Origin of the sequence: Plantibacter sp. LMC-P-059a (assembly GCF_030209505.1) — a bacterium.
GTDB lineage: Bacteria > Actinomycetota > Actinomycetes > Actinomycetales > Microbacteriaceae > Plantibacter.
This window is the reverse complement of record NZ_JARVRZ010000002.1, coordinates 619,355-813,194: the sequence shown is the minus strand read 5'-3', so window position 1 is coordinate 813,194 and position 193,840 is coordinate 619,355. Positions and strand designations below refer to the sequence as shown.

General features: G+C 70.1%; 194 protein-coding genes and 1 tRNA gene (1 of these 195 only partly in view). 102 read left to right on the top strand and 93 right to left on the bottom strand.

The window, feature by feature from the left end:
• Together QRN27_RS07365 and QRN27_RS07360 are read left to right on the top strand one after the other, a co-directional pair.
• On the top strand, nt 1–716 hold a 716-nt coding region (locus tag QRN27_RS07365), incomplete at its 5' end, for an HNH endonuclease signature motif containing protein (protein ID WP_285041391.1).
• A 307-nt stretch (nt 717–1,023) separates the two neighbouring features.
• Complete coding sequence (locus QRN27_RS07360) at nt 1,024–1,467, top strand: BLUF domain-containing protein (RefSeq protein ID WP_285041390.1); 444 nt, start codon at nt 1,024–1,026, stop codon at nt 1,465–1,467.
• Between the two features lie 7 nt (nt 1,468–1,474).
• Here QRN27_RS07360 and QRN27_RS07355 read toward each other — a convergent pair whose 3' ends face one another.
• Both QRN27_RS07355 and QRN27_RS07350 read right to left on the bottom strand, forming a co-directional pair.
• A complete protein-coding gene (locus tag QRN27_RS07355; RefSeq protein WP_285041389.1) occupies nt 1,475–2,197 on the bottom strand; it encodes an HAD family hydrolase in 723 nt (240 codons plus the stop codon).
• Nucleotides 2,198–2,288: 91 nt separating this feature from the next.
• The gene (locus tag QRN27_RS07350) at nt 2,289–2,813 is read right to left on the bottom strand and encodes a hypothetical protein (protein WP_285041388.1); all 525 of its coding nucleotides are present in this window, start codon (nt 2,811–2,813) and stop codon (nt 2,289–2,291) included.
• Between the two features lie 99 nt (nt 2,814–2,912).
• Between QRN27_RS07350 and QRN27_RS07345 the strand changes: the two genes are divergently transcribed.
• The 5 genes from QRN27_RS07345 (at nt 2,913) to QRN27_RS07325 (ending at nt 7,744) form a co-directional block, all read left to right on the top strand.
• Nucleotides 2,913–3,662, top strand: coding sequence for an ABC transporter ATP-binding protein (locus QRN27_RS07345; protein ID WP_285041387.1), 750 nt, complete (start codon nt 2,913–2,915; stop codon nt 3,660–3,662).
• Entirely contained in the window at nt 3,662–4,486 is an 825-nt protein-coding gene (locus QRN27_RS07340; protein WP_285041386.1) for a hypothetical protein, read from the top strand. The genes QRN27_RS07345 and QRN27_RS07340 overlap by 1 nt, the downstream gene beginning before the upstream one ends.
• A 14-nt stretch (nt 4,487–4,500) precedes the next feature.
• On the top strand, nt 4,501–5,745 hold the full coding sequence (locus QRN27_RS07335; RefSeq protein WP_285041384.1) for a serine hydrolase domain-containing protein: 1,245 nt from the start codon (nt 4,501–4,503) through the stop codon (nt 5,743–5,745).
• A gap of 68 nt (nt 5,746–5,813) precedes the next feature.
• Entirely contained in the window at nt 5,814–7,085 is a 1,272-nt protein-coding gene (locus QRN27_RS07330; protein WP_285041382.1) for a sensor histidine kinase, read from the top strand.
• Complete coding sequence (locus tag QRN27_RS07325) at nt 7,082–7,744, top strand: response regulator (protein ID WP_285041380.1); 663 nt, start codon at nt 7,082–7,084, stop codon at nt 7,742–7,744. Before QRN27_RS07330 ends, QRN27_RS07325 begins: the two co-directional genes overlap by 4 nt.
• 12 nt (nt 7,745–7,756) lie before the next feature.
• Here QRN27_RS07325 and QRN27_RS07320 read toward each other — a convergent pair whose 3' ends face one another.
• Entirely contained in the window at nt 7,757–8,632 is an 876-nt protein-coding gene (locus QRN27_RS07320; protein WP_285041379.1) for an aldo/keto reductase, read from the bottom strand.
• 86 nt (nt 8,633–8,718) lie between these two features.
• Between QRN27_RS07320 and QRN27_RS07315 the strand changes: the two genes are divergently transcribed.
• From QRN27_RS07315 to QRN27_RS07300, 4 genes are all read left to right on the top strand, one after another.
• Nucleotides 8,719–9,594 carry a helix-turn-helix transcriptional regulator gene (locus tag QRN27_RS07315; RefSeq protein WP_285041378.1) on the top strand — a complete coding sequence of 292 codons (876 nt, stop codon included), beginning with the start codon at nt 8,719–8,721 and terminating at the stop codon, nt 9,592–9,594.
• Nucleotides 9,595–9,665: 71 nt separating this feature from the next.
• Nucleotides 9,666–10,709 carry an ABC transporter substrate-binding protein gene (locus tag QRN27_RS07310; protein ID WP_285041377.1) on the top strand — a complete coding sequence of 348 codons (1,044 nt, stop codon included), beginning with the start codon at nt 9,666–9,668 and terminating at the stop codon, nt 10,707–10,709.
• An 11-nt stretch (nt 10,710–10,720) separates the two neighbouring features.
• Nucleotides 10,721–11,797 carry a FecCD family ABC transporter permease gene (locus QRN27_RS07305; RefSeq protein ID WP_502929482.1) on the top strand — a complete coding sequence of 359 codons (1,077 nt, stop codon included), beginning with the start codon at nt 10,721–10,723 and terminating at the stop codon, nt 11,795–11,797.
• Nucleotides 11,794–12,579 carry an ABC transporter ATP-binding protein gene (locus QRN27_RS07300; protein WP_285041376.1) on the top strand — a complete coding sequence of 262 codons (786 nt, stop codon included), beginning with the start codon at nt 11,794–11,796 and terminating at the stop codon, nt 12,577–12,579. Before QRN27_RS07305 ends, QRN27_RS07300 begins: the two co-directional genes overlap by 4 nt.
• On the opposite strand, the gene QRN27_RS07295 is transcribed toward QRN27_RS07300, so the two are convergent.
• Genes QRN27_RS07295 through QRN27_RS07285 form a run of 3 tightly spaced genes read right to left on the bottom strand, consistent with a single transcriptional unit; the run spans nt 12,545 to nt 17,920 of the window.
• A complete protein-coding gene (locus QRN27_RS07295) occupies nt 12,545–13,429 on the bottom strand; it encodes a PhzF family phenazine biosynthesis protein (protein ID WP_285041375.1) in 885 nt (294 codons plus the stop codon). The genes QRN27_RS07300 and QRN27_RS07295 overlap by 35 nt on opposite strands.
• A 37-nt stretch (nt 13,430–13,466) precedes the next feature.
• The gene (locus tag QRN27_RS07290) at nt 13,467–16,376 is read right to left on the bottom strand and encodes a hypothetical protein (RefSeq protein ID WP_285041374.1); all 2,910 of its coding nucleotides are present in this window, start codon (nt 16,374–16,376) and stop codon (nt 13,467–13,469) included.
• Nucleotides 16,377–16,426: 50 nt separating this feature from the next.
• Nucleotides 16,427–17,920 (bottom strand): purine-cytosine permease family protein, encoded by a 1,494-nt coding sequence (locus QRN27_RS07285; RefSeq protein ID WP_285041373.1) that lies wholly within the window; start codon nt 17,918–17,920, stop codon nt 16,427–16,429.
• A gap of 185 nt (nt 17,921–18,105) precedes the next feature.
• Between QRN27_RS07285 and QRN27_RS07280 the strand changes: the two genes are divergently transcribed.
• From QRN27_RS07280 to hisD, 3 genes are all read left to right on the top strand, one after another.
• The gene (locus tag QRN27_RS07280) at nt 18,106–18,990 is read left to right on the top strand and encodes a nitrilase-related carbon-nitrogen hydrolase (protein ID WP_285041372.1); all 885 of its coding nucleotides are present in this window, start codon (nt 18,106–18,108) and stop codon (nt 18,988–18,990) included.
• 9 nt (nt 18,991–18,999) lie between these two features.
• On the top strand, nt 19,000–19,932 hold the full coding sequence (locus QRN27_RS07275) for a LysR family transcriptional regulator (protein WP_285041371.1): 933 nt from the start codon (nt 19,000–19,002) through the stop codon (nt 19,930–19,932).
• Nucleotides 19,933–20,047: 115 nt separating this feature from the next.
• Entirely contained in the window at nt 20,048–21,364 is a 1,317-nt protein-coding gene (gene hisD, locus QRN27_RS07270) for a histidinol dehydrogenase (RefSeq protein WP_285041370.1), read from the top strand.
• A 24-nt stretch (nt 21,365–21,388) separates the two neighbouring features.
• On the opposite strand, the gene QRN27_RS07265 is transcribed toward hisD, so the two are convergent.
• The gene (locus tag QRN27_RS07265) at nt 21,389–22,048 is read right to left on the bottom strand and encodes a HEAT repeat domain-containing protein (RefSeq protein ID WP_285041368.1); all 660 of its coding nucleotides are present in this window, start codon (nt 22,046–22,048) and stop codon (nt 21,389–21,391) included.
• 107 nt (nt 22,049–22,155) lie between these two features.
• Between QRN27_RS07265 and QRN27_RS07260 the strand changes: the two genes are divergently transcribed.
• Nucleotides 22,156–22,488: an NIPSNAP family protein gene (locus QRN27_RS07260; protein ID WP_056009492.1), complete on the top strand. Its 333-nt coding sequence runs from the start codon at nt 22,156–22,158 to the stop codon at nt 22,486–22,488.
• A 19-nt stretch (nt 22,489–22,507) separates the two neighbouring features.
• On the opposite strand, the gene QRN27_RS07255 is transcribed toward QRN27_RS07260, so the two are convergent.
• Nucleotides 22,508–23,590, bottom strand: a complete 1,083-nt coding sequence (locus QRN27_RS07255) for a sensor histidine kinase (RefSeq protein ID WP_285041367.1) — start codon at nt 23,588–23,590, stop codon at nt 22,508–22,510.
• Nucleotides 23,587–24,243 carry a response regulator gene (locus tag QRN27_RS07250; protein WP_285041366.1) on the bottom strand — a complete coding sequence of 219 codons (657 nt, stop codon included), beginning with the start codon at nt 24,241–24,243 and terminating at the stop codon, nt 23,587–23,589. Before QRN27_RS07250 ends, QRN27_RS07255 begins: the two co-directional genes overlap by 4 nt.
• 224 nt (nt 24,244–24,467) lie before the next feature.
• Between QRN27_RS07250 and QRN27_RS07245 the strand changes: the two genes are divergently transcribed.
• From QRN27_RS07245 to QRN27_RS07235, 3 genes are read left to right on the top strand one after another with little or no spacing between them, the layout of a single operon-like run.
• The gene (locus QRN27_RS07245; RefSeq protein ID WP_285041365.1) at nt 24,468–24,617 is read left to right on the top strand and encodes a hypothetical protein; all 150 of its coding nucleotides are present in this window, start codon (nt 24,468–24,470) and stop codon (nt 24,615–24,617) included.
• A complete protein-coding gene (rffA, locus tag QRN27_RS07240; RefSeq protein WP_285041364.1) occupies nt 24,617–25,822 on the top strand; it encodes a dTDP-4-amino-4,6-dideoxygalactose transaminase in 1,206 nt (401 codons plus the stop codon). The genes QRN27_RS07245 and rffA overlap by 1 nt, the downstream gene beginning before the upstream one ends.
• Entirely contained in the window at nt 25,819–27,045 is a 1,227-nt protein-coding gene (locus QRN27_RS07235) for a rhamnosyltransferase WsaF family glycosyltransferase (RefSeq protein WP_285041363.1), read from the top strand. The genes rffA and QRN27_RS07235 overlap by 4 nt, the downstream gene beginning before the upstream one ends.
• Before the next feature lie 14 nt (nt 27,046–27,059).
• On the opposite strand, the gene QRN27_RS07230 is transcribed toward QRN27_RS07235, so the two are convergent.
• Entirely contained in the window at nt 27,060–27,599 is a 540-nt protein-coding gene (locus tag QRN27_RS07230; RefSeq protein ID WP_285041362.1) for a hypothetical protein, read from the bottom strand.
• Between the two features lie 237 nt (nt 27,600–27,836).
• Here QRN27_RS07230 and QRN27_RS07225 point away from each other — a divergent pair, with 237 nt between their 5' ends.
• From QRN27_RS07225 to QRN27_RS07215, 3 genes are all read left to right on the top strand, one after another.
• A complete protein-coding gene (locus tag QRN27_RS07225) occupies nt 27,837–30,158 on the top strand; it encodes a carbon starvation CstA family protein (protein ID WP_285041360.1) in 2,322 nt (773 codons plus the stop codon).
• Entirely contained in the window at nt 30,158–30,388 is a 231-nt protein-coding gene (locus QRN27_RS07220; protein ID WP_285041359.1) for a YbdD/YjiX family protein, read from the top strand. The genes QRN27_RS07225 and QRN27_RS07220 overlap by 1 nt, the downstream gene beginning before the upstream one ends.
• A 64-nt stretch (nt 30,389–30,452) precedes the next feature.
• Nucleotides 30,453–31,061, top strand: a complete 609-nt coding sequence (locus tag QRN27_RS07215) for a TetR/AcrR family transcriptional regulator (RefSeq protein WP_285041358.1) — start codon at nt 30,453–30,455, stop codon at nt 31,059–31,061.
• Nucleotides 31,062–31,080: 19 nt separating this feature from the next.
• Here the strand turns inward: QRN27_RS07215 and QRN27_RS07210 are convergent, their stop codons facing one another.
• A complete protein-coding gene (locus tag QRN27_RS07210) occupies nt 31,081–31,596 on the bottom strand; it encodes a hypothetical protein (protein WP_285041357.1) in 516 nt (171 codons plus the stop codon).
• A gap of 10 nt (nt 31,597–31,606) precedes the next feature.
• Nucleotides 31,607–31,903, bottom strand: coding sequence for a hypothetical protein (locus tag QRN27_RS07205; protein ID WP_285041356.1), 297 nt, complete (start codon nt 31,901–31,903; stop codon nt 31,607–31,609).
• 46 nt (nt 31,904–31,949) lie between these two features.
• On the opposite strand from QRN27_RS07205, the gene QRN27_RS07200 reads away from it, so the two are divergent.
• A complete protein-coding gene (locus tag QRN27_RS07200) occupies nt 31,950–32,561 on the top strand; it encodes a hypothetical protein (RefSeq protein ID WP_285041355.1) in 612 nt (203 codons plus the stop codon).
• A 43-nt stretch (nt 32,562–32,604) separates the two neighbouring features.
• Here the strand turns inward: QRN27_RS07200 and QRN27_RS07195 are convergent, their stop codons facing one another.
• From QRN27_RS07195 to QRN27_RS07185, 3 genes are read right to left on the bottom strand one after another with little or no spacing between them, the layout of a single operon-like run.
• Nucleotides 32,605–33,339 (bottom strand): hypothetical protein, encoded by a 735-nt coding sequence (locus tag QRN27_RS07195; RefSeq protein ID WP_285041354.1) that lies wholly within the window; start codon nt 33,337–33,339, stop codon nt 32,605–32,607.
• Entirely contained in the window at nt 33,336–34,634 is a 1,299-nt protein-coding gene (locus QRN27_RS07190) for a tetratricopeptide repeat protein (protein ID WP_056009466.1), read from the bottom strand. The genes QRN27_RS07195 and QRN27_RS07190 overlap by 4 nt, the downstream gene beginning before the upstream one ends.
• Nucleotides 34,631–35,860: an ATP-binding protein gene (locus tag QRN27_RS07185; RefSeq protein WP_285041353.1), complete on the bottom strand. Its 1,230-nt coding sequence runs from the start codon at nt 35,858–35,860 to the stop codon at nt 34,631–34,633. The genes QRN27_RS07190 and QRN27_RS07185 overlap by 4 nt, the downstream gene beginning before the upstream one ends.
• Before the next feature lie 176 nt (nt 35,861–36,036).
• Between QRN27_RS07185 and soxR the strand changes: the two genes are divergently transcribed.
• Entirely contained in the window at nt 36,037–36,504 is a 468-nt protein-coding gene (gene soxR, locus QRN27_RS07180; protein ID WP_285041410.1) for a redox-sensitive transcriptional activator SoxR, read from the top strand.
• 35 nt (nt 36,505–36,539) lie between these two features.
• Here soxR and QRN27_RS07175 read toward each other — a convergent pair whose 3' ends face one another.
• From QRN27_RS07175 to QRN27_RS07160, 4 genes are all read right to left on the bottom strand, one after another.
• Nucleotides 36,540–36,929, bottom strand: coding sequence for an MmcQ/YjbR family DNA-binding protein (locus tag QRN27_RS07175; RefSeq protein ID WP_285041352.1), 390 nt, complete (start codon nt 36,927–36,929; stop codon nt 36,540–36,542).
• A 22-nt stretch (nt 36,930–36,951) separates the two neighbouring features.
• Nucleotides 36,952–37,473 carry a hypothetical protein gene (locus tag QRN27_RS07170; RefSeq protein WP_285041351.1) on the bottom strand — a complete coding sequence of 174 codons (522 nt, stop codon included), beginning with the start codon at nt 37,471–37,473 and terminating at the stop codon, nt 36,952–36,954.
• Between the two features lie 79 nt (nt 37,474–37,552).
• Complete coding sequence (locus tag QRN27_RS07165) at nt 37,553–38,353, bottom strand: MBL fold metallo-hydrolase (RefSeq protein ID WP_285041350.1); 801 nt, start codon at nt 38,351–38,353, stop codon at nt 37,553–37,555.
• 40 nt (nt 38,354–38,393) lie between these two features.
• A complete protein-coding gene (locus QRN27_RS07160; protein WP_285041349.1) occupies nt 38,394–39,041 on the bottom strand; it encodes a TetR/AcrR family transcriptional regulator in 648 nt (215 codons plus the stop codon).
• A 206-nt stretch (nt 39,042–39,247) separates the two neighbouring features.
• Here QRN27_RS07160 and QRN27_RS07155 point away from each other — a divergent pair, with 206 nt between their 5' ends.
• Nucleotides 39,248–40,243 carry an NADP-dependent oxidoreductase gene (locus QRN27_RS07155; protein WP_285041348.1) on the top strand — a complete coding sequence of 332 codons (996 nt, stop codon included), beginning with the start codon at nt 39,248–39,250 and terminating at the stop codon, nt 40,241–40,243.
• Nucleotides 40,244–40,272: 29 nt separating this feature from the next.
• On the opposite strand, the gene QRN27_RS07150 is transcribed toward QRN27_RS07155, so the two are convergent.
• From QRN27_RS07150 to QRN27_RS07140, 3 genes are all read right to left on the bottom strand, one after another.
• Complete coding sequence (locus QRN27_RS07150; RefSeq protein ID WP_285041347.1) at nt 40,273–40,962, bottom strand: SOS response-associated peptidase; 690 nt, start codon at nt 40,960–40,962, stop codon at nt 40,273–40,275.
• Between the two features lie 60 nt (nt 40,963–41,022).
• Entirely contained in the window at nt 41,023–41,736 is a 714-nt protein-coding gene (locus tag QRN27_RS07145) for an SDR family oxidoreductase (RefSeq protein ID WP_285041346.1), read from the bottom strand.
• Nucleotides 41,737–41,850: 114 nt separating this feature from the next.
• Nucleotides 41,851–42,684, bottom strand: a complete 834-nt coding sequence (locus tag QRN27_RS07140; RefSeq protein WP_285041345.1) for an SDR family NAD(P)-dependent oxidoreductase — start codon at nt 42,682–42,684, stop codon at nt 41,851–41,853.
• Between the two features lie 78 nt (nt 42,685–42,762).
• Between QRN27_RS07140 and QRN27_RS07135 the strand changes: the two genes are divergently transcribed.
• Nucleotides 42,763–43,374 (top strand): acyl-CoA-like ligand-binding transcription factor, encoded by a 612-nt coding sequence (locus QRN27_RS07135; protein ID WP_285041344.1) that lies wholly within the window; start codon nt 42,763–42,765, stop codon nt 43,372–43,374.
• A gap of 2 nt (nt 43,375–43,376) precedes the next feature.
• Here the strand turns inward: QRN27_RS07135 and QRN27_RS07130 are convergent, their stop codons facing one another.
• Complete coding sequence (locus QRN27_RS07130; protein ID WP_285041343.1) at nt 43,377–44,033, bottom strand: TetR/AcrR family transcriptional regulator; 657 nt, start codon at nt 44,031–44,033, stop codon at nt 43,377–43,379.
• Between the two features lie 177 nt (nt 44,034–44,210).
• Between QRN27_RS07130 and QRN27_RS07125 the strand changes: the two genes are divergently transcribed.
• The 3 genes from QRN27_RS07125 (at nt 44,211) to QRN27_RS07115 (ending at nt 49,585) form a co-directional block, all read left to right on the top strand.
• Nucleotides 44,211–45,572 (top strand): MFS transporter, encoded by a 1,362-nt coding sequence (locus QRN27_RS07125; RefSeq protein WP_285041342.1) that lies wholly within the window; start codon nt 44,211–44,213, stop codon nt 45,570–45,572.
• A gap of 67 nt (nt 45,573–45,639) precedes the next feature.
• Complete coding sequence (locus QRN27_RS07120) at nt 45,640–48,309, top strand: family 78 glycoside hydrolase catalytic domain (RefSeq protein ID WP_285041341.1); 2,670 nt, start codon at nt 45,640–45,642, stop codon at nt 48,307–48,309.
• A 34-nt stretch (nt 48,310–48,343) separates the two neighbouring features.
• Nucleotides 48,344–49,585 (top strand): glycoside hydrolase family 1 protein, encoded by a 1,242-nt coding sequence (locus QRN27_RS07115; RefSeq protein WP_285041340.1) that lies wholly within the window; start codon nt 48,344–48,346, stop codon nt 49,583–49,585.
• Between the two features lie 70 nt (nt 49,586–49,655).
• Here the strand turns inward: QRN27_RS07115 and QRN27_RS07110 are convergent, their stop codons facing one another.
• Entirely contained in the window at nt 49,656–50,702 is a 1,047-nt protein-coding gene (locus QRN27_RS07110) for a LacI family DNA-binding transcriptional regulator (protein ID WP_285041339.1), read from the bottom strand.
• A 148-nt stretch (nt 50,703–50,850) separates the two neighbouring features.
• Between QRN27_RS07110 and QRN27_RS07105 the strand changes: the two genes are divergently transcribed.
• The 3 genes from QRN27_RS07105 (at nt 50,851) to QRN27_RS07095 (ending at nt 55,682) form a co-directional block, all read left to right on the top strand.
• Nucleotides 50,851–52,317 (top strand): glycoside hydrolase family 43 protein, encoded by a 1,467-nt coding sequence (locus QRN27_RS07105; RefSeq protein ID WP_285041338.1) that lies wholly within the window; start codon nt 50,851–50,853, stop codon nt 52,315–52,317.
• Nucleotides 52,318–52,399: 82 nt separating this feature from the next.
• Nucleotides 52,400–54,214: a beta-glucuronidase gene (gene uidA, locus QRN27_RS07100; RefSeq protein WP_285041337.1), complete on the top strand. Its 1,815-nt coding sequence runs from the start codon at nt 52,400–52,402 to the stop codon at nt 54,212–54,214.
• Between the two features lie 97 nt (nt 54,215–54,311).
• Entirely contained in the window at nt 54,312–55,682 is a 1,371-nt protein-coding gene (locus QRN27_RS07095) for an MFS transporter (protein ID WP_285041336.1), read from the top strand.
• Between the two features lie 19 nt (nt 55,683–55,701).
• Here QRN27_RS07095 and QRN27_RS07090 read toward each other — a convergent pair whose 3' ends face one another.
• Both QRN27_RS07090 and QRN27_RS07085 read right to left on the bottom strand, forming a co-directional pair.
• The gene (locus QRN27_RS07090) at nt 55,702–56,748 is read right to left on the bottom strand and encodes an SMP-30/gluconolactonase/LRE family protein (protein WP_285041335.1); all 1,047 of its coding nucleotides are present in this window, start codon (nt 56,746–56,748) and stop codon (nt 55,702–55,704) included.
• The gene (locus QRN27_RS07085) at nt 56,745–58,580 is read right to left on the bottom strand and encodes a flavin-containing monooxygenase (RefSeq protein ID WP_285041334.1); all 1,836 of its coding nucleotides are present in this window, start codon (nt 58,578–58,580) and stop codon (nt 56,745–56,747) included. The genes QRN27_RS07090 and QRN27_RS07085 overlap by 4 nt, the downstream gene beginning before the upstream one ends.
• A 69-nt stretch (nt 58,581–58,649) precedes the next feature.
• Between QRN27_RS07085 and QRN27_RS07080 the strand changes: the two genes are divergently transcribed.
• Nucleotides 58,650–59,108 (top strand): MarR family winged helix-turn-helix transcriptional regulator, encoded by a 459-nt coding sequence (locus QRN27_RS07080; protein ID WP_285041333.1) that lies wholly within the window; start codon nt 58,650–58,652, stop codon nt 59,106–59,108.
• An 18-nt stretch (nt 59,109–59,126) separates the two neighbouring features.
• Here the strand turns inward: QRN27_RS07080 and QRN27_RS07075 are convergent, their stop codons facing one another.
• Nucleotides 59,127–60,110 (bottom strand): TerC family protein, encoded by a 984-nt coding sequence (locus QRN27_RS07075; RefSeq protein ID WP_056009450.1) that lies wholly within the window; start codon nt 60,108–60,110, stop codon nt 59,127–59,129.
• A 237-nt stretch (nt 60,111–60,347) separates the two neighbouring features.
• Nucleotides 60,348–61,280 (bottom strand): NADP-dependent oxidoreductase, encoded by a 933-nt coding sequence (locus QRN27_RS07070; RefSeq protein ID WP_285041331.1) that lies wholly within the window; start codon nt 61,278–61,280, stop codon nt 60,348–60,350.
• A gap of 92 nt (nt 61,281–61,372) precedes the next feature.
• Here QRN27_RS07070 and QRN27_RS07065 point away from each other — a divergent pair, with 92 nt between their 5' ends.
• Nucleotides 61,373–61,867, top strand: coding sequence for a MarR family winged helix-turn-helix transcriptional regulator (locus tag QRN27_RS07065; protein ID WP_285041330.1), 495 nt, complete (start codon nt 61,373–61,375; stop codon nt 61,865–61,867).
• An 8-nt stretch (nt 61,868–61,875) separates the two neighbouring features.
• Here QRN27_RS07065 and QRN27_RS07060 read toward each other — a convergent pair whose 3' ends face one another.
• Nucleotides 61,876–63,954 (bottom strand): serine hydrolase domain-containing protein, encoded by a 2,079-nt coding sequence (locus QRN27_RS07060; RefSeq protein ID WP_285041328.1) that lies wholly within the window; start codon nt 63,952–63,954, stop codon nt 61,876–61,878.
• A 270-nt stretch (nt 63,955–64,224) separates the two neighbouring features.
• Here QRN27_RS07060 and QRN27_RS07055 point away from each other — a divergent pair, with 270 nt between their 5' ends.
• Nucleotides 64,225–64,599 (top strand): hypothetical protein, encoded by a 375-nt coding sequence (locus QRN27_RS07055; RefSeq protein ID WP_285041327.1) that lies wholly within the window; start codon nt 64,225–64,227, stop codon nt 64,597–64,599.
• 16 nt (nt 64,600–64,615) lie between these two features.
• Here QRN27_RS07055 and QRN27_RS07050 read toward each other — a convergent pair whose 3' ends face one another.
• Together QRN27_RS07050 and QRN27_RS07045 are read right to left on the bottom strand one after the other, a co-directional pair.
• Nucleotides 64,616–65,194, bottom strand: coding sequence for a TerD family protein (locus tag QRN27_RS07050; protein WP_056009439.1), 579 nt, complete (start codon nt 65,192–65,194; stop codon nt 64,616–64,618).
• A 120-nt stretch (nt 65,195–65,314) separates the two neighbouring features.
• A complete protein-coding gene (locus tag QRN27_RS07045) occupies nt 65,315–66,064 on the bottom strand; it encodes a GAF and ANTAR domain-containing protein (protein ID WP_285041326.1) in 750 nt (249 codons plus the stop codon).
• Between the two features lie 177 nt (nt 66,065–66,241).
• Between QRN27_RS07045 and QRN27_RS07040 the strand changes: the two genes are divergently transcribed.
• The gene (locus QRN27_RS07040; RefSeq protein ID WP_285041324.1) at nt 66,242–67,459 is read left to right on the top strand and encodes a fatty acid desaturase family protein; all 1,218 of its coding nucleotides are present in this window, start codon (nt 66,242–66,244) and stop codon (nt 67,457–67,459) included.
• A 48-nt stretch (nt 67,460–67,507) separates the two neighbouring features.
• The gene (locus QRN27_RS07035; protein WP_285041323.1) at nt 67,508–67,669 is read left to right on the top strand and encodes a hypothetical protein; all 162 of its coding nucleotides are present in this window, start codon (nt 67,508–67,510) and stop codon (nt 67,667–67,669) included.
• Nucleotides 67,670–67,730: 61 nt separating this feature from the next.
• Here the strand turns inward: QRN27_RS07035 and QRN27_RS07030 are convergent, their stop codons facing one another.
• The gene (locus tag QRN27_RS07030; RefSeq protein WP_285041322.1) at nt 67,731–68,276 is read right to left on the bottom strand and encodes a hypothetical protein; all 546 of its coding nucleotides are present in this window, start codon (nt 68,274–68,276) and stop codon (nt 67,731–67,733) included.
• A 117-nt stretch (nt 68,277–68,393) separates the two neighbouring features.
• On the opposite strand from QRN27_RS07030, the gene QRN27_RS07025 reads away from it, so the two are divergent.
• From QRN27_RS07025 to QRN27_RS07015, 3 genes are all read left to right on the top strand, one after another.
• Nucleotides 68,394–69,113, top strand: a complete 720-nt coding sequence (locus QRN27_RS07025) for a tyrosine-protein phosphatase (protein ID WP_285041321.1) — start codon at nt 68,394–68,396, stop codon at nt 69,111–69,113.
• A 100-nt stretch (nt 69,114–69,213) separates the two neighbouring features.
• A complete protein-coding gene (locus tag QRN27_RS07020) occupies nt 69,214–69,384 on the top strand; it encodes a hypothetical protein (protein ID WP_200936405.1) in 171 nt (56 codons plus the stop codon).
• A gap of 74 nt (nt 69,385–69,458) precedes the next feature.
• Nucleotides 69,459–70,292 (top strand): tetratricopeptide repeat protein, encoded by an 834-nt coding sequence (locus tag QRN27_RS07015; RefSeq protein WP_285041320.1) that lies wholly within the window; start codon nt 69,459–69,461, stop codon nt 70,290–70,292.
• 198 nt (nt 70,293–70,490) lie between these two features.
• On the opposite strand, the gene QRN27_RS07010 is transcribed toward QRN27_RS07015, so the two are convergent.
• Both QRN27_RS07010 and QRN27_RS07005 read right to left on the bottom strand, forming a co-directional pair.
• Nucleotides 70,491–73,463, bottom strand: coding sequence for a helix-turn-helix transcriptional regulator (locus tag QRN27_RS07010; protein WP_285041319.1), 2,973 nt, complete (start codon nt 73,461–73,463; stop codon nt 70,491–70,493).
• Nucleotides 73,460–73,624, bottom strand: coding sequence for a hypothetical protein (locus QRN27_RS07005; RefSeq protein ID WP_285041317.1), 165 nt, complete (start codon nt 73,622–73,624; stop codon nt 73,460–73,462). Before QRN27_RS07005 ends, QRN27_RS07010 begins: the two co-directional genes overlap by 4 nt.
• Before the next feature lie 195 nt (nt 73,625–73,819).
• Between QRN27_RS07005 and QRN27_RS07000 the strand changes: the two genes are divergently transcribed.
• On the top strand, nt 73,820–74,113 hold the full coding sequence (locus QRN27_RS07000) for a hypothetical protein (protein ID WP_285041316.1): 294 nt from the start codon (nt 73,820–73,822) through the stop codon (nt 74,111–74,113).
• 48 nt (nt 74,114–74,161) lie between these two features.
• Here the strand turns inward: QRN27_RS07000 and QRN27_RS06995 are convergent, their stop codons facing one another.
• Both QRN27_RS06995 and QRN27_RS06990 read right to left on the bottom strand, forming a co-directional pair.
• Nucleotides 74,162–75,019, bottom strand: coding sequence for an SDR family oxidoreductase (locus tag QRN27_RS06995; protein WP_285041315.1), 858 nt, complete (start codon nt 75,017–75,019; stop codon nt 74,162–74,164).
• Between the two features lie 37 nt (nt 75,020–75,056).
• Entirely contained in the window at nt 75,057–75,284 is a 228-nt protein-coding gene (locus tag QRN27_RS06990) for an RNA-binding S4 domain-containing protein (protein WP_056009426.1), read from the bottom strand.
• Nucleotides 75,285–75,384: 100 nt separating this feature from the next.
• On the opposite strand from QRN27_RS06990, the gene QRN27_RS06985 reads away from it, so the two are divergent.
• The 6 genes from QRN27_RS06985 to QRN27_RS06960 all read left to right on the top strand — a co-directional run bounded on the left by QRN27_RS06985 (nt 75,385) and on the right by QRN27_RS06960 (nt 80,023).
• Complete coding sequence (locus QRN27_RS06985) at nt 75,385–75,531, top strand: hypothetical protein (protein WP_157579891.1); 147 nt, start codon at nt 75,385–75,387, stop codon at nt 75,529–75,531.
• Nucleotides 75,532–75,648: 117 nt separating this feature from the next.
• Nucleotides 75,649–76,845 carry a M20/M25/M40 family metallo-hydrolase gene (locus tag QRN27_RS06980; RefSeq protein ID WP_285041314.1) on the top strand — a complete coding sequence of 399 codons (1,197 nt, stop codon included), beginning with the start codon at nt 75,649–75,651 and terminating at the stop codon, nt 76,843–76,845.
• Nucleotides 76,845–77,738: an oxidoreductase gene (locus tag QRN27_RS06975; RefSeq protein ID WP_285041313.1), complete on the top strand. Its 894-nt coding sequence runs from the start codon at nt 76,845–76,847 to the stop codon at nt 77,736–77,738. Before QRN27_RS06980 ends, QRN27_RS06975 begins: the two co-directional genes overlap by 1 nt.
• 44 nt (nt 77,739–77,782) lie before the next feature.
• Nucleotides 77,783–78,943, top strand: coding sequence for a hypothetical protein (locus QRN27_RS06970; protein WP_285041312.1), 1,161 nt, complete (start codon nt 77,783–77,785; stop codon nt 78,941–78,943).
• A gap of 57 nt (nt 78,944–79,000) precedes the next feature.
• Complete coding sequence (locus tag QRN27_RS06965; RefSeq protein ID WP_502929479.1) at nt 79,001–79,516, top strand: ASCH domain-containing protein; 516 nt, start codon at nt 79,001–79,003, stop codon at nt 79,514–79,516.
• 36 nt (nt 79,517–79,552) lie between these two features.
• Complete coding sequence (locus tag QRN27_RS06960; protein WP_285041311.1) at nt 79,553–80,023, top strand: NUDIX domain-containing protein; 471 nt, start codon at nt 79,553–79,555, stop codon at nt 80,021–80,023.
• A 12-nt stretch (nt 80,024–80,035) separates the two neighbouring features.
• Here QRN27_RS06960 and QRN27_RS06955 read toward each other — a convergent pair whose 3' ends face one another.
• The 3 genes from QRN27_RS06955 to QRN27_RS06945 all read right to left on the bottom strand — a co-directional run bounded on the left by QRN27_RS06955 (nt 80,036) and on the right by QRN27_RS06945 (nt 84,150).
• Complete coding sequence (locus QRN27_RS06955; RefSeq protein ID WP_285041310.1) at nt 80,036–81,700, bottom strand: RecQ family ATP-dependent DNA helicase; 1,665 nt, start codon at nt 81,698–81,700, stop codon at nt 80,036–80,038.
• Nucleotides 81,701–81,845: 145 nt separating this feature from the next.
• Nucleotides 81,846–83,114: an MFS transporter gene (locus QRN27_RS06950; protein WP_285041309.1), complete on the bottom strand. Its 1,269-nt coding sequence runs from the start codon at nt 83,112–83,114 to the stop codon at nt 81,846–81,848.
• Between the two features lie 139 nt (nt 83,115–83,253).
• Complete coding sequence (locus QRN27_RS06945) at nt 83,254–84,150, bottom strand: serine hydrolase domain-containing protein (RefSeq protein ID WP_285041308.1); 897 nt, start codon at nt 84,148–84,150, stop codon at nt 83,254–83,256.
• 132 nt (nt 84,151–84,282) lie between these two features.
• On the opposite strand from QRN27_RS06945, the gene QRN27_RS06940 reads away from it, so the two are divergent.
• The 4 genes from QRN27_RS06940 (at nt 84,283) to QRN27_RS06925 (ending at nt 89,129) form a co-directional block, all read left to right on the top strand.
• Complete coding sequence (locus tag QRN27_RS06940) at nt 84,283–84,819, top strand: MOSC domain-containing protein (RefSeq protein WP_285041306.1); 537 nt, start codon at nt 84,283–84,285, stop codon at nt 84,817–84,819.
• Nucleotides 84,820–85,108: 289 nt separating this feature from the next.
• Nucleotides 85,109–86,182, top strand: a complete 1,074-nt coding sequence (locus QRN27_RS06935; RefSeq protein WP_285041304.1) for an extracellular solute-binding protein — start codon at nt 85,109–85,111, stop codon at nt 86,180–86,182.
• Nucleotides 86,183–87,205: an ABC transporter ATP-binding protein gene (locus QRN27_RS06930; RefSeq protein ID WP_056009406.1), complete on the top strand. Its 1,023-nt coding sequence runs from the start codon at nt 86,183–86,185 to the stop codon at nt 87,203–87,205.
• Between the two features lie 100 nt (nt 87,206–87,305).
• Nucleotides 87,306–89,129 carry an ABC transporter permease gene (locus tag QRN27_RS06925; RefSeq protein WP_285041407.1) on the top strand — a complete coding sequence of 608 codons (1,824 nt, stop codon included), beginning with the start codon at nt 87,306–87,308 and terminating at the stop codon, nt 89,127–89,129.
• A 57-nt stretch (nt 89,130–89,186) separates the two neighbouring features.
• Here QRN27_RS06925 and QRN27_RS06920 read toward each other — a convergent pair whose 3' ends face one another.
• The 6 genes from QRN27_RS06920 to QRN27_RS06895 all read right to left on the bottom strand — a co-directional run bounded on the left by QRN27_RS06920 (nt 89,187) and on the right by QRN27_RS06895 (nt 92,525).
• Complete coding sequence (locus QRN27_RS06920) at nt 89,187–90,350, bottom strand: amidohydrolase (RefSeq protein ID WP_285041303.1); 1,164 nt, start codon at nt 90,348–90,350, stop codon at nt 89,187–89,189.
• Between the two features lie 132 nt (nt 90,351–90,482).
• Complete coding sequence (locus QRN27_RS06915; protein WP_285041302.1) at nt 90,483–90,800, bottom strand: transcriptional regulator; 318 nt, start codon at nt 90,798–90,800, stop codon at nt 90,483–90,485.
• Nucleotides 90,797–91,309 (bottom strand): hypothetical protein, encoded by a 513-nt coding sequence (locus tag QRN27_RS06910; protein WP_285041300.1) that lies wholly within the window; start codon nt 91,307–91,309, stop codon nt 90,797–90,799. Before QRN27_RS06910 ends, QRN27_RS06915 begins: the two co-directional genes overlap by 4 nt.
• A 68-nt stretch (nt 91,310–91,377) precedes the next feature.
• Nucleotides 91,378–91,953: a GNAT family N-acetyltransferase gene (locus tag QRN27_RS06905; protein ID WP_285041299.1), complete on the bottom strand. Its 576-nt coding sequence runs from the start codon at nt 91,951–91,953 to the stop codon at nt 91,378–91,380.
• 42 nt (nt 91,954–91,995) lie between these two features.
• Nucleotides 91,996–92,217, bottom strand: coding sequence for a hypothetical protein (locus QRN27_RS06900; RefSeq protein ID WP_285041298.1), 222 nt, complete (start codon nt 92,215–92,217; stop codon nt 91,996–91,998).
• A gap of 20 nt (nt 92,218–92,237) precedes the next feature.
• Nucleotides 92,238–92,525, bottom strand: coding sequence for a hypothetical protein (locus QRN27_RS06895; protein ID WP_285041297.1), 288 nt, complete (start codon nt 92,523–92,525; stop codon nt 92,238–92,240).
• Nucleotides 92,526–92,647: 122 nt separating this feature from the next.
• On the opposite strand from QRN27_RS06895, the gene QRN27_RS06890 reads away from it, so the two are divergent.
• Nucleotides 92,648–93,802, top strand: a complete 1,155-nt coding sequence (locus QRN27_RS06890; protein ID WP_285041295.1) for an epoxide hydrolase family protein — start codon at nt 92,648–92,650, stop codon at nt 93,800–93,802.
• Here the strand turns inward: QRN27_RS06890 and QRN27_RS06885 are convergent.
• On the bottom strand, nt 93,786–94,820 hold the full coding sequence (locus QRN27_RS06885; protein WP_285041294.1) for a helix-turn-helix transcriptional regulator: 1,035 nt from the start codon (nt 94,818–94,820) through the stop codon (nt 93,786–93,788). The genes QRN27_RS06890 and QRN27_RS06885 overlap by 17 nt on opposite strands.
• Before the next feature lie 46 nt (nt 94,821–94,866).
• Nucleotides 94,867–95,436: a TetR/AcrR family transcriptional regulator gene (locus QRN27_RS06880; RefSeq protein WP_285041293.1), complete on the bottom strand. Its 570-nt coding sequence runs from the start codon at nt 95,434–95,436 to the stop codon at nt 94,867–94,869.
• 106 nt (nt 95,437–95,542) lie between these two features.
• Here QRN27_RS06880 and QRN27_RS06875 point away from each other — a divergent pair, with 106 nt between their 5' ends.
• Complete coding sequence (locus QRN27_RS06875; protein WP_285041292.1) at nt 95,543–96,292, top strand: SDR family NAD(P)-dependent oxidoreductase; 750 nt, start codon at nt 95,543–95,545, stop codon at nt 96,290–96,292.
• Between the two features lie 123 nt (nt 96,293–96,415).
• Here the strand turns inward: QRN27_RS06875 and QRN27_RS06870 are convergent, their stop codons facing one another.
• Nucleotides 96,416–97,420 (bottom strand): glycosyl hydrolase family 18 protein, encoded by a 1,005-nt coding sequence (locus tag QRN27_RS06870; RefSeq protein ID WP_285041290.1) that lies wholly within the window; start codon nt 97,418–97,420, stop codon nt 96,416–96,418.
• Between the two features lie 43 nt (nt 97,421–97,463).
• Complete coding sequence (locus QRN27_RS06865) at nt 97,464–98,456, bottom strand: helix-turn-helix transcriptional regulator (protein WP_285041288.1); 993 nt, start codon at nt 98,454–98,456, stop codon at nt 97,464–97,466.
• A 90-nt stretch (nt 98,457–98,546) separates the two neighbouring features.
• On the opposite strand from QRN27_RS06865, the gene QRN27_RS06860 reads away from it, so the two are divergent.
• Nucleotides 98,547–98,912, top strand: a complete 366-nt coding sequence (locus QRN27_RS06860) for a VOC family protein (protein WP_285041287.1) — start codon at nt 98,547–98,549, stop codon at nt 98,910–98,912.
• Nucleotides 98,913–98,931: 19 nt separating this feature from the next.
• On the opposite strand, the gene QRN27_RS06855 is transcribed toward QRN27_RS06860, so the two are convergent.
• Nucleotides 98,932–99,294 carry a cupin domain-containing protein gene (locus QRN27_RS06855; RefSeq protein ID WP_285041286.1) on the bottom strand — a complete coding sequence of 121 codons (363 nt, stop codon included), beginning with the start codon at nt 99,292–99,294 and terminating at the stop codon, nt 98,932–98,934.
• 157 nt (nt 99,295–99,451) lie between these two features.
• Here QRN27_RS06855 and QRN27_RS06850 point away from each other — a divergent pair, with 157 nt between their 5' ends.
• The 3 genes from QRN27_RS06850 to QRN27_RS06840 all read left to right on the top strand — a co-directional run bounded on the left by QRN27_RS06850 (nt 99,452) and on the right by QRN27_RS06840 (nt 102,249).
• On the top strand, nt 99,452–100,924 hold the full coding sequence (locus tag QRN27_RS06850; protein ID WP_285041285.1) for an MFS transporter: 1,473 nt from the start codon (nt 99,452–99,454) through the stop codon (nt 100,922–100,924).
• Entirely contained in the window at nt 100,917–101,897 is a 981-nt protein-coding gene (locus tag QRN27_RS06845) for an alpha/beta hydrolase (protein ID WP_285041284.1), read from the top strand. The genes QRN27_RS06850 and QRN27_RS06845 overlap by 8 nt, the downstream gene beginning before the upstream one ends.
• Before the next feature lie 157 nt (nt 101,898–102,054).
• Nucleotides 102,055–102,249, top strand: coding sequence for a hypothetical protein (locus QRN27_RS06840; RefSeq protein WP_285041283.1), 195 nt, complete (start codon nt 102,055–102,057; stop codon nt 102,247–102,249).
• Nucleotides 102,250–102,370: 121 nt separating this feature from the next.
• On the opposite strand, the gene QRN27_RS06835 is transcribed toward QRN27_RS06840, so the two are convergent.
• The 4 genes from QRN27_RS06835 to QRN27_RS06820 all read right to left on the bottom strand — a co-directional run bounded on the left by QRN27_RS06835 (nt 102,371) and on the right by QRN27_RS06820 (nt 106,363).
• Nucleotides 102,371–102,931 (bottom strand): GAD-like domain-containing protein, encoded by a 561-nt coding sequence (locus QRN27_RS06835; protein ID WP_285041282.1) that lies wholly within the window; start codon nt 102,929–102,931, stop codon nt 102,371–102,373.
• A 168-nt stretch (nt 102,932–103,099) separates the two neighbouring features.
• Complete coding sequence (locus QRN27_RS06830) at nt 103,100–103,588, bottom strand: aromatic ring-opening dioxygenase LigA (RefSeq protein WP_194668816.1); 489 nt, start codon at nt 103,586–103,588, stop codon at nt 103,100–103,102.
• Between the two features lie 403 nt (nt 103,589–103,991).
• Nucleotides 103,992–104,627: a response regulator gene (locus QRN27_RS06825; RefSeq protein WP_285041280.1), complete on the bottom strand. Its 636-nt coding sequence runs from the start codon at nt 104,625–104,627 to the stop codon at nt 103,992–103,994.
• On the bottom strand, nt 104,624–106,363 hold the full coding sequence (locus QRN27_RS06820) for a sensor histidine kinase (protein WP_285041279.1): 1,740 nt from the start codon (nt 106,361–106,363) through the stop codon (nt 104,624–104,626). Before QRN27_RS06820 ends, QRN27_RS06825 begins: the two co-directional genes overlap by 4 nt.
• A gap of 111 nt (nt 106,364–106,474) precedes the next feature.
• On the opposite strand from QRN27_RS06820, the gene QRN27_RS06815 reads away from it, so the two are divergent.
• Genes QRN27_RS06815 through QRN27_RS06805 form a run of 3 tightly spaced genes read left to right on the top strand, consistent with a single transcriptional unit; the run spans nt 106,475 to nt 109,960 of the window.
• Entirely contained in the window at nt 106,475–107,338 is an 864-nt protein-coding gene (locus QRN27_RS06815) for a universal stress protein (protein WP_285041278.1), read from the top strand.
• 37 nt (nt 107,339–107,375) lie between these two features.
• Nucleotides 107,376–108,329, top strand: a complete 954-nt coding sequence (locus QRN27_RS06810) for an L-lactate dehydrogenase (RefSeq protein ID WP_285041276.1) — start codon at nt 107,376–107,378, stop codon at nt 108,327–108,329.
• A gap of 5 nt (nt 108,330–108,334) precedes the next feature.
• On the top strand, nt 108,335–109,960 hold the full coding sequence (locus QRN27_RS06805; RefSeq protein WP_285041275.1) for an L-lactate permease: 1,626 nt from the start codon (nt 108,335–108,337) through the stop codon (nt 109,958–109,960).
• Nucleotides 109,961–110,033: 73 nt separating this feature from the next.
• Here the strand turns inward: QRN27_RS06805 and QRN27_RS06800 are convergent, their stop codons facing one another.
• Nucleotides 110,034–110,417, bottom strand: coding sequence for a thiol-disulfide oxidoreductase DCC family protein (locus QRN27_RS06800; protein ID WP_285041274.1), 384 nt, complete (start codon nt 110,415–110,417; stop codon nt 110,034–110,036).
• Nucleotides 110,418–110,522: 105 nt separating this feature from the next.
• Here QRN27_RS06800 and QRN27_RS06795 point away from each other — a divergent pair, with 105 nt between their 5' ends.
• Both QRN27_RS06795 and QRN27_RS06790 read left to right on the top strand, forming a co-directional pair.
• A complete protein-coding gene (locus tag QRN27_RS06795) occupies nt 110,523–110,948 on the top strand; it encodes an SRPBCC family protein (RefSeq protein ID WP_285041273.1) in 426 nt (141 codons plus the stop codon).
• Nucleotides 110,949–111,070: 122 nt separating this feature from the next.
• Nucleotides 111,071–112,099, top strand: a complete 1,029-nt coding sequence (locus QRN27_RS06790; RefSeq protein WP_285041272.1) for a hypothetical protein — start codon at nt 111,071–111,073, stop codon at nt 112,097–112,099.
• Between the two features lie 75 nt (nt 112,100–112,174).
• Here QRN27_RS06790 and QRN27_RS06785 read toward each other — a convergent pair.
• Nucleotides 112,175–112,248: transfer RNA gene (locus QRN27_RS06785), tRNA-Gly, on the bottom strand.
• Between the two features lie 221 nt (nt 112,249–112,469).
• On the opposite strand from QRN27_RS06785, the gene QRN27_RS06780 reads away from it, so the two are divergent.
• The gene (locus tag QRN27_RS06780) at nt 112,470–113,573 is read left to right on the top strand and encodes an alpha/beta fold hydrolase (RefSeq protein WP_285041271.1); all 1,104 of its coding nucleotides are present in this window, start codon (nt 112,470–112,472) and stop codon (nt 113,571–113,573) included.
• 282 nt (nt 113,574–113,855) lie between these two features.
• On the opposite strand, the gene QRN27_RS06775 is transcribed toward QRN27_RS06780, so the two are convergent.
• The 3 genes from QRN27_RS06775 to QRN27_RS06765 all read right to left on the bottom strand — a co-directional run bounded on the left by QRN27_RS06775 (nt 113,856) and on the right by QRN27_RS06765 (nt 118,265).
• A complete protein-coding gene (locus QRN27_RS06775; RefSeq protein WP_285041270.1) occupies nt 113,856–115,226 on the bottom strand; it encodes an LLM class flavin-dependent oxidoreductase in 1,371 nt (456 codons plus the stop codon).
• 83 nt (nt 115,227–115,309) lie between these two features.
• A complete protein-coding gene (locus QRN27_RS06770) occupies nt 115,310–116,734 on the bottom strand; it encodes an APC family permease (protein WP_285041406.1) in 1,425 nt (474 codons plus the stop codon).
• A gap of 109 nt (nt 116,735–116,843) precedes the next feature.
• Complete coding sequence (locus QRN27_RS06765; protein WP_285041269.1) at nt 116,844–118,265, bottom strand: HNH endonuclease signature motif containing protein; 1,422 nt, start codon at nt 118,263–118,265, stop codon at nt 116,844–116,846.
• Nucleotides 118,266–118,299: 34 nt separating this feature from the next.
• Here QRN27_RS06765 and QRN27_RS06760 point away from each other — a divergent pair, with 34 nt between their 5' ends.
• Nucleotides 118,300–119,856, top strand: coding sequence for a threonine/serine exporter family protein (locus QRN27_RS06760; RefSeq protein WP_285041268.1), 1,557 nt, complete (start codon nt 118,300–118,302; stop codon nt 119,854–119,856).
• Between the two features lie 441 nt (nt 119,857–120,297).
• On the opposite strand, the gene QRN27_RS06755 is transcribed toward QRN27_RS06760, so the two are convergent.
• The 10 genes from QRN27_RS06755 to QRN27_RS06710 form a co-directional block, all read right to left on the bottom strand.
• Nucleotides 120,298–121,536: an MFS transporter gene (locus tag QRN27_RS06755; RefSeq protein ID WP_285041267.1), complete on the bottom strand. Its 1,239-nt coding sequence runs from the start codon at nt 121,534–121,536 to the stop codon at nt 120,298–120,300.
• Nucleotides 121,537–121,579: 43 nt separating this feature from the next.
• Entirely contained in the window at nt 121,580–121,720 is a 141-nt protein-coding gene (locus QRN27_RS06750; RefSeq protein ID WP_285041266.1) for a hypothetical protein, read from the bottom strand.
• A complete protein-coding gene (locus QRN27_RS06745) occupies nt 121,710–122,162 on the bottom strand; it encodes an SRPBCC family protein (protein ID WP_056009346.1) in 453 nt (150 codons plus the stop codon). The genes QRN27_RS06750 and QRN27_RS06745 overlap by 11 nt, the downstream gene beginning before the upstream one ends.
• Nucleotides 122,163–122,305: 143 nt before the next feature.
• Nucleotides 122,306–122,992 (bottom strand): response regulator, encoded by a 687-nt coding sequence (locus QRN27_RS06740; RefSeq protein WP_285041265.1) that lies wholly within the window; start codon nt 122,990–122,992, stop codon nt 122,306–122,308.
• Nucleotides 122,989–125,484 (bottom strand): sensor histidine kinase, encoded by a 2,496-nt coding sequence (locus tag QRN27_RS06735; RefSeq protein ID WP_285041264.1) that lies wholly within the window; start codon nt 125,482–125,484, stop codon nt 122,989–122,991. Before QRN27_RS06735 ends, QRN27_RS06740 begins: the two co-directional genes overlap by 4 nt.
• Before the next feature lie 78 nt (nt 125,485–125,562).
• A complete protein-coding gene (gene kdpC, locus QRN27_RS06730) occupies nt 125,563–126,171 on the bottom strand; it encodes a potassium-transporting ATPase subunit KdpC (protein WP_285041263.1) in 609 nt (202 codons plus the stop codon).
• Nucleotides 126,172–126,203: 32 nt separating this feature from the next.
• Nucleotides 126,204–128,369, bottom strand: a complete 2,166-nt coding sequence (gene kdpB, locus QRN27_RS06725) for a potassium-transporting ATPase subunit KdpB (RefSeq protein WP_285041262.1) — start codon at nt 128,367–128,369, stop codon at nt 126,204–126,206.
• Nucleotides 128,370–128,372: 3 nt separating this feature from the next.
• Complete coding sequence (gene kdpA / locus QRN27_RS06720; protein ID WP_285041261.1) at nt 128,373–130,046, bottom strand: potassium-transporting ATPase subunit KdpA; 1,674 nt, start codon at nt 130,044–130,046, stop codon at nt 128,373–128,375.
• The gene (locus tag QRN27_RS06715) at nt 130,046–130,135 is read right to left on the bottom strand and encodes a potassium-transporting ATPase subunit F (RefSeq protein ID WP_285041260.1); all 90 of its coding nucleotides are present in this window, start codon (nt 130,133–130,135) and stop codon (nt 130,046–130,048) included. The genes kdpA and QRN27_RS06715 overlap by 1 nt, the downstream gene beginning before the upstream one ends.
• 317 nt (nt 130,136–130,452) lie before the next feature.
• A complete protein-coding gene (locus QRN27_RS06710; protein WP_285036286.1) occupies nt 130,453–131,403 on the bottom strand; it encodes a manganese catalase family protein in 951 nt (316 codons plus the stop codon).
• 170 nt (nt 131,404–131,573) lie between these two features.
• On the opposite strand from QRN27_RS06710, the gene QRN27_RS06705 reads away from it, so the two are divergent.
• Together QRN27_RS06705 and QRN27_RS06700 are read left to right on the top strand one after the other, a co-directional pair.
• Nucleotides 131,574–132,740, top strand: coding sequence for a hypothetical protein (locus QRN27_RS06705; RefSeq protein ID WP_285041259.1), 1,167 nt, complete (start codon nt 131,574–131,576; stop codon nt 132,738–132,740).
• Between the two features lie 54 nt (nt 132,741–132,794).
• Nucleotides 132,795–133,661 carry a helix-turn-helix transcriptional regulator gene (locus tag QRN27_RS06700; RefSeq protein ID WP_285041258.1) on the top strand — a complete coding sequence of 289 codons (867 nt, stop codon included), beginning with the start codon at nt 132,795–132,797 and terminating at the stop codon, nt 133,659–133,661.
• A gap of 37 nt (nt 133,662–133,698) precedes the next feature.
• Here the strand turns inward: QRN27_RS06700 and QRN27_RS06695 are convergent, their stop codons facing one another.
• Entirely contained in the window at nt 133,699–134,910 is a 1,212-nt protein-coding gene (locus QRN27_RS06695) for an MFS transporter (RefSeq protein WP_285041256.1), read from the bottom strand.
• 158 nt (nt 134,911–135,068) lie between these two features.
• On the opposite strand from QRN27_RS06695, the gene QRN27_RS06690 reads away from it, so the two are divergent.
• Nucleotides 135,069–135,716 carry a TetR/AcrR family transcriptional regulator gene (locus QRN27_RS06690; RefSeq protein ID WP_056009323.1) on the top strand — a complete coding sequence of 216 codons (648 nt, stop codon included), beginning with the start codon at nt 135,069–135,071 and terminating at the stop codon, nt 135,714–135,716.
• Nucleotides 135,717–135,763: 47 nt separating this feature from the next.
• Complete coding sequence (locus QRN27_RS06685; RefSeq protein WP_285041254.1) at nt 135,764–138,640, top strand: MMPL family transporter; 2,877 nt, start codon at nt 135,764–135,766, stop codon at nt 138,638–138,640.
• A 338-nt stretch (nt 138,641–138,978) separates the two neighbouring features.
• Here QRN27_RS06685 and QRN27_RS06680 read toward each other — a convergent pair whose 3' ends face one another.
• A complete protein-coding gene (locus QRN27_RS06680) occupies nt 138,979–139,626 on the bottom strand; it encodes a pyridoxal 5'-phosphate synthase (RefSeq protein ID WP_285041253.1) in 648 nt (215 codons plus the stop codon).
• A gap of 144 nt (nt 139,627–139,770) precedes the next feature.
• On the opposite strand from QRN27_RS06680, the gene QRN27_RS06675 reads away from it, so the two are divergent.
• A complete protein-coding gene (locus QRN27_RS06675) occupies nt 139,771–140,616 on the top strand; it encodes an alpha/beta fold hydrolase (protein ID WP_285041252.1) in 846 nt (281 codons plus the stop codon).
• 209 nt (nt 140,617–140,825) lie between these two features.
• Here QRN27_RS06675 and QRN27_RS06670 read toward each other — a convergent pair whose 3' ends face one another.
• Entirely contained in the window at nt 140,826–142,325 is a 1,500-nt protein-coding gene (locus QRN27_RS06670; protein ID WP_285041251.1) for a PucR family transcriptional regulator, read from the bottom strand.
• 73 nt (nt 142,326–142,398) lie between these two features.
• On the opposite strand from QRN27_RS06670, the gene QRN27_RS06665 reads away from it, so the two are divergent.
• From QRN27_RS06665 to QRN27_RS06640, 6 genes are all read left to right on the top strand, one after another.
• The gene (locus QRN27_RS06665) at nt 142,399–143,538 is read left to right on the top strand and encodes an S-methyl thiohydantoin desulfurase family protein (RefSeq protein WP_056009312.1); all 1,140 of its coding nucleotides are present in this window, start codon (nt 142,399–142,401) and stop codon (nt 143,536–143,538) included.
• Nucleotides 143,535–145,139, top strand: a complete 1,605-nt coding sequence (locus QRN27_RS06660) for a hydantoinase/oxoprolinase N-terminal domain-containing protein (protein WP_194668844.1) — start codon at nt 143,535–143,537, stop codon at nt 145,137–145,139. The genes QRN27_RS06665 and QRN27_RS06660 overlap by 4 nt, the downstream gene beginning before the upstream one ends.
• A 131-nt stretch (nt 145,140–145,270) precedes the next feature.
• Nucleotides 145,271–146,857 carry an ABC transporter substrate-binding protein gene (locus tag QRN27_RS06655; protein WP_285041249.1) on the top strand — a complete coding sequence of 529 codons (1,587 nt, stop codon included), beginning with the start codon at nt 145,271–145,273 and terminating at the stop codon, nt 146,855–146,857.
• A gap of 2 nt (nt 146,858–146,859) precedes the next feature.
• On the top strand, nt 146,860–147,912 hold the full coding sequence (locus QRN27_RS06650; protein ID WP_285036295.1) for an ABC transporter permease: 1,053 nt from the start codon (nt 146,860–146,862) through the stop codon (nt 147,910–147,912).
• A 4-nt stretch (nt 147,913–147,916) separates the two neighbouring features.
• Nucleotides 147,917–149,719 carry a dipeptide/oligopeptide/nickel ABC transporter permease/ATP-binding protein gene (locus QRN27_RS06645; protein WP_285041247.1) on the top strand — a complete coding sequence of 601 codons (1,803 nt, stop codon included), beginning with the start codon at nt 147,917–147,919 and terminating at the stop codon, nt 149,717–149,719.
• Entirely contained in the window at nt 149,716–150,507 is a 792-nt protein-coding gene (locus tag QRN27_RS06640; protein WP_285041246.1) for an ABC transporter ATP-binding protein, read from the top strand. The genes QRN27_RS06645 and QRN27_RS06640 overlap by 4 nt, the downstream gene beginning before the upstream one ends.
• Before the next feature lie 121 nt (nt 150,508–150,628).
• On the opposite strand, the gene QRN27_RS06635 is transcribed toward QRN27_RS06640, so the two are convergent.
• From QRN27_RS06635 to QRN27_RS06615, 5 genes are all read right to left on the bottom strand, one after another.
• Nucleotides 150,629–151,990, bottom strand: a complete 1,362-nt coding sequence (locus QRN27_RS06635; protein WP_285041245.1) for an MFS transporter — start codon at nt 151,988–151,990, stop codon at nt 150,629–150,631.
• Between the two features lie 257 nt (nt 151,991–152,247).
• Nucleotides 152,248–153,246 (bottom strand): ABC transporter substrate-binding protein, encoded by a 999-nt coding sequence (locus tag QRN27_RS06630; protein ID WP_285041244.1) that lies wholly within the window; start codon nt 153,244–153,246, stop codon nt 152,248–152,250.
• 60 nt (nt 153,247–153,306) lie between these two features.
• A complete protein-coding gene (locus tag QRN27_RS06625) occupies nt 153,307–154,155 on the bottom strand; it encodes an ABC transporter ATP-binding protein (protein WP_285041243.1) in 849 nt (282 codons plus the stop codon).
• The gene (locus QRN27_RS06620; protein WP_285041241.1) at nt 154,152–155,180 is read right to left on the bottom strand and encodes a FecCD family ABC transporter permease; all 1,029 of its coding nucleotides are present in this window, start codon (nt 155,178–155,180) and stop codon (nt 154,152–154,154) included. Before QRN27_RS06620 ends, QRN27_RS06625 begins: the two co-directional genes overlap by 4 nt.
• Nucleotides 155,181–155,203: 23 nt before the next feature.
• A complete protein-coding gene (locus tag QRN27_RS06615; RefSeq protein WP_285041240.1) occupies nt 155,204–156,214 on the bottom strand; it encodes a FecCD family ABC transporter permease in 1,011 nt (336 codons plus the stop codon).
• A 228-nt stretch (nt 156,215–156,442) separates the two neighbouring features.
• On the opposite strand from QRN27_RS06615, the gene QRN27_RS06610 reads away from it, so the two are divergent.
• Both QRN27_RS06610 and QRN27_RS06605 read left to right on the top strand, forming a co-directional pair.
• Entirely contained in the window at nt 156,443–157,720 is a 1,278-nt protein-coding gene (locus tag QRN27_RS06610; protein WP_285041239.1) for a CaiB/BaiF CoA transferase family protein, read from the top strand.
• A complete protein-coding gene (locus QRN27_RS06605; protein WP_285041237.1) occupies nt 157,721–158,554 on the top strand; it encodes an HTD2 family dehydratase in 834 nt (277 codons plus the stop codon).
• 683 nt (nt 158,555–159,237) lie between these two features.
• On the opposite strand, the gene QRN27_RS06600 is transcribed toward QRN27_RS06605, so the two are convergent.
• The 3 genes from QRN27_RS06600 to QRN27_RS06590 form a co-directional block, all read right to left on the bottom strand.
• Entirely contained in the window at nt 159,238–160,182 is a 945-nt protein-coding gene (locus tag QRN27_RS06600; RefSeq protein WP_285041236.1) for a PDR/VanB family oxidoreductase, read from the bottom strand.
• A gap of 58 nt (nt 160,183–160,240) precedes the next feature.
• Nucleotides 160,241–160,867, bottom strand: coding sequence for an MSMEG_1061 family FMN-dependent PPOX-type flavoprotein (locus QRN27_RS06595; protein ID WP_285041235.1), 627 nt, complete (start codon nt 160,865–160,867; stop codon nt 160,241–160,243).
• Nucleotides 160,868–160,974: 107 nt separating this feature from the next.
• On the bottom strand, nt 160,975–161,532 hold the full coding sequence (locus QRN27_RS06590) for a TetR family transcriptional regulator (RefSeq protein ID WP_285041234.1): 558 nt from the start codon (nt 161,530–161,532) through the stop codon (nt 160,975–160,977).
• A 172-nt stretch (nt 161,533–161,704) separates the two neighbouring features.
• Between QRN27_RS06590 and QRN27_RS06585 the strand changes: the two genes are divergently transcribed.
• Nucleotides 161,705–162,709 carry an SDR family NAD(P)-dependent oxidoreductase gene (locus tag QRN27_RS06585; RefSeq protein WP_285041232.1) on the top strand — a complete coding sequence of 335 codons (1,005 nt, stop codon included), beginning with the start codon at nt 161,705–161,707 and terminating at the stop codon, nt 162,707–162,709.
• Between the two features lie 257 nt (nt 162,710–162,966).
• Here the strand turns inward: QRN27_RS06585 and QRN27_RS06580 are convergent, their stop codons facing one another.
• Nucleotides 162,967–164,163: an ROK family transcriptional regulator gene (locus QRN27_RS06580; protein WP_285041230.1), complete on the bottom strand. Its 1,197-nt coding sequence runs from the start codon at nt 164,161–164,163 to the stop codon at nt 162,967–162,969.
• 120 nt (nt 164,164–164,283) lie between these two features.
• On the opposite strand from QRN27_RS06580, the gene QRN27_RS06575 reads away from it, so the two are divergent.
• From QRN27_RS06575 to QRN27_RS06565, 3 genes are all read left to right on the top strand, one after another.
• On the top strand, nt 164,284–165,420 hold the full coding sequence (locus tag QRN27_RS06575; RefSeq protein ID WP_056009285.1) for a Gfo/Idh/MocA family protein: 1,137 nt from the start codon (nt 164,284–164,286) through the stop codon (nt 165,418–165,420).
• Nucleotides 165,417–166,163 (top strand): ThuA domain-containing protein, encoded by a 747-nt coding sequence (locus QRN27_RS06570; RefSeq protein ID WP_285041228.1) that lies wholly within the window; start codon nt 165,417–165,419, stop codon nt 166,161–166,163. The genes QRN27_RS06575 and QRN27_RS06570 overlap by 4 nt, the downstream gene beginning before the upstream one ends.
• Before the next feature lie 139 nt (nt 166,164–166,302).
• Nucleotides 166,303–166,569, top strand: a complete 267-nt coding sequence (locus QRN27_RS06565) for a DUF7218 family protein (protein ID WP_285041227.1) — start codon at nt 166,303–166,305, stop codon at nt 166,567–166,569.
• Nucleotides 166,570–166,625: 56 nt separating this feature from the next.
• On the opposite strand, the gene QRN27_RS06560 is transcribed toward QRN27_RS06565, so the two are convergent.
• Entirely contained in the window at nt 166,626–166,943 is a 318-nt protein-coding gene (locus tag QRN27_RS06560) for a DUF7882 family protein (RefSeq protein WP_285041225.1), read from the bottom strand.
• A gap of 268 nt (nt 166,944–167,211) precedes the next feature.
• Between QRN27_RS06560 and QRN27_RS06555 the strand changes: the two genes are divergently transcribed.
• Nucleotides 167,212–167,493 (top strand): DUF7882 family protein, encoded by a 282-nt coding sequence (locus tag QRN27_RS06555; RefSeq protein ID WP_056009279.1) that lies wholly within the window; start codon nt 167,212–167,214, stop codon nt 167,491–167,493.
• An 88-nt stretch (nt 167,494–167,581) separates the two neighbouring features.
• Nucleotides 167,582–167,749 carry a hypothetical protein gene (locus QRN27_RS06550; protein WP_157579867.1) on the top strand — a complete coding sequence of 56 codons (168 nt, stop codon included), beginning with the start codon at nt 167,582–167,584 and terminating at the stop codon, nt 167,747–167,749.
• Between the two features lie 88 nt (nt 167,750–167,837).
• Here the strand turns inward: QRN27_RS06550 and QRN27_RS06545 are convergent, their stop codons facing one another.
• Complete coding sequence (locus QRN27_RS06545; RefSeq protein ID WP_285041223.1) at nt 167,838–168,038, bottom strand: hypothetical protein; 201 nt, start codon at nt 168,036–168,038, stop codon at nt 167,838–167,840.
• 102 nt (nt 168,039–168,140) lie between these two features.
• Here QRN27_RS06545 and QRN27_RS06540 point away from each other — a divergent pair, with 102 nt between their 5' ends.
• Entirely contained in the window at nt 168,141–168,482 is a 342-nt protein-coding gene (locus QRN27_RS06540; protein ID WP_285041222.1) for a hypothetical protein, read from the top strand.
• A gap of 58 nt (nt 168,483–168,540) precedes the next feature.
• On the opposite strand, the gene QRN27_RS06535 is transcribed toward QRN27_RS06540, so the two are convergent.
• A complete protein-coding gene (locus QRN27_RS06535; protein ID WP_285041221.1) occupies nt 168,541–168,846 on the bottom strand; it encodes a DUF7882 family protein in 306 nt (101 codons plus the stop codon).
• 168 nt (nt 168,847–169,014) lie between these two features.
• Between QRN27_RS06535 and QRN27_RS06530 the strand changes: the two genes are divergently transcribed.
• Entirely contained in the window at nt 169,015–169,857 is an 843-nt protein-coding gene (locus QRN27_RS06530; protein ID WP_285041220.1) for an SDR family oxidoreductase, read from the top strand.
• 59 nt (nt 169,858–169,916) lie between these two features.
• On the opposite strand, the gene QRN27_RS06525 is transcribed toward QRN27_RS06530, so the two are convergent.
• Nucleotides 169,917–170,117 (bottom strand): DUF2795 domain-containing protein, encoded by a 201-nt coding sequence (locus QRN27_RS06525; RefSeq protein ID WP_162235747.1) that lies wholly within the window; start codon nt 170,115–170,117, stop codon nt 169,917–169,919.
• Between the two features lie 213 nt (nt 170,118–170,330).
• Here QRN27_RS06525 and QRN27_RS06520 point away from each other — a divergent pair, with 213 nt between their 5' ends.
• The 8 genes from QRN27_RS06520 (at nt 170,331) to QRN27_RS06485 (ending at nt 177,357) form a co-directional block, all read left to right on the top strand.
• On the top strand, nt 170,331–170,993 hold the full coding sequence (locus QRN27_RS06520; RefSeq protein ID WP_056779536.1) for a dihydrofolate reductase family protein: 663 nt from the start codon (nt 170,331–170,333) through the stop codon (nt 170,991–170,993).
• Between the two features lie 166 nt (nt 170,994–171,159).
• A complete protein-coding gene (locus tag QRN27_RS06515; protein WP_285041219.1) occupies nt 171,160–172,158 on the top strand; it encodes an SDR family oxidoreductase in 999 nt (332 codons plus the stop codon).
• Between the two features lie 17 nt (nt 172,159–172,175).
• On the top strand, nt 172,176–173,657 hold the full coding sequence (locus QRN27_RS06510; RefSeq protein WP_285041218.1) for a phytoene desaturase family protein: 1,482 nt from the start codon (nt 172,176–172,178) through the stop codon (nt 173,655–173,657).
• Between the two features lie 33 nt (nt 173,658–173,690).
• Nucleotides 173,691–174,275, top strand: a complete 585-nt coding sequence (locus QRN27_RS06505; RefSeq protein WP_285041217.1) for an SRPBCC family protein — start codon at nt 173,691–173,693, stop codon at nt 174,273–174,275.
• Nucleotides 174,276–174,337: 62 nt separating this feature from the next.
• The gene (locus QRN27_RS06500; RefSeq protein ID WP_285041216.1) at nt 174,338–175,681 is read left to right on the top strand and encodes an APC family permease; all 1,344 of its coding nucleotides are present in this window, start codon (nt 174,338–174,340) and stop codon (nt 175,679–175,681) included.
• Between the two features lie 100 nt (nt 175,682–175,781).
• A complete protein-coding gene (locus QRN27_RS06495) occupies nt 175,782–176,288 on the top strand; it encodes a DUF6328 family protein (RefSeq protein ID WP_285041215.1) in 507 nt (168 codons plus the stop codon).
• Nucleotides 176,289–176,335: 47 nt separating this feature from the next.
• Nucleotides 176,336–176,758 (top strand): HIT family protein, encoded by a 423-nt coding sequence (locus QRN27_RS06490; RefSeq protein ID WP_285041214.1) that lies wholly within the window; start codon nt 176,336–176,338, stop codon nt 176,756–176,758.
• A 59-nt stretch (nt 176,759–176,817) separates the two neighbouring features.
• On the top strand, nt 176,818–177,357 hold the full coding sequence (locus tag QRN27_RS06485) for a flavin reductase family protein (RefSeq protein ID WP_285041213.1): 540 nt from the start codon (nt 176,818–176,820) through the stop codon (nt 177,355–177,357).
• A 24-nt stretch (nt 177,358–177,381) separates the two neighbouring features.
• Here the strand turns inward: QRN27_RS06485 and QRN27_RS06480 are convergent, their stop codons facing one another.
• Nucleotides 177,382–178,344, bottom strand: a complete 963-nt coding sequence (locus QRN27_RS06480; RefSeq protein ID WP_285041211.1) for a proline dehydrogenase family protein — start codon at nt 178,342–178,344, stop codon at nt 177,382–177,384.
• Nucleotides 178,345–178,446: 102 nt separating this feature from the next.
• Between QRN27_RS06480 and QRN27_RS06475 the strand changes: the two genes are divergently transcribed.
• Nucleotides 178,447–179,019, top strand: coding sequence for a YdeI/OmpD-associated family protein (locus QRN27_RS06475; RefSeq protein WP_285041210.1), 573 nt, complete (start codon nt 178,447–178,449; stop codon nt 179,017–179,019).
• 16 nt (nt 179,020–179,035) lie between these two features.
• Nucleotides 179,036–179,641: a maleylpyruvate isomerase family mycothiol-dependent enzyme gene (locus QRN27_RS06470; RefSeq protein WP_285041209.1), complete on the top strand. Its 606-nt coding sequence runs from the start codon at nt 179,036–179,038 to the stop codon at nt 179,639–179,641.
• Between the two features lie 375 nt (nt 179,642–180,016).
• Here QRN27_RS06470 and QRN27_RS06465 read toward each other — a convergent pair whose 3' ends face one another.
• From QRN27_RS06465 to QRN27_RS06455, 3 genes are all read right to left on the bottom strand, one after another.
• On the bottom strand, nt 180,017–181,288 hold the full coding sequence (locus QRN27_RS06465; protein ID WP_285041208.1) for an HNH endonuclease signature motif containing protein: 1,272 nt from the start codon (nt 181,286–181,288) through the stop codon (nt 180,017–180,019).
• A 458-nt stretch (nt 181,289–181,746) separates the two neighbouring features.
• The gene (locus QRN27_RS06460; protein ID WP_056779514.1) at nt 181,747–182,178 is read right to left on the bottom strand and encodes a hypothetical protein; all 432 of its coding nucleotides are present in this window, start codon (nt 182,176–182,178) and stop codon (nt 181,747–181,749) included.
• A 156-nt stretch (nt 182,179–182,334) separates the two neighbouring features.
• Nucleotides 182,335–182,982: a TetR/AcrR family transcriptional regulator gene (locus QRN27_RS06455; RefSeq protein ID WP_285041206.1), complete on the bottom strand. Its 648-nt coding sequence runs from the start codon at nt 182,980–182,982 to the stop codon at nt 182,335–182,337.
• 132 nt (nt 182,983–183,114) lie between these two features.
• Between QRN27_RS06455 and QRN27_RS06450 the strand changes: the two genes are divergently transcribed.
• The 6 genes from QRN27_RS06450 to QRN27_RS06425 all read left to right on the top strand — a co-directional run bounded on the left by QRN27_RS06450 (nt 183,115) and on the right by QRN27_RS06425 (nt 190,963).
• Entirely contained in the window at nt 183,115–184,773 is a 1,659-nt protein-coding gene (locus QRN27_RS06450) for an ABC transporter substrate-binding protein (protein ID WP_285041205.1), read from the top strand.
• A gap of 109 nt (nt 184,774–184,882) precedes the next feature.
• Nucleotides 184,883–185,734 (top strand): ABC transporter ATP-binding protein, encoded by an 852-nt coding sequence (locus QRN27_RS06445; RefSeq protein ID WP_285041204.1) that lies wholly within the window; start codon nt 184,883–184,885, stop codon nt 185,732–185,734.
• Nucleotides 185,731–186,528 carry an ABC transporter ATP-binding protein gene (locus tag QRN27_RS06440; RefSeq protein ID WP_285041203.1) on the top strand — a complete coding sequence of 266 codons (798 nt, stop codon included), beginning with the start codon at nt 185,731–185,733 and terminating at the stop codon, nt 186,526–186,528. The genes QRN27_RS06445 and QRN27_RS06440 overlap by 4 nt, the downstream gene beginning before the upstream one ends.
• A gap of 73 nt (nt 186,529–186,601) precedes the next feature.
• Nucleotides 186,602–187,585, top strand: coding sequence for an ABC transporter permease (locus QRN27_RS06435; protein WP_285041202.1), 984 nt, complete (start codon nt 186,602–186,604; stop codon nt 187,583–187,585).
• 1 nt (nt 187,586) lies between these two features.
• On the top strand, nt 187,587–188,672 hold the full coding sequence (locus tag QRN27_RS06430; protein WP_502929476.1) for an ABC transporter permease: 1,086 nt from the start codon (nt 187,587–187,589) through the stop codon (nt 188,670–188,672).
• Nucleotides 188,669–190,963, top strand: coding sequence for an exo-beta-d-1,3/1,6-glucosidase (locus tag QRN27_RS06425; RefSeq protein WP_285041201.1), 2,295 nt, complete (start codon nt 188,669–188,671; stop codon nt 190,961–190,963). Before QRN27_RS06430 ends, QRN27_RS06425 begins: the two co-directional genes overlap by 4 nt.
• Nucleotides 190,964–191,076: 113 nt before the next feature.
• Here QRN27_RS06425 and QRN27_RS06420 read toward each other — a convergent pair whose 3' ends face one another.
• The 3 genes from QRN27_RS06420 to QRN27_RS06410 all read right to left on the bottom strand — a co-directional run bounded on the left by QRN27_RS06420 (nt 191,077) and on the right by QRN27_RS06410 (nt 192,143).
• Nucleotides 191,077–191,379, bottom strand: a complete 303-nt coding sequence (locus QRN27_RS06420) for a DUF7882 family protein (protein WP_056009237.1) — start codon at nt 191,377–191,379, stop codon at nt 191,077–191,079.
• 180 nt (nt 191,380–191,559) lie between these two features.
• Nucleotides 191,560–191,826 (bottom strand): hypothetical protein, encoded by a 267-nt coding sequence (locus QRN27_RS06415; RefSeq protein ID WP_285041200.1) that lies wholly within the window; start codon nt 191,824–191,826, stop codon nt 191,560–191,562.
• The gene (locus QRN27_RS06410) at nt 191,823–192,143 is read right to left on the bottom strand and encodes a DUF7882 family protein (protein WP_056009234.1); all 321 of its coding nucleotides are present in this window, start codon (nt 192,141–192,143) and stop codon (nt 191,823–191,825) included. The genes QRN27_RS06415 and QRN27_RS06410 overlap by 4 nt, the downstream gene beginning before the upstream one ends.
• 215 nt (nt 192,144–192,358) lie before the next feature.
• Between QRN27_RS06410 and QRN27_RS06405 the strand changes: the two genes are divergently transcribed.
• Nucleotides 192,359–192,910, top strand: a complete 552-nt coding sequence (locus QRN27_RS06405) for a Dps family protein (RefSeq protein ID WP_285041199.1) — start codon at nt 192,359–192,361, stop codon at nt 192,908–192,910.
• A 74-nt stretch (nt 192,911–192,984) separates the two neighbouring features.
• On the opposite strand, the gene QRN27_RS06400 is transcribed toward QRN27_RS06405, so the two are convergent.
• Complete coding sequence (locus QRN27_RS06400) at nt 192,985–193,113, bottom strand: hypothetical protein (protein ID WP_255353626.1); 129 nt, start codon at nt 193,111–193,113, stop codon at nt 192,985–192,987.
• Between the two features lie 117 nt (nt 193,114–193,230).
• Here QRN27_RS06400 and QRN27_RS06395 point away from each other — a divergent pair, with 117 nt between their 5' ends.
• Nucleotides 193,231–193,840 carry the 5' portion of an aromatic acid exporter family protein gene (locus QRN27_RS06395; RefSeq protein WP_285041198.1) on the top strand. 575 nt of this gene lie beyond the right edge of the window, so only the first 610 of its 1,185 coding nucleotides appear in the window; its start codon is at nt 193,231–193,233; the stop codon falls past the right edge of the window.

The following is a 193,840-nucleotide window of genomic DNA, read 5'->3' as shown; positions in this document are numbered from 1 at the left end:
AGTTCGAGCCCGCCGCGGACGGCATGGCGTGGGTGCACCTGTTCACCACGGCACCCATCGCGCAGGGCATCGTCGAACGGGTCGAAGCAGCGGCCGCGGAGTCGCGGGCCGCCGGCGACACCCGTACCTGCGCGCAGCTGCAGGCGGATGCCATCGCAGCCCTCGCGCTGACGGGTGTGACCCCGGAAGACGTGATGTCGAGCCCGGTGCTGCCGCACCCGATCGAGGTCCAGGAGCACATCAAGCCCACGGTCCAGATCACGGTCCCGGCGCTCAGCCTGGCCGGTGTCACCGACGCCCCGGCCACCCTCGACGGGTACGGGCCGATCGACCCGGAGACGGCCGCCCGGCTCGCGGTGAACGCGCCGAGCATGACCCGGATCCTGGTCCAGCCGGAAACGGGCGCCGTGCTCTCCGTCGGGCGGAAGCAGTACCGGGTTCCGGCCGATCTGCAACGCGCGGTGCGCCTCCGGGACGGCACGTGTCGGGCACCCGGCTGCGGGCGCCGAGCCAGGGCCTGTGACCTCGATCACTCGGTTGCCTGGGAGGACGGCGGGACAACGGACGTCGGGAATCTCGCGTGCCTCTGTCGCCATCACCATCGGATGAAGCACCTCCCCGGCTGGGACCTCGACCACGGGCCCGGTGGCGTGCTGGGCTGGACGACACCCGACGGGAAGCGTCACCGAACCGAGCCGGATCCCGCGCCGTTCTAACCCCCGCTGGTCCCTGAGCTTGTCGAAGGGTTGCTCGTGCGCACTTCGACAGGCTCAGTGACCGGGAAGTTGTGTCCAGAACGCTTCGGTCCCTGCGCTTGTCGAAGGGTTCCTCGTGCGCACTTCGACAGGCTCAGTGACCGGGAAGTTGTGTCCGGAACGCTCTGGCCCCCGAAGCCTGTCGAAGGGTTGCTCGTGGGCACTTCGACACTTCGACAGGCTCAGTGCGGCGCAGCTCAGTGACCGGAGGAGGTTCACCGGACGCGCTTCCGGACCGCCTCCGCACCCCGCCGGGTAGGCTCCAACGGTGGGCACCGACGAAGACCAGATGCTGTCACTCGTGTACGCGAGCACGGCGACACAGCCGTTCAACGACGAGGACCTCACCGCCCTGCTCGCCACCAGCCGCGAGAACAACGCCCGCGCACATCTCACCGGCATGCTCATCTACCGCGACGGTCGGTTCCTGCAGGTCCTCGAAGGACCGGAGGCCGCCGTCCGCGGGCTCATGGACACCCTCACCACCGACCCCCGCCACACCGGCATCCGCGTCATGTTCGAGGAGCCCATCCGCGAACGCCAGTTCGCCGACTGGACCATGGGCTTCGAACGCGCCGACACCGGCTCCGCCCCAGACGTCGACGGCTACCGCGACACCTTCGACGACCTCGACCGCGACGACCCGACTGCCACCATGCGGGCGTTGCAGGAACTCGCCCGCTGGTTCCGTCGTCGCGCCACGCGGAGCTGAGCTCCGCTCAGCGCGCGAGCTTGCCGATCGGGCTGTCCTCGAGGTTCGCGAGCAACTCGGCGACGTCACTGTAGACCGCGACTGCACCCGCGTCACGCAGTTCCTGCTCGCCGAACCCACCGCTGCGCACACCGATGCATTCGACACCGGCCCGAGCGGCCGCCTCGATGTCCCACACGGCGTCGCCAACCATGACGGCCCGTGAGGCAGGCACCCCTGCGCGGTCGAGCGCGACCTCGACGATGTCGGGTTCCGGCTTCGCCGTCTCGACATCACCGGACGACGTCGCGGCGAAGACCGCCTCGTCGACGTCGAGCAGCTCCCGCAGGATCTCCAGCTCGTTCTCCGGCGCCGAGGTCGCCAGGACGACCGCGATCCCGCGCTCAGCCAGCTCGCCGAGGAGCTCGCGCGCGCCGCTGATCACCCGCAGCCGGGACGTGTTCTGCAGGTAGTACTCGCTGTGCAGCTCCTTCGCCCGCTCGCCGTACTGCTCGACCTCCTCGGAACCGTCCAGCAGGGACTCGAGGAGCTCACCGCCGTCCTTCCCGATCGACCGGTGGATCCGCCACGCGTCGACAGGTCTGCCGGCATCGGCGAACGCACGATCCCACGCGTCGACGTGCAGGTAGTTCGAATCGACGAGCGTGCCGTCGATGTCGAAGAGCACCGCGATGCGGTCGTCGGTGTTGTCGGGGACGTTGGTGTCGGTGGTCTCAGTGGTGTCGGACATGCGTCCAGTCAACTCCTCCACATCCGTGCTGTGAAGCGGTGGCGATCAGACGGAGAACATGCGATCGTGCCGACCTGACCCAGGCCGCCCGCTACTGGAACCGGCTCGTCAGGATCACGGTCCGGGTCGCGTCGTCGAGGACCACGACCGTCGAGCGCCCGTCCACGGAGAACGCGTCGTCGATGGCCTGCGCGCGCACGAACGGCCCGCTCGGCAGCACGTCGTCGAGACCGGGATCGAGCTCGGGGAGCTGGGCGTCCTCATCGAGTTCCGTCGACCCCGCCTGCGCGCGCACCGCGGCGTAGCTCGCCTCGTCGAGGGTGACGACGGCGTCGATCCAGTACGTGCTGGGCCCGGGTACGCGGTCGTCGCCGAGGGTCCCCGACATCCAGGTCGCGTCCGTCGCCCCTTCGAGTTGCGGGAACCGCTCGGTGAGCGGGCCGAGGTCGTGCCGGATCTCACCGGTGCCCGAGCGGGTGGCTGCATCCGACGTCGATGCGGATGGCGCGGTCGTGCGGTCCGGCGACGGCGATGGCGCGCATCCGGACAGCAGACAGCTCAGCGCGACCGCGAAGACGGCCCCACGCAGGGCGAAGCGACGAGTGGGAGCATCCATGCCAGCAGCCTAGAGGCCGATGACGACTGTCCATTCGGCCAGGCGTGGACTGGACGTCGGGCGGGGGTGCCGGACGTCGCCAGCGCCGAGGCTGAAGGCATGAACACGACACACCCTCATCCGATCGAGGCGCGCGGGCTCCGGAAGACCTTCCATGGCCGCCCCCGCGTCGACGACGTCTCCTTCACCGTCGACCCTGGTCGGGTCGTCGGACTCCTCGGCCCGAACGGCGCCGGGAAGACCACCACCATCAGACTGCTGCTCGGCCTCGCCCGCGCCGATGCCGGGGAGAGCCTCATCCTCGGCCGGCCGTATCGCGAGCTGGACCAGCCGGCGCGCTCCGTTGGAGCCGTACTCGACGCGGGCGGACTCCACCCGGCCCGCACCGGGCGGCAGCACCTCCGCATCGCCGCAGCGCGCATCGGAGCCGACACCACCCGGATTGACGCGGTCCTCACCGAGGTGGGGATGAGTCGCGACGCCGACCGCCCCGCCGGCGGGTACTCGCTCGGCATGCGCCAGCGCATCGCCATCGCCGCGGCCCTCCTCGGCAACCCCTCGGTGCTCATCCTCGACGAGCCCTCCAACGGCCTCGACCCCGCCGGGATGCAATGGCTGCGACACCGCCTCCGCACCTTCGCCGACGCTGGCGGGACGGTACTGCTGTCGTCGCACCTCCTCTCCGACGTGCAGGACATCGCGGACGACGTGGTCATCATCGCCGACGGGCGTGTCCTGGCCCAGTCGTCGATGAGCGAGATCCTCGCTGCGACGGGAGGCGACCTCGAGGCCTACTACCTCCAGGTCACCGGCACCGCCCAGCTCGCCGAGCACGGGGAGGTGTGCTGATGTTCCGCGCCGAACTCCTCGGGCTCGTCACCACGACCGCCACGAAGGTCACCGCCCTGGTGGCCGTCGTCGGACTGATCGTCACCCAGCTCGCCTTCGTCACCCTCATGCCCGCCCTCGCCGACGGCGACGTCGGGCCGGGGCTCGACGCCCTCGGGAGCGACTTCCCCGTCCTGGACCTCGCGTCTCGCGCCGTCCAACTCGACGCGCTCAACCCCCTCGGCGCGTCGATGGGCAACGGCTCCATCGGTGTCGCGCTCCTCGCGATCACCCTGCTCGGCGTCCTCGCCGGCACGAGCGACGACCGCTACGGCGGCATCGTCGGTGCAGCCCTCGCCTCGCCGAAGCGGTTCCGTATCGTCGCCGCGAAGGCGGGAGCGGTCGCCCTGATCGGTGCCGCACTCGGTGTCGTCCTCGCCCTCGTCAGCCTCGTCACGCTCGTGATCACCCTGGCCACGACCGGGACGCCGTTCGTCCTGGGGTTCGCGGACCTCGCAGCACGGTTCGGGCTCGGCATCCTCGCGGTCGCCGCCCTAGCCGTCATCGGCCTCGCGATCGGACTGATCGTCCGCACGCAACTGGCCGGCGTCCTGACGATGATCGCGATCCTCATCCTCGAACCGGTCGTCGTCTCCATCATCCAGCTCGTCACGGGCGGGGTGCTGCCGGTCTGGACCCAGTTCCTGCCCGTCGCCCTGGCTCAGGGCGTCATCCACGGCGGCGCGGCCGGGCTCGGACCGTCCGTCGTCATCATCGCCCTCGTCACCCTCACCGCCGCCCTGACCGCGGCCGCATCCGCTGCGCTCTCGCGTCGCGACATCTGAAAGGACCCACCCACATGAACGACCAGAACCAGACCGAGAACCAGACGCAGACCCCGCCCAAGACGCAGCACCAGACCCAGCACCGTCACCGCACCCTCATCGCCGTCTCGGCCGCCGCTGCGCTCCTCGCCGGGACCGTCTCCCTCAGCGCCTGCACCAGTGCCACGGAGCAGACCGCCGGGCCCGGCTCCGAGTCCGGCCCGCTGCAGGACCGGATGCAGTCGCTCGTCGACGCCGGCTACCCTGCGGCGCTCGCCTCGGTGATCGGACCCGACGGCTCGTCGACCGACGTCGCGGCCGGCATCGGTGACCTCGCGACCGACGAGCCCGCCCAGGTCGACGGCGAGGTGCGGATCGCGAGCAACACGAAGATGTTCGTCTCGACCGTCGTCCTCCAGCTGGTCGAGGAGGGGAAGGTCGCGCTCGACGCCCCGATCGACACCTACCTCCCGGGGCTCATCACCGGCGACGGGATCGACGGTACCCGCATCACCGTCCGGCAGCTGCTCCAGCACACCGCCGGGCTCCCCGAGTACGCCGATCAGATCGCCGCCGACGCGTTCGCCGCGCAGGAGCGCTACACCTCGCCCCGAGACATGCTCGACATCGCCCTCGCGAAGCCGGCCGTGTTCGCGCCGGGGGAGCGGTGGGCGTACAGCAATACGAACTACCTCGTGCTGGGGCTCATGATCGAGCACGTCACCGACCGGGCGCTCGGCCAGCAGATCGACGAGCGCATCGTCAAGCCGCTCGACCTCGAGCACACCTACTTCCCGGCGCCGGGCGAGCGCGAGCTGCGCGGCGAACACCCCAAGGGGTACCACGCGAAGACCGCCGGCGAGCTCGTGGACTTCACCGCCCTCGACACCTCGTTCGCCTGGTCCGCGGGTGCGCTCGTCTCGACGCCGCGCGAGCTCAACGTCTTCATGAAGGCGCTGCTCGACGGGGAACTCCTGAACGAGGAGACCCTCGCCGAGATGCAGACCACGGTTCCAGCTGGCGACGAGCTGTGGCCAGGGGCGGGCTACGGTCTCGGCCTCCAGAGCTACCCGCTGAGCTGCGGCGGCGTGGCCTGGGGTCACGGCGGCGACATCCCCGGAACCCAGACGCGCAACGCGGTCGGTCCCGACGGCACCGCCGTCACCATCGCCGTCACGTCGCTGCCGTGGGCGGTCGTCTCGCCCGACGACACCGAGCGACTGATGGAGCAGTACCGGATCGTCGTCGACGCCCTCGACGCGAGCCTCTGCGAGCGATGACCGTCTCCCACAGGCAGCCGAGCGTCGACCCCCGCCGGGGTCGGCGCTCGGCGTGGTTGACTCGACCCATGACCTCGTCCGCACGGCCCGCACCTGTCGTGGCCCGGCTACGCTCGGCGCTCCCGCCGGTCCTGGTCCTCGCCGGTGCGGTGGGGTACCTCGGGGTCGTCCCGTGGGTCGATGAGCTGCACGCCGTGCCGGGACAGGTGTCGCCGTGGGTGCACGCGGGGCTGGTCGTGCTCCAGGCCGTCGCTCTGCTCTTCCGGCGTCGGCACCCCGTCGCGGTGTTCGGCGTGACGGTCCTCCTCGACCTCGTGGTCCTCGGATCCAGTGGAGGCGAACTCGGGATCGGCTCGTTCGGCGTCATCCTCGCCACCTATGCGCTCGCCCGTCACGAGGAACGTCGGACGGTGATGACCGCGCTGGTCACCGGCGCGGCGGCCACGACGGTCGTCGGCGGCATCGCCATGGTGTTCGGGTCGTCTGAGCAGCCACTCATCCTCGTGTTCGCAGCCGTCGCGCGCATCGTGCTGCAGTACGTGCTCCCGGCCGGCGTCGCCGAGTACACCCGGGGTCGCGAGCGGTTGCTGTCGGCGATCGAGGACCAGGCGCGCATGGCGGAGAACGAGCGCCGGATCAGCGCGCTCAACGACCTCCGCTCGGAACGCACCGCCCTCGCCCGAGAACTGCACGACATCGCCGGGCACCACCTGTCGGGGATCATCGTCAGTGCACAGGCGGCGACCGCGCTGATGGAGCGCGACCCGGAACGTGCCCGAGCGATGCTCCAGACGGTGCAGTCCGACGCCCGCACCACCCTCGTCGACCTCCGGCGGACGGTCGGCCTGCTGCGCAGCGACGACGCGGACGCCCAGGGCAGCGGCGACGGATCGACCCTCGGGCCGGCGACCATCCCGACGATCGCGGCGATCCCGGAACTCGTCGAGGCGGCGCGGTCACGGGGGCAACACGTCGCGTACACCGTGACCGGCGAGCCTCGCGTGCTGGGGCCGCTCGCGGAGACGGCCGCGTACCGGACCGTCCAGGAGTCGCTGGCGAACGCCGCCCGGCACGCGCCCGGAGCCACCGCGCACGTCGTGGTGCGGTTCGAGGCGGACGCGATCGAGCTCACCGTGACGAACGCCCCGTCGTCGCAGCGGCCTGCGGCTCCGTCCCGTGACGGGTACGGCCTGTGGGGCATGCGCGAGCGGGCCGAGCTCATCGGAGCGCGATTGACCTCGGCGCCGACGGACGGCGGCGGGTGGCGCAACCGCCTGACCATCCCCGACGAACACCGCCCCGACCAGGACCGCCCCGACCAACCCCGGAGTGATGCATGATCCGCCTCCTCATCGCCGACGACCAGGCCGTCGTGCGCGCCGGCCTCTCGGTGATCCTCGGTGCCGAGCCCGACATCGAGGTGGTGGGCGAAGCGATCGACGGCGCCGACGCGGTGCGGTTGGCGAAGGAGCTGCGTCCGGACCTGATCTGCATGGACATCCGGATGCCGGGCACGGACGGGATCGCGGCGACCCGCACGATCACGGCCGACCCGGACCTCGACGTCGACGTCCTCATCCTCACCACGTTCGACGTCGACGCGGACGTCTTCGCCGCGCTCGAGGCCGGGGCGGCGGGCTTCCTGCTGAAGGGCGCGGACGAGGCGACCTTGCTCGCCGCGATCCGGTCCGTCGCAGCGGGGGAGGGCACGCTCGACCAACGCCTCACCCGGCGCATCCTGCGCGAGTTCTCCGAGCGCCGCAGCACGACCGCGCCGACTGCGACGGCTCCGGCCGACTCACCGCTCACCGACCGCGAGTTCGACGTCCTCCACCTGTTGGCCGAGGGTCTGTCCAACGCGGAGATCGCGGACCGGCTCTTCGTCGAACCCACCACGGTGAAGTACCACCTGGCCGGTCTGCTGCAGAAGACCGGCGCGCGCGACCGCCTCCAGGCCGTGCTGTGGGGCATCCGCGCGGGGCTCGTCGACCCGCGGTGAGGGCGCCTGTGGTCAGGCGTCGGGGATGTCGCGGCCGAACGCTGCGAGGGTGACGGCCTCCGGCACGGGCCCGCCGCGGACACCGGTCTCGAGGGCGTCGATCTGCGCAAGCTCGTCGTCGGTGAGCTTGAAGTCGAACACGTCGATGTTCTCGGCGATGCGTTCAGGCCTGGTGGACTTCGGGATGACCTGGCGGCCTTCCTGAATGTGCCAGCGCAACATCACCTGAGCGGCCGACTTCCCGTACTGCTCACCGATCGCGAGGATGACGGGCTCGTCGAAGCTGCGGCGCTCCGAGTCGCGGTAGGAGGTGATGCCGCCGATCGGTGACCATGCCTGGGTGAGGATGCCATGCTCGGCGCCATACGCTTGGACCTCGCGCTGCTGGAAGTACGGGTGGACCTCGATCTGGTTCACCGACGGCACGACACCCGTCTCGTCGAGGAGGCGGGTCAGGTGCTCGACCATGAAGTTGCTGACGCCGATCGCGCGGACCTTGCCGTCCGCGAGCAGCTGTTCGAGGGCGCGGTAGGCGCCGATGGTCTGCTCGAATGCGGTCGGCAGCGCCTGGTGCAGGATGAGGAGGTCGATCTGGTCGACGCCGAGCTTGCCGGCGCTCTTGGTGAAGGAGTGCAGCGTCTGGTCGTAGCCGTAGTCGCTGATCCAGATCTTCGTCTCGATGAAGACCTCGGAACGGTCGAGGCCAGACGCCGCAATCGCATCACCGACGCCGCGTTCGTTCGCATAGGCCGCTGCGGTGTCGATGTGCCGGTAGCCAGCTTGCAAGGCTGAGACGACTGCGGCGGTGGTCTCATCCGGCGGGGTCTGGAAGACGCCGAGGCCGAGGGCGGGAATGTCGATGCCGTTGTTGAGGGTGAACGTGTCCATACCTCGACGCTACGAGCCCGCCTCAGCGGGGCGGGAGTTCCTGGCGGTACCTCCCAGGACCGACCGAGGCGACGTACCGTTGCAGGGTGGATACGAAAGCGCAGGTGCAGGAGTTCCTGACGACCAGGCGGGCGAAACTCACCCCACACGACGCGGGTCTTCCGGACCTGGGTGGCCAGCGTCGCGTCACCGGGCTGCGCCGTGAGGAGGTCGCGATGCTCTCCGGCGTCAGCGTCGACTACTACGTCCGCCTCGAACGTGGCAATCTCGCCGGCGTCTCGGAGAGCGTCCTCGAAGCGCTGTCGCGCGCCCTCCAACTCGACGAGGCCGAGCACGCCCACCTGCTCGATCTTGCTCACGTCGCGAACGCCTCCCCGGTCGCACGCCGAAGAACACCTGCGAACCGGGTCCGTCCGACGATCCAACGACTCCTTGACAGCATCGGAGCCCCTGCCGTCATCAGGAACGGGCGATCCGACATGCTCGCCACCAACACGCTCGGTCGGGCCCTGTATGCGCCGATGTTCATCGACCCAGCCGGGCCACCGAACTCCGCACGGTTCACCTTCCTCGACCCGCGCTCGAACGACTTCTACCCCGATTGGGACCGTCTCGCGTCCGACCTCGTGGCTGCACTCCGCGGCGAAGCCGGCCGACGACCCTACGACAAGCGACTCACCGATCTGATCGGCGAACTCTCCACCCGGAGTGAGGATTTCCGGGTCCGCTGGGCCGCGCACGATGTTTACGCCCACCGCACCGGCAAGAAACGCGTCCACCACCCCGTCGTCGGCGAGATCGAGCTCACCTTCGAAGCCATGGACCTCACCGCCGATGACGGACTCACCCTCGTCGCCTACGGCACCGAACCGGATTCCGCGTCGGAACAAGCGATGGCACTCCTCGCAAGCTGGGCAGCAACGCAGGAGCAAACTCGCGGAACTGCCCCTTCCCCTGCGTAGCGCTCGATTCGCGCCCGTCAGTCAGGTAAGGCTATCCTTCCTAGGTCCCCGCCCTGAATGAAGGAGTCGACGTGCACCAGCGCGCCGCCAGCAGTCTCGCCCTCGCAGCCGTCCTCGCCCTCGGACTCTCCGCCTGTGGCGCCTCCGAAGCCGTCGAACCGGAGTCGACAGCCGCCGCAGGGCAGGGCGCGACCGAGTACCCGCTCACACTCGACAACTGCGGCACCGAGGTCACGATCGACGCCGCACCACAGCGGGTCGTCTCACTCGACCAGAACTCGACCGAGATCCTGCTCTCCCTCGGGCTCGAAGACCGGATCGTCGGCACCGCCTCCTGGACGGACCCCGTCCTCGACTCCCTCGCCGCCGCCAACGCCGACGTCCCACGCCTGGCCGACAACGCCCCCACCTACGAGGTCGTCCTCGGCGCTGACCCGGACTTCGTCACCGCCTCCTTCGGCCGCCACTTCAACGAAGGCGGCGTCGCCCCACGCGACCGCTTCGCCGAGACCGGTGTCGCCAGCTACCTCTCGCCCACCGACTGCGACAACGGCACGAGCATCAACGGCGGCGGGACACGCACGGCACCACTCACCATCGACGCGCTGTACCAGGAGATCACCGAGCTGGGCGAGGTCTTCGACGTCTCCGACCGCGCAGCGACACTCGTCGCCGATCTGCAGGCCCGGGCCGCGAAGGCGACCGAGGGTGTCGACTTCGACGGCACGACCGTCGCGTTCTGGTTCGCCGACACCAAGACGCCCTACGTGGGCGGCGGACTCGGCTCGGCCGCGCTCCTCGCCTCGACCACGGGCCTCGAGAATGTCTTCACCGAGGCCACCGACGACTGGCCGGCGACCACCTGGGAGGACCTCGTCGACCGCGACCCGAAGGTGCTCGTCCTCGGCGACCTGCAACGCGACCGGTTCCCCGGCGACCGCCTCGACGACAAGATCGCATTCCTGGAATCCGACCCACTCACGAAGACCATGGACGCAGTCCGCAACCAGCGGTACATCGCCCTCCACGGCGCCGAGTTGAACCCGTCCATCCGCTTCGTCGACGGCCTCGAGAAGATCAAGGCGTGGTGGGTCGAGCACGAGGACGAGCTCTGAACCCCGACCCGGTGACGAAACCGGATACAGCGACGAGCGTCGACACGGCCCGACGGCCTGCACCCCGAGCCCGCCGCGCGGTGATCGCCGGGGTCCTCGTCCTCGCCGGCGTGCTGCTGCTGCTCATCTCGGTGGGGGCGGCGATCACCCTCGGCCCGGCAGACATCCTGCTCGTCAACGTGCGCGACATCGTCACCAACCACCTCGGCGTAACCGACATCCCGGTGAAGCTGTCGAAGGACGCGATCGTCTGGGAGGAGCGCCTGCCCCGGGCGTTCGTCGCCGCCGCATGCGGAGCCGGACTCGGGCTGTGCGGCGTCATCATGCAGTCGCTGCTCCGGAACCCCCTCGCCGACCCGTTCATCCTCGGCATCTCCTCCGGTGCGTCGACCGGTGCGGTCGCCATCGGGATCCTCGGACTCGGCGGGGCATCGATCGGACTCTCGGGCGGCGCGTTCATCGGCGCCCTCGTCGCGTTCGGACTCGTGCTCCTGCTGGCCCGGCTCTCCGGCGGCGGGACCGACCGGGTCGTGCTCGCCGGGGTGGCCAGCACCCAGCTGTTCTCGGCGCTGACGTCACTGGTCATCTTCGCGTTCGCCGACTCCGACGAGACGCGCGGCGTGATGTTCTGGCTGCTCGGCTCGCTCGAGGGCGTGCGCTGGGACGACGTGATCCTGTGCGCGATCGTCGTCGTCGCCGGCTCCCTCCTGTGCCTGCGCTACGCCCACGCGCTGGACGCTTTCGCATTCGGCGAGGACGTCGCGGCGTCCCTCGGCATCCACGTGGGACGGACGCGCGCGGTGCTCCTCGTCGCGACCGCCCTCATCACGGCGACCCTCGTCAGTGTCGCGGGGGCGATCGGGTTCGTCGGACTCGTCCTCCCGCACGCCGCCCGCCTGCTCGTCGGGCCGCGGCACGGTCGGCTCATCCCGGCGACCGCGATCATCGGCGCCATCTTCATGGTGTGGGTCGACGCTGGCTCGCGCGTCGCGTTCTCGCCGACGCCCCTGCCGGTCGGTGTCGGGACGGCACTCGTCGGGGTGCCCGTGTTCATCGCGCTGCTGGCGCGGAGGAGGAAGCGCGGATGACGCTGCACGCGGAGAACGTGACCTGGAACCGCGGCGGTGCGCTCGTCGTCGACGGCGTCACCCTGCACCCCGAACCGGGACAGACCGTCGGCCTCCTCGGGCCGAACGGCTCGGGCAAGTCATCCCTCCTGCGGGTGCTCCACGGTCTCGTGAAGCCGACCGCCGGGCTCGTGACGCTCGACGGCGTCGACCTCGCCTCGGTCGGTCGGCGGCGCATCGCGCGTTCGGTGGCCTCGGTGACCCAGCACGCCGAGACCGACGTCGACATCACGGTGCGCGACATCGCCCGGCTCGGACGGATCCCGCACCGCTCGGGACTCGGCGGCGACACCGTGTCCGACGACGCCGCCGTGGAGCGCGCGCTCGCGCACGTGGGCCTGCTCGACCAGGCTGGCCGCCTCTGGCACACCCTCTCCGGAGGTGAACGTCAGCGTGCACAGATCGCGCGCGCCCTCGCGCAGGAGCCGCGCGAGCTGCTCCTCGACGAGCCGACGAACCACCTCGACATCCGACACCAGCTGGAGCTCCTCGACCTCGTCTGCGCGCTCCCGCTGACCACTGTGATCGCCATCCACGACCTCAACCTCGCCGCGATGTACTGCGACAGCGTGGTCGTGCTCCGCGCCGGCCGGGTGGTCGCCGCCGGCGCACCGAGCGAGGTGCTCACCGCGGAACTCATCGCCGACGTCTACGGCGTTGCGGCCGAGGTGACGCTGGACGTGGAGCGCGGGTACCCGGTGGTGACGTTCACCCGATCGGGCTCGCCGTCCCGGACACGGTGATGCCGCCGGTGGCGGGGACGTCGACCGTCAGCAGACTGGGGGCGCCCACGTGGTGGCCCTGCCGGATGAGGATCCGCGCCGGAGGGGTGAGGAGTCCGAGCGCACGCAGGTAGCCGCCAAGCGAAGCAGCCGCAGAACCGGTGGCTGGATCCTCGGTGATGTCGCCGACGGGGAAGAGGTTGCGCGCCTCGACGTGCAGGTGCCCCGCGTCGTCGAAGCCGTGATCGTGGACGATGGTGGCTGTTCCGGCCCAGCCCTGCTCATCCATCAGCCGGCGCAGCGTGGCCGGGTCGAAGGTGAAGTCGTCGAAGACCTCCTGCTCGCGGACCGCGACGACCGGATGCCGGTTCCCGGCGAACGACTCACGGAGCGGCCACCGCTCGTCGAGGTCCGACCGCTCGAGCCCGAGGATCGACAGCAGTCGATCGGCGACCTCCGGGTCGAGATCACGCACGGTCGGCTCGACGCTCGTGAACGACGCGGTGATCGAGTGGGTCTCAGGGTCGTCATGCGTCTCGACGACGAGGGGTCCGACGTTCGTCTCCAGCGTGAACCGACCGACACCTCGGCGTTCGGCGAGCACGACGGCCGTCGCGATGGTGGCGTGGCCACAGAACGGCACCTCGGCGCCGGGGGAGAAGTAGCGCAGCCGCACGTGGCGGTCGTCGTCGTCGATTGCCGGGTCGACGACGAACGCCGTCTCGGGGTACGCGACCTCGGTCGCGATCTCCTGCATCTCGGCGTCCGACAGCTGCGAGGCGTCGAGGACGACCCCGGCAGGATTCCCGCCGCCCGGTTCGGCGGCGAATGCAGTGAGGCGGAGGAGTTCGGCGGGCCCGGTGGTCGACATCCGACGATGCTATCCCGCAGCCTGCGACGCTCGTCGGTCAGGCGCGCGACGGAGTCCGCATGGCGATGATGTACCAGCCGAGGATCGCGACGACGTCGGCGATGAGCGCACCGAGGAGGAGGTCGCCGAACGGGTCATCACCCGCGATACCGGTCAAGGTCCAGACCCCGAGCACACCTGCGGCGACGAAGGTCGAGGGGGTCAGCCAGCGCACGGCGTCGCGCAGGAGTCCCGGCTCCCGCACCCGACCACGGCCGCGCACGGTGCCGAGCGCGCCGATCACGCAGCCGAGGATCGAGACACCGGCGAAGAGGAGGGTGAGGAACCCCGGGGCCAGCGCCGCCGTCCTGGACCAGGCTGCAGCACCGGCGTCGGTCCCGGCGACGGCGCCGGCCGGGAGGTCGAGGGCTACACCGAGGTCGTCGTAGCGGGCGTCGAGCGGCCACCGTCCGTCGTCCGGCGCGAGGTCGAGTGTCACCGTCTCCTGCCCGGAACCGTCCTCGGCCGCCGATGGTCTCCAGGCCGCGGCCTCGTCCGGCGTCCAGCCGGCGCTGACGGCGTCGTCGAGGAACGCGTCGTCGGCGGTGAAGCTGAACCGGAACGGTTCCGGCGGGTCGTCCTCGTCGAACGAGGTACTGCTCGACCAGCCGTCGAGGAGGGCGACCCAGTGGATCCGGTCGACGTCGCGGCCATCGACGGTGGTGGCTGTCGCGGGCGTCGTGGCGGTCGTCTGGATCACGACGTCGTGCAGACCGGTGAGCACCTCACCGAAGGTCGTGCGGAGCAGCAGTCGACCGTCCTCCTGTTCCGTCGTGAAGGGAGCGTCCTCGCCGTCGATCGTCACGGTGTCCACAGCGAGACCCAGGTCTTGGCCGTCGACGGCGGCGGGCCACTCGCGCACCACCTGCCCGGGCACCGCGCCCTCATCGGAGAAGTCGACGCCGAGCCGTTCGGTCGTGCGCAGCCGGGCGCCGTCGCGATCGGTCCGCTCCAGGACCGCATCGAACTCGGCCGAGGCGACCCTCGTGAGGGTCGATCCGGCGATGTCACCGGTGTACGAACGGGGCGTCGCGCTCTCCGTCGAGGGAGCGGGGAGCACGTTGACCGCGACGATCGCGCCGGCCACGAGGAGCAGGGCGAGCACGCGGACGGCGATGCGTGGTGCGGTGAGGAAGCCGGTCCGCGATCCCTCGGCACGCGAGGCACGATCGGCCGTGGCGGCCGGCATGGTGATCTCCGGGGCGATGAGCGCGGCCACCCGTCGGCCGGTCGCGCGGGGCGGCGCGCCGAGCACGGCGTAGGGCAGGAGTCGGTCGCGGAGGCTGGCACGGTCGAGCAGCTGCGTCCGCTCCGCGAACACCCGGATGCCGAGCAGATGCTGCTTCACGAGCGCACCCTTGCGGGTCAACGGCCTGGCGGTCAGCGCGATCGTGAGGACGATGACGGCGAAGACGGTCGAGAGCGCGACGAAGGCGAGCGGCCACCACACCACCGCGAGGACGGTCTGGTGCGACAGCTGCCGGACGATGCCCCACTGGAGGAGCGTCAGGGCGATGGGAGCGGCGATGAACCAGTCGCGGACGAAGCCCTTCGGCACCCGGCGGAGGCCCTCCCGGACCTGCCCGGCGCGTTCCGGACCCGTGAGGTAGCGGCGCAGGGCGCGGGGGCGGTCGCCCAGACGGCCGGCCCGCTTGGCGGCACCAGCCGCGGCGATGAGGCGCGCCTGTCGCTTGGCCTGCTGCTTCGTTCCGCTGATCGCGGCGTCCTTGAGGCGTTCGGCGAGCTCCATCGTCGCGGGCGACCGGAGGAGGTGAGCGGCCAGACGCGGCGAGATGCCGGCAGGCGGTTCCGACTGGGCGACGTACCACGGGCGTCCGCGGGCGTCGCCCCACGCGACGGCCCGCGCGGCGAACGACAGGAGGAGCGTCGCGGCGAGGACGAGCATCGGGAGGACCGGACCGAAGGTCTGCAACCAGAAGATCCAGGACTGCGGGGGCATCGTGATCGATCCCGCCTCGAACGGCATGGTGAACCGCGCCTGCGAGTGCGGCGGGGCCGTGTCGTCGACCGTGAAGCCGTAGGTGACCTCGCCCGGTGCCGCGTCCGGCTCGGGGGTGAGCCACTGCCCGGCACCCACGAGGGTCCAGGCGAAGGAGCCGCGCGGTTGCCGGACGAGCCGGTCGTCGAGCTCCTGCGGGATGGTCACCCGCACGTCGAGTTTCGCGACGGCCTGCTGCAGGTCCGGTCCGAAGACGTCCCACCGGAGCAGGTCGACGGGCTGCCCGGTGGCGGTGTCCTGGGTGACGTAGGCGAGATCGGAGAGCCGGTACCGGATGACGAGGTCGTGATCTCCCGTGAGCCGCTCGCCGGGTTTCATGACGAGTCTCAGGAAGACCGCTGCCCGCTCCCGGGTCACGTCCTGCTCCACGCCGTCGAGCGTCACCGTGATGCCGGACGGGTCTAGGGCGTGCCCCTCGTACTCGGTGGCGAGCACCCGTTCGATGGTGGAGTCCTCGAGGTCCTTCGGGAAGAAGGCGTCGATGCGCTCCTCGACGTCGGTGACGAGCCGACCGTCCTCGTCGGTGGTGACCTGGTAGTCGGCGGAGAAGGAGCGGGCGATCCAACTGTCCGTGACGTCGGACGCCTCGGCGGTGAGGTCGTCGAGGGTCAGCGGTGGGTTGATGACCGGGCCGACGAGGAGCAGGATCCCGCCGATCGCGACGAGACCCCAGAGCTGCCACAGCACGCCCCGCAGTCGGGAGCCGCCGCGGGACTGCAGCCATCGCTCGACGCGCAGCAGCCAGGCGGACAGGACGGTCCACAGCGGCGTGTGCTTCGGGGCCGGGTCCGCGATGCGGGTGTCGGTGTCGTCAGGGGTGTCGATGCTGTCAGGGGTGTCGGTGCCGTCGGGTGCGTCGGGCTCGCCCGTTCCGTCCGATCCGATCACGTCGTCGAGTGTAATCGTGTGCCGCGGAGCGGGCGCGCACCCGCCTGCGGTCAGCGGCGCCGGGTGGTGAACGCGACGGCCTGGTGGCCGGTCTCGGTGACGTCGCGCTCGGCGGCCGCACGCTCGCTGCGGAGGTCGAGCGACCGGGAGAGGAGCACATACGAGACCGCGGACGCGGCGAGGCCGATGAACAGGGCGAGGTCGGCCCCGCCGAGCGCCTGCGCGATCGGACCGGTGAACCACACCGTCACGACGAACGGGATCATCGCGACGATCCCGATCGCGTAGGCGACGAGGCCCCGCCACCCCCAGGCGCCGTAGACACCGTTCGGGGTGAAGATGTCGCGGACCACGTAGTGGCCCTTCCGCACGAGGTAGTAGTCGACGAGGTTGATCGAGGTCCACGGCACGAGGACGTAGAGCAGGACGACGAGGAAGCTGCTGAAGTTCGCGAGGAACTCGCCGGTGCTCAGCAGGGACCCGATCACCGCGAGCGCGGCGATGGCGAGACAGGTGATGACCCGCAGGGCGCGCGTCGGCCGGACCGGTCGGATGGAGTCGATGATCGTGATCGTCTCGATCGACGCGGCGTAGATGTTGACCGTGATGACGCTGATCAGCCCGGGCAGTGCGGCGACGAGCAACCAGGTGCCCGAGCCGGGAAGGATCGCGTCGGCCGCATCGCGGACCCCTTCGAGCGGGTCGGCGCCCTGGAACGCGCTGGCGACGAAGGCACCGAGCCCCATCAGCCAGACGGCACCGACGAAGACGCCGCCGTAGGTGTAGGCGAGGGCGCGGCCGGGGTTGGTCTGCGGCGGGAGGTAGCGCGAGTAGTCGGAGACGTACGGGGCCCAGCCGAGTGCGTAGGCCGCTGCGCCGCCGAACTGCACGAGGAACGCGACCCAGTTGAATTCCGCGAAGGACAGCGCGTCGGCCGGGAGTGGCACGACGAAGGGGACGACGACGGTGAACAGCCCGAAGGTGACGAGGAAGAGCGCGGTGAGCCAGGACTGCGTGCGGTGGATCCAGGAGTAGCCGAAGATCGCGAGGAGGACGGCCACGCCACTGATGAGCACGTACCAGCCCGCACCGGCGTCGACGCCGGTCGTCATGGTGAGGACGTCCGCTCCGAGCATCTGGTTGAACATGTTGAAGCCGACGAGGCTGAACACGACGATCGCGCAGATGAGGACGACGCCGCGGTACCCGAACTGGGCGCGCGACTGGATCATCTGCGGGAGGCCGAGTTGGGGGCCCTGCGCCGAGTGGAAGGCCGTGAACACGGTCCCGACGGCCACGCCGAGGACGATCGCGAGGAGGGACGTCGCGAGGTTCGCTCCGAGCGCCGCACCGAGCATGCCGGTCGCCAGGGTCGTGACCTGCGCGTTCGACATGAACCAGAGCGAGAACAGGGAACGCGGGCGACCGTGGCGTTCGTCGAGCGGGACCCAGTCGATGGAGCGGGACTCGACGAGGGACGGCTGGGCGTCACCCGCTCCGGCGGCTGGGCCGGGCGTGGACGAGGATGCGGCGGGTGTCGCCATGGCTGGCCTCCGGGGCTCGGGCGGTCGAGGAGTGCGGCGGGCAGCGGGGTCTGCCTCGGGTCGGTGACTCGCTCGTGCCGACGACGGTATCCGCCGCCCACGGACGCGCACAATCGGCCATGCCCCGATCCCAGCCATCGGGGAACACGATGGTCCCGTCCGCCGCGGCTTCGTATGATCGCTGGATGACCAGCACCGACCCGACGGGCGCCATCGACCACACCGACCCCGACGCGCGGAGTGTCCGGGTCCGCGCCCAGGAGCTCGCCCCCGTCCTCGGTGACCTCGACGGCAACCTCCACACCATCGAGGCGGCCATCCGGGACGCCGTCGCGGACGGGGTGCAACTCCTCGTGCTGCCCGAACTCGCGACGAGCGGGTACTACCTGGACGGTCCGGAGGCGGCCCGAGCGGTCGCGCTCCCGAGCGACGCGCCCGTGTTCGCCGACTGGGCGTCGCTGCTCCCCGGAGACACCGTGGTGGTCGTCGGCTTCTGCGAACGGGACGGCGAGACGATCCACAACAGTGCCCTGGTCCTCGGCGCATCGGGCACCCTCGGGGTCTACCGGAAGGTGCACCTGTGGGACGAGGAGCAGACCGTCTTCGTGGCCGGCCGCGAGACCCAGCCGGTGGTCGAGACGCCCCTCGGCCGGCTCGGCGTCCTCGTCTGCTACGATCTCGAGTTCCCCGAGGTGCCACGCGGTCTGGCCCTCCGGGGAGCTGACCTCCTCGTCGTCCCGACGAACTGGCCTCTGGTCGATCGACCGGTCGGCGAACGCGCGCCCGAGGTCGTGCAGGCGATGGCCGCGGCGCGCGCGTCCGCGATCCCGATCGTCTGCTGCGACCGCTCCGGCACCGAGGCGGGCAAGCCGTGGACCGAGGGCACCACGATCATCCCGGCCGACGGTTGGCCCGTCGGTGCCAAGGACGCACGGGGACGGGTGGATGCGACCGTCCGGATCGACCGGGGCGCGACCCGGATCGGCCCGCGCAACGACGTGCTCGCGGACCGGCGGCCGGAGCTGTACGGGGCGGTCGCCGCCGAGGGCTCGTCCGACCGCCATCGCTAGGCTGACCGCATGACCCTCGCGCAACTCCGCGCCTTCCTCGCCGCTTACGAGAGCGGGTCGTTCACCGCCGCGGCCGCCGAACTCGACAGCAGCCAGGCCTCCGTGTCCGAACTCGTGAGCCGCCTCGAGCGCGAGATCGGCCTCCAGCTGTTCGCCCGCGGTGCGCGTCGGCTCGTCCCGACGGCGGCTGCCGAGGAGCTCCGCGAGCACGCCAGGCGCGCGGTCGCCGCCATCGACGGCGGACTCGACGCGCTGTCCGCGATCACCTCGCTCGACGGCGGCGTGTGCACCTTCGGTGTCCTCCGCAACGCCGCCTACTACGAGCTCTCCGACCTCGTGCAGCGCTTCCACCAGCGGTACCCCAATGTGCGCGTGCGACTCGTGGGGCTGAACTCCGCGCTCGTCGCGGACTCCGTCGCGAGCGGCGAGATCGAGGCCGGACTCGTGGTCCTCCCCGTGCCCGTCACGGGCCTCGCCATCCGGCCGCTCTTCCGCGACGAGGTCTTCTACGCCTCCACCACCCGGGATCCCGCCGCAGGCCCGGTCGGGATCGACGAGTTCGCGGACGCCAAGCTCGTGCTCTACGACGCCTACGCCGGGTGGCGGGACCCCACGCGGCTCCAACTGCTGGAGCGCGCTCGGCTGCAGGGCCGGTCGATCGAGCCCGCCGTCGAGGTCGAGCACGTGGAGACCGCCCTCAGCCTCGCGGCGACCGGCGCCGCGGACACCATCGTGTCCGGTACGGTCGCCCGCACCGGCGGGTTCCCGGAGCAGTTGACCCTCACGCCCTTCGCCGAACCGCTCTACGACACGATCGCCCTCGTGCAGCGCGAGGGCGCCTACCTGTCGCCGGCCACCGCACGGATCGCCGAACTCGCCGAGCACACCCTGCTCGCCGCGGCGGAGCCCGAGCAGGTGATCGCGACGACCCCGAGGCGCTGAGCGCTGGCCGCTGGCCCGCTGATCACCAGCCCGCATCGGCGTATCGGGTGACCCGATGGCTCGCGCAGGCACGTCCCCCGTTGTCGCCCGCGCACCGCGTTCGTACGCTCGCAGCATGCGTTTCAGTCCTCCCGTGCTCCAGTCCCTCGCCGGCTCCTTCCACCACCTCAAGACCCCACTCGTCGACGCTCCACCGGCGCAGCGCGACCCGGCCGTCATCGAGACCGTCTCCGCCATGCTGCTCGACATCGAACGTCGCGGCATGGACGCCGTCCTCGACGCCGCCAAGCGTCTCGACCGGTACGAGGGCGGCGACGTCGAGCTGACGCGCGAGCAGATCGCGACCAGCGGCGACCGCCTCCCCGCCGACCTCCGCGCCGCCATCGACCTCGGTGGCGAGCGCACCCGCGCCTTCGCCCAGGAGCAGCGCGCGCACCTGCAGGACTTCGAGACCGAGCTCGTCCCCGGACTCGTCACGGGCGTGAAGTACGTGCCCGTCTCCCGCGTCGGCGCCTACCTCCCGGCCGGCCGCTTCCCGCTCACCGCCAGCGCGTTCATGACGGTCGGCGTCGCCAAGCAGGCCGGTGTGCCGACGGTCATCGCCTGCACGCCGCCGCAGCCCGACGGCGGTGCGAACGACGCCGTCGTCTACGCCGCACACGTCTCCGGTGTCGACCGCGTCTTCGTCCTCGGCGGGGTGCAGGCGCTCGCCGCGATGGCCTACGGGCTGCTCGGCGAGCTGCCGATCGACATGCTCGTCGGCGCGGGCAACGCCTTCGTCGCCGAGGCGAAGCGGCAGCTGTTCGGCACGGTCGCGATCGATCTCCTCGCCGGTCCGTCTGAGGTCGCCGTCCTCGCGGACGAGACCGCGGATCCGATCCTCGTGGCCGCCGACCTCCTCGGGCAGGCCGAGCACGGGCCGAACTCGCCGGCCGCGCTCGTCACGACGTCGGAGGAGCTCGGCCGCGCGGTCGTGGCCGAGGTCGAACGGCAGCTGCCGACGCTCTCGACCGAGTCGATCTGCGGGCCGGCGTGGCGCGACTACGGCTCCGTGACGGTGGCCGACGACCGTGAGACCGCCGCTGCACTCATGGACGACCTCGCGCCCGAGCACCTCGAGGTCATCGCGGCCGACGACGCCTGGTACCACGACCGGTTGCTCAACTACGGCTCGATCTTCCTCGGCGCGTGGAGCACCGTCGCGTATTCGGACAAGGGCATGGCGGGGACGAACCACGTGCTCCCGACGGCGGGCGGTGCCAAGCACAGTGCCGGGCTGTCGGTGTCGCGCTTCCTGAAGCCGCTCACCTACCAGCGGATCGCGGAGGCGGCGACGCCCGAGCTGGCCGATGCCGTGCAGGTCATCTCCGACTCGGAGGGCATGGCCGCGCACAGTGCGACGGCGACCCTGCGCACCGCCCGGCTGCGCTGAGGGCGACGCGGCGCATCCGCGCCGTCAGCGTCCCTGGCGGAAGGCGTGCTGCGCTTCCTGGACCGCTTCGTCGAAGTCGAGCTCCGGGTCGCGCAGCATCCTGGCGGTCGCGCGGGCGTGCACCCGTGCCTCGCGCTCGGACTGCTCGGCGTCCGCCACCTGTTCGACGGCGTCCACCGCGAGCTCGCCGATGGAGAGGAACGCACGGGTCAGGCTGAGCCGCACGTCGCGGTCGCCGCGCCCGAACTGGCGTGCGAGCAACTCGGCGAGTGCCGGCGCCTCGCGTTCGGGCACGACGCCTGCGGCGGTGCGCCATGCGGCTCGGGCGACCTGATCCTCGTCGTCCTCCAGGAGTGCGAGGGTGATCGCTGACCAGGTGCGCGGGTCGCCCGTCTTCGACAGGGTGTGGAGCGCTTGGCTACGCGCCTGCGGGAACACCGACCCGAGTTCCTCGATGAGGCGCGGCACGGTCACCTCTGGGTCGTGGCGCACGAGGGCCCAGGTGAGCATGTCGCGCACGAAGAAGTCGGGTTCGACGGCGCACCGGTCGACGAGCACCTCGATGTAGGCGGGCTTCGGCGTGGTGCCGGCTGCGAGCGCGGCCTGGAGTCGGTCCGAGGAGGCCGGCACACGCAGGGCGTGGGCGAGCCCGTTCGCGGCCGCGTCGTCGTACTCGGAACTCATCTCGATCACCTTCCGTGGCGTGCTGGGGACCGTTCCAGCGTAGGTGTCGGGTGGTCCCGGAAGCCCCGTATGACGACGGTCGTCGGGGAACCGCCAGACTGGGACGCATGATCACCATCCACCTGCGCTACCGGATCGACCCCGAGCAGCTCGACACCTTCACCGAATACGGGCGGCGCTGGATCCGTCTCGTCAACCGGCTCGGTGGTGATCACCACGGCTACTTCCTCCCCGCGGAGGGTGACAACGACGAGGCGTTCGCGCTGTTCACCTTCCCGTCGCTCGCCGCGTACGAGCAGTACCGCATCGCCGCCGAGACGGACCCGGAGTGCATCGAGGCCTACGAGCTGGTGCGCGGTACCGGCTGCATCCTGCGGTTCGAGCGACGCTTCCAGCGGCCGCTGTTCGGCGACGAGCGCGACGAGGAGTCGCAGGCCTGACCCGCTAGTACCTGACCCGCTAGTACGGAGCGCGGAACGTCAGCGTGAAGGAGGTGGGCGCGTCCTCGGTGAGGAGCGTCCCGTTGAGGAGTTCCGCCCGCTCGGTGAGGCCGACGAGCCCGTGGCCCGCCGACGACCACGTGGTGCTCGCAGACCGCGCCGGACGGGCGTTCCGGATCACCACGGTGACCTCGTCGGGTGAGGCACTGGCCCGGAGCTCGACGGGCGCTCCCGGGGCATGCTTGCGGGCGTTCGTGAGGCCCTCCTGCACCGTCCGGTAGATCGCCCGCTGCAGCGGCGCCGGAAGCCCGTCCGGCAGCTCGATGCCGGAGGTGACGTCGATGCCGCTGTCGGCGATCAGCCGGCTGAGGTCCTCGACCGTCGGTTGCGGCGCCAACGGTGCATGCCCCGTCTCCGCGCGGAGCAGGGTGACCATGTCGCGGAGCTCGTCGAGGGTGCGCGAGGCGAGCGAACGGATCGTGACCGCCATCCGCTTCGTCCCCGGCTCCTCGGTCTGTACCTGGATCGCCCCAGCTTGGACGGCGATGAGGCTGACCTGGTGGGAGACCACGTCGTGCATCTCCCTCGCGATGCGCGTGCGCTCCTCGACGAGGACGTCGGAGGCGATGCGCGCGCGCTCGGTCCGGCGGACCTGCTCGAGATCGCGGATCCGGTCGAACAGCTCCCGTCTGGTGCGCACGAGCAGGCCCAAAGCGATCGGCGCCGCCGCGTACAGGCCGGCGTAGACGATGGACAGGATCGTGTAGTTGGCCGAGTTCCAACCCCACCACGGCACGGCCGCGAGGACGAAGACGACGATGCCCGTCGCGACGAGCCGCCAGCGTCGGCGCTCCCGGACCGCGACGGAGAACAGCGAGGCGAGGCCCGCGAGGGTCGCGAGGTTGAGGGTGAACGCCGGCACGGCGAAGAGGAGCGCGATCCACGGCCACCGTCGCCGGAAGATCAGTCCGACCGCCGCTGCGATCGCCAGCCCCGACTCCCAGGGCGACGCCCATTCGAGCGTCGCGAGGCTCTCGACCACGGCCGCCGCGATGACGGCGAGTTCGATGAGGACCGACCAGAGCCGGGATCGGCGGGTCATGCGTGATCCGTCTCGTCGACACGGACACCGGCGCGCTCCGCGATAATCGCCGCCTCGAGCCGGGTGGTGACGTCGAGCTTGGCGAGGATCGCGCTCACGTGGTCCTTCACCGTCGCCCGGCTGAGATGCAGCGCCTCGCCGATCTCCGTGTTCGACGCGCCCGTCCGCAGCGCCGCCAACACGTCCTGCTCGCGGCCGGTCAAGCCCGACAGTCGCCGGGCCGCCTCGCGGTCGGCGCTCCTGGCGAAACCGCCGACGAGCGTCCGGGACACCTGCGGCGAGAGCACGATGCCGCCTGCCGACAGCGAACGGAGCAGCATGGGGAGCTGCTCGGGGTCGGTGTCCTTCACGAGGAACCCTGCGGCGCCACTGCGGAGGGCGCGCGCGATGTAGTCGTCGGAGTCGAAGGTGGTCAGGATCGCGACGACGGGCGGGTCGTCCCAGGTCTGGAGTTCGTCGAGGATGTCGAGCCCGTTGCGGCCGGGCATGCGGACGTCGAGGAGGACGACGTCGGGACCACTCGCGCGGATGGCTTCGATCGCCTCCACCCCGTCCACGGAGGCGACGACCTCGATGTCCTCGACGGCGCCGAGGATGAGCTCGAACCCGGATCGCACCAACGCCTCGTCGTCGACGACGGCCACTCTGATCACGGGGTCTCCTCAGCTCGACTCTCACCCTACGAGCCCAGGGGATGGAGCGGTGACGGTCCGGCTTCGGAACCCGCCAGGTGGCGGGGGTGGAGTAGCCCGCAGCAGGATGTGGGTCGATCGTCGGGCGACCGATACTGGAACACCCGGGCGGGCTCCAACATGCCCGGTGGGTCGGTGCGAACCGCCCGATCGACATCCGGGGGGATCAGCATGAGGAACGACACGTGAGCGTAAGACGACGGGACGATGAGCGTCGCGCCACCGTCGAGGACTCACCGACGGTCGGCATCGGGATCATCGCCACCATCGTCATCGTCGCGGTCGTGATCGTCGCGGCGGTCTTCATCGTCGCGCTGCTGCTGGGTGGCCGATGATGGCCGAGGTCGGGATCTCGCCGCGGATCCCGCTGTCGAAGCCCTACCGTGCCCCCGGTGAACTCGCACAGCTCGAGCAGGTGCTCGCGTCCGACCACGTCCACGGCGACGGCAGGTTCACGGCGTCGGCCTCCGACCGACTCCGGCAGATCACGGGCGCCCAGCACGTCCTCCTCACCACGTCGGGCACCCACGCGCTCGAGATGATGACCCGGCTGATCGGCGTCGGACCCGGCGACGAGGTCATCCTCCCGAGCTTCACGTTCCCCTCCGCGGCGAACGCGGTCGTCCTCGCCGGGGCGACCCCGGTCTTCGTCGACAGCGACCCGGCGACGGGCAACCTGGACCCGCAGCACGTCGCCGACGCCATCGGTCCACGCACCCGGGCGATCTCGGTCATGCACTACGGCGGAGTCCCCGTCGACGTGCCCGCCTTCCTCGGCCTCGCCGCCGAGCACGGGCTGCACCTGCTCGAGGACAACGCGCACGGCCTCGGCGTCATCGGCGCAGGCGTCCGGCTCGGCACGGTCGGGACGATGGCCGCACAGAGCTTCCACGACACGAAGAACGTGCACTGCGGCGAGGGCGGTGCCTTGCTCATCAACGACGAGTCCGTGCTGCTCCGCGCCGAGATCATGCGCGAGAAGGGGACCGACCGCGCACAGTTCCTCCGAGGTCAGGTCGACAAGTACAGCTGGGCCGACCTCGGCTCCAGCTACCTGCCGAGCGAACTGAACGCCGCGGTGCTCGACACCCAGCTCCGCGACTTCGACGTCATCCAGGCGCACCGGCACCGGATCTGGGACCGGTACGCGGCAGAACTCGCCGAGTGGGCACACGACCGCGGTGCGACGCTCATGGACCCGCCCGGCGGCGTGCATGCCGCACACCTCTTCTTCCTCCTGCTCCCGGACGCCGAGGTGCAGCAGGAGTTCCTCCGCCACCTGCAGGCACACGGCATCGGTGCCGCCTTCCACTACGTACCGCTCCACTCGAGTGCGGCCGGTCGGCGATACGGTCGGGTGGTGTCGGAACCGCAGCACGCGGTCCGGTTCGCCGAACGCCTCGTCCGGCTGCCGCTGTGGCCGGCGATGACCGACACCGAGGTGGACCGGGTCGTCGCCGCGGTCCGTGCGTTCGGGGCGAGACCCGACCTCACGACGGCGACGACGGCATCGACGGGACAGGATTCCATATGGGCATGATCGAGCAGGGGCTCCGCGCCATGCGTGGCGAGGGGGTCCGGTCGACGCTCTGGCGTGCCGCGCACTTCGCCGACGGACGGTTCAACCCGATGCGACGGAAGCCGACCGACCTGTACCCGAGCGACGCGATCGCCGCCGACTGGACGGTGCCGCGGCACTTCAACGTCGCCGAGTTCCCGAGGCGCCCCTACGACGTGGCATGGCTGATCTCGCCGCCGAGCCGCACCTCCGGCGGGCACCAGAACGCATTCCGCTTCATGGAGTTCCTCGAACGAGCCGGCCACCGCCTCACGATCTACCTGTACCAGGCATCCACGCAGCCCGCCGTCGACATCGCCGGGATCCGCGCGATGATGGCGGCGAGCAGCGCCTACCCGGAGCTGCAGGCAGACATCGTCCGGTACGACCCGGTCACCGGCATCGCGCCAGGGGCCGACGTCATCGTGTCCTCCGACTGGCAGACGGCGTACCCCGCGTTCCGCTACCAGGGGCCGGCGAAGCGGTTCTCGTTCGTGCAGGACTTCGAGCCGTGGTTCTACCCGGCCAGCAGCGAGTACGTCCTCGCCGAGAACACCTACCGCTTCGGGTTCCACGGGTTCTCGGCCGGTCCGTGGTTGGCCCGGAAGGTCGCCGACGAGTACGGCATGAGCTGCGACCACTTCGACTACTCCGTCGACAAGCAGCACTACTCGCACGTGAACGACGCACCCCGCACCGAGATCCTCTTCTACGCCCGTCCGCCGACGCCTCGGCGCGGCTGGGAGATCGGCGAGCTCGCGTTGACCGAGTTCCACCGGCTGCGCCCGGACATCACGATCAACCTCGTCGGCTGGGACATGTCGGGCTACGAGACCGGCTTCCCGTTCGTGAACCGTTCGGCCATGGACATCTCCGAGCTGAACGCCGTCTACAACCGCTGCGCCGCAGGGCTCGTGCTGTCGCTCACCGACATGTCGCTGCTCCCGCTGGAGATCATGTCCTCCGGGGTGGTGCCCGTCGTCAACGACAGCCCGAACACGACCGGGGTGCTCGACAGTCAGCACATCGAGTACGTGCCCCTGTCGCCCGCCGCGATCGCCAGGCGGCTCGTCGACATCGTCGAGCGTCCCGACGCGATCGAGCACGCCAAGCGGATCTCGGCGTCGATCACAGCCGCCGACTGGTCCGACCCCGGCGCGCAGTTCGTCGAGCAGTTCGAGCGGGCGATGCGCTCGTCCATCTGACGCTCGGCGCGGCGTCAGCCCACCCGTGCCTGCCGACGGCGGGCGTCGAGGTCGGGGAGCATCTCGGCCACCGGCGGGATGACCCGCCGCTCGACCTCGACCTCGGCCTCCGGCGGGGTGGCGATCGACCGCAGCGCGTGTTCGACCGCCTCACGGATGCTCAGACCACTCGCGGTGATGGCGTGCAGCTGCGCCAACGCCTCGGGGTCGACGATGACGACGGAGACGGGCGTCTCCTGCTCGGGTGCGTCGACGACGGAGCCGGCCCGCGCCCGTCGGGTGGCGAGTCCGTGCGCGATCCATGCACGGTTGCGCTCCACGTCGACCTTCAACAGGCGGGAGTTCCGCCGCACCCGCTCGGCGATGAGCTTGCCCTCGTGGATGTCCGAGTACACCTGCCAGCGCGGATACAGCAGCCGGGTCGCGAGGTCCGACGGCCGGGTCGGGACCGGGAGGTCGTCGATGAAGTCCTGCAGCACGGCATCGGAGAGCGCCGAACGCAACCCACGTCGCTGCACACTGTCGTCGGACGGAGCGGGGAACGTCAGGGTCATGGGGATCCGGTGGTCATGGGGCGGGCGGTCGATCGGAACAGCAAAGACTGGAACAGTCTTGCGCCGAACCCTGGGCGCAAGACGTCCGACGGCTGGAAACCACCCCGGAACCAACCCTGCAAGTGCTTGATCGCGCGAGTCCCGTTCCAGCCCGGTGTGGCCGGAACCCACGAGCGCCCACCGCCGGGTCGCTGTTACCCTCGACGCACGAACACCACCGTTGAGGGAGGAATCGTCATGGGCAACGACGCCGGACGACAGGACCGAGCACGTGCAGGATCGAACCGGGGCGGAGCACTGCAGCCCGCTGCCGGTGGGGAGGCCGAGCCCGTCGTGGTGCAGGATCCGGAGCTCCCACCCACCGCGATCGACGAAGCCGAGCACGCCCCGCGATGGACCCCGGCCAAGGTGGTCCTCTGGGTCGCCATCGCCCTCCTCGGCGGGTTCGCGTGGACGATGCTGGCACTCGTCCGCGGCGAGACGGTCAACGCCATCTGGTTCGTGTTCGCTGCCGTCTGCACCTACCTCATCGCCTACCGCTTCTACTCGAAGCTCATCGAACGGAAACTCCTCCGCCCGGACGACCGGCGGGCGACCCCGGCCGAGTACCTCGCCAACGGCAAGGACTTCGTCCCCACCGACCGCCGCGTCCTCTACGGACACCACTTCGCCGCGATCGCGGGAGCCGGCCCCCTCGTCGGCCCCGTGCTCGCCGCGCAGATGGGTTACCTGCCCGGCACGATCTGGATCATCATCGGCGTGATCCTCGCCGGAGCCGTGCAGGACTACCTCGTCCTCTTCTTCTCGATGCGCCGCGGCGGCCGCTCCCTCGGCCAGATGGCGCGTGACGAGCTCGGCGTGATCGGTGGGACGGCCGCGATCATCGCGACGCTCGCGATCATGGTCATCATCGTCGCGATCCTCGCCCTCGTCGTCGTGAACGCCCTCGGCGAGAGCCCCTGGGGTGTGTTCAGCGTGTCGATGACGATCCCGATCGCCCTGTTCATGGGGGTGTACCTGCGGTTCATCCGGCCGGGCAAGATCACCGAGATCTCCATCATCGGCTTCGTCCTCCTCATGTTCGCGATCGTCGCGGGCGGCTGGGTCGCGGAGACCGAGTGGGGCGCCGCGGCGTTCACCCTCGACCGCACGGTCATCGCCGTCGGCATCATCGTCTACGGCTTCGTCGCCGCGATCCTGCCCGTGTGGCTGCTGCTCGCCCCGCGCGACTACCTCTCCACGTTCATGAAGATCGGCACGATCGTGATGCTCGCCGGGGCGATCGTCCTCGTGCGTCCGGAGATCACGGTGCCCGCGTTCAGCGAGTTCGCCGGTGGCGACGCCGGCCCGGTGGTCAGCGGCTCGCTCTTCCCGTTCCTCTTCGTCACGATCGCGTGCGGCGCCCTCTCCGGCTTCCACGCGCTCATCGCCTCCGGCACCACCCCGAAACTCGTCGAGAAGGAACGCCAGACCCGCTTCATCGGCTACGGCGGCATGCTCATGGAGTCGTTCGTCGCGATCATGGCCCTCGTCGCGGCCCTGTCCATCGACCGCGGCATCTACTTCGCGATGAACTCCTCCGCCGCGGCGACCGGTGGCACCGTCGAGGGCGCCGTCGCCTTCGTGAACTCGCTCGGGCTCGCCGGGGTGAACCTCACACCCGACGTGCTCACGCAGACCGCAGCGAACGTGGGGGAGGAGTCGATCGTGTCCCGCACCGGCGGTGCACCGACGCTCGCCCTCGGCCTCGCGCACATCATGCAGCAGCTCATCGGCGGCACCGCGCTCATGTCGTTCTGGTACCACTTCGCGATCATGTTCGAGGCCCTGTTCATCCTCACCGCCGTCGACGCCGGCACCCGCGTGGCCCGCTTCATGTTGCAGGACACCTTCGGCAACATCATCCCGAAGTTCCGCGACCCCGACTGGCGACTCGGCGCCTGGATCTGCACGGCCGTGATGGTCGCGGCATGGGGAGCGATCCTCATCATGGGCGTGACCGACCCGCTCGGCGGCATCAACACCCTGTTCCCGTTGTTCGGCATCGCGAACCAGCTGCTCGCGGCGATCGCGCTCGCGGTCTGCATGGCGATCGTCGCGAAACGCGGGAACTTCCGGTGGCTGTGGATCGTCGCCGTGCCATTGGCCTTCACCGCGGTCGTCACGATCACCGCGTCGATGTTCAAGATCTTCTCGCCCGTCCCCGCCGTCGGCTACTGGGCGCAGAACGCGGCGTTCCGCGAGGCGCTCGCGGCCGGTGAGGACAGCTTCGGGAACGCGCCGACGCGAGCGGCCATGGAGGCCGTCGTGCGGAACACGACCGTGCAGGGCGTGCTGTCGATCCTGTTCGTGACCCTCGCGATCATCGTGATCTTCTTCGCGATCCTCCACACCGTGCGGTCGTTCCGCTCGGGCGGTGGGCCGAGTTCGGAGGATCCGGCGCTCCCATCGCGTCGCTTCGCACCGGCGGGGATCGTCGCGACGAAGGCGGAGAAAGCCCTCGAGCGCGAGTGGTCGACGGTGGACGCCGACAAGCGGCCAGCCCGGTCGGGGCACTGATGTCCGGCACAGGGTCGGCGACCGGACCGGGAGCCGTGGGGCTCGCGGTCCGGCGGGGCTGGGCGTCGGTGCGGTGGTTCGTCACCTCGCTGATGGGCGACACCGCCTACGCGACCTATGTCGAGCATCATCGGCGCGTGCACCCGGACACCCCGATCCCCGACGAGCGCACCTTCTGGCGGGAGCGCTTCGCGGAGCAGGACCGAACGCCCGGTTCGCGGTGCTGCTGAACTCCAGCACCGCCTGGGAGAATGGGGCCGGACCTCCACCACGCCCCATGCCGAAGGAACCCCCATGAGCATCGACGACCGCACGATCGGCCGACGCGAACGCAACAAGCTCGACAAGCTCGCGCGCATCACGGCGGCGGCGGGCGAGCTGTTCGCCGAGCGCGGCGTCGACGATGTGACGACGCAGGAGATCGCCGACCGCGCGGACATCGGCACCGGGACGCTCTTCCTCTACGCGAAGACCAAGGGCGAACTGCTGCTGCTGGTGCAGAACTCGACCTACGCCGACGCGCTCGCCGAGGGACGAGAGGCCGCAGCAGCTGCCGGCACGATGACGGACGGGGTCCTCGCCGTGATCCGGCCCGTCGTCGAGTGCAACCGCAAGCAGATCGACAACGGCCGCACTTACCTCCGGGAGATCGTGTTCGGCGACCCCGAGGAACCGCACCACCGCGTGGCGCTCGACCTCACCCAGCAGACCGAGGCGCTCATCGCCGAGGTCCTCGTGGACCGCGGCGGGTTCGCCACCGAGGTCGCGAGTACGCTCGCCCACGTCGTCTCCGCGATCATGTTCGTGAGCATGGCGGCGACGGTGAACGCGGCGCGGACGGTCGACGAGATCGTGGAGGAGATCGCCGCGCAAGTGCGTGTGATCCTGCCGGATCCGGTGTGATCCAGCTTGATCCGGCGGCCTAGGAGCGCCCCCGCCGTTTCCAAGCCGTGAGCCGTTCGAACCGCTTGCCGTCGATCGGGACCGACCGGTCGATCATCGAGACGGACGCGTTGCGGGTCCCGCCCACCAGCTGGGCGGCCCGCTCGGCGGCGGCCGCGACCCGTTGTGCGACGAGGCCGACCGTCCCGCCGTCGCCACGGAACCCCCACACCGTCGTCGTGTGGAGGACGGAACCGTGCTCCGTCGCCCGGACGGCGACGGGCGCGGCGCAGCGTGCATAGGGCCGACGCACCCCGACGAGCGACAGGAGCGGGACGAGTTCCAGGGCGTAGGAGCTCAGGGTCGATGCGCGGTCGTCGCCGATGACGGCGTACCGGATGCTCCAGGCGTCAGCCGCGAACGACTCGGGCGACACGGTGAAGCCGTCCGCCTGCAGCGCCGACAGCATGGCCGCCAGGGTGTCGGCCGGCGGGAGCGGCGAGACGATCTCCTGGAACCGCACCATCGACCCGATGGCGAACGCGTGGCCACTCATGCCGTCGTTCTCACTGGTCGACGGCGTGGACGAAGAGCACGACCTGCTCCTCGGGGACGAGCGCTTCGATGGCCTTGCGTGCGCTCGGGTAGTCACGACCCTCGGCCTCGATCGTCCGTGTCGCGACGGGCCGGTAGACGGCGGTGCCGACGAGGTCGCCGTTCACGCGTCCGCCGCCATGCAGCGCGGCGAGTGTGTGCCCGGGCGGGGTGGCGGCGAGGACGGCGGCGCGCAGACCCGCGACATCGGGTGCGGCGGCTTCCGTGGTGATGGTCGCGCGGTCGCGGAGGGTGGCGATGAGCTTCACCCCTCAAGCCTACGGAACACCGCCGACGGCTCGGTAGCCTGGGCGGATGACCGAATCGATCAACGAACCGATCGCCGAAGCGCCGGGGCTCGAACTGCTCGCTGACGGTCTCCGGATCCTCGACACGATCTCGGCTCTCCCGCCTCGGCAGGCGGCGACGCACCCCTCGCTCTGGCCGCTGCTCGGTGTGCCGGCGATCGACCGGGGTGCGCTCGTGATCTTTCCCCTGGCCGTCGCCACGATCAGCGCGACGGACCGATCAGCGCTCGAGCGGCTGCGCGAGGTCTGCGCCGCCCTCCAACGCGACTGCATCCACGTCCACGGCGGCGACTTCATCCACGGGGAGACCACGCTCGACCCCGAGGAGGATCCGTATGGACGACGCCTCGCCGAGGTGGGCGCGCTCACGACCACACCCCGGGGCGTCGTGGTGTGGCGTGTCCGCGATCGCGGCGCGGCGCTCGTCCTCGTGGTCGACGAGGCCCGCGGCCAGGCGACGCTCGCCTTCCACCTGGTGCCGAAGGACTGGATCTGGAATGGGCCGTCCGAGCCCGCGACCAAGCGCGAGGCGTCCCGTCGCCGGACCGCGGTGAAGGAGCAGGCGGCGGTGGACGTCGTCTGGTCGTGGCCGGCGGCCGACCTGGCTCAGGTGCCCTGACCGGCGGCGGCTCCGCGCGGCTGGTCCGGTCGAGTCGAGCCGTTCAGTGCCGCATCTCGTTCGGTGCCGCATCTCGTTCGGCGTCGGCGGTGCGAGCGGCGAAGAGTGCGAGCGATACCACGATGCCGGCCACCACAGCGAGGATCGGCGGGAACCAGAACGACAGATCATCGACTTCGGCGGCGCGGATCGCCATGCACACGAGGGCGACCGCCGCGAAGAAGGCGGTTCCACCGGCGATCTGCACGGCGCGGGTGCGGACGGCGCCGTGGTCGCGACGCCCGATGCCCCACTGGAGGAGGACGTTGATGAACGCGAGGCTGTAGCAGGCCGCGACGACCGGGAGGCCCGTCTCAGCGGGGAAGATGAATTCGCCCAGGTCGCCCGAGTTGCCGGTGCCTCGTGTCTCCGCCCGGGAGAAGGTGAACGGCGACATCCACAGCCACCCTGCTCCCGTGACGAGCCACATGACGGCGGTCACCGTGCCGAGCACCCCGATGCGTCGAAAGCTCTCGACGATGCTCGGCTGGATCCGCTGCGTCGACTGCTCGCGGAGCTGCTCGTACATGTCGTCGAACGCCGCCTCCTCGGTCGTGAACCATCGCCGGGTGGTCTCGACGGGGCTCGACGTATGGTCGGTCGTGTAGACCGTCCACCCACCGTCCATCGGGGCGAAGACCACCGACCGCGGCGCGACCGTGTCGCCCTCGTCGAGGAACAGCGCGTTCCCCCGGTCGGCAGCCGCGACGCCGAGCGCCGTCAACTCCTCCCGCTTCACGACTCGTCCGTCGGCGGTCGGCCCGTCACGACCGCGGAGCGTCCTGGGCGGGCATCGGCTCCACCGAACGCGGCGACGCGGTCCCACAGCCAGTCCGTCAGGCTGGACGCGATCTCCTCGTCGTCGCTGCCTGCGCCGCGTCGGTACAAGCGGCCACCGGCACCCTCGAAGAGGTAGGCGTCCGCATCGTCGGTGAAGAGCAGGGTGAAGTATTCGTGCTCCGCGTCCCACTGCGGCCATGCCGCAGGATGCTGTTCGATCGCCGCGTCCAGGGCTGCGACCTCGGCGCCACTGAGCAGTCGGAAGGGCCGACCGTCACCCCACAGGCCGCCCGATCCCGGACGCTGTCCGTCGCGCCAGGCGAGGACCTTGTCATCTCCGCCGCTGGCACGCGCAGCATCACGGTCGAGGGGCGGGCGCAGCGACGCCGCCAGCTCCGCCGGCAGCAGCGGGTCCAGCGCGGCGAGCGCCTCGGCGAGCCCGGCTCCGAACACCTTGTCGCGCAGGATCCGCCACGCGATCTCGCCCATGCCGGCTCGTCGCAGGTCGTCCATGGTGCCGGCCCCGCGTTCGATGGGGTCGAGGAACCCGCGGGCGACGATCATCCCGCCCTGGGCGACCTCGTCCGTCGGGTCCTCGCGGAGCACGCGGGCCAGCAGCTCGGCCGCCTCCTGCGGACGGTAGTCGTAGAGGTAGGCGAAGGCCAGAGCGGTCGACAGGGTCGTCTCGCTCGGATCCGCTTCGATCGCCTGCTGCGCGGCCACGAGGAACCGTGCCGGCGGGGCACCGGTCGACAGGAAGTGGAGGGCTCGGAGCCCCAGCGCCCCGGCGTACGCCTCCGGCGCGGTCCGACCGGCCAGTTCGACGGCGCCGTCCATCGACGTCCAACCGCGCTCGGGGTCGTCGGCCATCGCGACGGCGGCCGCGAGGTCCATGTGGTCGAACCAGTCCGCGTCGGGATCCTCTCGGAGCACGAGTTCGCCGAGGCGCATGGCCTCCGTGAAGTCACCGGCGGACGCCTCGAGGTCGCGGAGTCGCCGGAGTGCCCCGAGGAACTGCCGGTCCCGGCGTCCGAGCAGCTCCCGCAGGAGCCGTCGGGCCTCCTCGACGTCGCCGCACGCCTCGCGGTGCATGGACAGCAGGATGATCATCCCGGTGAACTGCGGCGCCCGGGCCAGGACGCTCATCGCGAGTTCGGGGATCCGCGGGTGCTGTGGCTGGAACTCGAAGAGTTCCCAGGCGAGGTCGCGGTCGTGTTCGATGGCCTCGCGTTCGACGCCGACGGGCTCGCTCATCGGAGACCGTGCTGCACGCGGTAGGTCCGGAGCTGGGCGAAGGTGCCGTCGTCCACGCCGTATTCGAGCACGGGCGCGACCTGGTCGAACCAGGACGCCGTCGACGGGATGAGGCCGGCGGCGGCCTCGAGCAACCCCTCCGTGGTGACGGACACGATCGCGCCCGCCTCCATCGACGCCGTCAGTGACCGTTGCAGGGCGACCCGTGAGACCTGCGCGATGTCGGCACCGGAGAACCCCTCGGTCGCCGCAGCCACCGCGATGACGTCGACCCCCTCGGCAGGCTTGCCCTCGAGGTCGCCCTGGAGGATGGCGGCCCGAGCCACGGCGTCCGGCGGGAGCACGAGGACCGTCTTGTCGATCCGCCCCGGACGACGGAGCGCCGGGTCGATGTCCCAGGGACGGTTGGTCGCGGCCAGGAAATACACGCCGTCGTTCTCGTTCGCGACACCGTCGAGCTCTTCGAGCAGCTGGGTCACGATCGTGCGCATCGACTGCGACCCGCCGCCCGAGGTGCGTCGGCCACCCAGGGCGTCGAACTCGTCGAAGAAGATGACGCAGGGCGCGGCTGCGCGGGCGTCGTGGAAGACGCTCTGGATGGCCTTCTCGCTGTCGCCCAGCCATTTGCTCAGGAGGTCGGCGAGGGTGACGTGGATGAAGGAGGCGCCCAGGTCTCCGGCGATCGCCTTCGCGATGAAGGTCTTCCCGCACCCGGGCGGCCCGTACATGAGGAGTGACCCGCCCGGCTTCTGCCCGAACGCGGCGGCGAGTTCGGGGTTGCGCAGCGGAGCGAGGAACGTCGAGTCGAGGTGCTGCTTGACGTCGGCGAGACCCGCGACGTCGGCGAGGGTGATCGCGGGCCGCTCCGCGTCCCAAAGGCTCGGTTGCCCGATCCGGACGGGCGCCTGGTCGGGTGTCGACGCGTTCGGGACCGCCGTCGGCCGGTTCGGTGTCGACGAGCTCGCTGTCGGGTCGCCCCCGGGGGTCTCGGCGGGCGCACCGCCCGTCGTGCCACCGCGCAACCGTGCCGCCATCACCCGCGCTCGGAGCAGCCGCACGCGCGCGGGGTCCCCGCCGAACCGTTCGAAGGTCGACACCTCCTCGGCCGCGCGGTCCACGTCGTGCTGGAGCAGCAGCGTGACGAAGTCCTCGCGTAGTGCCGCGTTCTGTGGATCCTGCGCCACCTCGGCAGCGATCACCTCGAGGAAATCCCCGTCCTGTGTCATCTCGTCCCCCCCCACGGTCCGTGTCAGATGCCGACCATCCTGCCAGCGGGACGCCGATGAGCGACAGGCGTCGGCCCGGATCGGTCCGGATCGAGCATGGGGAGGGGTGCCCATCCGTCACCCTGGGCTGGTGTACCGTCGACAGCGGGCCGAACCTGAAGGCGGCTTGAGGTCGGATCGAGGAAGGCGGGTGGTGCGGCGTGCACCAGCCGGACGAGTTGCTCAGCGTCGGCGAGATGAGCCGCCGCACCGGCGTCGCCGTCTCCGCCCTCCACTACTACGAGCGCCTCGGTCTCATCGCGTCCGAACGGTCGACCGGGAACCAACGACGGTACCCACGACACATGCTGCGCCGCGTCGCCCTCATCTCGGTCGCGAAACGCCTCGGCATCCCGCTCGAGGACGTCGCCGAAGCGTTCGCCGACGTCCCCCTCACCAGCACCCCCAGCCATGAGGACTGGCAACGAGCCTCACGCCGGTGGCAGAAGGTCCTCGAACAGCGCCGACGCGGCATCGAACAGCTCGAACGCGAACTCACCGGCTGCATCGGGTGCGGCTGCCTCTCGATGAAGGCCTGCACTCTGCTCAACCCGGACGACGAACTCGGCGACACCGGCACGGGCGCTCGCCGGATCCCCGTCTGAGCGCGCTGCCGGGCGGCACGCGCACCGCCTGAGCCTCAGGTGTCGCCGCGCTGCCCGAAGGTGGCGGGATCCACCGGCCGCAGGCGCTTCGGCAGGCCCTCCACGACGAGGAGGTACGACTCCGTGACGAGGTCGTCGACGAACGCAGGTTCGAGCCCACCGTCCGGCTTGAGCGAGATCCAGTGCCGCTTGTTCATGTGGTAGCCGGGGACGATGTCGGGGAACGCCTCGCGCAGGCTGCGGCTGTCCTCGGGGCGCGCCTTCAGGGTCACGAGCGGTTCGCCCGTCGCTCCGGTCTGCAGCATGAACACCTTGCCCCGCACCTTGTACACGTCCCACTCCTCACCGAAGGGGTGGGTGAGCTCCGCCCCCGGAAGCTCGTCGGCCCGGCGGGCGGCGCGCTCCTGCAGCTCGACACCGTGCATTGTGATCCTCCCGGGTGGACGTCTAGTGCTGTTCGGACGCCGGTCGGAACCGCGCCAGGTTCGGCAGCGGGACCCACGAGCCGAGCCGTGGGTAGTCGAGGGCCACGCCGACGACGCCGCGTTCGCCGAAGGCGAGGACCCAGTCGATTGCCGCTGGCACCGGGACCGCGAGCAGGGAGACCGTGGCATCCGGAGGCACCAGGCCGTTCGCGTAGGCCGCCTCCTGGGCCCGCGTTCCGCTGCTGTACACGCAGAGGAGGTTCCCCGGCTGGGCTGCAAGCGCATAGGGACGCGGCTCGTCCTCAGTCCCGCGGTTGATGAAGACCCAGCGCTCGAGGGACGCGACCGCCTGCCAGAGGCGGATCTGCGGGTCGATCTCGTCCGGTGCTGCGCGGCAGGCGGCGTCGAGGGCGTCGAGCTGCGCCAGGACGTCGGGGCTCGGTTCGAGGGTGCGGCCCCGGTTCGGCTGATCCGCGGCGTCGGCATGCTCGTCGCTCGGGCTGGTGTCGGACGGGCTGCCGTCGCGGCGGAACGGGTTCTGCATGGTCACTTCCTCGTGGCTCGACGAACGGGTTCGGGACCCCGCCAACGCTAGCGCAGGCGTTCCACCGGCGACCAGCGGCTCAGAACGCGCTGCCGAACGCCAGTGCTTCCGCCGCCGCCTGGGCGGGCGAGCCGAAGAACGCCGGCCCATGCCCGGGCAGCACGATCGACGCCGGGAGCCCGGCGAACTTCGTCAGCGACTGTCGGGCACGCTGCAGGTCGCCGTGGAACATCTCCGGGAGCAGCTGCGGTCCGTCGTGCGGGCTCGTCGGGTGCGCGGTGATCAGGGCGTCACCGGCGACGAGGACCCCGTGCTCGACGAGGAGGAACCCCAGGTGGCCGCGCGTGTGCCCGGGGAGGGGGATCGGCCGGATCTCGACACCGAGGGCGCCTCGGAGTTCGGGGACCGCTTCGACCGCCACGACCGCGGTGGGCGCCACGACCTCGAGTCCGCCGGCCTCCACGGCATGGTTCAGCCAGCTCGCGACGCCCGGACGCTCCAGGTGGGGCTGGACGTCGGCGAGTCCGACCTGCTCGAGCAGGTCTCGTCGCACGTTCGGGATCTCGTCGTGGGCGGCGAGGACGTCGCAGTCGGCGAGTCCGGCGATGAACGCGGCGTTGCCGATATGGTCGCCGTGTCCGTGGGTGAGGAGGATCGCCTGGACGTCCTCGACCGCGTAGCCGAGGGCGCCGAGGGTCGCCGTGACGGCGGCGCCGTCGCCCGGGTAGCCGGTGTCGATGAGGATCGGTCCGAGCTCGCCCTCGACGATGATCCAGTTCACGGCAGGGCCCTGGACGAAGTGGACGCCGTCGGTGACGGTGGTGCTGCGCGTGGTCGGTGCCGGTGCGGCTTCGCGCTGCGCTGGTTCACGCTGGGACATGGGCGTCCTTCCGATTGCGGAGACGGGGTTCAGGGGAGGGTCAGTGCTCGGCCGGTCCGCTCACGAGCTCGTGCGCGGCGGCGGCGGTGGTCGTGGCCGCGGCTCCGGCCGGGTCGACGGTCGCGAGGATCGGGCGGATGAGCGTGATCAGTCGGTCTCGGAGCTCGGCCGCGTCGTCGTCGCCCACCGTCGTGGTGACGAGGCCGAAGCAGGCGTCGAGCAGGACGTCCGCGACGCCGTCGAGGTCGGGCAGGTCGAGGTCGTGCGCGGCGGCCTCCATGCGGAGGTTCGTGCGGGTGTAGGCGCGCCAGTCGAACACCGTGTAGACCGGGTCGTCCATGCGGGGGAGTTCGTGCAGCAGTCGGATGGCGCCCATGGCGATCGGGGACCGCTGGGCCTCCCGGGCCGAGGCGAGGATCATCGTCACCCACCGGAGCGCCCCGTAGGGCACGCCGATGGTCGCGTCCGCCGCCTGCCACCGTTCGTCCTGCTCCGCGATGACGGCGTGCGCGAGACTCCGCTTCGACGGGAAGAGGTGGTACCCGATGACCGACTTCGGTTTGCCCATGACGGCGGCGATGCCGGAGAACGAGGTCCCTGCGTAGCCGTTCCGCCCGAACTCGAGGCCGGCGGCGTCGATGATCTCGTCGCGGACCTGGTTCATCGCGTACTGGCGCAGACCGCTCACCGGCGCTCCTTCGAAGTGGGTGACCATCGGGTCTGGTGGGTGTCCGAGGCCTGATCAGACGATCGTCTGAAGAGGACGCCGTCCAGCTTAGACGATCGTCTGGGAAGAACCTGGGATGCTCTGGGGCTCATGGATAAAAATACTGAGTACACTCAGAAATAGACCGGCGGCACTCGATGCTGCCCCACGAGAACAGGAAGACCGTCATGAGAGCGTTCGTCGTCTCGAGCTACCAGACCGCACTGCACGAGGCCGACGTGCCTGAGCCGACCGTCGGCGACCACGACGTCCTCGTCCAGGTGCAGGCCGCCGGGTTGAACCAACTCGACGAGAAGATCCGCCTCGGCGAGTTCAAGCAGATCCTGCCGGCGCAGCTGCCGCTTGTCCTCGGCCACGACGTCGCCGGCACCGTCGTCCGCGTCGGCGGATCGGTCCGAGCGTTCAGGCCCGGTGACGAGGTCTACGCCCGCCCCCGCGATCACCGCATCGGCACCTTCGCCGAGCGCATCGCCATCGACGAGGCCGACGTCGCCCTGAAGCCCGCGTCGATCACGATGGAGGAGGCCGGATCCCTCCCGCTCGTCGCGTTGACGGCCTGGCAGGCACTCGTCGAGATCGGGAACGTGCAGCCCGGTCAGAAGGTCCTCATCCACGCGGGTGCCGGCGGAGTCGGGTCGATCGCGATCCAGCTCGCGAAGCAGCTCGGGGCCGAGGTCGCGACGACCGCCAGCGCCGCCAACGCGGGATTCGTCCGGTCGCTGGGGGCCGATGTCGTGGTCGACTACCGTTCGGAGGACTTCGCCGAACGGCTGTCCGGCTACGATTTCGTGCTCGACAGCCTCGGTGGCGAGAACCTGGACAAGTCGCTCCGGGTGCTGCGTCCGGGTGGCACGGTCGTCGGCATCTCCGGCCCTCCGACGCCGGAGTTCGCGAAGGCGGCCGGGCTGAACGCGGTGCTGCGGCTCGCGATCGCCGCCCTCAGCGCGAAAGTCCGCAAGCAGGCCAAGCGGCTCGACGTGCACTACCGGTTCCTGTTCATGCGGGCGAGTGGTGATCAGCTCCGCGAGATCACGGCGCTCGTCGAACGCGGCGTCCTCCGACCCGTTGTGGGGCGCATCTCCCCGTTCGACGACACCGTCCAGGCGCTCGAGGCGCTGGCCTCCGGTGGCATCCGAGGCAAGGCCGTCATCAGCAACCCCTGATCGGGACTCGGCCGTCGGGAGCGCGCAGCTCAGGCCGGGAGCGGCTCGATGAGGTGCGGCCCGGTGTTGCGGACGTTGTTCACGTCCCGCGTGACCTCGTAGTGGGTGAGGTCGTGGGCGACGGCGAAGGACTCGCGGTCGAGGAGCTGCAGCAGCTGGTCGGTGTCGAGGTGGTCGCCGAGCCAGTCGTCGTAGCCTTCCGGGGTGAGGCAGGCCGGCATGCGGTCGTGGACCTCACCCGGCGAGACGTGGGCGTCGCGGGTGATGATCGCCATCGACAGCCGCCACTTGTCGGGGTCGTCCTCGGCCTTGGTCGGGTCCGGCCAGGCGCTGATGATGCCGGCCATCGCGAGCTCCGCATCGGGGTCGTGGATGAAGTGCGGCTGCTTGCCCGTCTCGGTCACCACCCATTCGTAGTACCCGCTGGCGGGCACGATGCAGCGCGCCGAGGTGAACGCCTTCCGGAACATCGACGCCGTCGCGACCGTCTCCATGCGCGCGTTGATGGGCTGTGGCCGTTGCTTGGCGAAGTCCTTCGCCCAGCCCGGTACGAAGCCCCATCGGGCTGCGGTCGCGGTCCGTTCGTCGTGCCGGGTGCGGACGACGGTCACCGCCGTGGTGGGCGCGACGTTGTAGTCGGGCGCGGGCGCCTCGAACTCGGCCACGAGGTCCGCGAGGAGGGTGGACGTGGAATCGGTGACGACGAAGCGACCGCACATGCGCTCAGCATAGGAGTGCAGCTGCGGGCGGTCGAGCCCTTGCCGGGACTGGCGCGTCGTCTACTCGGCGGTCTTCGCGAGCTGCGGGTACACGGCCTCGAGCGGCGCGCTCAGCCCGGCGCGGGCCTGGCGGGAGGTGTCGTCCGCGAGGACCTCGTACTCGCCGGCGACCATCGCGTCGTAGACCTGCGCGACGAGGAGGGCCGGGTCGAGCTTCGGATCGGTGGTGTGCGCGGCCATCGCGGTGTCGACCCAGCCGACATGCACGCCGATGACGTGGACGCCCGCGGGGAGGAGTTCGAGCCGGAGCGAGTTTGTCGTCGACCACAGGGCCGCCTTCGTCGCACTGTAGATCCCGTTGACCGCGTACCAGCTGAGGGCGGAGTGCAGGTCGATGATGGTGGCGCCCTCGCGCCCCGAGAGCAGGGGCGCGTAGGCGCGGGCGAGGAACAGCGGGCCGAGGAAATTGGTCTCCACGTTGCTGCGGATCTCCTCGTCGCTCTGGGTGAGGATGCCGGGCGTCGTGACGGCGACACCGGCGTTGTTGATGAGCACGGTGACGTCGGAGGCCGCCTCGATGAGCGCTGCGATCGAGGCCGGGTCGGTCACGTCGAGGGTGAGGGGGACGACCCGCTCGTCGTCCCAGGCCCGCGGGTTGCGGGCGGTCGCGTAGACCTTCGCGGCGCCCCGGGCGAGGGCTTCGTGGACGAAGTGGGTGCCGATGCCGCCGTTCGCGCCGGTGACGAGGACGACTGCTCCAGTGAAAGAGGGCATGAGGGCTGCTTTCCGCGAGGGTTGTGGCGCGATCGTCGACCGTGCTCGGAACTGAGTTTACTCACTTTTATCAACACCCCACCCTGAAGCGGCGACGAGCCCCCAGGCTGCTCGCTACAGGGTCTCGCCGGCGTCCGCCAGGAGGGTGCTGCCGGTCATGATCATGGAGAGGTCGCTTGCGGCGAAGAGCACCACGCGCGCGATGTCGTCGGGGGTGCCGAAGCGTCCGATGAGGCTCTGATTCATGACGTCGAGTTTCGGGAGCTCGATGCCGGCGGCTGCAGCGGCCTCGGATGCCGCAGCGGCTGCGGCGAGGTTCCCCTCCGTGGGCACGAAGCTCGGTGCGACACCGAGGACCCGCACGCCGAGCGGGGCGAGGTCGACCGCGAGCGACTTCGTGAGTCCGAGTGCCGCGTGCTTCGAGCTCACGTAGGCGGACATGCCTGGGAAGGCGACCTGGACGCCGGCGGTCGAGATGATGTTCACGATGACGCCACCGGAGCCGTCCGACGTCATGCGTCGTGCCGCTTCGCGCGCTCCGAGGAAGACACCGCGGGCGTTGACGGCGAAGACCCGGTCCCAGGTCTCGTCGTCCATCTCGAGTACGGGGGCGTTGGGGAAGACGCCGGCGTTGTTGACCCAGACGTCGATCCCGCCGAGCTCGGCGACGGCGAGGTCTGCCGCGGCCGCGACGGAGGCGGCGTCGCTCACGTCGGCGCGGGTTCCGAGGGCCGTGACACCGAACCGTGCGTGGAGCTCGTCGGCCGCGGCGCGCGCGGCGTCCTCGCGCAGGTCGATGATCAGCAGGTCGGCGCCGGCCTCCGCGAGTCTGGCGGCGATGGCCTTGCCCAGTCCTTGCGCGCCTCCGGTGACGACGGCTCGTCGCCCGGCGAGGGAGAGGAGGTCTGCGAGCGGGGTCTCGGAGACATCGGGGAAGGGGTAGGGCATGACGACCTCCATGTCGTGACAACGTTATTGGCAGAGTATGCCATAAAGTGGCCCGCACGCGAGCGCTACCGTGGGTGCATGACCGCCAAACGGGGCCCAGGCCGCCCGCCCGTCTCCGAGCCGGACGAACTCAGGTCGCGCGCGCTCGAGGTGCTCTACCGCCGCGGGTACCAGGGCACGACGATGGGTGCGCTGGCGGACGAGCTCGGGGTGAGCGTCCGCACGCTGCACCGGTACTTCCCGACGAAGGCCGACATCGTGTGGGGAGGCATCGAGGGGGCGATCGATGCGCTGGCCCATGGCTTCGCGACGGCCGACGAGTCCCTGCCGATCACCGACGCCATCACTGCCGTCGTCCTCGACGTGTTCGACCAGGACGCCGACGCCCTCGCCGTCGGCCGCGCTCGGATGCGCCTCATCGCGACGACCCCGGAGCTGCGAGAGACGAGACCGGAGACGTACCGGCGGTGGCGCGAGCAGACCATCGAGTTCGTCGCGCGCCGCCTCGGGGCGTCGCCGTCCGACATCGTCCCGCGAGCCGTCGGGGCCGCGGTCCAGGCGGCGATCGACGAGGCGCTGGCCTGGTGGGCGGCCGGTGATCGCGACGCCTCTCCCGCGCAGGCAGTCGCGGAGGCGCTCCGCGGCTTCGACGTCATCCGCACGAGTGGTGTGGACGCACCGGCCCGCTGACCTCACGCCGTCGTGGCGGCGCCGTCCTCCGGTGAGGCGATCAGGCGCATGAAGGCCTCGAGCAGCGGCAGGGTCTCGCGCTCCGGGTCCAGGAGGGCTTGGATGCGCAGGCCGTCGATCATCGCCAGGGTCATCGTCACCTTGTCGTCGGCGGTGAGCTGCTCCCCGTCGGCGGCCGTCGAGAGTCGTTTGTCGGTGAAATGCTCGCGCATCCGAGCTCGGCGGGCCATGAAGAAATCGTGCGCGGGGTGTTGCGGGTTCGTGGCCGCGATCGTGATCGCGAGCCAGTTGCGTTGCTGCTCCGGGTGGGCGAAGTCCTCTTCGAGCACGGCGCTCAGGACCCGGTCCGCCGGCAGTCTCGACTGCATGATGCGCTGGGCGAGTTCGAGGTCGTCGGCGTCGCGCTGCGCGAGGGCGGCCAGGAGGAGATCGTCCTTGGTCGCGAAGTGGCGGAGGAGCGCGGCGTGCGTCACGCTCGCGCGGGAGGCGATGTCCCGCAGTGATGCGCGCTCGTAGCCGTGCTCGGCGAAGCTCGCCGACGCCGCACGGATGATCTCGGCGCGGCGCGCGGGTGTCGTCGCATAGGGTCCGCGAGGCCCCCGGCGCGCCGAGGGGCGCGGTGCCTCAGGCGTGGTGTCCGTCGCGGTGCTCGTCGTCATGCCGGGCCTTCCTCCCGCGGATCGGACCGATGCCGCGCGGGACTTGCCAATTGTATCCGCGGTGGTTACTGTTTCCAAACAGTAACCATGGTGGTTACAGTTTGCCGGAGTCGCACACCGCTGTCGCCCGGACGCAGACCAGCACCGCAGCCGGTCGACACACCCGATGAAGGAGTCATGGTGTCCCCGAACGAACCCGATCCCACCGCGCGCACGGCCGCCGGTATCGCCGCCGCCCAGCCCACCCCGGGGGCCCAGCCCGAACCCGACGGACTCGACGCAGCGCCCACCACCGTGCAGGAGCCGCAGACCCCGGTCAGTCGCTCGTACATCTTCTGGCTCATGCTCGCGAGCTTCGGCGCGTCCATGGCCATGATGGTGCCGTTGTCCTACGGCATCGCCGTCCGCATCTCCGAACTCGCCCCCGGGCACGAGGAGGTGCTCGGCTACATCACCGGGACCGCCCAGCTCGTCTACCTCGTCATCAGCCCCATGATCGGCATCTGGAGCGACCGCGTCCGCTCGCGCCTCGGCCGCAGGACGCCGTTCATCTTCCTCGGCGTCGGCATCGGCCTCATCGGTCTCATCGTCATGGGCCTCGCACCCGACCTGCTCATCGTCGGTGCCGGCTGGGTGCTCGGCATGTCCGGCTGGTCCATCTGCGGTGCTGCGATCCAGACCCTGCAGGCGGACAAGCTCCCCGAGTCGCAGCGCGGCAAGGTGTCCGCGCTGACCGGACTCATGACGCAGATCGCTCCGGTCCTCGGCATCGGCGTCGCGTACGCGGTGTCCTCCAGTACCTTCCTCGTGTTCCTCGTGCCCGGCGTCATCGGCGCCGTCCTGCTGGCGATCTTCCCACTCATCAAGCCGGAGGGCAGCTCCAAGCACCTCGCGAGGACGGACACCGTCACCGTCGGCTCCGTCGTCCGCAGCTATGGCTTCAACGTGCGCAAGTACCCGGACTTCGCCTGGAACTGGCTCGGTCGCTTCGTCTTCTTCATCGGCCTCTACTTCAACACCACGTTCGGCACGTTCTTCTACGCACAGCGGCTCGACCTGCCGGTCCGCGAGGTCGCCGGCGTCGTGGCGACCATCGGCATGCTCGGCGTGGTCGCCGCGGCCGGTGGTGCCCTGCTCGGCGGGTTCCTCTCCGACAAGCTCAAGCGTCGGCGCCTGTTCGTGCTCATCGCCTCGCTCCTCTTCGTCGCGGGTGCCCTGGCCGAGGCGTTCGCCTGGTCGCTGCCGCAGCTCATCATCGGAGCGGTGCTCATGCAGACCGCGATCGCCGTGTTCGCGACGGTCGACCAGGCGATCATCTTCGCCATCCTGCCGAACCGCGAGGAAGCCGGTCGGTACATGGCGGTCGTCGCCTTCGCGCAGAAGATCCCGAGCGCCGTCGCGCCGCTGCTCGCTTCGGTCGTGATCACCCTCGGTGCGACCGGCGCGGAGAAGAACTACACGATCCTCTACCTCACGGGTGCGGTCCTCGCACTCCTCGGCGGGATCATCGTCTCCACCAAGGTCAAGGCCGTCCGCTGACCCGGCGGCACCGACCGCAAGCACCACCGAAACCGCCGTCCAGCACCACCCAGCAGAGAGCCCCAGCATGCACGCGACACCCCACGATCTCACCGTCGACAGCGGCGGCGACCAGTTCGTCGTCACCGGGGCGAAGCCGCGGCTCTCCTGGAAGCCGGTAGTGGGTGCGATCGGTGCCTTCGAGATCGAGGCGGTGATCGACGGGATGCGGCAACCGGTCGTGCTCGCGGACGGGCACCGCCACGTCGCGTGGCCGTGGTCGGCGCTGTCCAGCCGGCAGCGCGTCGAGTGGCGCGTGCGCTCAACCGAGGAAGCCTCCGACTGGTCCGAGCCGGCCTCGTTCGAGGTCGGCCTGCTGAACGAGGACTGGGAAGCGTCCTGGATCTCCCCGGTCGAAGCAGAGGACCCCGGCTACGGGAACCGTCCCGCCCACCTCATGTCCGTCGCGTTCCCGGTGGATCGGGAGATCCGGTCCGCCCGGCTCTACGCGACCGCGCTCGGGGTCTACACCGCGACGGTCAACGGCGAGCGTGTCGGCCGCGCGGAGCTCTCCCCGGGCTCGACCTCGTACGACCGGACCCTCTACGCCCAGGCGTCCGACATCGCCGGTGCGCTGGCCCACGGCACGAACCGGCTCGACATCGAGCTGTCCGACGGTTGGTATCGCGGACAGGTCGGTGCGTTCCGCATCCCGTCCGGCTGGGGGACCGTCCTCGGTCTCCGGGCCGAGGTCCACGTCGATTTCGCGGACGGCACCACGCTGGTGGTCCGCTCCGACGACCGCTGGACCAGCAGGCCGTCCACGATCACCAGAACCGACCTCATGGACGGCCAGACGGTCGACCTCACGGGCGTGGCGGCGACGGGCGCCGGTGTCGTCGTCGACGCGGTGGTGGACCCGCCGGCGATCGACTGGTCGCCGGCGCCCGCCGTGAAGGTGGTCGCCTCGCGCGCCCCGAGCAGCGTCCGCGAGCTGCGCGAGGGCGTGTGGGTCGTCGACTTCGGCCAGAACGCCTCCGGATGGCTCCGGCTCGGAGATCTCGGACCCGCGGGCACCCGGACCGAGATCGACTACGGCGAGTATGTCGGAGCGGACGGCGACCTCTCGACGACCCACCTCGACTCCCACCGACCAGGCGAACCGGCGCGGGTCTTCCGGCAGCACGATGAGGTGGTCGCGGGGGAGACGCCGGCCGTCTTCGAACCGCGTCACACCGTCCACGGGTTCCAATACGTGCGGATCGTGCGACACGGCGCGCCACTCGACCCCGCGACGCTCTTGATGCAGATCGTCCACACCGACCTCGCGCAGGCCGGCACGTTCGCGTGCAGCGACCCCGACCTGGAAGCACTCCATCGACTCGCCGAGTGGAGTTTCCTCGGCAACGCCGTCGACGTCCCGACGGACTGTCCGACGCGGGAACGGCTCGCCTGGAGCGGCGATTACCAGGTGTTCGTCTCCACGGCCACACGGCTCCGCGACGTGAGCGGGTTCAGTCGGAAGTGGCTGCGTTCCGTCCGTGACGACCAGCTCGACGACGGTCGCATCACGAACTTCTCGCCGGACGGTCGACGCATCAAGCAGCGACTCGACGACCAGTTCGCGATGATGACCGGTTCCGCGGGCTGGGGCGACGCGATCGTCGCGGTGCCCTGGGAGCTGTACCGCAGCTACGGCGACACCGAGGTGCTCATGGAGAACTGGGCCGCGATGGTCCGATGGGTCGAGTGGGCGATCGGCCGCGCCCGGGAGACCCGCCACCATGCGCGGCAGCAGCGCTCGTCGGAGCCCGAGGCGTTCGAGGAGTTCCTCTGGGACGGTACGTTCCACTGGGGTGAGTGGACGGAGCCACGGGAGCTCGACGCCGACGGCAAGGCGATCGACCCGATCGTCGACGACCCGATGGCCTGGTTCACGGCCGACAAGGGTGAGGTCGGCACGGCCTACCTCTTCCGTTCCACGTCCACGCTCGCGCAGATCGCGGCGATCCTCGGCCAGGACGACGCAGCGGACCGCTACGCGCTGGTCGCCGAGCAGGTCCGCTCGGCCTGGCAGGCGGCGTACCTCCGGCCAGACGGCACGACCGAGACCGACACGCAGGCAGCGTACGTCCGGGCGCTGTCCTTCGGGCTGCTGCCGGAAGACCGTCGAGCCGCCGCGCTGGACCGCCTCGTGGAGCTCATCCGGCGAGCCGACACCCACCTGGGCACCGGGTTCCTCTCGACGGGGGACCTGCTCCCCGTGCTCGTCGACGGCGGCCGTGCGGACGTGGCGTACGAGCTCCTCATGCAGCGCTCGGAGCCGTCCTGGCTCACCATGGTCGATCGCGGCGCGACCACCATCTGGGAGGCCTGGGAGGGCATCGACGCGGACGGTGTCGCTCACGAGTCGCTCAACCACTACAGCAAGGGGACGTTCGCGCGGTTCCTCCACGAGTTCACGCTCGGACTCCGGCAGGCCGAGGACTCGATCGCCTGGGATTCCATCATCATCGCACCCGTCCCCGGCGCCGGGCTGTCCTGGGCCAAGGGCTCCCACGAATCGCCGAACGGGACGATCACCGTCCACTGGCGGCATGAAGGCGGCGAACTGCTCATCGACGCGGAGATCCCGGCCGCGACCACGGCACGGATCCACTTCCCCGACGGCACCGAGTTCCACGCCGGCCCCGGCCGCTTCAGCGCCCGCCGGCCGTTCCGCACCCCTGCGGCCGAGGCCTCGGTCGCCTCCATCTGACCATCGCAGCACGAACGAGAGAGCACCGACGACCATGACGACGACCTTCCCCGACGGATTCCTCTGGGGCGCGGCGACCGCCGGCCACCAGATCGAGGGCAACAACGTGAACAGCGACTGGTGGGCGCGCGAGCAGTCCATGCCGGGCATGGAATTGTCCGGCGACGCCTGCGACAGCTACCACCGCTACCGCGAGGACATCGCGCTGCTCGCCGACGCAGGCCTCACCTCCTACCGCTTCAGCCTCGAGTGGTCGCGGATCGAACCTGTGCAGGGGCACGTCTCGCGGGCGGAGCTCGCCCACTACCGTCGCATGATCGAGTGTTGCTTCGAGCACGGCGTCACCCCGGTGGTCACCCTGCAGCACTTCACCACCCCCCAGTGGTTCGCCGAGCGAGGCGGCTGGTTGGCGCCCGACGCCTCGGAGCGGTTCCAGGCCTACGTCGCCGAGGCGACCACGATCCTCGAGGGCGTCGAATGGGTCGTCACGATGAACGAACCGAACATGCAGGCGGCGATCATGACCGCCATGCGGCGCATGCAGCAGGCCGGCGGACAGTGGCAGAGCCCGACCGTCGAAGCCGAGGGGGAGCCGGAGCAGCAGACGCACAGCGACTTCCTGACGTATGCCGATCCGGAGATCGGACAGACCTTCACGGCCATCCACCATGCGGCGCGGGCGATCGTGCGCGAACGCACCGGCGCGAAGGTCGGCTGGACCATCGCCGCCGGCGCGCTCACCGCGGTCCCGGGCGGCGAGGAGAAGCTGCTCGAGATCCGGTACGGCAAAGAGGACGTCTACTGGGAGGGCAGCCGCGGCGACGACTTCGTCGGCGTGCAGGCCTACTCGAGTCAGCAGGTCGACGCCCGTGGACTCGTGCCGCATCCGCCGCACCCGGACAACACCCTCGTCGGCACCGCATACCGCCCGGACGCCCTCGCGATGGCCGTCCGCCACGCGTGGGAGGTCACCGGTGGCGTGCCGGTGCTGATCACCGAGAACGGCATCGCGACCGCCGACGACGAGCAGCGCATCCGGTACACCAGGGAGGCGCTCGAGGGGCTCAGCGGCACGATGGAGGACGGTGTCGACGTGCGCGGGTACCTGCACTGGTCACTGCTCGACAACTTCGAGTGGGGTCACTGGGAGCCGACGTTCGGGCTCATCGCCATCGACCGGGAGACCTTCGTCCGGACGCCGAAGCCGAGCCTCGCGTGGCTCGGTGGTGTCGCCCGGCTGAACGCGCTCGACACCGTCGGCGTCACAGGAGCCTGAGCCTGACAACCCGATGCGGGGCTGGCCAGCGCAGGCCCCGCATCGTCGTCCCCGCATAGCCGTCCCCGCGTCAGATCCGCTCGACCGGCCCGGTCGACTCACGCACGATCAGCGTGGTCGCGAGGCCGGGTCCCTCATCCACCCCGTGCTCCCCCCGCACCTCGGCGACGAGCCGGTGGACGGCGGCCTCGCCGATGGCGGCGAGGGGGCTGCGCACGGTCGTCAGCGAGGGGGTGGTCAGATCGGCACCGAAGATGTCGTCGAAGCCGACGACACTGAGTCGACCGGGCACCGTGACGCCCGCCGCCCTGGATGCGCGCAGCAGTCCGAGGGCCATGAGGTCGTTGTACGTGATGACCGCGGTCACGCCGGACGCGATGATCTTCGGCAGGGCGTGCTCACCGCCCTCGATGGTCGGTCGGCCGGCGGTGAACATCGCGATCGACAGGCCGCTTGCACGTGCCGAACCGAAGATGCTGTCCCACCGGGTGCGGTTCATCCAGGACGCGGCCGGTCCCGCCAGATAGCCGATCGAGCGGTGCCCGAGGTCGGCGAGGTGCCCGATCGCCTGCGCGACACCCGCGGTCACGTCGGGGGCGATGGACGGGAGGCCCGGAACCGCGCGGTTGGCCAGGACGACCGGCTTCGTCGCGGCCAACCGGCTGATCTCGTCGTCGTGCAGGCGGGAGGCGACGAGGAGCAGGCCGTCGACCGCCGACTGCAGGCGACCGGCGGTGGCGAGCTCGACCTCGCCGGACTCCTGCGACTCCGCGTACACGAGCGTCTGACCAGTGGCGGCGATCGCGCGTTCTGCTCCGCGAACGAGGTCGAAGTAGACGGGGTTGGTGATGTCGGAGATGAGGATCGCGAGGGTGTCGGTGCGGCCGGTCGGGAGTGCACGCGCCATCGGGTTGATGCGGTAGCCCAGCTCCAGGGCGACCGCGCGGACGCGCTGCTCGGTCACGCGGTTGATCCGTCCGGGCTTGTTGAGTGCCCTGGAGACGGTCGACGCGTTGACGCCGGCCGTGCGCGCGACGTCGTAGATGGTCGGAGCGGTGCGTCGACCAGCCGCCCGGGCCGGTGTCTCTCCGGTGAGCGTGCCCTGTGGATCGTCCATCTCGTCCTCTGTCCGTCGTGCATCGGATCGCCGGTGCTGCGCCTGCGATGGCAAGTTCTGGCAATCGGTTGACAGATTTTGTCTTGCTCAGTCAAAATAGCACCACGAGCCCCTCGCACTGCCGCGGAGGAGGAAGGAGTCCACCCGTATGACGAACACCCCGGTCATCCCCGGCTATCACCCGGATCCGTCCGTCTGCCGGGTCGGCGCGGACTTCTTCCTCGCCACCTCGAGCTTCGAGTATTCGCCCGGCGTCCCCATCTTCACGAGCACCGATCTCCGCTCGTGGGACCAGCTCGGCAACGTTCTCACCCGAGCGAGTCAGCTGACGGTGCGGACCGGCGTCGAAGGCGCCAGCGGTGGTGTCTACGCACCCACCCTCCGACACCACGACGGCCGGTTCTGGCTCGCGACCACCAACGTCGACGAGATCACGAAGGGGCACCTCATCGTGCACGCCGAGCGTCCTGAGGGGCCCTGGAGCGAGCCGGTCTACACCGAAGGCTTGATCGGGATCGACCCCGACCTCGCCTGGGGAGACGACGGGGTCTGCAGGCTCACGTGGGGCGACGTGATGCGCGGCTGCATCTCCCAGGTCGAGGTCGATCCGTCGACCGGTCGGGTCCTGTCCGAGCCCGTGGTGCTCTGGCGCGGTATCGGAATCGGCGACACGCATCCCGAAGGTCCGCACGTGTTCAAGCGCGGAGACTGGTGGTACCTGCTGGTTGCCGAAGGCGGCACCGGTCCCGGTCACATGGTGACCATCGCGCGATCAGCAGCCATCGACGGCCCGTTTGCGGGGAATCCCGCGAACCCGATCCTGTCGCACCGCAGCACGACCCACGCCGTCCAGTCCACCGGACACGCCGACCTGGTGGAGGCGGAGGACGGCAGCTGGGCGATGGTCCACCTCGGCGTCCGGCTGCGTGGATCGTTCCCGCGATGGCACACGAACGGCCGCGAGACCTTCCTCGTCGGCATCGACTGGGTGGACGACTGGCCCGTCGTCGTGGAGGACCGATTCCCGGAGCCGACCCCGGAGACCTCGTTCGTGGACACCTTCGACGCACCGACCCTGCACCCGCGGTGGATCGCCCCGGGCGTGGCCCCAGCGTCCTTCGCGCGGGTCGGGGACGGAGCGCTGCACCTGACGGCCGGGCGACCCGCGGCGAGCCGTGACGCCGAGCACCTGCTGGCGGTCCGCGCACGCGATGAACAGTGGGCTGTGGAGGTGGTCGCGCCCGAGGGCGACATCGTGCTCGGCGTCCGCATCGACGACGCGCATCAGGCCGTGGTGCAGCGGGTCGGCGACCGCGTGACGGTCCGGGTCGTCATCGGCCCGCTCGACCAGCTCGTCGCAGAACGGACCGGTGTCGACCGGCGTGAACCGCTGACCGTCCGTGCCGTCGCCAACCCGCAGCAGCGCCCAGGTGCGCGAACCGGCCCCGACCGCATCGTCCTCGGTCTCGGCACCGAGCCGGACGTGCTCGCCGACGTCGACGGTCGGTACTGCTCGACCGAGGTGGCCGGCGGGTTCACGGGTCGCGTGATCGGCATCGAGGCGCTCGGCGGCGACGCGACCGTCACCAGGTTCTCTTACAGCGCGCTCCACTGAACCCGACCCTGAACCGCTCAGCTTCGTCTCGCTCCGCATCATCGACCCGCACCATTTCGCATCGTCGCGAAGAAGGAACCCCATGTTGAAACCCCGCGCCACCCCCACCCGTGACCTCTCGAACCTCGACGGCCTGTGGTCGTTCGCGCTCGACTCCGCCGTCGGCGAGCAGCCCTGGCTCGAGCGGCTCCCCGGCTCGCTCGAGGTCGCGGTGCCCGCGAGCTACAACGACCAGTTCACCTCCGCCGAGATCCGCGACCACGTGGGCTGGGTGTACTACCAACGCCCCGTGTCCGTCCCGCGCGGGTGGGACGGCGAACGCATCATGCTCCGCTTCGACGCCGCGACGCACGCTGCGCGGGTCTACGTCGACGACGCTTTCGTCGGGGAGCACCAGGGTGGCTACACGCCGTTCGAGATCGACATCAGCGACCGGGTGCAGGCGGGTGGGAGCGTCCGCCTGACGGTCGGTGTCGACAACCAGCTCACGAACCTCACCATCCCGCCTGGCATCATCAGCGAGGCACCGGACGGCCGCAAGCAGCAGGCGGTGCTGCATGACTTCTACAACTACGCGGGGCTCGCACGCTCGGTCTGGCTGTACAGCTCGCCCCAGGTCCGTGTGGAAGACGTCACCATCGTGACGGAGGTCGATGGCACGGACGGGATCGTCCGCTACCGCATTGCGACCACGGCCCCGGCGGACGTACGCGTCCGGGTCCTCGACGCCGGCGGCACGGAGGTCGCCACCGGCGCGGGGGAGTTCGCCGCCCTCACCGTCCCGGGCGTCACCCGCTGGCAGCCTGGCGCGGCCTACCTGTACGACCTCGTGGTCGAACTCGTCGACGGTGATCGGGTGATCGACAGCTACACGCAGTCGTTCGGCGTCCGCACGGTCGAGGTCCGTGGCGCGCAGCTCCTCATCAACGGCTCGCCCTTCTACTTCACCGGGTTCGGCAAGCACGAGGACACCGCCATCCGCGGCAAGGGACACGACAACGCCTACCTGGTCCACGACTTCCAGCTCCTCGACTGGATCGGCGCGAACTCCTTCCGCACCTCGCACTACCCCTACGCCGAGGAGGTGCTCGAGTTCGCGGACCGGCAGGGCATCGTCGTGATCGACGAGACCGCGGCGGTCGGGCTCAACCTCGGGGTGCAAGGCGGCCTCACGGGCATCCCGCCCACCCCGACCTTCGCACCGGAGAACTTCGGCGGGGTGACGCGCGAGATCCACGCGCAGCATCTCCGAGAACTGATCGACCGGGACAAGAACCACCCGAGCGTGGTGATGTGGTGCATCGCGAACGAGCCGGCCTCGAACGAGGAGGGCGCGCGGGAGTACTTCGAACCCCTCGTCGAGCTCGCCCGCGAGCTCGACCCGACGAGGCCGCTCACCTATGCGGCGGTGATGTTCGCGAACGCGCAGAACGACAAGATCGCCGACCTCTTCGACGTCCTCAGCATCAACCGGTACTTCGGGTGGTACGTGTTCACGGGCGACCTCGCCACGGCCGAGCACTACCTCGAGCAGGACCTCCGCGGGTGGGCGCAGCGGTTCGGGAAACCGATCATGATGTCCGAGTACGGCGCGGACACGATGCCGGGCCAGCACTCCGTCTGGGACCTGCCGTGGAGCGAGGAGTACCAGACCGACTACCTCGCGATGAACCACCGCGTCTTCGACCGCATCCCGGAGTTCATCGGCGAGCACGTGTGGAACTTCGCCGACTTCCAGACGTCACCCGGCATCCACCGGGTCGACGGGAACCGCAAGGGTGTCTTCACCCGCGACCGCAAACCGAAGGGCGCCGCGTTCTCCTTGCGGCGTCGCTGGACCGGACTCGACGGGTCGAAGCCCGGACAGGCCACCGACAGAGCCACCGACGACCGCTGACCCGTCCATCCGCGCGCGGCCCCTCGGGGGTGAGGGCCGCCGCGGGTGATCCCGACCCCGCATCACATCCCGTACCACCCGACCGAAGAAGGAACCCATGGGCATCAACGACGAGCTCACTCCAGAGGAGTCCTCACGCATCACCATCGCCGCTGCCACGGCGCGTCCCATGACCTCCGGCACCGCCGCAGGTCCCTCCACGACCAACCTCCCGACGCCCGACGGGCCGTCGCGTCCCGTGAGTGCGCGGTTCATCGTGACGATGATGCTGGCGAACTTCGGGTCGTCGATGGCGTTCATCGTCCCGCTGTCCTACTCGCTGGCGCTCCGGATCCAGGAGCTCGTCCCCGGCCATGAGGAGGTCCTCGGGTACGCGACGGGTCTCGCGCAGGCGGTGTTCATCCTCACGGCGCCGCTCGTCGGGATCTGGAGTGATCGCACGCGCTCCCGTATCGGTCGGCGGCGGCCGTTCATGCTCGGCGGGATCGTCTTCGGACTCGTCGGCCTCCTCGTCATCTCGGTGGCGCCGAGCGTACCCGTCCTCATCATCGGCTGGATCATCGCCATGTTCGGCTGGGCGAACGTCGGCGCGGCGATCATGTTCCTCCAGGCGGACCTGGTGCCGGAACAGCAACGCGGCAAGATCTCCGGCCTCACCGGTTTGACCGCCCAGGTCGCACCGATCCTCGGCATCGGCGTGGTCTACGCCGTCGTGGACATCAGCACCGTGCTCGTCTTCCTCCTCCCCGGCGTCATCGGGGCCGTCACCGTGCTCGTGTTCGTGTTCCTCGGCAAGGACCCGGACTCGCGGGGGATGGCGCTCCCCAACGACAGGATCTCGTTCAAGAAGGTGTTCTCGAGCTACGCCTTCAACCCGCGGAAGTACCCGGACTTCGGGTGGAACTGGCTCGGCCGCTTCACCTTCTTCATCGGCCTGTACTTCAACACGAGTTTCGCGACGTTCTTCTACGCCCAGCGGCTCGGGCTGCCGGTCTCCGAGATCGCCGGCGCCGTGACGGTCATCGGCCTCCTCGGGGTCGTCGCCGCCGTCGTCGGAGCGCTCGGCGGTGGGTGGGTGTCCGACAAGCTGGGGCGCCGGAAGCTCTTCGTCCTCATCGGTGCACTGCTCTTCGCGGTCGGCGCGGTGATCGAGGCCACCGCGTTCTCCTTCCCGCAGCTCGTCATCGGCGCCGTCATCATGAACCTCGCCCTGGCGGCGTTCGGCGCCGTCGACCAGGCCATCGTCCTGGCGATCCTGCCGGACCGCTCCGAGGCCGGCCGCTACATGTCGGTCGTGTCCTTCGCGCAGAAGCTGCCGAGCGCGATCGCCCCGCTCCTCGCTCCGGTGATCATCGCGATCGGCGCGGTGGACGGGGTGAAGAACTACACGCTGCTGTATCTCGTCGGTGGAGTGTTCGCCCTGCTGGGCGGTTCGATCATCCTGACGAAGGTGAAGGGCATCCGGTAGCTGTGTCGAGTGGCTTCGATCAGCCGCCGTTCGACTGTCGGATGCCCTCGCCGAGCGCGGTGAACCGGTAGATGTACCCGCCGGCTTCGCCGCTGACCGTCACATAGGCGTCGGTCGTCCCCGGTTCGATGGCGAGGTTCGTCGCCGACCCGACCCCGTCCTCGTCGTGCGGCATCTCCACGGTGGCGAGGTGCTTCCCGGTGTCGCTGTAGACGAGGACCGCCGCCCGACCGTGGAGACCGAGGTAGAGGTTGCCGTCGGCGTCGACCGCCGCCGAGTCGACCTGCGTCGTCCCGCCATCGAGGTGGAGTGCGGGGAACGCGGCCGTCACCCGCGATCCGGTCTCGTCCAGCCGGACGAAGTCGACCTGGTTCCCCGTGTTGTGCGTCACCCACAGGCCGTCGAACCCGGGAGTGAAGGCGACGCCGTTCGGTGCGGCGAGCCCGTCGGCGAGGACGGTCGGCTCTGCGGTCGATCCGTCGAGCCGGACGAGTCGGCCGGACGCCTCCCAGTACGGCTGGTCGTAGCCGGCCGAATCGGTGACGTAGAGGTGACCGGCTTCGTCGAAGGACAGGTCGTCCGGATGGATCGGTACCCCGTCGACGTCGCCGGCGAAGAACTGCCGGAGATCGTCGCCGTCCGCAGTGATGCTGTCGATCCGGCCGCCGATGAAGTCCGTGAGGTACAGCCGGTCGTCCACGGGGCTGAACTGCGCGGAAGTGTACGCGCTCGTCGAATCCGTGTGGATGGGCGTGATGTCGAGGGACTCGGTGTCGATGCGGAGCACCTTCGGCTCGCCGGGAGGCGCGGTGACGTCCACGATGTAGAAAACGCCATCGGGTCCGAACGTCGGACCCTCGAGGAGCGTCATCCCCGTGAGGTCGTGGGGTGAGGTGACCTGGAGGAGCTCGGTGGCGGTGATGGTGGTCGCCCCCGACAGCCCGGCCGTCGACGAGGCGGCGGGTGCGGTGGTGTCGGTGGTGCAGCCCGCCAGCGTCGTCGCCAGGACGAGTCCGCCGAAGACGCGGACGTCGCGACGTCGCCACGGGGCGGTGTCGGCGCTCATCGGTTCGCGCCGGCGATCGTGATCTCGGCGGCTTCTGCGGTCACGAGCACGTCATGCAGTTCGGTCGCCCGCCACTCGGCCAGCAATCGTCGGAACTGCAGCGGGCTGCCCGAGTAGGAGGCGCCGGTCATCGACTGCGTCCCCTCCCCATTGTAGTACCCGGGCGTGCAGGCGGCTTGGTACGCGGTCACGTCGCGAGCGGTCCGCGCGACGGTCTGCACCCAGGCCTCCTCGGCCTCCGCCGTCGGTTCGACGCGGACGACGTCGACCGCGCGCGCCTGCTCGACGACTGCCGCGATGTGCTCGGCCTGGTCGCGCAGGATGTGGGCGAAGTTCACCGAGGTGGCGTTCTGGATCGGGCCGAGCTGGAACAGGTTCGGGAAGCCGTGGGTCATGAACCCGTGGAGCGTCCGCGGGCCGCGACCCCAGGCCTCGAGCAGGCTCCGGCCGTCGCGTCCGATGACGGGCAGGGTGCCGGAGACGACGCCGGACACCCCTGCCTCGAACCCGGTGGCGAAGATGACGCAGTCGACCTCGTACTCGGTGTCGCCGACCACCACCGAGTGCTCGGTCATGCGGGTGATCCCGCCGTGGTCCGCGGTGTCGACGAGGGTGACGTTCGGTCGGTTGAACGTCTGGAGGTAGTGGTCGCTGAACGCGGGACGTTTGCACATGTAGCGGTACCAGGGCTTCAGCATCGCAGCCGTCGCCGGGTCCTCGACGACCGCGTCCACCCGCGCTCGGATGCGGTTCATGGTGACGGCGTCCTGCAACTCTTCGAGCCGTTCCCGCTCGTCGTCGGGGATCGTGGTGTCGACGTTCCCCGACACCACCTTCCGCTGGAGTGCCGCCGTCGCGGTCCAACCGTCGTCCACGAGCGACTCCTCGACTGGTTCGCCGGAGAGGACGGCGATGAAGTTGTCCATCCGCTCCCGCTGCCAACCGGGACGGAGCGATGCCGCCCACGCCGGATCCGTCGGCCGGTTGTCGCGGACGTCGACGGTCGAGGGCGTCCGCTGGAACACGATGAGCTCCCGGGCGTCGCGACCGAGGTGAGGGATCACCTGGATGCCCGTCGCCCCGGTGCCGACCACCGCGACCCGCTTGTCGGACAGGCCCGTGAGCCCGCCGTCCGGCGTCCCGCCCGTGTAGTCGTAGTCCCACCGGCTCGTGTGGAAGGTGTGACCGCGGAACGTCTCGATGCCGGGGATGCCGGGGAGCTTCGGCTGCGTCAGCGTGCCGGAGGAGGTGATGACGAAGCGGGCCGTCATGCGGTCGCCGCGGTCCGTCTCGACGATCCAGTGCCCGCCGCCGTCGTCCCAGGTGAGTCCGGTGGCGCGCGTCTGGAACAGGGCGTCGGGCAGCAGTCCGTAGTGCTCGGCGATCGCGACGGCATGCTGCCTGATCTCCTCGCCCGGTGCATACCGCCACGTCGGCACGGTCCCGAGCTCCTCGAGGAGTGGCAGGTACACGGAGGCCTCGACGTCGCAGTGGATGCCGGGGTAGCGGTTCCAGTACCAGGTGCCGCCCACGCCGCCGGCCTCGTCCATGAGTCGGATCGACTCCACGCCGGCGTCGCGGAGGCGTGCCGCGGTGAGCAGACCGCCGAACCCGGCGCCGATGATCAGCACCTCGACATGGTCCGTCCGCGGCTCGCGCTCCTGCCAGGCCGTGTAGGGGTCCTTCGCGTAATATCCGAACGCACCGGCGGCACGGCGGTACTGGGCTTGGCCGTCGGGGCGGAGCCGGCGGTCGCGTTCGTGGGCGTAGGTCGCGCGGAGGGCGTCGAGGTCGATGTCGTCGGTCTCGGGGAGGGGCGCTGTCGTGGTCATGGAAAAAGCTTAGCTTTTGTCTAAGTAAATGCTCCTGGGGATCTGCTGAGTCACCGCTACCGTGGTCTCATGAGTGCAGGGGAGCGGAGTCGCGACGCGGTCGTCCGCAGCGTCGAGGCGTTGGCGCTCACCATCTCGATCCGGTCCATCCCCATGAGTCTCGAGCCACTGCTCAAGACCGACCTCACCATCGCGCAGCTCAAGGTGCTCTCGCTCGTCGTCACGAGTGAGGACGGCGCGACCGGTGGGGGGCTCGCGGAGACCTTCGGCGTCTCGATGGCGACGACGTCGAAGCACGTCGATCGCCTCGTCGAGCAGGGCCTCGTGACCCGCTCGTTCGATGTCGACGACCAGCGCGTCAGACGGATCCGCGCGACCGAACTCGGGCGCGCGGTGGTGCTGCGGATGATGGCGTCACGACCGGAACTCGGCTCGGAGGTCCTCCGCGATCTCGCCACCGAGGATCTCCGAGCGCTCGAGCAGGGCCTTCGTGCCGTCGACGAGCTGCTTCGCGCCCGGCGGGCCTGAACCCGTCGGGCGCATCGACTACTGCTCGAGGCCCGCGCGTGCGTCGCGGCGGGTCTTCGCGAGCGAGGCGACCGTCGCCACCGTGATCGTCAGGGCGATGAACAGCAGCGAGAACCAGATCGGGATGTCGGGGATCCAGTCGATGTGCTGCCCGCCGTTGATGAACGGAAGCTCGTTGACGTGGAGGGCGTGGAACACGAGCTTCACGCCGATGAACGCGAGGATGACCGCGAGCCCCTGCGCCAGGTAGACGAGGCGCTCGAGCAGGCCGCCGATGAGGAAGAACAGCTGGCGCAGACCCATGAGCGCGAAGGCGTTCGCCGTGAACACGATGTACGCCTGCTCGGTCAGGCCGTAGATCGCCGGGATGGAGTCGACCGCGAAGACGAGGTCGATGAAGCCGATCGCGACGATGGTGAGCAGCATCGGGGTGAAGAAGCGCTTGCCGTCGATCTTCACCGAGAGGCGGTCGCCGTGGTACGTGTCGGTGATGGGGAGGATGCGGCGGGCGAAGCGCACGAGCTTGCCGTTCGCCGGGTCGCTCTCGTGGTCGCTGAACGCCTGGCGGTACGCGAGGAACAGCAGGAGCGCGCCCATCAGGTAGAAGATCCAGGAGTAGTTCTCGATCAGGGCGGCACCGACGGCGATGAACGCGCCACGCATGATGAGGGCGATGATGATGCCGATCATCAGCACCTTCTGCTGGTACGCCTTCGGCACGGCGAAGCCCGCCATCACGATGAGGAAGACGAACAGGTTGTCGATCGACAGGGCCTTCTCCGTCAGGTAGCCGGCGAAGTACTCGCCGCCGTACGTCCAGCCGGAGACGAGTCCGATGCCGACGCCGAAGAGCAGCGCGAGGCTGACGTAGAAGATCGACCAGCGGGCGGACTCGGCGATCGTCGGCTCGTGCGGCTTCCGCACGTGCGCGAAGAACTCGTAGACGAAGAACAGGATCGTGACACCGATGGTGATGATCCAGATGAGCGGGGTGACGGCCATGACGGCTCCAAGGGGTCGAGGGACACGAGGTTCCGGCGACGGCGCCGGAACAAGGTCTTCTCCGCTCTCGATGAGAGCCGGCACCCCGGGATCCCGACGGTGGGTCCGTATTGACGAGCATGCCGCGAAGGAGTACTCCCCTTGCTCCGTCCATGGTACGGGCGGGAGGGAGTCCGACATCGGCTCGGGGGTCGGACTCCCCGGGGTTTCCCACCGGATTCCGGGTTCCTCCCAGGATCACGCCGGCAGGACGATCACCTTGCCCGCGATGCGCCCTTCGGCGGCCTCGGCGTGGAGGGACGGCAGCTCGCTCAGCGGGATCCGGCGCGTCACCTGGACGGTCAGTGCACCGTCGTCGACGAGTGACACGAGCGTCGAGAGCCGTTCGCGGTTCGGCAGGACGAACACCGTGGCCGCCCGCACCTGCCGGGCCTCGTCGCCGGGCGTCGGCATCCAGGCGGTGGTGCTCACGACCGTGCCGCCGTCACGTACCAGTCCGACGAGGGCGGAGAACCGCTCGGGGTCGATCGGGGCCAGGTTGAGGAGCACGTCGACCGGTTCGGACACCGCGTCGAGGAGGTCGGTCGTGGTGTGGTCCACGACCTCGTCCGCTCCGGCCGCCCGGACGGCCGCTTCGCTGCGCGGGCTCGCCGTCGCGATGACGTGCACGCCGGCCCGCTTCGCGAGCTGCACCGCATAGCCGCCGACCACGCCGCCGGCGCCGACGATGAGGACCCGCTGGCCGGACTCGAGCCCGCCGTCGTCGAACAGTGCCTGCCAGGCGGTCAGTGCGACGGAGGGGAGGGCTGCCGCATCGGCCAGTGGAATGGTCGTCGGGGCGGGGACGACCGACTCGGCCGGTGCAACGACGAACTCCGCGGCCCCGCCGTCGCCCTCCATTGGGAGGAACCCGATGACCGGATCGCCGATCGAGACGCCGTCTACGCCGTCACCGATGGCGTCGATCGTGCCGGACACGTCGTACCCGGGGATGTGGGGGAGTCGGATCGGGATCGGGAGGAACCCGGCGCGCATGCCGTTGTCGGCGGCGTTGAACGCCGAGGCCGCCACGCGCAGGCGCACCTGCCCGGCGGCCGGGGTCGGCTGCTCGACGTCGCCGTACTGGAGGACCTCTGGTCCGCCGATCTCGTGGAACTGGACTGCCTGCATGATGCTCTCCTTTGGTCAACTGCTTCGAGCTCGAAGCAAGTGAGATGACCGTAACACTGCTTCGAACTCGAAGCAACACCTAGGATGGAGACATGTCCGAATCCGCCGCACCCCTGACACCGACCCAGCTCGGCGCGTATTTCGCGTTCACCGAGGTCAGCAGCCTCCTCCGCCCGGCGGTCGAGCAGCAGCTCCGCGAAGCCGGTGGGCTGAGCTATGTCCAGTTCCAGCTCCTCGCCCGGCTCGGCGACACCCCGGACGGACACCAGCGCATGACCGACCTCGCGGACGGCGTGGTCTACAGCCGTAGCGGGCTCACCTATCAGGCGCAGTTGCTCGAGCAGCGAGGACTCATCACGCGGTCGCCGTCACCCGACGACGAACGCAGCACCGTCGTCGCCATCACGGCTGCCGGTCGCGAGGTGCTGTCTGCCGTCTTCCCCGGCCACATCCAGGCCGTGCGAGAGTTGCTCCTCGACCCGCTGTCCGACGATGACGTCAGTGACCTCGCCCGTATCCTCGGGCGGGTCAGCGAGCACCTCCGGGCGGCGCCGCCGCGGTCGGCCGCCCGCCGCCGGAAGGCCTGACCCCAGGCTCAGTAGCTGAGGTCCGGGAGGAGCAGGCCGCCGACGACGGCGACGAACCCCAGGCCGACGAACGCGAGCGCGGTCAGCCCGCTACCCGTGACGCGCGCGGCCGTGGCCACCCGACGGCGCGGGCGTCCGTCGCTCGTGCTCGGTTCCGGTTCCGTTCCGCGCGCCGCGCGAATCGCCCGCCAAACGCTCGGGATACACCCGAGCACCGCGAGGGCCGTCAGGACCTGGGCGACCCGGATGACGACCGACGACGGGGCCGGTCCGTCCGAGATGAGCGCCTGCGCGACGACCGACCAGAACGGCGCCGCGGCGACGAGCGCGAGGACCGATCCGCGCGTCCACCACCTGAGCGCGCGGTCACGTCGATCCGACGGTATCGGCCGCGGGGTACCCGCCCGCCGCAGCGCGCCGAGCGGCCAGGCGAGCAGCGTGATCACGAGGATGAGGAGCGATCCGGCCGCGATCGTCGGGACCAAGGCCCGCTCGGTGGGCATCGGTTGCATCGTGAACGCCGGGTCGAAACCGACGGCCGTCACCGTGTCACCGTCGGTCGAGGCGGCCACCCGGCGTTGACCGTCGACCTCCTGCCAGACCCACGGTTCGACCTCGACGAAGCGGAGCGGCGTTCCTGCGCTGTCGGTGATCGCCGAGATCGTGACGACACCGTCCTGCTCGGCGGCGACCTCCACACTCGACAGGACGTAGAAGAGTCGGACGAACGTCGACTCGCCACGTCGCGACAGCTGATAGGTGCCGGCCAGTGCTGCGGCGTGCGCCGCGGCCGTCTCCTCGACGCGTGGGGCGGACCGCTCCTCCGGGAAGTACCGGTCGGCGAAGCCGGTGGTGACCGCGTCACGGATCGCCGTGCTCGAGTCGCCGTTCACGCCCGTGCTGTTCAGGGAGATGAAGATCCCGGCGTCGTCGTTGGGGTAGATCTCGAGCTGGGCGTGGAACGCGGTGAGATCGCCGGCGTGACTGAGGATGCGGTGTCCGTTCCGGTCCCGTTCGAAGAATCCGAGGGTCATCCGCGGACCGTTCGCGAGGTTCCCGAGGTGTTCCTCGTCGAGGGCCGGGGCGTGCATCCGCTCGAGGCTCTCCGGTGTGAGGAGGGTGCGACCGTCCGCCGACGGGTGGCCGAGCTGGGCGTTCATGAAGTTCGCGAGATCGCCGGCGGTCGCGCTGATCGCGCCTGCCGGTGCCGGACTGACGACCTCGAACGGCACCTCGGGTGACCCGGCGAAGCGGTACCCCGCCGACATGTCGCGTCGGCGTTCCGGCGACAGGGGTTGCTCGTACGTCGCGCCCGTCATGCCGGACGCCTCCAGGACGTGCTCGGTGGCGTACTGCTCGAAAGGCGTGCCGGTGACGCGCTCGACGACATAGGCGGCGAGCCCGTTTGAGTAGTTGGAGTAGGACGGTGTCGTCCCCGGCTCGAAGATCTGCTCGGGTGGGTCGATCGCGACCGTCTCCCGGAGCGGCTTCGGCTCCGCTGGTGCCGAGGCGATGAGCCCGGCGAGTTGGTCTTCGAAGCCCGCGGTGTGCGTCAGGAGATGACGGAGGGTGATCGGGGTGTCGAACGCGACCGGCAGGGTGACGTCGAGATAGGACTGCACTGGTTCGTCGAGGTCGATGACACCGGCCTCGACCTGCTGCATCACGGCGGTCGCCGTCATGAGCTTCGACACGGACCCAATGCGGAACAGCGTCCGGTCGACGTCGACCGGGGTCGGTTCGGACGTGGCGGAACCGGCCGACGCGAGCCCGTAGCCGCGCTTCGCGACGATCTCGCCGCCGCTCACCACCGAGACGACGGCGCCGGTGATCCCTTCACGTTCGAGGGCGGCGGGCAGCAGTCCGTCGAGCCAAGCCGTCGTGTCCTCCGGCGACAGCGGCGCGGCCGCCGTTCCCGTCCCCGTAGGGGCGGCCGGCTCCATCCCGGCGGCCGTCCCGGCGGCAGCGAGCGGTCCGCAGACGATCGCGATCAGGGCCGCGAGGGCGAGGACGACGGAGGTCCGACCGCGGGATCGAGTGGCCGTTTGGGTAGGGTGGCCGGCGGGTCCGCGGCGACTGACGTTCACAGAAGTCAGTCGACCATCATTCGGACCCGACGCCAAAACGAAGGCACCCGCTGTCCGTTATCCGAAGCGGTTCCACGCCGGACTTCGAGGAGGGAGACGCGCCCTTCGCTCAGTCGAGCGAGACGCCGAAGCCACCGGCGATCCCGGCGAGGCCGGTCGTGTAGCCCTGGCCGAGCTGTCAGCAGCGACGCGTCGCGGGTCCCTTCGCAGTGCACGCCAGCCCCTGAATCTGGGATGCTCGAAGCTGTTCCTCCTCGGAAGGGTGCGGCCATGGCAGCTCCAGAGCACGACGTCGGGGCGCCCGCGCGCAATCCGCTGGTCGTCGCGGGCAGCCTGGCGCTCGTCGCGGCGGCTGCCGTGCTCGTGCTGCAGGTCGCTCTTCGGCCGCTCGTGACGGACCTCGCGCTGCAGATGTTCGGGACCCTCGATCTGGGCACCCCGGGAGCGGCGGGGATCGATCGGGTCATGACCGTCGCCCTCATGCTCTTCACCGCGTTGACGACCGGCAGGAACGTGCTCGCCGGCGCTCGTTCACGCGAGGGTGTTCGTTGGATGACGTCGGTATGGCTGCCGGTCGCCGGCTACACGTTCGCCGGAGCGCTTACCTGGGTGTTCTCGGTCACCCGAGGGTTCAGCCTGTCCTGAAAGCAGGACCCGCTCCTCAGTCGAGCGGGACGCCGAAGTCGCCGGCGATCCCGGCGAGGCCGGTCGTGTAGCCCTGCCCGACGGCACGGAACTTCCACTCGCCGTTGTGGCGGTAGATCTCGGCGAACAGCATCGCCGTCTCCTGCGAGGCGTCCTCGGTGAGGTCGTAACGGACGATCTCCTGCTGGTCCTGGTCGAGGACGCGGCAGAAGGCGTCGCGGACCTGACCGAAGTTCTGGCGACGGTTGTCGGCGTCGTGGATGGAGACCGCGATGACGATGCGCGAGACGTCGGCTTCGACGGTGCGGAGGTCGATCGTGATCTGCTCGTCGTCTCCGTCGCCCTCACCGGTGCGGTTGTCGCCCTGGTGCACGACCGAGCCGTCCGGCGTCGACATCTGGTTGTAGAAGATGAAGTCCGCTGGGCTCCGGATCTTGCCGTTCTCCGCGACGAGGATCGCCGAGGCGTCGAGGTCGAACGCCACACCGACGGTGGTGCGCGGATCCCAACCGAGACCGACCGTTGCGATCGTCAGACCAGGACTGGTCTTCGTGAGGGAGAGGTTGCTGCCTTTGGAGAGGCTGAGGCCTGCCATGGGTTGTTCCTTCGGGAGTGCTCGTGTGGTGTTCGAACCTCCATCCTGCCGTGTTCCGGCCGAGAGTGGAGGGGGTTGCCACGGATTTCCCGCCGACGCCGTCCCGGTGAAGGGTGGGGACTACTCGTCCCCGGCCACCGGCGTCCTGCCGACGACCTCCTCGAGCGGCACCTCCTCGCGGGCGACCGCGGCGGCGACATCGCCGAGCCGCCGCTGCCGGGTCCGGGCGTACTGCCGGATCATGCCGAACGCGGTGTCCATGTCCACGCCCGCCGCCCGCGCCAGGTACCCCTTCGCCTGCTCGATCGCAATGCGGCTGTCGAGGGCCCGCTGGAGTTGTGCGGTGGCGAGGGTCGCGTTCTCGATGGTCCGCTGCTGCAGGAGGCTGATCGTCGCGACATCGGCCAGCGCCTGGGCGGCCAGGGCGTCGGCACCGTTGAGTGCGCCCTCGGTCTCGCGGAACAGGTTCAGCGATCCGACGATGGTGTCGCGGAGGCGCAAGGGGATCGCGTGGACGCCGACGTACCCGCTCTCGTTCGCGGCCTCCGCGAACCTCGGCCAGTACAGGTGGAGCTCCTCGGCCGTCTTCACCGTGACCAGGTTGCCCGAGGTGACCGCGGCGATGCACGGCCCCTCACCGGCGTTCAACTGGAGGAGTCCGAAGAAGCCGCTGCGCTCGCTCGTGGAGGCGACGACCTTAAGGGCTCCGTCGCCATCGGCGAGGTGGATCGCCCCGGCTGCGGCGTCGAAGAGTTCGACGGCCCGGTCGACGAGGATCTGCAGGACCTCGACGACGTCGTAGTCGTCGACGAGGCTGTCGGTGAGCGTCACGAACGTCTCGATGAGTCGTGCTTCGCGCGTGTCATCCATGGCGGGGTTCGTCCTCATCTGTCGAGTAGCGGATCAACCGTAACCGAGCCGGAGCCCTCCGACAGCACCCTGGCGGTACCGGTTTCGCCCGGATTTGCATCGCTCGCCGGGGCCGTCCTACGCTGAACGGGCGCTGCCCCAGACCCCGGTCGCCGGACAATCCCCCCACCTCCGTCCATGCCCAGGGAGCATCATGCGCACGCACCGATCAGGCTCGTTCTCCACGCGCCGTCGGCGATCATCGACCTCGACGACACCGCCCGTCCACCCGGCGGAGCGGGTCCGGTGACGGTCGAACGCAGCAGCGGGTTCCGCAAGACCGGACCGAGCAGCACGCCGCGGGCCGGCGGTACGTCGAGTTACTCCGCGATCCTCGCCCAGGTGAAGTCGGCCGGTCTCCTTCGGCGGCGGTACGCGTTCTACTGGACCCTCTTCGCCGTGCTCGTCCTCGCGACCGCCGGGTGCTGGGTGGCGTTCGCGCTGCTCGGAGCGTCCTGGTGGCAACTGCTCGTTGCCGCGGCCCTCGGGGTGCTGTTCACGCAGTTCGCGTTCCTCTCACACGAGGCCGCCCACCGGCAGGTGTTCGAGTCGCGCGCCTGGAACGACCTCGCCGGGCGCTTCCTCGGGACCTTCCTCGTGGGCCTCAGCTACTCCTGGTGGATGAACAAGCACACCCGTCATCACGGCAACCCGAACACGGTCGGCAAGGATCCGGACATCGAGCCCGACACGATCCGTTTCCTTCCGGAGGACGTCAGCGCGGTGCACAACCGGGCGGCGAAGCTCTTCTACCGCCACCAGGGCTGGCTGTTCTTCCCGCTCCTCACGCTCGAGGGCCTCAACCTGCACTGGCTCGCGATCCGCTCGGTCGTGAGCGGGGTCGGGACGAGGGGCGGCGGCCGTGACCGCGCGATCGAGGGGGCGCTGCTCCTGGCCCGGTTCGGTCTCCTCCTCGGCGTCGTGTTCACCTTCCTGCCGTTCGGTATGGCGTGCGCGTTCCTCGGCGTGCAGTTCGCGGTGTTCGGCGTCATGATGGGCGCGTCCTTCGCGCCGAACCACAAGGGCATGCCGACGATCGCCCATGACGCGAACGTCGACTTCTTCTCCCGCCAGGTGCGGACCTCGCGGAACGTCACGGGTGGCCTGTGGGTGTCGTTCCTCATGGGTGGCCTGAACTACCAGGTGGAGCACCACCTGTTCCCGTCGATGCCGCGGCCCGCGCTGAAGGAGGCGCGGCGGCTGGTGCGTGACCACTGTGCGGCGCTCGACGTGCCGTACACGGAGACCACGCTGCTGCGTTCGTGCGGCATCGTCATCCGCTACCTCAACCGGGTCGGCCTCGGGGCCCGCGATCCGTTCGCGTGTCCGCTCGTCGCCGAGCTCCGCATACACTGAGCCACCATCCCCGAGCACCATCACCCCACGGAATCAGGAACCCACCCCATGCAGATCATCATCGTCCTCCTCGTCCCCTGGGCGATCCTCTCCATCGTCGGGTTCGCGCTGAAGGGCCTGCTCTGGCTGGGCATCATCGGTATCGTCCTCCTCGTCGGGACGATCATCTTCGGTGCCGTCCGCCGCGCTGCGAGCAAGCGCAAGCTGTAGCGGCTGAGGCGTACGCACCCGGCTTCGCGAGCATCCAGGAGCCGGGCGCGCCCGGCCGGGTTCAGCGTGGAGGCGTCACCATCGGTGCGTCCGTGTGGACGAGTGCTGCCCAGTCGCCGAACGACGGGCGGTCGCGCCAGTTGCCGGAGAGATCGACCTCGTCCATCGAGAGCCGGTCGAGGGTCGAAGCGACCTTGTCCTTGATCGAGAGCGTGCCCGTGCCATCGGTATTGAAGAGGCCGCGCACGATCCAGAGGCACTGAGCTCGGCGATACTGCGTGTCCTGGTCCGGGTAGAGGTAATCGACGACGCTCCACAGGAACATCCGCTCACCCTCGTCCTTCCAGTCGACGATGCGGAAGATCGACCCGGTCGGAAGGTAGAAGGTCACCCGGAATGCGAGGGGGCCGAGCGCGGAACTCGAGAGCGCCCATGGTGTCGGCGAGCTGCCGTGGGCCTCGACCTCGTCACGGACCGCCTGCGGGACGATGTCGAATCCGTGGGTCTGGTCGTCGTAGGCCGCCCGTGCCTCGCCCTCGGAGATCCACTCGCGGTCGAGGATGGGGCGTCCGGTCATGGAATTCCACTGACCGAGGTAGGCGTACATGCACTCAGGCTAACCGTCGGCCGGCTGACGCCGTGCGGACGTCTGTGATCATCCGGATGGAGCCTGTGCCCCGGGGTTGAAGCGCACGGCGCAGGCCGGTCGGGTACGCTCTGCCGGATGCGGAACCTGGACTGGGACGGCCTGCGCAACCTGAGAGACCTCGGCGGCCTGCCGACGCCGCTCTCGTCCACCGGCGCGACGGTCAGCGGGCGGATCGCGCGAGGACCACGACGGGAGCTGCTCACCGAAGCCGGGTGGGCGGCCGCGACGCGATGGGGGCTGCGCTCCGTGGTCGATCTGCGCAGTGCCGACGAGGTCGGCGCCCGAGACGCCGACCCGGACGCACAGCCCCCGGCGGATCTCGTCATCACGCTGGCGCCGACCGAGGACCAGGCGGATCCCGAGTTCCGTGAGGTCTGCCTGCCGATCCTCGATTCGCCCGAGTACTGGCAGCACAACGTGCGCATCCTGCCGGACCTCGTCCGTGTCGCCCTGGAGACGGTCGCCTCGAGCGAGCCCGGGATCCTCGTGCACTGCGCGGCCGGCCGAGACCGCACCGGAATGATCAGCGCCCTCCTCCTCGCCAACGCCGGCGTCCCCGACGACGCGACCGTCGACGACTACGCGGCGTCGGTCCGTGCGATGGCGGGGGCTGCGCCGCACGGAGGACCGACGCACGATCGCCAGGCCACCTGGACGGCGGATCAGGTCGACGCCTTCCTCGACGAGGTCACCCCGCATGTGCGCGCGTTCGTCGCCGAGGTCGACGTCGTCTTCGACCTCCTGGGTCTCGACAAGGAGGTTCGGACCCGCCTGCGACGGCTCCTCGTCGGGTGACCGGTTCCGGCCGACGCAGAGGCCGTCCTGCTAGGGTCCTGCCTGATCGTCACCCGATCCCGCCAGCCGCCATCACCCCCGGAACAGGAAACCCACACCCGTGCAGAAGTTCGCCGTCGTCATCGTCGTCCTCCTCGCCCTCTGGGCGGTCCTCTCCATCGTCGGGTTCGTGCTGAAGGGCCTGTTCTGGCTCGGCGTCATCGGCGTCATCCTCATCGTCGGCACCATCGCGTTCGGAGCCGTCCAGCGCTCGCTGAACAACCGGCGGTAGACAGGAGCGCCACAGCGCGAACGGCGGTGCTGCCATGATGTCCACTCGTGGCCGGTGGCGCGGAATGGGGTGGCATGATGCGATTCGAATCGTCGGAAGCGCTCATCGCCGCGCTCCTCGAGCTCAGGGCGAAGGGTCGACCGGAACGCGCGTGCGCGCTCGTCCGGGCCTCCCTGGCCGCACTCGGGCACCCGTTCGCGGAAGAGTACTGGGAGACGTTCTTCGACCCGGAGGAGTCCTTCGCCAACGCGATGTATGACTGCGGCACCGCCCTGTGGGAGCTCGACTGGTCCGATCGGGACGACATCCGCCCGCAGGCGGCACTCCTCGCGTTGGAAGCGTCTGCAGCCGCTGGGCTCGACCTCGCCGGATTCGCCCTGGCGCAGTCGCTCGACTGGCTCGGCGATCCTCGCGCCGAGGCGGTGCTCCGCGACTTCGTATCGCGCCACCCCGACTGGGAGGATCCCAGGCTCTTCGGAATCCTCGGCGGTCTCATCGCGGACCACTACGACGACGCGGAGCACATGGACGAGGCGCTCGCCTGTCTCGACCGTGTCGGGGACAGCGAGGACATCTGGGTGTGTTGGCGGGCGTTGGCGATCGCCAAGCTCGGCCACGTGGAGGATGCGGTCGCATTGCTCGGCGACCGGGTGGCGGCGAACGACCGGGACGCCTTGTCCGTGCTCGGAGACATTCACGACTGGGCGGGCGATGTGGACCGGGCGCAGGACGCCTATCTCCGGGCGATTGCCGTCGGAGATGCCCGCTCGGCACGCATGCTCGGCAACTTGCTCCACACGATCGGCGACGATGCTGCGGCGAGGCAGGCCTATGAGATCGCGGCAGCGCGCGGCGACGGGTACGCGACCGAGCTGCTGCGCGATCCCTCGTGGGAACTCCCCGGCTGACGGCGGAGTGGCCAGGGCCGAGCGGGGGCGCCTCCCTCCCGAACGCACCCGCTGTCCAAAGAACGCAACAGCCCGTCCCGCTTCCGGCTCCGTGATTACGCTGATGCCGACAGGACCCTTTCGCCCTGTCGGGGTTCCCGGCCGACGTTCCCTCGATTTCGGCCGGGAACCACCCCGCCGCGAGGACGGTCGTCGGGATCAGCCGGGTTGCTCGGCGCTCGCCGCGAGCAATCCGCTCGCTCCGGCGACCATCGCGGCTTCGGTCCGGGTCGACACACCGAGCTTCCGCAGGATGGCCGAGACGTGGACGCTGGCCGTCTTCGCACTGATGAACAGTCGCTCCCCGATCTGCGGGTTGCTGAGGCCCTCAGCGACGAGCTGCAGCACCTGGCGTTCGCGCGCGGTCAGCTCCGCGGACCCGCCCGAGGTGCGTGCCCGAGGTCGGCCGTCGAGGTTCAGCGATGCCCGCGCTGCCAATGCCCGAGCACCGTCGAGGACGAGCCCGGCGCCGAGTGTCGTCGCCTCCGCGACGGCGGTGACGAGGGCATCCTGCGCCCGGGGACGATCGCCGGCGGCCACCAGCGCCTCCGCCATCCGCAGCGCCGTGTAGGGCGCGAGCACCGCCGGTGCGAACGGGCGTTCGGCCATCGCACGAGCCGTCTCCCACGCTGATGCGTCGTCGCCGGTGCCATCAGGCCCGCCGAGTTCGGCATCGACAAGCGCACTCCAGAGCGGCGCGGTCGGCCAGAACCGCTCCTTCGTGATGAGCGCCCGCCAACGCGTCTCCTGCTCGCGGAGGCGTGCGTCGTCGAGGCCGGCGAATGGCCCGGATCCGAGGTCGAGCGTCCCCGCAGCCATGGCGACCCGCACCCGGGCCATGACCCGGGCCGCGTCCGCCAGCGCAGGAAGGTCGTACGCCGGCATCGGGCGGTGGTCGGGGGCGTCGAACACGCCGACACCGGCGGGCGACCACGCTCCGGCGAGGTCTCCGGTGGCGAGGCCGACCTGCATCACGACGCGCGCGACGCCGAACCGGGTCTGCACCTCCAGGCCCGACAGTGAGAGCATCCCCTTCCGCCACCGGCGGTAGAGCGTCGCTGCGGTCTCGGCATCGCCACGCCACAGCAAGAGGAGGATGAGCGACTGGCGGAGGTACACGGAGAACGCGAGCGGCGGCTGCAGCGCAAGCGCGCGGTGCACCCGTTCCTCCGCCTCGTCCCATCGCCCGAGCGCCACCAGGGGGTCGACGGCGTTCGACGACAGGATGAGCCCAGAGCTGCGCTCGACGCCGAGTGCCCTCGCCCGCGCGACACCTTCGAGCGCCGATGCGAGCGCCTCCTCGTACGAACCGAGCAGGTTCGCCATGTCGGAGGCGTTCACCCGGTATCGGAGGAGCGCGCTGCCGTCGCCGTCGGCCAGTGACTCCGCGGTCGCGAGCATCGGCCTCCCGGCGTCCAACTCACCACGGTGGATGCGGGCGATGCCGCCGATGTTCGCCGCGACCGAGGCGTTCCGCGCGGAGCCGGTGCGCGCGGCCTCCTGCGCGGCGGCGTCGGCGTACTCGATCGCCCGCTCCAGTCGACCGACGATCATGTGTCGTGCGGCGAGGCTCGTGAGCAGCACACCGCGCAGCTCGCCCGGGGTGTCGGCGGGGACGCGGGCCAAGGCCTGTTCGAGGAGCTCCACCGAGCCAGGGCGCCCGAGGTTCGCGAGATAGAACGCCTTGTCGCGCAGCAGCTTGGCCTGATCGAGGTCGTCGCGGTCCTCCGGCGTGGCGAGCACCTGATCGACCATCGCGATGGCCCGGTCCGTCCAGCCCGCGTTCCGCAGGGCGCTCGCCGTCCGTCGCATGAGTTCCGACCGCGAGCGGCCGACGAGGTCTTGCGCCTCGGGGATCTGGTCCCAGATCTCGAGCAGGCGTTCACCGAGCTGCGCCTCCGTGCTGTACGCGAAGGCAGCATGCGCCTGCTCCATGGCCCGCACGGTGGCCGGGAACGCGCGGGTGAAGTCCCTGGCCAGCATCCAGTGGTACGACACCTCGGCCGCAACCGGTTCGACCCCGGCCGCGGCTTCCAAGGCCTCGGCGAACCCGGCATGGAAGCGCGTCCGTTCGCCCGGGAGCAGGTCGTCGTGGATCGCCTCCCGGACGAGCGCGTGACGGAACGCGTAGGTGGTCGTGTCCGCGACGAGGACGTTCGCCGCGATGGCCTCTCGCACGCCGGCGTCGAGGGCGTCGTGGTCGCCGGTGAACACGCGCTCCAGGAGCGCATGCTCGACGCGGACACCGCCGGCGGAGACCACGCGCAGCAACTGTTGGCTGTTGGGCGTGAGCCGTTCGTAGCGGGCGAGGAGGAGCTCGCGGAGGGTGTCGGGCAGATCGTCGCCGTCATCGTCGCCGTCGCCGAGTCCCAACAGCTCCTCCACGAAGAAGGGGACGCCCTCGCTGCGGGCGTACACGCTGTCGATGGAGACCGTGTCGAGCGAGGTGCCGCGGATGGCGATGGCCTGACGGAGCACGTTGCCGCGGCTCAGACGCTCGAGGCCGTGCCGCTCCACCCGCCTCGTGCGGTCGAGTTCGGCCAGGAACCCGCGCAGGGGGTGTCCGCGCGACACGTCCTCGTTGCGGACGGTGAGCACGACCATCACGTGGGCATCGGTCAGGACGCGCACGAGGAACGCGAGCAGGCTGAGAGTCGCGCCGTCGGCCCAGTGGACGTCCTCGATCGCGATGACCACGGGCTGCTCTCGGGAGAGCGCCTCGAGCAGGACGGCGACGGTCTCGTGGAGCCGCCCGACGCCGCCGTCGCGCTGGTCCTCCGGCTCCACACCGGGCGACGGCAGCAGGGTCTCGAGCGAGGCCCGGCCGGGCCCGGCGGCGTCGAGCGCGGCCTCGCGACCCCGCTGCGCGACGAGGTCCTTCATGAGGCCGAGCACGGGCGCGTACGGCGCGGCGACGTCGCCCAGGTCGACGCACTGCCCCGTGATCACGAGCGCCGACGAGCGGACCGAGCGGGTGAACTCCGTCAGCAGTCGGGTCTTCCCGATGCCGGCTTCGCCGCTGAGGACCATGCTGCGCGATCCACCCGCCGCGACGGTGTCGAACACGGACCGCATCGCAGCGAGGTCTGACGCGCGCCCGATCATCGTCGGGCTCGTCGCGGGCAGGGTCACCACTCCATGGTCCCACCCTGGTCGTGGTGGGGAGTGCCCTCGTCGAGCAGGCGCTCGCGGTGTCGCCGCCGCCGTTCGAGGTCCTGCTCGAGCTGGTGCTCGAAGAACCGTCTCGTCTCGGCCGACATGGCCGAGCTGTAGGTCGCGGTCGTGATCATCATGGCTGTCCCTCCATGAGCCGGCTGCGGATGCCGTGCTCGGACTCCAACGTTCCGCTCTGAGGGGGCCCGACTACCTCGGGCACCTGCCCTATTCCGGCCGTGGGGCGCGGCGGGCCTCGCGATGAGGGGCACTGCCCACCTGCGGATGGCGTACGGTTGCCGTTCACGCACCATGACCTCATTGAGGACATCACGATGGAAAGCAGCACTCTCACCCTCGGCGGGCTCGTCTACGCCCTGGACCCGAGCACCGTCATCACGAAGCTGAAGGACACGATGGAGCGCACGGCGCTCTCGGGCGGCGGCTTCGTCGATCTGGACGTCGTCGGCCAGGACTCGGCGAGCGTCTTCGTCAGTCCGGGGACGTCGATCTACTTCACGACCAACGAACGCCGTGGACCGCGCCCGGTCCGACCGCGCGAGCCCGCCGGCGTCGCCCTCAGCGCGACCGAGGCGGACGACTGGGAGCTCGGCTTCTACGGCCTCTGATCTAGGCGGCCGGGCGGCCGACGCTCAGGGACGGACGCGGAGGCGGAATCAGCCCGCGTTCGACCGAAGGTAGGTCTCCAGGTCCATCGGTGGCACACCGGTGATGTCCTCGATCGCCGGGCTCACCTCGGCCATCACGCCGCTGCCGATGGCCGTGTAGGTGCTCACCCAGGCGTCGACCTCCCAGTCGGGCGCGCCGTAGGAGGCGCGCGACGCGTAAGCCTCCTCGATCGTCTCGTCGTGGAAGGTGACCTCGCGATCGCGGACGCGGCTGATCGTGGCGGCGACCTCCGTCATCGTGAGCGCTTCGGGCCCGGTGAGGTCGTAGGTGCGACCGGCGTGGGGCGCAGGGTCGACGAGGATGGCTGTGGCGGTCCGGGCGATGTCGGCGCGGGCGACGAAGGATGCGCGACCGTCCCCTGCCGGCCCACGGATGACGCCGTCCTCACCCACGAGGGCCTCCATGATGTCGAGGTAGAAGGCGTTGCGGAGGAACGTCCACCGCATGCCCGACGCTCGGATGTGCTCCTCGGTCGCATGGTGGTCGCGCGCCAGCGTGAACACGGCGTCCGGTGCCGCAGCGGCGAACGAGGTGTACACCAGGTGCTGCACGCCGGCGGCGGCCGCGGCATCGATGAACGAGCGGTGCTGGTCGACGCGGTCGGCGCTCTCGGCCCCCGACACCATGAAGAGGGTGTCGACGCCCTCGAGTGCCGCGCGGGCAGCAGCCTGGTCGGTGTAGCTGAACCGGTGCACGGTGCTGCGGGGATGCTGCGGCGCCTTCGCGGGGGTGCGGACCAGCAGGCGTTGCGGGATCCCGCGGGCGGCGAGGTCCTGCGCCACGAGGCCGCCGAGCACGCCGGTCGATCCGGTGACGGCGATGGGACGGGGTGTGCTCGGGTTCACGGGGTTCCTCTCGACGGGGCGGTGCAGGGCGGGGCGATCAGGGTCGGACGCGGACGCTGCGCCCTTCGAGCGACACGACGTCGTCGAGCTGCAACTGCCGACCGCGTCGGCGATCGACCTCGCCGTTGACCTGCACGGCGCCGTCGGCGATCGCGGCCTTCACGTCTCCACCGGAGTCGAGCAGACCCGCGAACTTCAGGAACTGCCCGAGTCGGATGCCCTCGCCGCCGATCGGGACGTCGGTGATCTCTGCCGGGTTCGTCATCCCCGAATGCTAACAAGGTCCTGGGGGCGGGGTCCCCGGACGGGATGTGACGGTACCCTCAGCGGTACAGGGTCACCGTGGCTCGCAAAGGAGCACCAACATGGGCGAGAAGTCAGCACGTAAAGAAGGCGGCAAGACCGCACCGGCGAAGACGCTGAAGGAGAAGCGGACCGCGAAGGCCGACAAGAAGGCCGGCAACGCGCGTTCGGAGAACACCGACGCGGTCACGCGGGTCAAGAACCGCTAGTCCGATCGACGACCCCTGCGGTCGGAGATGAGCTCAGGCGCCAGTCCCCTCAGGGAGACGGGCGCCTGTTCTGGTCTTCGGGCCGTTCCCGGCGAGCCGCCCCGCTATCGTCGTGGCATGTCCGACCTCAGCCCCGGCGACGACGCGCTCGAGCTCGCCCGCCTGCTCATCTCGATCGACTCCGTCAGTCCGAGCCTCGTGCCGGGGTCAGTCGGTGAGGGGCCGATCGCGGCCGTCATCGCGCAGCGGCTCGAACATGCCGGCTTCACGGTCGACCTCGTGCCGGCACCGGAGGACCCACGGCGTGTGAGTGTCGTCGCCGTCCACGAGGGCTCGGAGCCGGGACGCACCGTCGTGTTCAACGGCCACCTCGACACCGTCGGCGTGGAGGGGATGGACGATCCGTTCACGCCACGGCTCGCGGACGGCAAGCTCTTGGGACGCGGCGCCAGCGACATGAAGTCTGGCCTCGCAGGACTGATCGTCGCTGCGGAGCGGCTCGCCGCTGCGGACCACCCTGGCACGGTCGTCTTCACTGGTGTCGCGGACGAAGAGGACGCGAGCGTAGGGGCCGCGGCCGTCCTGCAGCACCTCGCCGATCGCGGTGTGGCTGCCGAGGTGTGCCTCATCGCCGAACCGACCTGGCTGGACCGGGTCGCCGCCCACCGGGGCTACGCGGTCGTCGAAGCCACCCTGCAGGGTGTGGCCGGGCACTCCTCGCAACCGGCGTTGAGCGTCGATGCGATCCGTGCCCTCGGCCACGTGCTGCAGGAGGTGGAGCGGGCTGACGAGGAACTCCGTCAGCGGCCGGCGCACCCGCTGCTCGAATCCGGTTCGTTCACGGCGACCGTCGTGCGGGCGGGTACCGCACCGTTCACAATCGCCGCCGAGGCCACTGTCGTCGTCGAACGACGCACGCTGCCGGGCGAACGCGCCGAGGACGCCCTCGTCGAGGTCCAGACCATGCTCGACGCGGTCGCGGTGCGGACACCGGGGCTCCGGACGGATGCCCGGCTGACGCACCAGCGCAAGGCCTGGGAAGCCGATGAGCAGGGCCCGGCCGCACGATTCGCCGAGTTCCTGGCGGCCGCGCTCACCAGCGACGGTGAGACCGTGCCAGCCGCCATCGGTGCGCCCTACTGGATGGAGTCGGCGCTGTGGCAGGCCGCGGGCATCCCGACCGTCGTGTGCGGCCCTGCCGGCGGCGGACTGCACGCGGCGGAGGAATGGGTCGACGTCGAGCAGCTCCGTCGGTTCCCTGAAGCGGTCATCGCCGCGACGATCGACGCGCTGTCCGGATCGAGCGAGACGTGATGCCAGGGGGACCCGATCGCGTCGCAGTGATCGGGCCGGGCGCGATCGGCACCGTGGTCGCCGCAGCGCTCCACGAACAGGGACGGACGCCGTTCATCGCAGGGCGGTCGAAACGGCCGGAACTCCAGCTCCAGGTCGACGACGAGACGGTGACGGTCCCCGGGCCGGTCCACACCGATCCGGCGGAATCTCCGGGCACGGCAGCCCTCGTCTTCCTGGCGGTCAAGGCGACCCAGACGGCTGCCGCTGCCGACTGGCTCGCCGCGTTGTGCGGTCCGGACACGGTCGTGTGCGTCCTACAGAACGGGGTCGAACAACGCGAGACGGTGGAGCCCCTCGTCCAGGCCGGAACGGTCGTCCCGGCGGTCGTCTGGTTCCCGGCCACCCGCCTACCCGACGGTCCGGTCACGCTGTTGAGTCCGCCACGCCTGTCCCTGCCGGAGGCACCCGGTGCCGCCGTGGTGGCAGACGTGCTGCGCGGCTCCCGCTGCACGGTCGAGGTGTCGACCGACTTCACGACCCTCGCCTGGCGGAAGCTGCTGCAGAACGCCGCCGCCGGACTCATGGCGTTGACCGGTCGCCGATCCGGCATGTACCGGCGCGACGACATCGGCCGTTTGATGCTCGCCTACCTCGAGGAGTGCGCGTCCGTCGCACGAGCGGAAGGTGCGCGATTGGCCGACGACGAACCACGGCGGCTCCTCGACCAGTTCCGAGCCTCGCCGGTCGACCGCGGGACGTCGATCCTCGCCGACCGCGAACAGGGGCAACCGCTCGAATGGGACGTCCGCAACGCGGTCATCCAGCGGCGGGGGAGCGTGCACGGCATCCCCACGCCGATCAGCGACGTGGTCGTGCCGTTGCTCGCCGCGGCGAGCGACGGACCGGGCTGAACCGCAGCGGTCGTGCAATCGAGCGCTTCGATAAGGTCGAAGGCATGCTTCGTCTGATCGCCTTCGCGGCTCTCGGTGCTCTCCTCGGCGGCATCATCGTGATCGCCGTCGGTCCGCCCGACATCGGGTACGCGGTCGCCGGTGTCGCACTCCCGGTCTGCATCTTTGCGACGGTGCTCTCGCTCGTCGGCCGGTCGTTGGGAAGTGCGATCGGCGCCTCACCACAGGCCGTGCAGCAGGCCAAGGACGCGAGACGGCTCGGCGTCGCCCGTATCGACACGCTCCGTCAGACCGGCACCCAGATCAACGACCAGCCGCTCTGCGAGCTCGACCTCTCCGTCCAGCCGCTGAACGGACCGGCGTTCGCGACCACGATGCGCACCGTCGTCCCGGTGACGGCCATCCCGACCTTTCAGCCCGGCACGGAGCGCGATGTCGCGGTCCTGCTCGACGGCGGACCGGAGGTCGCGTTCATCGACGCCGGCGAGCTCTCGGCCGACGAGCGTTCGCGATTGCGCGTCCCGGCTCGGGCGTCCCTCCCGTTCCTCCCTCTCCAGCCGCACCAGCGCATCGTCGACGGACGTCGACGCGGACCGTTGCTCGGCGTGGGCCGGGCCGGTCGCCCCGGCCGCTTCGCCCTGTTCGCGATCGTGGCGGTCGCGGCGGCGGCGATCGTGGTCGTGCCGTACCACCAGTCCGTCGCGCAGGCGATCATCGCCCTCGAGGACGGACGCCTCCGACCCGACCTCCGTCGCCCGGAAGCGCTCTCGGAGGCGCAGCGAGCGCTCCAGGAGGCGATCGGTCACGACCGGGTCGTGTCGATCACGGTCGCAGCCGACTTCGTCATCGCCCAGGCGCCGCTCACCGTGGGGGACACGAAGACCGATCGATGGGAGTACCGGTACGGTCAGGTCACCAACCAGGGCGCTGCAAGCAGCCAACCCGAGTCGGCCGCCGAGCAGTTCTCGTGGTCGGATGTCGCGTTCGACCGGATGTGGTCGCTCCTGGAGGAGGGGGCCGAGCAGGTCGACCGACCGGTCGGCGACGCGCCCCTATATCTCGTCCGCTCGACCGACACCGACGTCCACAGCCCCACGTTCGCCCGTCCGGCCGGACCGCCGCAGGTCACCTTCAGCATCGGGGACGACTACGGCAGCACCTCGTTCGCCGCCGCCGCCGACGGTTCTGCTCTCACGGCACGGTGAGCGGGCCTACTGGCCCGATGAACGGGGCACCGCAGTCCTTCTGGCAGTATCGCGGACATGAGCTCTCCGAGTGACACTGCACCGGTTGCAGCGCCCGACCGTGACGCTGCGACCGCGATGTGGCGCGCGTACACCGAGCATCGTGGCGGTGCGGGCCTGGACGACGCCGACTACACCGTGGAGCACTTCGGCGATACGGCCGGACTCGCCGACGGACTGCTGGAGATCGTCCTGAGCGGACGCAAACGTGCCACCGCCGAGCTCGTGTCGGAGTTCGCCCACCGCGGCGATCCGCTCCCTCGGATCGGCTCGCACTGGATCGCCTGCGACAGCACGGGGGCGCCGCGAATCGTCATCCGCAGCACCTCGCTCCGCCTCGGCCCGTTCTCGAGTGCCGACGCCGCCTTCGCGTTCGCGGAGGGCGAGGACGATCGCACGCTGGCGAGCTGGCAGCGCGAACACCGGCGCTACTGGGAGCGGACCAGTGCGGCACGGGGTGCCGTGTGGTCCGAATCCGAGGAGATCGTGTTCGAGTACTTCGCCGTGGTGTGGCCGCCGGAGCACGCCGACTGACCCGTTCCGGTCAGACCGGTTCCGTAGACTCCCCGCATGCCGATGTCCGATTACGTCGCCTCGATCCGCTCCCACATCGGAACCGCGTTCCTCATGCTCCCGGGAGTCACCGCCGTCATCAGGGACGGCGACCGGTTCCTGCTCGCCCGCCATCGCCACTCCGGCCTGTGGAGTCTGATCGGTGGCGGCGTCGAGCCCGGCGAGGAACCGGCCGACGCGCTGCTGCGCGAGGTCGTGGAGGAGACGGGTGCCCGCATCCGCATCCGCGGCATCGTCGGGGTGTACGGCGGCGAACCGATGATGGTGCGCTACCCGAACGGCGACCACGTGGGCTACGTGACCACCGCCTACGACTGCGAGCTCCTCAGCGAGGCGAACCCCGATCAGGAGGAGCTCCTCGAACTCGGATGGTTCGCCAGGGACGACATCCAGTACCTGTCACGACGGGACTGGATCGACCGCGTCATCGCCGACGCCCCCGGTAGCGCACCGGCGGACGAGGCCTGAGCCGCCCCGAGCTCAGGCCGAGGCGAGTTCCTGGGCGGTGAGCACGCCGGTCTCGAGTGCCGAGAGGGCGACGACCTTGTAGCCCTCGCCGTCGAAGAAGACGGTGACGCGGTCGGGCTCGACACCCATCACGGTGCCAGGGCCCCACTCGCGGTGGAGCACCCCCTGGTCGACGTGGAGCGGTGCCGATCCGGTGGTGGTGTCGGCGGAACCGAAGTGCTGCTGCTCCTGCTGCGCCTCGTGCCGCTCGCAGCCGTCGCAGTTCCCACACCATTCGGGGGCGTCGACGCCGAAGTACTCGAGCAGGACCCGGCGGCGGCAGTGGGAGGTCTCGGCGTAGGCGCGCATCATCGCCAGCCGTGATTCGGCGATACGTTCCCGCGACTCCAGCATCTCCCGCACGGCGCGGATCGCCCGCTTCGGGCCGATCTCGTCGACCGCCCGGACGCCGTCGGTCGTGTCCGCCAGCTGGGCGTCCGCGAGGTCGTTCACGATCCTGGCGATCGTGCGTCGCGGCTGATCGAGTCGCGTCGCAAGATCGGCGACCGTCAGCCCCGGTGCGGCACGGACCGCGCGCCACACCGCGCGCACCGCCGACTCCGACACGGAGCGCTTCGTGAAGAAGCGGCGAAGGCCGAGGTCCTCCGCGCGGTAGTGCAGCACCGTCGTGGCGGGCTCGCCGTCGCGGCCCGCGCGGCCGACCTCCTGGTAGTACGCGTCGAGCGACTCGGTCGTCGTGGCGTGCAGGACGAACCGCACGTCGGCGCGGTCGATCCCCATGCCGAACGCGGAGGTCGCGACGACGACGTCGAGCTCGCCGGCCCGCCATTGGTCGTGGACCGCGCGACGTTCCGTCGACTTCAGGCCGGCGTGGTAAGCGGCGACCCGGCGTCCGTCGGCGGCGATCTCCTCGGCGTACCGTTCGGTCTCCCGACGCGTCGCGACGTAGACCAAGCCGGGAGCCGTCCAGCTGCGTGCCTCCTCGACGACCGCGGCCCGCTTCTCGGGCTCGCGCTCATGGCGGTGCACGACCAGGCGGATCTCCGGGCGGTCGACCCCGTGCACCTGCACGTCCGGGTCGTGCATGCGCAGCCGTTCGATGATCTCCTCGCGGACGGGACCGGAGGCGGTGGCCGTCATGGCGAGCACGGGCGGGTCGCCGAGCTCATGACGGACGTCAGCCAACCGCAGGTAGTCGGGCCGGAAGTCGGTTCCCCACGACGACACGCAGTGCGCCTCGTCGACGACGAGGAGGGAGACGCCGGCCGCTGCGAGCCGTGCGACGGTCTCCTCGTTCGCGAGCTGCTCCGGGGCCAGCAGCACGTAGACCGGGCCACCCTCGTCGATGCGTTCCCACGCCGCCTCGATGGCCGCTGTACCGAGCGAGGCGTTGAGTGCGACCGCCGGAGGGGCCGCCGGTGCGGCTTCGATCGAGGCGAGCTGATCGGCCTGCAGGGCGACGAGCGGCGAGACCACCAGGGTCACGCCGCCACGCTGGGCGCCGGCGATCTGGTACACCGCGGACTTCCCGCCACCCGTGGCGAGGACGACGAGGGTGTCGCGACCGGCGACGGCCGACTGGATCGCCTCACGCTGGCCCGGCAGGAGCGTGTCCCACCCGAAATCCTCGCGCGCGATGCGATCGATGGAACCGGTGGCCGGACGTGAAGTACCCATGTCCAGGACGGTACCTCCGCCCACCGACGTCGTGATTCCTCTTGACGGGTGCGACGGCGTCTGCAACACGGTGCCGCGGTGTCGGTGGCTCCGTCTACGCTCGGACGTGGTCGACGTCGCATCCCCAGCTGACAGTCCTCGGTCCTCACCGGTGAGGGTTGAGCGAGACATCTTCGCGACGTCGGCCCGGCCTCGCCCGAGCCACCGCAGCGCACACGAGGGCCACCGACGTCATGATCACGAGCGGCGGTGTCGCCGCCCCGACACCACCTCCTGCGAGGAGGACCCCGGTGAGTGCGGCGCTCGCCGCGATGCCGGCGGCGGAGGCGGAGTTGATCCACGTGAAGCCTTGCGTGAGCTCCGCCGGAGCGACCGACGCCTGCACGATCTGGGAGGAGGAGGCGAGCAACGGTGCGATGGCCGCCCCGCCGACGACGAGCATGATCGTGAGCCCGGTCAGCACCGGCCAGACGGCGCCGACGAGCGCGGCCAGGACGAGCAGGCCCGCCGCCGCCAGCTGCACCGTCTGGGGACGCGGGGTCGATCGGACGGCGCCGTAGAGCGTGCCGGCGACGATGCTCGCCGCGCTCGAGCAGGCGAGGACGACACCGGTCAGCGGTTGCAGCCCCTGCGCCACCGCCGCAGCGGTCACGAGGAGCGGCACCGCGCCGAAGAAGCATCCCAGCCCGAGGTTGACGCCCAGGGTCGCGAGGAACGGCGGGGCGAGGAGGGTGCTCCTGCCGCGGGCCTCGGTGGGTTCTCGCGCGCCACGCGGTTCCGGTGCCGTGCGGCGCTGCAGACTGAGGACCACGCAGCCGGCCGCCACCAGTGTCGCCGCCGCCGCCGACCCTGCCGCCGGCAGGAGCAGCGTGCCGGCGAGGGTGGCGAGGATCGGCCCGGTCAGGAACACGAGGTCGTTGACGTTCGCCTCCAGGGAGAACGCGGTCCGCAGCACCAGGGGGTCGGGGAGGAGCCCGGACCAGCGCGCAGCGGACAGCGCGCCGGGCTGTGGGATCGCAGCGCCCGCGACGACGACGCTCGCGAGGGTGACCCAGATCGGCGCGTGTCCGGCGGTCGTGATCGCCACGGCGATCGCGCCGAGGTGGACGAGGACTGCCGCCGGAACCGTGGCCGTCTGGCCCCACCGGTCGATGACCCGTGCGAGCTGCGGACCTGCGGTGGCCTCCGCGAGGGCGAACAGTCCCGTGGCCGCGCCCGCGGTGGCGAACGACCCCGTCGCATGGTGGATCGTGAACAGCAGCGCGAGCCCGGTCATCGCGACGCCGAGTCTGGCGACCGCTGCGGCGAGGAAGAACGGCAGCGCCCCGGGATGGCGGAGGACGTCACCGTACCGGCGCGTGGCCGAACGGAACGAGCCGCGGATCGAGGGCAGGAGTGAGCGTGCAGTCGTCATGGACGATGCCTCCGAGGCGGTGCGGGGGATCCGTCGGCAGACAAGTCGGCCTGGGCTTCGACGATCACCACGGCACCGCGGTTCCCCGCCATGATGCCCGCCGCGCGGGCCCCAGCGCAAGGAGGCCGGGCGACCGCGGCTAGGCGTCGGCGAGGAACGCGGACACGGAGCCCGCGATGCGGTCCGCGCCCTCGTGGTCCTCGGCGGTGATCGTCACCACGGCATCACCCGCGAAGATGAGGAGCTGCCCGTAGGCGCCGTGGAGCCGCCAGGCGGCTCCCGGCCCGTCCCATCCGGCGAGCGCGTACCGCTCGTAGCCGGGGCCGGTGCCGGCCGGCACCCACTCGGTGTGCATCGCGTCGACCCACTCCGGCGCGAGGAGCTGCACATCCTGCCAGCGGCCACGGTCGCGGATGAGGCGTCCGATGCGCGCGAGCTCCGTCGTGCGCAGCGCCAGCCCACCGCCGGCGGCGATGAACCCGTTCGGGCATCGCTCCCACTCGGCGTCATGGATGCCGAGTGGTGCGAGCAGGCGCCGGTCGAGGTACGCGCCGACGTCGCCGACACGGGTCTCGAGCGCGCGCATCGCCGTGTAGGTGCTGGCGTTCGAGTACTGGAAGACCGCTCCCCGTGACGGTCGGCGCAGGAACTCGAGGGTCAGGTCCGGCCAGTCTGTGAGCAGGGTCGGCGACCAGGGGAGGTCGACGCCACTCGTCATGTTCAGGAGACGGCGGAGGGTGACGTCGGCCGTACCGTCGCCGAACTCGGCGTCCGGGAAGACGGCGCCGAGCGTCGTGTCCATCGTGATGAGCCCCTCGTCGACGGCGAAGCCCACCGCGAGCACACAGACGCCCTTGGCCGCCGAGTGGACGTCCTCGCGGACGTCCTCCGTCCACCGGTGCCCGGCCTCGTCGTCACCGACGAGCACGTGCAGGCTGTGCGCGCCGAAGCCCTGCTCGGCGATCTCCCACACGATGCGGTCGCGGAGCAGGTCTGCCCGGCTGGTGTCGGCTTGGGCGGTGACAGCTCGGCTCATCGGTCCAGTCTGCCCGACGGGTGTCCGCTGATCACGTCGGTGAGCCGACGGACGTCGCATCGGGCTGGTCGGGGACCAGAACCGGTCTCACGTGATCCTGCGCCGCCGACCGTCCGGGTGCACACTGGGGTGATGACACACGCCCGGATCGTCTCGGTGAGCAGCGACGATGAGCACCGCTTCTCCAAGCCTCGGCGCGAGGCGATCACGCTCGTCGCCGGTCTCGGTGTCGATGGGGATGCGCACTTCGGGGCGACGGTCCAGCACCGGTCCCGTGTGCGACGCGACCCCACGCAACCCAATCTCCGCCAGGTGCACCTGATCCACCGCGAACTGTTCGAGGAGGTCGACGCCGAGGTAGCGCCGGGGGAGCTGGGTGAGAACGTGACCACCGAGGGGCTGGACCTGCTCGCCCTCCCCACGGGCGCGGTGCTCCGGCTCGGATCGGACGCCGTCGTCCAGGTGACCGGCCTCCGGAACCCGTGCGTCCAGATCGACCGCTTCGAACCCGGCCTCCTCAAGCAGCTGGTGGGCACGGACGCCGAAGGTCGCACCGTCCGCAAGGCGGGGGTCATGGGCGTCGTCCTCGCCGGGGGCGTCGTGCGTCCTGGCGACGACGTCGTCGTCGAGCTCCCGAACGGAGTCGGGGAACCGCTCGCACCGGCGTAACGGCAGGCCACCGCCCGCGGCGATGAACCGGTTCGGGCACCGCTCCCACACGATGCGATCGCGGCGGAGCTCGGCCGTGGTGGTACCCGCTCGGGCGGTGTCGGCTTCGGTCGGATCGGGTCGGACTGCGACATTTCGGGTCCCCCGTCAAGCGTGCACGCGAGATCCGTTCAATTCCCGTTCACCGGGAAACGTCACGCTAGGTTGAAGACTGCACCAGCGGTCACAACGTCGTTACTCATGCGCGGCGACCCCGGCAACCCCGGGCGTTCGTCCCGAAAGGAATCCCGTGAAGCGTTCAGCGCCCCGTTCCCTCGCCATCGCAGCCCTCGTCATCGGTGCGCTCGGCCTCAGTGCCTGCTCCGCGGGAGGCGACGCCGGATCCGACGGTGGGGGCGACGCCTCCGGCCCCCTGATCGTCTACACGAACTCCAACGGCGACGGACGCGGCGAGTGGGTCACCGCTGAGGCGAAGAAGGCCGGCATCGACATCGAGATCGTCGGGCTCGGCGGCGCCGACCTCGCGAACCGCATCGTGGCCGAGAAGAACAACCCCGTCGGCGACGTCGTGTTCGGCCTGAACAACATGTTCTTCGAGACCCTCAAGGCCGAGAAGGCCATCACCGCCTACAAGCCGGCCTGGTCCGGCGAGGTCGACCAGGCCTCGGGCGACCCGAAGGACGGTGCGTTCTGGCCGCTCGTCGAGCAGGCGATCGTCACCGTCTACGACACGAACACCATCCCGGAGGCCGACGCTCCGACCGAGCTCTCCGAGCTCTGGGAGGACTCGAAGTACCAGGGCAAGTACGAGGTCAACACCGTCCTCGGCCAGGCCACCCCGCAGCTCGTCCTCGCCGGACTGCTCGCCCCGTACCAGGACGCCGACGGCGACCTGGGCATCTCCGACAAGGGTTGGAAGGTCGTCGAGGAGTACTTCAAGAACGGTTCGCCCGCCGTCGAGGGCACCGACCTGTACGCCCGGCTCACCCGCGGCGAGGTCGACTTCGGCACCATCCCGAGCAGTGGCATCACGAGCCGCGACGCCGAGTACGGCACGAAGACCGGCGTCATCGCCCCGAAGTCGGGTGTGCCGTACGTGACCGAGCAGATCGCCGAGATCACGGGCACGAAGCGTGAGCAGCAGGCGCAGAAGTTCATCGACTGGTTCGGCAGCGCCGAGACGCAGGGTGCGTTCGCGAAGGAGTTCTCCGCCTACCCGGTGAACGAGAAAGCGAAGGCCGAGGCCCTCCCCGAGGTCGTCGCACTCATCGACTCGCTGCCGAAGCAGGACATCGACTTCGAGTTCGTCCGCGAGAACATCGGTGCCTGGGTCGAGAAGACCGAGCTCGAGTACCTCCCGTAGATGATCACCTACGACGGCATCCAGGTCGCGTTCGGCGACCACCTGGCGATCCCGGACCTCAACCTGACGATCGAGGAGGGTGAGTTCTTCACCCTCCTCGGCCCGTCGGGCTGCGGGAAGACGACCGCGCTGCGCACCCTCGCCGGCTTCATCCAGCCGACGGCGGGCGAGCTGATCATCGACGGCAAGACCGTCACCCGCCTGCCGAGCGAGCAGCGTCGCGTCGGCATGGTGTTCCAGAACTACGCGCTGTTCCCGAGCATGAGCGTCCGGGAGAACATCGCGTTCGGGCTCCAGGTGCGGAAGACGAAGCGGCCGGAGACGACGAAGCTCGTCGACGAGATCGCCGAGCAGGTCGAACTCACCCCGGAGCAGCTCGAGAAGAACGTCGCCGAGCTCTCGGGTGGGCAGCAGCAGCGCGTCGCCATCGCCCGCGCACTCGTCCTCAAGCCGCGCATCCTGCTGCTGGACGAGCCGCTCTCGAACCTCGATGCGAAGCTGCGCGTGCAGTTGCGCGAGCAGCTGAAGCGCCTGCAGAGCGAACTCGGCATCACGACGATGTACGTGACGCACGACCAGGAAGAGGCGCTCACGATGAGCGACCGGATCGCCGTGTTCAACCAGGGCGTCGTGGAGCAGCTGGGCACGCCGGAGGAGATCTACAACCACTCCGCCACGGAGTTCGTGGGCACGTTCATCGGCGCGATCAACCAGCTCTCGCCGGAGACGGTGCGGGCGCTCGCGGGCGCGGGTGCACCCCTCGACCCGTCCGCGTCGGCGTATCTGCGGCTCGAGAAGGTCGCCGTGGTGGCGGCAGACGACCACCGCACGCCGCCGCCCGGTCTGGTCGCGCTGCAGGGCACCATCGTGGAACGCTCCTACCACGGCGCGTACTCGACCTACACGGTCGAGACCGTCGGTGGTCGGCTCCGTGCCATGGTCGTGGAGAGCGGCACCGACGCCTTGAGCCCCGGGTCGCCCGCCGAGCTGCGCATCGACCCGAGCCACGTGCTCCAGTACTGAGGCCGACATGACCACCTCGACCCGTCCTGCAGCAGCCGCGGACGCGGGCGCCGGCAACCCCCGTCGTCGGCGTTCGGGGAAGCCCTCGACGCTCGGACCGATGTTCCGCTCGCCGCTCGCCATCATCGTGATCGTCGTCCTCACCTGGTTCGTCGTCACGTTCCTGCTGTTCCCGAACCTCAACCTCCTGGTCGGGACCTTCTTCCCCGACGGGAACTTCAGCGCCCGTGCGGTGGAGAAGCTGTTCAGCTCCGAGCGGGCGCTCAAGGCGCTCGCGAACAGCTTCCTCCTGGCCGTGACGCTGTCGGTCACGGTCAACGTCGTCGGGATCTTCATCGTCCTCGTGACGAAGTACTTCGTCGTGCGCGGGGCGCGGGTGCTCTGGCTCGGGTACGCGACGACCCTCATCTACGGCGGCATCGTGCTCGCCGCCGGGTACAACTTCATCTACGGCCGCTACGGCTTCGTCACCAACGCGGTGCGGAACGTCTTCCCCGACATCGACCCCAACTGGTTCTCGGGCTTCTTCGCCGTCGTCATCGTGATGACGTTCGCGACGACGACGAACCACATGCTCTTCCTCTCCTCGGCGCTCGCCAAGATCGATTACCAGACCATCGAAGCCGCCCGGAACATGGGCGCGTCGACGTGGACGATCCTGTGGCGCATCGTGCTCCCGGCACTCCGGCCCATGATCTTCGCCGTGACGGTGCTGACGTTCCTCATCGGCCTCGGAGCCCTCACCGCGCCGCTCGTGCTCGGAGGACCCGACTTCCAGACCGTCGCGCCGATGATCGTCACGTTCTCGAAGAGTTCCAGCTCCCAGGACCTCGCAGCACTGCTCGCGATCATCCTCGGCTTGGCGACGATCGTCCTGCTGGCGATCATGAACCGCGTGGAGAAGTCCGGCGTCTACTTCTCGGTCGCGAAGGTGGCGACCCCGCTGCAGAAGCAACGGATCCAGAGTCGCCTCGGCAGCGTCGTCGTGCACGTCGTGGCCTACCTGCTCTTCCTGCTGTACGTGACGCCGGTGCTGCTCATCGTGCTGTTCTCGTTCCTCGACTCGACGGCGATCCAGCGCGGTGTGATCACCCCCGGTGACTTCACGCTGGCGAACTACGTGACCGTGTTCGGGACCCCGTCGGTGCTCCGGCCGTTCATCGTCAGCATCGTCTACAGCGCCCTCGCCTCGGTGATCGTCGTCGGCGGACTGCTCTTCGTCTCCCGCATCATCCAGCGCTACCGCAACCGGGTCACGGCGACGTTCGAGTACCTGCTGCACATCCCGTGGATCCTGCCGACGATCCTGATCGCGCTCGGGCTCATCATGACGTTCGACCGGCCGAACCCGCTGCTCGGCGGTGCCGTCCTGACCGGTACGACGGTGCTGCTCCTCGTCGCGTACATCATCGTGAAGATCCCGTTCACGCTCCGCCTACTGAAGGCGGCGTTCGCCGGGATCCCCGACTCGCTCGAGGACGCCGCGCGGATCCTCGGCGCGAAGTCGCTGTTCACGTTCCGGAAGGTGCTCTTCCCGCTCGTGCTGCCGACGGCCGCGGCCATCACGGCGCTGAACTTCAACAGCCTGCTCGACGACTACGACGCCGCGGTGTTCCTGTACCAGCCGCTGTTCGAACCGCTCGGCATCGCGATCAAGGCGAGCACCGAGGGCGAGAACAACCTCGACTCGATGTCGATCACCTTCGTCTACACGGTGCTGCTCATGATCATCATGGGTGTCGCGATGTACCTCGTCTACGGGCGCTCGGCCGGCGGGCGTCGGTCGCGGAGCGGGTCGCGCGGAGCGCGGGTGCGTCCGGTCGCCGCGGCGGCCACCGCATCGACGCCCACCACCGCCACGACGACGGAGCCGACGGTCGGCACGGACCGGCCCGAGGAGGATCCCGGCTTCGACCGTCGGTGAGGTGAGGTGAGGTGGGGCGGTGCCGGTGGTCCGGCGCCGTTGGCCCGCCACGATCGCTCACCCCAGGAGGTCGCGGACCGCTCTGGCGAACACGCGTGTCCCGGTGCCGATGAGTTCGTCGGGGAAGTCGAAGTCCGGGTGGTGCAAGGCGGGTGAGTCCGGCTTGCGCTGCGAGCCGATGAAGAACATGGCGGAAGGGGCGACCGTCCGGAAGAGGCCGAAGTCCTCGGACCCCCGCTCGAGGACGCCCGTCGTGTGGGCGACCCCTTCGCGGTCGAGTGCGCCTCGGAGGAGGGCGACGGCCTCGGGGTGGTTCTCGCAGTGGTGGAAGACGTCCGACTCCTCGAAGGTGACGCGGAGGCCGTGCTCGTCCGCTGCTCCGAGGGCGAGGCGTTCGACGTCGGCACGGAGCGCGTCCATGCCCGCGTCCGTCATGGTGCGGAGGGTCGCCCAGAGCTCGCCGTGCCCGGGCGCGACACCGAACGCCTGCTCACCCAGGACGGCGTGGGCCACCGTCACGAGGCGGTAGTCCGCATCGATCCCGTCCCCTCGCGCGAGCGCCGGCAGGGAGGTGAGCAGGCGCGCGAGCGCCGATGCGGGGGAGACGCCGCCTTCCGGTGCCGACGCGTGCGTGGGCTCGCCCTGGAGGATCACCCGCAGCCCGCGCGAGGCGCAGTTCACGACCCCCTCGTCGAGCACGACCTGGCCGAACGGCAGTGAGGAGAGGTTGTGGAGCGCGAGGGCCAGATCGGGACGCACCTGTTCGAAGGCCGGGTCGGCGAGGACCGCTGCTGCGCCGACGGCGTTCTCCTCGGCGGGCTGGAACAGCAGGACGACTCGGCCGCGCGTCGGTCGGTGGCGCCCGAGGAGGACGCCGACCCCCGCGAGGATCGCCATGTGGCCGTCGTGTCCGCAGTGGTGACCGATGCCCTCGTGCACGGAGCGGTGGGGCACCTCGGTCACCTCGGTGATCAGCAGGGCGTCGAGTTCTGCGCGCAGGAGGAGCGTGGGGCCGGGCTCCGCGCCCCGGTAGACCACCGCCACTCCGTGTCCGCCGAGTCCGGTCATGACGTCGTCGGGCGCGGTGTCGGCGAGGAAGGCGGTGATGGCCGCCGCGGTGCCGTCCTCCTCGCCGGAGAGCTCGGGGTGCCGGTGCAGCGACCGACGGAGGACGGTCAGGCGATCGAGGTCGTTGGGATCGAGCGCTGTCGGCCGATGCATGGCTGCTCCTGTCTGTGCGTGACGCCGGGCGACAGTCTGCCCCTGCGGCTCAGGACGGCGTAGGTGTCCCCGGCCCATACGCACGGCGTTCGGGTGTCGTCTTCGTACACGGAGGTTCGCCGGTGTCCCGGCTCACTCCACCGGGATCCCGGCGGCGATGCTCGACAGGGCGGCGAGGTGGGCTTCGAGGGCGACCGAACCGGCGGGGGTCAGGGCGATCCAGGTGAGGCGCCGGGAGTCGGTCCGTGTCGACGACCGTTCCTTGCGGAGGGCGATCAGCCCGGCGTCGACCAACACCTTCAGATGCTTCGAGAGCTTGGCGTCGTCGATGGCGAGGGCGTCGCGGACGACGGAGAACTCCAGCTCGTCGACGGTGCGGAGCAGTCCGCAGATCCGGAGTCGCAGGGGCGCGTGGATCACCTCGTTGAAGGCGGGTGCCGGTGTGCTCATCGTGCGGGTCGCGCCGTCGGGGCGGCGATCTCCTGGCGGAGCGCTTCGTCGTATCGGCGTCCGAGGACGACGGTCGCCACGAAGGTCACGCCGGCCGGGATGAGCGCCCACCAGGGCGAGACCCCGAGGAACTTGAACGCGATGCTGCAGGACATGGCGGCGACGAGCACGAGGAGCGTCGCCAGGAGCAGCCGGCGGCTCCGCGGGCCGGCCGGCTTCGTCACCACGACACCCGCCGTGCGGGCGTACGTCGTGGTCAGGACGGGGATCGCGGCTATGCCGAGGGCGATCGCACCCAGCGGCCAGGCACCGGGGAGAGCGTGAGCGCCCGCGAAGACGGCGGTGATGAGTCCGAGCGCCGGGTGGTACCACCACGGCGTGATGATGCGGGCAGCGAGGTGCTCCTGATCGCGGGTCATGTCGTCGAGTGCAGTCTGCGCCTCGGACGGCGAGGTACTGGAAGATGCCGGGCGTCGGTCCGGCGCAGGGTACTCGAAGTGACTTTCCATGATCGCAACTCTACGCCGAGGGTTGCGATCATCGCAAGTGACTGCGCCGAGGTCTGGCGGCCGCGTCGCTAGTGCTTCGGACCGGGTCTCGTCCCTCCGTGCTGCCCGGGTGCCTCCGAGGCGGACGACTCCCACCGGACTTCGCCGTCCTCGATCGTCGTTGTCGGCTGCAGGCCCTGCCGCTGCGCCACACGCTGGGACGCCGTGTGCTCCGGGTGGATCGATGCGGCGAACCGCTCCACCCCGTGGGCGTGCAGCCAGGTGACCATGAGATCGGTGGCCTCGGCGGCGAACCCGAGTCGCTGGTGGGCCGGATCGATCACCCAGGCGATCTCGGCCAGCGTGCCCTCGTCCACATCACCCTCGCCCCCGGCGTGCACCGTGGCCTGGACGAAGCCGATGAGGGTGTCGATGTCCTGGCGGCGCACCATCCAGTTGAGCCAGGCCTCCGAATCGTCCGCCGGCCCCCGCAGCTGGGATCGGTACCGCGCGGTGAGCGTGTCGAGCGTCGGCGGTTCTCCACCGGTGAAGGTGTACAGGGCGGGGTCGGCGAGCACGTCGACCATCGCCGCGGCATGGTCGACCGAGAGCGGCTCCAGCTTGACGCGGTCCGACGTCAGCGATTCGATCACGGGGAGGGGCATGCGTCGAGCATGGCAGTCTCCTGGTGGTTCCGGCGCGCTGCGTCAGTCGGTTCGCGCGTCCCGCGGAGGATCGTCGGCCAGCGGGCTCTGGGCGCGGCCAGCGCGGAGACCCGCCACGAGGAGGACGGTCGCCAAGATGAGCTGCACCGCCGCGAGGACAAGCTGGAAGACGTCGCCGGGGTCGCCCGACCATCCGGCCGCGAACAGCACCCCGAGTTGCGCCGCCGCAAGCGCGAGCAGCACGATCGCCAGGCTGACCGTCACACTCCGACGCGTGGCCGGTGTCACGGCGTGCTCTCCGTTGGCGACGCGTCGTTCGTGGCCTTCGCGTCGTCCGTGGAACGGCCGTCGCGTTCCTGCTCGCGCGCGCGCCTCGTCACGCCTCGGATCCAGATGAGGGTGCCGACCCCCAGGAGGATCTCCAGACCGCCCAGCACGACACCGTGGATGTCGTGAGCCGAGCCGGTCCATGAGAGGAGCCGTCCGCCCGCCATGCCGAGGCCGATCACTGTGAATGCCCAGCCGAACACCACCGGCCCGGATCGGTACCCGGGGTCGCTCCAGATCGTCATGCGCGAAGCCTACTGGTGGCGATGCGCTCGCCGTCGGAGGACAGGTGCTGTCCTCGTTCGTCCCTATCGTCGCCAGCGTGGTGCGGCTCATCGGAGCCCACCCGCGAGGGAAGGAAACCATGATGTACACCGACATCCAGCCGTTCCGGATCGACATTCCGGAGGACGCGATCGACGAGCTCACGCGTCGACTCCGGGCCACCCGCTTCCCGCCGCCGCTGCCGGGCAATGACTGGTCGACGGGGGTTCCGGTCGACTACCTCCGGCGCGTGGTCGATCACTGGGCAGGCTCCTTCGACTGGCGTGCGCAGCAGGAAGCGCTGAACGCGTTCCCGCAATTCACGACGGTCATCGACGGGCAGGCCATCCACTTCGTCCACGTCCGCTCGGCGGTCGAGGGTGCGCTCCCGCTGGTGCTCACGCACGGCTGGCCGGGATCGTTCGTCGAGTTCCTGGACCTCGTCGGCCCACTCACCGACCCCGAGGCTCACGGGCGGGAGGCGGCTGACGCCTTCGACGTGGTCATCCCCTCCCTGCCCGGCTTCGGGTTCTCGAGCCCCGTCGTCGAGGGCGGGTGGGACGCGGCGAGGATCGGGCGGACGTGGGCGACGCTCATGGAGCGGCTCGGCTACGAGCGGTACGGCGTGCAGGGCGGCGACATCGGCGCTGCGGTGTCACCCCAGGTGGCGAGGGCGGCACCGATGCGCGTGGTCGGCGTGCACGTCAACGGATCAGTGGGAATGCCGCTGCAGGCGCCGAGCGAGGCCGAGCTGGCGAGCTTCACCCCGCTGGAACTCGACCGTCTCGCACGGGTCCAGGCCTTCATGCGCGACGAGTACGGCTACATCGCGATCCAGTCGACCCGGCCGCAGACGATCGGAGCGGCGCTGGTCGACTCACCGGTCGGCCTGCTCGCGTGGATCATCGACAAGTTCCACGCGTGGACGGTGCCGCACGAGGCGCTTCCCGAGACGGTCGTCCCGCTCGATCGTCTGCTGACGAACGTCTCGCTGTACTGGTTCACCGAGACCGCCGGCACCGCCGCCTACGTCGGATACGCGCAGCACACGGCGTGGGGTGCGGCCGACGAACCGTCTGGCGTTCCCACCGGCGTCATCATGTTCGCCCACGACGTCGGGATCCGCAGCGTCGCCGAGCGGGAGCACACCATCACGCGGTGGACCGACGTCACCGACCGCGGCGGCCACTTCGCCGCCCTCGAGGAACCGAAGGCTCTCATCGACGATCTGACCGAGTTCTTCAGACCGCTCCGCTGACCGGCGGCGGGTCGGTCTCCTGGGCCGGCCCGTCCGAGGGCGGGTCGGCCGGGTTCGACTCGGCCGCCCGGCCCGCCTGCTCCGCCACCCTCCCGAACGCGGCACGCAAGCCGTCGGGTTCGATCACCTCCACATCGGCCTGCACGAGGAGCAACCACCGGGCGATCGCGTCGTGGCTGTCCGCTCCGGCGCGCACCACCGTGACTTCGGGGGACACGGCTTCGACGCTGCCCCACGCCGGCGCGACCCACCTGGACACCGCCTCGATCGGCGCGTGGACGCGGACGGTGCCGGTGACCTGCTGCCAGCCGACGGTGAGCTGTCGGGTGACCCATCCCTCGACATCCGGATTGGGGAGCAGGCGTTCCCGGACGGGCAGCTCGGTCGCCGCGAACCCGGTGATGCGGTCGACGCGGAACGTGCGCCAGGCGTCGGCGTCGAGGTCGAAGGCGACGAGGTACCACCGCCGTGCCGTGTTGACGAGTCGGTGCGGGTCGACGCGGCGCGGGGTCGAGGTCCCGTCGCGCCCCGTATATGCGAACCCGACTCGGCGCCGCACCAGGCATGTCCTCGCGAGGTCGCCGAGGAGGGTGATGTCGACCGTCGGATGGTCGATCGGCTCCAGGGCGTCCACGGGGGTGTCGAGGGTGACGGCTGCGACCGCGTCGACGATCCAGCGCGCCCGAGGCGGCAGTGATGCGACGACCTTCGTGAGTGAACTTGCTGCGAGGGTCCCGTCGACGTCGTCCTGCCAGCGCCGGAGCGCCAGCGCGCAGGCGAGTGCCTCCTCCGTGGTCAGGTGGATCGGGGGCAGTACCGCACCCGGTTCGATCGAGTACCCGCCGTCGACCCCGAGGCGCGTGTCGACCGGGTACCCGAGATCGCGGAGCCGTGCCACGTCGCGCCGCACGGTCCTCGTGGTCACGCCGAGGCGGTCGGCCAAGCGCTCGGTGGCCATGAACCCGTTCCGCTGGAGCAGCTCCAGCAGTCGGAACGTCCGTGACGTCGTATCCCACATGGACCAAGCATGCTCCAGGCCGAGGACACGTCCTGTCCGCGAGGGGTCAGGCGACCGGGTGTCCTGTCCCGGCCCTGTCAGGGCGGAGACCGGCGAGCACGACCTCCAACATGACCCGGCTGTCGGGGTCGTCGCTAGGAATTCGGCCCATGCGAGCGGCGTGGGCGATGCCGCACAGGAGCAGCAGCACCTGGCCCGGTCCGACGTCCGGCCGCAGGTGGCCGAGCGCGGCGGCGCGCTGCATCAGCGTCCCGAGGTCCTCGATCAACGCCGTCTGCAACTGCGTCGTCCGTTCCAGTGCCGTCTCCCGTCTCGAGACGACCTTCTCGAACAGGGGGTCTTCGACGAGGAGGCGGAAATGTGCGGAGAGCGCCTGGTCGAGGTGCTCCGGGCCGGCCTGGCGGAGGATCGTCGCAAGGGCGTCGAACCGGTCCCAGACCAGTGCCTCTTCGAGTTCGGCGACCGTCGCGAAGTGGCGATAGACCGTCCCGACACCGACGTCGGCCGCGTGGGCGACCGTGTTGAGAGCGGGCGCCTCCCCTGCGGCGACCAGGGATCGAGCCGCCTCGAGGATGTGCAGCCGCGTCCGAGCAACGTCTCGCCGAGGGGTACCCATCGTCACAGCGTACCCGGATCACGCGTGTCAGCGGATAGAGTATCCGTGCGGATAAGTTATCCGCATTCCGACTGAAAGGCCCATCGTGCCTCACTCCTCTCGCCCCGTGGCCGTCATCACCGGGGCCAGTTCCGGCATCGGCGCGCAATTCGCACGCAGGTATGCAGCCGAAGGATTCGACCTCGTCCTGGTCGCCCGCTCCGGCGAGGTGTTGCGGGCGCTGGCGGACGAGCTCGCCTCGGTCCATCAGATCGTCGCGCAGGTGCACGTCGCCGACCTGACCCGCACGGCTGACGTCGATGCACTGGTCGCCGAGCTCCTCGACGGGCTGGTGCGCGTCGACCACCTCGTCAACTCAGCCGGAGTCGCGCCCGAGGGGGATCTGTCGGACACCGCAGAGCGTGACCTTCGCGACCTGGTGGCGCTGAACGTGACGGCGCTGACGCTCCTGAATCGTGCGGCGGTCATCCGCATGCGGGCACAGGGCACGGGCACGATCATCAACATCGGCAGTGCGGCCGGCTATCAACCGATGCCGCACTTCGCCGCCTATTCCGCGACGAAGTCCTATGTGATCAACCTCTCCGAGGCGCTGTCCGAGGAGAATCGACCGTTCGGGCTCCGGATCTTCGCGGTGTCCCCGGGCGACACCGACACCGGCATGGGGTCCAATCCCTCGACCGCCAAGCGCATGCCCGAGCAGGTCGTCGACACCGCGTGGCGGGCGATGCGCGGGACGGCGCCCTCGGTGGTCGACGGTGTCGCGAACAGCATCCTGGCCGTGGTGTCCTCACGCGTCCTGCCGAAGCGGTTCGGGCTGCGGATCGCCGAACGGATGATGCGCCGCATGGTCTGAGCCTGGTCTCCGCGAGCGGTGATGACGCGGGTGGGCTCAGCCGGAGCTGGCGCGCGAGCAGCGTTCTCGGCAGGTGCCGTCATCGCGCTCGGCGCCCGCGGACCGCCGCCGCTCGCCCAGGCTTCAGCTGATCGGGTCGCCGAGGCTCAGCTCCCACACGGCGAGACCGTGCACCCCCTGCTGCGTCGCGAGGGCTTTCCGCAGGCCGAGGGTCTTGGCGTCGGACCACCAGATGACCGTGCCGTCGGCGAGCTTCGCGGTCCACTCCTGCTGCTTCGCGTCGAACCTCGCACGCTTCCCGGCCTTCTCGCGGGCTTGGGCGACGGTCAGCTGCGCGCCGTCGGTGCCGTCGCCCGGCCAGGTGTACGCGTACTCGGCGACGCCGAGGTCGATCTTGCCCTTCGGGACCCCGGTCGCGATGAACGCGGCGAGGACGCTCTTCACCCAGGGGGTGCCACCGATTGGGCCTGCCTTGGTCCAGGTGGGGCCGTGCTGGTCGTAGGCCATGAGGACGAACCGCCCGACGGAGGCGTCCAGAGCGCTCAGCTCGTAGCCCTCGTCCGCGTAGCCGGCTGCGGTGTCGGTCGCCATGAGGGCCATCGAGATGGTCGATGCGGCCGGGAGCGCGGCACGCAGTTCCGTCATGAAGCTCGTGAGACCGGCCGTGTGGGTGCGGTCGAGCGATTCGAGGTCGACCTGCACGCCGTCGAACCCGCCTCGCTCGACCCTGGACACGAGCGACGCGACGACGGCTTTCCGGTTCGCCGTGCTGCTGAGGAGCTTGGTGGCGATGGCGGGCGAGAAGTCACCAACGGACGCGTCGAAGTTGCCGAAGAGGAGTTCGGTCTTCAGTCCGTGCCGCTTCGCCTCGGTGACCATGGCCGCGGCTTCTCGCGGGGTCGCCGTGACCTTGGCGCCGTTGGAGGACAGGTTGACGCCGTCGATCCCGACGAGCGAGAGGGCTGCGGCACTCGGGGCGATGTGCTGCGCGCCGGACCCCGTCATGAGGTACCCCTCGATCGGCAGTCCAGCGGCGGCGTTCGCGGGGGAGGACACGAGGAGGGGGACCGCGAGCGCGGTTGCTCCCAGGGTGACCAAGAGGTTCCGGAGGGTCCGTCGGGTGTGCATGTCTGATTCTCTCGGTCCTCGGAGGCGATCGGGCACCGGCGTCTCACTGCGGCGTCGGTTCGCGCGCTCCTCCCGGACTTGAAGCGGGTCCGTCGTCGTGCCGACGGGCGAGGTCTGCCGCGAGTTCCGCGATGCGCCGGCGGGCGGCTGCCGGGGCGAGGACGTCGATGTGATCGCCGAACTGCAACAGCTGACGCACGGCTTCGACCTCCGGATAGGCGACCGTCAGGGTCTGCCAGCCGTCGACGTCGACCGGCCCGGCTGGGTGCAATCGACTTCCCAGGATGCGTGCGGCGAGGTCGAGTCGGCTTGCTCGGAGCCGGATGGTCACCTCGACCTGCCCCGGGGCTTCGGTGCGCTCGCGGAGTCGGGTCCAGACCGAGCGCAGGTCGTGCCCGTCGGGTGTCACCGCACGTTCCGGGAGTGCCTCGTACCGTTCGAGCCGATCGAGCGCGAAGAGCTTCGGCTTCCGGTTGTCATCGGCGACGAGGTACCAGCGGCCGGACTTCGACACCAGCCCGTAGGGGTCGACGTCGCGGGTGGCGGCGTGTTCGGCACCGCTTCGGCGGTAGTGGATCCGGAGCCGTGAGCGGGAGCGCAAGGTCATCGCCAGATCCGCGACGTCCGGTTCGCGGGTCTCGGCGGTGAGCCACCTCGAGTTCTCGACGATGACGAGCTCCGCCAGGTTCGTGCCCTCGTCCCCGGTGCGGCGGGCAGCGATCTTCCGCAGGGCCATGTCGTGAGCGGCCGCGATCCCCAGCTGTTGGCGCTGCGTGTCGTCGAGCCCCGCGATCGCCAGCGAGTCCATCTCAGCGGGATCCAGATGTGATGCGTTCAGCCGCGCGCCCGGAAGCAGGACGATGCCGCCGTATCTGCCGCGCTCGGCGTACACGGGCACGCCCGCGGTCGAGAGCGCTTCGACGTCGCGGAGGATCGTCCGAGTCGAGACCTCCAACCGTTCGGCCAGCTCGACGGTGGTCATGCGCTGCCGGGTCTGGAGGAGGAGCAGGAGGCTCAGGAGTCGGGCGGCCTTCATGGGATCAATGTTCTCGTGAAACCTGACAGGAACTGTCGTGATTCGCCGATTGGCTGAGAACACCTCGACACACACCGATAGGAGATCCCAATGTCTGCACCAAACCTCTTCCTGATCCAGGTCCAGGACGCCCGAGCCGCCACTGCGTTCTACAGCGAGCTCTTCGAGATCGAACCGGTCTTCACGAGCACGCGGTACGTGGCATTCCCGGTGGCTCCGGGTGTCCTGTTCGCCCTCTGGACGGGACGCAACGAGCACGCGGTTCCCGGCACGCCGCGCACGTCCGAAGTGGGGCTCATGGTCCCCGGCTCGCAGTCCGCCGTCGACCGGCTGTTCGCGGAGTGGACCGCCAAGGGCGTCACGGTCGTCGAACCGCCGTACGATGACGTCTTCGGCCGGACGTTCGTCGTCGCCGATCCTGATGGGAACCTCATCCGCGTGTCGCCCGTCGATTGACGGTGGTCTTCGTCCGTCGTCAGGACGAGGAGCTCTCGACCGGTGGTTCGCCCATGATCAACTCGGGCGTGATACCGGCAGGCACCGGGAACCAGGCGAGGAAGGTGACGCCCTCGTCGGTCGCGTCGAAGCGGGTGATCGTCTCGTTCGCCGGTTCGTAGAAGGTGTCGCCGGTGCGGAGGACGGTCTGCTCTCCGTTCCCCACTCGGAAGAACACGGACCCGGATTCGACCACGCCGAAGACGGGCCCGTTGTGCCAGTGCGCACCGGGGTGGACGTCTGCCGGGATGGTGATGCGTCGCACCTCGACGGAGGCGAAGGACGTTACGCCCTCCAGGTCCACGGTGGCCAGCGTTTCGCGGGTGATCAGGGGTGTGGTCATGGGTCGATGATGTCATCGCGAGGCGAGCACGAGGGAGATCATCGATCGACGATGCGCTACTCTCGTCGCAGAGGGAAAAATCCCGTCGTGCCTCGGCCGACGGAAACGCACAAGCGTCTCGTGGGAGCCGCCACTTCTTCATCGAAGGAGTGCGCCCATGCTCGAACCCTCAATCTCCCCAGTGGTCCAGCCGCCACCACCAGCACGGCTCCGCGACGCGTGGGTCGCGCTCGCCGGTCTCTCGGCGGTGTTCCTGTTCGAGATGCTCGACAACTCCGTCCTGAACGTCGCACTCCCGACCATCGGGCGCGAGCTCACGGCGTCCACCTCGTCGCTGCAGTGGGTGTCGGGGGCGTACTCGGTCGCCTTCGGCGGACTAATGCTGCTGTTCGGTGCGGTGGCCGATCGGTTCGGTCGGCGACGGATCATGCTCATCGGGCTCGTGCTGCTTACGATCGTGAGCGGCCTGACGGTGTTCGTCACCTCGGTGGAGCAGTTGATCGCGGTGCGTGCGCTGATGGGCGTGGCCGCGGCGATGACGACCCCCGGGTCCATGGCCTTGGCGTTCCGCATGTTCGACGCGGACGATCTGCGCGTGCGTGCCCTGACGGTCATCTCGACCGCTGGACTGGTCGGCCTCGCCGCCGGACCCACGATCGGCGGGTTCGTCCTCGCCGTCGCACCGTGGCAGATGCTCATCGTCGCCAACGCCCCCATCGCGATCATCGCTCTCATCGGCATCCGCGCCGGAATCGTTGCCGACCGGCGAGAGCAGCTGCACCGTGAGCGCATCGACGTGGTCGGCGCCATCCTCGGCACCGCGACCATCGTCGGTGCCCTCCTCACGCCGACCCTGTTCGTCGCCGGCGACGACTTTCCGCTGGCGTGGGGCGTGGCTGTGGCGACCGTGGCGGCCGTGGTCGGGTTCGTGGTCCGCGAGCGCACCGCACGTCACCCGCTGCTGAATCTGCGGCTCGTCGCCCAGCCCCTGGTCGCCTCCGGCTTGGCCTACAAGGCCGCCTCTGGACTCGCGATGGCGGGCCTGTCCTACCTGACGACGTTGCAGCTGCAGTTCGCGTGGGGGTGGCCGCCGGCCCTTGCCGCGCTCGGCATGCTCCCGCAGGTCGTGGTGTTGCTGGCGAGTGGTCGCTCCGTCGGTCCGTTCGTGCATCGGGTGGGCCTCGATCGTGCCGCTTGGATGAGCGCTGCCGCGGTGGTCGCGGGGCTCGCCGTGTTCGCGATCCTCAGCCGATTCGGGTACCCCTGGGTGCTGGTCGCGCTGGTGCTCGTCGCCGCCGGGATGCGCGTGGTCGGGGTCGTCGCCGGCAACAACGTCCTCCGCGGCCTCCCGTCGGACCGCACGTCCATCGGTGCGGCCCTGGTCGACACGGCCAGCGAGTTGGCCACGGCTGTCGGGATCGCTGCGACCGGCACCATCCTCGCCGCGCTCGTCGGGGGCCGAATCACGACGATGACGTCGACCTCCGATCGGCTCGCGTCGTTCGAGGACGCGATCCTCATCGCCGGACTCACCATCACCTGCCTCGCCGCGGCCCTCGTCGCCGTCGGCATCCACCGTTCACGTCGCACCCCGTCCGAACTCACCATCCAGGAGTCCTCCCATGTCTGACCTTTCGCCCCGACCCCCGTTCGATCCCGAACTGGCCACCTTCCTCACCGCCCTCGAAGCGCGCGGCCCGTTCACCCTGACGGCGGAGATGCTGCCGCGCATGCGCGCCCTCGAGGTGACCGAGGAGGCCCTCGACGAGCGGTTGCGCTCCCGGGGATACGAGCGGCGCACGCTCACCGTTCCCGGCCACCTCGGGGATCCGATCACGCTCGCGGTCATCCAACGGATCGGCCGCACGGGACCGACGGCCGCGGTGTACACGATCCACGGGGGCGGGATGATGTTCGGCCACCACCTCGGGAACCTCGACTCCTACGACGACTGGCTCCTGAACGACCACGACGTGGTGCTCGTGAGTGTCGACTACCGTCTCGCCCCGGAGCACCCGGACCCGTACCCCGTGGAGGACTGCTACGCCGGGCTCGTCTGGGTCGCGGCGCACGCTGACGAACTCGGCATCGATCTTGAGCGCATCGTGATCGCCGGACAGAGTGCCGGTGGCGGACTTGCTGCGGGCACCGCCCTCCTCGCCCGGGACCGCAACGGGCCGGCGCTCCTGGCGCAGATCCTGGTGTCGCCGATGCTCGACGACCGTGACGCCACGGTGTCGACGCAGCAGATCGACGGTGTGGGAGTGGCGGATCGACAGCTGACCCGTTTCGGTTGGGATGCGTACCTTGGATCCCGGCGCACTGGTGACGACGTCTCCATCTTTGCCGCGCCGGCTCGGGCGACCGACCTCACCGGGCTCCCGCGCACCTACCTCGACTGCGGCAGCGCTGAGGTGTTCCGTGACGAGACGGTCGCCTACGCCAGTGCGCTCTGGGCTGCGGGTGGCGACGCGGAACTGCACGTGTGGCCGGGTGCGTTCCACGGTTTCACGAGCATGATGCCGGACGCCACCATCTCCAGGACCGCCACGGCGGCTCTGGCCGACTGGACCAGGCGGTTGCTCGGGACGGGGCGTCGCTGAAAGCCTTTATCAACCTGGCCCGACCTGACCTGACCTGATCCGATCCCCTGGCTTCGCCGCGGTCGAGTGAGGCGATGTCGGCGCAGGCTGCTGGTCCATCCAGGGTTCGGTGGAACGCGCGGAACAGTGCCTCACACGGTCCGGCTAGGCTCGAGTCATGGCCGCATGGAGTCGTTATTTCTTGGCCGCCTCACTCGTCGTTGGCATTGCGGGGATCCTCTTCGCCCAACGGCTGCCTGAGTGGTGGGGACCGACCTCAATCGTTCTCATGGTCGTCGCGGCCATCGCCTTCCTGTCGGTCTCCATCGTCGACTACCGACGTCGGCGGGCGGTGCAGAACTCCCCGCGGTGATGCCGAGCCATCCGAGGCACCTATCACACCGATGGCTGATCGCGTTTAGAGCTCCGGGCCGAGGTCCGCGGCTCGCTGCCGAGTGGGCGCCGTAGGTATCCCGGCGGGAGCCGCACGGCGGTCAGTGGCCGATGACGCCCTGGAGGTCGACGGCGACCTGGATCGAGGCGATGGTCTCGCGCTTGCGCAGGTTCTCGACCGTGGCCGTGCCGCCCAACGAGAGCAGTGGCTCGAAGACGAACGACTGCTCGTAGGGGAGGTCACCGTGCGTCGCGCCCGCCTCGGGGAAGATGTCCCAGTGCAGGGTGTCGGACAGTTCGTCGGTTCCGTCGAGATCCACCATGAAGAGGAAGTTGTCGACGGAGGTGTTCAGTCCCACCGTTCTACCTTCGCGGAAGAGAATGCCGACGACACCGATGCTCGGTTCCCAGGTGATGAGGTCACCGAGACCGGTGACCATGATCGGGATGGCGATGCCGTCACCCTGCGTCTTGCCGATGCAGTCGCCGGCCTGATCCTCGTAGCGCTTCGGGTCGATGACACGCAGGAAGCCGTGACCGAAGGTCCCATACCCGTAACGTTCCCAGACCTCGACGAGCTCGTCGGGGACACGGCCCCGATATTCCTCGATGAGCTCTTCCGGGACAGGGCCGTGTGTGACGAAGTCGGAGATCTCAACCATGATGTCCAAGCTACCGGGCGCGTGCCGGCACTCCGCGGGACCAGGCCGCCTACAGCGCCCCGGTCGGATCCGCCCGGGGATCGGAACAGGACAGCGGAACGCGACACCCGTCGAGGGTGCCGCGCTCCGCCGTGACCGAATCCGCCGCTACCGACGAGGAGACAGGCCTCAGAGGTTCGTCTGCGGTGCCGCCACCTGGACGGCCCGGCTGAGTGCCGTCGTGGCCCAGCCCAGGAGGGCGAGGATGATGCCGACTCCGATGGCGAAGACGGCGACGCCGAACGACACGACCGAGGTGAAGAGCGAAGCGCGGAGGAACGACGCGTCCATCACGGTCGCTCGGATCGGGTCGTCCTTCTCGAGCTGAGCGTACGTCTTGCCGTCCGCCATCGCGGTGGCGTGCATGTTGATCGCGTCAGCCTGCGCCAACGCGCTGAACGGGCCCGTCACCGGCGCGTTGGCGAGGAACGCCGCGTCCTCGCTCACCGTGATGTGCTGGTCAGCGAGCTGTGAGCTGACGACGCCCCACACCACGCCGCCGGCGACGATCATGACGATCCCGGCGACGATGGCGAGGATTCCAGCCCACCGGGCGAGCAGGCGAGTGCGGGACGTGAGCGTGGTGGCTGCAGCGCTGTTGGTGGTCGTGGTGCTCATGGTGTGTGCTTTCTGTTCGTTCTGCGCGGACGGGGGAGGGGCGGCGCCTTCGAAGACCATCGTCGTCGATCGTCCTTCGCGAGGTGAGGGCCGAAAGTCCCATGGGTTTTCGGACGCTGTCTCCCATGGACGGAGGGCCGAACGGCCCTACCGCGGCAGGTCCGGGCGCGGTTGCCTGAGCAGACACGACGACAGATCGAGGAACGCATGACGGTACGAACGGTGGACACTGCACGATGGCAGCAGCTGTGCCACGCCACCCGCGAGCGGCTCGCACGCAAGGGAACGCTCGACCGACACCGCGACGGCAAGGTCGACCGGGCCGCGGCGCCAGACGGTCCTCCGCCGGAGATCGGCCGCCGTCCAGCTCCGTGACCGCGCTTACCCTTCGATGCCGCGCACCTCAGGGCCTCGGACGGTTGGTGTGCGTGAGCCCGTACACCGCAGCCTGGGTCCGCCGCTCCACACCGATCTTGCCGAGCAGCCCCGACACGTAGTTCTTCACCGTCTTCTCGGCGAGACCGAGGTCCACCCCGATCTGCCGGTTCGTCATGCCTTCGGTGATGCGCGACAGCACCTGGCTCTCGCGCAGGGTGAGACGCGCCTCGTCGGTCGCGGGGTGATCGAGCAGTCGTCTGCGCGCACGAAGGACGAGTTCCGCGTCCATGAGCTGGGCGCCCGCGCTCACCTGACGGATGGCGCTCACGAGACCGGCGCCGCGGATGTCCTTCAAGAGCCATCCCTGCGCTCCCGCGAGCACCGCGGCTTGCTGGGCGTCGTCGTCGTCGAACGCGGTGAGCATGATGCAGGGGAGTTCCGGATGAGCCGAGCGGATGTCGCGGCAGGCGTCCACCCCTGATCCGTCCGGAAGTCGCACATCGAGCACCACCACGTCGGGGGTCGTCGCATCGACCCGGGCGATCGCGTCGTGGACCGTGCCGGCTTCGCCGACCACCGTCAGGTCCGGTTCGCGTTCGATGACGTCGATGATGCCCCGTCGGACCAGTTCGTGGTCGTCGAGGAGGAAGACACGGATCATCGGGAGGAGTCCTTCGAAGGTTCGGGGAGCGGCGCACGCCAGGTCAAGACGGCGCCGTGTTCGGCGCCGGGGGTCAGCTCGCTCGATCCACCGTGCGAGGCCGCCCTCGCGGCCAGATTGGCGATACCGCTCGCCGCGCGAGGACCGTCGCCGCCGAGCCCGAGCCCGTCGTCGGTGACGCGCACCACGACGGCGGACGAGCTCGCCGCCTGCGTCCCACCCGGTTCGATCACGATCGAGACGGTGACCGAGGTCGCCTGAGCGTGACGAGCGGCGTTCGACAACCCCTCGCGGACGACCGCCTCGACGTCGTCGAGCAGCACACCCGCCACGAGGAGGTCCACCTCCCCGTCGAAGATGATCCGTGGTGACGTCGGGAAGGAACCGGCCGCTTCACCGACGACATCGAGGAGACGGTGACGCGCGTCGGCTTCCGGTCGATGGGTCGCTCGGAGGGCGAACACGGAGGTCCGTATCTCGGCGATCGCCTCGTCGAGCAGGTCGGAGATCCCGTCCACGCGAGCGCGCGCCGACGTCGGGAGGGCGTGCAGGTCCAAGCCGTTGAGCGCCAGGCCGGCCCCGAACAACCGTTGGATGACGTTGTCGTGCAGGTCGCGGGCGATCCGCTCCCGATCCTCCAGGAGCGCGACGCGTTCCCGCGCCTCACGGGCGCTCCGGAGCTCCAGAGCGACACTCGCCTGGGCGGCGAAGTCCGTGATCATGTCGAGGTCGAGCTCGACGAACCGCGCAGAACCGGTGGGCCGGGCCACGAGGAGGACGGAATCGGCACCGCCTGGCCGGGCCAGGGGCACGATCATGGCACTGCCGGTGAAGTCGCTCTGGTCAAGGGACCCAGGGCGGGGAAGGCCGAGGGACAGGGCGGGGTTCCCCGAAGCGATGACCTGGGCTGCCGGTGTCGACGCGGCGCTGAAGACGCGACCGAGGTACGCCTCCGCGTCGTCACCCCAGGCCATGTCGGTGGCGAACGCGTCGGAGTCGGTGCGGGCGACCAGCGCCACGACGGCGGCCCCGGTCAGGCGGATGACGGAAGCGGCGATCAAGCCGAGCGGGTCCGCGCCGTCCTGATCGAGGAGCGCGGAGGACACTTCGGCCGAGGCGAGCGCCCAGCGCTGTCGGCGTTGCGATTCGCCGAACAGCCGCGCGTTGTCGATCGCGACGCCCGCAGCACCGGCCAAGGCCTGGAGCAGCTCCTCGTCCTCGGCGCTGAACGGGCCGTCCGCCCGCTCGGTCAGGTAGAGATTCCCGAACACCTGTCCTCGGACCTGGATGGGCACGCCCAGGAAACTCTCCATCGGGGGGTGCCCGTCGGGGAAGCCGACGAACCGGTCGTGGTCGGCGAGGTGGTCGAGACGCACCGGGCTCGGATCGTCGATGAGCGCGCCGAGGACGCCGAGCCCGCGGGGGAGATGACCGATCGACCGTGCCGCCTCGGGGTCGATGCCGACGTGGATGAACTGTTCGAGCATCCCATCCGGCCCGATGACCCCGAGAGCACCGAACCGCGCGCCGGCGAGATCGACGGCTGCTTGCGTGATGCGCCGCAGCACGACCTCCACGTCGAGGTCCTCGGTGATCGCTCGCGTCGCCGTGAGGAGGTCGCGGAGCCGCCCTTGCGTGTGGAGCACGCTCTGCGCCTTCTGGACCAGCTCGTCGATGGCCTTCTCGAGTTCCGACCGCGGCAGCTCCGGAAAGCCGATGGGTGGGTCCGTGCGCACAGGGCTCCTTGGGAAGGGTTCGATCCGATGGGACTTCCGGCCCTATGGCAGGCGCTCGCGTCGCTGAAGAGTTGAATCTACCAGGACCGTCAGAACGAGGGGAGAACGACTGTGGACAAGACGACGACGCTGCCGCAGCGGGCACGGATGACGGTGAGTGAACCGCCGAGCGAAGGACGCGGTCGATGCGTCGTCGGGTTCGACGGATCCTCGGCAGGGGTCACAGCACTCGACTGGGCCGTCACCTGGGCAGCCCGGAACCACCGTGACGTGCACCTGGTGGGGGTCGTCGACGACGACGCCGGAGCCATGAGCGGCACGAGCGCCAGCGACAGCGACCACGCCCGTGCACAGCTGTTGTCGGAGACGGTCGCGCTCCTGACGGAGCAGTACCCCGGAATTGCCGTCACGACCCGGCGCATCACCGGGCCGGTCGCTGCATCGCTGGCGGCCTCCGCCCGACCCAGCGACCTCGTCGTGATCGGGTCGGACAAGACGGGATACGCTCACGGGCGGCTCTTCGGCACCCGAAGTGTCCAGCTCGCCGCCCTCGTACCCGGCCCGCTCACGGTCGTCCCCGCGGCGGATCTCCGATTTCGAGCCGGCGTCCTCGTGGCGATCGACGGGACGCCGGAGTCCTCGCGGCTGGCCCGCGCCGGTGCGGAGGAGGCCGTGGCTCGGCAGTGCGCCCTCGGCCTCGTCCATGCCATCGCCGTCGACGCCACGTCCGAGCGACGACAGCTGGGCGAGGCTGTCCTGCGCGAGGCGTTCGAGGCTGCTCGAGCAGTGGCGCCCGGACTCGAGATCAGCCGCCACCTGGCCAACCGGCGACCCGCTGAGGCGATGCTCAACCTCGCACGGGATCGTGCGCTCCTCGTCATGGGTCGTTCCCGTCGCAACGCCGCGCCCGGAGTCGGCGGCACTCTGCACGAGGTGCTCATCAACGCGAACGTCCCCGTCATGGTCCTTCCCTGACGTCCGTCCCTCCACCAGCGCAGCGACAGGAATGAACATGGCCACCCGAGAGAACAGCAAACTGACCGTCGTCGGCGCCGGAAGCGTCGGCGCAAGTGTCGCCTACGCGGCCCTGATCCGAGGCTCCGCCAGGCACGTCGCCCTCTACGACATCGCGACGGACAAGGTCGAAGCCGAAGTGCTGGACCTGGCGCACGGCACCCAGTTCGTCGGCGCGAGTGAGATCACCGGCGGCTCGGACCTCGCCGTGGCGGAGGGTTCGCACGTCGTGGTCATCACCGCCGGGGCCAAGCAGCGTCCCGGGCAGTCGCGCACCGAACTCGCCGACGTGAACGCGCGGATCATCGAGGGCATGATGCCCGGCCTGCTCGAGGTCGCGCCCGACGCGGTGTTCATGCTCGTCACCAATCCGTGCGATGTGCTCACCGTCATCGCCGCCGAGGCGTCCGGCCTCCCGCACCATCGGATCTTCTCCTCGGGCACCGTGCTCGACACGTCCCGCCTGAGGTGGAAGCTCGGGCAGCGCGCAGGCGTGTCCACGAGCAGCGTGCACGCCAACATCGTCGGAGAACACGGCGACACCGAGTTCCCGCTCTGGTCGGAGGCGATGATCGGGCCGGTGCCGATCCTCGAATGGCAGACCGACACATGCCCGAGGATGACGGTGGAGGAACTGGACCGGATCGCCATCGACGTGCGCGACGCGGCGTACCGGGTGATCAAGGGCAAGGGTGCCACCAACTACGCGATCGGCCTGTCCAGTGCGCGGATCGTCGAGGCCGTCCTACAGGACGAACGAGCGGTCCTGCCGGTGAGCACCGTGTTGACCGACTTCCACGGGATCGACGGCGTCGCGCTGTCGGTGCCGTCGATCGTGGGCGCCACCGGAGCCGAACCCGTGAGGAACACCCCCTTCTCCGACTCGGAGCTCACGCTGCTCGGACGGTCCGCAGACGCGTTGTCGTCGGTCATCGCCGGACTGGCACGGTGACGACCATGTCACCTCAGGACACCTGGCTCCAAGGCCTCGACCCGCTCGGTGCGCCGTGGCTGTCCGCCCTCGTCGCCGCCGTCCCCATCGTGATCTTCCTGCTCTGCCTCGTCGTCTTCAAGCTGACGGGGCTCCAGGCGGCAGCCGTCGCGCTCGCCGCCGAGCTCGTCGTCGCCATCGGCGTGTTCGGCATGCCCGCGCCCTCGGCCGCGGGTGCCGGACTCCTCGGCGTGCTGAACGCCGTCTGGCCGATCGCGTACATCATCGTCATGTCGGTGTGGTTGTACCGGATGGCGGTCGCAAGCGGGAAGTTCACGGTCATCCGCTCGTCGATCGCGCTGATCTCGCCGGACCAGCGCATCCAGGTGCTCCTCATCAGTCTCTGTTTCGGAGCGTTCCTCGAGGGCGTCGCCGGCTTCGGGGTCCCCATCGCGATCTGCGCGGCCATGCTCGTCCAGCTGGGGTTCCGGCCGGTTCGAGCGGCGATGGTCAGCCTCGTCGCGAACTTCGCGGCGGGCGCATACGGCGCGGTCGGTATCCCCGTCATCGTGGGTGCTCAGGTCGGCGGCGTCGACGTCATGGACCTCTCCCGCGATCTCGCTTTCATCCTGCAGCCGGTGACGTTCTTGATCCCGTTCCTCCTCGTCGTGATCCTGGACGGGTTCCGCGGACTCCGCGAGACCTGGCCTGCGACCCTCGCCGTCAGCGTGGTCTTCAGCGGCAGCCAGGCCGCCGTCCTGCTCTTCTTGGGCCCGGAACTCGCGGCGATCCTGCCGGGGCTCCTCGGCATGCTCACCCTCGCCGCCCTGCGGTTCGTCTGGTCGCCGCGGCGGGTGTTCCGTGAGGACGGCGCGGCGGTCGTCGAGATGGAGCGCGATACGCCTCGCGAGGTCCTTGCGGCGTGGAGCCCGTTCTACGTCCTGACGGTGCTCGTGTTCGTGTGGAGCACCCCGGCGTTCAAGGCCCTGTTCGCACCCGGCGGCGGGTTGGCGTGGTCGGTGGTCGACGTGCCTGTCCCAGGAGTGACGGGAGAGATCACGACCGCGGGAGGGACGGTGGTCCAGACCGTGTGGAGCTGGTCCCCACTCGGAGCCACGGGTACAGCGATCCTCCTCGCGGTGATCATCACCGCCCTGACCACACGGTCGCTGACCGCGGCGGCCGTCTGGGCGGAACTCCGCTCCACCCTCGCGGACCTCTGGCGGGCGTTGATCCTCATCGCCGCGATCCTCGTGCTCGCGCAGATCGCGAACCTCTCGGGCGGTTCTGCCAGCATCGGTACCGCTCTCGCCGGGGCGGGGGCGCTCTTCCCCCTACTGGCGCCCGTCATCGGGTGGGTCGGCGTCTTCCTCACCGGTTCCGTCGTCAACAACAACACCCTGTTCGCCCAGCTCCAGGCGACGACAGCCGGACGCATCGGTGTCGACGCGACGCTCCTCGTGGCGGCGAACACGGCCGGAGGTGCCGCAGCCAAGGTCATCTCCCCGCAGTCGATCGCCATCGCCGCCGGCGCGGTCGGCTTGTCCGGTCGGGAGAGCGAGATCCTGCGCGCGTCGATCGCCTACAGCGTCGGCATCCTCGCCGTGTTGAGCGTCTGGACCTTGGTGCTGTCGTTCGTGGTGGTCGGTTGAGCCGTCGGCTTCCAGTTGGGCATCGGGGCGGCGAGCGGCCGGATCGACACCGGAAGAGCGCTGGGCCGGGTGCCTAGCTCTGCGGCCGGGGCAGCGCGCAGGCGGGCGTGCCGCCGGGGAGGCGATGCCGGTAGCGGGCGATGAGGAAGTAGCCGACTCGCGCCGCCCACGAGAACGGCGGTGTCAGCAGCAGGTTGCCGAAGAACCGCCAGCCGAACGCCGGCTGCATGCGCAACAGCGCCGCGAAGGCGGCGTGCCCTCGGTGCCGCTGCCCGCCTGACAGGAACCAGGCCGCGGTCGTGACATCGCTGTTCGTGAGGCCGACCTCGTCCAGGTCGAGCCACTGCCACGGCTGTGCCTCCGGGAAGACGGCCAACACGTTCTTGAGTCGCTCCACCCAGGTGGTGCAGAAGGCGCAGTCGCCGTCGTACACGAGCAGTGCGCGGTTCAGGTCCATGACTGTCGATCCTAGATCGCAGGCCGGTGTTCGGCGAGAGATGCTGCGCAGGGTCCCAGGCTCGGATGCTGCTGATCCCGCCCTCCGGGTCGATACCGTGGGGAGATGCTTCGCGATTCGGTGACGGTGGAAATGCGGACTGACGCGCCCCTTCCCACCGTCTGGCGATTCCTGACGGCCGAGCGAGACGCGTGGTGGCCGGACATGCGATTCGATGCCGCCGTCGGCTCGCCGCTGGTCGAAAGCTGGACCGAAGACGGTGTCCAGGCGACAGCCACAGGCCGGGTGACGCAGTGTGATGCGCCGCATCTTCTCGCGTTCGAATGGGCTGAACCGGGCTGGAACGGGCCGCTCGAGGTCGTCATCCGCCTGGCCGAGGTCGCGTCATCGACGTCGGTCGTGCTGACCGAGACCGGTTTCGCCAGCGCGCACACCCCGCTCTCGTTGCCGGACGAGCATGAGGCGGGCTGGCAGTACCATCTGACGCGATTGCGGCGGGTCAGTGAGGGTGACGACATCGAAACCTCGTGAGGGTGAGTCGGGAGTTCGGAGAGGGTCGCGGCCGGGCGGAGGCCGGTACGGCAGAATGACATACTCCGGCGCCTCGTACACTGCATTGGACCGGGCAACAACTGGGGGACTGGCGAGCGCCGATGATTGACACGTGGGGCGGCGTCCGCGTAGCGGGCTGGTCCGCCAGAAGTCTGCGGAACGTCACGCTTGGAATAGCGTTCTCCACGTTCGTTGAAGTCACTGCCGGACTCTGGATGTACTTCAGTGGCTTGGTCGGTGGAACTATGACGGTCCTCGTTCTCATGTTCATCGGGTATTTCGCCCCGATTCCATTCAAGCGCCGCGAAGCCGAGGAGCTGAGCGCGGGTTACACCACGCTGTCCGTCGTGCATCCAGATGTACCGCAACGTGATCCCCGGACCGGGGCGATCATTCGTCTGCCAGGCGAAGCCGCGTTGACGCGGAAGCTGTGGCGCGAACGCGTCGCAGCCGCGCGAGAGGGTCGCGTCCTCGGCGCTCGAGCGATCGGGGACCGGGAGCATGAGGGGACGCCGGTGCTGTTCACCGTACGCTTCCTCCGCATCATGACCGTTGCTGTCGTGGTCACGAGTGGCGTAGCGATCGTGATCTCCCTCGCGGTGACGTTCGCGGGCGCTTCTGTCGACGCGATCATCGCGTTCGTCGCGTTCCTGCTTGCCGTCGGGGCCGTATTCGTACTTCTCCTCTTCTTCGTCATGCGGAGCTATCGGAGACGAGCGGCGCTCTTGCGCGAGTTCTTGAGAACCCGTCGACGATCCGGCGACCACGCGCAACTCGTGATTGGTGGAGACGAACTCGCGACCGCGTTGCGTGTCCTCGACGCAGACGGAGCGCGTCGGCTGCGGCGGTCCATGATCACGGTTGCATTCGTCATGTCGGCCGACACGTTGTCGTTCTGGGGTGTGACGCCGAATGGTCCTGAAGTCATCGCCTCGTTCCGGGCCGCGGAGATCGAGTCGGTCGGTGCCCCCGACGCGGAAGCGGTCCGTATCGCAGTGAGAAACACGGCCGGTTTCGCGTTCATCAACATCGTGCCGGCCGTCGAGTCGAGCTCTGGAGCCGAGGTAGCTGGAGGGAGCGCGCTTCGGGCGCTCTCGAATGCGCTGGCCACGCTGAATCACGACGTGTAGAGCGGTGTGCCGCGTCAAGTGGATATCGCAGTGTGGCGTCCGGCAATGAACCGCACGTTCATTCTCACCAGGAAATGGAGCGGATGACGGGAATCGAACCCGCGCTATCAGCTTGGGAAGCTGAAGTTCTACCATTGAACTACATCCGCGTGGCGCCGGAGCGTCCTCAGTAATCGTACATGAACCGGCGGGCCCCCGTTCGGCCCCGAGCTTGTCGGAGGGTGGAGCCTGCTCGTGTGCCCTTCGACAAGCTCAGGGACCGGGGGCACACGGCGACCGGGGAGAGGCTCGGCCGGGTCGCAGCCGGCGACGGCGCACGAAGCTAGGCTGGTTGATCGTTCCCCGAACGGAACTCGAGCGAGGAGGCGACGTGCAGCGCACCGCGGGTATCGTCCTGGCAGGCCTCACGACCGCGGTCGTCGCAGGATTCGGGGTGGCGAGCGCCATGGTCGCCCGCCGCGTCATCGCCGCAGGTCGGGTCCACTACAGCGAGGTGCTGCCGAGCTCGTCTCCGATCACCGTACGCCTCGATCGGAACGCGGCCACCGGCCTGCCAGGTCGCTACGGGCTCGAGTTCGACGACGGCTCCCGGGTCATCGTCGGCCCGGTCCTCGGTCGCGAAACGGCAGACGGTTCCGTCATGCGAAGCGTGATCGCCGGCCGGGTTCCCGCCGGAGCGACCCGGACGCGGTTCACCGGCGCAGCCGTGACGCCCTCCGACCTCGGGGTGGACGAGGCACACCTGACGACCACCCCGTCCGGTGCCTGGCGGTTCGACGGTGATAGTGGCACCGGCGGCGACAGTGCAGCGCGCAGCGGGACCTGGGTCGTCCACACCCACGGACTCGGGGCGTCACCGCTCGCCACCCTCCGCTCCGTGCAAGCCGTGCAGCGCACGGGCGTCCCCTCGCTCGTCACCAATCTCGGGTCAGCGTTCACCGAGCGACGCTCCGGCGCCGATGCCGCAGACGTCGCCCGTGTCGTCGCCGCCATCGACGACGCCGTGGCACTCGGCGCCCGACGGGTCATCGTCTGCGGCTGGTCCTACGGCGCCGCCCTGAGCCTCGCCGCAGCCAGGCTCCGCCCCGAGGTGGTGCGCGGCGCGATCCTCATTTCACCGATGCTCAGCCTCCGCGAGACGGTGCGGCACGCCGCCGCGGTCGCAGGGGTGCCGAGAATCCTCGTGTGGTCGGCGCTCGGGCTGCTCGGGTCGTCGGTCCTCGCCCGAGCCGCCGGCGTTCGCGGCGCGGTTCCGGTCCGCGAGCTGTCCGCCGGGCTCATTCCGGGACTGCCGACGCTCGCGATCCACTCGCCCGGCGACACGACGATCCCCGTGGAACTCACTCGGGCGGTCGTTTCCGGTTCGCCGTCGTTCGAGCTCGTCGAAGTCGCCGCTGCACCCCACGGGTTGGAATGGAACGTCGACCCCGAGGCGTTCGACGCCGCCGTGCGGGAGTGGCTCGACGCGCGCTGATCGGGCGACCCTCGGTCCCTGAGCTTGCCGACGGCCGGGGTGCATCCGTGGGCCCTTCGACAGGCTCAGGGACCGGGGTGGTTGGTGAGCGGGATCGGCTTGGGTGGGTGCGTGGTGCCTTTCGACAGGCTCAGGGACCGGGGTGGTTGGTGAGCGGGATCGGCTTGGGTGGTTGCGTGGTGCCTTTCGACAGGCTCAGGGACCGAGGGTGGTTGGTTCGGGGGGTCGGCGTGCGTGGTTGCGTGTGCCCTTCGACAGGCTCAGGGACCGGGGGAGCAGAACCTACGTCGCGTAGCGGTAGCGGGCACCCGTGTGCTCCTCGGGGAGTCGGTCCCCACGACCGTGGAGCTTGTGCCGCAGGCTGCCCTCGACGTACTCCTCCGGGTAGGCACCACGGCGACGGAGCTCGGGGATCACGAACTCGACGATGTCCTCGAAGGTGCCCGGCGTGATCGCGTACGCGAGGTTGAAGCCATCGACGTCGGTCTCCTCCACCCACTCCTGCAGGGTGTCGGCGATCTCCGACGCACTCCCGACGATCCGCGGGCCGAGACCACCGATCGCCCCCATGCGCGCGATGTCCTTCACCTTGAACTCGCCGCCCTCCTCGTTCGCCGCCTGGTAGTTGGCGACCGCCGACTGGATGGCGTTGCTCTCGACGTTGCCGATCGGCTCCTCAGGGTCGTACTGCGACAGGTCGATGCCCATCCACCCCGACATGAACACGAGCGCACCCTCCTGCGACGCATACTGCAGGTAGTCCTCGTGCTTCGCCTGCGCCTTCTCGCTCGTCTCGTCGGTGATGATCGTGAGGAGGGTGTAGATCTTCGCGGAGTACCGGTCGCGACCGGCAGCCTCCAGGGCGTCGCGGATCCGGCCGACGGTCGCCTTCAGGCCAGCCTTCGTGGACGCACCGACGAAGATCGCCTCCGCGTTGCCCGCCGCGAACTGGATGCCACGCGGCGAGGCGCCCGCTTGGTAGATCACCGGCGTGCGCTGGGTCGACGGCTCCGACAGGTGGATGCCTGGCACGGTGTAGTGCTTGCCGAAGTGGCCGATCTCGTGCACCTTCGTCGGGTCGGTGAACACGCCCGTCTCGCGGTCGCGCACGACGGCGTCGTCCTCCCACGAGCCCTCCCACAGTTTGTAGAGGACCTCGAGGTACTCGTCGGCGACGTCGTACCGTTCGTCGTGCTCGAGTTGGTCGTCGTGCCCCATGTTGCGTGCCGCGCTCGGCAGGTACCCGGTGACGACGTTCCATCCCACGCGACCCTTGGTCAGGTGGTCGAGCGTCGACATGCGCCGGGCGAACGGGTACGGGTGCTCGTAGGCGGTGCCCGCCGTGACTCCGAAGCCGAGGTGCTTCGTCACCGCGGCCATCGCCGAGACGAGCAGGATCGGGTCGTTCACCGGCACCTGCGCGCCATTGCGGATCGCGGCCTCGTTGCTGTCGCCGTACACGTCGTAGGTGCCGAGGACGTCCGCGATGAAGATGCCGTCGAAGTTCCCGCGCTCCAGCAACTGGGCCAGATCGGTCCAGTAGGAGAGGTCCTTGTAGGTGCTCGACCGGTCGTCGGGGTGACGCCACATGCCCGAGGCCTGGTGGGCGACGCAGTTCATGTCGAAGGCGTTGAAGCGGATCTGACGAGTCATGAGGACGATCCTGCATCACCCGTCCCGGACGCCGCCTGGCAATCCGGGTTCCCCGTAACAGGGCGTCATCTGGGCTGCGTGCACTACTGCTGAGCGGGTTCCTCCGCCGCGAGTGCTTCGGCGTACTCCGCGTCGCTCAGCGCACCGACCGTGGAGTGCCGACGGCCGTACGCGAGGTACAGCGCCGCCCCGGCGAGCATCCACACGAGGAAGACGAGCCAGGTCGTGCCGCCGAGCGACACCATCAGCCCCAGGCACATCACGATGCCGAGCGCCGGGACGACCGGGAAGAGGGGGACCGAGTAACTGCGGTCGAGGTCGGGACGCAGGCGACGCAGCAGGATGACCGACAGGTTCACGAGCGCGAACGCGAACAGGGTGCCGATGCTGGTGGCGTCCGCGAGTTCACCGAGGGGGATGAGCGCGGCGACCACGGCGACGACCGCGCCGACGATGACCGTTCCGGCGACGGGCGTACCGCTGCGGCGACCCACCCGGGAGAACACCCGAGGCACCATGCCGTCCTGCGCCATGCGGTACAGGATGCGGGTCTGGCCGTAGTAGACGGTGAGGACGACGCTCGCGATCGCGATGACGGCGCCGATCGAGAAGAAGAGCGCGACGATCGGTTGCCCGGTGATCTCGGTGAGGATGCCGACGAACGCGGACTCGTCGTCGGCGAACTCGGTCCACGGGCGGGCTCCGATCGCGGCGATGGCGACGAGGATGTAGACGGCCGTCACGATCACCATCGACAGGATGATCGCGCGCGGCAGGTCGCGGCGCGGGTTCGTCGCCTCGTCGCCCGCGGTCGATGCCGCGTCGAAGCCGATGTAGGAGAAGAACAGGCGGCTGGACGCTGCGGCGATTCCGGCGACCCCCATGGGTGCGAGCGGTTCGAAGTTGCCGAGGGAGAACGCCGAGAACGCGATGACGACGAACACGAGCAGGACGGCGAGCTTCACGAACACCATGACCGTGTTCGCCCACGCGCTGTCCTTCGCGCCACGGACGAGCAGCAGCATGGCCAGCAGCACGAGGGCCGCAGCCGGCAGATTGATCAGGCCGTCGGAGACGCCGATCGGGTTCGCGAGTGCGGGCGGGAGGCCGAGGCCGAACACCGCGAGCGCCTCGTTCACGTACTGGCCGGCCCCGACGGCGACGGCAGCGACGGAGACCCCGTACTCGAGCACGAGACACCACCCGCACACCCAGGCGACGCCTTCGCCCATCGTCGCGTAGGCGTAGGAGTAGCTGGACCCGGAGACGGGCACCGAGCCGGCCATCTCGGCGTAGGACAGTGCCGACAGCAGCGCCGCGAGCCCGGCGACGGCGAAGGCGATCCACACGGCCGGGCCGGCGAGCGGGACGGCGGTGCCGAGCACGACGAAGATGCCGGTGCCGAGCGTGGCACCGACGCTGATCATCGTGAGCTGCCACACCCCGAGCGAGCGGCGGAGGGACCCGCCGGACTCCGTCGGATCCGTACCGAGGCGGACGAGCGGCATGCGCCGGCGCAGCTGCGCAAGGAGCGGGAGTCGGCGATCAGTCACGGGTACCCATGGTAGACGCGGGTGGCGGGGGCGCTCGCCGCGGGTGGCCGACGGATGCCCGTGTCTATCCCGTCTCGGCGAGCTCCGGTCTGGTCTCGTGTCGCCGGCCGTCGGGTGTCGTCCAGGTGAGGACGCCGCCTGGATGGTGCTCGAGGTTCCACCCCGGCAGGTGTTTCAGCCAGTGATGGTGTCGGCAGAGACAGGCGAGGTTGTCGATCGCCGTGCTGCCGCCGTCCTGCCAGGCGACCGAGTGGTCGAGGTCGCAGCTCCGGGCGGCTCGTCCGCAGCCCGGTGCCCGACACGTGGTGTCTCGCAGACGGACTGCGCGGGCGAAGTCTGCCGGCACCCGGTACTGGCCGCGTCCGACGGACAACACGGCTCCCGTCTCCGGCTGGGTGAGGATGCGGGTCATCGAGGGGGCCGTGACGGCGAGGCGGGCGGCGGTGTCGGGGTCGATCGGGCCGTACCCGTCGAGCTCGCCCGGTTCGTCGGTGACGCCGAGGGCTGACAGTGCCGGAACGGTCATCTGCACGGTGGCCCGGATGCGGGCCTCGATGCCGACCGGCTCGGCGAGCAAAGGGTCGGCCCCGGCGGCGGCCGCCTCCTCGGCGATCCTGGCGGCGTCGTCGAGCGGCGCGGAACCGGGGAGCCACGTGAACGTCCCGGTCGTCTCCGGGTCGACGGGGATGGGGCCGGCGTCGTCCTGCACCGTGCCGGCGACGGCGAGCGAGGCGAACGCGTCGGCGCGCAGCTGCGCGAGCGCGCGGGTGTCGCCGGCGACCCGCGCCGGGACCGCGACGGCGTCGAGCCGGTTCCTGATCGCGTGCGCCAGCGGGGCCGTGGTGAAGAGGTGCACCCAGGCCATGCCGTCGGCAGCAGCCTCGAGCTCGACACGGCGGTCGGTGATCGAGCGTGCGCGCCGAGCGGTGAACGACTCGGGATGCAGCCGCTCGCGAACGACCCGCGCGCGCTGCCGGAGGCGAGCGGCCGTGGACCGGGTGGCGACGGGCAGCACCTGCTCGAGGAACACCGAGCGGCCCTCCGCCGGGACGTCGCGGAGTTGGTCGGTGATGGCTCGGGCGTGACCGCCGCTGATGGTGCCCTGCGCCAGCGCCTCGAGCACGGTCGGTGCGTCGTGGACGAGCGCTTCGGCGTCGCCGACCCGCGCCTGCAGCGTCGGCTCGGACATCCTCGTGGCGATCGCGAGCGACGCGCACATCGATCGTCGGGCGAGGTCGCGGGCGTCGGTCGAGGTGGTGCCCGAGGAGACCAGGGCGGACGCTGTCGCGTCGGCGTAGGAGAAGGCCTCGGCGAGGAGGCGCGCCTCCTCGGCGTCGAGCGCCGCGCGGCGTCGGGCGAGGCCGACGAAGCGGTCGGTGAACGACGCGATCCGGTCGGCGAAGACGTCGCTCGGGTGCGCCTGCTGCGCGGGCACCCCCTGCGCTCCGGGTGCCTCGGGCCCCTGGATCGCGTCGTTCTCGGTCATGGATCCAGTCCACCACGGACCACTGACATTCGAGATGACCAGTTCCTTCCGGATGCCCGAAGGCCTCGCACAGACGACCGCCGAATGCCAGAGTGACAGCGCCGTCACCCGTGACTCGTACGATGAGCGAGTGGGTATGCGTTCGCTGTTGAGTCAGCTGGCCGGGGGAGTCCGAGGAGCGGCGCCGGACGGCGTCGACGAGCAGGCGGTCGTCCGCCTCAATGCGGAACGGCCCGTGCGGGAAGTGCTCGAGTTGGCCGGTCGGATCGGCGAATCCATGCTGGCGTTGGGCGCTGCAGCGGCCGAGGTCACCGACGCCATCCGCCGGGTCTGCCGGGCGTTCGACCTCGAGTGCCAGGTCGACCTCACGTTCACCTCGATCCTCATCGCGCACGACGGGTCCGAGCTGTCGCCGGGCGTCACCGTGCTCCGCGTGGTGCGCTCGCCCTCCGCCGACTTCGACCGCCTCGCCAAGGTCGTCGTGGTCGCCGAGGGCATCACCAACCGATCCGAACCGATCATGACGGTCACCGACGTCGCCCCCGACGAGGAGTCCGACGTCCGCGACGAACTGCACGCCCGCCTGGGCGCCGCCCACCGCGACCTCGACCGCATCCTCACCGCACGCCGCACCTACCGGCGAGGCTTCGTCACCGTGCTCCTGTCGACGATGGCAGCGGCCGTCGCCGTCCTCCTCGGGGGAGGGGTGGTCTCGATGCTGCTCGCCGCCGCCACCACCGCGCTCATCGACAGCTCGTTCCGCGCCTTGAACGTCTGGAAGCTGCCGGTCTTCTTCCTCCAACTCACCGGGGCGGCCATCGCCACGACCGTCGCCGTCCTCATCTCGATCCTCAGCCCCTACGTACCGGACGACCTCTCGGCCCTGCCGCCCGCCCTCATCGTCGCGTCGGGCATCGTCGTCCTCCTCGCCGGCGCGTCGCTCGTCGGGGCGGCCGACGACGCGATCAACGGGTTCCCGGTCACCGCGAGCGGACGGCTCGTCGAGGTGATGCTCCTGACCATCGGGATCGTGGTCGGCATCGGTGGCGTCCTCGACCTCGCCCGACGCCTCGGCATCTCCCTCGTGCTGTTCGACCTCCCCGTCAGCCCCTGGCCCGTCGCCGTGCAGATCGTCGGCGCGGCGGTGGCCTCGGCCGCGTGGGCGATGGCCTCGCAGGCGGCCGTCCGCGCGGCGTTCTTCGCCGGGATCACCGGCGCGATCGCGTTCTCCGTCTTCGTGTTCGTCTCCGGCAGCGGCGTCGCCCCCGCAGCGGCCAGTGCGCTCGCCGCGCTCATCATCGGCTTCGCCGCGGAGGCGCTCGGCCCGCGGCTGCGGATCCCGGCGATCATCCTCACCATCTGCGGGATCGTCCCGCTGCTGCCCGGGCTCGCGATCTACCGCGGCATGCTCGCGCTCGTGAACGGCGAGCAGGGTTCCGAAGGGGTCGAGCAGCTGCTGCAGGCGGGACTCACCGGCCTCGCGCTCGCCGCCGGCGTCACGCTCGGTGAAATCCTCGCCCGCCGCACTGGCGTCTCGGGCCGCGTGCTGCTGCCCGGGTACATCCGGCGTTCCAAGCGGCATCCGCGCTGAGCGGGGGAGGGTGCGGGGGGCGCGGGGCTGCCCTTCGACAGGCTCAGGGACCGGGGGTCGGGGAGACGGGTGGCTCACTGACGGAGGGTGGTGCCCTTCGACAGGCTCAGGGACCGGGGTGGTCGGGGAGACGGGTGGCTCACTGACCGAGGGTGCTGCCCTTCGACAAGCTCAGGGACCGAGGGCGGCTCGGGGGCCGAGGGTGCCTCAGGGACCCGGGTGGTTGAGGGGCCAAGGGTGGCTCACTGGCCGAGGGTGGTGCCCTTCGACAGGCTCAGGGACCGAGGGTGGTTCGGGGAGAGGGGTGGCTCGTTGACCGAGGGTGGTGCCCTTCGGCAGGCTCAGGGACCGGGGTGGTTGAGCGGCTGGGGGTGGCTCACTGACCGAGGGTGGTGCCCTTCGACAGGCTCAGGGACCGGGGCGGCTGAGGGACCGGGGTGCTCAGGGACCGGGGTGCTCAGGGACCGGGGCCACGGTCTTCGGCGGACGCGCCGCCGAAGTGAGGAACGACGCCAGGACGACGACGGCGAGCACCACGATCATCGCGCCCCGCAGCCCGAAGTGCTCGCCGAGGAAGCCGAGCAACGGCGGCCCGACGAGGAACGCGACATAGCCGGCCGAGGCGACCGCGCCGACCGTCGTCGTCGGATCGTCGCTCTCGCCCGCAGCCGACAGGGTCACCGGGAATCCGAGCGCCGCGCCGAGTCCCCACAGCAGGACCGCGAGCCCCGCGACGAGCACGTTGTCGGAGAAGACGACGAGGGCGATGCCGACGGCCGACACGATCGCGCTCACCCGGAGCACGTTCGCCTTGCCGAACCGGGCGATCAACGGCTCGCCCGAGAACCGTCCGATCGTCATGGCGAGCGCGAACCCTGCGAAGACGATGGACCCGACCGCAGCCGAGGTGCCGTGCCCGTCGACCATGATGAGCGGCAACCAGTCGCCCGCCGCACCCTCCGCGAGCGCGAGGGCGAGCACGATGAGGCCGAGGAAGATGACGCGCTGTTGCGTCCAGACGGCGAGCTGCGCGCGGATGCCGGGCGAACTCACGCCCGTGTCCGCCTGACGCCCCGTCTCGGCGGGGATCTTCGGGACCGCCCAGAGCAGCGCACCGAATGCGAGCGCCGCGACGACGAGCAGGTGGATCCACACGGGGAACGCGATCGCCGTGAGGGCGATGCCCGCTACCGAACCGACCACGGAACCGAGGCTGTAGCACCCGTGCAACACGGGCAGCACCGACCGGCCCGACAGCTGTTCGATCGTCGCACCCTCGATGTTGATCGCGATCTCCGCAAGCCCGAAGCCCAGCCCGATGCCGATGAGGCCGACGAACACCCCGACCCCCTGGCCGGCTCCGGCGAGGAGGGCGAGCAGGGCCAGGCCCACCACGAAGGAGGCCCCGCCGATGACGATCGGCCGCCGCGCACCGAACCGCCGGACGAGGGCCGCGGACGAGAGGATGCCGGTCATCGACCCGACGGAGATCCCGAAGAGGATGAGGCCCATCTCGGCGGTGCTCGCGTGGACGAGGTCGCGGACGGCGGGCGTTCGGACGATGAAGGACGACAGGCCGACCCCGACGGTCAGCATGAAGACGAAGATCGCCCCGCGCCGCCGCCGGAGATCGGCGGACAGCGCGGGGCGGGGGTTCGCCTGACCGGCGCGGGCACTCATGCTCCGAGCCTAGGGGTGGCGAGGTGGTGCGGGTGGTGCCTGACTAGCCCGAAGGGTTCTCGACCGGGTCGCCCTCAGCGTCGGTCCCCGTCTCGGGGTCGACCTCCTCGGGCTTCGGCACGTCGTTCTTCACGTCGTCGTCGTGCGTGTGCGGGGGACCGGGGCGGGGGCCGTCACTCGACATCGCCACGCCATCCCTGTCCGGTCTGACCCTCGGTCTCGACGAGCTGCTTGAAGTTGCCGAGGTCCTTCTTGATCGCGTGGTTGTCGACACCGAGTGCCGAACCGAGGTGCTCGAGGAGGCCCTTGGGCTCCCAGTCGAGCTGCACGGTGACGCGCGTCTTCGCGTCCTCGAGACGGTGGAACGTGACGACGCCGGCGTGATCGACCTCGCCACCGGTGCTCGTCCAGGCTACGCGCTCATCCGGGTGCTGCTCGGTGATCTCCGCCTCGAAGACGCGGGTCTGACCGGCGACCTTGACGGTCCACTCGGTGAGGACGTCGGTGACCTGGGTGATGGACTCGACCTCGTCGAGGAACTTGGGGAAGTCCTCGAAGCGGGTCCACTGGTTGTAGGCGACGGAGACGGGAACGTCGACGTCGATGGTTTCGATGACCTGCGTCATGGGAGCCATCCTCTCTGCTTCTGCGGTACCTGCGTGTGTCTCGTCCGGAAAGCCCGAACGCGATTGCGACGGTACGCGTGCAAGCTGCGATTCCGGGGGCGTAGCCGCAGACGCGGCAACCTGTTACCCTGCTCGGCCTCGGCTCACAGTTGGAAGCGGTACCCCATGCCGGCCTCGGTGAGCAGGTGACGCGGCGACCCGGGCTCCCGTTCGAGCTTCTTCCGCAGCTGGGCGATGTACAGCCGCAGATAGCCGGTGTCGGTCACGTGCGTCGGCCCCCAGATCTCCGTGAGCAGCATCTGCCTGGTGACGAGTTTGCCGGCGTTCCGGAGGAGGAGTTCGAGCACCTGCCACTCGGTCGGCGTCAGACGGACGGTCACCGGCGCGGCACCGGGGACCTGCCTGGTGACCTGCTTCGCGGCGAGGTCGACCACGATGTCGTCGAACTGCACGGTCGGTTCCGCCTCGGCTCCGGGCACCCGGCGGGTGAGCGCACGGATCCGCGCCAGCAGTTCGTCGATCGCGAACGGCTTCGTCACGTAGTCGTCGGCCCCGGCATCGAGCGCCTCGACCTTGTCCGTCGATCCGGCCCGCCCGGACACGACGAGGATGGGCGCATCGGTCCACCCGCGCAGCCCCTCGATCACCTGCTTGCCGTCGAGGCCCGGCATGCCGAGGTCGAGCAGGTAGAGGTCGGGGCGGTGCTCCGTCGCGGCGTTGAGGGCTGTGGTGCCGTCCTCAGCGGTGATGATCTCGTAGCCGCGCGCGGTGAGCGTGATGCGGAGGGCGCGGAGGATCTGCGGGTCGTCGTCGGCGATCAGGATCTTCATCGGGGTGCTGGCTCCTCGGTCGGCACGGCCGGCAGCGACACCACCATGGTGAGGCCTCCGCCCGGGGTGTCCTCGGGTTCGAGTGTGCCACCCATCCCCTCCACGAAGCCCTTCGAGAGGGCGAGGCCCAAGCCGAGGCCCGTGAGGTTGTCGGTGTCGCCGAGCCGCTGGAAGGGGACGAACACGTCCTCGCGTCGGTCGGGCGCGATGCCGGGACCGTGGTCGACGATGCGGATCTCCACGGCGCCGCGGAACGCACTCGTCGCGATCCGGACGGGGGTGTCGTCCGGGCTGAAGCGCTGCGCGTTCGTCAGGAGGTTGACGATGACGCGCTGCAGGAGGCCGGCGTCGGCGAGGACCGGCGGGAGGTCGGGGGCCAGGTCGAGCTCGGCATCCTGCGGCCCGATCCCGAGCTCGTCGAACGCGGGCAGGATCGCGTCCTCGACGTCGATCGGGGCGACCGTCACCGCGAGGACGCCGGCCTGGAGCCGGCTGACGTCGAGGAGGTTCGTGACGAGGGCCGCGAGCGTGCGCAGACTGTCGTCCGCGGTCTCGAGGAGGTCCTGGCGGTCCGTCGCGGTCAGCTCGACGTCGGTCGCGCGCAGGCCGGTCACGGCGGCGGTGGCGGCGGCCAGGGGGCGCCGGAGGTCGTGGCTGACCGCCGAGAGCAGCGCGCTCCGCACCCGGTCGGTCGCGGCGAGCGGGCCGACCTCCTGGGCCGTGGCGCGCAGATCGGTGTGTTCGAGCGAGGCGTCGAGCTGCGCTGCGATGACGGCGAGCAGTCGGCGGTCGGAGGCCGCGAGGACGCCGCCGTGCAGCTCGAGCACCGCACGGGTGCCGATCGGGATGCTCGTGAACTCGCCACCGCGCGTCGGTTCGCCGTCGACCGCGAGGACCGCGTCTCCGGCGACGAGGCGGACACCGGCGAGCGAGAACGACTCGCGGGTCCGACTGACGAGCGCCTGCAGGGCGCCCTCGCCGCGGAGCACGCTGCCCGCGACCGTCGCCAGCAGCTCGGACTCCGCCGCCGCGCGCCTCGACACCCGGGCACGCCGCGCCGAGAGGTCGACCACACCGCTCACGATCACCGCGATCACGACGTAGAGCACGAGCGCGACGAGGTGCGCCGGGTCGTCGATGGTGACGGTGTACAGCGGTTGGACGAAGACGAAGTCGAGCGTGACGCCCGAGAGGACGGCGGCGAACACCGCCGGCCAGAAGCCGCCGACGAGGGCGACGAGCACGACGAGCAGCTGGTACGAGAGCACCTCGCTCGTGATCGACTCCTCGGTGCGGGCGAGGTGGAGGAGCCAGGTGACGAGCGGCCCGCCGATCAGCGCGAGGGCGAAGCCGGCGATGTGGCGCCGCGCACTCAGCGCACCGCCGAGCTTCGGCAGCCGGAACCGCCCACCGGCCGCCTCGTGGTTGACGATGTGCACGTCGATGTTGCCGGATTCGCGGATGACCGTGTTCCCGATGCCGGGGCCGGTGACGGCGGCCGACAGGCGACTGCGCCGGCTGACGCCGATGACGAGCTGTGTCGCGTTGGCGGCCTTCGCGAAGTCGACGAGGGCGCGTGGCACGTCGTCGCCGACCACCTGGTGGAAGGTGCCGCCGAGGGTGTCGACGAGTGCCCGCTGCTGGGCGAGCGCACCGGGGTTCGCGGCCCGCAGCCCGTCCTGCGTCGTGACGTGCACCGCGATGAGCTCGCCGCCGGAGGAGCGGGCGGCGATCCGGGCGCCGCGGCGGAGCAGCGTCTCGCCCTCCGGGCCACCGGTGAGGGCCACGACGACCCGCTCGCGCGCCTCCCACGTGCTGTCGATGCCGTGTTCAGCGCGATAGTCGCGGAGGGCGGAGTCGACCTCGTCGGCCAGCCACAGCAGAGCCAGCTCGCGGAGTGCGGTGAGGTTGCCGAGGCGGAAGTAGTTGGACAGGGCGGCGTCGATGCGTTCCGCCGGGTAGACACGGCCGCCGGCCAGTCGGTCGCGGAGGGCCTGTGGAGCGAGGTCGATGAGCTCGATCTGATCGGCTGCCCGGAGCACGGCGTCCGGGATGGTCTCGCGCTGCGGCGCCCCGGTGATCTGCCGCACGACGTCGTTGAGCGACTCGATGTGCTGGATGTTCACCGTCGACAGCACCGGGATGCCGGCGGCGAGCAGGGCCTCGACGTCCTGCCAGCGCTTGACGTTCGTGGAGCCCGGCGCGTTCGTGTGGGCGAGTTCGTCGACGAGGGCGAGCCCGGGGCGGCGCTCGAGGACGGCCTCGAGGTCCATCTCGTCGAGCGTCACACCCCGGTGCTCGACCCCCCGGCGCGGCAGCGTCTCGAGGCCCTCCGTCAGTGCGGCCGTCGCGGCCCGACCGTGGGTCTCGACGACCGCGACCACCACGTCGACACCCTCCGCGGCGAGGCGGTGGCCCTCCTCGAGCATGGCGTAGGTCTTGCCGACCCCGGGGGCCGCGCCGAGGAGCACCCGGAGTCGTCCGCGCTGCACGGTGTTCAGTTCTCCTGGAGCATGGCGCTCTGCCTGCCGACCCCGGGGGCCGCGCTGTGTCGTCCGCGCTGCATGGTGTTATCCGTCCAGTCCTGCCACGGCGAGGTTGAGCTGCAGGACGTTGACCGTGGACTCCCCAAGGTAGCCGAGGTCGGGGCCCTGCGTCAGACGCTCGACGAGGGCCCGCACCTCGCCCTCGTCGAGGCCACGCTCGGCGGCGACACGGGGCACCTGCAGCAGCGCGTACGCCGGGCTGATGTGCGGGTCGAGGCCGGACGCGGAGGCCGTCAGCGCGTCGGCCGGGACGCTCGCCGGGTCGACACCCTCGAAGTCGGCGATGGCCGCACGGCGCTCCTCGATCGAGGCGACGAGGTCGGTGTTCTCCGGCCCGAGGTTGCTGCCGCTCGACGCGCCGCCGTCGTAGCCGTCGCCCGCTGCGGACGGACGCGACTGGAACCACTGCGGCAGCGGCTTGCCGTCGGCGGCGGTGAACGACTGCCCGATGAGCGCCGAGCCGACCGTCTTCCCGCCCTCGGTGACGGGCGAGCCGTTCGCCTGCCACGACATCGTCGCCTGTCCGATCCCGGTGACGATGAGGGGGTAGCCGACGCCGAGGACGACGGTGAGGGCGAGCATGGCCCTGATGGCGACCCAGTACTGGGCGATGCCGCTGCGGGATGCACTCATGATGTTCTGTCTGCTTTCGTGTGCTGGAGGGGTTAGAAACCGGGGATGAGCGTCACGACGAGGTCGATGAGCTTGATGCCGATGAACGGCGCGATCACTCCGCCGAGCCCGTAGATCAACAGGTTCCGGCTGAGGACCTTCGAGGCGCTGAGCGGTCGGTACTTCACGCCGCGGAGGGCGAGCGGGATCAGGATCACGATGATGATCGCGTTGAAGATGATCGCCGAGAGGATCGCCGACGCGGGGGAGTGCAGCTGCATGATGTTGAGCAGGGCGAGTCCCGGGAACACCCCGGCGAACATGGCCGGGATGATCGCGAAGTACTTCGCGACGTCGTTCGCGATGGAGAACGTCGTGAGGGCGCCTCGCGTGATGAGCAGTTGCTTGCCGATCCGCACGATGTCGATGAGCTTCGTCGGGTCGGAGTCGAGGTCGACCATGTTGCCGGCCTCCTTCGCGGCCGAGGTGCCCGTGTTCATGGCCACACCGACGTCGGCCTGCGCGAGCGCCGGGGCGTCGTTCGTGCCGTCACCGGTCATCGCGACGAGGTTGCCGCCCTCCTGCTCCTTGCGGATGAGTTCGAGCTTCTGCTCCGGCGTCGCCTCGGCGAGGAAGTCGTCGACCCCGGCCTCCGCGGCGATCGCCTTCGCCGTGAGCGGGTTGTCGCCCGTGATCATGACGGTGCGGATGCCCATCGCGCGCAGCTCGGCGAAGCGTTCCGCGATGCCGGCCTTGACGACGTCCTTCAACCGGACGACACCGAGGACCCGGGCGGTGCCGGTGGTGTCGGTCTGCGCCACCACGAGCGGGGTGCCACCGCCGGCGGACACCGCTTCGACGTGCTCCTGGAGCTCGGCGCGGATCGCCTCGTCGAGCGGGGTCGACTCCTGCACCCAGGCGAGCACGGCCGAACCGGCGCCCTTGCGGATCTGCGCGCCGTCCGGCTGGTCGAGGCCGCTCATGCGGGTCTGCGCCGTGAACGGGACGATCTCGCCCGCGACGGATCCGCCGAGGTGGACACCCCGTTCGGCGGCGAGGTCGACGATCGACTTGCCCTCGGGCGTCGGGTCGCTGAGCGAGGACCGGGCGGCGGCCTGCGCGAGCTCGTCCGGGGTGACACCGCGGAGGGCGATGAACTCGACCGCCTGGCGGTTGCCGTAGGTGATCGTGCCCGTCTTGTCGAGCAGCAGGGTCGTGACGTCGCCGGCCGCTTCGACCGCACGACCCGACATCGCGAGCACGTTCCGCTGCACGAGCCGGTCCATGCCGGCGATGCCGATCGCGGAGAGGAGGGCGCCGATGGTCGTCGGGATGAGGCAGACGAGGAGGGCGATGAGCACCGGCACGCTGACGGGGGCCGCGGCGTAGGAGGCGATCGGGTTGAGCGTGAGTGCGACGATGACGAACACGATCGACAGGCTCGCGAGGAGGATGTTGAGCGCGATCTCGTTCGGCGTCTTCTGCCGCGCCGCGCCCTCGACGAGGCCGATCATGCGGTCGACGAAAGTCTCGCCGGGCTTCGAGGTGATGCGGACGACGATGCGGTCGGACAGCACCCGGGTGCCGCCGGTGACGGCGCTGCGGTCGCCACCGGACTCGCGGACGACCGGGGCCGACTCACCCGTGATGGCCGACTCGTCGACCGAGGCGATGCCCCAGACGATGTCGCCGTCACCGGGGACGAGTTCGCCGGCGGTCACCACGACGACGTCGCCGAGCGTGAGGTCCGCGGAGGAGACCTGCCCGATCGCCGCGTGCTCGGCCGAGGGGTCGGTGTCGGGTTCGTAGGCCGTCACCTGGTTGGCGAGCGTCGAGGTGCGCGTCTTGCGGAGGCTGTCGGCCTGGGCCTTGCCGCGGCCCTCGGCGACGGATTCCGCGAGGTTCGCGAACACGACGGTGAGCCACAGCCAGATCGCGATGCCCCAGGTGAAGGACGCCGGCACGGCCGACCCGCCGGACTCCTGCGCCCCGCCGAGGAACGGTTCGGCGATCGCGAGGACGGTGGTCAGTGCGGCCCCGACCTCGACGATGAACATGACCGGGTTCTTGACCATGAGTCGCGGGTCGAGTTTGCGGAAGGCGCCGGGGGTCGCGGCGAGCAGCTGCGCCGGACCGAACGCGGCCTTCGCGGGCTCGTGATGGTGGTCCTGCTCCTGCTCGGGATCCGCCGGGGCGGGAAGCGTGTGCGTGGTGGACATGGTTTATGACAGCCCTTCCGCCAGGGGACCCAGCGCGAGTACGGGGAAGTAGGTGAGTGCGGTGATGACCACGGCGACACCGGTGAGGAGGCCGACGAACTGCGGCCGGTTGGTCGGGAGTGTTCCGGCGGTCGACGGCACCCGGTCCTGCGCGGCCAGCGAACCGGCGAGCGCGAGGACGAGCACGATCGGGACGAAACGACCGAGGAGCATCGCGACACCGAGGGCCGTGTTGAACCACGGGGTGTTCGCGGTGAGGCCGGCGAACGCGGAGCCGTTGTTGTTCGAGGCGGAGGTGAAGGCGTAGAGGACCTCGGAGAGGCCGTGGAGGCCCGGGTTCCAGATCGACGTCGTCTCGACATCCGAGCGGACGCCGGGAATCGCGAAGCTCAGTGCGGTCCCGGCGAGGACGAGCGTCGGCGTCACGAGGATGTACAGGCTCGCGAGCTTGATCTCCCGTGGGCCGATCTTCTTGCCGAGGTACTCCGGGGTCCGCCCGACGAGCAGCCCACCGATGAACACGGCGATGACGGCGAGCACGAGCATGCCGTACAGGCCTGAGCCGACGCCGCCGGGGGCGATCTCGCCGAGCATCATGTTGATCATCGGCATCATGCCGCCGAGAGCCGTGTAGGAGTCGTGCATCGAGTTGACGGCACCGGTGGAGGTGAGCGTCGAGGTCGAACCGAACAGCGTCGAGGCGAAGACCCCGAAGCGCTGCTCCTTGCCCTCCATCGCGCCGCCGGCCGCCATCGGTGCCGCTCCGAGGCCACGGGCTTCGAGGGCCGTGAGGATCGAGAACGAGGCGAGGAAGATGACGCCCATGACGGCGAGGATCGTGTAGCCCTGCTTGTGGTCGCCGACCATGCGGCCGAAGGTGCGCGGCAGGGAGAACGGGATCGCGAGCATGAGGATGTTCTGGACGAGGCTCGTCCATGCGGTCGGGTTCTCGAAGGGGTGCGCGGAGTTCGCGTTGAAGAACCCGCCGCCGTTCGTGCCGAGGAGCTTGATGGCCTCCTGCGAGGCGACCGGTCCACCCGGGATGGTCTGCGTCGCACCCGTGATGGTGCCGACGTCGGTGAAGCCGTTGAGGTTCTGGATGGTGCCGCCCGCGATGAGCACGACCGCCATGACGACGGAGAGCGGCAGCAGCACGCGGAGGGTGCCGCGGGTGAGGTCGACCCAGAAGTTGCCGATGGTGCCGCTGCGCCGGCTCGCGAAGCCGCGGACGAGGGCGATGGCGACCGCGATGCCGACGGCGGCGGAGACGAAGTTCTGCACCGCGAGGCCCGTGAGCTGCACGGTGTAGCCCATCGTGACCTCGGGGGAGTACGACTGCCAGTTGGTGTTGGCGACGAAGGACGCGGCCGTGTTGAACGACAGGCCCTCCGGCACGGAGGGGAGGCCGAGCGCGAAGGGCAGGACGGCCTGCGCACGCTGGAGGGCGTAGACGAGGAGGACGCCGACGAGCGAGAAGGCGAGCACCCCGCGCAGGTAGGCCTGCCAGGTCTGCTCGGAGCGGGCGTCGACGCCGATCACGCGGTAGAAGCCGCGTTCGACGGCGAAGTCCTTGACGGAGGTGTACACCCGGGCGAGGTACTCACCGAGTGGACGGTAGAGCAGCACGAGGACCAGGACGAGGGTCGAGACCTGGAGGATCGCGAAGAGGGTCTGCATCAGAACCTCTCGGGTTTCACGAGTGCGTACACGAGGTACACGACGGCGGCTGCGGCCAGGACGGCGGCGAGGAGTTCGAAGACGATCACAGTCTCTCCACTCCCCGGGCGACGAGGCCGACCACAGCGAACACGGCGATGACGCCGAGCACGTAGACGAGGTCGAGCAAGAGGACTCCAGTGTGTGAATGGTGCGTGGTGCTGATGCGTCCCGTTCGGGACAGCTCAGAGCCAACACCCGTCAGCAGCCCGGATCGGCCGTCCTCACGGTTTCCATACGCCTTCCGCGTCGATCCTCACGACCTCCCTACGGTGTGTGGTGCACAAGCCGAAACGGGAGGCCCGGGCAGCTGCGCCCGGACCTCCCGTCCACTCCGTCGACCCTGGCCGGGTCCGACGACGATCCTCTACTTCAGCGGCCCGAAGGTCGCGTCGATGTCGGCGAGCTCCATCTCCGCCGTCGCCTGGATCAGCGCGAGGAGATCGGTGTCGAGACCGGGGGAGAACTCCTCGAACCGTTCGGGCGCGATCGTCGACGGCACGCCCTCCGGAGCCTGCTGCGTCGCGTCCAGTTCGGTGCCGTCGTTCGACGGCGACATGCCCTGGAAGATCCGGCCCGCCTCGGACTGGCCGGCGAGGTCGAACGAGAACTGCTTGCTCTGCAGCCCCTGGTCCACGAGGAGCTTGACCTCGGGGAACTGCTCCGCGTTGGTCTTCGGGATCGGCAGTGACGACTTCCAGTTCACGCCGAGGGTCTCGAGGGCCTTCGCATAGGCGTTCTCGTGCGCCTGGTCGCGGACGATCAGGTAGGCGATCGTCGAGCGGGCCGTCTTGTTCGACGTCATCTCGTACAGGCGGCACTTCTGCAGCCGACCCGTCGACTCGAGCATGAGGTTGTACAGCAGGTCGAGCACGAGGTTGCCGGAGTTGTACACCCAGCTGCCGTTCCACGGGTTGCCGGCCGCGTCCACCGGCATGGCCCCCTGCGCCGCGACGAGGTAGTGGTGCGTGTTGACCTCCGACAGGGCGATCGACAGCGGTGTCGCTCCGCCGGCACCCGGCTGGTCCACCGGGTCCGTCTGCTTGCCCTGGTAGGCGGGCGAGCCGTCGAGGAGGCGGGAGATGGTCGTGCCGATGAGCTCGACGTGACTGATCTCCTCGGTGCCGATGCCCTGGATGAGGTCACGGTAGGGCTTCCCGGCCGGCCCACGGAAGTTCATGGCCTGGAAGAGGTACTGCATCATGGTGCGCATCTCGCCGAACTGGCCGCCGAGCCCCTCCTGCAGGGCTGCTGCCGCCGCGGGGTCCGGCTCGTCCTCGGCGATCTCGTTGATGAACCGCTGCACGTGGAAGTACATGGTGTTCCTCTCTGATCAGAGCCACTCGAGCCGTCCGCCCTGAGCGCTCCAGACCAGCCTGGGAGCTCGGATCGATTCCCGTGGGCTCTGTGATCTCGGCGGCGACAGGCGTATAGTCCCGCGCGCGCTGGCCTAGGCTGGATCGCTGAAGCGTCGAGGGGATCTGGTCGGTGGAACTGCGGTGGTTGACGGCGCCCGAGGACGAGGTCGCCGCCGCGATCGCGGAGGAGCGACGCTCGGCCCGGTCCAAGGGCGTACCCACCGGGCGCCGAGTGGTCTTCCACCTCTACTTCAGCCTCGTCCTCTGGTACCTGGCGATCGCCCTCGTCTCGGTCGGTGTCAGCGTCGACGAATACCACGACAGTCGCGTCGAACCCGACGACGTCATCGGCCTGGTCGTCGCCGTGCTCATCCTCGTCGGGCTGCTCGCGGGCGCCTGGTTCCTGCTGCGCTGGTCGCAACGGCCGCCGTCGCCGAAAGCCCGCCTGGCCGAGTGGCGGCGACACCTGACCGCGGTGGAGAACGGCTTCACCGAGGAGCCGAAGTCGCGGGCGATGTTCTCCTCGCTCATCACCACGACCGGGAAGTACCACAACGCGTTCGTCTCCACTCCCGGGCCACAGTTCCTGTCGGACCCCCGGTTCGTCCGGGACGAGGTCGAGTTCGGCAACCTTCTCAACGAGGCGAGGCGCTCGGGGGACTGGCACTACCTCGTGGTCCGGCTGCCGGCGCCGCTGCCGCACCTCCTCCTCGACGCGACGAGGAACGACACCGTCCGCAGCGACCTGCCGCCCGGCCTCGACCGCGGTGGTCTGATCTCGCTCGAGGGCGACTTCGACCGCTGGTTCCGGGTGTACGCGCCCGCCGGCTACGGGGTCGACGCCCGGTACGTCCTGACGCCGGACGTGATGTCGTCGCTCATCAGCACCGCCGCGTACTACAACGTCGAGATCCTCGACGACCGGGTCGTGTTCTTCAGCAAGCCCGCAGCCGACTTCGCCTACCCGGCGCCGTGGATCGCCATCGACGCCATCCTCACCGACCTCGTCCCGCGGCTCGTCCGGAAGGCCGAACGGTACCGCGACGAACGGGTGGTGGGGCAGGACGCCGAGAGCGTCCTCGATGCCGCCCGGAAGGCCATGGAGGCCGAGCAGCAGTGGACGAAGGGGCGGACGGTCGTCTCCGAGGACGGCCGACGACTCCGGGTCCGCGCCCGCTTCCACGCGCTGTGGGGTGTCGTCGGGGCGGCGACCTGGCTCGTCACCCGCACCCTGCTGTACGTCATCCCGGCGGCGTTCGCCTTCGCCGGGTTCATGTCCGTCGTCGACGGCCGCTGAGGCGGAATCGGACGCCTGTGGAACATCGCCGGGCGTGATCGCGTTCGCCCAGGTGTGACCCTCACGTTGCCGGCTGTCGCCGAGTCCGCACCAGACACCCTCGACCGCGCGCTCGCGAGCCTCGAGTGGACGATCCACGGCACGTACCGCGACCGCCTCGCGGCCGGTTCCCGCCTCGACCGCGGGCACCCGGCCTCCGGGTTCCTGTACGTGTCGAGCGGACGCGCAAGGCTCACCACGCCGGAGGGCGCCCTCGACCTCGACGCCGGCGACCTCGTGTTCTTCCCCCGCGCGCACACGACCGGTCTGCTGTCGCTCGGCGACGCCGAGGTGCTCGAGGTCGGTCTCGAACCGTCGCGGCAGCGGCAGGCGGTCGCCGACACCCTGCCCGAGACACTGACCGTGCGGGACTTCGCCGGTCAGGAGCGGTCCATGGTCGCGCTCATCGAGGGCATGGGATGCCCCGGCCCGAGCGGCCGCGCACGCCCCGGCGACGCAGTCATCTGCAGCCGGATCGCGACCACGATCGTCTCCGCCGCCCTCCGGTCCTGGAACGAGGCCGGGTGCGCGCCTGAGCGGTGGCTGCAACGCATCGGCGACCCGCACATCGCCGCGGTCCTTGACGCCCTGCATGCCGAACCCGGGCGTCCGTGGACGTTCGAGAGCCTCGCCCGCATCGCGATGATGTCGCGTTCCGCGTTCGCCGAGCGGTTCCGGCAGGTGGTCGGTCACACCCCGCGCGCCTATCTCACGACGGTCCGGATGGAGACCGCGAAGGGGCTCATCATCACGGGCGGGGCGACGATCGCGGAGCTGGCCGGCGAGCTCGGCTACGCCTCCGAGGACGGCTTCGCGCGCGCCTTCCAGCGGTACACGGGCCTGACGCCCGCCCGCTGGCGAGCCGAGGCCGCCGCCGCGTAGGCGTCGAGCCCCGGCAAACGGCGCCGGCGCTGCTGCATCAGCGCGCGGTGCGCGCCGAGCCGAAGATGACCCCGCCGACGATCGTCGAGCTCGCGGCGACGATGAGCGCCGGCACGATGCCGACGGCGTCCACGAGGATGCCGCCCACACCGGCGCCGACGGTGATCGCGAGCTGGAACCCGGCGACCACGAGTCCGCCGCCGGACTCCATGCGGTCGGGGACCAGCCGGCCCATCCAGGTGCTCAGCGTCGTGAGCCACGCGCCGAAGCCCATGCCCCAGGTGGTGATCGCGATGGTCACGATCCACGGCTGCCCGGGGAACGCCGTCACGAGCGCGATCGAGACGCCGATGAGCGCCGGGACCACGTAGCGGAGCGCCGCCAGGTGGCGGTCGACGAGCAGGCCGATGACGAAGTTGCCGACCACCCCACCGAGGCCGAACGCGGCGAGCAGGACGGCGACGCCGGCGGCATCGAGGTCGGGCACCCGCTCGATCGCGAGCCGGATGTAGGTGAACGCGATGAAGTGTCCGAGCACGGTGAGGATGTGACCCGTGAGGCCCATGCGGATGCCGGGGACCCGGAGGGTGTCGACGAGCGACCGTAGCCCGCCGCTCGACGGTGCCGGCGCGACGGGCGGGAGGACGAGCCGCAGCGCGACGGCGACGACGGCGGTGATCACCGCGACGGCCGCGAAGATGAGCCGCCAGTCCATGATCGACCCGAGATAGGTGCCCACCGGGACACCGGCGACGGTCGCGACGGTCGTCCCGGTGTTCACCAGCATGATCGCGCGACCGAGGTGCTTCGGGGCCGAGAGGCGGGCGGCGATCGCGATCGACATGGCCCAGAACGCCCCGAGTGCCGCACCGAGGAGCAGGCGGGCGATGAGCAGCATGACGAAGTCGCCGGAGATCGCGACGAGGGCACTCGAGACCGCGGCCGCGGCCGCCAGGAGGACGAGCAGCAGGCGGCGGTCGAGGCGGGGGACGAGGATGCCGATGGTCGGCGCGGTCAGGAACCCGACGAAGGCCGTCGCCGTGACCGCCTGGCCGGCCTGCCCCTCTGAGATGCCGAGCGACGCGGCCATGGACGGCAGGAGACTCGGCGGGAGGAACTCGGCGAGCACGAGCACGAAGCTCGTCGCCATCATCACGGCGACGGACGCCCAGGCGGTGCGGTCGCGCGGGGTGCCGGCGACGGGCACGGAGCCGGTGCGCGGGGAGTCGAGGGTGTCTGGGGTGCTCATGCTCCCAGTCTGGCGGGGCTGGGCCTCGCCCGCCCGACCCTCCGTCCGTAGGGTCCGACCGTTCGTCCGCCGGCGCTGCGGTGACGCGTTGCTGGCAACTCGGTGAACCCGGTGTCAAGAAGTTGCACTCCGTGCATCGGTGCACGTAGTGTACCCACGTGTCCACCACCGCCCCCGCCGAGGATCGACGCGCCGCCCTGCGTGCGCGCCACCATCGGGCGATCCTCGACGCCGCCCGCGTCATGATCGCGGAGCAGGGGATCGCGGGCTTCAACGTCGACGTCATCGCCGAGCGCGCCGACGTCTCACGGCGGACGGTGTTCAACCACTTCTCCTCCGTCGACGACCTCGTCACCACCTCCTGCACCGAGGAGCTGGCCGTCGTGATCGAGAGCTTCCGCGCCGCCGTCAACGCGCGCCCGGCCGGCCCGGGGTCGCGCGCCTCGATGTTCGAGGACGTCGCCGCAGCCCTCCGCACGACCGACATCCCCCGTGTCATCGCCTTCCTCTGGAACGCGCTCGGCGGCTTCGCCCCCGAGGACTCCCGGCCGCAGCAGCTCTTCCAGGCCACCTTCTCCCGCACCACCCAGGAGCTCGCCCACGAGCTGGCCGAGCGCAACACCGATGTCGACGAACTCGAGGCCGGTTTCCTCGTGTCCTCCCTCATGCACGGCGTCGAAGTGCTCGCGCACCACTGGATCGCGAGCACCGGCGCCACCACGGACGATGATGCCCGTGCACTCTGGACCACCCTGCTGGAACGGCTCATCGCGAGCGTCCGCACGGGCTACGGCTCCACGCACTGATCCCATCCCCTCCGTCCCCGCACCTCTCCCGAAGAATCGAGACTCCCTTGGCTGAACTGCTGTATCGCCTCGGACGCTTCTCCGCGCGCCGCGCGTGGGCCGTCCTCATCTCCTGGATCGTGATCCTCGGCATCTCGGTCGGCGCGTTCCTCGCATTCGGCGGCACGCTGTCGAGCGCTGTGACCATCCCGGGCACGCCGACGGCGAAGGTCACCGACCAGCTCGAGGAGTCGTTCCCGAGTGCGTCCGGCGGCACCGGCGCGATGGTCTTCCACACGAAGGACGGCGACGCCTTCACCGAGTCGCAGAAGACCGCGATCGGCGAGCTGCTCGACGAGACCGCCGACCTCAAGGGCGTCGACTCCACCGTCAACCCCTTCGAGACCCAGGAGACGATCGCCGACCAGGCGAAGCAGATCTCCGACGGCAAGGCGCAGGTCGACGCCGGTCGCACGCAGCTGACCGACGGACAGGCGCAGCTCGACGCCGGCCAGGAGCAGCTCACCGCCGCACAGACGCAGCTGAGCGCCGCGCTCGCGCAGGCCCAGCAGGCGGCCGGCGGCACGCTCCCCGCCGCCGCACAGGCCCAGTTCGACACGCAGCAGGCGGCGATCACCCAGCAGCAGGCCGCGCTCGACGCCCAGCAGACCACGATCACCGACAACCTCGCGACGATCGACGAGCAGAGCACGAAGCTCGAACTCTCCTCGCAGCTGCTCGACCTCTCCTCCGGCATCCGTACCGTCTCCACCGACGACACCACCGCGGTCGCGAACGTCGTCTTCGAGCAGCGCCAGCAGGAGGTCACGCCCGAGACGAAGCAGTCGGTCATCGACCAGGTCTCCGAGGACGTGCCTTCCGGCGTCGAGGTCGAGTTCTCCAACGAGCTCGCGCAGAGCCTCCCGCAGCTGTTCGGCGTCGGTGAGGCCATCGGTCTGATCATCGCCGCGATCACCCTGCTCGTCATGCTCGGCACCGTCATCGCCGCATCGCTCCCGCTCGTCTCGGCGATCGTCGGTGTCGGCGTCGGCGTCACCGCCTCGCTCGCGATGTCCGGTGTCGTCGACATGCTGTCCATCACCCCGGTGCTCGGCGTCATGCTCGGGCTCGCCGTCGGGATCGACTACTCGCTGTTCATCCTCAACCGCCACCGCAAGCAGCTGCTCGACGGCGTCGACCTCCACGAGTCCATCGGCCTCGCGAACGGCACCTCGGGCAACGCGGTCGTGTTCGCCGGGTCCACGGTGCTCGTCGCGCTCCTCGCGCTCAACGTCACCGGCATCCCGTTCCTCGGCATGATGGGCACCGTCGGCGCGATCTGCGTGGCCGTCGCCATCCTCCTCGCCGTCACCCTCACGCCGGCGCTGCTGTCGCTGCTCGGCCTGCGGATCCTCAGCCGCAAGGCCCGCGCGTCCATTGGCACCCCGCGCCCCGACGCCGTCCCGACCAAGCCGATGGGCACGATCCGTGCGATCGGCACCCTCGTGGCCGGGCTCGTCGTCCTCGGCGTCGTCGCCCTGCCGGCACTCGACATGCGGCTCGGCCTGCCCGACGGCAGCTCAGAGGCCGTCGACTCGACCCAGTACAAGTCCTACACGCTCATCGAGGACAAGTTCGGTGCCGGCGTCAACGGCCCGCTGCTCGTCGTCGCGACCCTGCCAGACGCCGCGACCGATGACGAGGTGCTCGAGGAGCAGGTGCGCATCGGTCAGAAGATCGCCGACGTGCAGGACGTGAAGGCCGTCGCCCCCGTCGGCGCCTCGGACGACAACAGCGTCCTCGCGTTCCAGGTGATCCCCGAGGAGGGCCCGAACGCGGTCTCCACGGAGCAGCTCGTCCGCGACCTCCGCGACCTGTCGCCGCTGTCAGGCGACGTCGACCTCGGCGTGGCCGGCAGTGCGAGCGGCAACATCGACGTCTCGAAGCAGCTGTCCGACGCCCTGCCGCTCTACCTCGCGCTCGTGGTCGGGCTGTCGCTCATCATCATGATCCTGGTGTTCCGCTCGATCCTCGTGCCCGTCACCGCGACGCTCGGCTTCATGCTGTCGCTCGCGGCCACGTTCGGTGGCATCACGGCGATCTTCCAGTGGGGTTGGCTCGGCCCGGTGTTCGGCGTCCACGACCCGGGGCCCATCCTGAGCTTCCTGCCGACGATCCTCATCGGCATCCTGTTCGGCCTCGCGATGGACTACCAGCTGTTCCTCGTGTCCGGCATGCGCGAGGCGTACGCCCACGGTGCTCCGGCCCGACTCGCGGTGCGCCGCGGTCTCCACGCCGGTCGCACGGTGGTCGTGGCCGCAGCGATCATCATGATCTCCGTCTTCGGCGGGTTCATCTTCTCCCACTCGGCGATGATCCGGTCGATCGGCTTCGGCCTCGCGTTCGGTGTGCTCGTCGACGCGTTCGTCGTCCGCATGCTGCTCATCCCGGCGATCATGCACCTCCTCGGGACGAGCGCCTGGTGGATCCCGAAGTGGCTCGACCGCATCCTGCCGAACGTCGACGTGGAGGGCGCCGCGCTCGAGCGCAGCCACCCGCACAACACCGGTTCGGTCGCGACGGCGCCGCAGCAGGACACCCCGCGGAGCGCGGTCGACGGCGCGGAGACGGCTGCCCTCGGTGCCGGCGTGACCGCGGCGACCGCCGCCCACGTGGCGTCGCCCTCCAGCGAGCTGACCCGGCGTGAGGCGGCTGCGGCCGCCGAGCGGACGCACCCGGCGCACGTGCTGACGACGGACCCGGACCCGGGCGAGCAGCAGGTCTCCCGCGTGGAGCCCGGTCTCGACGTCATCGTGCACCCGGCTTCGGCGGGCGTGCAGCGGGTCGCCGTCGGTGCCTACGTGATCGCGGTGGACGCAGACAACGGGACGGCCGTCGTCGAGCCGCCCGCCGGTGGCGTCGTCATCGTCCGAGCGCCGAGGTAGCGCGGGCGCCCGGTCCCTGAGCCTGTCGAAGGGCGGGGGCCGGGCTGCTTCTCGGTCCCTGAGCTGCGCCGCACTGAGCCTGTCGAAGTGTCGAAGGGCTGGGTCAGGTCCTCCGGTCCCTGAGCTTGTCGAAGGGCGGGGTCAGGAGCTTTCGGTCCCTGAGCTTGTCGAAGGGCGTGGTCAGGTCTTCCGGTCCCTGAGCTTGTCGAAGGGCGGGGTTGTCCGGGCGCATTTCGACAGGCTCAATGACCGAGGGGTTCGCGCAAGGACCGGGTTCTCGGTCCCCGAGCTGCGCCGCACTGAGCCTGTCGAAGTGTCGAAGGGCGGGTTGTGCGGCGTTACGGCTGCAGGCGGTCGACGATCCAGCCGCCGTCGGCCGCGAGGTAGCGGAGTCGCCGGTGCATGCGGTCGCGACTGGCGTGCCAGAACTCGACCATGTCGGGGACGAGTCGGTAGCCGACCCAGGTGGCCGGCCGCGGCACGTCGTCACCCGAACGCTCGAGCAGCTCGTTCGCGCGGACGATGAGCGCGTCGAGCGTCTCCTCCGGGCCGTCGGTGAACGGCGTCGACTGGTGCGCGACCGCCGTGGCGGCCCGGGACTTCGGCGAGCGGTCGGCGAACAGCGCGTCCGACTCCTCGTCGCTCAACCGCTCGACCCGGCCCTCGAAGCGGAGCTGCTGCATCGTCTCGCGCCAGTACACCTGCAGGGCGGCGCTCGGGTTCTCCGTCAACTGACCGCCCTTGCGGCTCTCGGTCGAGGTGCCGAACACCAGGCCACGGTCGTCGATCGTCTTCACGTCCACGGTCCTGGCGCTGACCACGCCGACGGCGGTTGCGGTGGCGAGGGTCATCGAGCGGGGCTCACTCACCTCGCGCTCCACGGCTGAGGCCAACCACGCCTGGGCGAGCGGCATCGGCTCGCTCGGCGGGGTCTCGAACTCGGGCAGATGCAGGGAGTCGTCTCCGGAGAGTGGTTCAGCGCTCATGGCGCGAGCCTACCCGCGCCGCTCTGACTCCGGAGCCTTGGGTGCCCGGCACAGTCCCCACCTGAAGCGTGGTGCACCGAAACATGGTGTGTGGTCCGGCTGCGCGTTAACCTCGGAACCGATCACGAGGAGAGTGGGCACCACATGCCGTACACCGACACCGACGACGTCTCGATCTACTACGAGGTCGAGGGCGACCCCGCCGACCCGGTGATCGTGCTCATCGCCGGCGGTGGCGCGCAGATGATCGCGTGGCGCCCCGAACTCCGCGCGATGCTCGTGGGCGAAGGTTTCCGGGTGGTGTGGTTCGACAACCGTGACGTCGGGTTCTCCCAGCGTTTCGGTGGCGAACACGACGTCGACGGCGGCTACTCGCTCGGCGACATGGGTGACGACGTCCTCCGTGTGCTCGACCACCTCGGGGTCGCAGCGGCGCACCTCGTCGGCCACTCGATGGGCGGGATGATGGCGCAGATGGTCGCCCTCGAGCACCCCGAGCGTGTGCTGAGCCTCGGCCTGCTGTCGACGATCCCCGGCCAGGACCCGCGCTACATCCTGCACGGCGAGCGGCCGGAACTGCTCGTCGAACCGGTGCGGACCAGCCGCGAGGAGTCCGTCGCCGCGATGGCCGAGCTGGCCGCGCCCGTTCCGGGAGCCCGGTACCAGCCCGACACCGCATGGGAGGCGTGGGCGACGGGCGAGGCGTACGACCGCGGCTACGCGCCCGAGGGCTACAGCCGGCAGTGGGCGGCTCTCCGCCGCGCACCCGAGCGGCTCGACCGGTTGCGCGAGGTCACCGTGCCCACCCTCGTGCTCCACGGACGCGAGGACGACGTGCTGCACTGGAGTTCGGCCGTGGACATCGCCGAGGCGATGCCGGCTGCCGAACTGCACGTCCTGCCCGACATGGGGCACCTTATCCCGGCGGAGCTGTGGCCGACGCTCGTCGCGGGCATCGTGCGCACGGCGCGGAGCTCATCCGGTCATTGAGCTTGTCGAAATGCGCCCCGGACGAGGTGTCACCGCCGGGAGGGTCGTGCGTGGGCCCTTCGACAGGCTCAGGGACCGGGTCTTGAGGATGGGCCGGGACCGGGGCTGCCCTTCGACAAGCTCAGGGACCGGGTGGTGCAGGACAGGGACCGGGGCCGCCCTTCGACAGGCTCAGGAACCGGGGCCGGGAGTACAGGGACCGGGGTTCTCTACGGCATGCCGATCAGGCGAACGCGACAGGCGAGTTCGGCCGCGAAGCGCACGTCGGGATCTGCCAGGTCGAGCTCGAGCGACTGCTCGATGCGGCGGATCCGATAGTTCACCGCGTTCGGGTGGAGGTTCAGTTCCGCCCCGGCGCGTACGAGCGAGTTCCGATGGCTGAGGTAGGCGAGGAGCGTCCGGACCGCGATCGCCGCGCGCTCCGGCCCGAGGTCGTCGAGCGGCGACAGGATGTCGTCGAGCAGCGTCCGACTGAGCGGTGAGGCGTAGAAGTCGAGGAGCACCCGGCGCAGCCCGGTGACGTCGGTCGCCTCCATCGTGCCGAACCGACCACCCGCGATCGCCGCCTCAGCCGCGACCCTGGCCTCCGTCGCCGACTGCCGCAGCCCGGCAGCCCCGCTCTGCGGTGTGCCGAGGCCGACGGTGAACGTCCATTCGGGCCCGGCCACCGACGAGGCGTGCGCGACGATGCGCTCCATGACGTCGCGGAGGCGCCGCTGGTGGTCCGCCGCCCCGAGCTCCTCGGAGGCGATGACGACGATCTCGTCGCGGCGCATCGCCAGGTGCCACTGCTCGTCGCGTTGGTCGACGAGCTGCAGGGCGAAGAGTTCGACGGAGGGGGCGAGCACCGTCGGCGCCCGTCGGTCCGGGTCGGTCACATGCTTCGGGGTCAACCACGCGACCGCGTGCGACAGCTGCAGCGGGAGGCCGGCGCGCACGGCGTCCATCGCGAAGCCGTCGATGCGGGAGGACTCCGCGAAGATCAACTCGATGATGAGCTCCGCCCGGGACCGCACGGAGCCGAAGCGACCGTGGAGTTCGCGCTGCAGCGCCCGCGACAGCACCGAGGCAATGACGGGGAGCGCGATGGCGGCGGCGGGGTCGTCGCGTTCGGCGTGCACCCGGCCGATGGGGATCTCGCCGATGCACACGGCGTCGGGTTCGAGCCAGCTCGCGCCGGCGTCCTCGACGAGGGTGACGGGGACGCCGAGCGTGGTGCTCGCGACCTCGAGGATCGCCTCCCGGACGCCGACGCCGGAGGCCTGCTCCGTCTCGGCGGCGGACGCCGCGATGACGCGCTGGATCGCGAACTCCGCTCGCGACATCGCCTCCTCGGCCCCGCCGCGGATGGTGCGGTCCATGAGCACGGCGAGATCGGAGGCGATGCCCTGGCTCATGATGACGGGCAGGCCGCCGCGGCCCGCGAGCGCGCGCGAGGTCTCGGCGATGGGGAACTCACCGACGAACAGGAGCGCCGCACACCCCGCCGCGATGGCCCGGCGGATGGCGATGTCCACCTGGTACGGCCGGGGGACGGCGCCGTCGGGGGTGGTGACGACGGCGATGGCGTGCTCGGTGGCGTCGTTGAGCTCGTCGAGGGCGAGGATCTCGACGCCGGTGACGAGGACGTCGGCCGGGGAACCGGCGACGCAGCGAGCGCCGAGATGTTCGGCTTGGAGGATGACGTCGGCGACGGTGACTTGGGCCATGAGCACATTCTGCCCCGATTGTGTGGGCTGCGGGAACATTGTCGTGATTCCGACCCCTGCCTACGCTCGGTACATGTCAACGAACCACCCCGCCGCGCGGTCCGCGGCGTCGGCCACCCCGGTCACGAGCATCACCCTGGCCGACGTGCCCGCCCTCGCAGCCGGTTGCGCCGTCTTCGGCACCGGCGGCGGCGGCGCGGTGCAGACCCCGCAGCTCGGCGTCGAGATCGCACTCGAGCAGTACGGCCCGGTGCCGGTCAAACAGGTCGCGGACCTCGACGAGCACGACGTCGTCGTCGCGATGTCCGGCATCGGCGCCCCCTCGGTGGGCTTCGAGATGCTCGCGGCGACCGGTCAGGCCGAGATCATCGTCGAGGAGATCCAGCGGCTCACCGGCAAGCGCATCACGACGATCATGGCGACGGAGATCGGCGGCAGCAACGGCGTCGGTCCGGTCGGGTGGGCGGCGAGCCTCGGCCTGAGCATCCTCGACGCCGACGGCATGGGCCGCGCCTTCCCCGAGGCGCCGATGACGGCGATGAACGTCGCGAACCTCCCGCCCGGGTACGCCGTGTTGAGCGACGTGATCGGCAACGTCTCGATCCTGCGGCCCGTCAGCCTGTCGTGGCTCGAGCGTCACGCCCGCGCCCTCACCGTCGCGAGCGGTGCCATCTCGATCGGCGCGAACTACGTCATGGACCGCGACACCGTCCGCGGTGCCGTCATCGAGGGCAGCGTGAGCCGGGCCGTGCAGGTCGGGCGTCGGCTGCTCACCGCCACCGACCCGGTCGAGGCGCTCACCGACGAACTCGGGGCCGCGCTCATCACGGGCGGCAAGGTCGTCGACATCGAACGCCGCACCGAGGGTGGCTTCACCCGCGGTTCCGTGACCGTCGAGGGCATCGGCGAGCACCGCGGTCGCCTCACGCGGGTGGAGATCCAGAACGAGAACCTCGTGGTCATGGAGGACGGCGCGGTCATCGTGAGCGTGCCCGACCTCGTGACCATCGTCGACTCGGAGACGGGCGACGCGATCTCCACCGAGATGCTGCGCTTCGGCCAGCGGGTGAGCGTGCTCGCCTGGGCGTGCGACCCGCTGTGGCGGACGCCGCGCGGACTCGAACTCGCCGGCCCGCGGGCGTTCGGCTACGACCTCGACTACGAACCGTTCGGCACGACGAGTGCGGCCGAGACCCTGGGAGCGACCCGATGAACGCCGGCACCAGCACCGTCACGGACACCTCGGGCGAACTCGCCATCGGCATCGACGTCGGTGGGACCAACACCGACGCCGTGGCGCTCGCAGGCGACGGCGAGGTCGTCTCGTGGACGAAGCAGCCGACCACGCGCGACGTCACCGGCGGCATCCGCGCGGCGCTCGCCGACGTGCTGGAGCAACTGGGCGACGCCCGGGGCCTCGTGACCCGCGTCATGCTCGGCACCACCCACGCGACGAACGCGATCGTCAACCGCCGTGACCTCGGTCGGGTCGTCGTCATCCGGCTCGGTTCGCCCGCCGCGACCTCGCTCCCGCCCCTCGCCGGGTGGCCGCGGGAGCTGCGCGACGTGGTCCTCGCCGGCAGCGTCCTCGCGGGCGGCGGCCACCTCGTCGACGGCTACCCGATCGCACCGCTCGACCGCGACCTCATCCGGCGCGAACTCGACGCCCTCGCCGGCACCTTCGACGCGGTCGCCGTCTGCGGCATCTTCAGCCCGTCGTTCCCCGAGCAGGAGCTCGAGGTCGAGGCGCTCGTCCAGGACCACGTCGGGGTCGACGTCCCGGTGTCGCTCAGCCACGAGATCGGCGCGCTCGGACTCCTGGAACGGGAGAACGCGACCGTCCTGAACGCCGCGCTCTACGCGGTCGCCCGCGACGTCACGGCCGCCCTCACCACGGTCGTCGCCGAGGAGCAGCTCGACGCGACCACCTACTTCGCGCAGAACGACGGCACGCTCATGGCCGTCGAGTACGCGGCGCGCTACCCGGTCCTGACGATCGGCTCGGGACCCGCGAACTCCATCCGTGGCGCCGCGTTCCTCTCCGGTGCCGACAACGCGATCATCATCGACGTCGGTGGCACCACGAGCGACCTCGGCGTGCTCGTCGACCGCTTCCCGCGCGAGTCGACCCTGCCCCGCGAGGTCGGCGGCGTGCGCACGAACTTCCGCATGCCCGACATCCTGAGCGTCGGCCTCGGCGGCGGCACGATCGTCGACACCGCGACGGGCGTCCCGCGGCACGACTCGGTCGGCTACCGGCTCACCGAGGAGGCGCTGCTGTTCGGCGGCTCCACCCCGACCCTCACCGACGCGGCCTCGCTCCAGTTCGGCATCGCCGACCGGGAGCTGCCGCCGCTCGACCGCGCGACCCGCCAGGCGCTCGAACACGCCCTCGGGGTCGCCCACGAACGCATCGAATCCGCCGTGGAACGCATGTCGCTCGGCCGCACGGGCCTCCCGCTCGTCGTGGTCGGCGGCGGCGGGTTCCTCGTGCCGGACTCGGTCCTCGGAGCGAGCGAGGTGCTCCGCCCCGCGCGAGGCAACGTCGCCAACGCGGTCGGCGCGGCCATCGCGCTCGCCGGCGGGCGTTCCGATCAGCTCTGCGACTTCGCCGACCGCGCAGCCGCCATCGAGGAGGCAGGACGCTCCGCGATCGAGAAGGCGATCCAGGCCGGCGCAGACCCGCGCACGGTCGAGATCGTCGACGTGCTCGAGACCCCCGTCTCGTACGCGACCCGTCCCACCCTCAAGGTCTCCGTGAAGGCGGCGGGTCCGCTCGCCAGGATCGGGACCGCGACGAGACAACCCGTCTGACGGGCAGCACCAGCCGATTCCCTGCACCACCGCACCGGGCACCACGCACCACAGCCATTCCAGCACTGCACCTCACCCCATCTGATCCGGCCACCCGCGCACCACGGCCACCCGAGTACGAAGGATCCAGCATGAACAGCAAGCAGAAAGCCGCGGCGGCCCTCGCCACCGCGGCGCTCACCGCGGTGGCCCTCACCGCGTGTACCTCCTCGCAATCCTCGGATTCCTCCGGCGAGTACGTCTCCGGCGGCACCTTCGTCACCGCGATGAGCGGCGACCCCGGCAGCCTCGTCCCCATGACGGGGATCAGCCTCGAGGCCCGCGAGATCATCAGCTTCCACTACGAATCGCTCGTGTACGTCGACGCCGACGGCGAGCTCGTCCCGTGGCTGGCCGAGAGCTGGGAGGAGGACGCCACCTCCATCACGTACACGCTGAAGGACGGCATCACCTGCGCCGACGGCACCCCGTTCACCGCTGAGACGGCCGCGGCGAACATCACCTACAACGCCGACCCGGCCAACGCGACCTTCTACTACGGCGCGCAGGTCTCCGAGCGGATGACCGCGACCGCCGACGGCAATCAGCTCACCGTCACGAGCACGACGCCCGACCCGTTCATCCTCGCCAACACCGGCACCGTCGAGATGGTCTGCCAGGCCGGCCTCGACGACCCGGACTCCCTCGTCGAGACGATGAACGGCACCGGCCTCTTCGCGCTGGACAAGGCGACGCCCGGCTCCAGCTACACCTTCACGAAGCGTGACGACTACACCTGGGGGCCAGGGGATGTCACGAGCGACACCAAGGGCCTGCCCGACACCTTCGAGGTCCGCGTCGTCACCGACCCCGGGACCGCCGCGAACCTGCTGCTCTCCGGCGACGTGAACGCCGCGAGCATCGGCGGTGCCGACCAGGACCGCGTCGAGGCCGCCGGTCTCGGCAGCGAGGGTGTGCGCAACCCGATCGGCGAGATGCTCTTCAACGAGCGCCCGGAACGCCCCACCTCCGACCCGCTCGTCCGTGAGGCGCTCGTCACCGCGATCGACCGCGAGCAGGTCGGCGAGGTCGTCACCGACGGCACCGCCGAGGAGTCCAAGTCGCTCGTCGTGAAGAGCCCCTACCTCTGTGTCGCCGACGGCCCGCAGTGGACGCTCCCCGAGACCGACGTCGAGAAGTCCGGCGAACTGCTCGACGAGGCCGGCTGGACGCTCGGCTCCGACGGCAAGCGCTCGAAGGACGGCGAGCCGCTGACGATCAAGTTCATCTACGACGCGGCGACCCCGAGCCACGCGGCAGCGGCCGAACTCGTGCAGCAGACCTGGGACGAGCTGGGCGTCACGACGGAGCTCTCGGGCAACGACGCGAACGCCTGGTCCGAGCAGCTGTTCTCGACCTTCGACTGGGACACCGGCTTCGTCCAGATCGCCCCGGGCGGACCGGTCATCGTGAACACCTTCTTCGGTGGCGAGACCCCGGACAAGGGCGGCAACAACTTCATGTTCGTCGACAACCCCGAGTACGACGCCCTCGCCGAGCAGGCGAAGACGGCGAGCCCTGAGGAGACCTGCGACCTCTGGCAGCAGGCCGAGGCGAAGCTCATCGAGCGGACGGACGTGTTCCCCATCGCCGACGCGCAGGACTTCCTGTACCTGAACGGCGCCGAGGTCGAGCGTCCGAACTTCATCCGCCCGACGAGCATCCGGATGGTCGGCTGATCATGGCGATCCCCTCGACCGTGACCACCGGACAGGCCACCGACCCGGCCACGGGCCCCGGCGGCCCGGCGGTCGCGCGTCGAGGGGGTCGTGGTGTCCTCGGCGGACTCTCGCCGCGGACCTCCTTCATCCTCCGACGACTGGGTCGGGTGCTCGTCTCCCTCGCCATCGTCATCGTCGCGACGTTCCTGATCGTGCAGCTCGTGCCGGGCGACCCGGTGCGGGCGGCACTCGGGAACAGCGCGACGCCCGAGCTCGTGGAGCGCACCCGGGCCGACCTCGGCCTGAACGTGCCGGTGCCGGAGCAGTTCGTCAACTACGTCAGCGGCCTGTTCCGCGGCGACTTCGGCACGGCGATCGGCTCGCAGCGGCCGGTCGCCGACACGATCGCGCAACGCTTCCCGGTGACGCTCACCCTCGCGGTCGCGTCCTTCCTCCTCGCGGCGATCGGCGCCTTCCCCATCGGTGTCGCCACCGCGGTGTCCTCGCGGACCGGCCGTCGCCGCCTCGCCGACCTCGGGGTCTCCGGACTCCTCGGGGTCCTCATCGCGATCCCGAGCCTGCTGCTCGCAGTCGGCCTCATCGCCGTGTTCAGCATCGGGCTGAAGGTGCTCCCGGCGGCCGGTTGGGGCTCGTTCGACCAGGCGATCCTGCCGGTGGTCGCGCTCGCCGTCGGCCCCATGGCCTACCTGGCGCGCATCGTGCACGTCGAGATGCTCGCGGTCCTCGAGATGCCCTACATGACGACGGCCCGCAGCAAACGACTGCCGACCCACCTCGTCTACCTGCGGCACGCGCTGCCGAACATGGTGACGTCGACGCTGACGATCGGCGGCATCATCCTCACCGGCATGGTCGCCGGCACCGTGCTCATCGAGACGGTGTTCGCGATCCCCGGCCTCGGCACGAGCATCGTGTCGTCGATCACCTCGAAGGACTACCCGATGATCCAGGGCATCGTGCTCGTGTACGCGATGCTCGTCCTCGGCCTCAACCTCCTCATCGACGTCGCACTCGCGACGATCGATCCGCGCTCGTCGATCACGGAGGGCTGAGCCCATGAGCACACCCACCCGCACCCGTCGCTCACCGCTGCTCGACCGCCTGCGCACCCCGCGCGGGCTGACCGGCGCCCTCGGAGCGCTCCTCATCATCGTGGTCGCGGTCGTCGCCCCGAGCGTGTGGGGGACGGCGGCCGACACGACCTCCGTCGCCGACCGCCTCGCCACCGCGAGCCTCGCCCACCCCTTCGGCACCGACGAGCTCGGCCGCGACGTCTTCGCACGGGTCATGGTCGCGACGCGGGTGTCCGTGCTGCTGACGCTCGGCGCGACGGCGATCTCCGTCGTCGGCGGCGTGCTGCTCGGCGCCGTCGCGACGGTGCTGCCGCGCCCGCTGCGTCGCCTCGTCACGGCGCTCATCGACATCCTCCTGTCGTTCCCGTGGCTGCTCATGGCGCTGTTCTTCTCCGTCATCTGGGGCGCCAGCGCGACCGGTGCGATGCTCGCCGTCGGCTTCGCGGGCGTCCCGACCTTCGCGCGCCTCACCTACACGCTCGCCTCCTCGCTCATCGGCCGCGACTACGTGAAGGCCGCCCGGATCGCCGGCGTCGGCCAGGCCGAGGTGCTCGTCCGCCACGTGATGCCGAACATGCTGCCGCCGATGCTCGTGAACGCGGCCGTCTCGGCGTCCGGCACCCTCCTCGCGTTCGCCGGGCTGTCCTTCCTCGGCCTCGGTGTCCAGGCGCCCGAGTACGACTGGGGTCGCCTGCTCGGTCTCGGCATCGCCCGCATCTACGGCAACCCGATGGCCGCGATCGGCCCCGGCATCGCGCTCGTCGTGTGCGGCGTCATCTTCACCCAGCTCGGCGAGCTCTGGAACGAGTCGTCGAAGCGGTTGCTCGGCCTGCCGGCTCCAGCCAGACGACGCGGCTCGCGCGCGGCGACCGAGGCCGCCACGGCCGCCGTCCCCACCGAGGAGGCGCCCGTCGTCGAGGTGCGCGACCTCCGCGTCGCGTTCCCCGACCGCGACGGTCGACTCGTCGAGCGCGTCCACGGGATCAGCCTCACGATCATGCCCGGCGAGGTCGTCGGCGTCGTCGGGGAGTCCGGATCCGGCAAGTCGGTGAGCGCGATGGCGATCGCCGCCCTGCTCGGACCGGACTCGTCGGTGCAGGCCTCCGAGCTGACCTTCCGCGGGATCGACATGACCGCGCCCCTCACCGCGGGTGAGCGCAGCCGCCTGGGGCTCGAACTCGCGATGGTGTTCCAGGACCCGCTCACCTCGCTGAACCCCTCGCTCACCATCGGCAAGCAGCTCCGCGAGACCGTCGAGGTCCACGAGGGCCTGTCGACGGCCGAGGCGACGAAGCGGGCTGAGGCCGCGCTCGAGTCCGTCCGCATCCCGCTCCCCGCGAAACGGCTGAAGCAGTTCCCGCACGAACTGTCCGGCGGCATGCGCCAGCGGGCCATGATCGGGATGGGCCTCATGGGACGCCCCAAGCTGCTCATCGCCGACGAGCCCACGACCGCGCTCGACGTGACCGTGCAACGGCAGGTCCTGCGGGTGCTCCACGAGGCACAGGTGCAGACCGGCGCCGCGATCCTGCTCATCTCGCACGACATCGCCCTCGTGAGCGGCTTCTGCGACCGCATCCTCGTCATGAAGGACGGCCGCATCGTCGAGTCCCTCGACGCCGACCGCCTCCACGAAGCCCGCCACCCGTACACCCAGGGGCTCATCGCCTGCGTGCCCGACATGACCTCGGACCGCACCATGCCGCTCCCGGTCATCGGCGAGTCGTTCCTGGTCCCTGAGCCTGTCGAAGGGCCCGTCACCACCACCGAAGGACAGCGCGCATGACCGGTCTCGAGTTCTCCGGGCTCACCGTCCGCTACGGCCACGGCGCGGCAGCCCACACGGCCGTCGACGGCTTCGACCTCACGGTCCGCCGCGGCACCTCCCACGGGCTCGTGGGGGAGTCCGGCTCCGGGAAGTCGACCGTCGCGGCAGCGGCCGTCGGTCTCGTCCTCCCGACAGCCGGGAGCATCCGCTTGAACGGTGCCGACATCGTCGGACGCTCAGCCGCCGCCCGTCGGGCCAGACGCCGCGTGCAGCTCGTCTTCCAGGACCCGTACTCCGCGCTCGACCCGCGCATGCCGATCGGCCTGTCGATCGCCGAGGGGTCCCGCGCCACCGGGCGCTCGTGGAGTCGCGCAGAGCAGCGGTCACGCGTCGGTGAGCTCCTCGAGCGCGTGCAGATCGACCCGGACCGGGCCTTGGAGCTGCCGTCCGCCTTCTCCGGCGGTCAGCGGCAGCGGATCACGATCGCCCGGGCGCTCGCCGCCGAACCGGAGGTGCTCATCGCGGACGAGATCACCTCGGCGCTCGACGTCTCGGTGCAGGGCGTCGTCCTCAACCTGCTGCGCGAGCTGCAGCGCGAACTCGACCTCACGGTGCTGTTCATCTCGCACAACCTCGCCGTCGTCAACTACATGTGCGACTCGGTGAGTGTCATGCAGGCCGGCCGGGTGGTGGAGGCGGGCCCCACCTCGACGGTCCTCGCCGCACCGGAGGACGCGTACACGCGCGAGCTCCTCGCCTCCGTGCCCGTGATGGGCCGTCGCATGACCTGGGACGACGAGGAGTAGGCAGGGACCGGAGGACAGGGTCCCCGGTACCGGTCACTGAGCTTGTCGAAGTGCTCACGGGTGACGTCGCCCTTCGACAGGCGGATCCTGAGCCTGTCGAAGGGCAGGGACCGAGGACACGTCAGCCTCGCTGCTTGCGCGGCAGGGTCTCCGGGAGGAACGCGATGCCGACGATGCCGATCGCACTGAGCACGAGCAGGTACGCGGCAACGAGCCACGGGGCTCCGCCACTCGCGGCGACGAGGGCCGTGGCGACGAGCGGGACGGTGCCGCCGACGAGCGCGGCCGGGATCTCGCGGGAGAGCGCGATGCCGCTCCACCGCATCGACGTCGGGAAGATCTCCGCGAGCAGCGCTCCGGAGGTGCCGATCGTGGAGCCCTGGATGACCGCCAGGCCGAGGATCAGGCCGAGCGCGACGACGACCGACTGTTCCGTGTTGTAGAGCAGGAACATCGGGAACGCGTACAGGACCCCGAAGATCGCGGCGCCCATCAGGACGGGCTTCCGACCGATGCGGTCGGCGAGACGGCCGAAGAGCAGCGCCGTCGGGATGGTGAGGACCTCGGCGACGATCAGGCCGATGAGCGCCTCCGTCGGGTTCACCGTCAGGGTGCCCGTGACGTACGACAGCGAGAACACCTGCACCACGTAGACCCACGGCAGCGCGAACGCGAACAGCGCCATCCCGCAGATGATCACGCGCCAGTGCGAGCGGATCGCGCCGACGAGCGGTGCCGAGCTCGTCGAACCGCGCTCCTCGGCGCTCTCGAACGCCTTCGTCTCCTTCACGCGCAGGCGGAAGTAGAGCGCGAAGGCGACGATGACGACGCTCGCGAGGAACGGGATGCGCCAGCCCCAGCTCTGGAACTGCTCGGTCGGCAGTGCGCTCACCACGGCGAACACGGTCGTCGCGAGGGCCATGCCGACGTAGACGGAGGCGCCGGGGAAGGAGGCGGCGAACGCGCGGTGCTTCACGTCGGCGGACTCGCTCGCCATCGTGATCGCGCCGGCGAACTCGGCACCTGATCCCATGCCCTGGAAGATCCGCAGGACGATGAGGAGGATCGGCGCCCAGATACCGATGGTCTCGGCGGTCGGCAGCAGCCCGATGAACGTGGTCGCGACGCCCATGAAGAGCAACGTGATGAGCAGCGTGGGTTTGCGACCGAGCTTGTCGCCGTAGTGGGCGAAGATGAGCCCGCCGATGGGGCGCGCACCGAAGCCGACCGCGAAGCCGGCGAACGCGCCAAGCAGCCCGGCGAGGTCGCCGGCGCCCGGGAAGAACAGCGGGGCGAAGACGAGTGCCGACGCCAGACCGTAGAGGGTGAAGTCGTACCACTCGATGACCGTGCCGACGGAGCTGGCGAGGATGGCCCTCCGGCGTTGCACCCGGGAGTCGAGCCCGTCGCGATCGATGTCGCTCTGTCCTCGGGCGGTGTCCGTTCCGCGGGGGTCGCTTCCGCGCGCGCTGTCGATGGCCATGGCACTCCTTCGTGTTGGGCGCACCGGGACGGCCGGGACGCCTGAAGAGGCTAGCGGCTGTCACGAGGACCGCCCATGTGCCCTCGACACACTCGGGAGCCGGCCTGCTGCGTCGGGAACACACGGGTGGAGTGCGGACGAGTCGTGCGGTCCGGCCGAGCCGGTCACTGAGCTTGTCGAAGTGCACACGGGTGACGTGGCCCTTCGACAGGCGGATCCTGAGCCTGTCGAAGGGCAGGGACCGGGGCAGGTGCTCCTTACAGCGCCTTCGACTCGCGGAGGACGCCGGCGAGCTTCTCCATCTGCTTCGCCTGCGAGGTGTAGTCGAGGGCGGCGGTGTTCCAGGAGTGGATCTGACCGGCGACGAGGGCCGGGTGCGAGGCGAAGGTGGCCTGCGCCTCGAGGTCGCTCTGCTGGAAGCCCTCGACGTTGACGAGGAGGACGTCACCGGTCATCATCTGAGCCGCGTTCTCCCAGCTGTAGATGTCCCAGTAGTAGTAGCCGTCCGGGTTCGCGTTCGTGTACTTCACGCCGAGCTCGCTGTAGAGCTCGGTCTCGGGCTCGTCCTGCGGCTTCACGACGTAGACACCGTCGGCGTCCGCGTACATCTGCGTGACCTCGAGGTCGGTCTCCTTCGCGGCGGCGGTCAGGTCGGCGGCAGCGGCGTCGTACCGCTCCTTGGCGGCGGCGATGGTGTCGTCGTCGGCTCCGAGCGCCTCGGACAGCTTGTTGAGCGAGGCGATGACGTCGGCGCCCTTGCCACCGACCTTGATGGCGACGACCGGTGCGATCTTCTCGAGCTGCTCCTGCTGCTCGACGTCGGCGACCCCGTAGTACGGGCCCTCGAGGTCGAGGGTGCCCTCGCGGTCGGTCGGGTAGAGGCCGGTCACGATGAGGTCGGGAGCGGCCTCGGCGAGCGCTTCCAGGTCGATCTCGCCGTAGCTGTTGCCGACGATCGCGGTGTCGCCGAGGTCGTAGTCCGCGAAGCGCGGGTCGGTCGCCACGTCGACGCGTCCGAAGACGGCGACGGGGTCGACGCCGTTGCCGTGCAGGCCGAGCGCGTAGTCGGCGAAGCTCGCGATGCGTTCCGGCTGCTTGTCGAGCTTGACGGTGGTGCCGGTGTCGTCGGTGTAGCTCCAGGCGCCGCTGCTGTCGGCGTCGGATGCGGCGGAGGGGGAACAGCCGGCGAGGCCGACCAGGGCGAGCGCCGGCACGAGCACGAGTGCGGCGCGGCGGAGGCGTGAAGAGATCGTCATGATACTTAGGGTAGCCGAACCTAAGTTACAAAACGATATCGGAATGCCCGACCGTCCGGATCACTCGGCGTCGAGGGCGATCGCGTCGTCGGGGTCGACGGGCACGATGAGCGGTGAACCGCTGCTCGGGTCGGGGATGACGATGGCGTCGAGGTCGAAGGCCTCCCGCAGGACGGCCGGGGTGAGGACCTCCCACGGGGTGCCGTCGGCGATGATCCGGCCGCCGCCCACGACGACGAGGCGGTCGGAGTACCGGCCGGCGAGCGTGAGGTCGTGCAGGACCATGACGACGGTGGCGCCGCGTTCGCGGTTGATCGACCGCACGAGCCGCAGCACGTCGAGCTGGTGGCTGAGGTCGAGGAAGGTCGTCGGCTCGTCGAGCAGGATCGTCGGCGCCCGCTGCGCGAGGACGAGGGCGATCCACGCACGCTGGAGCTGCCCGCCCGACAGCGAGGCGGTGTCGCGGTCGGCGAGCGTCTCGAGGCCGGTGGCGGCGAGGGCCTCGTCGACGGCGATCGTGTCGGCGGGCGTCCACGGCTTGAGCAGGCTCTGGTGCGGGTGTCGTCCGCGCGAGACGAGGTCGCGGACGGTCGTCGCGGACGGCGTCAGCGGCTTCTGCGGCAGGATGGCCAGCCGGCGCGCGACCTCCCGGGTGGGGATGGAGCGCACGGCGCGGCCGTCGAGCTCGACGGTCCCGGCCGTCGGTGTGAGGAGGCGACCGAACGCCTTCAGCAGGGTCGACTTGCCGCACCCGTTCGCGCCGATGAGGGTCGTGACCTGCCCGGTCTCGATGCGGAGGTCGAGCTGCTCGAACACCACGGTCTGTTCGTAGGCGAGCGAGACGCCGCGGGCTTCGAGGGCCGGAGCCGGGCGTTCTTTCGCGAGCGATGCGGTGGTCGGGCTGTTCATGCGGAGGTCTCCCGTTCCTTGCGGCGCGTCAGCAGCCAGATGAGATAGGGCGCACCGACGATCGCGGTGATGATGCCCACCGGGATCTCACCCGGCAGGACGCCACGGACGAGCGCGTCACCGCCCGTCACGATGACGGCGCCGAGCAGCGCGGAGGCGAGCAGCGGCGGACGGCCGGTGCGGGCGATCCGTCGGGCGAGTTGCGGTGCGACGAAGGCGACGAACTCGATCGGCCCTGCGGCGGACACGGCCGCGGCGACGAGCAGGACCGCGCACGCGATGACGATGATCCGGTGCCGTTGGACGGCGACCCCGAGGCCGGTCGACAGTTCGTCGCCGAGCTGGCTGATGTCGAGACTGCTCGTCTGCAGGACCGCGATCGGGGTGAGGATCACCAGCGCGACGAGCACCGGCCACACGCTCGACCAGGAGATGCCGGACAGGCTGCCGACGAGCCACTGCGCTGCGGCTGCGGCCTCCGTGATCTGCGCGCGGGCGATGAGGTAACTCGTGATCCCGCCGAGCGTCGCGGTGGCGCCGATGCCGATGAGGATGAGTCGGAAGCTGTCGACCCCGCCGCGCCAGGACAGCGCGTAGACGGCGGCGGAGGTCACGAGCGCGCCTATCGCGGCCATGGCGGGCAGGCCGAGACTGAGCGCGCCGGCACCTACGGAGTAGCTGCCGCCGACGAGGACGATCGCGGCCACGGCTCCGAGCGCGGCACCCGAGGTGACGCCGAGGATGTCCGGGGTGGCGAGCGGATTGCGGGCGAAGGTCTGGGTGAGCGCCCCGGCCAGGCCGAGGGCGGCGCCGACGAGCAGGCCGCCGACGACGCGGGGGAGGCGGAGCTCGAAGACGATGAGCTCCTGCCCGCCGGTCCCGCCGCCGAGCAGGGTGGTGATGACGTCGGGGATCGTCAGCGAGGAGGATCCCGCGACGATGCCGAGGAGCGCGAACGCGAGTGCGACGACGAGGCAGACGATCGTGACCACGACGACCCGACCGCGCCACAGGCGACCGAACACGCGGCTCCCCTCCTGGCCGACGCTCACAGCTCGGCCATCCGTCCGCGCCGCACGATCATGATGAACGCGGCGCCACCGATGACGGTGAGGACGACGCCCACGGGGACCTCGGCGGTGCCGCCGATCAGGCGTCCGATCACGTCGCACGCCAGCAGCACGCTCGCCCCGACGAGTCCCGACGCGGGGAGGAGCCAGCCGTGATGCCCGCCGACGAGGGTCCGGGCGATGTGGGGCGCCGTGAGTCCGACGAAGGCGATCGGTCCGGTCAGCGCGACGGCCGCCGCGGTGAGCAGGGTGATCGCCGCGAGCCCGACGAGGCGTGCCCGGAGGAGGTTCTCGCCGAGCCCGTTCGCGAGTTCGGTCCCGAGCGCCAGGGCGTTCAAGGACCGCACGTTCGCGAGGGCGAAGACGAGGCCGAGCCCGGCGAAGACGAGCGCCGCGTCGACACCGGTGAGCGACCGCCCGGAGAGCGAGCCGACCACCCAGATGCGGTAGGCCGCGAGCGTCGTCTCGTCGGACAGCACGAGGTAGGAGGTGAGGGCGACGAGGAGGGCCGAGACGGCGGTGCCGGCGATCGCGAGGGGCACGGGGCTCGAGAGTCCGCGGCCGAGGGCGGCGACGGAGAACACGATGACGCTGGCGACGGTCGCACCGAGCAACGCGAGCCAGAGGGTGGTGGCCACCGAGCTCGTGCCGAGGACGTAGACGCCGACGACGACGGCGAGGCTCGCCCCGGCCGAGACACCGAAGAGGCCCGGGTCGGCGAGCGGGTTGCGGGTCTGTCCCTGCATGACCGCACCGGCGATCCCGAGACAGGTGCCGACGAGGATCCCGAGCACGGTCCGTGGCACCCGCGACCCCCACACGACGGCGCCGGTGTCCTGGGTGGGGTCGAACAGGGCGGTGACGACGGCCGCCGGGCTGATGAGGTTGCTGCCGAGCATGAGGCTCGCGAGGGCGATCACGAGCAGGGCGGCTCCGAGGGAGCCGACGGCGAGCGCGCGTCTCGATCGGAGGAGGGTCGCGCTGCGCATGAAGTAAGCCTAGCCTCACCTATTCTCGTCGTCGTGCACGCGTGCCCGGTGTCCATCGGAGGCAGGAGTCAGCCGGGGTCGCCGCACATGGAAGCCGGGCGCACGTGTGCGGTTCACACATGGGTCGATCCTCCAGCGCCCGATACCGTTGACAGAGACGGATGCAGCACGGCGAAGGTGCTCCCGCGACGCCGGAACGCGGCACGCCCGATGCCCAGGAGGACACGCATGACCGAGCAGCAGCAGCCGAACGGCGCCGACACCGCGACCATCCTCGCGGCCACCGAACGACTCGCCGTCCCGCCCGGTTCCCTCGAAGGCGTCGTCGTCCTCGACCTCTCCCGCGTCCTCGCCGGCCCCTACGCCGCCTCGATGCTCGCCGACCTCGGCGCCACGGTCATCAAGATCGAGAACCCGAACGATCCCGACGTCTCCCGTGGCTTCCCGCCCTACCTCCGCGACGGCGACGAGGAGTTCAGTGGTTACTACGGTCAGTACAACCGCGGCAAGTTCGGCCTCGCACTCGACCTCGCGAGCGAGGCCGGCAAGGAGGTGCTGCGCGACCTCGTCGCGAGTGCCGACATCCTCGTCGAGAACTTCCGCCCAGGCACGATGGCGAAGCTGGGACTGCCCTACGAGGCGCTCGCCGCCATCAACCCGAAGCTCGTCTACACCGCGATCTCCGGCTACGGGCAGACCGGTTCGCGCAGCCGCCGTCCGGCGTTCGACAACACGGCGCAGGCCGCCGGTGGCCTCTGGTCGATGAACGGCTACGCCGACCAGCCACCCGTCCGCGTCGGTGTGACCATCGGCGATCTCTCGGCGACCATGTTCGGCGTCATCGGCACGCTCGCGGCCCTGCGGCACGCCGAGCGCACCGGCGTCGGCCAGCTCGTCGACGTCGCCCAGGTCGACAGCATCATCGCCATGACCGAGACCGCCGTCGTCGACTACACCGTCGACGGAACCGTGGCCTCGCCCTCCGGCAACGAGCACGCGTGGGTGCGCCCCTACGAACTGTTCCCCTGCGCCGACGGCCAGGTGTTCTTCGGCGCTTACACCGACAAACTTTGGAAGGCGAGCTGCGAGCTCTTCGGGACACCCGAGGCGATCGCCGACCCCGAGATCGACACCATGCGCAAGCGCTTCGACGAGGAGGTCTACGCCCGACGGGTGAAGCCGCTCGTCGTCTCCTGGTTCGCCGACCGCACCCGCGCCGAGCTGGAGGAGCTGGCCGGCGACGTCGTGCCGCTCACCGCGGTCAAGACCATCGGCGAGGTCGTCGAGGACCCGGGCACCGCCGAACGCGACATGGTCGTCGAGACCGACTACGGCTCCTTCGGCACGCTCCGCTCCTTCGGGCAGCCCATCAAGCTGAGCGCCACCCCCGCCACGACCGACCGCCCCGCGAACCGCATCGGAGAGCACGCCGACGACGTCCTCGCGGCGCTCGCCGGGTACGACGCCGAGCGCATCGCCGGGCTGCGCGCCGACGGAGTGATCTGAGTGGAACGCGAGGAGCGGCTGGAGCCCGCGGCGGCGTCCTGGTACCGGAACACCTTCGCGACCGGGATGCCGGAACCGGTCGCGGGCGAGGAGCTCCCCGCCGGGTGGGAGGGCGTCTACTTCCCGTTCGTCACGCCGTTCGCCCAGCTCCGTGAGGACGGCTCGCCGGCCGAGGACGGCGTGCTGCCGACCATCGACCTGCCGCGCCGCATGTACGCGGGGGAGGACACGGAGTTCCTCCGGCCGCTCCGCTACGACGAGCTGGTGACGCAGCGGACGAGTCTCGGTTCGCTCGTCGAGAAGCAGGGCCGGGCGGGTCGTCTCGTCTTCGCGGACCTCGTCCGCGAGTACCTCGTCGACGACGAGGTCGCCGTGCGCAGCACCTGGCACGACGTGTTCCTGGAGGCGCAACCGGCGGTCCCGACGCCGCGGGTGTCGGCACCCCCACCGGCTCCGGAGGACGCGGCCGATCCCGATGAGGGCGCGGACTGGTCGGAGCACCGCTCGCTCGACTCCCGACAGCTGTTCCGGTTCTCGGCCGTGACCGGCAACACGCATCGGATCCACTACGACCGCCGCTGGGCGCGCGACGTCGAGGGACTCGACGACCTGCTCGTGCACGGACCGCTGACCCGCATCCTCGTGCTCGACGCCCTCGCAGCCCACGCCGACGGTCGCCGTCTCGTGTCGGTTCGGTTCCGGGCGAAGGCGCCGGTGCTCGTGGACACGACGTTCCGCATCATCGGCACGGACGACGCGGCCGGCACCTCGGTCGTCGTGCGTGCCACCGACGGCACGGTGCTGGCCTCCGCCGACGCGGCCTGGCGCTCCTGAGGGGAGCCCGGTCCGGTCGCTGAGCGCCCGCTTTCGGTCTCTGCGCGCCCACCTCGGTCACTGAGCTTGTCGAAGTGCCCCCGGGGTGACGTGGCCCTTCGACGGGCTCAGGGACCGGGGTGCTTGGTTCGGCGTGCCGCTCGTTTCGGTGACTGAGCACCCGCTTCGGTCACTGAGCTCGTCGAAGTGCTTCCGGGGTGACGTCGCCCTTCGACGGGCTCAGGGACCGGGGTGCTTGGTTCGGCGTGCCGCTCGCTTCGGTCTCGGAGCACCCGCTTTCGGTCTCTGCGCGCCCGCTTCGGTCACTGAGCTTGTCGAAGTGCTTCCGGGGTGGCGTCGCCCTTCGACACGCTCAGGGACCGGGGTGCTTGGTTCGGCGTGCCGCTCGTTTCGGTGACTGAGCGCCCGCTTCGGTGACTGAGCGCCCACCTCGGTCACTGAGCTTGTCGAAGTGCCCCGGGGCGACGTCGCCCTTCGACGGGCTCAGGGACCGGGGTGCTTGGTTCGGCGTGCCGCTCGCTTCGGTCTCTGCGCGCCCACCTCGGTCTCGGAGTACCCGCTTCGGTCACTGAGCTTGTCGAAGTGCCCCCGGGGTGACGTCGCCCTTCGACAGGCTCAGGGACCAGGGTGGTGGCTCAGGGACCAGGGTTCGGCTCGCCGGGCCCGCCAGCACGACACGCGGCCTAGGCGTCGATCACGAGCGTCGGCGTCAGCGACCGCGAGACGCACGGGTACATGATCATCGACGCGTCGTCGGTCGTCAGCGAATCGCGGTGCTCGGGCGTGCCGTCGACCACCTGCACCGCACACGAGCCGCAGACCCCTCGCAGGCACGAGCCGGGGATGCCGACCCGCGCGACCTGCATCGCCTGCAGCATCGTCTGCCCGGCCGCGACCTCGACGGTGCGCTCGGAGCGCGCGCACTCCACGGTGAACGCCGTGTTCGGCAGATAGGCGCGGGGTTTCGGTTCGAACCGCTCGAGGTGCAGCCGGCAGCCGTCCGGCAGGGTCTCCGCGAGGTCGGTGAGGGTGTCGGTGAAGCCGCGCGGCCCGCACGCGGACACGTCGGTTCCCGGTTCGAGCCCGGCGAGGAGCCCGGCGAGGTCGAGCCGACCACTCTCCCCGCTGACGTGGATCCGCACGTGGTCGCCGAGGGCTTCGAGTTCCGGGCCGAACGCGACGTCCTCGCGGGTGCGCACCGCGTACACGAGCGTCCAGTCGGCGTCGCCGGCGGCGAGACGTCGAGCCATGGAGAGCAGCGGGGTGATCCCGATGCCGGCGGCGAGGAGCAGGTGCCGCTTCGCGTCGGAGAGCGGGAACAGGTTCCGTGGGGGCCGGATGAAGACCTTCCGGCCCACGCGGAGGAAGGTGTGGATGTAGTGGGAGGCGCCCCGCGAGTGCTGCTCGCGGAGGACCGCGATCCGGTAGTGGAACTCGTCGGCGGGATCGCCGCAGAGCGAGTACTGCCGTTCGTGGCGGGTGATGAGCTGCAGGTCGATGTGGGCGCCGGGGTCCCACGCGGGGAGGCGGCGGCCCTCCGGGTCGGCGAGCACGACACTGACGATCGCGGGCGTCTCGCGCACGATCTCCTGGACGATGAGCGGGGTCATGCCCGCGCGGTTGCGCATCAGGAACTCCGGTGTCTCGTGGTGGCGCCGATCATGAACGCTGCTCTCGCTCCAGCCATCAGTACAGGCTCTGGTTGCCGACGGCGACGGCCTCGTCGATGGCGTCGCCGACCTCGGTGCTCAGCCCGGACATGCTCGCCCAGATGCGGCCGGCGCTCGGCACCTCGTCGGCGAGCTCCTGCATCTCGGCGTCCCAGATCCCGCCGCGGAGGAGCGCCCGACCGCAGTGCAGGTAGACCTCCTCGGTGCGCACCACGATCGCGAGCTGCGGCGTCACGTGGTCCTGCTCGAGCATGGCCATGAGTGCCGGGTCGTCGGTGACGATGGCGGTGCCGTTGATCCGCAGGGTCTCGCTCATGCCGGGCACGAAGCACAGCATGCCGATGTGGCCGTTCTGCACGATGTTCTGCAGCGAGTCGGCGAGCCGGTTGCCGAGGCGTTCCGGGATCACGAGGGTGCTCGGGTCGAGTGCGCGGACGAATCCCGGGTAGTCGCCGCGGGGCGAGTTGTCGCAGGTGCCTGCCGCGTCGGAGGTCGCGATGGTGCAGAAGGGTGAATGGGCGAGGAAGGCGAGGCAGTTCTCGTCCAGCTCGTCCATGATCTTGGCCGTCGCCGCCGGGTCCGGTTCGCCGAGCGAGCGACGGATGGTGTCGACGTCGATCGATGCGAATGTGTTGGCCGGCATGGCGGACCCCTTCTCTGTCCCTCCGACCCTACGGTCGACACCCGGACGCATCAATGGTCCGTCGACACACGGTTCGGGTCGTTCTTGTGCCCTCGTCCCAAGCCCGTTCATCGGCCGAAGGAGCGCCGGAACATCGCCTTCGCGCGCGCCGCGGTGTCCGCGCGATGGGATGCCGGGATCCGCGTGAGCGTCGCACCCACCATCGAGATGGCCATGAGGATGTCGTCGGGCTCGACATGGTCGGCGATGCGGTGGGCAGCCAGTTCCTTCGCATGCAGGGCGTGCGCGAGCCGGTCGAGGCGGGTGCCGAGCGCGATCACCCGCGGGTCGTCGCCCTCACCGAGGATCGCCTCGACGAAGGGTGAGGTGACGAGGGCCTGGTCGATCACCACGTCGAGCAGGGTGTCGAGGGTCGCCTCGGGCAGGCCGGCGTGCTCCTCCAGCTCGCCGACGTTCTCGTCGAGGACCGCGACCGCGAGGGAGAGTCGGTCGGGGAAGTGCCGGTACAGGCTGCCCTGTCCGACGCCCGCCCGCTTCGCGACCGCGCTCAGTGGAGCGCTGAAGCCGTCCGCGGCGAACACCTGACGCGCGGCGGCGACGAGCGCCCGGCGGTTCTCGGGTCCCGCGCTCGGGCCGCGATTCGGCTTCGGGGGCGTGGACGACATCCCGGTAGCGTAACGCCGCGCGGCGCCTCCGGTGCACCCGGCTGGGAGCCGGCCGTGAGGGCTGGTGGCCACGTCGCCGACGGCGTACCGTGTACCGGACAATGATGTCCGGTATGGATCGAAGCCCACACGACCCCGCCGTGCACCGCCACCCCGAGAACGAAGGAACCCCATGAGCGTCCTCACCGCCAACACCCCGATCGCCACCTGGCTCGCCGATCCCACCGGCGGGCCGCTCATCCGCGGCCTCCTCGTCCAGCTGGGCACCGAGGAGTCGCAGCTCGCGCCCATCGCCGGTCTGCCGCTCCAGCAGCTGGTAGCCCTGAGCCAGGGCAAGCTGCCGCAGTCGCTCATCGACGAGCTCGTCCTCGCGGCCAACGACGGCGTCGCGCCGGTCGACGTCGCGCCCGAGGGGTGGCAGGAACGCATCACCGCCGGACGGTTCGCCGAGAAGACGGTGATCGTCACCGGTGCGGCCTCCGGCATCGGTCGGGCGACGGCGTCTCGGGTCGCCCGCGAAGGTGGCCGGGTCGTCGCCGTCGACCTGTTCGAGGACAAGCTCGCCGACCTCGCCGCGAGCCTGCCGGACGCCGACGTGGTGACTGTCGCCGGCGACATCACGAAGCAGGACGACATCGACGCGATCGTCGCCGCGGCAGGGGAGCGGATCGACGCGCTCGCGAACGTCGCCGGCATCAACGACGACTTCTCGCCGCTGCACGAGACGAGCGACGCGACCTGGGACCGCGTCATGGGGGTGAACGTGACGGGCGCCTTCAAACTGACCCGGGCGGTCCTCCCGGCGATGGTCGCTGCCGGCTCGGGTTCGGTCGTCAACATCGCCTCCGAGGCCGGGCTCCGTGGCAACGCCTCCGGCAACGCGTACACGACCTCCAAGCACGCGGTCGTCGGCATGACCAAGAGCGCCGCGTTCATGTACGGGCCGCACGGTGTTCGCGTGAACGCCGTCGCCCCAGGCGGCGTCGCCACCGGCATCCCGTTCCCGCCGAACGTGTCCGAGGCCGGGTCCGCACGGCTCGGTCCGTTCCAGGCGGCGATCCCCACGATCGCGACGGCGGAGCAGCTCGCCGCCTCCATCACCTTCCTCCTGAGCGACGACGGCGTGAACGTCAACGGCGTGATCCTGCCGTCCGACGGTGGTTGGTCGGTGCAGTAGCGCGACGGTCTTCACGATTCGATAAGAACCATTGTTCTTAACGCTCGATTCGGGTCGGTTGGGTGTTCGACTTCTGCAACGGTTGAAGGACACAGGCGCGCTCAGCGTCGCCCGTCACCTGCGAACGGTCTGCACGAGTACGGCCGGAACGACCGTCGCAGCGCGGTAACACCGCACTCAGGGCCCCACCGATCTTGGCGGAAGGTGGGGCCCTGCGCTGTGTCCGGGGTCCGGTGTCCGCAGGCCCGAACGCCCGCTCAGCGCGTGATCGGTGCGGCGAACCGCCACGGCTGCGAGCGGATCGTCGAGACCGCACGGGTGATGGCGCCGAGCGCCACGACGTCCGCTCCGAGTTCGGAGGCCCGGACGAGCGGGGTCGGCGCGTAGACGCCCTGGTCGAGCCAGCGGTGGGCGGCGGCGATGACGGGGGAGGCGACCCGCGCCACACCACCGGCGACGACGACCTCTTCGACGTCGAGCAGGCTGCCGAGCACGACGCACACCCGGCCGAGGCGCTCGCCGAGCCGTTCGACGAGCGCTTCCGCGTACGCGTCGCCCCGGGTCGCGGCGTCGACGATGTGGCTCACGTCGAGGGCGTCGACGGGCGTCAGGGCGAGGGGGGACGCCGCGGGTACCCGCCCCGTCGCGCGGTCCTCCTCCAGCCAGGACCGGGCGGCGCCGTCGAGTCCCTCCGAAGAGCCGACGCCCTCGACCATGCCGAGCACGCGGAGCTCGCCGGCACCACCGGCACCGCCGTGCAGCAGGACGCCGTCGACGATGAGGCCGGCGCCGAAGCTCACACCCGCGAGGAGGACGGCGATGGATTCGCGCGCCACCGCCCCGAGGGCCCGTTCCGCGGACGCCGCGAGATTGGCGTCGTTCTCGAGCACCACCTCGCCCCAGGGGCCGAGCCGGGTCGCGAAGTCGGGGTTCATCCGGGCCCAGTAGTCATGGTCGCCGCGCGGGGAGCGACCGTGCACGTCGACCGGAGCCGGCACGCCGACCGCCGTCACGAGCACCTGCCCGGCCGTCGTGCCGGCTTGGGCGGTCGCCTGCTCGACGGCGGCGCGGGCGGTGGCGAGGCGCAGGTCCGGATCCTCGTCGCCGCCCACGATCGGCAGTTCCGCACGGCCGACGACGTCGCCGCGCAGTGTCGCGACGAGTGCGGCGACCCGGTGCTGTCCCACGTCGAGGCCGACGACGAACGCGGTGTCGGCGGCCAACTCGTAGCGTCGCGCCGGCCGGCCCCGCCGGTAGTCGCCCGCGGCGCGTGCGTCGTCGAGCTCTCGGATCCAGCCGCGGTCGGCGAGGAGGTCGCACGCGTTGAGGACGGTCGCGCGCGTCAGCCCGGTCGCGTCCATGACCTCGCTGGCGGTGAACGGGCCGTGATCGAAGGCGTATGCGGCGACGAGTTCGACACTCGCTCGGCCCGTCTCGACCCCCGGTTCGACCATGGGGTGACTGTAGCAGGGTTGCGAAACTAGATATGGTCGCTATATTTAGTGGCGAAGGTCGACCACCGCCGGTCACGACTCCGTGCCCGGCATCCGCACCCCGAAAGGATCCGCCCGAGCATGGACACGAGCACCACCACGTCACCGTCGAAGGCTCCGGACCTCCGGGTCGGCGTCATCGGCCTCGGCTTCGCCGGGACCACCCACCTCGACGCCTTCACCGCCCTCCCCGGCGCGACGGTCGTCGCCCTGTCGGGGCAGGAACCGACCAGGCTCGCCGAGCTCGCCGAGAGCCGCGGCGTCCCCGACACGTATGCCGACTGGGAGGACCTCGTCGCCCGCGACGACCTCGACATCGTCTCGATCGGCGTGCCGAACGCCCTGCACCACCCGATCGCCGTGGCCGCACTTCGCAGCGGCAAGCACGTCTTCTGCGAGAAGCCGCTCGCGACCACCGCCGATCTCGCCGCCGAGATGGTGGAGGCGGCGACGGCCGCCGACCGCGTGCTCGAGGTCGCCTACAACCACCGGCGTCGCGCTGACGTCGCCTACCTCGCCCGCTACCTCGCCGAGGAGCCCATCGGCCGTGTCTACCACTCGCGCGCGTCCTGGCTGCGTCGGCAGGGCGTCCCCGGCATCGACTCCTGGTTCACGAACAAGGCGGCGGCGGGTGGCGGTCCGCTCATCGACCTCGGTTCGCACGTCCTCGACATCGCCCTGTCCCTCCTCGGCGAACCCCGCGTGACGCACGTCTCCGCGGTCGCCTACAACGAGCTCGGTCGCGCCGGTCGCGGTGGCTCCTCGGGCGGCGGTCCGGTCTCGAGCCGGTCCACGCATGCGTTCGACGTCGAGGACTTCGCTTCAGCCCTCCTGCGCTTCGAGGACGGCGGCAGCCTGCACCTCGAGGCGTCGTGGGCGTCCTACTCGAAGGCCCACGAGGACATCTCGGTCGAGCTCCTCGGGTCCGAGGGTGGCGTCCGCCTCCACGTCGACAACTACAACACCGAGGGCACGGTGACGATCTACCGCGACGTGGCCGGTGCGCCGACGATCGAGCGGCCCGCCGTGCAGGTGCCGTCCGGTCACCACCAGTCGGTCATCGCGGAGTTCCTCGAGACCATCCGTGCGGGCGAGTCCGCCGGTGGCGAGCTGCGGTTCGCCGGTCACCACGGCGAGTACGCCCTGCATCGCAGCCGCGTCATCGACGCCGCCTACGCCTCGGCCGCTGCCGGGCACGAACTGGAGGTCCCCGCATGAGCACCACGTCCCCCATCCGCATCCGTGTCTGGAACGAGTTCGTCCACGAGTCCCGCGGTGACGCGGTCGTCCTCGGGCACTACCCCGACGGCATCCACCGGGTCATCGCCGACGGACTCGAGGAGTCGCTCGGCGAGGCCGTCAGCGTGACGACGGCGACGCTCCAGGAGCCGGAGCACGGGCTCACGGAGGAGGCGCTCGCGAACACCGACGTCCTCTTCTGGTGGGGCCACATCGCCCACGACCAGGTGTCGGACGACGTCGTCGAACGCGTCGTCAGGCATGTCCACGCCGGGATGGGCATCGTCGTCCTGCACTCCGGTCACTACTCCCGCGTCTTCCAGCGCCTGATGGGCACCACGTGTGCGCTCAAGTGGCGCAACGACGGCGAGCGCGAACTCGTCTGGACCGTCCTGCCGGACCACCCGATCGCCCAGGGGGTCCCGCACCCGATCGTCATCGACCGGCAGGAGATGTACGGCGAGCACTTCGACATCCCCCGGCCGGACGAGGAGGTGTTCCTCTCCACCTTCGCCGGCGGCGAGGTGTTCCGCTCGGGTGTCGCGTACCACCGCGGGCGTGGTCGGGTCTTCTACTTCTCGCCCGGCGACCAGGAGTACCCGGTCTACCACCACCCCGACATCCGTCGGGTGCTGGCGAACGCGGCCGAGTGGGCGCGTCCGACGATCGAGCGCACCCCGCCGACCGCCGACCAGCACCCCAGGGACTGGTTCCTGGCCTGACGCCGGGTCACCCGGCCGTCGCGCGGGGGCTAGCGCGTGGATACGGAAACCACCAGCCCCTGTGCGAGGCCGCCCGGTGGCGGGACAGTGGAATGCGGCCGGCGACCGCCGAGCCGATCATCCACCGAGGGAGGAACCGATGCCCGGGAAGCAGAACCCGTCACTGAAGGACCCTGAACTCTACGAGAAGCTCCGAGACGACGGTGCGTCCAAGAGCAAGGCCGCGCGCATCTCGAACGCCGCGGCGAAACAGGGCCGCTCGAAGATCGGCGAGAAGGGCGGCGAGTCCGGTTCGTACGAGGACTGGACGGTCGCCGAGCTCCGTGACCGCGCGAAGGAGATCGGCCTCAGCGGCTATTCGGGCAAACGGAAGAGCGAACTCGTCTCGATGCTCCGGAACAGCTGAGCGGGAGGCACCGCCGCCGGCAGGGGCGGTGACCCGGCCGCGTCACGCCACCTGGATCACTTCGACCGGCTGGCGGTGTCGTCGTCGCTCGAGGCATGCACGACGACTTCGCCGGTGTTCGCCTCGTGCATGAACGTCTCGAGCAGGGAGCGGTCCATCTCGCCGACCTCGTCGGTGTCGAAGGAGAACTGGAGGGCGATCGACGGGTGCAACCAGAGCGTCGTCCGCCCCTCGGTGGTGGAGTCTTGTCGGACCGTCAGCGCGAACGACTCGTTCCGACGGAGCTTCATCAGCGTGATCGTCTTGACGTGGGCGAGCATGCGGTCGTCGAGACGCACGCGAGCGTCGCCGGTGCCGTAGACCAGTTGTCCCATGGGAACCCTCGACTTCCGACCCCGGGAGACAGCCGTCGGCGCGGATGGCCGACATCTGAGCGCACTCCGACGGGGTCCGGGTCGGATGGGCGCTCAACCAGGATACGAGACATCCGAGGGGTTCGCCCGATTATCCACAGACCCCGTCGGTCGACCGACCTGATCAGGCAGCCTGCGCGTATTGTCCGCCCCTCGGGCCTTCCGCGCAATGGCCCCGGTAGCCCGCGCGCGCCGCGCTAGCGTGGCACACCTGAGAGGGGAGCTGACGATGGGATTCCTACGCCTCGGTGCGCTCCGATCACAGGTCGACGATCAGACGCTCGCCCAGCTCGAACACGTGATCCTGACGCGCATGCTCGACGATCAGTCGTTCCGTCTGCAGCTCCACCGTGGACGGTTCCACTCCTCGGAACCGGTCACGGTGTCTCCGGAGCAACCGATCGTGTTCGCCTTCGACGCCGAGTTCGAGCCGCCGATCGACGAGCGCATGGCTGCCGAGATGCTCGAGGAGATCGAGATCACCGGCGGGCTCCACGTCGTCGTCGCCTGATCGCGCTGGGAAGTCAAGCCGGGGTCGTGCAGCGGCCCGCCGGACTACGGTGGCTGGACCGCGAACACGACAGGAAAGCAGGAGCGACATGAGCGACTTCACCGGAGCAGACGCATTGGGCACCGACCCCGACATGGTCGCGGGCACCCCTCCCACCGAAATCCCTGACGAGCCGACGGGCGAGGACACCGAGGACGAGCCGGACGTGCTCGAGCAGCCGGACGCCGCACCACTGCACGACGCGGACGGCCACTGAGGCGCCCAGCCCCCAGCTGAGCCCGCAGGACCACGAAGCGCCGCCGACCCGAGGGTCGGCGGCGCTTCGTCGTGTCGACGGCCGTGGCTCAGGCCTCGTCGGTGTCCTCGGGGTCGGCACCCGGGCGGACCGCCGCGTCGTCACGGATGTCGATCCGCGTGACGCCGTCGCCCTGATCGGTCACGTCGATGCGGGGTGCCGCGTCCGCCTCGGTCGCGTTCGGGGCCGTGGTCAGCTGGTCGTGGCGGTTCTCGTCGTGCGTGGGCGGAGTCTGGTCGCTGTCGGTCATGCCCAGACGATAGCGCACGGGACGCGGACCACTCGCGGTATACCTTTCCGGCCCCGGATTCAACCTCTGCCGGGCCGCCGCGCGGTTTTCGAGAATGGTCGTATGAGAAAGCTGTATTACGCGAGCGGCTATCTGCTGATGGCCGACCAGACCTGCAAAGCCCTGCTGCGCTACGCGCGCGCTCTCGCCCAGACCGGCGAGTCCGACATCGTCACCGTGCCGACGATCAACGAGGGAGGGAGCATCGGCTTCGCGCACCTCCTCATCGGACCCGCGAGTCAGCTGTTCTCGACGCCCGTCGAGAACGCGTCGGAGGAGCCGCTCGACGAAGCGACGATCCTCGAGCTGGAACAGCGCACTGCCGAGTTGCAGCCGGCGAGACCGGAATGGGCGACGGAGCTGACCGACATCGACGACCTGGAGTTCGACCAACGCTCCATGTGAGCTGCACGCACGACAGTGGGCCGACGGACGACCGTCGGCCCGCTGTCGTATGCGTGCTTCAGACGCGCGGGCCGGGCTCCGGCATGAGGACGAGTCCGTGCGTCGAGTCGGCGCTGATCGCGAGCACCTCGAGCCAGGCGCGGTTCAGTTCGACCGGGACGCTGCCCGCGTACTTGAACCGCAGCGACATCGCCGGGTGCAACCAGATGGTGGTGCGGCCGTCGCCCGCGCGCGGGTCGTCCTTCCAACCGAAGTAGAACCCCTCGCCGCGGCGCAGCTTCGCGCCGATCACGTGCTGCAGGTGCGCGAGCACCCGGTCATCGAACGTCACGCTGACGTCTGCGTCGTAGATCATCTTGCCCATGGGTCCTCCAGTCCGCCCACCCCTCCTCCAACGGTAGGCCCGACTCCGCGGGAGCGCCACGGAGCCCAGGGGGGTTGCGGAACCGTCGTCCAGGCACGAATGGTGCAACACCCCGAGCCCGATCGCAAGCCTGCGACGCGGACACGACGAGCGATCTACCGTGTCGGCATGACTGACACCCCGACCCCACCCAACCGTCTCGACCTCGCCTTCTCGCCCACCCGGGCCATCGTCACCGCCTCCGACTCGGGCATCGGCCGCGCCGCCGCCGTCGCGCTCGCCGAAGCCGGGATGGACGTCGGCATCACCTGGCACACCGACGAGGAGGGCGCCGACGCCACCGCCGAGGAGGTCCGTGCGCTCGGTCGCCGCGCCGTCGTCGCCCAGCTCGACACCACCGACCTCACCGCCTGCGGTGACGTCGTCGACCGGCTCGTCGCGGAGCTCGGCGGACTCGACGTCTTCGTGAACAACGCCGGAACCGGTGCCTCGACGCCCTTCCTCGAGATCGAGCTCGAGGAGTGGCGCCAAGTCGTCGCCGCGGACCTCGACGGCGCGTTCGTCTGCATGCAACGCGCCGCCCGACGCCTCGCCGAGGGCGGCGCCGGTGGACGGATCATCGCCGTGACGAGTGTGCACGAGCACCAGCCACGCGTCGGATCCACCGCCTACGACGCCGCCAAGCACGGACTCGGCGGTCTCGTGAAGACGGCCGCCGTCGAACTCGCCCCGTACGGCATCACGGTGAACTCGGTCGCCCCGGGGGAGATCGCGACGCCGATGACGGGTCAGACCGACGAGGACCCGCACGACACCGAGCGCCCCGGCATCCCCGTCGGCCGCCCGGGCGATGCGCGGGAGATCGCCTCCGTCATCGCGTTCCTGGCGTCGCCGGGTTCCAGCTACCTCACCGGGGTGTCCATCCCCGTGGACGGCGGCATGCTCCTGATGGGACCGCAGGCCGGATCGCACATCACGGCACAGGACTGGCGGTCCGCCGACAGCCAGTGACGCCGAACGGGAGAGGCACCGGTCGTGTACCGGTGCCTCTCCCGTGTCCAGGTCGCGGCTCAGACGCCGATCGGCAGCGCCTCCGCGATCGAGGTGCGGTGCAGGACGTCCCAGCGGCTCGTGTAGCTGCGCTCGGGGAGCGAGCGGAGCGCCTCCACCAGATGGGTCGGAAGCAGGTCGCGGCGGGCCTCACGCGTCAGGTCGCTGGGGCGGCAGGGGTACTCCATGCCGCGTAGGAATTCGTCGAGCTCGGTGAACACGAGCATCTCCTTTCTGGGCGCGTCGTGGCACCCGATGTCAGGCGGGCCGGCTGCGTCGACCGGTCGTCGGACCGCCGTGCCCTCCTTCGAGTGTCGTTCCCGTTCAGCCACTCGGCGCGCTCTTGCCTTTCCGTCGTCGAGCTGCTACTCGGGCGCGGCGGGTGGTCTGGACTGGGGGTGGGGCGCGCGACGGTTCCGGACTACCGTGTGGCCATGACGAAGCTCCGGGTCCACAATCTCGCCGTCTCGCTCGACGGCTTCGCGACCGGCGAGGGCCAGTCCTTCGAGACGCCCTTCGGCCACGCCGAGCACCGGCTGATGCAGTGGTTCCTGCCGACGCACACCTTCGTGGCGATGACCGGCCACGAGGCCGAGGCGGTCGGTGCCGGGACCCGCGGCGTCGACGACGCGTTCGCGTCGGCCACGGGCGACCGCATCGGTGTCGAGATCATGGGTCGGCGCAAGTTCGGTCCGCAGCTCGGGCCCTGGGAGGACGAGAGCTGGCGCGGATGGTGGGGCGAGGAACCGCCGTTCCACAGCCCGGTGGTCGTCCTCACGCACCACGAGCGACCGGACCTCGTCGTGGGGGAGACGACCTTCCTCTTCCGAGAGCTGTCGCCGGTCGACGCCCTGGCGCTCGCCACCTCGCTCGCCGGGGGCCTCGACGTGCGGCTCGGTGGTGGGCCCACGACCGTCCGGACGTTCCTCGAGGCGGACCTCGTCGACCACCTCCATGTCGTGGTCGTCCCGATCCTGCTCGGCCGCGGGGTGCGCCTGTGGGACGGCCTCGAAGGGCTGGAGGACCGGTTCACGGTGGAGGTGACGGCATCGCCGAGCGGGGTGGTGCATTACGTATTCACGCGGACGCCGCGCTGAGTGTGAGAACGCCCGCCTCGAACGCCCACCGCGAACGCCCTCCCTGGGAATGCAAGGGGCGGCGTCGAACGGGTGACGTCCCCTAACGTGGCGTCATGCCCCAGACCATCGCAAGACCACGATTCCCGTCAGCCCCGTGTTGCGCCGCCGTCGAACGGCTCGTGCGATGAGCCGCGGTGTCGCCGTCGTCACGGGCGGTACGGCAGGCCTCGGCCGGGCGACGGTCCGGGAACTCGCGAAGCGCGGCTGGGACGTCGCCGTGCTGGCACGCGGTGAGGACGGACTCGCGGCGACCATCGCCGAGGTCGAGCAGGCCGGGCGACGCGCGCTGGCCGTGCCGACCGACGTGGCCGACCGGGAAGCGGTCGAACGTGCCGCCGACCGCGTCGAGGCCGAGCTCGGACCGATCGAGCTGTGGGTGAACTGCGCCATGGTCGGGGTGTTCGGTGACTTCCTGACGACCGAGCCGGCGGACTTCGAACGCGCCGTCGCCGTCAACTTCTTCGGTTTCGTCAACGGCACGCGCGCTGCTCTGTCGCGGATGGTGCCTCGTGATCGCGGGCACGTCATCCAGGTGGGCTCGGCGCTTGCCCACCGCGGCATCCCGTTGCAGGCGGCGTACTGCGGGTCCAAGTTCGGCGCGCGAGGGTTCACCGAGTCCGTGACCGCGGAACTCATCCACGCCGGCAGTGCCGTCAAGGTCTCGACGGTCGACATGCCGGCCCTGAACACCATCCAGTTCAGCTGGGTGAAGTCGCAGCTGCCCGAACACCCGCAGCCCGTGCCGCCGATCTACCAGCCCGAGGTGGGGGCCACGGCCATCGCCGACGTCGCCGACAAGCCCCGCCGACGCACCTGGGTGGGGGAGTCGACCGTCGGCACCATCCTCGGCGACCGCTTCGCCGGGTCGTTCCTCGACTGGTTCCTCGCCAGGACGGGCTACTCGGGCCAGCTCGCCCCCGACAAGGACGACCCGCGCATGCCCGACAACGTCTACACGCCGGCACCCGGCGACCACGGCGCTCGCGGCGTGTTCAGCGACAAGGCGCGCACCTGGAGCCCGCAGACCTGGGCGATCCGGCACCGTCCGGCCGTGTACGCGACCGCGGTGGGTGCCGTCGCTGCGGGCGTCGCCCTCGTGACCGGCGCGGCGAAGCGACGCTGACCGCCGTGGGGGTGGGCATGAGCAGATCGACGGAGGAGTTCGACGCGGTGGTCGTCGGCGCCGGCCCGAACGGGCTCGCCGCGGCGGTGACCCTCGCGCGCGCCGGCCTGCACGTGCAGGTCGTGGAGCGGGGCGACACCATCGGCGGCGGGGCCAGGACCGCAGAACTCACCCTCCCGGGCTTCCACCACGACATCTGCTCGGCGGTCCACCCCATGGCGCTCGCCTCCGGGTTCTTCCGCTCCTTCAAGCTCGAACGCCGGATCGAGCTCGTGGTGCCGGAGATCTCCTACGCGCACCCCCTCGACGACGGCCGTGCCGGCATCGCCTACCGCGACATCGACCGCACCGCCGACGCGCTCGGCCGCGACGGTGCAGCTTGGCGCTCGCTCATGGGGCCGCTCGCCGCGGACGCCGACCGGGTGTCGCAGTTCACCGGCGGCAAGCTGCTCCAGGTGCCCCGCCATCCGGTCACCGTCGCCAAGTTCGGCCTGCGCGCGCTCGAACAGGGGAGCCCCGCCTGGAACCTCCGGTTCCGTGAGGACACCGCCCCGGCGATGCTCAGCGGGGTGGCCGCGCACTCGATCCGGCCGATGCCGAGCCTCGCCACCTCGGCGGCAGCCCTGTCCCTCGGCGCCTACGCCCATGCGCGCGGCTGGCCGATCCCCATCGGCGGCAGCCAGGCGATCGTCGACGCACTCGCCGCAGACCTCCTCTCCCACGGCGGCGAGATCGTCACTGGTACCGAGGTGCGCTCCATCGACGAGCTCCCCACAGCACGCGCCGTGCTGTTCGACACGACGCCGAAGGCGCTCGCCGAGATCGCAGGGAGCCGCCTTCCCGACACCTACCTCCGGCGTCTCTCCCTCTTCCGGTACGGCGACGGCGTCGCGAAGGTCGACTTCGCGCTGTCCGGTCCGGTGCCGTGGACGAACCCCGAACTCGCGAAGGCGGGGACCCTCCACCTGGGCGGTAGCCGGCCGGAGATCGCCGCGGCTGAACGCGACGTCGCCCGCGGTCGGCACAGCGAGTCGCCCTACGTCCTCGTCTCGCAGCCCGCCGTCGGCGACCCGGGGCGCGCGCCGGGCGACGCGCAGGTCCTCTGGGCGTACACGCACGTGCCGAGTGGCTCCGCGCTCGACCAGACCGAGGCGATCACCCGGCAGATCGAACGGTTCGCACCGGGCTTCCGCGACGTGATCCTGACGTCCGCCTCGATGACCGCTCGCGACATGGCGCGGTACAACCCGAACTACGTGCTCGGCGACATCGCCGCCGGCGCCGCGAGTTTCGCGCAGCTCGTCGCGAGACCGGTGCTGTCGAACGACCCGTGGCGGACGCCGACGCCAGGCATCTTCCTCTGCTCGTCCTCGACCCCTCCCGGCCCGGGCGTCCACGGCTTGGCGGGATGGCACGCCGCCCGTAGCGCGCTCCGATCCGTCTTCGGGCGCGACCGCATGCCGTCGCTCGCCCCGGACTCGGCGCCGACGACCTCCTGACCTCGTCCCTGCTCCAGCGAAAGGAACACCATCGTGTCCCACACCTCCCGCATCCTCGACTGCCCGCCCGACCGTGTCTTCGCCGTCCTCGCCGACGGGTGGTTGTTCCCGGCCTGGGTGGTGGGGGCGTCACGCATGCGCGACGTCGGCGATCGCTGGCCGCACGTCGGCGGGAAGCTCCACCACTCCTTCGGCGTCTGGCCGGCCGTGTTGAACGACGAGACGACCGTCCTGCAGTGGGATCCACCGCACGCCTTCGTCATCCAGCCGAAGGGATGGCCGCTCGGCGAGGCGCGGGTCGCGGTCGAGGTGGAACCGCACGAACGCGGCTGCGTCGTCCACCTGCATGAGCACGCGGTGACCGGGCCGGGCGCCCTGATCCCCGTGTGGCTGCTCGACATCGGTCTGCACGTCCGCAACATCGAGACCCTGCGTCGGCTCGCACACCTCGCGGAGGGCGGCGCCGGTGGGACGCATCCGGTGGAGGCCGCTGAACCGACCGCCGACGATCGGAAGAGCGCGGAGTTCCCGAAGCGCTCGCTGTTCGCCCGGGTCGCGTCGGTCGCCGTGGTCGCTGTGCCGGTCCTCGTCGTGGTGGGTTGGTTCCGCCGCCGATAACGCATCCCGCAGCGGATCACAAGAGCGCATCTGGGATCAGCAGCTCCCGTACGGTTGCGGGAATGAGCCAGACCGAGACGACCAGCAGCGACTCCCCGACCCAGCTCAAACGGGACATCTCGGGGAAGATGCTCTACCTCTTCATCCTCGGCGACGTCCTGGGGGCGGGGATCTACGCCCTCATCGGTCAGATCGCGGGCGAGGTCGGCGGGGTCACCTGGGTGCCGATGATCGTCGCCCTCCTGCTGGCGCTGCTCACGGCGGCGTCGTACGCCGAGCTCGTCACGAAGTACCCGAAGGCGGGCGGCTCGGCCGTGTTCGCCGAGCGGGCCTACAAGCGGCCCGTGGTCTCCTTCCTCGTCGGCTACTGCATGCTCGCCGCCGGCGTCGTGAGCGCGTCCGGGTTGGCGTTGGCGTTCGCGGGCGACTACCTCGCGACCTTCATCGAGCTGCCGCCGGTCCTCGGGGCCGTGCTGTTCCTCATCGTGATCGCCCTCATCAATGCCCGGGGCATCAAGGAGTCCGTCCGGGCGAACCTCGTCATGACGATGATCGAGACCACGGGGCTCGTCCTCGTGGTGGTCGCCGTCGCGATCATGCTGGGCGGCGGCAAGGGCGACCTCGGGCGCGCGACACAGTTCGCCGAGGGCGGGAGTCCCGTCATCGCGGTGTTCGGTGCGGCCCTGCTCGCGTACTACTCCTTCGTCGGCTTCGAGACGAGTGCGAACGTCATCGAAGAGGTCAAGGATCCGTCGCGCGTCTACCCGAAGGCGCTGTTCGGCGCGCTCGCGACGGCCGGTGTCCTCTACGTGCTCGTGGGCACCGCGGCCTCGATCGCCGTGCCCTCTGACGAGCTCGGCGAATCGACCGGTCCGCTGCTGACGGTCATCCAGGCGACCGGCGTCGGCATCCCGGCGTGGCTGTTCAGCCTCATCGCCCTGGTGGCCGTCGCGAACGGCGCGCTGCTCACGATGATCATGTCGAGCCGGCTCGCCTACGGCATGGGTGCGCAGGGGCTGCTCCCGAGCGTGTTCACGAAGGTGCTGCCGAAGCGTGGGACGCCGTGGGTCGCGATCCTCGTCACCACGGGTGTCGCGATGGTCCTCACCGCGACGGGCAGCATCGCCACCCTCGCCGAGACGGTCGTCCTCCTGCTCCTCATCGTCTTCCTGAGCACGAACATCGCAGTGCTGGTGTTGCGTCGCGAACGGGTCGAGCACCAGCACTTCCGCGCTTGGACGGTCCTCCCGGTGCTTGCGGTGCTCTCGTGCCTCATCCTGCTCACGCAGCAGAGCGGCGAGGTGTGGTTGCGCGGCGGCATCATCGTCGCGGTGGGTGTGGTCCTGTACGTGATCACGCGCGTGGTCCGTCGCCGGAAAAGCGGCTCGGACGCCACCGCACGGTGACGCTGCGGTGACCCCGGGGTGGCTTGGCCAGCTTCGGGCTTCGGCGGTAGCATCCCTCCATGCGAACGGGACGACGTGTGTCGGCTGACGGGATCGGTTGATGGCCGCCGATCGTGACACCGCCGATGCCCGACCCGAGGACGGTCGTGACGAGACGCGCAACGAGCGTTCCGACCGCAACTGGTCGGAGCTGCTGCAGGAGTTCCGGGTGCTCCAGACGGGCACGCAGATCCTCGCGGGCTTCCTCCTCACCCTGCCGTTCCAACCCCGGTTCGGAGAGCTGAACGCTTTCGACCACATCCTCTACCTGATCCTCGTCGTGCTCGCCGTGACGGTGACGCTGCTCGCGTTGGCGCCGGTCACCATGCACCGGCTGGTGTTCCGGCAGGGGGCGAAGCCCCAGCTCGTGCAGGTGTCGAGCAAGATCCTCATGGTGTGTCTCGCGGCGGCGTCGCTGTTGTTCGCCGGGATCGTGATGTTCGTGTTCGACTTCGTCACCTCACCCACCGTCGGCGTGTGGGCAGGTGGGGCGGTGGTGGTGCTCATCGGTCTGGTGTGGATCGTCGGTCCGCGGTGGATCCGGGCGGCTCGCGACCGCGCGGCCTGACCCGATCGCGCGCCCTGACCCGATCGCGCGCCCTGGACAATGGAGTGATGTCCGACACCTGTGCCTTCTGCCAGCTCATACGTGACGAGCCCGCCGACGTCGTCTGGGTGGAGCGCGAGGACGAGGCCGTCGCGTTCCGGCCGTTGCCCGAGTCGGCGCTCGCGCCCGGACACACACTCGTCGTGCCGCGGGCGCACAGTGTCGGCTTGCTCGATGCGGACCCGCGGGCGCTACAGGCGACGACGGCGCTGGCGCAGCGGGTGGGTCGGGCGATGCGGGCGGCGCTCGGTGCGACCGGGGTCGTCGTGTTGAGTGCGTCCGGTGCCGATGCCGGCCAGAGCGTCCCGCACTACCACCTGCATGTCGTGCCCTGCTGGGACGACGACGGGGTCACCTTCTGGCCCGAGGGGCTGTCGCAGCATCGGGTCGACGGAGACCCGTACGAGCTCCTGGCGGAGATGTTCGAGTAGCTGGAACTCGCTGCCCCTCAGGTTGACCTCAAGGCCGATTGAGGTTCTACGGTTGAAGCATGACCATTCCCACCACGCCGTCCACCGATCCCGACGCCCTCGCCCATGCCGCGACCGTCGACGGGTTCAAGACGGCGTTCCGCGACCACCCGGCCGGCGTCGCGCTCATCAGCGCCGCAACCGATCGAGGCGACGTCGGGTTGACGGCGTCATCCGTGGCGTCCGTCGCCGTCGACCCACCGATGCTGTCGTTCTCCGTCACCCGCGCGACGGGCTCCGCCGGTGGGCTCCTCAGTGCGGGGACCGTCGTTGTGCACCTCCTGGCGGACCACCACCTCGATGTCGCGAAGGCGTTCGCGAAGACGGGCGAACCGCGGTTCACGCCGGAGCAGCACTGGGAACGGCTCCCGACCGGAGAGCCCTACCTGCCGAGTGCCCGTGCCGCGCTGCGCTGCCGGATCGTCCAGACCGTGCCGGCCGGCAGCTCGATGCTCGTCATCGCCGAAGTACTCGAGGTCATCCCGCCCGGGACGGACGCGCCGGCGCTCGTCTACCAGAACCGCAATTTCCACCGCTTGGAGTCCGACCCGCTCGGTTGAGCGTCAGCCGGGCGCGGCTGAGCGTCAGACGCGTGCCGCGATCGCGCCGATGTCCGCGATCGCCTCGATGACGCGCTCGGGGTGCTCGGCGATGCGGTTGAGGACGTAGAGCCACCACTCGGGTCCGTAGACGAGGTACTCGCGTGTGGTGAATCCGCGGCGGCGGAGATCGTCGAGCAACGCCGTGCCGAGGCCCTGGAGCATCTCGAACTCCACGTGCGGCTGGCGCAGCTCGTCCCCGAGCGCGGCCTCGAGTGCCGCGACCAGATGCGGGTCGTGGGTGGCGATGTTGACGCGGTGGCCGGCCCGGACGAGGCGCGTGACCATCGCAATGTACGCCGCCGTCATCGGTGCGGCGTCGCGCGGGTGCGCCACCTCCGTCGATTCGAGGAAGGCGCCCTTCACGACGCGCACGGGCCCGGGACGGGTGAGCACGCGTTCGAGGTCGGCCGGGGTGCGGTGGAGTCTCGCCTGCAAGGTGATGCCGGTCTCTGGGAACCGGTCGGCGATCTGCTCGAAGATCGAGAGGACGAGATCGGTGCGGCCGGAGCCCTCCGCGGAGATCATGATCGAGGTGTCGGCGTCTCCGGCTGCCTGTGCGAGGGTCAGGCCGTTGCGGAGGCCGAGTTCGGCGGAGACCACCGATCCGATGTGCGAGAGGTCGAGGGAGACCGTGGCGGTCTGCTCGGCCGCACCGATGCGTCGGGCGAGATCGACGAACTCCGCCGTCTGTTCGTCGGCGATCCTTGCGTCGCGGACGGACTCGCCGACGAGCTCGATGCTGCCGAGGTGCCCACGGCCGGCGTTCGCTGCGAGGAGTCGCAACGCCGAAGCGGCGTCGTCGCCGGCGATGTAGCGGACGGCGACCCGTCGGGCGATGGCGGCGGCCTCCGGGTGAGCGAGGACCCGTGCTTTGAGGTCCTCGTCGAGGGCCCAGGTGCGCAGGGTGTCGGCGGCGCGCGACAGTGTCTCGTCGTTCATCAGCATGGTCCGACCCTATCCATTCCGGCCGCGTGCCCGGTGCAGCATGGGCGCCTTCGCAGCGTCGGTCCCTGTGCGGTGTGGGTGGTGCGCGCTACGCTCGCTGACGTGGCGAGCTTCGAGGAGAAACCGATCCTGGACCTCACGCTCGAGGAGTGGGAGGCCTACCTCGTCGGTGTGCCGAGCGACGAGGGGGTGCGGCTGAAGCTGCGCAAGAAGACCTCCAAGGCGCCAGGCATCACATGGTCGGAGGCGCTCGACGTGGCGCTCTGTCATGGCTGGATCGACGGGCAGAGCAAGCGGCTCGACGACGACTACACCTTGCAGGCGTTCACGCCGCGGCGGAAGAACAGTCCGTGGTCGCAGATCAACCGGGAGCACGTCGCGCGGCTCATCGAGGAGGGGCGGATGCGTCCGGGTGGGATCGCCGAGGTCGACCGGGCGAAGGCCGACGGTCGGTGGGATGCCGCCTATCGTCAGAAGGACGCGGTTATGCCCGCCGATCTTCAGGCCGCGCTCGATGCCGAACCCGCTGCAGCGGCGTACTTCGCCACCCTGGGGCGCACCGAACGGTTCCGGGTCGTCTTCCGATTGAACGGCATCAAGACGCCCGCCGTCCGGGCCGCTCGCATCGTCGACGTCGTCACGAAGGCGGCGCTCGGCGAGCAGCACTATCGGTGATGGGGGAGGGGCACGGATGACGGTGTCGCGATCGATGGTGTGGGCGGTCGTCCATGCCGAGCGTCGCAACCTCGTCGCAGACCTGGCCGGACTCAGCGAGGAACAGTGGGCCACCCCCTCGCTCTGCGCGGGGTGGGATGTGCACGACGTCGTGGCGCACCTCGTCGATTCGGCGAAGACGACACGTCTGGGATTCGCTCGGCGGCTCATCGCCGCCCGGTTCGACTTCGACCTCGACAATGAACGCGGCATCGAGCGAGAGCGGAGGAGTCGGCCATCGGAGACGCTCGCAGCCCTGGGCGCTGTCGCCGAGCTGAGTCGCACGCCGCCGGCGAACCTCGCGACCAGACTCGTCGAAGCCGTCGTGCATGGTGAGGACATCCGCCGGCCGCTCGGTCTTCGCTCGAGCTACCCGACGACGGCTGTCCTGCAGGCGTTGGAGTATCAGCTTCGGACGCGCGTCTCGATGGGCGGCGGCAAAGAACGCGGGCAGGGTGTCCGACTCGTCGCTGACGACACCAGCTTGAGCTGGGGTGACGGGCCCGAGGTTCGCGGTTCCGCGCTGGACCTCCTGCTCGCGGTCTCGGGCCGACCGACCGGGCTCGCGCTGCCGGCGAGCTGAGGGGGCGAGAGGCGGGCACATGCCCGTCGACAGGCTCAGGGACCGGAATGGACCGGACCGGAACGGATCCGGCCAACTCGACCCGGTCACCGAACCTGGCGGGGTGCGCGGAGGCAGGTGGGTGCTTCGCACGTGCAGGATTCCGGTCGCTGAGCCTGGGGGCCCTTCGACAGGCTCAGGGACCGGATCGTTCCAGGCGCACCTGCGCCGGTCACTGAGCCTGTCGAAGTGCCCACCAGCACCCCTTCGACAGGCTCAGGGACCGAATCGTTCCCCGCGGACCGCGCCCGGTCACTGAGCCTGTCGAAGTGCTCACGAGGAACCCTTCGACACTTCGACAGGCTCAGTGCAGCGCAGCTCAGGGACGGGGAATGGTCAGAACGGTGCGGGGTCAGGCGCTGTCCGGTGGTGTTTGCCGTCGGGTGTTGTCCACTTGAGGACGCCGTCCGGTTGATGGTCGAGGTTCCAGCCCGGCAGGTGTTTCATCCGGTGGTGATGTCTGCAGAGGCACGCGAGATTCCCGACATCCGTTGTCCCGCCGTCCTGCCAGGCGACCGAATGGTCCAGGTCGCAGGCCCGGGCTCGGCGCCCGCAGCCGGGTGCCCGACAGGTGCCGTCTCGGAGGCGCACCGCCCGCTGGAGATCGGCGGGCACTCGGTACTGGCCTCGGCCGACGGAGAGGACTGCTCCGGTCTCCGGCTGGACGAGGATGCGGGTGAAGGAAGGCGCGTTGACCGCGATGCGGGCCGCGGTCTCGGGGTCGATCGGCCCATATCCGTCGAGCGTGGCGGGTGCGTCGGAGACCCCGGCCATGCTCAGCGCCGGAACGGTGATCTGCACGGTGGGCTTGATGTGCTCCTGGACCTCGACCGGGTGCGGGAGCACGGGGTTCGAGGCGACGTCGTCCGGCGTGACGCCGGTGAGGGCTAGGGCGGCAAGGGCATCGGCCTGGAGCTGACGGCAGGTGCGCTGGTCGCCCGCGCGACGTGCTTCCGATGCTGCGGCCTCGAGGCGTTCGATGATGCCCTGCGCGATCGGTGCGGTCGTGAACAGGTGGACCCACGCCATACCATCCGAGGCCGGCTCGAACTCGACGCGGCGGTCCGCCTCCGAACGGATCGCGCGCGCCGTGATGGACTCCGGGTGCAGCCGCTCACGGAGGTCTTTCGCGCGTTTCTTCAGCCGCGCGGCGGTCAATCGTTCAGCCATCGGGAGTACCTCGGCGAGAAACGACGCGCGACCGGCCGTCGGGACCTCACGCAGTTGGTCGGTGATCGTGCGAGCATGACGGCCGGAGATCCTGCCGGCCTCGAGTGCAGCTAGCACGGACGGTGCCTCGTTGACGAGGCGCTCGGCGTCGTCGGTGGCGTGCAGGACGGTCTGCTCCGAGGAACGCGTCGCCATCGCGAGCATCGCGCACGTCGAGCGGCGCGATAGCGCGCGCCGCTCCGCGGGCGGGTAGATGGCGGGGACGACGGAGTCCGCGAGCGCGTCCGCATAGGCTGCGGAGCGTGCGAGCAGGCGCGCTTCTCGCGCGTCGAGCACGGCGCGGAGCCGGCCGATCTCCGCATATTCGTCCGAGAACTCGGCGAGCTGCGCGGCGTACTCGTCGCTCGCGCGGATCGCGGTCGCGGTGCTCTCGGTCATGACTCCAGTCCACCATGGACCACTGACATTCCAGATGCTGAGTGAGGGCGGGTGTGGACGTACCCCGTGGGCACTTCGACAAGCTCAGTGACCGGGTCTGGTCGGTCGGATTCGGCCGGGTCGTGGGCCTGCCGCAAGGTGCACTTCGACAGGCTCAGTGACCGGGGCTGGTTGGTGGGATTGGGTCGGGTCACGAGCCTGCCGCGAGGAGCACTTCGACAAGCTCAGTGACCGGGGCTAGTTGGCGGGATTCGGTCGGGTCACCGATCTTCCGGCGGTGGAAGCTTGTCCGTGTGAGCGCGTCGACAAGCTCAGTGACCGGGGCGGGTGCGTGGGATTCGGTCGGGTCGCGAGCCTGCCGCTCGGCGCACTTCGACAGGCTCAGTGACCAGATGGGGCTTAGTGACCAGATGGGACTCGGCGATGGGGCCATCGACCGCGCCCCTCGCCCCGTCCGATCAGACGGCTCTGGCCAGCAACTCCGTGACCCGCTTCGCGACGGCATCGTTCCAGGCGGTGATCCCGAACGCGGTCGGCCACATCTCGCCGTCGTCGAGCTTCGCGGAGTCGTTGAACCCGAGGGTCGCGTAGCGCGCCTTGAACTTCGCCGCAGCCTGGAAGAACACGACCGCCTTACCGTCGGCACCGACGTAGGCGGGCATGCCGTACCAGGTCTTCGCAGCGAGACCGTAGTCGCCACCCATGATCAGTTCGTGCAACGGCTCGGCGATCGCCCGGTCGGCGTCCTCCATGTCCGCGATCGCGTCGACGACACCCTGCAGCGCCTCCTCGCGGTTCGCCGCCGCCTTGAGCTCCTTCGCCCGCTCCTTCATCGCCGCACGCTCTTCAGCGCTGAAACCACTCTTCGTACTCGACTGCTGCTCGGCCATCTCGACGTCCTTCCGCTCCGGGCTCACGTTCGCCTCTCACGGTAGACCCGCGAGTCGACCGGCAGGCAACGGATTTCGGCGGACGAGGCGACACGCGCCACCGACACGCCAGCCACCATCACGCCAGCCGCCAGCCGCCAACCCCCAACCGACACCTCAGTCGTCCAGCGACCCCTGGCCGAGCACCGACTCCACGATGACCCGGATGGCGTAGGCACTCGTCTCGGCGAGGTCGACGTCGGCGGGGTCGATGAGCCACTGCACCTGCAGGCCGTCCATGACCGCGAGGATCGACGCCGCAGCGCGATGGATCGTCTCCGGTGCGTCGACACCGCGTTCGGCACACACCGCCTGGAACGCCTCGGCGATCTCGCGCCGCAGGGTCCGATAGCGGTCGTCGAAGTAGTGCCGGGCCGGGTGGTCCTCCGTCACCGACTCCGCAGACAGGACGACGAACGCCTGCACGATCCCGGCCCGCTGCGCGTTGGTCGCCGCCGTGCGGATGAGGTGCTTGAACAGTTCGATGCCGCCGGGGATGTGCTGGTCGTCGAGGTTCTCGACGTCGGTCGCATCGCGGTAGCTGAGCACCTCGAGGAGCAGCTGGTCCTTCGACCCGAAGTGGTGCAGGATGCCCGCCGGCGTCATGTCGACGAGTTCCGCGATGTCGATGAGGGTGCCGTTCGCGTACCCCTTCGCACCGAAGACGTCGAGCGCCGACCGCACGACCTCGGCCCGTCGCGCGACCGTCGCGGGGCGGGGCTGCGGTTGTCGCTTCACCGTGCCGGGTGGTTTCACAGTCGTCATGCCGTCCGTTCCGCGATGAGCCTCGATGCGGCGAGGATACCGCGCTTGCCAACTTACTGAATGGTCAGTAAGTTATCACCGAATCCCGACTTGCGCCGCACTGCCGCAGCGCACACCCAAGAGGAGAAAGCGATGAAGCTGAGAACCCCACTGCTGGCCGCGTTCGCGGCCACAGCCCTGCTGCTCACCGGATGCACCGGTGGCGGCGGGTCGAGCGACGGCCCCGAGGAGGGTGCCGCGCTGACGATCGCGAAGCCCGACGGCTCGATCGCCACCGAATCCAACAACCCCTACGTCGGCGACTCGTCCGCCATGAAGCTCGGGTACATCAACGCGATCCTCGAACCGCTCGCGATCGTCAACCTCGTCGACCCGAGCGCGGAGGTCAAGCCGTGGCTCGCGTCCGAGATCGCCTGGACCGACGACTACACCTCCGTCGCCCTGACCGCTCGCGACGGCGTCACCTGGAACGACGGCGAGGCCTTCAGCGCCGACGACATCGCCTTCACCTTCCAGCAGTTCATCGACCACCCGGAGCTCGACAACTCGGCCCTCGGCCTCACGTCCGTCGCGACCGAAGGCGACACCGTCACCCTCTCGTTCACGAACCCGATGTTCGTGAAGCAGGACAAGGTCCTGCTCAAGCAGATCGTCCCGAAGCACATCTGGAGGTCCGTCGACGACCCGGCCACCTTCGAGAACCCCGAGCCCGTCGGCACCGGTCCGTACACGCTGACGAGCTTCAGCACGGAGAGCGTCGAACTCTCCGCCCGCGACGACTACTGGGGCGAGCAGCCGGCCGTGCCGACGCTCTACTACGTGTCGTACAACGACAACACGGCACTCACCACGGCTCTCGCGAACGGCGACGCCGACTGGGCTCAGGCCTTCATCCCGAACGTGCAGTCCGCGTACCTCGACAAGGACAAGGAGCACAACGTCTACTGGGCGGCCGCCGGTCTCGCCGTCGACGCCATGTTCGTCAACACGCAGACGAAGCCCTTCAACGACCCCGCGTTCCGGCAGGCCGTCAACCTCGTCATCGACCGCGAACAGCACCAGCAGATCGCCCGTGAAGGCGGCGTCCCCGAGCTCAGCTCGGTCACCGGTCTGCCGACCCCGGCCGGCGACGCGTTCATCCCCGCCGAGTTCCAGGGCGAGGACTACACCGTCGACGCGAAGGCCGCGAAGCAGGTCCTGACCGACGCCGGGTACACCTGGAACGACGACGTCCTCACCGACCCGTCGGGCGAGCCCGTCACCTTCACCCTGTCCGTCCCGCAGGGATGGAACGACTACGTGACCGGCATCAGCCTCATCGCCGACTCGGTGAAGTCGCTCGGGGTCACGGCCACCGTCGACACCCCCGACCAGGACACCTGGTGGGCGGCCAAGTCGGACGGCGACTTCCAGGCGATCCTGCACTGGACCGACACCGGTGCGACGCCGTACGACCTGTACTCCGACATCATGGACGGCCGCTGGCTCGTCGCCGAGGGTGAGGCCGCCGACTTCAACTTCGGCCGCTACGACAGCCCCGAGGCCACCGCGGCGCTCTCGGCCTACGCCAACGCCACGGACGACGCCACGCGGGCCGCAGCCCTCGAGACGGTCCAGAAGCTGTTCGTCTCCGACGTCCCCGCGATGCCGATCGGCACGCGCCCGTTCATCGGTTCGTACAACACCCGGAACTACACCGGGTGGCCGAGCGAGGACGACCCGTACGCCCCGGCCGACCCGACGCAGCCGACCGCCGTGTACATCCTCACGCAGCTCAAGGCCGCGAAGTAGGCGTACCCACACACCGACGGGCGGGGTGCTCATCCACCCCGCCCGTCAACTCCCGCATGCGCGTGCCCACGACGCCCACATCCCCATCAGCACAGAACGGACTCACGCAGTGACCAACGACGACCTGCTGACAGTGTCCAACTTCAGCGTCACCTACGACGTCGAACCGCCCGTCGAAGCCGTGCGCGACGTCTCGCTCACCCTTCGTCGCGGCGAGATCCTCGGCCTCGCTGGAGAGTCCGGTTGCGGGAAGACGACGCTCGCCTACGGCCTGCAACGGCTCCTCAAACCACCGGCCGTCATCACGGGTGGCAGCGCCGTCTTCCACGACGAGTCGGGCGAGGACATCGACCTCGGTGCGCTCGGCGAGGAGGAGATGCGCGCGTTCCGCTGGGACAAGGCCTCCATGGTGTTCCAAGGCGCGATGAACGCCCTGAACCCGGTGACCACCATCGGCCGTCAGCTGGACGACGTCTTCACCACCCACCGCCGAGGGATGACCCGTCCCGAGCGCCGGGAGGAGACGGGCAAGCTCCTCGACATCGTCGGTGTCGGTCGCGACCGGCTGAAGTCGTACCCGCACGAACTGTCCGGCGGCATGCGCCAGCGGGTCATGATCGCGATGGCACTCGCCCTGAAACCGCAGCTCATGATCATGGACGAGCCGACCACCGCGCTCGACGTGCTCGTGCAGCGCGAGATCCTGCAGCAGATCTCCGAGCTCCGCACCGAGTTCGGCTTCTCCGTCATCTTCATCACCCACGACCTGCCGTTGCTCCTCGAGATCTCCGACCGCATCGCCGTCATGCGCGCCGGCCGCCTCGTCGAGATCGACACGGCCGAGCGCATCTACCGTCAGGCGAAGGACCCGTACACCCGGAAGCTCCTCGCCTCCTTCCCGAGCCTCACCGGCGAACGCGGCGACTTCGTCCGCGGCGCACAGACCGGAGTGACCGCATGACCACCCTCGAGTTCTCCCACGTCTCCAAGCGCTACCGGGTGCGCGGTTCCGGCCACATGCTCGCGCTCGACGACGTCAGTTTCACCCTGCGCTCCGGCCAGACCCTCGCGCTCGTCGGGCAGTCCGGCAGTGGCAAGTCCACGATCGCGAAGATCCTCACCCAGTTGGAACGGGCCACGAGCGGTGACATCCTGCTCGACGGCACGGCCATCCCTCGCCGGGGTCGCGCGCTGCGCCGGTACCGGCAGCAGGTCCGCATGGTCTTCCAGGACCCGTTCGCCTCGCTGAACCCCTCGCACACGATCCGGCATCACCTGGAGCGACCGCTGCGCCTCGACCACGTCGTGCCGGAGGCGGAGGTCGAAGACGAGGTGCACCGCCTCCTCGAGCGCGTGCAGCTCGACCCCGCCGGCACGATCGACCGACGCCCCCACGAGCTGTCGGGCGGTCAGCGGCAGCGGGTCGCCATCGCCCGCGCACTCGCCTCGCGGCCCTCCCTGCTCATCGCCGACGAACCCGTCTCGATGCTCGACGTCTCCATCCGACTCGGCGTCCTCAACCTGCTCGCCGAGTTGCAGCGCGAGTCGCAGCTCGGGGTCCTGTACATCACGCACGACCTCGCGACGGCACGCCACTTCAGCGACGAGATCATGGTCCTGCACCACGGCGAGGTGGTCGAGCGCGGCCCGGCCGACGACGTGATCCTCCGCCCGCAGCACCCCTACACGCTCGCCCTCCGCAACGCGTCGCCCGACCCCGACCGCCACTTCGCGGGAACGGAGAGCATCGCATGACCTCCGCGTCCACCGCTTCGGTCGCCTGCCCAGCCACCTCGATCGAGCTCTCCGAATCGGCAGGGAGCCGACCATGACCTTCTTCCTCCGCCGCGCCGCCTTCTACGCGTTCACCGCCTGGGCCGCGATCACGATCAACTTCTTCCTGCCACGGATGCTCAAGGGCGACCCGGTGTCGGCGTACATCGCGAAGAACCAGGGCCGCATCAGCCCCGAGGCCGCCGACTCGCTCCGCACCCTGTTCGGCCTCGACGCGGACAAGTCGCTGCTCGAGCAGTACCTCGACTACTGGCGGCTGCTCTTCTCGGGCGACCTCGGCCGGTCCTTCTCGAAGGGCCTGGCACCCGTCACCGACGTGATCGCTGCAGCACTGCCCTGGACGGTCGGCCTCGTCGGTATCGCGACGATCCTCTCCTTCGTGCTCGGCACGTCCATCGGCGCCCTCATCGGCTGGCGACGCGGAAGTAAGGCGGACTTCATCGTCCCGCTCTCCACCTTCTTCTCCACCGTGCCGTACTTCTGGATGGGGCTCATCGCGATCGCCGTGTTCTCCACCCTGCTCGGCTGGTTCCCCGCCTCGCACGCCTACGGCAAGGGGTCGAGACCGGAGTTCTCACTCGACTTCATCGGGCAGGTGATCGCCCACGGCTTCCTCCCCGCGGCGACCATCGTGCTCGCCTCGCTCGGTGGGTGGATCCTCGGCATGCGCAACATGATGGTGACCGTGCTCGACGAGGACTACGTCACGGTCGCGCAGGCGAAGGGCCTCCCCACCCGCCGGGTGCTCGTGGACTACGCCGCCCGCAACGCGATGCTGCCGCAGCTGTCGAGCTTCGCGCTCTCGCTCGGCTTCATCGTCGGCGGCACGATCGTCATGGAGATGGTCTTCTCCTACCCGGGCGTCGGCAAGCTCTTGCTCGACGCCACGACGGCGAAGGACTACCCGCTCATGCAGGGCCTGTTCCTCGTCATCACGCTCACCGTCCTCGTCGCGAACATCCTGGCCGACGTCGCCTACGCGGTGCTCGACCCCCGCACCCGCCAGATGGAGTCCTGACATGACCATCCCCACCACCGTCACCACTGAGGCGCTCGCGACCGCTCCGCGGCCGACGCCGACGCCGCGTGGCCGATCAGCTGCAGCCCGGTTCGGAGCGTCGTTCGCGATGTTCCGCAACGGCAAGTCGATCACCGGCCTGTGCATCCTCGGGTTCTTCGTCCTCGTCGCGATCTTCGGCGACCTGCTCGCCCCCTACGGGCCGCTGGAGAAGGACTTCACCGCGCTGCGCCAGGCGCCGTCGGCCGCGCACCTCCTCGGCACGACCCACATGGGCGAGGACGTCCTCAGTCAGCTCGTCTACGGCACCCGCGGCGTCCTCGTCGTCGGGTTCCTGGCCGGGATCTTCGCGACGATCATCGCCGTCGCGATCGGCGTCACCGCCGGGTACGTGTCCGGGTTCACGAGCGAATCGCTGTCCGCCCTGACGAACGTCTTCCTCGTCATCCCCGGCCTGCCGCTCATGATCATCGTCGCGTCGCAGTACGACGACCCGAGCCTGTTCCTCATCGCCGGCGTGCTCGCCCTCACCGGTTGGGCGTGGGGCGGTCGGGTGCTCCGCGCGCAGACGATGTCCCTGCGGAACCGCGATTTCGTCCAGGCTGCGAAGGCGAACGGCGAGTCCCTCTTCCGGATCATCACCGTCGAGATGCTGCCGAACCTCACCGCCATCATCGCGTCGAGCTTCGTCGGCACGGTCACCGCTGCGGTCCTCGGCCTCACCACGCTCGCCTTCATCGGCGTCATCCCCATCACGAACCTCAACTGGGGCACCATCCTGTTCTGGGCGCAGCAGAACGGCGCCTTCCCCGACTTCTGGTGGTGGTACGTGCCCGCCGGTGTGTGCATCGCACTCCTCGGCGTCGCGCTGTCGCTCATCAACTTCGGCATCGACGAGTACGTCAACCCACGACTGCGGTCGGCGGGCGAACGTGCCAGGGCGCTGCGGAAGCGCGGCATCAAGCCGGGGGCGAGCGTCACCGCCGTCCGCACCGAAGCTGCTGGAGACGGGCGCACGCGAACGAGCGACCCGAGCCGACGAACCGACATCACCGACCCCGAACGCGCTGGAGCGACCGAACGATGAAGACCGAGACCGCCCGCTACCTCGACCCCACCCTGCCGATCGCCGCACGGGTCGACGACCTCGTCGGCTGCATGACCGTGCGCGAGAAGGTCGGGCAGATGATGCAGCTCGACGCGCGCGACGACATCGAGGCACACGTCCTCGAGACCCAGGTGGGGTCGATCCTGCACGCGTCGCCCGAGCGGCTCGCGACGGCCCACGCGTTGACCAGGCGCACGCGACTCCAGATCCCGTTGATCGTGGGGGAGGACTGCATCCACGGCCACTCCTTCCACCTCGGCGCGACGATCTTCCCGACGCAGTTGGCCATGGCCGCCAGCTGGGACGCCGGGCTGCTCGAACGGGTCGCCAGGGCCACGGCCGTCGAGGTCGCCGCGACCGGTGTGCACTGGACGTTCTCGCCGGTGCTCTGCATCGCCCGCGACCTCCGCTGGGGGCGCGTGGGGGAGACCTTCGGCGAGGACCCGTTCCTCATCGGCGAGCTCGCCTCGGCGATGGTCCGCGGCTACCAGGGCGACGGGCTCACCGACCCGACCGCCATCCTCGCCACCGCGAAGCACTTCGCCGGGTACTCCGAGACGCAGGGCGGCCGGGACGCGAGCGAGGCCGACATCTCGCCGCGCAAGCTGCGGTCCTGGTTCCTGCCACCCTTCGAGCGCGTCGCCCGCGAGGGGTGCGCCAGCTTCATGCTCGGCTACCAGTCGATCGACGGCGTCCCGATCACGGTCAACGAGTGGTTGCTGAACGACGTCCTCCGCGGGGAGTGGGGCTACGAGGGGACGCTCATCACCGACTGGGACAACGTCGGACGCATGGTGTGGGAGCAGCACGTGAGCCCCGACCACGTGCACGCCTCGGCCGCAGCGATCCGCGCCGGCAACGACATGGTGATGAACACGCCCGGCTTCTTCGACGGAGCCCTAGAAGCGCTCGACCGCGGCATGCTCGAGGAGTCAGACCTCGACCGCGCCGTCCGTCGCATCCTCACGTTGAAGTTCGCCCTCGGGCTCTTCGAACACCCGCGGCACCCGGATCCGGCCGAGCAACTCGCGGTGATCGGTTCGCCGGCGCACACCGAGCTCAACCTCGAGACCGCCCGTCGCTCGCTCGTCCTGCTCCGCAACGAGGGTGTCCTGCCGATCAACGGCGGATACCGCGCCGACGAGAGCGGACGGGCGATCGCCGACGCCGAGGCCGGGCCCGTCCGCGTCGCCGTCATCGGTCCCCTGGCCGACGACGCGCAGATGCAGCTGGGTGACTGGGCCGGGAACTCCGGTCAGGCGGGGTGGCTGCCCGACGGACAACCGCGCGAGCTGATCACGACCGTTCTGGACGGCCTGCGCGCCGCGACCCCGGCCGGCAGCACGATCACGACCGCGTTCGGGGCCGACATCCTCACGCTCTCGCCGGATCCGACCGGAGCGACCTTCCCCGACGGACAACCCCGTCCACCGCTCGTCACCCCGGCCGAACCGGACGCGGCACTCATCGCGGAAGCCGTCGCCCAGGCCGAGCAGGCCGACGTGGTGGTCGCCGTTGTCGGCGACCGGATCGAACTCGTGGGTGAAGGCCGCTCCACCGCGACCCTCGAACTCGTCGGCGGCCAGATCGCCCTCCTCGACGCCCTGGCCGCCACCGGGAAGCCGCTCGTGGTGGTGCTGCTCGCCTCCAAGCCGCTCGTCCTCCCGCCGTCCGCGCTCGCGGCGGACGCGATCGTGTGGGCGGCGAGCCCCGGCATGCAGGGCGGTCGAGCGATCGCCGAACTCCTGCTCGGCCTCATCGAGCCGACCGGACGCCTCCCGATCTCGTTCGCCCGGCACGCCGGCCAGCAGCCGACGTACTACAACCAGATCCGCGGCCAGCACGGCGACCGCTACGCCGACCTCACCCAGGACCCGGCGTTCGCGTTCGGCGACGGGCTGTCGTACTCGACCGTCGAGTACGGGGAGCCGCGCCTCGACCGGATCGTCCACACCCGCGCGGACACCGTGCGCGCGGAGATCGAGGTGCGGAACACCGGGACCCGTCCCGTGCTCGAGACGGTCCAGGTGTACGTCAGCGACCTCGTCACCTCGGTCAGCTGGGCGGACCAGGAACTCAAAACGTTCCGTCAGATCGCCGTCCAGCCGGGGGAGTCCGCGTTGGTCACGATCGAGCTGCCGGTCGCCGAGTGCACGATCGTCGACGCCCGTGGGCGTCGCGTGGTCGAGGCCGGCGAGTTCGAGCTGCGCGTGGGCGGCTCGTCACGGGCCGAGGCGCTGCGGTCGGTCCGCTTCGCCGTCGAGGACTGAGGCGCTGCGGCCACTCGCTCGGACAGCATGAAGCCGCTCCGCCGGTCCGCACGAAGCCCCTCCTGTTTCGTGCGTTCCGACGGAGCGGCTTCATGCCGTCCGGCTGAGGTCGGTCAGGCCAGTTCTTCGACGTCCGCGCGGACGGTGACCTCGCCGCCGTTGGCGCCGTGCATGAGGTCTTCGAGCAGCGGGCGGTCCATCTCGAACGTCTCGTCCGACTCAAAGCTGAACTGCAGCGGGATCGACGGGTGCAGCCAGAGCGTGACCCGGCCGCGCTCCGTCGAGGTGTCGCGGAGCGTCACCGAGAACGACTCGTTCCGGCGCAGCTTCATGAGGGTGATGGTCTTCACATGAGCCAACATCCGGTCTTCGAGGTGGAAACGGTTCTCGCCCGTTCCGTAGACGATCGCGCCCATGGTGTCTGCCCTTCTCCGGACCTCCGACGGTCGACACGACGAGATGCGTCGGTGTCGAGCGGCCAGCCTGGAGACCCACTTCAATGTCCGCCGGACAAGTCTAGGAAGCTTGAAATCGTCGCTCGAAACTGTTGCCTTCGGCGGGTCATCTGCGCTATGCGCGGCGGGGGACCAGCGGGGTCAGGAGAGGAGGTCGGAATCCGCCGTCAGAGGCATCGTCGCGGCCGGGGTGTCCTGTGACTCACCGTCGGGTGTCCCCATCGCGATGCCGATGCCGGGGCCGATGAGCAGGTTGATGGGCTCGAGCTGCCCCTCCCCACGATCGACCTGCAACCACCGGAAGGTTCCGGAAGCGATGCTGTCGAGCACCTCGGCGCGGAACGCATCGGGGTCTTCGACGGCGATGGAATACGGGAGGCCCTGGTAGACGATCTCCATACGGCTCATGCGTTCTGTCCTGTCCGGTTCGGAGCGGGCTCGGCGATGACCGACAGGCCGTGCGCCGAGTTCGCCGTGACGTTCAACGCGTCGATCCACGCGCGATTGAGGTCGATCGGGACGCTGCCCGAGTACTTGAAGCGCAACGGCACCGAGGGGTGGATCCAGATCACGCTGCGTCCGTCGCCGGCCCGCGGGTCGTCCTTCCACCCGAAGTAGAACGCCTCATTCCGCCGGAGCTTGCCTCCGATGACGAACTGCAGGTGCGCCAGCAGCCGATCCTCGAACGTGATCGAGACCTCGGAACCGTAGATCAGTTTTCCCATGGCGGGTCGTGCTCTCCTCATCGTGCGTCGCGCGGAGTCCCGCGCGATGTGATGCTTCACCATAAGACTCCAGGCCGTGAATTCCCAGCCAGTGCACATTCGGTGCCCGCGCGATGCCCACGTCCGGGCGAGAGTGGAACGATCGGGAGGTCGTGTCAAGGGGCCCGACATCCTCACCCGAGGTGCGTAGCCTCCCGTGGAGGAGGTGCCAAACCATGGCAACAGCAGAGAAGACCAGCACGACCCGATCGGCTCCCGGAGGAACCGGCGCGAAGCCCACCCGCCGTCAGAACGCGGAGAAGGGTTTCGTCGCTTCGAAGGCCCTCGACGAGAACATGCAGGCGGTCCTCGTCGACCTGATCGAGTTGTCGATCCAGGGCAAGCAGGCCCACTGGAACGTCGTCGGACGCAACTTCCGCGACACCCACCTGCAGCTCGACGAGATCATCGATGCGGCCCGCGAGTTCAGCGACACCGTCGCCGAGCGCATGCGCGCCCTGCACGCGGTTCCGGACGGCCGCAGCGACATCGTCGCCGAGACGACCACGCTGCCCGAATACCCGCAGGGTGAGATCGACACGGCCCAGACGATCGACCTGATCACCGTCCGCCTGGAGGCGACCGTCGGCACGATGCGTCGTGTCCACGACGACGTCGACGAGGAAGACCCGACCAGCGCGGACATCCTGCACGCGATCATCCAGCAGCTGGAACAGTTCGCGTGGATGATCAGCGCGGAGAACCGCACGGTGACCCGTAGTCGATGACCCGGGGCGGCGTCCGGAGACGATCACTCGTCTTCGGACGCCGCCACCCGAGGTCGTGCGGCCAGGTTCAGCGACTACTCGTCTTCGGCGCCGCCGCCCGAGGCCGTGTCCTCACCATCGGTGGATTCGGAGCCGTCGGAGCTCGAGCCGTCGGGGATCTCCTCCGCGTCGGGACGTGAGGATGATGCAGATGCGTTCGTCATGTTCGCTTCCTTCCTGGTTGTCGCCATCGGAGATGACGACACCAACGCTAGGCCGCGGAGCTGATCGGCGGGTGGGGGTTGACGCCCTGACAGGGCGAGACCAGCATGGCGGCTGTGATGAGCGATGAACCGGTGATGGCCCGCGAGACGAGCACGGGGAGCATCCGCACACCCCGGCAGCGGCTCGGTGCCTGGATCACGCCCGCACTCCGCCCCTGGCGGCTGATGCTCGCGCTGAAGACCGCCATAGCAGCTACGGCCGCCTGGTTCCTCGGCGGCTTCATCCCCGGCGAGCTCGGCGAGTTCTCCTACTACGCGCCGCTCGGCGCGCTCGTGAGCCTCACGCCGACGCTCATGGACTCCGTCCGATCGAGTCTCCAGACCCTCATCGGGTTGGGACTCGGCATCGGCCTCGCCTGGGCGCTCATCGTCTCACCGGCGCCCGGTTGGGTGTCCGTCGCCCTGTCCGTCGGCCTCGGGACGATCCTCGCCGGTCTGCCCGGCCTCGGTCAGGGACGCGACTACGTGCCCATCGCCGCCCTCTTCGTGATCATCATCGGCGGTGCCAACGCGAACGACTTCTCGCTCGGCTACCTCATCCAGATGGCGCTCGGCGTCCTCGTCGGGTTGCTCGTGAACCTGCTCATCATGCCGCCGCTGTTCGTCCGGGAGTCGGCCGCGGGCATCGCCGCTGCGCGCGGCCGCATGGTCGACGCGCTCCGGACCA

Excerpts from the sequence above, each read along its gene's own strand:
- QRN27_RS06915 (WP_285041302.1), bottom strand. The coding sequence starts at position 90,800 with ATGAGCACACCGGCACCCGCCTTCAACGAGGTGATCCACGCGCCCCTG.
- QRN27_RS06755 (WP_285041267.1), bottom strand. The coding sequence starts at position 121,536 with ATGAGTGCCCGCGCCGGTCAGGCGAACCCCCGCCCCGCGCTGTCCGCC.
- QRN27_RS06630 (WP_285041244.1), bottom strand. The coding sequence starts at position 153,246 with ATGACGATCTCTTCACGCCTCCGCCGCGCCGCACTCGTGCTCGTGCCG.
- QRN27_RS07340 (WP_285041386.1), top strand. The coding sequence starts at position 3,662 with ATGTTCCGCGCCGAACTCCTCGGGCTCGTCACCACGACCGCCACGAAG.
- kdpC (WP_285041263.1), bottom strand. The coding sequence starts at position 126,171 with ATGAGTGCATCCCGCAGCGGCATCGCCCAGTACTGGGTCGCCATCAGG.
- QRN27_RS06870 (WP_285041290.1), bottom strand. The coding sequence starts at position 97,420 with ATGCACACCCGACGGACCCTCCGGAACCTCTTGGTCACCCTGGGAGCA.
- QRN27_RS07105 (WP_285041338.1), top strand. The coding sequence starts at position 50,851 with ATGACGAACACCCCGGTCATCCCCGGCTATCACCCGGATCCGTCCGTC.
- QRN27_RS06750 (WP_285041266.1), bottom strand. The coding sequence starts at position 121,720 with ATGTCGAGTGACGGCCCCCGCCCCGGTCCCCCGCACACGCACGACGAC.
- QRN27_RS07055 (WP_285041327.1), top strand. The coding sequence starts at position 64,225 with ATGGCAGCTCCAGAGCACGACGTCGGGGCGCCCGCGCGCAATCCGCTG.
- QRN27_RS07090 (WP_285041335.1), bottom strand. The coding sequence starts at position 56,748 with ATGAGCGCCGACACCGCCCCGTGGCGACGTCGCGACGTCCGCGTCTTC.
- QRN27_RS06845 (WP_285041284.1), top strand. The coding sequence starts at position 100,917 with ATGTCTGACCTTTCGCCCCGACCCCCGTTCGATCCCGAACTGGCCACC.
- QRN27_RS07035 (WP_285041323.1), top strand. The coding sequence starts at position 67,508 with ATGCAGATCATCATCGTCCTCCTCGTCCCCTGGGCGATCCTCTCCATC.
- QRN27_RS06885 (WP_285041294.1), bottom strand. The coding sequence starts at position 94,820 with ATGTGGGATACGACGTCACGGACGTTCCGACTGCTGGAGCTGCTCCAG.
- QRN27_RS06985 (WP_157579891.1), top strand. The coding sequence starts at position 75,385 with ATGGGCGAGAAGTCAGCACGTAAAGAAGGCGGCAAGACCGCACCGGCG.
- QRN27_RS06840 (WP_285041283.1), top strand. The coding sequence starts at position 102,055 with ATGGCCGCATGGAGTCGTTATTTCTTGGCCGCCTCACTCGTCGTTGGC.
- QRN27_RS07265 (WP_285041368.1), bottom strand. The coding sequence starts at position 22,048 with ATGAGTTCCGAGTACGACGACGCGGCCGCGAACGGGCTCGCCCACGCC.
- rffA (WP_285041364.1), top strand. The coding sequence starts at position 24,617 with ATGGCCGAGGTCGGGATCTCGCCGCGGATCCCGCTGTCGAAGCCCTAC.
- QRN27_RS07215 (WP_285041358.1), top strand. The coding sequence starts at position 30,453 with ATGAGCATCGACGACCGCACGATCGGCCGACGCGAACGCAACAAGCTC.
- QRN27_RS07235 (WP_285041363.1), top strand. The coding sequence starts at position 25,819 with ATGATCGAGCAGGGGCTCCGCGCCATGCGTGGCGAGGGGGTCCGGTCG.
- QRN27_RS07135 (WP_285041344.1), top strand. The coding sequence starts at position 42,763 with ATGACCGCCAAACGGGGCCCAGGCCGCCCGCCCGTCTCCGAGCCGGAC.
- QRN27_RS07320 (WP_285041379.1), bottom strand. The coding sequence starts at position 8,632 with ATGGACACGTTCACCCTCAACAACGGCATCGACATTCCCGCCCTCGGC.
- QRN27_RS06515 (WP_285041219.1), top strand. The coding sequence starts at position 171,160 with ATGAGCCGCGGTGTCGCCGTCGTCACGGGCGGTACGGCAGGCCTCGGC.
- QRN27_RS07325 (WP_285041380.1), top strand. The coding sequence starts at position 7,082 with ATGATCCGCCTCCTCATCGCCGACGACCAGGCCGTCGTGCGCGCCGGC.
- QRN27_RS06865 (WP_285041288.1), bottom strand. The coding sequence starts at position 98,456 with ATGAAGGCCGCCCGACTCCTGAGCCTCCTGCTCCTCCTCCAGACCCGG.
- QRN27_RS07140 (WP_285041345.1), bottom strand. The coding sequence starts at position 42,684 with ATGCCCTACCCCTTCCCCGATGTCTCCGAGACCCCGCTCGCAGACCTC.
- QRN27_RS07085 (WP_285041334.1), bottom strand. The coding sequence starts at position 58,580 with ATGACCACGACAGCGCCCCTCCCCGAGACCGACGACATCGACCTCGAC.
- QRN27_RS07065 (WP_285041330.1), top strand. The coding sequence starts at position 61,373 with ATGTCCGAATCCGCCGCACCCCTGACACCGACCCAGCTCGGCGCGTAT.
- QRN27_RS07120 (WP_285041341.1), top strand. The coding sequence starts at position 45,640 with ATGCACGCGACACCCCACGATCTCACCGTCGACAGCGGCGGCGACCAG.
- QRN27_RS06990 (WP_056009426.1), bottom strand. The coding sequence starts at position 75,284 with ATGACGAACCCGGCAGAGATCACCGACGTCCCGATCGGCGGCGAGGGC.
- QRN27_RS07330 (WP_285041382.1), top strand. The coding sequence starts at position 5,814 with ATGACCTCGTCCGCACGGCCCGCACCTGTCGTGGCCCGGCTACGCTCG.
- QRN27_RS07165 (WP_285041350.1), bottom strand. The coding sequence starts at position 38,353 with ATGTCCCAGCGTGAACCAGCGCAGCGCGAAGCCGCACCGGCACCGACC.
- QRN27_RS06510 (WP_285041218.1), top strand. The coding sequence starts at position 172,176 with ATGAGCAGATCGACGGAGGAGTTCGACGCGGTGGTCGTCGGCGCCGGC.
- QRN27_RS06585 (WP_285041232.1), top strand. The coding sequence starts at position 161,705 with ATGAGCGTCCTCACCGCCAACACCCCGATCGCCACCTGGCTCGCCGAT.
- QRN27_RS07130 (WP_285041343.1), bottom strand. The coding sequence starts at position 44,033 with ATGACGACGAGCACCGCGACGGACACCACGCCTGAGGCACCGCGCCCC.
- QRN27_RS06710 (WP_285036286.1), bottom strand. The coding sequence starts at position 131,403 with ATGTACTTCCACGTGCAGCGGTTCATCAACGAGATCGCCGAGGACGAG.
- QRN27_RS07025 (WP_285041321.1), top strand. The coding sequence starts at position 68,394 with ATGCGGAACCTGGACTGGGACGGCCTGCGCAACCTGAGAGACCTCGGC.
- QRN27_RS06950 (WP_285041309.1), bottom strand. The coding sequence starts at position 83,114 with ATGACGACTGCACGCTCACTCCTGCCCTCGATCCGCGGCTCGTTCCGT.
- QRN27_RS06940 (WP_285041306.1), top strand. The coding sequence starts at position 84,283 with ATGACACACGCCCGGATCGTCTCGGTGAGCAGCGACGATGAGCACCGC.
- QRN27_RS06600 (WP_285041236.1), bottom strand. The coding sequence starts at position 160,182 with ATGCGCAACCGCGCGGGCATGACCCCGCTCATCGTCCAGGAGATCGTG.
- QRN27_RS06410 (WP_056009234.1), bottom strand. The coding sequence starts at position 192,143 with ATGGGAAAACTGATCTACGGTTCCGAGGTCTCGATCACGTTCGAGGAT.
- QRN27_RS06895 (WP_285041297.1), bottom strand. The coding sequence starts at position 92,525 with ATGACGATCTGGAGCGACCCCGGGTACCGATCCGGGCCGGTGGTGTTC.
- QRN27_RS06910 (WP_285041300.1), bottom strand. The coding sequence starts at position 91,309 with ATGGAAAGTCACTTCGAGTACCCTGCGCCGGACCGACGCCCGGCATCT.
- QRN27_RS06430 (WP_502929476.1), top strand. The coding sequence starts at position 187,587 with ATGACCATCCCCACCACCGTCACCACTGAGGCGCTCGCGACCGCTCCG.
- QRN27_RS06635 (WP_285041245.1), bottom strand. The coding sequence starts at position 151,990 with ATGGCCATCGACAGCGCGCGCGGAAGCGACCCCCGCGGAACGGACACC.
- QRN27_RS06455 (WP_285041206.1), bottom strand. The coding sequence starts at position 182,982 with ATGACGACTGTGAAACCACCCGGCACGGTGAAGCGACAACCGCAGCCC.
- QRN27_RS06575 (WP_056009285.1), top strand. The coding sequence starts at position 164,284 with ATGGACACGAGCACCACCACGTCACCGTCGAAGGCTCCGGACCTCCGG.
- QRN27_RS06625 (WP_285041243.1), bottom strand. The coding sequence starts at position 154,155 with ATGAACAGCCCGACCACCGCATCGCTCGCGAAAGAACGCCCGGCTCCG.
- QRN27_RS06580 (WP_285041230.1), bottom strand. The coding sequence starts at position 164,163 with ATGGTCGAACCGGGGGTCGAGACGGGCCGAGCGAGTGTCGAACTCGTC.
- QRN27_RS06790 (WP_285041272.1), top strand. The coding sequence starts at position 111,071 with ATGATTGACACGTGGGGCGGCGTCCGCGTAGCGGGCTGGTCCGCCAGA.
- QRN27_RS06760 (WP_285041268.1), top strand. The coding sequence starts at position 118,300 with ATGACCAGTTCCTTCCGGATGCCCGAAGGCCTCGCACAGACGACCGCC.
- QRN27_RS06960 (WP_285041311.1), top strand. The coding sequence starts at position 79,553 with ATGCCGATGTCCGATTACGTCGCCTCGATCCGCTCCCACATCGGAACC.
- QRN27_RS06805 (WP_285041275.1), top strand. The coding sequence starts at position 108,335 with ATGTCACCTCAGGACACCTGGCTCCAAGGCCTCGACCCGCTCGGTGCG.
- QRN27_RS06640 (WP_285041246.1), top strand. The coding sequence starts at position 149,716 with ATGACCGGTCTCGAGTTCTCCGGGCTCACCGTCCGCTACGGCCACGGC.
- QRN27_RS06655 (WP_285041249.1), top strand. The coding sequence starts at position 145,271 with ATGAACAGCAAGCAGAAAGCCGCGGCGGCCCTCGCCACCGCGGCGCTC.
- QRN27_RS06420 (WP_056009237.1), bottom strand. The coding sequence starts at position 191,379 with ATGGGCGCGATCGTCTACGGAACGGGCGAGAACCGTTTCCACCTCGAA.
- QRN27_RS06980 (WP_285041314.1), top strand. The coding sequence starts at position 75,649 with ATGTCCGACCTCAGCCCCGGCGACGACGCGCTCGAGCTCGCCCGCCTG.
- QRN27_RS06480 (WP_285041211.1), bottom strand. The coding sequence starts at position 178,344 with ATGCTGATGAACGACGAGACACTGTCGCGCGCCGCCGACACCCTGCGC.
- QRN27_RS06470 (WP_285041209.1), top strand. The coding sequence starts at position 179,036 with ATGACGGTGTCGCGATCGATGGTGTGGGCGGTCGTCCATGCCGAGCGT.
- QRN27_RS06795 (WP_285041273.1), top strand. The coding sequence starts at position 110,523 with ATGCTTCGCGATTCGGTGACGGTGGAAATGCGGACTGACGCGCCCCTT.
- QRN27_RS06535 (WP_285041221.1), bottom strand. The coding sequence starts at position 168,846 with ATGGGCAAGATGATCTACGACGCAGACGTCAGCGTGACGTTCGATGAC.
- QRN27_RS06765 (WP_285041269.1), bottom strand. The coding sequence starts at position 118,265 with ATGACCGAGAACGACGCGATCCAGGGGCCCGAGGCACCCGGAGCGCAG.
- QRN27_RS06945 (WP_285041308.1), bottom strand. The coding sequence starts at position 84,150 with ATGAGCCGAGCTGTCACCGCCCAAGCCGACACCAGCCGGGCAGACCTG.
- QRN27_RS06560 (WP_285041225.1), bottom strand. The coding sequence starts at position 166,943 with ATGGGACAACTGGTCTACGGCACCGGCGACGCTCGCGTGCGTCTCGAC.
- QRN27_RS06530 (WP_285041220.1), top strand. The coding sequence starts at position 169,015 with ATGACTGACACCCCGACCCCACCCAACCGTCTCGACCTCGCCTTCTCG.
- QRN27_RS06830 (WP_194668816.1), bottom strand. The coding sequence starts at position 103,588 with ATGAGCACCACGACCACCAACAGCGCTGCAGCCACCACGCTCACGTCC.
- QRN27_RS06695 (WP_285041256.1), bottom strand. The coding sequence starts at position 134,910 with ATGAGCACCCCAGACACCCTCGACTCCCCGCGCACCGGCTCCGTGCCC.
- QRN27_RS07040 (WP_285041324.1), top strand. The coding sequence starts at position 66,242 with ATGCCCAGGGAGCATCATGCGCACGCACCGATCAGGCTCGTTCTCCAC.
- QRN27_RS06880 (WP_285041293.1), bottom strand. The coding sequence starts at position 95,436 with ATGGGTACCCCTCGGCGAGACGTTGCTCGGACGCGGCTGCACATCCTC.
- QRN27_RS07260 (WP_056009492.1), top strand. The coding sequence starts at position 22,156 with ATGATCACCATCCACCTGCGCTACCGGATCGACCCCGAGCAGCTCGAC.
- QRN27_RS07185 (WP_285041353.1), bottom strand. The coding sequence starts at position 35,860 with ATGACACAGGACGGGGATTTCCTCGAGGTGATCGCTGCCGAGGTGGCG.
- QRN27_RS06595 (WP_285041235.1), bottom strand. The coding sequence starts at position 160,867 with ATGCCGGCCAACACATTCGCATCGATCGACGTCGACACCATCCGTCGC.
- QRN27_RS06645 (WP_285041247.1), top strand. The coding sequence starts at position 147,917 with ATGAGCACACCCACCCGCACCCGTCGCTCACCGCTGCTCGACCGCCTG.
- QRN27_RS07155 (WP_285041348.1), top strand. The coding sequence starts at position 39,248 with ATGAGAGCGTTCGTCGTCTCGAGCTACCAGACCGCACTGCACGAGGCC.
- QRN27_RS06955 (WP_285041310.1), bottom strand. The coding sequence starts at position 81,700 with ATGGGTACTTCACGTCCGGCCACCGGTTCCATCGATCGCATCGCGCGC.
- QRN27_RS06855 (WP_285041286.1), bottom strand. The coding sequence starts at position 99,294 with ATGACCACACCCCTGATCACCCGCGAAACGCTGGCCACCGTGGACCTG.
- QRN27_RS06565 (WP_285041227.1), top strand. The coding sequence starts at position 166,303 with ATGCCCGGGAAGCAGAACCCGTCACTGAAGGACCCTGAACTCTACGAG.
- QRN27_RS06670 (WP_285041251.1), bottom strand. The coding sequence starts at position 142,325 with ATGGCCCAAGTCACCGTCGCCGACGTCATCCTCCAAGCCGAACATCTC.
- QRN27_RS06740 (WP_285041265.1), bottom strand. The coding sequence starts at position 122,992 with ATGAAGATCCTGATCGCCGACGACGACCCGCAGATCCTCCGCGCCCTC.
- QRN27_RS06540 (WP_285041222.1), top strand. The coding sequence starts at position 168,141 with ATGAGAAAGCTGTATTACGCGAGCGGCTATCTGCTGATGGCCGACCAG.
- kdpA (WP_285041261.1), bottom strand. The coding sequence starts at position 130,046 with ATGCAGACCCTCTTCGCGATCCTCCAGGTCTCGACCCTCGTCCTGGTC.
- QRN27_RS06930 (WP_056009406.1), top strand. The coding sequence starts at position 86,183 with ATGATCACCTACGACGGCATCCAGGTCGCGTTCGGCGACCACCTGGCG.
- QRN27_RS06440 (WP_285041203.1), top strand. The coding sequence starts at position 185,731 with ATGACCACCCTCGAGTTCTCCCACGTCTCCAAGCGCTACCGGGTGCGC.
- QRN27_RS07045 (WP_285041326.1), bottom strand. The coding sequence starts at position 66,064 with ATGGATGACACGCGCGAAGCACGACTCATCGAGACGTTCGTGACGCTC.
- QRN27_RS06500 (WP_285041216.1), top strand. The coding sequence starts at position 174,338 with ATGAGCCAGACCGAGACGACCAGCAGCGACTCCCCGACCCAGCTCAAA.
- QRN27_RS06485 (WP_285041213.1), top strand. The coding sequence starts at position 176,818 with ATGACCATTCCCACCACGCCGTCCACCGATCCCGACGCCCTCGCCCAT.
- QRN27_RS06975 (WP_285041313.1), top strand. The coding sequence starts at position 76,845 with ATGCCAGGGGGACCCGATCGCGTCGCAGTGATCGGGCCGGGCGCGATC.
- QRN27_RS07355 (WP_285041389.1), bottom strand. The coding sequence starts at position 2,197 with ATGTCCGACACCACTGAGACCACCGACACCAACGTCCCCGACAACACC.
- QRN27_RS06905 (WP_285041299.1), bottom strand. The coding sequence starts at position 91,953 with ATGCCCCTCCCCGTGATCGAATCGCTGACGTCGGACCGCGTCAAGCTG.
- QRN27_RS07110 (WP_285041339.1), bottom strand. The coding sequence starts at position 50,702 with ATGGACGATCCACAGGGCACGCTCACCGGAGAGACACCGGCCCGGGCG.
- QRN27_RS07255 (WP_285041367.1), bottom strand. The coding sequence starts at position 23,590 with ATGACCCGCCGATCCCGGCTCTGGTCGGTCCTCATCGAACTCGCCGTC.
- QRN27_RS07295 (WP_285041375.1), bottom strand. The coding sequence starts at position 13,429 with ATGTCGACCACCGGGCCCGCCGAACTCCTCCGCCTCACTGCATTCGCC.
- QRN27_RS06415 (WP_285041200.1), bottom strand. The coding sequence starts at position 191,826 with ATGAGCCGTATGGAGATCGTCTACCAGGGCCTCCCGTATTCCATCGCC.
- QRN27_RS06860 (WP_285041287.1), top strand. The coding sequence starts at position 98,547 with ATGTCTGCACCAAACCTCTTCCTGATCCAGGTCCAGGACGCCCGAGCC.
- QRN27_RS07230 (WP_285041362.1), bottom strand. The coding sequence starts at position 27,599 with ATGACCCTGACGTTCCCCGCTCCGTCCGACGACAGTGTGCAGCGACGT.
- QRN27_RS06665 (WP_056009312.1), top strand. The coding sequence starts at position 142,399 with ATGTCAACGAACCACCCCGCCGCGCGGTCCGCGGCGTCGGCCACCCCG.
- QRN27_RS07225 (WP_285041360.1), top strand. The coding sequence starts at position 27,837 with ATGGGCAACGACGCCGGACGACAGGACCGAGCACGTGCAGGATCGAAC.
- QRN27_RS07070 (WP_285041331.1), bottom strand. The coding sequence starts at position 61,280 with ATGCAGGCAGTCCAGTTCCACGAGATCGGCGGACCAGAGGTCCTCCAG.
- QRN27_RS07335 (WP_285041384.1), top strand. The coding sequence starts at position 4,501 with ATGAACGACCAGAACCAGACCGAGAACCAGACGCAGACCCCGCCCAAG.
- QRN27_RS06770 (WP_285041406.1), bottom strand. The coding sequence starts at position 116,734 with ATGCCGCTCGTCCGCCTCGGTACGGATCCGACGGAGTCCGGCGGGTCC.
- QRN27_RS07280 (WP_285041372.1), top strand. The coding sequence starts at position 18,106 with ATGACCAGCACCGACCCGACGGGCGCCATCGACCACACCGACCCCGAC.
- QRN27_RS07190 (WP_056009466.1), bottom strand. The coding sequence starts at position 34,634 with ATGAGCGAGCCCGTCGGCGTCGAACGCGAGGCCATCGAACACGACCGC.
- QRN27_RS06425 (WP_285041201.1), top strand. The coding sequence starts at position 188,669 with ATGAAGACCGAGACCGCCCGCTACCTCGACCCCACCCTGCCGATCGCC.
- QRN27_RS06775 (WP_285041270.1), bottom strand. The coding sequence starts at position 115,226 with ATGACTCGTCAGATCCGCTTCAACGCCTTCGACATGAACTGCGTCGCC.
- QRN27_RS06925 (WP_285041407.1), top strand. The coding sequence starts at position 87,306 with ATGTTCCGCTCGCCGCTCGCCATCATCGTGATCGTCGTCCTCACCTGG.
- QRN27_RS07005 (WP_285041317.1), bottom strand. The coding sequence starts at position 73,624 with ATGATGATCACGACCGCGACCTACAGCTCGGCCATGTCGGCCGAGACG.
- QRN27_RS07080 (WP_285041333.1), top strand. The coding sequence starts at position 58,650 with ATGAGTGCAGGGGAGCGGAGTCGCGACGCGGTCGTCCGCAGCGTCGAG.
- QRN27_RS07050 (WP_056009439.1), bottom strand. The coding sequence starts at position 65,194 with ATGGCAGGCCTCAGCCTCTCCAAAGGCAGCAACCTCTCCCTCACGAAG.
- QRN27_RS06835 (WP_285041282.1), bottom strand. The coding sequence starts at position 102,931 with ATGGTTGAGATCTCCGACTTCGTCACACACGGCCCTGTCCCGGAAGAG.
- QRN27_RS07220 (WP_285041359.1), top strand. The coding sequence starts at position 30,158 with ATGTCCGGCACAGGGTCGGCGACCGGACCGGGAGCCGTGGGGCTCGCG.
- QRN27_RS07175 (WP_285041352.1), bottom strand. The coding sequence starts at position 36,929 with ATGCACGGTGTCGAGCTGCAGGAGCGCGCCGCCCGCCGGGCCGACGAG.
- QRN27_RS07150 (WP_285041347.1), bottom strand. The coding sequence starts at position 40,962 with ATGTGCGGTCGCTTCGTCGTCACCGATTCCACGTCCACCCTCCTCGCG.
- QRN27_RS07285 (WP_285041373.1), bottom strand. The coding sequence starts at position 17,920 with ATGGCGACACCCGCCGCATCCTCGTCCACGCCCGGCCCAGCCGCCGGA.
- QRN27_RS07015 (WP_285041320.1), top strand. The coding sequence starts at position 69,459 with ATGATGCGATTCGAATCGTCGGAAGCGCTCATCGCCGCGCTCCTCGAG.
- QRN27_RS06520 (WP_056779536.1), top strand. The coding sequence starts at position 170,331 with ATGACGAAGCTCCGGGTCCACAATCTCGCCGTCTCGCTCGACGGCTTC.
- QRN27_RS06400 (WP_255353626.1), bottom strand. The coding sequence starts at position 193,113 with ATGACGAACGCATCTGCATCATCCTCACGTCCCGACGCGGAGGAGATC.
- QRN27_RS06675 (WP_285041252.1), top strand. The coding sequence starts at position 139,771 with ATGCCGTACACCGACACCGACGACGTCTCGATCTACTACGAGGTCGAG.
- QRN27_RS07345 (WP_285041387.1), top strand. The coding sequence starts at position 2,913 with ATGAACACGACACACCCTCATCCGATCGAGGCGCGCGGGCTCCGGAAG.
- QRN27_RS06590 (WP_285041234.1), bottom strand. The coding sequence starts at position 161,532 with ATGTCGTCCACGCCCCCGAAGCCGAATCGCGGCCCGAGCGCGGGACCC.
- QRN27_RS06660 (WP_194668844.1), top strand. The coding sequence starts at position 143,535 with ATGAACGCCGGCACCAGCACCGTCACGGACACCTCGGGCGAACTCGCC.
- QRN27_RS07170 (WP_285041351.1), bottom strand. The coding sequence starts at position 37,473 with ATGCAGAACCCGTTCCGCCGCGACGGCAGCCCGTCCGACACCAGCCCG.
- QRN27_RS06495 (WP_285041215.1), top strand. The coding sequence starts at position 175,782 with ATGGCCGCCGATCGTGACACCGCCGATGCCCGACCCGAGGACGGTCGT.
- QRN27_RS06610 (WP_285041239.1), top strand. The coding sequence starts at position 156,443 with ATGACCGAGCAGCAGCAGCCGAACGGCGCCGACACCGCGACCATCCTC.
- QRN27_RS06450 (WP_285041205.1), top strand. The coding sequence starts at position 183,115 with ATGAAGCTGAGAACCCCACTGCTGGCCGCGTTCGCGGCCACAGCCCTG.
- QRN27_RS06545 (WP_285041223.1), bottom strand. The coding sequence starts at position 168,038 with ATGACCGACAGCGACCAGACTCCGCCCACGCACGACGAGAACCGCCAC.
- QRN27_RS06435 (WP_285041202.1), top strand. The coding sequence starts at position 186,602 with ATGACCTTCTTCCTCCGCCGCGCCGCCTTCTACGCGTTCACCGCCTGG.
- QRN27_RS07115 (WP_285041340.1), top strand. The coding sequence starts at position 48,344 with ATGACGACGACCTTCCCCGACGGATTCCTCTGGGGCGCGGCGACCGCC.
- QRN27_RS06680 (WP_285041253.1), bottom strand. The coding sequence starts at position 139,626 with ATGAGCGCTGAACCACTCTCCGGAGACGACTCCCTGCATCTGCCCGAG.
- QRN27_RS07075 (WP_056009450.1), bottom strand. The coding sequence starts at position 60,110 with ATGGCCGTCACCCCGCTCATCTGGATCATCACCATCGGTGTCACGATC.
- QRN27_RS07275 (WP_285041371.1), top strand. The coding sequence starts at position 19,000 with ATGACCCTCGCGCAACTCCGCGCCTTCCTCGCCGCTTACGAGAGCGGG.
- QRN27_RS07030 (WP_285041322.1), bottom strand. The coding sequence starts at position 68,276 with ATGTACGCCTACCTCGGTCAGTGGAATTCCATGACCGGACGCCCCATC.
- QRN27_RS06825 (WP_285041280.1), bottom strand. The coding sequence starts at position 104,627 with ATGATCCGTGTCTTCCTCCTCGACGACCACGAACTGGTCCGACGGGGC.
- QRN27_RS07350 (WP_285041388.1), bottom strand. The coding sequence starts at position 2,813 with ATGGATGCTCCCACTCGTCGCTTCGCCCTGCGTGGGGCCGTCTTCGCG.
- QRN27_RS06570 (WP_285041228.1), top strand. The coding sequence starts at position 165,417 with ATGAGCACCACGTCCCCCATCCGCATCCGTGTCTGGAACGAGTTCGTC.
- QRN27_RS06465 (WP_285041208.1), bottom strand. The coding sequence starts at position 181,288 with ATGACCGAGAGCACCGCGACCGCGATCCGCGCGAGCGACGAGTACGCC.
- kdpB (WP_285041262.1), bottom strand. The coding sequence starts at position 128,369 with ATGTCCACCACGCACACGCTTCCCGCCCCGGCGGATCCCGAGCAGGAG.
- QRN27_RS06920 (WP_285041303.1), bottom strand. The coding sequence starts at position 90,350 with ATGCATCGGCCGACAGCGCTCGATCCCAACGACCTCGATCGCCTGACC.
- QRN27_RS07210 (WP_285041357.1), bottom strand. The coding sequence starts at position 31,596 with ATGAGTGGCCACGCGTTCGCCATCGGGTCGATGGTGCGGTTCCAGGAG.
- QRN27_RS07300 (WP_285041376.1), top strand. The coding sequence starts at position 11,794 with ATGACGCTGCACGCGGAGAACGTGACCTGGAACCGCGGCGGTGCGCTC.
- QRN27_RS06490 (WP_285041214.1), top strand. The coding sequence starts at position 176,336 with ATGTCCGACACCTGTGCCTTCTGCCAGCTCATACGTGACGAGCCCGCC.
- QRN27_RS06615 (WP_285041240.1), bottom strand. The coding sequence starts at position 156,214 with ATGCGCAGCGCGACCCTCCTCCGATCGAGACGCGCGCTCGCCGTCGGC.
- QRN27_RS06800 (WP_285041274.1), bottom strand. The coding sequence starts at position 110,417 with ATGGACCTGAACCGCGCACTGCTCGTGTACGACGGCGACTGCGCCTTC.
- QRN27_RS07200 (WP_285041355.1), top strand. The coding sequence starts at position 31,950 with ATGACCGAATCGATCAACGAACCGATCGCCGAAGCGCCGGGGCTCGAA.
- QRN27_RS06550 (WP_157579867.1), top strand. The coding sequence starts at position 167,582 with ATGAGCGACTTCACCGGAGCAGACGCATTGGGCACCGACCCCGACATG.
- QRN27_RS07000 (WP_285041316.1), top strand. The coding sequence starts at position 73,820 with ATGGAAAGCAGCACTCTCACCCTCGGCGGGCTCGTCTACGCCCTGGAC.
- uidA (WP_285041337.1), top strand. The coding sequence starts at position 52,400 with ATGTTGAAACCCCGCGCCACCCCCACCCGTGACCTCTCGAACCTCGAC.
- QRN27_RS06970 (WP_285041312.1), top strand. The coding sequence starts at position 77,783 with ATGCTTCGTCTGATCGCCTTCGCGGCTCTCGGTGCTCTCCTCGGCGGC.
- QRN27_RS06650 (WP_285036295.1), top strand. The coding sequence starts at position 146,860 with ATGGCGATCCCCTCGACCGTGACCACCGGACAGGCCACCGACCCGGCC.
- QRN27_RS06555 (WP_056009279.1), top strand. The coding sequence starts at position 167,212 with ATGGGATTCCTACGCCTCGGTGCGCTCCGATCACAGGTCGACGATCAG.
- hisD (WP_285041370.1), top strand. The coding sequence starts at position 20,048 with ATGCGTTTCAGTCCTCCCGTGCTCCAGTCCCTCGCCGGCTCCTTCCAC.
- QRN27_RS07125 (WP_285041342.1), top strand. The coding sequence starts at position 44,211 with ATGGTGTCCCCGAACGAACCCGATCCCACCGCGCGCACGGCCGCCGGT.
- QRN27_RS07095 (WP_285041336.1), top strand. The coding sequence starts at position 54,312 with ATGGGCATCAACGACGAGCTCACTCCAGAGGAGTCCTCACGCATCACC.
- QRN27_RS06850 (WP_285041285.1), top strand. The coding sequence starts at position 99,452 with ATGCTCGAACCCTCAATCTCCCCAGTGGTCCAGCCGCCACCACCAGCA.
- QRN27_RS06745 (WP_056009346.1), bottom strand. The coding sequence starts at position 122,162 with ATGACGCAGGTCATCGAAACCATCGACGTCGACGTTCCCGTCTCCGTC.
- QRN27_RS06890 (WP_285041295.1), top strand. The coding sequence starts at position 92,648 with ATGTACACCGACATCCAGCCGTTCCGGATCGACATTCCGGAGGACGCG.
- QRN27_RS07145 (WP_285041346.1), bottom strand. The coding sequence starts at position 41,736 with ATGCCCTCTTTCACTGGAGCAGTCGTCCTCGTCACCGGCGCGAACGGC.
- QRN27_RS06405 (WP_285041199.1), top strand. The coding sequence starts at position 192,359 with ATGGCAACAGCAGAGAAGACCAGCACGACCCGATCGGCTCCCGGAGGA.
- QRN27_RS06460 (WP_056779514.1), bottom strand. The coding sequence starts at position 182,178 with ATGGCCGAGCAGCAGTCGAGTACGAAGAGTGGTTTCAGCGCTGAAGAG.
- QRN27_RS06965 (WP_502929479.1), top strand. The coding sequence starts at position 79,001 with ATGAGCTCTCCGAGTGACACTGCACCGGTTGCAGCGCCCGACCGTGAC.
- QRN27_RS06810 (WP_285041276.1), top strand. The coding sequence starts at position 107,376 with ATGGCCACCCGAGAGAACAGCAAACTGACCGTCGTCGGCGCCGGAAGC.